The organism is Burkholderia sp. BCC0398 (assembly GCF_902833245.1).
Taxonomy (GTDB): Bacteria; Pseudomonadota; Gammaproteobacteria; order Burkholderiales; family Burkholderiaceae; genus Burkholderia; species Burkholderia sola.
In genome coordinates this window covers 1-175,477 of sequence record NZ_CADFEM010000008.1, presented here as the reverse complement: position 1 = coordinate 175,477, position 175,477 = coordinate 1, and the positions used below count along the sequence as shown (strand labels likewise).

At 68.2% G+C, this 175,477-nt stretch carries 129 protein-coding genes and 4 pseudogenes; 49 read left to right on the top strand and 84 right to left on the bottom strand.

The genetic code is table 11. The features are described from left to right. The coding region (locus HWX76_RS36705; RefSeq protein WP_244137985.1) for a PLP-dependent aminotransferase family protein at window positions 1-631 on the bottom strand (631 nt) is incomplete at its 3' end. A 520-nt stretch (window positions 632-1,151) separates the two neighbouring features. On the opposite strand from HWX76_RS36705, the pseudogene HWX76_RS19060 reads away from it, so the two are divergent. Beyond that, a pseudogene (locus HWX76_RS19060) lies at window positions 1,152-1,508 on the top strand (ABC transporter substrate-binding protein); the annotation flags it as partial. A gap of 30 nt (window positions 1,509-1,538) precedes the next feature. On the opposite strand, the gene HWX76_RS19055 reads toward HWX76_RS19060, so the two are convergent. From HWX76_RS19055 to HWX76_RS19015, 8 genes are all read right to left on the bottom strand, one after another. Beyond that, window positions 1,539-2,459, bottom strand: coding sequence for a hypothetical protein (locus tag HWX76_RS19055; RefSeq protein ID WP_176016246.1), 921 nt, complete (start codon window positions 2,457-2,459; stop codon window positions 1,539-1,541). Window positions 2,460-2,680: 221 nt separating this feature from the next. After that, window positions 2,681-4,417 (bottom strand): site-specific integrase, encoded by a 1,737-nt coding sequence (locus tag HWX76_RS19045; RefSeq protein ID WP_050014167.1) that lies wholly within the window; start codon window positions 4,415-4,417, stop codon window positions 2,681-2,683. Between the two features lie 129 nt (window positions 4,418-4,546). Then, a complete protein-coding gene (locus HWX76_RS19040; protein WP_244137984.1) occupies window positions 4,547-5,815 on the bottom strand; it encodes a nitrate/nitrite transporter in 1,269 nt (422 codons plus the stop codon). Between the two features lie 15 nt (window positions 5,816-5,830). Then, window positions 5,831-6,619 carry a peptidylprolyl isomerase gene (locus HWX76_RS19035; protein WP_176016177.1) on the bottom strand — a complete coding sequence of 263 codons (789 nt, stop codon included), beginning with the start codon at window positions 6,617-6,619 and terminating at the stop codon, window positions 5,831-5,833. Window positions 6,620-6,631: 12 nt separating this feature from the next. Continuing rightward, entirely contained in the window at window positions 6,632-7,315 is a 684-nt protein-coding gene (narI, locus tag HWX76_RS19030; RefSeq protein ID WP_176016176.1) for a respiratory nitrate reductase subunit gamma, read from the bottom strand. A gap of 24 nt (window positions 7,316-7,339) precedes the next feature. Then, window positions 7,340-8,041, bottom strand: coding sequence for a nitrate reductase molybdenum cofactor assembly chaperone (gene narJ / locus HWX76_RS19025; RefSeq protein WP_050014163.1), 702 nt, complete (start codon window positions 8,039-8,041; stop codon window positions 7,340-7,342). Further along, window positions 8,038-9,573, bottom strand: a complete 1,536-nt coding sequence (narH, locus tag HWX76_RS19020; RefSeq protein WP_089490303.1) for a nitrate reductase subunit beta — start codon at window positions 9,571-9,573, stop codon at window positions 8,038-8,040. The genes narJ and narH overlap by 4 nt, the downstream gene beginning before the upstream one ends. Next, on the bottom strand, window positions 9,570-13,334 hold the full coding sequence (locus HWX76_RS19015) for a nitrate reductase subunit alpha (RefSeq protein WP_089490302.1): 3,765 nt from the start codon (window positions 13,332-13,334) through the stop codon (window positions 9,570-9,572). Before HWX76_RS19015 ends, narH begins: the two co-directional genes overlap by 4 nt. Before the next feature lie 562 nt (window positions 13,335-13,896). Here HWX76_RS19015 and HWX76_RS19010 point away from each other — a divergent pair. Beyond that, window positions 13,897-14,952 carry a tetratricopeptide repeat protein gene (locus HWX76_RS19010; protein WP_235356233.1) on the top strand — a complete coding sequence of 352 codons (1,056 nt, stop codon included), beginning with the start codon at window positions 13,897-13,899 and terminating at the stop codon, window positions 14,950-14,952. Window positions 14,953-15,034: 82 nt separating this feature from the next. Here HWX76_RS19010 and HWX76_RS19005 read toward each other — a convergent pair whose 3' ends face one another. Together HWX76_RS19005 and HWX76_RS19000 are read right to left on the bottom strand one after the other, a co-directional pair. Beyond that, a complete protein-coding gene (locus HWX76_RS19005) occupies window positions 15,035-15,226 on the bottom strand; it encodes a DUF2964 family protein (RefSeq protein ID WP_027786097.1) in 192 nt (63 codons plus the stop codon). Between the two features lie 13 nt (window positions 15,227-15,239). Continuing rightward, a complete protein-coding gene (locus HWX76_RS19000; protein WP_050014160.1) occupies window positions 15,240-15,719 on the bottom strand; it encodes a universal stress protein in 480 nt (159 codons plus the stop codon). Between the two features lie 298 nt (window positions 15,720-16,017). Between HWX76_RS19000 and HWX76_RS18995 the strand changes: the two genes are divergently transcribed. Together HWX76_RS18995 and HWX76_RS18990 are read left to right on the top strand one after the other, a co-directional pair. Beyond that, window positions 16,018-16,779, top strand: a complete 762-nt coding sequence (locus tag HWX76_RS18995; RefSeq protein ID WP_050014159.1) for a fumarylacetoacetate hydrolase family protein — start codon at window positions 16,018-16,020, stop codon at window positions 16,777-16,779. Window positions 16,780-16,810: 31 nt separating this feature from the next. Next, complete coding sequence (locus HWX76_RS18990; protein WP_124631720.1) at window positions 16,811-18,223, top strand: 3-deoxy-D-arabino-heptulosonate 7-phosphate synthase; 1,413 nt, start codon at window positions 16,811-16,813, stop codon at window positions 18,221-18,223. 46 nt (window positions 18,224-18,269) lie between these two features. On the opposite strand, the gene HWX76_RS18985 is transcribed toward HWX76_RS18990, so the two are convergent. From HWX76_RS18985 to HWX76_RS18975, 3 genes are all read right to left on the bottom strand, one after another. Then, the gene (locus tag HWX76_RS18985) at window positions 18,270-19,322 is read right to left on the bottom strand and encodes an AraC family transcriptional regulator (RefSeq protein ID WP_176016175.1); all 1,053 of its coding nucleotides are present in this window, start codon (window positions 19,320-19,322) and stop codon (window positions 18,270-18,272) included. Between the two features lie 148 nt (window positions 19,323-19,470). Continuing rightward, window positions 19,471-19,797 carry a hypothetical protein gene (locus HWX76_RS18980; RefSeq protein ID WP_124557104.1) on the bottom strand — a complete coding sequence of 109 codons (327 nt, stop codon included), beginning with the start codon at window positions 19,795-19,797 and terminating at the stop codon, window positions 19,471-19,473. 32 nt (window positions 19,798-19,829) lie between these two features. Beyond that, the gene (locus tag HWX76_RS18975) at window positions 19,830-21,335 is read right to left on the bottom strand and encodes a hypothetical protein (protein ID WP_050014155.1); all 1,506 of its coding nucleotides are present in this window, start codon (window positions 21,333-21,335) and stop codon (window positions 19,830-19,832) included. A 451-nt stretch (window positions 21,336-21,786) separates the two neighbouring features. Between HWX76_RS18975 and HWX76_RS18970 the strand changes: the two genes are divergently transcribed. Next, entirely contained in the window at window positions 21,787-23,955 is a 2,169-nt protein-coding gene (locus HWX76_RS18970) for a hypothetical protein (protein ID WP_176016174.1), read from the top strand. A 7-nt stretch (window positions 23,956-23,962) separates the two neighbouring features. Further along, window positions 23,963-24,670 (top strand): DUF3142 domain-containing protein, encoded by a 708-nt coding sequence (locus HWX76_RS18965; protein WP_050014153.1) that lies wholly within the window; start codon window positions 23,963-23,965, stop codon window positions 24,668-24,670. Between the two features lie 95 nt (window positions 24,671-24,765). On the opposite strand, the gene HWX76_RS18960 is transcribed toward HWX76_RS18965, so the two are convergent. Both HWX76_RS18960 and HWX76_RS18955 read right to left on the bottom strand, forming a co-directional pair. Next, window positions 24,766-25,602, bottom strand: a complete 837-nt coding sequence (locus tag HWX76_RS18960) for an alpha/beta hydrolase (RefSeq protein ID WP_050014152.1) — start codon at window positions 25,600-25,602, stop codon at window positions 24,766-24,768. A 133-nt stretch (window positions 25,603-25,735) separates the two neighbouring features. Beyond that, window positions 25,736-26,569, bottom strand: coding sequence for an oxidoreductase (locus tag HWX76_RS18955; RefSeq protein ID WP_089490298.1), 834 nt, complete (start codon window positions 26,567-26,569; stop codon window positions 25,736-25,738). A gap of 94 nt (window positions 26,570-26,663) precedes the next feature. On the opposite strand from HWX76_RS18955, the gene HWX76_RS18950 reads away from it, so the two are divergent. Further along, the gene (locus HWX76_RS18950; protein ID WP_050014150.1) at window positions 26,664-27,635 is read left to right on the top strand and encodes an AraC family transcriptional regulator; all 972 of its coding nucleotides are present in this window, start codon (window positions 26,664-26,666) and stop codon (window positions 27,633-27,635) included. Between the two features lie 41 nt (window positions 27,636-27,676). Here HWX76_RS18950 and HWX76_RS18945 read toward each other — a convergent pair whose 3' ends face one another. Beyond that, window positions 27,677-28,327 carry a CoA pyrophosphatase gene (locus tag HWX76_RS18945; protein ID WP_239469020.1) on the bottom strand — a complete coding sequence of 217 codons (651 nt, stop codon included), beginning with the start codon at window positions 28,325-28,327 and terminating at the stop codon, window positions 27,677-27,679. Between the two features lie 240 nt (window positions 28,328-28,567). On the opposite strand from HWX76_RS18945, the gene HWX76_RS18940 reads away from it, so the two are divergent. Continuing rightward, a complete protein-coding gene (locus HWX76_RS18940; RefSeq protein WP_089490296.1) occupies window positions 28,568-29,428 on the top strand; it encodes a PhzF family phenazine biosynthesis protein in 861 nt (286 codons plus the stop codon). Between the two features lie 27 nt (window positions 29,429-29,455). Here the strand turns inward: HWX76_RS18940 and HWX76_RS18935 are convergent, their stop codons facing one another. Then, window positions 29,456-30,619, bottom strand: coding sequence for an aldose epimerase family protein (locus tag HWX76_RS18935; protein WP_089490295.1), 1,164 nt, complete (start codon window positions 30,617-30,619; stop codon window positions 29,456-29,458). 104 nt (window positions 30,620-30,723) lie between these two features. After that, the gene (locus HWX76_RS18930) at window positions 30,724-31,629 is read right to left on the bottom strand and encodes an AraC family transcriptional regulator (protein ID WP_050014147.1); all 906 of its coding nucleotides are present in this window, start codon (window positions 31,627-31,629) and stop codon (window positions 30,724-30,726) included. Between the two features lie 118 nt (window positions 31,630-31,747). Here HWX76_RS18930 and HWX76_RS18925 point away from each other — a divergent pair, with 118 nt between their 5' ends. Beyond that, window positions 31,748-32,656 (top strand): LysR family transcriptional regulator, encoded by a 909-nt coding sequence (locus HWX76_RS18925; protein WP_089471125.1) that lies wholly within the window; start codon window positions 31,748-31,750, stop codon window positions 32,654-32,656. A gap of 175 nt (window positions 32,657-32,831) precedes the next feature. On the opposite strand, the gene HWX76_RS18920 is transcribed toward HWX76_RS18925, so the two are convergent. From HWX76_RS18920 to HWX76_RS18900, 5 genes are all read right to left on the bottom strand, one after another. Next, window positions 32,832-34,319: a mechanosensitive ion channel family protein gene (locus HWX76_RS18920; RefSeq protein ID WP_050014145.1), complete on the bottom strand. Its 1,488-nt coding sequence runs from the start codon at window positions 34,317-34,319 to the stop codon at window positions 32,832-32,834. A 111-nt stretch (window positions 34,320-34,430) separates the two neighbouring features. Next, window positions 34,431-34,850 carry a DoxX family protein gene (locus HWX76_RS18915; protein WP_050014144.1) on the bottom strand — a complete coding sequence of 140 codons (420 nt, stop codon included), beginning with the start codon at window positions 34,848-34,850 and terminating at the stop codon, window positions 34,431-34,433. Between the two features lie 232 nt (window positions 34,851-35,082). Then, window positions 35,083-36,888: a winged helix-turn-helix domain-containing protein gene (locus tag HWX76_RS18910; protein WP_089490293.1), complete on the bottom strand. Its 1,806-nt coding sequence runs from the start codon at window positions 36,886-36,888 to the stop codon at window positions 35,083-35,085. A gap of 408 nt (window positions 36,889-37,296) precedes the next feature. Next, a complete protein-coding gene (locus tag HWX76_RS18905; protein WP_050014142.1) occupies window positions 37,297-38,118 on the bottom strand; it encodes an alpha/beta hydrolase in 822 nt (273 codons plus the stop codon). 58 nt (window positions 38,119-38,176) lie between these two features. Further along, window positions 38,177-38,608 (bottom strand): DUF3331 domain-containing protein, encoded by a 432-nt coding sequence (locus HWX76_RS18900; RefSeq protein WP_050014141.1) that lies wholly within the window; start codon window positions 38,606-38,608, stop codon window positions 38,177-38,179. Between the two features lie 526 nt (window positions 38,609-39,134). Between HWX76_RS18900 and HWX76_RS18895 the strand changes: the two genes are divergently transcribed. Continuing rightward, window positions 39,135-39,956 (top strand): alpha/beta hydrolase, encoded by an 822-nt coding sequence (locus HWX76_RS18895; protein ID WP_175978571.1) that lies wholly within the window; start codon window positions 39,135-39,137, stop codon window positions 39,954-39,956. A 100-nt stretch (window positions 39,957-40,056) separates the two neighbouring features. On the opposite strand, the gene HWX76_RS18890 is transcribed toward HWX76_RS18895, so the two are convergent. Next, window positions 40,057-41,637 (bottom strand): MFS transporter, encoded by a 1,581-nt coding sequence (locus tag HWX76_RS18890; RefSeq protein WP_050014139.1) that lies wholly within the window; start codon window positions 41,635-41,637, stop codon window positions 40,057-40,059. Window positions 41,638-41,720: 83 nt separating this feature from the next. Here HWX76_RS18890 and HWX76_RS18885 point away from each other — a divergent pair, with 83 nt between their 5' ends. Beyond that, a complete protein-coding gene (locus HWX76_RS18885; RefSeq protein WP_176016173.1) occupies window positions 41,721-42,749 on the top strand; it encodes an HlyD family secretion protein in 1,029 nt (342 codons plus the stop codon). Next, on the top strand, window positions 42,746-44,182 hold the full coding sequence (locus HWX76_RS18880; RefSeq protein ID WP_124595372.1) for an efflux transporter outer membrane subunit: 1,437 nt from the start codon (window positions 42,746-42,748) through the stop codon (window positions 44,180-44,182). Before HWX76_RS18885 ends, HWX76_RS18880 begins: the two co-directional genes overlap by 4 nt. Window positions 44,183-44,207: 25 nt before the next feature. Here the strand turns inward: HWX76_RS18880 and HWX76_RS18875 are convergent, their stop codons facing one another. Further along, window positions 44,208-45,479, bottom strand: a complete 1,272-nt coding sequence (locus HWX76_RS18875) for an NAD(P)/FAD-dependent oxidoreductase (RefSeq protein WP_124595373.1) — start codon at window positions 45,477-45,479, stop codon at window positions 44,208-44,210. A 221-nt stretch (window positions 45,480-45,700) separates the two neighbouring features. Between HWX76_RS18875 and HWX76_RS18870 the strand changes: the two genes are divergently transcribed. The 12 genes from HWX76_RS18870 (at window position 45,701) to HWX76_RS18815 (ending at window position 59,005) form a co-directional block, all read left to right on the top strand. Beyond that, window positions 45,701-45,973 carry a UBP-type zinc finger domain-containing protein gene (locus HWX76_RS18870; protein WP_089490291.1) on the top strand — a complete coding sequence of 91 codons (273 nt, stop codon included), beginning with the start codon at window positions 45,701-45,703 and terminating at the stop codon, window positions 45,971-45,973. A gap of 157 nt (window positions 45,974-46,130) precedes the next feature. Then, window positions 46,131-46,610: a VOC family protein gene (locus tag HWX76_RS18865; RefSeq protein ID WP_050014134.1), complete on the top strand. Its 480-nt coding sequence runs from the start codon at window positions 46,131-46,133 to the stop codon at window positions 46,608-46,610. A 1-nt stretch (window position 46,611) separates the two neighbouring features. Then, complete coding sequence (locus HWX76_RS18860) at window positions 46,612-47,835, top strand: FAD binding domain-containing protein (protein WP_176016172.1); 1,224 nt, start codon at window positions 46,612-46,614, stop codon at window positions 47,833-47,835. A gap of 73 nt (window positions 47,836-47,908) precedes the next feature. Then, a complete protein-coding gene (locus HWX76_RS18855) occupies window positions 47,909-48,268 on the top strand; it encodes a DUF485 domain-containing protein (protein WP_176016171.1) in 360 nt (119 codons plus the stop codon). Continuing rightward, window positions 48,265-49,950: a cation/acetate symporter ActP gene (actP, locus tag HWX76_RS18850; RefSeq protein WP_176016170.1), complete on the top strand. Its 1,686-nt coding sequence runs from the start codon at window positions 48,265-48,267 to the stop codon at window positions 49,948-49,950. Before HWX76_RS18855 ends, actP begins: the two co-directional genes overlap by 4 nt. Beyond that, complete coding sequence (locus HWX76_RS18845; RefSeq protein ID WP_176016169.1) at window positions 49,947-51,077, top strand: amidohydrolase family protein; 1,131 nt, start codon at window positions 49,947-49,949, stop codon at window positions 51,075-51,077. The genes actP and HWX76_RS18845 overlap by 4 nt, the downstream gene beginning before the upstream one ends. Window positions 51,078-51,349: 272 nt before the next feature. Continuing rightward, window positions 51,350-52,636, top strand: coding sequence for a cytochrome c (locus HWX76_RS18840; protein WP_176016168.1), 1,287 nt, complete (start codon window positions 51,350-51,352; stop codon window positions 52,634-52,636). Then, window positions 52,633-53,133: a (2Fe-2S)-binding protein gene (locus HWX76_RS18835; protein WP_050014128.1), complete on the top strand. Its 501-nt coding sequence runs from the start codon at window positions 52,633-52,635 to the stop codon at window positions 53,131-53,133. Before HWX76_RS18840 ends, HWX76_RS18835 begins: the two co-directional genes overlap by 4 nt. Beyond that, on the top strand, window positions 53,133-55,394 hold the full coding sequence (locus tag HWX76_RS18830) for a molybdopterin cofactor-binding domain-containing protein (protein ID WP_089490287.1): 2,262 nt from the start codon (window positions 53,133-53,135) through the stop codon (window positions 55,392-55,394). The genes HWX76_RS18835 and HWX76_RS18830 overlap by 1 nt, the downstream gene beginning before the upstream one ends. A 103-nt stretch (window positions 55,395-55,497) precedes the next feature. Continuing rightward, window positions 55,498-56,415: a LysR family transcriptional regulator gene (locus HWX76_RS18825; RefSeq protein WP_050014126.1), complete on the top strand. Its 918-nt coding sequence runs from the start codon at window positions 55,498-55,500 to the stop codon at window positions 56,413-56,415. Window positions 56,416-56,596: 181 nt separating this feature from the next. After that, window positions 56,597-57,814 (top strand): MFS transporter, encoded by a 1,218-nt coding sequence (locus HWX76_RS18820; RefSeq protein WP_050014125.1) that lies wholly within the window; start codon window positions 56,597-56,599, stop codon window positions 57,812-57,814. Window positions 57,815-57,892: 78 nt separating this feature from the next. Further along, window positions 57,893-59,005, top strand: a complete 1,113-nt coding sequence (locus HWX76_RS18815; protein WP_050014124.1) for an alkene reductase — start codon at window positions 57,893-57,895, stop codon at window positions 59,003-59,005. A gap of 94 nt (window positions 59,006-59,099) precedes the next feature. Here HWX76_RS18815 and HWX76_RS18810 read toward each other — a convergent pair whose 3' ends face one another. The 3 genes from HWX76_RS18810 to HWX76_RS18800 all read right to left on the bottom strand — a co-directional run bounded on the left by HWX76_RS18810 (window position 59,100) and on the right by HWX76_RS18800 (window position 64,844). Then, complete coding sequence (locus HWX76_RS18810) at window positions 59,100-59,774, bottom strand: hypothetical protein (protein WP_050014123.1); 675 nt, start codon at window positions 59,772-59,774, stop codon at window positions 59,100-59,102. Window positions 59,775-59,855: 81 nt separating this feature from the next. Beyond that, window positions 59,856-61,754, bottom strand: a complete 1,899-nt coding sequence (locus HWX76_RS18805; protein ID WP_124557082.1) for an amidohydrolase — start codon at window positions 61,752-61,754, stop codon at window positions 59,856-59,858. Window positions 61,755-61,898: 144 nt separating this feature from the next. Then, entirely contained in the window at window positions 61,899-64,844 is a 2,946-nt protein-coding gene (locus HWX76_RS18800; protein WP_176016167.1) for a winged helix-turn-helix domain-containing protein, read from the bottom strand. Window positions 64,845-65,245: 401 nt separating this feature from the next. Between HWX76_RS18800 and HWX76_RS18795 the strand changes: the two genes are divergently transcribed. After that, on the top strand, window positions 65,246-66,166 hold the full coding sequence (locus HWX76_RS18795; protein ID WP_050014121.1) for an AraC family transcriptional regulator: 921 nt from the start codon (window positions 65,246-65,248) through the stop codon (window positions 66,164-66,166). A gap of 30 nt (window positions 66,167-66,196) precedes the next feature. On the opposite strand, the pseudogene HWX76_RS18790 reads toward HWX76_RS18795, so the two are convergent. The 3 genes and pseudogenes from HWX76_RS18790 to HWX76_RS18780 all read right to left on the bottom strand — a co-directional run. After that, window positions 66,197-66,310, bottom strand: a pseudogene (locus HWX76_RS18790) (hypothetical protein); the annotation flags it as partial. A 235-nt stretch (window positions 66,311-66,545) separates the two neighbouring features. Further along, the gene (locus HWX76_RS18785; RefSeq protein WP_235356231.1) at window positions 66,546-67,535 is read right to left on the bottom strand and encodes an alpha/beta hydrolase fold domain-containing protein; all 990 of its coding nucleotides are present in this window, start codon (window positions 67,533-67,535) and stop codon (window positions 66,546-66,548) included. A 178-nt stretch (window positions 67,536-67,713) separates the two neighbouring features. Next, window positions 67,714-70,275 (bottom strand): winged helix-turn-helix domain-containing protein, encoded by a 2,562-nt coding sequence (locus HWX76_RS18780; RefSeq protein ID WP_050014119.1) that lies wholly within the window; start codon window positions 70,273-70,275, stop codon window positions 67,714-67,716. A 269-nt stretch (window positions 70,276-70,544) separates the two neighbouring features. Here HWX76_RS18780 and HWX76_RS18775 point away from each other — a divergent pair, with 269 nt between their 5' ends. Continuing rightward, the gene (locus HWX76_RS18775) at window positions 70,545-71,516 is read left to right on the top strand and encodes a LysR family transcriptional regulator (protein WP_050014118.1); all 972 of its coding nucleotides are present in this window, start codon (window positions 70,545-70,547) and stop codon (window positions 71,514-71,516) included. Between the two features lie 302 nt (window positions 71,517-71,818). Here the strand turns inward: HWX76_RS18775 and HWX76_RS18770 are convergent, their stop codons facing one another. After that, the gene (locus HWX76_RS18770) at window positions 71,819-72,865 is read right to left on the bottom strand and encodes an MBL fold metallo-hydrolase (protein WP_089490283.1); all 1,047 of its coding nucleotides are present in this window, start codon (window positions 72,863-72,865) and stop codon (window positions 71,819-71,821) included. Between the two features lie 594 nt (window positions 72,866-73,459). Here HWX76_RS18770 and HWX76_RS18765 point away from each other — a divergent pair. After that, entirely contained in the window at window positions 73,460-74,557 is a 1,098-nt protein-coding gene (locus HWX76_RS18765) for an IS5-like element ISButh6 family transposase (RefSeq protein WP_176016164.1), read from the top strand. A gap of 168 nt (window positions 74,558-74,725) precedes the next feature. Further along, window positions 74,726-75,631, top strand: a complete 906-nt coding sequence (locus tag HWX76_RS18760) for a LysR family transcriptional regulator (RefSeq protein ID WP_050018288.1) — start codon at window positions 74,726-74,728, stop codon at window positions 75,629-75,631. Between the two features lie 28 nt (window positions 75,632-75,659). Here the strand turns inward: HWX76_RS18760 and HWX76_RS18755 are convergent, their stop codons facing one another. The 5 genes from HWX76_RS18755 to HWX76_RS18735 form a co-directional block, all read right to left on the bottom strand. After that, complete coding sequence (locus tag HWX76_RS18755; RefSeq protein WP_176016163.1) at window positions 75,660-77,120, bottom strand: alginate export family protein; 1,461 nt, start codon at window positions 77,118-77,120, stop codon at window positions 75,660-75,662. 14 nt (window positions 77,121-77,134) lie between these two features. Further along, complete coding sequence (locus HWX76_RS18750; protein ID WP_060734298.1) at window positions 77,135-78,088, bottom strand: hypothetical protein; 954 nt, start codon at window positions 78,086-78,088, stop codon at window positions 77,135-77,137. A gap of 172 nt (window positions 78,089-78,260) precedes the next feature. Then, on the bottom strand, window positions 78,261-80,153 hold the full coding sequence (locus HWX76_RS18745; RefSeq protein ID WP_176016162.1) for an amidohydrolase: 1,893 nt from the start codon (window positions 80,151-80,153) through the stop codon (window positions 78,261-78,263). A gap of 19 nt (window positions 80,154-80,172) precedes the next feature. Continuing rightward, the gene (locus HWX76_RS18740) at window positions 80,173-80,340 is read right to left on the bottom strand and encodes a DUF1427 family protein (RefSeq protein ID WP_014725963.1); all 168 of its coding nucleotides are present in this window, start codon (window positions 80,338-80,340) and stop codon (window positions 80,173-80,175) included. Window positions 80,341-80,508: 168 nt separating this feature from the next. Further along, the gene (locus tag HWX76_RS18735; protein WP_034175518.1) at window positions 80,509-81,195 is read right to left on the bottom strand and encodes a hydrolase; all 687 of its coding nucleotides are present in this window, start codon (window positions 81,193-81,195) and stop codon (window positions 80,509-80,511) included. A gap of 298 nt (window positions 81,196-81,493) precedes the next feature. On the opposite strand from HWX76_RS18735, the gene HWX76_RS18730 reads away from it, so the two are divergent. Together HWX76_RS18730 and HWX76_RS18725 are read left to right on the top strand one after the other, a co-directional pair. Further along, window positions 81,494-81,772 carry a XapX domain-containing protein gene (locus HWX76_RS18730; protein WP_124557432.1) on the top strand — a complete coding sequence of 93 codons (279 nt, stop codon included), beginning with the start codon at window positions 81,494-81,496 and terminating at the stop codon, window positions 81,770-81,772. A 107-nt stretch (window positions 81,773-81,879) separates the two neighbouring features. Beyond that, window positions 81,880-82,788, top strand: a complete 909-nt coding sequence (locus HWX76_RS18725) for a LysR family transcriptional regulator (RefSeq protein WP_050017618.1) — start codon at window positions 81,880-81,882, stop codon at window positions 82,786-82,788. Window positions 82,789-82,947: 159 nt separating this feature from the next. Here HWX76_RS18725 and HWX76_RS18720 read toward each other — a convergent pair whose 3' ends face one another. Both HWX76_RS18720 and HWX76_RS18715 read right to left on the bottom strand, forming a co-directional pair. Further along, the gene (locus HWX76_RS18720) at window positions 82,948-83,685 is read right to left on the bottom strand and encodes a YoaK family protein (protein WP_050017619.1); all 738 of its coding nucleotides are present in this window, start codon (window positions 83,683-83,685) and stop codon (window positions 82,948-82,950) included. Next, window positions 83,667-83,903 carry a DUF1427 family protein gene (locus HWX76_RS18715; protein WP_089490279.1) on the bottom strand — a complete coding sequence of 79 codons (237 nt, stop codon included), beginning with the start codon at window positions 83,901-83,903 and terminating at the stop codon, window positions 83,667-83,669. The genes HWX76_RS18720 and HWX76_RS18715 overlap by 19 nt, the downstream gene beginning before the upstream one ends. 238 nt (window positions 83,904-84,141) lie before the next feature. Here HWX76_RS18715 and HWX76_RS18710 point away from each other — a divergent pair, with 238 nt between their 5' ends. From HWX76_RS18710 to HWX76_RS18700, 3 genes are all read left to right on the top strand, one after another. Continuing rightward, window positions 84,142-84,861 carry a TetR/AcrR family transcriptional regulator gene (locus tag HWX76_RS18710; RefSeq protein ID WP_050017621.1) on the top strand — a complete coding sequence of 240 codons (720 nt, stop codon included), beginning with the start codon at window positions 84,142-84,144 and terminating at the stop codon, window positions 84,859-84,861. A gap of 127 nt (window positions 84,862-84,988) precedes the next feature. Continuing rightward, on the top strand, window positions 84,989-85,864 hold the full coding sequence (locus tag HWX76_RS18705) for an alpha/beta hydrolase (RefSeq protein WP_176016161.1): 876 nt from the start codon (window positions 84,989-84,991) through the stop codon (window positions 85,862-85,864). 41 nt (window positions 85,865-85,905) lie between these two features. Next, window positions 85,906-87,048, top strand: a complete 1,143-nt coding sequence (locus tag HWX76_RS18700; RefSeq protein ID WP_176016160.1) for an FAD binding domain-containing protein — start codon at window positions 85,906-85,908, stop codon at window positions 87,046-87,048. Window positions 87,049-87,241: 193 nt separating this feature from the next. Here HWX76_RS18700 and HWX76_RS18695 read toward each other — a convergent pair whose 3' ends face one another. From HWX76_RS18695 to HWX76_RS18675, 5 genes are all read right to left on the bottom strand, one after another. Next, the gene (locus HWX76_RS18695) at window positions 87,242-87,520 is read right to left on the bottom strand and encodes a DUF4148 domain-containing protein (RefSeq protein WP_176016159.1); all 279 of its coding nucleotides are present in this window, start codon (window positions 87,518-87,520) and stop codon (window positions 87,242-87,244) included. 174 nt (window positions 87,521-87,694) lie between these two features. Continuing rightward, on the bottom strand, window positions 87,695-88,444 hold the full coding sequence (locus HWX76_RS18690; RefSeq protein WP_050017625.1) for an amino acid ABC transporter ATP-binding protein: 750 nt from the start codon (window positions 88,442-88,444) through the stop codon (window positions 87,695-87,697). Further along, a complete protein-coding gene (locus tag HWX76_RS18685; RefSeq protein ID WP_050017626.1) occupies window positions 88,431-89,081 on the bottom strand; it encodes an amino acid ABC transporter permease in 651 nt (216 codons plus the stop codon). Before HWX76_RS18685 ends, HWX76_RS18690 begins: the two co-directional genes overlap by 14 nt. Further along, window positions 89,078-89,764 (bottom strand): amino acid ABC transporter permease, encoded by a 687-nt coding sequence (locus HWX76_RS18680; protein WP_050017627.1) that lies wholly within the window; start codon window positions 89,762-89,764, stop codon window positions 89,078-89,080. Before HWX76_RS18680 ends, HWX76_RS18685 begins: the two co-directional genes overlap by 4 nt. Before the next feature lie 89 nt (window positions 89,765-89,853). Beyond that, on the bottom strand, window positions 89,854-90,660 hold the full coding sequence (locus HWX76_RS18675) for a transporter substrate-binding domain-containing protein (RefSeq protein ID WP_089490277.1): 807 nt from the start codon (window positions 90,658-90,660) through the stop codon (window positions 89,854-89,856). Window positions 90,661-91,148: 488 nt separating this feature from the next. Between HWX76_RS18675 and ansP the strand changes: the two genes are divergently transcribed. Next, the gene (gene ansP, locus HWX76_RS18670; RefSeq protein ID WP_050017630.1) at window positions 91,149-92,639 is read left to right on the top strand and encodes an L-asparagine permease; all 1,491 of its coding nucleotides are present in this window, start codon (window positions 91,149-91,151) and stop codon (window positions 92,637-92,639) included. Window positions 92,640-92,706: 67 nt separating this feature from the next. On the opposite strand, the gene HWX76_RS18665 is transcribed toward ansP, so the two are convergent. After that, complete coding sequence (locus tag HWX76_RS18665; RefSeq protein ID WP_050017642.1) at window positions 92,707-93,012, bottom strand: DUF4148 domain-containing protein; 306 nt, start codon at window positions 93,010-93,012, stop codon at window positions 92,707-92,709. Between the two features lie 348 nt (window positions 93,013-93,360). Here HWX76_RS18665 and HWX76_RS18660 point away from each other — a divergent pair, with 348 nt between their 5' ends. The 4 genes from HWX76_RS18660 (at window position 93,361) to asnB (ending at window position 101,802) form a co-directional block, all read left to right on the top strand. After that, window positions 93,361-96,600: an efflux RND transporter permease subunit gene (locus HWX76_RS18660; protein WP_176016158.1), complete on the top strand. Its 3,240-nt coding sequence runs from the start codon at window positions 93,361-93,363 to the stop codon at window positions 96,598-96,600. Window positions 96,601-96,653: 53 nt separating this feature from the next. After that, complete coding sequence (locus HWX76_RS18655) at window positions 96,654-98,006, top strand: efflux RND transporter periplasmic adaptor subunit (protein ID WP_176016157.1); 1,353 nt, start codon at window positions 96,654-96,656, stop codon at window positions 98,004-98,006. Window positions 98,007-98,037: 31 nt separating this feature from the next. Beyond that, the gene (locus HWX76_RS18650) at window positions 98,038-99,579 is read left to right on the top strand and encodes an efflux transporter outer membrane subunit (protein ID WP_176016156.1); all 1,542 of its coding nucleotides are present in this window, start codon (window positions 98,038-98,040) and stop codon (window positions 99,577-99,579) included. Window positions 99,580-99,981: 402 nt separating this feature from the next. After that, window positions 99,982-101,802: an asparagine synthase (glutamine-hydrolyzing) gene (asnB, locus tag HWX76_RS18645; RefSeq protein WP_176016155.1), complete on the top strand. Its 1,821-nt coding sequence runs from the start codon at window positions 99,982-99,984 to the stop codon at window positions 101,800-101,802. Between the two features lie 130 nt (window positions 101,803-101,932). Here the strand turns inward: asnB and HWX76_RS18640 are convergent, their stop codons facing one another. The 5 genes from HWX76_RS18640 to HWX76_RS18620 all read right to left on the bottom strand — a co-directional run bounded on the left by HWX76_RS18640 (window position 101,933) and on the right by HWX76_RS18620 (window position 107,693). Further along, on the bottom strand, window positions 101,933-103,393 hold the full coding sequence (locus HWX76_RS18640; protein ID WP_176016154.1) for a heavy metal sensor histidine kinase: 1,461 nt from the start codon (window positions 103,391-103,393) through the stop codon (window positions 101,933-101,935). Beyond that, window positions 103,390-104,067: a heavy metal response regulator transcription factor gene (locus HWX76_RS18635; protein ID WP_050014215.1), complete on the bottom strand. Its 678-nt coding sequence runs from the start codon at window positions 104,065-104,067 to the stop codon at window positions 103,390-103,392. Before HWX76_RS18635 ends, HWX76_RS18640 begins: the two co-directional genes overlap by 4 nt. A gap of 300 nt (window positions 104,068-104,367) precedes the next feature. After that, window positions 104,368-104,841 carry a hypothetical protein gene (locus tag HWX76_RS18630; RefSeq protein ID WP_124595506.1) on the bottom strand — a complete coding sequence of 158 codons (474 nt, stop codon included), beginning with the start codon at window positions 104,839-104,841 and terminating at the stop codon, window positions 104,368-104,370. Between the two features lie 92 nt (window positions 104,842-104,933). Then, window positions 104,934-106,220, bottom strand: coding sequence for an MFS transporter (locus HWX76_RS18625; RefSeq protein WP_124640014.1), 1,287 nt, complete (start codon window positions 106,218-106,220; stop codon window positions 104,934-104,936). 48 nt (window positions 106,221-106,268) lie between these two features. After that, window positions 106,269-107,693, bottom strand: coding sequence for a M20 family metallopeptidase (locus HWX76_RS18620; protein WP_089490270.1), 1,425 nt, complete (start codon window positions 107,691-107,693; stop codon window positions 106,269-106,271). Between the two features lie 133 nt (window positions 107,694-107,826). Here HWX76_RS18620 and HWX76_RS18615 point away from each other — a divergent pair, with 133 nt between their 5' ends. Next, window positions 107,827-108,723: a LysR family transcriptional regulator gene (locus tag HWX76_RS18615; RefSeq protein ID WP_089490463.1), complete on the top strand. Its 897-nt coding sequence runs from the start codon at window positions 107,827-107,829 to the stop codon at window positions 108,721-108,723. A gap of 186 nt (window positions 108,724-108,909) precedes the next feature. Here the strand turns inward: HWX76_RS18615 and HWX76_RS36535 are convergent. Both HWX76_RS36535 and HWX76_RS18605 read right to left on the bottom strand, forming a co-directional pair. Further along, window positions 108,910-109,299, bottom strand: a pseudogene (locus tag HWX76_RS36535) (pyruvate dehydrogenase (acetyl-transferring), homodimeric type); the annotation flags it as partial. A 72-nt stretch (window positions 109,300-109,371) separates the two neighbouring features. After that, on the bottom strand, window positions 109,372-110,388 hold the full coding sequence (locus tag HWX76_RS18605) for a 1-aminocyclopropane-1-carboxylate deaminase (RefSeq protein ID WP_050014211.1): 1,017 nt from the start codon (window positions 110,386-110,388) through the stop codon (window positions 109,372-109,374). A gap of 170 nt (window positions 110,389-110,558) precedes the next feature. Between HWX76_RS18605 and HWX76_RS18600 the strand changes: the two genes are divergently transcribed. Beyond that, window positions 110,559-111,071, top strand: a complete 513-nt coding sequence (locus tag HWX76_RS18600) for an Lrp/AsnC ligand binding domain-containing protein (protein WP_050014210.1) — start codon at window positions 110,559-110,561, stop codon at window positions 111,069-111,071. Window positions 111,072-111,257: 186 nt separating this feature from the next. On the opposite strand, the gene HWX76_RS18595 is transcribed toward HWX76_RS18600, so the two are convergent. From HWX76_RS18595 to HWX76_RS18580, 4 genes are read right to left on the bottom strand one after another with little or no spacing between them, the layout of a single operon-like run. Beyond that, window positions 111,258-112,352, bottom strand: coding sequence for a Rieske 2Fe-2S domain-containing protein (locus HWX76_RS18595; RefSeq protein WP_050014228.1), 1,095 nt, complete (start codon window positions 112,350-112,352; stop codon window positions 111,258-111,260). A gap of 24 nt (window positions 112,353-112,376) precedes the next feature. Further along, complete coding sequence (locus HWX76_RS18590) at window positions 112,377-114,077, bottom strand: tryptophan 7-halogenase (RefSeq protein WP_050014209.1); 1,701 nt, start codon at window positions 114,075-114,077, stop codon at window positions 112,377-112,379. Window positions 114,078-114,131: 54 nt separating this feature from the next. Next, entirely contained in the window at window positions 114,132-115,217 is a 1,086-nt protein-coding gene (locus HWX76_RS18585) for a monodechloroaminopyrrolnitrin synthase PrnB family protein (protein WP_176016153.1), read from the bottom strand. Next, window positions 115,217-116,833 carry a tryptophan halogenase family protein gene (locus HWX76_RS18580; RefSeq protein ID WP_176016152.1) on the bottom strand — a complete coding sequence of 539 codons (1,617 nt, stop codon included), beginning with the start codon at window positions 116,831-116,833 and terminating at the stop codon, window positions 115,217-115,219. Before HWX76_RS18580 ends, HWX76_RS18585 begins: the two co-directional genes overlap by 1 nt. Window positions 116,834-117,627: 794 nt before the next feature. Here HWX76_RS18580 and HWX76_RS18575 point away from each other — a divergent pair. Beyond that, a complete protein-coding gene (locus tag HWX76_RS18575; RefSeq protein ID WP_050014206.1) occupies window positions 117,628-118,230 on the top strand; it encodes a LysE family transporter in 603 nt (200 codons plus the stop codon). 175 nt (window positions 118,231-118,405) lie between these two features. Here the strand turns inward: HWX76_RS18575 and HWX76_RS18570 are convergent, their stop codons facing one another. Then, the gene (locus HWX76_RS18570; protein ID WP_124557409.1) at window positions 118,406-118,828 is read right to left on the bottom strand and encodes a type II toxin-antitoxin system VapC family toxin; all 423 of its coding nucleotides are present in this window, start codon (window positions 118,826-118,828) and stop codon (window positions 118,406-118,408) included. Next, window positions 118,819-119,073: a type II toxin-antitoxin system Phd/YefM family antitoxin gene (locus HWX76_RS18565; RefSeq protein WP_124557408.1), complete on the bottom strand. Its 255-nt coding sequence runs from the start codon at window positions 119,071-119,073 to the stop codon at window positions 118,819-118,821. Before HWX76_RS18565 ends, HWX76_RS18570 begins: the two co-directional genes overlap by 10 nt. A 459-nt stretch (window positions 119,074-119,532) precedes the next feature. Between HWX76_RS18565 and rbsK the strand changes: the two genes are divergently transcribed. The 3 genes from rbsK to HWX76_RS18550 are packed head-to-tail and all read left to right on the top strand — an operon-like array spanning window position 119,533 to window position 122,928. Next, window positions 119,533-120,459, top strand: a complete 927-nt coding sequence (gene rbsK / locus HWX76_RS18560) for a ribokinase (protein ID WP_124631904.1) — start codon at window positions 119,533-119,535, stop codon at window positions 120,457-120,459. Window positions 120,460-120,499: 40 nt separating this feature from the next. After that, entirely contained in the window at window positions 120,500-121,873 is a 1,374-nt protein-coding gene (fucP, locus tag HWX76_RS18555) for an L-fucose:H+ symporter permease (RefSeq protein ID WP_176016151.1), read from the top strand. 2 nt (window positions 121,874-121,875) lie between these two features. Further along, the gene (locus HWX76_RS18550) at window positions 121,876-122,928 is read left to right on the top strand and encodes an aldose 1-epimerase family protein (protein WP_176016150.1); all 1,053 of its coding nucleotides are present in this window, start codon (window positions 121,876-121,878) and stop codon (window positions 122,926-122,928) included. 31 nt (window positions 122,929-122,959) lie between these two features. On the opposite strand, the gene deoR is transcribed toward HWX76_RS18550, so the two are convergent. Then, the gene (gene deoR, locus HWX76_RS18545) at window positions 122,960-123,730 is read right to left on the bottom strand and encodes a DNA-binding transcriptional repressor DeoR (protein ID WP_124557405.1); all 771 of its coding nucleotides are present in this window, start codon (window positions 123,728-123,730) and stop codon (window positions 122,960-122,962) included. Between the two features lie 146 nt (window positions 123,731-123,876). Between deoR and deoC the strand changes: the two genes are divergently transcribed. After that, complete coding sequence (gene deoC, locus HWX76_RS18540) at window positions 123,877-124,557, top strand: deoxyribose-phosphate aldolase (protein ID WP_124631907.1); 681 nt, start codon at window positions 123,877-123,879, stop codon at window positions 124,555-124,557. A gap of 126 nt (window positions 124,558-124,683) precedes the next feature. Continuing rightward, entirely contained in the window at window positions 124,684-125,547 is an 864-nt protein-coding gene (locus HWX76_RS18535; RefSeq protein ID WP_124631908.1) for a DUF2071 domain-containing protein, read from the top strand. A gap of 115 nt (window positions 125,548-125,662) precedes the next feature. Here HWX76_RS18535 and HWX76_RS18530 read toward each other — a convergent pair whose 3' ends face one another. The 6 genes and pseudogenes from HWX76_RS18530 to HWX76_RS18505 form a co-directional block, all read right to left on the bottom strand. Further along, window positions 125,663-126,517 (bottom strand): 3-hydroxybutyryl-CoA dehydrogenase, encoded by an 855-nt coding sequence (locus HWX76_RS18530; protein ID WP_050017772.1) that lies wholly within the window; start codon window positions 126,515-126,517, stop codon window positions 125,663-125,665. A gap of 38 nt (window positions 126,518-126,555) precedes the next feature. Next, window positions 126,556-127,749, bottom strand: coding sequence for a beta-ketothiolase BktB (gene bktB, locus HWX76_RS18525; protein WP_124639979.1), 1,194 nt, complete (start codon window positions 127,747-127,749; stop codon window positions 126,556-126,558). A 48-nt stretch (window positions 127,750-127,797) separates the two neighbouring features. After that, window positions 127,798-129,471: an electron transfer flavoprotein-ubiquinone oxidoreductase gene (locus HWX76_RS18520; RefSeq protein ID WP_176016149.1), complete on the bottom strand. Its 1,674-nt coding sequence runs from the start codon at window positions 129,469-129,471 to the stop codon at window positions 127,798-127,800. A gap of 35 nt (window positions 129,472-129,506) precedes the next feature. Further along, window positions 129,507-131,297 carry an acyl-CoA dehydrogenase gene (locus tag HWX76_RS18515; RefSeq protein ID WP_124631912.1) on the bottom strand — a complete coding sequence of 597 codons (1,791 nt, stop codon included), beginning with the start codon at window positions 131,295-131,297 and terminating at the stop codon, window positions 129,507-129,509. A gap of 422 nt (window positions 131,298-131,719) precedes the next feature. Then, a pseudogene (locus HWX76_RS18510) lies at window positions 131,720-132,840 on the bottom strand (AraC family transcriptional regulator). Between the two features lie 46 nt (window positions 132,841-132,886). Beyond that, window positions 132,887-134,521: an AMP-binding protein gene (locus HWX76_RS18505; protein ID WP_050016029.1), complete on the bottom strand. Its 1,635-nt coding sequence runs from the start codon at window positions 134,519-134,521 to the stop codon at window positions 132,887-132,889. 312 nt (window positions 134,522-134,833) lie between these two features. Here HWX76_RS18505 and HWX76_RS18500 point away from each other — a divergent pair, with 312 nt between their 5' ends. Then, a complete protein-coding gene (locus tag HWX76_RS18500) occupies window positions 134,834-135,934 on the top strand; it encodes an AraC family transcriptional regulator (protein ID WP_124557484.1) in 1,101 nt (366 codons plus the stop codon). Between the two features lie 16 nt (window positions 135,935-135,950). Here HWX76_RS18500 and HWX76_RS18495 read toward each other — a convergent pair whose 3' ends face one another. From HWX76_RS18495 to HWX76_RS18435, 13 genes are all read right to left on the bottom strand, one after another. After that, on the bottom strand, window positions 135,951-137,483 hold the full coding sequence (locus HWX76_RS18495; RefSeq protein ID WP_124631913.1) for a HAMP domain-containing sensor histidine kinase: 1,533 nt from the start codon (window positions 137,481-137,483) through the stop codon (window positions 135,951-135,953). After that, window positions 137,483-138,202: a response regulator transcription factor gene (locus HWX76_RS18490; RefSeq protein ID WP_050016036.1), complete on the bottom strand. Its 720-nt coding sequence runs from the start codon at window positions 138,200-138,202 to the stop codon at window positions 137,483-137,485. The genes HWX76_RS18495 and HWX76_RS18490 overlap by 1 nt, the downstream gene beginning before the upstream one ends. Window positions 138,203-138,609: 407 nt before the next feature. Further along, the gene (locus HWX76_RS18485; protein WP_050016037.1) at window positions 138,610-139,416 is read right to left on the bottom strand and encodes an aspartyl/asparaginyl beta-hydroxylase domain-containing protein; all 807 of its coding nucleotides are present in this window, start codon (window positions 139,414-139,416) and stop codon (window positions 138,610-138,612) included. 106 nt (window positions 139,417-139,522) lie between these two features. After that, window positions 139,523-140,770: an MFS transporter gene (locus tag HWX76_RS18480; protein ID WP_050016040.1), complete on the bottom strand. Its 1,248-nt coding sequence runs from the start codon at window positions 140,768-140,770 to the stop codon at window positions 139,523-139,525. Continuing rightward, window positions 140,767-141,210, bottom strand: a complete 444-nt coding sequence (locus HWX76_RS18475; protein ID WP_050016042.1) for a GNAT family N-acetyltransferase — start codon at window positions 141,208-141,210, stop codon at window positions 140,767-140,769. The genes HWX76_RS18480 and HWX76_RS18475 overlap by 4 nt, the downstream gene beginning before the upstream one ends. Then, the gene (locus tag HWX76_RS18470; RefSeq protein WP_089490241.1) at window positions 141,191-142,663 is read right to left on the bottom strand and encodes a serine hydrolase; all 1,473 of its coding nucleotides are present in this window, start codon (window positions 142,661-142,663) and stop codon (window positions 141,191-141,193) included. Before HWX76_RS18470 ends, HWX76_RS18475 begins: the two co-directional genes overlap by 20 nt. Window positions 142,664-142,728: 65 nt before the next feature. Then, complete coding sequence (locus HWX76_RS18465; RefSeq protein ID WP_235356260.1) at window positions 142,729-144,324, bottom strand: MBL fold metallo-hydrolase; 1,596 nt, start codon at window positions 144,322-144,324, stop codon at window positions 142,729-142,731. A 1-nt stretch (window position 144,325) separates the two neighbouring features. Beyond that, entirely contained in the window at window positions 144,326-158,341 is a 14,016-nt protein-coding gene (locus tag HWX76_RS18460; protein ID WP_176016148.1) for a non-ribosomal peptide synthetase/type I polyketide synthase, read from the bottom strand. Next, complete coding sequence (locus tag HWX76_RS18455) at window positions 158,341-161,589, bottom strand: non-ribosomal peptide synthetase (protein ID WP_176016147.1); 3,249 nt, start codon at window positions 161,587-161,589, stop codon at window positions 158,341-158,343. The genes HWX76_RS18460 and HWX76_RS18455 overlap by 1 nt, the downstream gene beginning before the upstream one ends. A gap of 70 nt (window positions 161,590-161,659) precedes the next feature. Continuing rightward, window positions 161,660-163,069 carry a hypothetical protein gene (locus HWX76_RS18450; protein ID WP_089490460.1) on the bottom strand — a complete coding sequence of 470 codons (1,410 nt, stop codon included), beginning with the start codon at window positions 163,067-163,069 and terminating at the stop codon, window positions 161,660-161,662. 70 nt (window positions 163,070-163,139) lie between these two features. After that, the gene (locus HWX76_RS18445; protein WP_050016058.1) at window positions 163,140-164,030 is read right to left on the bottom strand and encodes a cupin-like domain-containing protein; all 891 of its coding nucleotides are present in this window, start codon (window positions 164,028-164,030) and stop codon (window positions 163,140-163,142) included. A gap of 25 nt (window positions 164,031-164,055) precedes the next feature. Further along, window positions 164,056-165,483 carry an MBL fold metallo-hydrolase gene (locus tag HWX76_RS18440; RefSeq protein WP_176016146.1) on the bottom strand — a complete coding sequence of 476 codons (1,428 nt, stop codon included), beginning with the start codon at window positions 165,481-165,483 and terminating at the stop codon, window positions 164,056-164,058. A 129-nt stretch (window positions 165,484-165,612) separates the two neighbouring features. Then, complete coding sequence (locus HWX76_RS18435) at window positions 165,613-165,822, bottom strand: MbtH family NRPS accessory protein (RefSeq protein ID WP_050016062.1); 210 nt, start codon at window positions 165,820-165,822, stop codon at window positions 165,613-165,615. Between the two features lie 329 nt (window positions 165,823-166,151). Between HWX76_RS18435 and HWX76_RS18430 the strand changes: the two genes are divergently transcribed. Further along, window positions 166,152-166,949, top strand: coding sequence for an alpha/beta fold hydrolase (locus tag HWX76_RS18430; protein ID WP_176016145.1), 798 nt, complete (start codon window positions 166,152-166,154; stop codon window positions 166,947-166,949). Window positions 166,950-167,023: 74 nt separating this feature from the next. Here HWX76_RS18430 and HWX76_RS18425 read toward each other — a convergent pair whose 3' ends face one another. From HWX76_RS18425 to HWX76_RS18410, 4 genes are all read right to left on the bottom strand, one after another. Then, window positions 167,024-169,105 carry a bifunctional diguanylate cyclase/phosphodiesterase gene (locus tag HWX76_RS18425; RefSeq protein ID WP_050016066.1) on the bottom strand — a complete coding sequence of 694 codons (2,082 nt, stop codon included), beginning with the start codon at window positions 169,103-169,105 and terminating at the stop codon, window positions 167,024-167,026. 235 nt (window positions 169,106-169,340) lie between these two features. Beyond that, window positions 169,341-170,414: a porin gene (locus tag HWX76_RS18420; protein ID WP_176016144.1), complete on the bottom strand. Its 1,074-nt coding sequence runs from the start codon at window positions 170,412-170,414 to the stop codon at window positions 169,341-169,343. Window positions 170,415-170,601: 187 nt separating this feature from the next. Continuing rightward, window positions 170,602-172,044 carry an MFS transporter gene (locus HWX76_RS18415; protein ID WP_175978302.1) on the bottom strand — a complete coding sequence of 481 codons (1,443 nt, stop codon included), beginning with the start codon at window positions 172,042-172,044 and terminating at the stop codon, window positions 170,602-170,604. A 234-nt stretch (window positions 172,045-172,278) separates the two neighbouring features. Then, window positions 172,279-173,202: a dihydrodipicolinate synthase family protein gene (locus HWX76_RS18410; protein WP_176016244.1), complete on the bottom strand. Its 924-nt coding sequence runs from the start codon at window positions 173,200-173,202 to the stop codon at window positions 172,279-172,281. A 180-nt stretch (window positions 173,203-173,382) separates the two neighbouring features. On the opposite strand from HWX76_RS18410, the gene HWX76_RS18405 reads away from it, so the two are divergent. Continuing rightward, the gene (locus tag HWX76_RS18405; protein WP_124639517.1) at window positions 173,383-174,327 is read left to right on the top strand and encodes a LysR family transcriptional regulator; all 945 of its coding nucleotides are present in this window, start codon (window positions 173,383-173,385) and stop codon (window positions 174,325-174,327) included. A 145-nt stretch (window positions 174,328-174,472) separates the two neighbouring features. Here the strand turns inward: HWX76_RS18405 and HWX76_RS18400 are convergent, their stop codons facing one another. After that, window positions 174,473-175,273 (bottom strand): hypothetical protein, encoded by an 801-nt coding sequence (locus tag HWX76_RS18400; protein WP_176016143.1) that lies wholly within the window; start codon window positions 175,271-175,273, stop codon window positions 174,473-174,475. Window positions 175,274-175,477: the final 204 nt, after the last annotated feature.

The window sequence follows — 175,477 nt, the reverse complement described above, 5'->3', positions numbered from 1 at the left end:
GCAGCATCGCGTAGAACGTCGGCGATTCCACCGCGATCGTGTCGCCCGGTTTCGCGACCGCCTGCAGGCACAGGTTGATCGCCTCCGTCGCGCCGACCGTCACGATGATCTCGTTCGGGTCCACCGACATCCCGTTCTCCAGGTAGCGGCGCGCGATCTGCCGGATCAGTCGCGGATGGCCGGGCGGCAGCCCGTCGGTCACGCCCCACAGCGACTTGTCGCGGCCGGCCGCATACGCGTAGCGGTTCAGTTTCTCGAACGGGAACAGGCTCGGGTCCGGATACGGCGAGCCGAGCGGCACCGCGTCGTCCGTGCCGATCGAGCGCAGCGTCGACAGCACGAGCCGGCTCACGTCGACCGACGACGAGATCGCGATCGGCTTCGACGGCCGCAGTTCGCGCACCGGCGCGTGCCCGTCGTCGCGCCGCAGGTTCACGAAATAGCCGGACTGCGGCCGGCTTTCGAGCAGCCCGCGGCTTTCCAGCAGCAGATACGCATGCAGCACCGTCGTGATGCTGATCCGGTGCTGCTGGCTCGCCTGCCGCACCGACGGAATCCGGTCGCCATGCCGGTACACGCCCTGGCGGATCAGGCGCTCGATATCGTCCGCGAGTTTTTCATAGAGTTTCATCGTGCGTCTCCCGCCGACGCGCGCGGCCGCGCCGCCCCGCCGTGTGCGTCCGATACGCGCGTGTTGCTCGTGTTTCGCCCGCCGACCGGGCCGTCGTGATTCCTGATCTTCCCCTCCGGTTTTGCCTTTTCCATCGCGCTGGCTCTCTCTTGAAGATGCGCCGCCAGGGTTCCGGATCAACTGGATCTGCGGCACTGTGCACTTGATGGTTTGATCTTAAGAGAAGAACAGTTTGCGGCGGGTACACACATCGAACGCGCGAACAAGAGTACAGTTCCGCCGGAATCGCGCATCACGGGAAAACTGTACGTCTTATGAAATGGCCGGACGGTCGGTTGGCCGGCACGAGGCGGCCGGATCGGCCTGGACGCCGCCGTACCGGCGAGGCAATTGGGGGGGCACTACTGCAGGGCTTTCGTTGGGAGAGCCACACGATGCGGTCCACGATCGAACACGTAGCCGCGCGTAGCCGCACGTGCCAGATTGATGCGCACGCCGGGCCCGAGTTCCGCGCGGTCGACACGCGGGCGAAGGCACGCAGGATCTGGAGCCAGGCCCCGCGCTCGACAAGCTGCCGTCGGCCGTCGCGTTCGCGCAGCGCGACAAGCACTACAAGGCGCGCTTCAACCAGGACGTCGAGCTGTATGCGCCGTTCGCGTACGACGCCGCGCTCGCGATGATCGCGGCGGTTCGCAAGGCCGACTCGCCCGATCGCGGCAAGATCGTCGCGAGCCTGCCCGGCGTGTCGGTCACCGGCGTGACCGGCAAGATCTCGTTCGACGAGCGCGGCGACCTGATCAAGCCGCCCTACACGCTGTTCCGCGTCGAACAGGGGCAGTGGCACAGCATTCGCACGGTCGGCGGCGCGTCGAACTGATCGACACCGAGCAGCAGGCGGCAGGCGGCGTCATCGCGCCGCCTGCTGCCGCTGCACCTCCTGCGCTTTCATCTGCAGATACGCGCCCCGCTCCACTTCGTGCAGTTGCTGCGGATACTGCTCGGTCGCGTCGAACCAGCGCGCGAGGCGCTGGTCGATCGGCTTGTCGAGCGTCGCGAGATACGTGTCGATCGCAAGGTAGTAGCGCATCGTGTTGCGCTCCAGCAGCCCGCGCACGCCGCCGACGTACTGGGGCTGCCCGGCCGGCGCGGCGCCGACGGTCGTGAACCCGACCTTGTCGCTGCCGACCGTCGCGAGGTAGGTTTTCATCGCCATCCGTCCGACCGTGCCGAAACCGTACGAATACGTGAGGTGCAGGAACGTGCGCGACGCGCCGACCGGCACGGCCTCGAGCGCGATCCGGTAATCCTTCGTGCCCATCGGGCCGCTGTCGGCGGTCAGGTCGACCTGGAAATAATCGGGCGTCGCGGCCGCCACGCGATAGCGGAACTGCACGCGATAGGTGTCCGACAGCTTTTGCTCGATCTTGCGGCCGAGGTTCACGTCGAGCACCGGGCCGTTGCCGCCGCTCGACGCATGACAGTACTTGGTGTTCAGGTGCAGGATCAGCACCGCGCACCAGTTCGCGGGGCCTTGCGCGGGATCGTTGAGCTGGCCGTTCACGGCCGCGAACGGATAATCGACGACCGCATAGATGTCGCCCTTCAGCGACGACGATGCTTCCGACGATTCGAGCACCACGGGCCGGTGAAACGCGTTGTCCTTCAGCTGGGGCCCGAGGCTGCGGTAGCGGTCGAGCAGCGCGGCCGCGCCGCTCGCGCCTTCCGCGCCGAACGACAGCGCGCTCCAGCCGACACACAGGCTCACGACGAGCACATGCCATACGCGGCGCGCCGGGCGCGTGCCGCGCGTCAATGCGGATGTCTCCATGTTGGTACTCCCTGGCGCACGATGGTCGCGTGCATGTGTCACAGAATACGCCCGCCCGCCGCGTGGCGCGGCGCCGTATTCGCCGAACATCTTGCGGGCCGATACCGTACCGGCCGCCGCGATCTGCTCGACGATGAAATCGACCGTGCGCTGGCTCGACGCCATACGAACCCCCGGGATCGGAACACCGTCTGACCGGCGCCGATGCCGCGCCGTTCCACTCATTTGTCGATGCCGAACGCGCTCGACATCTGCCGCGCCCGCTTCACGTCGTCGCCATGCAGATAGATCGACGTCGTCGAGATCGACGCATGCCGCAGGTTGTCGCGCACCGTCGTCAGCTCCGCGCCGCGCGCCAGCGCGTGCGTCGCATGCGTATGGCGCATCCAGTGCGGGCTCGCCTGGCGCAGCTTGTGCGCGAGCGCCGGGTGGTCGGCTTCGACCGCAACGGCCGTCTGCGCGAAGAAACGCTGCATCACCTTCCACAGCCGCACGCTCGTGATGGCGGCCGCGTCGTCTTCCGCGAGGCTCGGAATCAGCGGCGTATCGGGCCGCCAGCGCGCCGGCGTGACCGGCAACCGGCGCGCGACCAGATAGCGGTCGAGCGCCGTGCGCGCGAGCGGCGGCAGCGCGACGCGCGCGGCCTTGCTGCCCTTGCCGATCACCTTCAGCCACGCGTCGCCGTGCGCGTCCGTCTCGATGTCGCCGAGCGTCGCGCCGACCAGTTCGCTCGCGCGCAGCCCGGTCGCATAGCCGAAATCGAGAATGAAACGCAGCCGTTGCGCGGCGGCCGGCGTCCAGCCCGACTGCGGCGCACCGTCGCCCGCGCGCTGGCCGAACTCGAGCCCGTCGGCGATCGTGCGGACCAGCAGCCACTCGCCTTCGGTGAACGCGTGCGACGTATCGAGCGCGGTCGCGCCGCGCGTGTCGCGCACCTTCACGCCCGCGAACGGATTCGCGAGCAGGTAGCGCTGCTCGATCAGCCAGCGGAACAGCGCACCGAGCACCGACAGCGTGTACGCCGCCGAGCGCGCGGACAGCGCGCCCGAGAACGGCCGCCAGTCGGGCGCGCCGCGCGGCCGCACGGGCCCGACCCAGCGCTCGTGCGGCGTCGGCCGCCGGATGAACGCGCGATACGCGAGCGCGTCCTCGGTCGTCAGCGACGACAGCGCGCGGCCGCGCTCGACGATCGCCCACAGGATCAGCCGCTCGGCTTCCTTCCGGTACGCGCGCCGCGTCGCGGCCGATTCGTGCAGCGACAGCCACGCGTGCACGGCCGCGTAATCGTTGTCCGCATCGAGCGTGCTGGTCGCGCGCGGCGCGCGGAACGTGCCGGCCGAGCCGTCGACTTCGTGCGGCAGCTTCAGGTGTTCCCACGGCACGATGCTGCCGCGCGGCGTCGCGGCGATCAGCGCGCGCGCCCGTTCGGTCAGGTCCGGATGCGCGGCGAAGAACGCGTCGATGCGCCGCGCACTGGCCATGCCGAGGCCCGCGATCGCCCGCCACCACTGGCGCCGGCGCGGAATCCGCACCGTCAGGTCGGCGAGCGTCGCGATCCCGTGCGCACGCAGTGCCACGACCGCGCGCGCCGGCAGCCACAGGCCGACGTCGTCGCTGATCTGCGGTGCCGGCGCGCGTGCATGGCGCAGTTGGGCGATCGCGTCGGTGGCCGCTTTCGCCTCCCGCAAACGCTCACCGTCCGCATGGCCGAGCCGTTCCGCGAGATCGGGGCGGCCAACCTGCCGCGCGACGCGCACGAGGCGACGGCGGATCGCGCCGATCACGCCGCGCGCCGAGCGCCCCGCGCCGAGCCGGTCGGGCAGGTAGCGTTCGACGGCCTGACGCACGGTCATGCCCGCGTACCACGCGCGCAGCGCGGCCAGTTCGTCGGCGTCGGGAAAGCCTGCGGGCGCAGGCGCGGAATCGGCGGAATGCGATGAAGCGAGGCGCGGTTTCATGGGCGCCAGTTTGACAGAAGCGCGCGCGGCCGGATACGTCGCGCGCGCCCTTCCGAACGGGACGATGCGCTGGCGCGACCCGGGCCCCCTCGGGCATCGCACCGGCGCATCGGATCGATCGAAAGGCGGTCAGCCCGTGACGACGGGTGTGCGCCGCACTTCCGACAGGTAAATGAGGATCAGCGACACCCACACGATTCCGTACAGGAACATGAAGCACGTCGTGCGCACGCGCAGCAGGTCGAGCAGCATGCCGAACAGGATCGGCAGCAGGAAGCCGCCGAGCCCGCCCGCGAGCCCGACGATGCCAGTCACGACGCCCATGTTGTCCGCGAAATCGTCGGCGACGTACTTGAAGGTCGACGCCATCCCGAGCGCGAACACCGCGCCGAGCACGAAGGTCAGCGCGACGAAGCCGGCCACCGGCATCGCGACGTTCAGCGTCGCGGTGCCGTCGATCGTGTGAATCACGAAATCGGTCGCCGGGTACGACAGCAGGAACAGCGCGATCCACGCGACCCACAGCCCCCACCACGTGACCGCGTGCGCGCCGAAGCGGTCGGACAGCGCGCCGCCGAGCGCGCGCAGCACGGAGCCCGGCAGCGAGAAGCCGGCCGCGAACGCGGACGCCATCACCAGCGACATCCCGTATTCGCTCTTCAGGTACTGCGGAATCCACAGCGACAGCGCGGTGAAGCCGCCGAACGTGATCGAATAGTACTGGCAGAGCCGCCACACGCGCGGGTCGCGCAGCACCTTGAACGAATCGAGCATCGATCCGCCGCGCTTGCCCGCCCCTGGATCGGGCGCCGACGCGAGCCAGAAGATCAGCGCGGTGACGAGCAGCGCGACCGCATAGATGCGCGGCACGAAACGCCAGCCATACGCGTCGAGCAGCAGCGGCGTGACGAACAGGTTGACGGCCGCGCCGCACGTGCCCGCGCCGAACACGCCCATCGCGAGCCCGCGTCGCTGCGGCGGGAAAAACCGCGCGACATACGGCGTGCCGACCGCGAACGACGCGCCGACGCAGCCGAGGAACAGCCCGATCAGCAGGAACTGCCACAGCTGCGTCGCGTAGCTGACGACGTAGACGGGCACCGCGCACACGACGAGCAGCACCGTCATCACGATGCGACCGCCGAAGCGGTCGGTCCACGTGCCGAGCGGCAAGCGCATCAGCGCGCCGGTCAGCACCGGCGTCGACGTGAGCAGCCCGAACTCCGTGCTGTTCAGCCCGAGATCGGTGCGCAACTGCACGCCGAGCACGCCGAACATCATCCACACGACGAAACACACCATGAACGCGAGCGTGCTCGCGGCCAGCACCGACCACGCACGCAGCGGAACGGCCGGTGCGTTCATCACCCGCCCGGCATTACCTTGTTGAATTGCCATACGCCAAACCCCGTTTCATTGAACCAGCGGCCCGTTCGCACCGTCGAATTCGACGCCTTCGACGCGTGCGCCGCCCGCGAGAATCGCCACGTACTGCCGGATCGCCTGCCGCCGCACGCGCGCCGCGAGGTACGCGGCGATCTGGTCGGCGGCTTCGTCGAACGGCACCGCGTCGCCCGGCACGCGGCGCTCGATGCGCACGATGTGGAAGCCGAAGCGCGTGTTGACGAGTTTCGGCAGCACGCCGATGCCGTCCGTATCGAACAGCGCGGCCTCGAATTCCGGCACCGTGTCGCCGCGCAGCAGTTGCCCGAGGCTGCCGCCGACTTCCGCCGACGGGCAGTTCGACGACGCGCGCGCGACCGCTTCGAACGTATCGGGCGCGGCCACCACGTCGGCGAGCACCTGTTCCGCGCGCTGCCGCAGCGGCGCGAGCGGCACGCGGTCCGTCATCGCGAACAGCACGTGGCTCGCATGGACGATGTCGTTGCGGCGAAAGCGCGCCGGGTGCTGCGCGTAATAACGCTCGCAAGCCGCGCGATCGGGTTCGGGCACATGCGTGAGTTCGCGTTCGAGCAGCGCGTCGACGGCCGCGTCGTCGAGCGGCGCGCCTTCGTCGAGCAGCGCCAGCGACACCGCGCGCTGCCGCAGCAGCTCGCGCACCGCGAGCGTGCGCCGCGCCGCGTCGAGCGGATCGGCTGCATCGTGGTAGTGCTCGGCTTCCGTCGAGATCGACGCAGCGTCGATCTCGATGCCGTTGACGATCAGCGGCATCGTCGCGACTTCGGAAAGAACGTCGTTCATGCTTTTTCCTCCTCAGCGCTTGCGTACGAGCTGGTACGGACGGATCAGGTACGCGATCGACGCGATCCCGCTCCAGATGTGCACCATCCGCGTGAACGGCGACACGAGGAAGATCGTGAAGCCGAGCAGGATGTGCAGCCGGTACGTGAGCGGCACGCCGACGAGCAGGCTCGCGATGTCCGGGCGGAACGTGACGACGCCCTTCACGTAGTCGGTGAGTTGCTCGAACATCACGCCGTCCATGTGGCGCGTCGACAGTACGACCGTGCCGAGCCCGAGCGCGAGCTGCGCCCACAGCATCAGCACGATCACGATGTCGGACGTGCGGCTGTTCTTGCGGATGCGCGCATCGCCCAGGCGGCGCCAGATCAGGATCGTCTGCCCGACGATCGACGCGACGCCGGCCGCGCCGCCCGCCACCATCGCGACCAACTGGTGCCCGGACGCCGACAGGAACGGCGACACGAGCCAGTGCGGCGCCAGGAAGCCCGCGAAGTGCCCGAGCACGACGACCAGCACGCCCCAGTGAAACAGGTTGCTGCCGAGCCGCAGCATCCCGTGGCGCAGCAGCTGCGACGAATCGCTTTTCCACGTGTACTGCTCGCGGTCGAAGCGGATCAGACTGCCGACCAGCAGCACCGCGAGACAGATGTACGGGTAGATCCCGAACAGGAACTGATGCAGGTAAGCGTTCATGTGTTTCCCCAGTTGGGCCCGCGCTTACGCGCCGCGGGCCGGCCGCTTGTCGTGGAACCGCACCGTCTGCTCCGCGGTCGCCGGTGTTGCAGCGCCGACGAAGCGCACGGCTTCGTCCGCATACGACGCGTCGAGCGCGCGGTAGTCGTCGGCGCTCGGCCGCTCGGCGGCGACGTCGTCGTCCGCGGCGGCCGGTGCGTCGACCGGTGCGAGGCCCGCCATCGGCAACAGCGCGCCGACGACGAAGCTGTAATGACTGCCGCGCTGCGCGAGCTGGCCGGCCACCGCGCGCAGTATCTCGCCGGTTTCAGCGAGCAGGCTGCGCGCATCGGGCGCCGGCAGCCGCGACAGGTATTCGAGGAACACGGGCAGATAGTCGGGCAGTTCGCCCGGGTTCAGGAACAGCCCGTGCCGCTCGTACATCTGCAGCAGGTCGACCATCGCCTGTCCGCGGTCGCGCGATTCGCCGTGCACGTGCTCGAACAGGTGCAGCGACGTCGCGCGGCCGCGATCGAACAGCGCGACGTAGTTCTCCTGCAGCGTCAGCAGGTCGCGCTCGCGCATGTACGCAAAGAACCGGTCGAGCCCGGCGCGTACCGTCCTCGGCAAACGCGCCGCTTCGCGCAGGTGCGTTTCGACCGAATCGAGCACGTCGACGAGCGCGTCGTCCGGATAGTCGAGCAGCGCGGCGAACGCCGCATAGGTCGGATCGGGTGCGGTGCTCATCGGGAGACCTCGCGGATCGGAATGGTCCGTGTGCCCTTCTCCTTCTTCGCGCTGAACAGGCTCGCCGACGACCGGCCGTCCGAACAGCCGTTGCCGAACGAGAAGCCGCACGACGCGCGCAGGTCGTACGCGTTCTCCGCATACTCGCGATGTGTGGTCGGGATCACGAAGCGATCCTCGTAGTTCGCGATCGCGAGATAGCGGTACATCTCCTCGACCTGCGCGAGCGACAGCCCGACCTGGTCGAGCACGGCGCGCGCGTCGATGCCGTCGACGTGGCGCGCGCGCATGAACGCGCGCATCGCGAGCAGCCGTTCGAGCGCGAGCTTCACGGGCGCTTCGTCGCCGGCCGTCAGCAGGTTCGCCAGATAGCGCAGCGGAATGCGCAGCGATTCGACGTCCGGCAGGTAGCCGTTCATGCCGAGATCGCCACTGTTGGCGGCCGCGTTGATCGGCGACAGCGGCGGCACGTACCAGACCATCGGCAGCGTCCGGTATTCCGGATGAAGCGGGAACGCGATCTTCCAGTCGATTGCCATCTTGTAGGTCGGCGAACGCCGCGCGGCGTCGATCCACGCGGCCGGCACGCCGTCGCGCTCCGCCTGCGCGATCACGGCCGGGTCTTCCGGATCGAGGAACAGCGACAGTTGCGCTTCGTACAGATCCTTCTCGTTCTCCGCGCTGGCCGCCTCGCTGATCCGGTCCGCGTCGTACAGCAGCACGCCAAGATAGCGAATGCGGCCCACGCAGGTTTCCGAACACACGGTCGGCTGGCCGGCCTCGATACGCGGATAGCAGAAGATGCACTTCTCGGCCTTGCCGCTCTGCCAGTTGTAGTAGATCTTCTTGTACGGGCAGCCGGACACGCACATGCGCCAGCCGCGGCACTTGTCCTGGTCGATCAGCACGATGCCGTCTTCCTCGCGCTTGTAGATCGAGCCCGACGGGCACGCCGCGACGCACGCGGGGTTCAGGCAGTGCTCGCACAGGCGCGGCAGGTACATCATGAAGGTGTTCTCGAACTGCCCGTAGATGTCCTTCTGCACGTTCTCGAAGTTGGTGTCCTTCGCGCGCTTCTCGAATTCGCCGCCGAGAATTTCCTCCCAGTTCGGCCCCCACTCGATCTTCTCGAGTCGCTGGCCGCTGATCAGCGAGCGCGGCCGCGCGACCGGCATCGCACGCGTGTTGCCGGCTTCCTGAAGATGCGCGTAGTCGAACGTGAACGGCTCGTAGTAGTCGTCGATCTCGGGCAAATGCGGGTTCGCGAAGATCTGCGCGAGCAACCGCCACTTGCCGCCGAGTCGCGGCTCGATCCTGCCGTCCGCGCGCCGCTGCCACCCGCCACGCCAGCGGTCCTGGTTCTCCCAGTCCTTCGGATAGCCGATGCCCGGTTTCGTCTCGACGTTGTTGAACCACGCGTATTCCATCCCTTCGCGGCTCGTCCACACGTTCTTGCAGGTCACCGAGCACGTATGGCACCCGATGCACTTGTCGAGGTTCAGCACCATCGCGATCTGTGCGCGTATCTTCATGACGTTTCTCCGGTGCGGACGTTCGACGTATCGGTCGCGGCTTCTTCGCCGTCGAGCCAGTCGACCCTGTTCATCCTGCGCACGATCAGGAATTCGTCGCGATTCGAGCCGACCGTGCCGTAGTAGTTGAACCCGTACGCGAGCTGCGCGTAGCCGCCGATCATATGGGTCGGCTTCAGCGCGATGCGCGTGACCGAGTTGTGGATGCCGCCGCGCGTGCCGGTGATCTCGGAGCCCGGCGTATTCACGATCTTCTCCTGCGCGTGATACATCATCACCATCCCGGACGGAATCCGCTGGCTCACCACCGCCCGCGCGCACAATGCGCCGTTCGCGTTGTAGCACTCGATCCAGTCGTTATCGACCGCGCCGATCGCCTTCGCGTCGTCCTCCGACATCCACACGATCGGCCCGCCGCGCGACAGCGTCAGCATCAGCAGGTTGTCCGTGTACGTGCTGTGGATGCCCCACTTCTGATGCGGCGTCAGGAAGTTCAGCACACGTTCGGGGTTGCCGTTCGAGCGCGTGCCGACCATGTGTTCGTAGCTGCCCGTATCGACCGGCGGCTTGTACGCGCACAGCGATTCGCCGAATGCACGCATCCACGCGTGATCCTGATAGAGCTGCTGGCGGCCGCTCATCGTGCGCCACGGCACGAGTTCATGCACGTTCACGTAGCCGGCGTTGTACGACACGTGCTCGGATTCGATCCCGCTCCACGTCGGCGATGAAATGATCTTGCGCGGTTGCGCCTGGATGTCGCGGAAACGAATCTTCTCGTCCGCGCGCGCGGCGGCCAGGTGCGTGTGATCGATGCCGGTGATGCCGGACAGCGCGCACCATGCCTTCACCGCCACTTCGCCGTTGGTTTCAGGTGCGAGCGCGAGGATCACCTCGGCCGCATCGAGTGCGGTGTCGATCCGCGGGCGCCCTTGCGCGGCGCCGTGAGCGACCTTGTAGTTCAGTTCGCCGAGCAGCTTCACTTCGTCTTTCGCATCCCAGCCGATGCCCTTTCCGGCGTTGCCGAGCTTGTCCATCAGCGGGCCGAGCGACGTGAAGCGCGCATACGTGTTCGGATAGTCGCGTTCGACCGCGACCACCGCCGGCATCGTGCGGCCCGGCACCGGTTCGCATTCGTCGCGCTTCCAGTCCTGCACGTCGAACGGTTGCGCGAGTTCGCCCGGCGTATCGTGCGCGATCGGCGCGAGCACGACGTCGCGCTCGACGCCGAGATGCCCGTCGCACAGCTCGGAGAAGCGCTTCGCGATCCCCTTGAAGATCTCCCAGTCGCTCTTCGATTCCCACGCGGGATCGACCGCCGCCGACAACGGATGGATGAACGGGTGCATGTCGGACGTGTTCATGTCGTCCTTCTCGTACCACGTCGCGGTCGGCAGCACGACATCCGAGTACATGCAGGTCGTCGACATGCGGAAGTCGAGCGTCACGAGCAGATCGAGCTTGCCGCGCGGCGCTTCGTCGTGCCACGTCACCTCCTCGGGACGCCGGCCGCCGGTCGCGCCGAGGTCCTCGCCCTGCACGCCGTGAGTGGTGCCGAGCAGGTGCTTCAGGAAGTACTCGTGGCCTTTGCCCGACGAGCCGAGCAGGTTCGAGCGCCATACGAACAGGTTGCGCGGGAAGTTGTCCGGTGCGTCCGGGTCCTCGCACGCCATCCGCAGCGCGCCGGCCTGCAACTGCCGCGCGACGTCCGCACCCGCCTGCGACGGGTCGCCCAGGCTCGCGCCGACCTTCAGTGGATTCACCGACAGCTGCGGCGCGGACGGCAGCCAGCCCATCCGCTCCGCGCGCACGTTGTAGTCGATCGGCGCGCCGTGGAACCGCGACTTGTCCGCAAGCGGCGACAGCAGCGCGGCCGGATCCATCGGGTCGTAGCGCCACTGGTCGGTATGTGCGTAGAAGAACGACGTCGCATTCATCTGGCGCGGCGGGCGGTTCCAGTCGAGCGCAAATGCGAGCGCGGTCCACCCCGTCTGCGGCCGCAGCTTCTCCTGGCCCACGTAGTGCGACCAGCCGCCGCCGGGCTTGCCGATGCAGCCGCACATGATCAACATGTTGATGATCGCGCGGTACGACATGTCCATGTGGAACCAGTGGTTGATCCCCGCGCCGATGATCACCATCGACTTGCCCTGCGTCTTGTGCGCGTTCTCCGCGAACTGCCGCGCGACCGAGATCACGTCCGCGCGCTTCACGCCGGTGATCGCTTCCTGCCACGCCGGCGTGTACGGCAGATCGTCGTCGTAGCTCGCGGCCACGTCGCGCCCGCCGAGCCCCTGGTCGAGCCCGTAGTTCGCGACGAACAGGTCATAGACGGTCGCGACCAGCATGTCGCCGTTGCGCGTCGCGATGCGCCGCACGCCGATCCGGCGCGACAGCACGGACGCATGCTGCGTCGAGTTGAAGTGCGCGTGCGGCTGGTTGCCGAAATACGGGAACAGCACGTCGACCACGTCGTCGTGCGCGGCCGTGCACGACAACCGCGGCGACAGCACCGCGCCCTTCGACGTCTCGCCGCGCAGGTTCCACTTGCCCTTGTCGGCGTCCGCCTGTTGACCCCAGCGGAAGCCGATCGAGCCGACCGGCACGACGAACTCGCCGTTCGCGTCGTCGATCATCACGGTCTTCCACTGCGGATGCGCGGCTTCGTCGAGCGCGTCGTCGAAGTCGGATGCGCGCACGAGGCGCTCGGGCACGTAGCCGTCGCCGTGCGGCACGAGCCGCACGAGGCACGGCATGTCGGTGTAGCGCTTGCAGTAGTCGGCGAAATAATCGCTCTTCCCTGCAAGATGAAATTCCTTCAGGATCACGTGGCCCATCGCGAGCGCGAGCGCCGCGTCGGTGCCCTGCTTCGGGTGCAGCCACAGGTCGCCGAACTTCGCGCCTTCCGAGTAGTCGGGAAACACCGACACGACCTTGGTGCCGCGATAGCGCGCCTCGACGAGGAAGTGCGCGTCGGGCGTGCGCGTCTGCGGGACATTGGAGCCCCACATCATGATGAACGTGGAGTTGTACCAGTCGGCCGATTCCGGCACGTCGGTCTGCTCGCCCCAGGTCTGCGGCGACGCGGGCGGCAGGTCGCAATACCAGTCGTAGAAGCTCAGGCACACGCCGCCGATCAGCGACAGGTAGCGCGAGCCCGCTGCGTACGACACCATCGACATCGCCGGAATCGGCGAGAAGCCGACCACGCGATCGGGACCGTAGCGCGCCACCGTGTAGACGTTTGCGGCCGCAACGATCTCGTTGACCTCGTCCCAGCTCGCGCGCACGAAGCCGCCGAGCCCGCGCCGGCTCTGGTACGAGCGCCGTGCTTCATCGTCGTCGACGATCGAGCGCCATGCGTCGACGGGCGCGAGCGTGCGGCGGCGTTCGCGCCACAGCTTCACGAGCGCGCTGCGCACCATCGGATGCTTCAGGCGGTTCGCGCTGTACAGGTACCACGAGTACGACGCGCCGCGCGAACAGCCGCGCGGCTCGTGGTTCGGCATGTCGGGACGCGTGCGCGGATAGTCGGTCTGCTGGGTTTCCCAGGTGACGATCCCGCCTTTCACATAGACCTTCCACGAGCAGGAACCCGTGCAATTCACGCCGTGGGTCGAGCGCACGATCTTGTCGTGCTGCCAGCGCATCCGGTAACCGTCTTCCCACTTGCGGTCTTCGTCGGTGACGGCGCCGTGCCCGTCTGAAAAGCGTGGCCTCGTGGTGGAGAAATAACGCAATCTATCCAGGAAATGGCTCATGGGGATCTCGTTTTTCCGGTCTTTGGCAGACCCTGATTATTTAAGGAGGGGAAATACTGGTTGTAAAGGACGGTCGGATTGGAATCAGTCCGCCTTCTGCATCCTTTTCGTCCGGCTCGGATGAATTGTCTTTCGGATCGACGTATCACAACTTGATACAAATCACGACATCGTTCATCGAGCTGCAACGTCCAGAAATAGGGACTGATAGTGTCGCCTGCTATGCTTCGCACGGCAGTGCCGCGTCCTGCCGGTTCGTTTTCCGTTGAATCGGGACATCGGACTCAACCGCATCGAATGGCATTGAACGAACGACGGTGTCATGCGGAATCGCCGGCCGGCAGCGGGCCGTTCATGGAAGACCGCGCAATGCGTTCGACCGTTTTACCGGCCGTCGGGCAATGACGTCGCCACCAATAAGAACCGCATTTTCATGACCTCACGCCTTTTCACTGCCTGTGTCGCAGCAGCGATCGGGTGCGCCGCCCTGCCCGCCGCCCACGCCCGCACCTACGTCCCACCGACGGCGTCGTTCGGCAACGGGGCTTACGTTCATCGATTCGTGTTGCGCGACCCGGTCACGCAACGACCGCTGCCGAATGCGCGCTATCGGCTGTTCCTGCCGGACCAGGCCATCGCGGGACTGCCCGGCAAATCGGCCGAGCACGACAACGTGATCTTCGGCACGACGGACGCGGCCGGCCGCACGGCCAGGATCCGGCTGCCGAAGTTCCATCCGGAGCAGCAGTGGGTGTTCAACCCGATCATCGGCGAAGGCGAGATGGGTCAATCGTTCCGCCTGGTCGATTCGTCCAGCGACGCGCCGCTCGGCGGCGTGCCGTACGTGCTGGACGTCCAGGACGAATATCTCGCGTGCGGCTATTCGGATGCCCGTGGCAATACCTACTACGCGCAATCGCGTACGCGTCGGAACATCAATCTCTCCACCAGCGTGCTGATCGCCCCCGACGACACCGACTGGTGCGCGGGCCCGGGCGCGGCCATCGCGAACGGCACGAACGCGCCCGGCACGCCGGACCTGTACACGCAATATCTCGGCAGCCTGATCGCCAACGGCAACCGGGTCGGCGGCGAATTACGGCAGCAGATCGTCGCCAAGCTGCTGTCGCTGGCCATCTCGGAACGCGACACGGCGCGTATCGCCGCCGTGCTCGACCTCGGCGACATTTCCGACGATCACCTGAACGACGTCGGCTATCGGCTCGTCGACGCAGGCGTGGAAGTCGAGCGCGGGCTCGCGATGATCGACGCGTATCTCGCGAAGCAACCGGCGGATGCGTATGCGCTCGACAGCAAGGGTTGGGCGCTGTATCGCGTCGGCCGCCACGACGAAGCGCTCATGTGGTTCGACCGCTCGATAGCGACCTTCGCGGCGGACGGCGACGAAGCAAGCGCTGCACGCGAAGCGCATGCGACCGCGCTGGCGCACAAGGGCGAAGTGCTGTGGAAGCTGGGGCGCCAGGATGAGGCGCGCGACGCGTTCGCGCAGGCAGGGAAGATTCAGCCGGAGAGCACCGAGCTGGCGCAAACGTTGAAGCGGCTGATGATTGGGAACGGGCAGGACGACACGAACGCGCCGTCGATGACAAGCGACTAGGCGACATCGCGGCGGCGTAACGGCTGTCGCCAGTCGTCGCGGAACCGTCGACGAACGTGCGCCGCCGCCCCGCCCGTGCGGGTCACTCCTCGCCTTTCGGCCCCGGGTTCAGCATCACGACGAAGCCCGCGACGCCGACGATCAACGCGAGCGCGCCGCCGCGCAGCGCCGTCGCGGCATCGAACAGCAGGCCCGTCACGACGGCCATCATGCCGGCGAGCGACACGAACACGGCGATCGCCGCGACGACGATCCGGTACTGGCGGCGTATCATCGCGCGCGCCGCGTCATGCCGCGGCCGCGGCGGCCGCCGCGTCGGCGTCGTCGCCGCGAATCAGCAGCACCGGGCACTTCGAGCCGCGCACGAAACGCTCGGCGACGCTGCCGAGCAGCACGCGCCGGATGCCGCGCCGCCCGTGCGTACCGACCACCGCGAGATCGATCCCGTGCTCGTTCACGTAGCGTTGCAGGCGTTCCGCGACGTCCTCGCCGATGCTCTCGGTCTCGACGAGTTCGGCTTCGCCCTTCGCGCCGGCCAGCGCGATGATCTGTTCGGCTTCGCGCAGCACCTTGCGCCCGTCGTCGCGGATTTCCTCGACGAGCGCGTGCGGATCGAGACGGCCCGCATACGTAAACAGCACCGACTTGTCGACCACATACACCGCGTTGACGGGCGTGTCGCCCGCCAGCGCCACCTTCACGGCTTCGGCGAGCGCCTGTTTCGACGAAGCGCTGCCGTCGACGGCCACCATGATTTTCTCGTACATGCGAACCTCGCTGGGGTGAGTTGCCGCACGCGCTGTCGCGTGCGGCCATGCCACCATCATCGGCCGGCGGCGGGTCCGGATGTTGACGGCGGTCAAGCTCCGGCGCTACCGCCGCATGCGGCAAAGCGACGCGACGGGAAGCGGCCGGCTTGCGTTGTCGCTCAGCCCCCGAACCGGGCAGGCGATGCGGACGCCGCTGCCCTTTCGAGCGCCCATCGCGCCGAAGGCGCTATCATCGACTATGCGACTTTCGTCCGGCCCTTTTTTGCCGGCCCCACTTTCAACTCGCTCAACCGACATGACAACGACTACCGAACGCGTGGACGGCGCCGCCCAGCATCTCGTCGCCGCCCGCCATGCCGGCTCGCCCGGCCCGCTGTTGCCCGATGCACTGCGCCCCGACGACATCGACACCGCGCTCGCGATCCAGCAGCGCGTGGCCGATCTGCTCGGCGAACCCGTCGGCGGATGGAAATGCGCGCTGCCGCCGCCCGATCGCGTGATCCTCGCGCCGATCTTCGCGTCGACGATCCGCGAAGCCGATGCGCCGTACCGCGTCGTCGGCGGGCCGATCGTGCGGATCGAGCCGGAAATCGCGTTCGTGCTCGATCGCGACCTGCCCGCGCGCGCGCAGCCGTATGACGAAGGCGACGTGCGCGCGGCGATCCGGGAAGTGCGCATCGTGCTCGAGGTACTCGGCTGCCGCTATGCGGAACCGGCGCGCGCATCGAAGTTCGAGCTGCTGGCCGACGGGCAATTCAACCAGGGGCTGTGCGTCGGCCCGGTCGTGCCCGACGGGCTGAACGTGCCGCTCGCGACGCTCGCGCTATCGTTCGAAGGCGCGCTGAACCGCACGATCGACGGCCGCCATCCGGACGGCGATCCGCTGAAGCCGCTGGTATGGCTCGTCAATTTCCTCGCGTCGCGCGGCGACGCGGTGCGCGCCGGCCAGATCGTGACGACCGGCTCGTACGCGGGCGCGATCGACGTGCCGCTCGGCGATGCGCTGACGGTGCGCTTCGGCGAGCTCGGCAGCCTGTCGGTGACGCTGACCGCTTGACGGGTCAGGTCTCTTTCTCGCCCAGACCGCCATGTCGCTGACACCGCTTCCCGCCCTGCTCGACGCCATCCTGCGCGCCGTCGCGCGCCGTTACCGGCTGCCGCCGCTCGAGCGCGCGTCGTCGCTGACCGACGCGACGAATCCGGCCACCGCGCTGGCGATCGTGATCGAGGAAGCGCGCAGGATGCGGGCGGACGGCCACGCGCCCGGCGCCGACTTGCGGCAGCGCTTCATCGATGCGCTCGCGCGGATGATCCGCGACGCGATGGATCCGTCATCCGGCGATCCGTCGTTTCAGGCGTCGGTGCTGCGTCACGATGCGCCGAACGTGCGCGAATACGCGTCGTTGTCCGCGCACGCCGAGCAGGACCGGCGCGCGCTCCACTCGGCCGTCAATGCGATCGCGCACCCGGCCAAGCTCGAACGAAGCGCCCAGGCCTGGCAACGCGACGGCCTCGCGCGCCTGCATGCGGCGGCCACTTCGGCGTCGTGGGCCGAGCTGCACGCGGCACTCGCGCATCTGCTCGCACTGCCCGAGATGGCGACCGACGCGGCGTTCGAGCAGGACATCGTCAAACTGAAGGACAGCCCCGCGCTCGAACGCATGCTGCGGCTCGATGCGCTGGCCGCGGACGAGGACGTCCGTCGCTACCGCGCGCTGTGGGTCCGGCAGGGGCCGCTCGTCGGCAGCACGGTCGCCGTCGCGCAGGGCGTCGCGTCGCAGCAGCGCGGCGCGGCCGTCGAAGCGCTGGCGGCGCAGGCGCTCGACGCACTGGCGCGCAGGCTCGACGCGGTGGACGAGCAGCGCACCTACCGCGTCGTCACGTCGATGCGCGTGCCGTCGTCGATCCCGGGCCGGCACGACCGCGCGAAAACCGAATGGGATGCGATCCTGCTCGAACGCGCGCGCGGCAACGACCCGGCGCCCGCGTGGAACGTGCGCTTCCTCGTCGAGGCGAAGGCGTCCGCGGATGCCGCGACGACCGATCTGCCGCGGCTGCTGCGCGGCCTGACCCTGCTCGCGCAGGCGGCCCCCGACACGGTCTATGCGTTCGAGACGCACCAGGGCACGGTACGCGTGCATGGCGCATCGCTGCATGCGCTGACGACCGACGAAGCGGCGCTGCCCCGCGAAGTGCTGTATTGCTGCGACGCGTCGGCGGATGCGACGCCGCGGCTGCTGAGCGCCGCGAGCCGGATGCAGCTGCTGTCCGCGCAGGCGAGCCTCGAATACGCGAGCGTGTTCGCGCAAAGGCCGGATGCCGATCCGGACGGCCTCGGCGTCATCTGGCACGCGCTGCTGACCCTGCCGCAATGGCAGGCCGTGCTGCATCAGTACCCGTCGTTACGGCAGGTGCGTGAGCTAATGGTGGCCATCGACGACTTGCGCGTCGCGCTGGACGAGATGGACGACGGAGGCATCGCCAGCAGCGTGTGCGCGTGATGCGCGAATACAGCCGGCCGCCGCACGGCGCTCGCGCATGGACCGCTCAGTTGGTGAGCACCCCGAACGGCAGCGTCCACCCCGCCAGCCGGCCGCCGTCGCCCCAGCGCCCATCGGTCGCACCGCACGGCAGCAGGATCGGCGCGGCCGCGCACTCGAGTGTCTCCTTCGGCGTGTGGCCGAATTCCGCCTTGAACAGCCGGTGGAAATACTTCTCGTCGGGAAAGCCGTGCGCCCACGCGATTTCCGCGATGCGCTGATGCCGGCGCTGCGGATCGCCGAGCACGTGATACGCGTGACGCAAGCGCCGCCGCGTGATCTGCCGCATCACGCCGCCCTCTTCCTTGAACAACTGATAGAGCCGCGCCCGCGATACGCCGATGTCGCGGCAGATCCGTTCGGGCGTCAGGTCCGGCTCCAGCAAATGCACGTCGATGTAGCGACGCACGCGGTCGACCAGCGCATGTTCGATCGGGCCGCGCGCGTCGTTCAATGCCTGCGCGGTCGGCGACACCGCCGCGGCCAGCAGCAACAGCATCGATTGCACGATGCTCGGCACGTCCTGCATGCGAAGGTTCGGCAGGTTCTGGAACAGCGACAGCATCTGATCGGCGACCAGCCGGCCCACGCCGCTCGTCAGCGTCTGGCCGTGCATCTGCGCCGCATGGCTCGGCAGCAGGTAGCGGGGCACGACGAGGCTGATCACGTCGCCGGCCTCGACCTTGCAGTCGTTGATCTGCGCGACGTCGTAGACGAACAGGTCGCCGGCGCCCTTGATCAATTCGGGGCCGCCGGTATGGCTCGCGAGCCGACCGCCGAGCAGCAACGTGAAGCGGATCGAATCCTGCCCGTCGAGCCGGATCCGCCGGGGGGTGCGGCGAACCGTATAGGTCGGCGCGCGCGAGTGCCAGTGCCGGCCCGACAAGATCAGCGGGCCGAGCGCCGCGCCGCTGGCTTCCGCGTCGCACGGGCCGTGGCCGCCGTCGTCGTCGAGGCGATAGTCGCACAGCATGTCCTTGACCCAGACGTGGAACCGGTCCGGCTCGGGGTAGTCGATCGTGCGGAACTTGAAAACAGGGACAAATGCAGCTTGATCCATGACAGTTTTTTTATCGAACCGGCGGGCAGGAAAGAATCGGTTCGTCGATTATCGGACCAAATTGCGCGGGCGCAAGGCCCACGCGATGCATCGTGCCCCTAAGCGATCGACCGACGCCCGATGGCGGGCGCGGTCGTCATCGCGGCCATCAGCGTTGCGGATGGCATTCCCAGTTGTTGTACGTCGGCCGATCGATCGGCGTGAGCCCCGGAATCATGAACACCGTACAGCCGAAACGCCGCCCCTTGCCGGTCGTCGCGTCGTAACTCACCTTCTGGCCGCCGAGCCCGTCCTTCTTCCCGTACTGGACGTTGGCGATCGTGATCTCGTCCGACGACGCGAGCCCGAGCGTCTTCGCGGTCGACGTCTGCACGTCGACCATGTTCATCTGCGTCGAGCCGCACGCGGCGAGCACGAGGCCGGCGACCGTGACGCCCAGCGCGGTCCGTACGGTGCAATGCAAGGTTTGCTTCATGGTTTCTCCTTCGATTTCCCAATGCGAGGCGCTTACGTGCCCGGCGTATAAAAGCTGGCCTGGATCTGGCTGCCGATCGTCGCGACGTACGATTGCCAGAGCAGCGCCATCGCTCCCGTCGCGTTGACGGCCAGCGCGGGCCACGACGCGCTCTGCGGCGCCACCGTCGACGCGCTCCACGCGCCCTTCCGGTAGCTGGCCGCGACGACGGCCGACGCACCCGGCAAACCGGTGTCCTGCCACGCGGCCGTCACGTTGCCGCCCGCATCGACCACGAGCGGCGGGTACTGGAGTGCCGCGCCGTTCAGGTGTTCGGTCAGCCGCTGCAACGGCCCCCAGTTGCCGCTGGCATCGGACACGCTCACCTGCAGCGCCGCGCCGCCTTCCGCCCACATCGCGGCGGCCACGCCGTTCTCGTTGACGGCGAGCATCGGCGTCGCGATGAAACCGGTCGGCTCGACGATGGCGGGCGCGACGGGTTGCGACGGCTGCCACCCGGTGCCGGACACGTAGCGTTGCGACATCGTGGTGGTGGTGAGCTTCCCGCCCGTCACGTCGAGCTGCCCCCAGAGCAGCGTGATGTTGCCCTTCGCGTCCATGCCGGCCACCGGCGAGATGATCGTCGTGAACAGGCTCGTGTTCGATACGGCCTGATTGACGTCGGTCCAGCCGTTGGCCGGGTCGTACGTGGCCGTCCACAGCGCCGAGTGCGTATGGTTGGTCTGCCGCCACGCGAGCACGGCTCGGCCGGACGACAGCACCGAGATCATCGGCCCCACGTTGTCGGTGTCGCCGGTCACCGCGCCCGGCCCGGTCTGCACCGGCATCTGGATCAGCGCCGTCGGCGACCACTGTCCGGACTGCGTGTAGCGCGTCCATGCGATACGCGTATCGAGCAGGCTGATCGACTGCGTCCACGCGACGAGCGCGTTGCCCTGGCCGTCGATGCCGGCCGAATAGGTCGACCCCGTCACGTCCGGCGCGACTTCGAACGCCGCGCCCCAGCCGCCGGCCGGGCTGTACGGGCGTGCCCACAGCGCATACGTGTTCGGGCCCGGCATCCATTCGGTCCAGAACGCGACGGCCTGCCCGCTCGCGTTGCCGACCACGCGCGACGGGCTCGAGCTCGTCGTGTTCATCGAATGCGAGCCGTCGCCCGTGTCGAGCCGCGTCGCGGTTCCCCAGCCCGAGCCAGCGGCATAGCGCGCGCCCCACATCTCGTTGCCGTTCGCGCCGGTCGGGCCGTTGGTCATCCACGTGGCGAGCGCATTGCCGCTCGCGTCGAGCGTCACGCTCGGGGCGCCCTCCGGCCCCTTGCCGTCCACCGCGGCGGCCGTCGACCAGCCGGCCTGCGGCTGCGTGGCGCCGCCGCCGGTCGGGCCGCCTGTCGACCCGCCGCCGGGCGACGTCGAGCCGGACGGCGAACCGGGATTCGTCGGCGTCGACGACGACGCGCCGCCGTTCGTCGCGACATCGTCGCCGCCGCATGCGGTCAGTGCGAGCGCGGCCGCCATGACCATCCATGTAATGGGTTTCATCGGAATCCTCTTGTTTTCATTTTTCGGCGTACTCTCGTCTGCCGTTGGGCGGATACGACGCATCGTTTCGCCCGTACAATCGTTAAGCAATGCTATTGAACAGGCATGGAAACCGGCATCTTCCCGTGTCCATTTCATGAACGCTTCCGTCGTGCGGATCAACGCGAACGCCGCTTTCGGCAGCCCTCCCCCGTCGTGCAGCGCGGCCCCGTCAGGTCGTCCATCGTCGGACGTCCGCCACTGCCGGCTGCATCTTAATTCAAGCGATCCGGATTCAAGGTGGCGTTGCGTCCACACTGAGTGGATTTCCGTTTCGCGGGCGCCGGCCCCCGGCGCGGCTGGCAGGCCGGCACACTGCCGGACATGACGGCCCGTGAGGTACGATACGCGCCGGGGCAACGCGCCCCCTGAGAGAACCGGCCGTCGCGGCCCCCTACCCGACACAAGAAAAATGCCAAGAAACCCGACGCTGAACCGAAACCTGTTCGCCGCGCTGGCGGCCAGCCTGCTGTGGATGCCGGCCGCCCATGCGAGCGGAGACGACGGCTGCTACGTGCCGAACACGCTCCGGCAGACGTCCTACTCGTGCGGCAACGTACCGATGCTGACGCCCGCCAACGACACGCGCATCAACGCGATGCTGATGATGGTCGACAGCACCAAGGTCGCGCAGGCGTTTCCCGACCCGAAGACCATCCCCGCGAAAGAGCGGATCGACCGGATCATCGTGCCGTTCCCGATGGACTTCTCCGGATGGATCGACATCGGCCAGAAGGCGCCCGACAAGACCGGCGGCGGGGTGGATGCCGATGCGTCGTCGAACCGGTACGCGGACGGCGAAGGCAGCATCTGCCGCAGCATGAGCGCGGGCGCGGACGCGTTCAACGATGCACTGGGCGGCGCCGGCGGCCTGCCCGCCGACGAAGCCGCGCGCCTGCGCGCGGCGCGCGCCGACATCGCGCAGAAGACCTGTGCCGCGGGCGGCGCGAGTGCCGCGTGGACGAAGCCGCCGGTCAAGTCGCCGCTCGGCCAGCAGTTCGCCGCGTACCTCGACGGCACGAACGCGTTCTACCGCGCCGACTTCCTCACCGCGACCCGCGCGTTCGCGAACGCCTCGCACAGCGCGGACCCGTGGCTGAAGGAAACTGGCCTGTACATGGCCGGGCGCGCGCAGTTGAACGCCGCGCAAGCCAACGCATTCGACAACGACAGCCCGACGCCGACGCGCGCGCGCGTGACGAAGGTATCGCTCGACGCGGCGAACACGGTGTTCCAGACCTACCTGAAGATATATCCGAAGGGGCGCTATGCGGTGTCCGCGAGCGGGCTGTTGCGACGGGTCGCGTGGCTCGGCGGCAATGTCACGCAGCAGGCGGACCTGTACGGCCATGCGCTCGCGCGCTGGTCGCCGGCGACGTCGAACGTGCCGCTGATGCAACTGGCGAACGAACTCGACAGCAAGCTGCTGTTCGGCCCGGAATTCGACGCGCGCCAGATCCAGTCGCCGACCGTGCTCGCCACCGTCGACCTGCAGCGCATGCGCACGTCGGACAGCACCGATGCGAGCCGCAAGCCGATGACGCTGGACGAGCTCCAGGCGCAGAAGCCGCGCTTCGCGAACGCGCCCGCGCTGTACGACTACCTGCTCGCGACCTGGTACGTGCAGCTCGGGCACAAGCCGGACGCCGCCCTCGACCTGTTGCCGCAGACGCCCGCCGCGCCGCTCGACTACTTCGGGCTGAGCCAGCAGGCGCTGCGCGGGTTCGCGCTGGAGGACAGCGGCCAGAACGACAAGGCCCGCCAGCTGTGGCGCGACCTGATCCCGCTCGCGACGTTCCGCTTCCAGCGCGAAATGCTCGAACTCGCGCTCGCGATCAACCTGGAGCAGGCCGGGCTCGTCAACGACGCGTTCGCCGACGATTCGCCCGTGCAGAACGCCGCGATCCGCGGGGTGCTGCTGCAGCGCACGGCCAATGCCGACCTGCTGCGCGCGCAGGCGCAGAATCAGGCGACCACCGGCGCGCTGCGCAGCACCGCGCTGTACACGTTGCTGTACAAGGAGCTCACGCGTTCGCACTACGCGGACTTCCTCGCCGATACCGCGCTGGTGCCCGGCACGCCCACCGATCCGGTGAAGCCGTTCGTCGCGGCCGGCGCGAAAAACGAAGACGGCTACACGTGCCTGTCGGCGCGCGACATCGCCGCGACGCTGCAGCAGAATCCCGCCGATCCGAAAGGGCTGAACTGCCTCGCCGATTTCGTGCGGCTGCATCCGCCCATGTCCGGCCTCGAAAGCGATCCGGTGCCGCTGTGGATCCGCAACGCGTCGAATACGGCCGCCACGCGCGTGCCGCCGACGCTCGGCGCGACGCCGTCGCAGTTCGCGGGCAAGCCGTACGAGCGGATGTCGAGCTACGTGACGGTGATGGCCGATACGCAGGCGAACCCGAACGACCGCGCGTACGCGTTCTATCGCGCGATCAAGTGCTATGCACCGGGCGGCTCCAACGAATGCGGCGGCAAGGACGTGCCGAAGAGCACGCGCAAGCGCTGGTTCGACACGCTGAAGACCGCCTATCCGGGCAGCCCGTGGGCGCAGAAGCTCCGCTACTACTGGTAAGCGCCGCATGAAGCGCATCGCGTGCGTCGCGCTGCTGCTGGCCGCGCGCGTCGCGCTCGGCGGCACCGTCGACGCCGCGCGGTACGACGCGTTCTGGCTGTGGGCGGGCGTGAAGCCGCAGGCGGTCGTGCGCGGTGCGCGCATCGTCTACGTGCTGCAAGGACAGATCGAAGCGTCGCCGCAAGACGAGTCGCAGGTGCGCGTGATCGCGCAGGGCGTCGCGCTGCCGCCCGCGCCCGATGCGCGCGTGTGGCTCGTCTATCGGGCGCATACGCTGCGCTGGACGCCGCGCGTCACGCAGATCATGCTCGCGCAGCTCGCACGCTGGCGTGCGTCGGGTCGCACGATCGCCGGCATCCAGATCGACTTCGATGCCGGCACGCGTCATCTTCAGGATTACCTCGCGTTCCTGCGCACGTTGCGCGATACGTTGCCCGCCGATTGCCGGCTCAGCATCACGGGGCTGCTCGACTGGAGCAGCCGCATCGATACCGACCAGGTCAACCAGCTCAAGGGGATCGTCGACGAGGTGGTCGTGCAGACCTACCAGGGCCGCCGCACGATTCCCGACTATGCGGCGTACCTGCCGCGCGTCGCGCGGCTGCAACTGCCGTTTCGGATCGGCGTGATCCAGGGCGGCGAATGGGATGCGCCGCCGTATCTCGCGTCGAATCCGTGGTTTCGCGGTTATGTCGTATTCCTGCGCAACGGTTAGCGGGTGAAAACACGGCGCGGGCGATCGCAGCCGCGGCCGGATCGCCCGCCTTCAATCACGGCGCCGCCCGCCGCAGCGGGCCGGCGCCGCCATCCTTACGCCCGCACGAACGCGAGCAGATCGGCGTTGAGCACGTCGGCGTTGACCGTCAGCATCCCGTGCGAATAGCCCGGGTACGTCTTCAGCGTGCCGTTCTTCAGCAGCTTGATCGACTTCAGCGCGGCATCCGCGATCGGCACGATCTGGTCGTCCTCGCCATGCAGCACGAGCGTCGGAACGGAGATCGACTTCAGGTCGTCGGTCTGATCCGTTTCCGAAAACGCCTTGATGCCGTCGTAATGCGCCTTCGCGCTGCCTTCCATCCCCTGCCGCCACCAGTTGCGGATCACGCCCTGATGCACGGTTGCACCTTCGCGGTTGAACCCGTAGAACGGACCGCTCGGCACGTCGAGGAAGAACTGCGCGCGATTGTCGGCGAGCGCTTTGCGGAAGCCGTCGAACACCTCGAGCGGCAGGCCTTCGGGGTTCGATTCGGTTTTCAGCATCAGCGGCGGCACCGCGCTGACCAGTACGGCCTTCGCGACGCGGCCGGCCGGCTCGCCGTGCTTCGCGACGTAGCGCGCCACTTCGCCGCCGCCGGTCGAGTGACCGATATGCACCGCATTGCGCAGGTCGAGCGCCTCGACGACCGCGAATGCATCCGCCGCGTAATGATCCATGTCGTGACCGTCCGACACCTGCGCCGAGCGGCCATGGCCGCGCCGGTCGTGCGCGATCACGCGATAGCCGTTCTGGACGAAGAACAGCAGTTGCGCGTCCCAGTCGTCGCTGGACAGCGGCCAGCCGTGGTGGAACACGATGGGCTGCGCATCTTTCGGGCCCCAGTCCTTGTAGAAAATCTCGACGTTGTCCTTCGTGGTGACGTACGGCATCGCGGTGCTCCTGTGAGGTGGATGAACGTGGCGAACGGGCCGCCGTCATTATCGGCTTTATTGTGAAATCGCGACGCCATCGTGCAATGCGATGGCCGATCATTCACCGGCAGGAAACGAACGACGCAGCGCGTCAGCCGTCCGTCGACACCGTCACGGCTTCCCACGCGCGGATTTCGTCGTCCAGCGCCGCCAGCTTGTCGCGCACGAGCCGCAGCGCATCGCTGCCGAGCAGCAGATGCGCGGGCGGATGGTCCGCTGCCATCACGGCGAGCATCGCCCGCGCGGCCTTCGCGGGATCGCCCGGCTGCTTGCCGCTTTTTTCCTCGCGCGCGCGGCGGATCGGGTCGAACAGCGCATCGTAGTCGGCGATCGAGCGCGGCGTGCGCGCCATCGAGCGGCCGGCCCAGTCGGTGCGGAACGAACCCGGCGCGACGGCCGTCACCGCGATGCCGAACGGCTCGAGCTCCTTGCCGACGGTCTCGGAAATACCCTCCAGCGCGAACTTGCTGCCGCAGTAGTACGCGATGCCCGGCATCGTGATGTACCCGCCCATCGACGTGATGTTCAGGATGCGGCCGCGCCGGCGCTCGCGCATGAACGGCACGACGGCCTTCATCATCGCGACCGCGCCGAACACGTTCACGTCGAACTGCCGCCGCATCGCGTCGAGCGGCGACTCCTCCATGATCCCTTCGTGCCCGTAACCGGCGTTGTTCACCAGCACGTCGACGGGCCCGACGTTCGCCTCGATGTCCGCGACGACGCCGTCGATGCGCTCGAAATCGGTCACGTCGAGCACGCGCGCGACGGCCGCCTGCGCGGACAGCGCTTCGAACGCGCGCGCCGCCTGCTCGCTGCGTACCGTGCCGACCACCGTGTGACCGGCGGCCAGCGCTTCCTGGGCCAGCGCGCGGCCGAAACCGCTGCTGACGCCGGTAATGAGCATGAGGTTGCCGGATGCCATGCGAGCTTCTCCCGAATGTGGATTGAAGCGTGCATACTAGTCTGACGAACGACGCCGAATAAGCCCGATTCCGCTGATTTTCTTGCACAAAACTATGAGCACAGTGCCCGCCTCCGCCCGACCTCCATTGCTGTCGCCGCGTGACCGAAAGCGCCTGGTGACGCTGCTGCGCGCGCTGGCGCCCGACGAGGGCTACAACCTGACCGCGCTGCCGAGCGTGCGCGTCCTGCGCTCGAACCGCGCGCTGTCGCGCACGCCGGTGCTGTACGACCCGGGCATCGTGATCGTGTGCCAGGGATCGAAGCGCGGCTACTTCGGCGGCGAGCGCTATCTGTACGACGAACACCATTACCTGGCCGTGTCCGTGCCCGTCCCGTTCAGCATGGAGACCGACGCGACGCCCGAGCGCCCGCTGCTCGCGCTGTACCTGCACCTCGATTTCACGCTGGCCGCCGAACTCGCCGCGCAGATCGACCGGGCCGGCGTCGCGGAAACCGTGCAGGCGCCGAAGAGCATGATGTCGACGCCGATGGACGAAGCGATGCACGCATCGGTGCTGCGTTTCGTCGACGCGATGCAGCGGCCGCTCGACGCCGCGGTGCTCGGCCCGGCGCTGCTTCGCGAGTTGTATTTCCGCGTGCTGACCGGCGCGCAGGGCAACGCGATGCGCAGCGCGCTGGCGATGCGCGGGCAATTCGGCCGGATCGGCCGATCGTTGCGGATGATCCACGCCGATTACGCGCGGCCGCTCGACGTGTCGCAACTGGCCGACGCAGCCGGCATGAGCGTGCCGAGCTTTCACAGTCACTTCAAGGCGATCACGCAGGTGTCGCCGATGCAGTACCTGAAGTCGACGCGCCTGCATCAGGCGCGATTATTGATGGTGCGCCAGGACCTGACGGCGGAGGCGGCCGGCTACGCGGTCGGCTACACGAGCCCGTCGCAGTTCAGCCGGGAGTTCAAGCGCCTGTTCGGTTCGACGCCGGCGAAGGAAGCGCAGCGCATGCGCGCGAGCTTCGCGATCCCGGAAGCGTTCGACGATGCGGTGTTCGTGTCGTCGCATTGATGCCATTCACGTGCGCTGAACGCCGACCGCGACGCACGCGTTCATCGCGCGGCATCGAGCGCGAGGCCGGCCAGCGACTTCAGGATGAACGCGGTCACTCCCCAGATGTCCTGCGGCTGATCCGCCCAATACCAGCCGCCGGCACGTTCGCCGTCCGCGTATTGCCGCGGCAGATCCGGATTCAGCAGCGCGGCGAACGGGAACTCGAAAATTTCCTCGACTTCGGCCGGCGCGGCCGCCCACGCGGCGGCTTCCGGCACGATGCCGACCACCGGAAAGATCGCGTGATTCCGCTTTCGGGTCTTGTGAATCGGCAGGCTGCCGATCACGCGCACCGCAGCGGGATCGAGGCCGATTTCCTCGAATGACTCGCGCAATGCGGTCGCGCCGATGCTCGCGTCGGACTCGGTCGGGCGGCCGCCCGGGAAGCTCACGTGCGACGAATATTCGCTGAGCCCCGACGATCGTTTGGTGAGCAGGATCGTCGGCTCGCGCCGCGCGACGATCGGGACCAGCACGGCGGAGAATTTCCACTGGCGGTCGTTGTCCGTGAGGTAAAGCCGCGCCGTCGGCCACTCCGTATCGGCGGGAATCCGGAGCGCTTCCACGCCGCGCACGATCGTTTCCAGCGCGGTGTACGGTGAATCGGTAGGCGCGTCGCGGGGATGCAGGACGCCTTCGTCGGATGTCATGTCTTCCTCCTGCATGCGTGAAAGTCGGGGTCGCACGCGATTGCTCATCGCACCCCTTCGAACGTGATCGTCTGTTCCGGCGCAAAAACCGACTGCCGCTGCCGGCTCGCCGTCAGCGAATCGGTGCACATCGATCATGCATGAAAACCGGACGGCACGTGTGCCGCCACCTTCGTCGAATCATGCAGGCACAATGGCGTACGGCATGCCCTTCCCGGCTGCGATCCATACGAAATGCCCATGCCCCCCTACACCTTCCGCCTGCTGAACGTCTTCGCCGAATCGACGTTCGGCGGCAATCCGCTTTGCGTGTTCGACGATGCGCGCGGCATGGACGACGCGACCATGCAGGCGCTCGCCGTGCAGTTCAACCTGTCGGAGACGACCTTCGTGCTGCCGTCCGAGCGGGCGCATGCACGCGTGCGCATCTTCACGCCCGGCTACGAGATGGCGTTCGCGGGCCATCCGACGCTCGGCACCGCGCACGTCGTGCGCGAGCGGCTCAACGCAGGCGATGCGCTGACGCTGGAATTCAAGGCCGGCGTCGTCGACGTCACCGCGCGCGACGACGTGTGGACCTTCATCGCGCCGCACGCCGGCATGCCGAACACGGCGCCGTGCACGTTGTCCGATGCGCGGATCGCGGCGCTGCTCGGGCTCGCCGAGGACGACCTGCTCGCGCCGCCGCTGTGGGTCGACACCGGCGCCGACCAGTTGCTGGTCGCGCTCAAGGACCCGGCCGCCGTGCGACGCGCGCAGCCTGACAGCGCGCATCTCGACATCTGGCCGCGAAGCAGCCTCGGCCGGAAGACCGCCTATGTGTTCGCGTTCGACGCCGAACGGCCGGGGACAGTCGTGTCCCGCTACTTCTTCGTGAAGCAGGGCGGCGGCGTATCGGAAGATCCGGGCACCGGATCGGCCTGTGCGAACCTGGGCGGCTGGTTGCTTGCCGCCAGTCACGATCTGCCGGCCGCGTTTCGGGTCGAGCAAGGCGAAGCCGTCGGCCGGCCTTGCGTGCTGCGGTTGTCGGTCGATGCGGCGGGCAAAATCGGCGTCGGCGGGCGCGTGATCGAAATCGGGCGCGGCACGATCAACATGTGACCGACACGCGCGCGCCAGCGCCGACGGTCATCGCGCGCCCACCCGCCACACCGTCACTTCGTGCAGCGTGTCGCCCGGCTTGAGCACCGTCGACGGGAAGGCCGGACGATTCGGCGAATCGGGAAAATGCTCGGCTTCCAGCGCGAACGCATCGGTTTGCCGGTAGGCGGTCCCGCCCTTGCCCGCGACGCTGCCGTTCAACCCGTTGGCCGTATAGAACTGCAGCCCCGGCTGCGTCGTGTACAGCTCGAGGAAACGCCCGGACGCCGGGTCGTAGGCGCGCGCGGCAAACGCCGGCGCCGGCTGGCCGCCCTGGTCCAGCACCCAGTTCTGGTCGTAGCCATGCGCGATCGCCAACTGCGGATACGCATCGCGCAAATGCGCGCCGATCGGCGTCAACTGGCGCAGATCCATCGGCGTGCCCGCGACGCTCGTCAGTTGTCCGGTCGGAATCGACGTATCGTCGGTCGGCGTGAAACGCGAGGCGGCGATCTCGATCAGTTGCCGCTCGACGCTGCCGCCGGCGTGCCCCGCCAGATTGAAGTAGCTGTGGTTGGTCAGGTTGACGACCGTGTCCTTGTCGGTCGTCGCGCGGTAGTCGATGCGGATCTGGTCGTCGCGGGTCAGCGTGTAGGTCACGTCCGTCGTCAACGTGCCGGGGAAGCCGTTCTCGCCGTCGGGGCTCACGTAGCGCAGCGTGACGCTCGAACCGGCCGCGTCGCTGTGCGTGCCGGTGACCTTCCACACCTTCGCGTCGAAACTGTCGGGGCCGCCGTGCAGCGTGTTCGGCCCGTCGTTGACCGGCAGCGTCCACGTCTTGCCGTCGAGCGCGAAACGCCCGCCCGCGATGCGGTTCGCATACCGGCCGATCAGCGCGCCGAAATGGATGTTGCCGTTGTGCGCTTCGTAGTCGCGCAGCGAATCGAAGCCGAGCACGATGTCGGCAACGTGGCCGGTGCGGTCCGGCACGTCGAGCGCGGTCACGATGCCGCCGTACGTGATCACTTTCAGCGTCACGCCGTGCCGGTTCGCGAGCGTGTACTGGCTCACCGCCTGCCCGCTCGCGGTCGTCCCGTAATCGGCGCGGCTGATCGACACGTCGGCTGCCGCCAATGCGATGGCGGCATGCAAGCCGAACGTTGCGAACACACCTATCGCGAGCATCGATTGTCGCGGCCAGTGTCGTTTCATGAAAACCTCCGAAGTGATGCGGCCCGTGCTCGCATGCAAGTCGCATGCCTGCACGTCGCCGCGTGTGTCATGCCGCGCGCCCCGCCTCCGTCGTATCGCGACGCTCACGTATGGTCCGCGCGCCACCGGCGTGGCGTGACACCGGTCAATCGCGCAAAGGTTCGCGAGAAATGGCTCTGATCGGCGAAGCCGCACGCAACGGCGATCATGCTCAACGGCACGTTCGGGTTGCGCATCCATTCCTTCGCCCGTTCGACGCGCTGCACGACGAGCCAGCGATGCGGCGGCAGCCCGGTCGTTCGATGAAACGCCTTGACGAAATGGCTGCGGGACAGCCCGCACGCGCTCGCGACGTCGGCCAGCCCGATGTTGCCGTCGAGGTGCGCGAGCAACAGCTCCTGCGCACGGCGCGCCTGCGACGGCGTGAGCTTGCCGTCCGACCTTTCCCGCCGTTCGCCGACGCCGCCGTAACGGTGCGCGACGTGTGCCTGAAACGCCAGCCCCACGTGATCGATGAAGATCTGCGATGCTTCGCCCGGCCGGGCCAGCGCCGGCAGTAGCGACTGGCCGAGCGCGTGGATGATCGAGTCGTGGGTGCTCAGATGCGGCGGCAGGTAAAGCTGCGGCCGCTGCCGGCCGCCGAGGTCGTCGACCGTTTCCTCGAGCGTGTGGCGCGGCAGGTGGAAATGCAGGCAATCGAACGCGCCCTTGAGGTCGGCCACCCAGCGACGGTCGAGATCGTAGATCGACACGGTTCCCGCGTCATACGGGACGAACGGCGCGGGGCGGCCATCGAGCCACAGATCCTGTTCGCCGAACGGACGCAACTGCAATACGATGAGATCCGTATTCTCGAGTTCGTAGGGTGCGGTCAGCCCCATGTTCCGGCGCAAGCTCTGGAGTCGGACGATACCGATTTGCCCGTGCGGCAACGCTTGCGTGACGACGGTCTGCCTGACGTCGGCCGGGAGGAAATCGGACGGTGCGGTATCCGGCTGAGGGGCGCTCATGGGGCGATGCGGGTCGCGAATGACGATACCCGCCACTCTAGCAAATCGCGGCGACGCACGCTGCTCATGCCGCCCCGGCGCTGGTATGATGCGCCAGCCACCTCTACCGGAATCCGCGATGAAGCTGTCATTCGAAGCGCTCGAAGCCCTGGACGCGATCGACCGCACCGGAACCTTTGCCGAAGCCGCGGAACTGCTGCATCGCGTGCCGTCCGCGCTGACCTATCTGGTGCAGAAACTCGAAAGCGATCTCGGCGTGGCGCTGTTCGACCGCAGCGGACGCCGCGCGAAGCTCACGCATGCGGGACGCATCGTCGTCGAGGAGGGCCGGCGCCTGCTGCGCGCGGCCGAGCAACTCGAAATGAAGGCGCTGCGTGCGCAACAGGGCTGGGAAACGGAAGTGCGTGTCTGTATCGACGAAATTCTGCCGTTCGATGCGCTGTGGCCGTACGTGCACCGGTTCTACGCGCTCGGGATGGACACGCGGCTGCGTTTGTCGACCGAAGTGCTCGGCGGCGCGTGGGATGCGCTGATTTCGCGTCGGGCCGATCTCGTCGTCGGCGCGGCGGGCGAACCGCCGGAATTGCCGGGCATCGTCGCGCGGCCGATCGGCTCGCTGAAGCACGTGTTCGCGGTCGCGCCGACCCATCCGCTCGCATCGATGCCCGAACCGCTGGCGATGGCGTCGGTCGTCCGGTATCGCGGCGCGGTGATCAGCGATACGTCGCGCGAATTGCAGCCGCAGTCGGTCGCGATCGATGCGGGCCAGCCGACCCTCGCGGTCCCGACGCTGGCCGCGAAACTCGAAGCGCAATGCGAAGGGCTCGCGGTCGGCACGCTGCCGGAATGCATCGCGGCGCGCGCGATCGCCGACGGCAAGCTCGTCGCGCGGCAGGTGACGGGCATGCGCGACACCACGCACTGCTATCTCGCGTGGCGCGGCGACGAGGCCGGCCGCGCGCTGCACTGGTGGGTCGAGCAACTCGACCAGCCCGATCTCGTCGAACGTTTCACGACGCCGGACTGACGCGCGCGTTCACGGCCCGGCGGCACGGCGGGGTCGCGCGCGCGGCCGCCTCGTCGATGGCTGACGGCTCGGCAGCGCGCGCGTCATCCAGCGCCCCGGCACGGCGCCACGCGCCGTGAAAAAAAAGCGCATGCCGATCCCCCCCGCTGCCGGCCCCTCGCGGCCCACCCCGGCGTCAGCCGAGCGAATCGTGCAGCCGCTTCATTTCCTTTTCGAGCCAGCCGATCAGGCTGAACCCCGCGTGCGCCTTCTCGACCGGCGGAATCATCATCCGTTCCTCGGTCGCGATATGGTCGGTGAGCGACTCGCACATCAGCCTGCCGAGCGCCGGCTTCCGGCCGATCAGCGCCGACAGATCCTCGCTGCGAAGCTGATGCACGGTCATCGCGGTCACCGCGTGGACGGTCGCGTGAAGCCGCGTGCCGGCGAGCACGACCGACTGCCCGATCGCATCGCCCGGCGCCATCCGCCGGACTTCGACGTCGCCGGACGCGCCCGGCACGAACACCGCCGCGACACCCGATTCGACGATCGTCAGCACGCGCGACTCCGAATTCGACGCATAGATCACGTCGCCCTTGCCGAACGAACGCGAGACCAGCGCATCGGCCAGCACGGCCAGATCGTCGTCGTCGACGCGCGCGAACAGTTCGACCGCGCGCAACAGCAGCAGCCGACGCGATACCGGATCCGCTTGCGACGTCGACGACGATGCGGACACCGGCGCCGGCCCCACGAGCGGCCGCCACGCGACGCCCGCCGCGGCCAGGTGCCGATGCGCGAGATCGTAGAGCGCGTTGCGCACGGTCGTTTTCTTCTGCAGCGCGTCGACGTAGCAGACGAGTTCGTACTGGATCGCGTTCGCGCGGAACGCCTTCACGACGGCGATCGGCGCGGGGCGCGCGAGCACGTCGAGCGAACTCGCCGCGGCCCGCTCCAGTGCGCCGACGGCGACGGCCGGCCGCACCGCGGGATCGAGGTCGAGCACGAGCGTGACGCCGTGCAGGCCGGCCGGCTCGCTCAGGTTCACGATGGTGGCGCGCGCCGCCGAGCTGTTCGGCACGACGACCAGGTTGCCGAGGTTGTCGATCAGCTTCGTCGAACGCCAGTTGCTCTCGACGATCCGCCCTTCGAGCTCGCCGATCGACACCGTATCGTCGAGCCTGAACGGTTGCGTGGTGTTCAGCACGAGCCCGGAGAACACGTCGTTCAGCGTGTTCTGGAGCGCGAGACCGAGGATCACCGCGACCGCGCCGGAGGTCGCGACCAGACCGCTCAACGGCAGGCCGAGCACGTAGCCCAGCGCGGCCACCGCGGCCGCGCCGAACACGATGCCCGCGGCGATGTCGTGAAAGAGCCGCTGGCTGTGCCACGCACGCGGCAGCAGCAGATGATTGAGCAGCAGGCTGAACACGATCGCGCACTGGAGCCACCACGCGATGCACACGGCCTGGACCACGATCCGGTCGAGCCCGCCGAGCGACGCGGGAACGGCGAGCGGGCTGACGCCGGTCGCGAACAGCACCGCGCTCAGCGCGGCGAACGCCGCGCAGCGCCGGATCGCGCGAACCACGGGGCGATCGCGCGCGAACAGCCGCCACGCGGCGAGATCGGCGAGCACGATCGGCGCACCGTAGATCGCCGTATCGGAGAAATTCAACATGTCGGAGCGCCAGCGCGGCGCGCGAAAAGGGCGAAGCGGCAGCACGCAGCTCGCCGCGGGAACGGCATCGTCAGGCACATCGCGTGCTGCCCGCCGACGCGCGGGCTGCGGCTAGTCACGCCGACGCACGATGCCCGGCAACGGCAACACATAGCGGCCGGCGCCCGCGATCGCGATCGTGCCGAACAGGATCAGCAGCATCCACGCGAACTGCGCGTCGCGCAGCGGCCAGTCCGGATGGACGAACACCAGCGCGACGAGCGTGACGACCATCACCGGCAGCGCCGCCAGCCGCGGGTACAGACCGACGATCATGAAGATCGGGCACACGACCTCCGCGAAGATCGCGAACAGGATCGACAGCGTGCGGCCGAGATGGAACGGATCTTCGATGGCCGCGGCTTCGGCCGTGTAATGGACGATCTTCGGCAAGCCGTGCACCACGAGCAGCAGCACGCTGGCGGCGACACGCAGGAACAGCAGGCCGAGGTCGGTCGCGTGACGGGAAAGGTCGGAAGGATCAGGTTTCATGCGCCGGTTCGTCGATTGAGCGGGATGCGCGGCGACGTGCACCCCGGGGCGTTTCGCCGCGCCGGCGTTCAGTGATGTCGCGCGATGTCGGCGAGCGCGCGGGGTCGGCGCGCACGCGTGCCGACGGAGTGCGGGCGCCCTCCGTCCACGCAATCTACGCGTGCCGCCTGCCGCCGTCCTGTAACCGGGCTGAATCGTTCTGAAGCATCGGAGACGCGCGACGAACCCGGCGTCACGACTCGCGCGTCGGCCGCTCGGCCTCGGCCGCATCGAATCCGAGCGCATGCACCTCCGACCACGCATCGTGCACGACCTGTGTCGACCCTGCGGTATGCGCGAGCGCGGCCGCATACGCGGCCAGCAACCGCACGCGCGCATCGTCGGACACCGGGGTCGCGTCCGCGTCGCGCATCGCATCGAGCGCGACGCGCGCCCGCTCGCGGCATTCGTCGACGAGCGACAGATCAAACAGGCAAGGCACCGCGACGGCCGCGAGCGCGGTGCCGAGCGCCGCGTCGCCCTGTGCCGAAAACGCCCAGTCGAGCGCGGCCCGCAGATTGCCGAGCTCGCGCCGCACCGCATCGAGCCGGGTCGTGCTGCCGGCCTCGCTGCCCGGCTCGCCGCCACCGTGGGCCGCGCGCCGGAACAACGCGAGGAAGTAGGTCGCATGCGCGCGCGCGGCAGCCGCCCCTTCGCCGTGACTGTCGAGCTGCTGTTGCGCGTAGGCGCGCGTGGTCGTCAGCAGCCGGTAGCGCGGTGCGCCGTGTGCGGTCTCGAGGATCAGCAGCGACTTCGACACGAGGCCGGCGATCGTATCGAGCAGGTCGGCGCCGGCCAGCCCGTTAGCGCCGACGACCTCGCGCACGGCCTCGATCGAGAAGCCGTCGCGAAACACGCCGAGCCATCGCAGCAGCAGGCGCTCGGCGTCGCCGAGCAACCGGTAGCTCCAGTCGACCATCGCCTGCAGCGTCTGATGGCGCGGCAACGCGGTGCGAAAACCGCCGGTCAGCAGCCGAAAGTGATCGTCGAGATGGGCGGCCAGCACGTCGATGCCCAGCACGGCGGCGCGGGCCGCGGCCAGTTCGATCGCGAGCGGCAGGCCGTCGAGGCGGCGGCAGACCGACGCCATCAACGACAGGCTGCGCGCATCGAGCGGAAAACGCGGATCGGCCGCGCGCGCACGCGCCGCGAACAACTGCACCGCGCTCGCGCTCATCGCCTCGCGATCGCCGGCCCCTTCGTCGGGCACGTCGAGCGGCGGCACCGGGCACACGCGCTCGCCGTGGATGCGCAGCGATTCCCGGCTCGTCGCGAGCACGCACAGCCCGTCGTCCGCATCGGTGAGCGCGCTCGCGATCTGCGCGGCGGCGTCGAGCAGGTGCTCGCAATTGTCGAGCACGAGCAGCATCCGCCGACGCGCGACGCTGGCGAGCACCGCTTCGAGCGTCAGCGAGCCGATCGGCTGCGTGATGCCGAACGCGCCGGCGAGCGCGTCGGGCACGAAGCGGGGACACGCGACGGTGGCGAGCGAAACGAATACGGTGCCTTCCGGAAAACGTGCGGCGGCGCGCGCCGCCGCTTCGATCGCGACCCGCGTCTTGCCGATGCCGCCCGCGCCGACCAGCGTCACGACGCGCGCGCCCTGCAGCGCGGTCAGCACGTCGGCGACCGTCTGTTCGCGGCCGAACAACGCGCTCGGCGCGGCGGACGGCCGCCCCATCGCGGGACGCACGGGCGCGTCGCCGTCGTCCTGCCCGACGACCAGACGATAGCCGCGGCCGGGCACCGTCACGATCAGGTTCCGGTCGCCGGCCAGCGCCTTGCGCAGCGAAGCGATGTGCACCTGCAGGTTGTTTTCCTCGACGACGGTGTGCGGCCATACGCGCTGCATGATGTCGTCTTTCGATACCAGCGCACCGTCCGCCCGAATCAACAGCTCGAGAATTTCGAATGCGCGGCTGCCGATGCGCAGCAGCTTGCCGTTCGAACGAATTTCACGTCTGTCGAGAAAAACGTGAAGTGTTCCAATCCGGATCATGAGAATTTCTTGAGGGTGACATTCAACGGCGCCCCACTGAAATCGGGGGCCGGTTCGGCATCAATGCTACGGTATTTGCATGGTCGAATGATTCAAATTATCAGAATGAACGACACGAATTTTTTGAAATGACGAACAATGCCGTCGGGAAACGCTGCTTTTCGCCCCCGCACCGACATGCGGCAGGGTCACGCACGTTTCATGTGCAAATCGTGGATGCGCCGATAAATGCGATTTCGTTATATCAGACGAAATGATTTTCGCTCGGCGCAATGCGGCGCATTTTCGTTTTGATTGACCGGCCGGTTTATTTCAGACGCCTCTATTGTGGCCGCCGAATATCCGTCGGCTCGTTTGCCCGCGTTTGCGCGCGATTCGCCGCAGGCCGGGCCGGCCTGCGGCGCCGGCTCAGGCCTGCGCGAACGCCAGCAGTTCGTCGTTCAGCCTGGCCGCGTGCGTCAGGTAGAGCGCGTGCGGGCCGCCTTCGTAGACGCTCAGCGTCGCATGCGGGACGCGCTTCGCGGTGGCGGCGCCGGTCAGCGCGAGCGGCGCCGTCTGGTCGTCGTCGCCGTGAATCACGAGCGTCGGCACGTCGAACCGTTGCAGGTCGGCGCGGAAATCGGTTTCGGAAAACGCGCGGACGCAATCGAGCGTGCCCTTCAGCCCGCCCTGCAGCGCCATGACCGACGTCCACCCCAGCGCCGCCCGCGACACCGTCGAGCCGCCGCGGTTCGAGCCGGTAAAGAGCGGCCAGAAGCCGTCGAAAAACGCCGCGCGATCGGCCACGATGCCCGCGCGGATGCCGTCGAATACCGCGACGTCCACGCCTTCCGGATGATCGTCGCGGCGCGCGACGAGCGGCGTCACCGAGCCGATCAGCACCGCCTTCGCGATTCGGCGCGTGCCGTGCCGGCCGATGTAGCGCGCGACCTCCCCACCGCCCATCGAAAAGCCGACGAGCGTCACGTCATGCAGGTCGAGCGTGTCGAGCAGCGTCGCGAGATCGTCGGCCAGCGTGTCGTAGTCGTATCCGCTCCACGGTTGACCGGACCGCCCGAAGCCGCGCCGGTCGTACGCGATGCAGCGCAGGCCGTGCGACGCGAGATGATGCATCTGCACGTCCCACATGTCGGCGTTCAGCGGCCAGCCGTGAATGAACACGACCGGGCGGCCGCTGCCCCAGTCCTTGTAGTGAATCGACACGCCGTCGCGGGTGGTGAACGTGCTCATGAGGGTTCCTTGCGGGTAGGGAAGCCGCGGACGCGGCCGAAGCGTGCGGCGCGGCGCGTCATGCCCGGGACTGCCGGGCGACGAACTGCTCGAGCGCCGTCGCGAGAACCATCTCACGGCAGTTCGCGGGGCGTTTCTCGCCGCGCCACTGGGGTTTGTAGATCGCGTCGCCGATCCGGATCGGCTGCCCGGTGAGCGCGCAGCGTGCCAGCCTGCGCGCCTTCGCGCAGATCCAGCGTTGTTCGTCGTAGCGGCAGCGGGTCGGATCGCTCCACGACACCAGCATCGACGAATCGGTCTGCCGCTCGACGGCGACGATCGCGCTGCGGCGGCGCACGTCGCCGCTCGACGGCACCGGCGCATCGTCCCGATGCGGGCGACGCGCGCCGTCCGTGTCCCGCGTGCGCGGCATCGGCAGCATCCGGACGCCCGCGACGGGCATCGGTCCGAGCGACGTGATCATGTGCTCCCAGCGATTGAAGGCGTCCATGGCGGCATATCCAGGCAGGTGACGGGCGGCGCGGGCCCTGCCGGCCCGTTCGCGTGGCGCGCAACGTGTGGCGGTGACCCGATGTTGACGATAGCCGCCGCGCGCTGAAGAGTCCCGGTCCCGCGCTTAATTTTTCTGCAATGCGGCAAATTCGCGCGCGGCGCCGCGGCGTTCAAGAAAATTCAGCCGGATTTCAGTACGGCGCGCACCGCATCGGGATACGCTCCCGACGGCATTCGTTCGTCCGCGCGCGCCAGTCGCCGCGCGGCGGCGCACGCCGGACGGCTGCCGGGCGGGATGGCCGCGGCCGGCCGCCACCGATCCACCATCCCGTGCGGCCTCGCCGCCGCATACCCCAGGAGTCCAGATGCATCCCGAACCGACCGATGCCGTTGCGTCGGCCCGCCGCCGCGACATGCTGCTCGCCGGCGCGACGGCCGTTGCCGCAGCCGCGCTGCCCGCGATGGCCGCCGCCGCCGGCACGCCGTCCCACAGCCCCTCTTCAGCCCATGCAGGCGCGCAGACGATGAACACCATCACCACCAAGGACGGCACGCAGATCTACTTCAAGGACTGGGGCAGCGGCCGCCCGGTCGTGTTCTCGCACGGCTGGCCGCTGTGCGCGGACGCGTGGGATGCGCAGATGCTGTTCCTCGTGCAGCGCGGCTATCGCGTGATCGCGCACGACCGCCGCGGCCACGGTCGCTCCAGCCAGCCGTCGCGCGGCAACGACATGAACACGTACGCGGACGATCTCGCCGCGCTGCTCGATGCGCTCGACGTGCGCGAAGCCACGCTTGTCGGCCACTCCACCGGCGGCGGCGAAGTCGCGCGCTATATCGGCCGTCACGGCACGAAGCGCGTGGCGAAGGCCGTGCTGATCGGCGCGGTGCCGCCGCAGATGGTGAAATCGCCGACCAATCCGGGCGGCCTGCCGATGGACGTGTTCGACGGCATCCGCAAGAACGTCGCGGAGAACCGTTCGCAGTTCTACAAGGATCTCGCGGTGCCGTTCTTCGGCTTCAATCGCCCGAACGCGAAGGTGTCGCAGGGCACGATCGACGCGTTCTGGTCGCAGGGGATGATGGGCGGCATTCACGGCCAGTATCTGTGCGTGAAGGAGTTCTCCGAAGTCGACTACACCGAGGACCTGAAGAAGTTCGACGTGCCGACGCTCGTGCTGCACGGCGACGACGACCAGATCGTGCCGATCGACGATTCGGCGCGGCTGTCGTCGAAAATCGTCAAGCACGCGGTGCTGAAGGTGATCGAGGGCGGCGCGCACGGGATGTGCGTCGTGAACGCCGATCGCATCAACGCCGAGCTGCTCGCGTTCCTGCAGGCGTAAGCGCGCCGTCCGCCGCGGCGGCGCGCATGCCGCCGCGACGGACGCCGCACACGTGCCGTTCAGGACTTTTCAGGAAATTTCAGATCGCGCGGCGCCGCGCTCACGGCGCCCGCACCGGGCGCAGCAGGATGCCGAGCAGCGCGCCGGCGAGCGCGAACGCCATCGCCACGCGGAAGTTGTCGGCCAGCGCGAGCGTCGTGGCCTGCACGCGCACCGCGCGATCGACGAGCGCGTAGGTCGCCTGGTTGCCGGTCGCGAACGTGGCGCCATGCGCGACCAGCGACGCCGCGCCGGCCCGCAGCCGTTCGAGCGTTTCCGGATCCGACAGCGACACATGCAGACCGACGAGATTCGAATGGGTAGCCTCCCTGATCCGCTGAATCACCGCGATCGACGTCGTGCCGAGCTGCCCGCTCAGCAGGCGCGTCGTCTGCACGACCGCGCCGAACGTCAGCGCATGCTCGGCCGTCACGTGCCGGCCGAAGAACACGATGACCGACGTGAGCGCCATCGTCTGGCCGAGCGCCTGCAGCAATTGCGACGGAATGAAATCGGGCTCGGCCCACACCGGCGTGAGCCGCGAGCCGAGCGCGAACGCAATCGCCACCATCGCGAAGCCGGCGACGATCAGCCGGCGCGGGTCGACACGCTGCAGCAACAGCGCGACGCACGGCGCGAACAGCAGTTGCGGAATCGCGATCCAGCGCAGCGTATCGCCGATCTGCAGCGGGCGCAGCCCGTAGGTGCTGGCCAGGAACAGCGACGGGATGAAGCTCGTGTTGAGCACGGTGAAGCGCACGAGGCCGACGAGCACGATCAGCAGCGCGATATTGGGCCGCGCCAGGTAGCCGAGATCGATGCCCGCGCGCGGCGACGCGAGTTCGTGGATCAGGAACGCGGCGATCATCAGGATGCCGGCGGCCAGCAGCGCGACGATCAGCGGCGACTGCAGCCAGAACAGCCGCTCGCCCTGGTCGAGCGCGATGCACAGGCACGCGAACCCGCCCGCGCCGAGCAGCATCCCGCGCGCGTCGATGCCGGACGCGAAGCGCTTGATCGGCTCGTCGGGGAGCGACAGCATCAGGCACGCGATGAACGGCACGGTCAGCGCCGCGTTCTGCCAGAACAGCCAGCGCCAGCTCAGGTGTTCGCTGTACCAGCCTTCGAGCGTGGCCGACAGGTTCAGCGACATCTCCAGATTCATCGCATACGCGGCGATGCCGAACGGAATCAGCCGCGGCGGCAGCGTGCGCACGACGAAGCCGATCGTCAGCGGCACGAACACGCCGGACGCGAGCCCCGCGATCGCCTGGCACACGATGAACGCGCCGAATTGCGTGCAGAGCGGCAGCACGGTTTCCGCGCCGAGAAACACCACGGCGCCCGCGACCAGCACGCGGCGCGTGCCGAACATGAAGGCCGCCGCGATCGCGAGCGGCCCGACGAACATCTGCGATGCGGTAAACGCGGTGTTGATCCACGCGCCTTCGTCGAAGCCGACGCCCAGCGCGCCACGAACGTCGGCCAGCCCGAGCGACGTGATGCGCGACGTCAGCGTCGCGATGATCGCGCCGAGCAGCACGGCCGCGATCGCGGCGATCGACCGAAACGTCGGAATGTCGGAGGCCGGCCCTGCGGCCGGCGCCGGCATGGCACTGCCGGTGGCGAACGTCGTGTTCATCGTCGAGCGGCTCCCGCCTGTCAAGCTGGCGCAAGCATAACGCGGTGCGTCGAATCCTGCCCGTACAACGGAGTTTGCCGATCATGACCCCACCCTCACCCGCGCCGTCGCCCGCCGTGCCCGCGCGTTCCCGCAAGCCGGCCATCGTCGCGATCGCCGCGATCGCGCTGCTGCTCGTCGCGTTGCTCGCGTACGAGTTCGACGCACGCGATCGCGGCACCGATGATGCATACGTGACCGGCCACCTGCACGTGATCTCGCCGCGCGTGTCCGGCACGGTCGAGCGCGTGCTCGTCGACGACAACCAGTTCGTGCACGCGGGCGACGCGCTCGTGCAGATCGACCGGCGCGACTTCGACGTGCGCGTCGCCGCGCAGCGCGCACGCGTCGCGCAGGCGCATGCCGATGCGAGCCGCGCCCACGCGCTGATCGAGCAGGCGGACGCGGCGCTCGTGTCGGCGCACGCCGATGCCGAAAAAGCCGAACTCGATTACGCGCGGGCACGCGAACTGACCCGCGAGACGCCGCGCGGCTTGTCGAAGCAGGAGTTCGATGCGGCCGATGCCGCTCGCAAGTCCGCCCGCGCGCGCGTCGCGGCGGCCGATGCGCAACGGCGCAGCGCCCTCGCCGCCGCCCAGGCCGCCGACGCCGCGTCGAGCCAGAACGATGCCGAATTGCGCGACGCACTGCTGCAGCTCGGCTACACGGCGGTCGTCGCGCCGTCGGACGGCTACGTCGGCAAGAAGACCGTCGAGACCGGCGAGCATGTCGCGCCCGGCCAGGCGCTGCTCACGCTGGTCGAGCCGCATCCGTGGATCGTCGCCAATTTCCGCGAGACGCAGTTGCGGCACGTACGCGCCGGCGACGCCGTGCAACTGCGCTTCGATGCGCTGCCGGAACGCGCGTTCAGCGGCCGCATCGACAGCTTGTCGCCCGCGACCGGCGCGCAATTCGCGCTGCTGCCGCCCGACAACGCGACCGGCAACTTCACGAAGGTCACGCAGCGCGTCCCCGTGAAGATCCTGCTGGACGGCCCGGCCGCGACGGAGCCGCGCATCCGGCCCGGGCTGTCGGTCGTCGTCACGCTGCAACCCGGCGACGCAGCGCGATGAAGCGCGCCTTCGCCGTACTCGCCGCGAGCCTGCTGGCCGCCTGCTCGATCGCGCCGCAGCCGCTCGCGCCCGTCCCGGTCGGGCGCGACGGGTTCCGCCATGCCGATCCGTCGACCGATGCGCGCGCGCCGTCGCTCGCGGCGTGGCCTGCGTGGTTCGGCGACCCGCAACTCGGCCGCCTCGTCGACGCCGCGCTCGCGCACAACCTCGACATCCGCGCGGCGGCCGCGCGCGTCGACCAGGCGCAGGCGCTGCTCGGCGTGCGCGAGGCCGCGCTGGCGCCGGCCGTGCGCGTCGACCCGTCGTTCAGCCGCACGCGCGTATCCGGCACGGTCGACAACGCGCTGCCGAAGCGCACGATGCACAACTGGTCGGTTCCGGTCGCCGCGAGCTACGAAGTCGATCTATGGGGACGCTTGCGCGGCGACGCCGACGTCGGCGAACAGAACGTGCTGCAGGCGGCGGCCGACCGCGATGCGGTGCGTTTGCGGGTGGCGACCGAAGTGGCCGTCGACTACCTGACGCTGCGCTACGTCGACGACGATCTCGTGACGCTCACGCGCGCGATCGGGCTGCGGCGCACCGCGCTCGACGTGATCGCCGCGCGCGTGCGGGCCGGCGCGGCGAGCGATCTCGACGGACTGCGCGCGTCCGCCGATCTCGATACCGCGCATGCCGATCTCGCGGAGAGCCGCCGGCTGCGCGAGAACCTCGTCGACGCCATCGCGGTGCTGACCGGCGTGTCGCCGACCGCGTTCGACGTCGACGCGGGCGCCGTGCCCGTGCAGGTGCCGGATGTGCCGGCCGGGCTGCCGTCCGCGTTGCTCGCCCAACGCCCGGACGTATTCGCGGCGGCCCGGCGCGCCGACGCGGCGTCGCTCGAGCTGGGCATCGCGCGCACCGCGTGGCTGCCGACGCTGACGCTGACCGCCGACGGCGGTTTCGCCACCCGCGACCTGCGCTCGTTTCTCGACCGCAACAGCTCGCTGTGGAGTCTCGGCGCGAACGTCGCGCTGACGCTGTTCGACGGCGGCAAGCGCGACGCGGCGGTGGCCGCCGCGCGGGCCGGCACGAACATCGCAGACGCCAACTATCGCGCGACCGCGATCGCTGCGTTGCGCGACGTGCAGGACGCGCTCAACGACATCGCCGCGCAAAAGGAGCGGATCGTGCGCTACGACCATGCGGCACACGCGACGGACGCCGCGGCGCGGCTGTCGCTGAGCCGTTACGCGCACGGTTACGTCAGCTACCTGGAAGTGATCGACGCCGATCGCGATGCGCTGAATGCGCGGCGCCAGCTGATTCACAGCCGGCAGGCGCTGGCCGTCGCGACGGTGAGCCTCGTGCGCGCGTTGGGCGGCGGATGGACGCCGCCGGCGCGCGCCGGCCGGGACGGGTTACGCGACGCGACGCAGGCCGACGCGCGATGAATGGATCGAACGGCCGGCGAGCGCGTCACACGAGCGCGAGCCGATGCGCATCCTCGCCGAGAAACCGGTGCACGAAGGTCACGGCCATCGCGCCTTCGCCGACCGCCGACGCGACGCGCTTGACCGATCCCGATCGCACGTCGCCGGCCGCGAACGATCCCGGCACGCTGGTTTCCAGATGGTACGGCCGCCGCTCGAGCGGCCATACGCGCTCGAACGCGGGACAGTCGTACAGGTCGCCGCCGGTCACGAGATAACCGTCCGGATTGCGAATGATGTCGGTGTCCTTCGCCCAGTCGGTATTCGGCGCGCCGCCGATGCACACGAACAGGCGCGTGGCCGGCAGCCGTTCGCGCGTGCCGTCGGCCGAGCGAAGCTCGATCGCGTCGAGCCAGCCGTCGCCGTGCAGCGCGGCGACGCTCGACCGATAGCGGACCTCGATGTTCGGCGTCCGCTCGATCCGGTCGATCAGGTAGCGCGACAGCGTGTCGGCGAGCGACGCCCCGCGCACGAGCATCGTCACCTGGCGCGCATGCCGCGCGAAATTCATCGCGGCCTGGCCGGCCGAATTGCCGCCGCCGACGATGAACACCTGCTCGCCCGCGCACATCGGCGCTTCGCTCGACCCGGCGCCGTAGAACAACCCCGCATTGAGAAACGCCGGCTCCTCCGGCAGCCCGAGGCTGCGATATTCGATGCCGGTCGCGCAGATGTTCGCGCGCGCGATCAGGATCGATCCGTCGGCGAGCTCGACGCGGATCTTGCCGTCGACGAACGTCGCATGCACGCCTTCACGCATCGTCAGCAGTTCGACGCCGAACTTCACCGCCTGCTCGCGCGCGCGTTCGGCGAGCTCCGCGCCCGGGATGCCGTCCGGGAAGCCCATGTAGTTCTCGATCAGCGAACTCGTGCCGGCCTGCCCGCCGATCGCGCCGCGCTCGATCACGACCGCGCGCAGCCCTTCGGACGCCGCGTAGACCGCCGCCGACAGCCCGGCCGGCCCTGCGCCGTAGATCGACACGTCGTATTCGACGAAACGCGGGCGCGCGACCCAGCCGAGCCGCGCCGCGATTTCGGCCAGGGTCGGCTGGTACAGGCGCGAGCCGTCCGGAAAGATCACGACCGGCAGCCGGATGTCGTGCAGCGGCGCGATGCCGAGCACCTGCGCGCAGTCAGCGTCGGATGTCAGCTCGCACCAGTCGTACGCAATCATGCGCCGCTGCAGGAAATCGCGGATCGCATACGCGTCCCTGCTGCGCGGCAGGCCGACGATCCGCACGTGTTGCGGTTGATCCATGAGCGCCTCCCGAGGATGTCGATGTCGAATGCGGCCCGGCCGGTGCCCGCGCCGGACGCATTCGCGACTGTACGCCGTCGCCGCGCGCCGCGCGGGCCGCTTCATGACAATTAAGGTGCGGCCGCAACGCGACGCTGCACAATGCCGCGTACCCCTCCCGCTTGCGGCTTCGCGCCGGCCGTGCCGCAAGCGTCGCTCCCGCGCCGGCACCGGAGCGCAAGATGACCAACGCCTGTACGCATCTCGACGAAGCACGCGTGTTCGACACCGACAAGGACTACTGTGAGGAATGCGTCAAATCGGGCAGCCGCTGGGTGCATTTGCGGATGTGCCTGATCTGCGGGCACGTCGGCTGCTGCGACTCGTCGCCGAATCGCCACGCGAGCCGGCATTTCCGCGAAACCGGCCACCGGCTCGTCCGCTCGATCGAGCCCGGCGAGCGCTGGATCTGGTGCTACGCGGACGAAGTCGTCGCCGGCGAAGTTCCGTCGTAACGCGACACGCGGCGCCATCGGCGCCCGTTCATCCCCGATTCGCCCCCGATTCCGGGGCCAAGGGTTAACACGACTCGATCACGGCTTTGCGCTGCGCCGTTTTCGACCTACAATTTATCGAACGATAACTTATCCTTCGATAAACAAGAGGTTCGTCATGCCCGTATCTCGACTCGCGCATTACTCGATCCGCACGCCCGATCTCGAAGCATCGTGCCGCTTCTACGAACGCGTGCTCGGCTTCAGACGCGGCTACCGCCCGCCGTTCGACTTTCCGGGCGCGTGGCTCTACCTCGGTGACGACGAAGCCGATTACGGCACGGTCCACCTGATCGGCATCGATCCGGCCAACCCGAACGGGCTCGCCGCGTATCTCGGCGACAAGCCCGTGCCGGCCGCGGGCACCGGCACCGTCGACCACATCGCATTCGTCGCGACCGGCGTCGAGGCGATGTGGCGCACGCTGCGTGCCGAACACATCGCGTGGCGCGACCGCACCGTGCCGAGCCTCGGATTGCATCAGGTCTTCATCGAGGATCCGTCGGGCGTGACGATCGAACTGAACTACCCGGCCGCCGAAGTCGCCGGCCTCGACATGCGCGGCGCCGCAGCGCCCGCCGCTACCCGTGGAGACTGACATGAGCATCCATTCGACGCATCGCAAGGCCGCCATCGTCGGCGGCTCGCTGGGCGGGCTGTTCGCCGCGAACCTGTTGCTGCGCAACGGCTGGGACGTGGACGTGTTCGAACGCGTGCCCGACGCGCTGTCCGGCCGTGGCGCCGGCATCGTCACGCATCCGGAGCTGTTCGACGTGCTGCGCGCGGCCGGCGTGCGCATCGACGCATCGATCGGCGTGAACGTCGAATCGCGCGTCACGCTCGCGCGGGACGGCTCGCTCGCATCCGAGCGGCAACTGCCGCAGACGCTGACCGCATGGAGCAAGATGTACCACGTCCTGCGCGCCGCGCTGCCCGACCAGCACCATCACGCGGGGGCCGTCGTCGCCGACGTCGCGGACGGGCCCGAGCACGCCACGCTCACGCTGGCCGACGGGTCGGTGGTGCATGCCGACCTCGTCGTCGCGGCCGACGGCTTCCGTTCGGCGATCCGCGAACGATTCCTGCCGCACGCGCGCCTGCAGTACGCGGGCTACGTCGCGTGGCGCGGCCTCGTCGACGAGCGCGAACTGTCGGAGCGCACGCACGCGACGCTGTTCGACAAGTTCGCGTTCGGCCTGCCGCCGCGCGAGCAGATCCTCGGCTACCCGGTCGCCGGCCAGCACAACAGCACGCGGCCCGGCGAGCGCCGCTACAACTTCGTGTGGTATCGCGCGACCCGCGAGGACACCGACCTGCCGAACCTGCTCACCGACGCGACGGGCAAGCTGTGGGCGACCGGCATTCCGCCGACGCTGATCCGCCGCGACGTGCTCGCCGACATGGAAGACGCCGCGCATGCATTGCTCGCGCCGCAGTTCGCGGAAGTCGTGTCGCGCGCCGCACAGCCGCTGTTCCAGCCGATCTACGATCTCGAGGTGCCGCGCATGGCGTTCGGCCGCATCGCGCTGCTCGGCGATGCCGCATTCGTCGCGCGGCCGCACTGCGGGATGGGCGTCACGAAGGCCGCGGGCGATGCGCTTGCGCTGGTCGGCGCGCTGGCCGCGCATGCCGATCCGCTGGATGCACTGCACGCGTACAGCGAAACGCGCACCGCGTTCGGCGCCGCGATCGTGGAACACGCGCGCCATCTCGGCGCATACATGCAGGCGCAACTGAAGAACGACACCGAACGCGAGATGGCCGAACGCTACCGCACCGCGGAAGTCGTGATGCGCGAAACGGCCGTGCCGCCGCGGTTCTGACCACCGGCGGGCGCATGGACGACGTCTCGCGCCCGCCGCATCGCGCCCCATCCAATACCGACAAGGAGACACCGTGAACCGTTCGATTCCGGCCGCCGCCGGCCCCGCACCCGATCAGGACGCGCCCGCCGCGGCCACGCATCCGCTGCTGCGCGATGCCCGCTTCCGCCATCTCGTCACGCGAAGGCGGCGATTCGCGTGGTCGCTGACCGCCGTCATGCTCGCGCTTTACTTCGCGTTCATCCTGTCGCTGGCGTTCTCGCCGGCATGGCTCGGCCGGCCGATCGTGCCGGGCCGCCCGACCACGTGGGGCATCCCGGTCGGCTTCGGCATGTTCGTCGCGACGTTCGCGCTCGTCGCGCTGTACGTGCGGCGTGCGAATGCGGTGCACGACGCGCTCGTCGCGTCGGTCCGCGACGGAGGCGGCCAATGAAACACACCTTCGCCATCCTCCTCGCTGCAACCGCGAGCGCAGCCGCGGCGCCGGCGTTCGCGGCGGGCTCCGCGCCGCTCGCGCACCCGCACAATCCGGTCGCCATCGGCATGTTCGTGCTGTTCGTCGCGTCGACGCTCGTCATCACGCGCTGGGCCGCCCGCCAGAACCGCAGCGTCGCCGATCATTACGCGGCCGGCGGCCGCATCACCGCGCTGCAGAACGGCTGGGCGATCGCCGGCGACTACATGTCGGCCGCATCGCTGCTCGGCATCTCCGCGCTCGTGTTCACGAGCGGTTACGACGGGCTGATCTATTCGGTCGGCTTTCTCGCGAGCTGGCCGATCATCCTGTTCCTGATCGCGGAGCCGTTGCGCAACCTCGGCAAGTACACGCTCGCCGACGTCGTGTCGTACCGGCTGCAGCCACGGCCGATCCGCGCGTTCGCCGCGTCGAGCTCGATCGTCATCGTCCTGCTGTATCTCGTGTCGCAGATGGTCGGCGCCGGCAAGCTCGTCGAGCTGCTGTTCGGGCTCGACTACACGGCCGCGGTGGTGATCGTCGGCGTGCTGATGGTCGTCTACGTGTTCTTCGGCGGCATGCTCGCCACCACGTGGATCCAGATCGTCAAGGCCGTGCTGCTGCTCGCCGGCGCGGCATTCATGGCGTTCATGGTGCTGAGCCGCTTCGGCTTCAGCCTCGACGCACTGTTCGCGCAGGCGCTGCGCGTCCATCCGAAGCACGCAGCCATCATGCGGCCGGGCGGCCTCGTGTCCGACCCGGTGTCCGCGGTGTCGCTCGGGCTCGCGCTGATCTTCGGCACGGCCGGCCTGCCGCACATCCTGATGCGCTTCTTCACGGTCGGCGACGTCGGCGCGGCGCGCAAGAGCATCCTCCATGCAACCGGCATCGTCGGCGCCGGCTATGCATTGATCATCGTGATCGGCTTCGGCACGATCGCGCTCGTCGCGGCGGACCCGCGGTATCACGATGCGTCCGGCGCGGTGGCCGGCGGCGCGAACATGGTGGCGATCCATCTCGCGCATGCGATCGGCGGCAACTTTTTCCTCGGCTTCATCTGCGCGGTCGCGTTCTCGACGATTCTCGCCGTGGTCGCGGGGCTGACGCTCGCCGGCTCGTCGGCGATCTCGCACGACCTCTATGCGAACGTGCTGCGCCGCGGCCAGGCGACCGACCGCGAAGAAATGCGCGTCGCACGCGCGACGACGCTGGTGCTCGGCGTGCTCGCGATCGTGCTGGGCATCGCATTCGAGAAGCAGAACATCGCGTTCATCGTCAGCCTCACGTTCTCGATCGCCGCCAGCTCGAATTTCCCGGTGCTGCTGCTCTCGATCTACTGGCGCGGCCTGACGACGCGCGGCGCGGTGGTCGGCGGCACGATCGGGCTCGTCACGGCGGTCACGCTCACCGTGCTGAGCCCGACCGTCTGGGTACAGGTGCTCGGCCACGCGCACGCGCCCTACCCGTACGAATATCCGGCGCTGTTCTCGATGGCCGCCGCGTTCGTCGCGATCGTCGCGGTGTCGGCCACCGACGGCTCGGCCCGCGCGCGACGCGAACGCGCGCGGTTCGACGCGCAGCTCGTCGCATGCGAACTCGGCGTCCTGCCGCGCCACGGCACGCCACAACACGACAATCACGACCTGGAGACGATCCGATGACCTGCCCCTGCTGCCTGCCCACCGGCCGGCGCCGCATGCTCGGCACATTCGCCGCGCTTGCCGTCGCGGCCCTTGCCGGACGTCCGGCCGCGGCGGCGCAACCGGCGCCCACCTCGGCCGCTGCAGCCACGCTGCCGGCCCGGCGTCCACGCGCGATCGACATCCACGCGCACTATTACCCGGAAAGCTTCTGCGACCTCGTCGGCGGCGAAGGCAAGCGGTTCGGCGGCGCATTCGCGTGCGACGACACGACGTTCACGTTCCGCACGCCGGCCGGCGGCCTCGGGCCGCTGCCGATGAAATTCATCGACGTCGACGCACGGCTCGAGGACATGGACGCGTCGGGCGTCGACGTGCAGGCGCTGTCGCTGAGCGTGCCGATGGCGTACTGGGGCGACCGGCCGTTCAACGCGAAACTGGCGCGCACATGGAATACGGCCGCGTCGCGCGTGCACCAGCGGCATCCGGCGAGCTTCGTCGTCCTCGCGACGCTGCCGATGCTCGACGCGACCGATGCGATCGACGAGCTCGAGCGCGCGTCGGCGCTGCCTGGCGTGCGCGGCGTGTACATGGGCACGAACATCGACAACCGCGACCTCGACGATCCGCGGTTCGCGCCGGTGTTCGCGCGCATCGAGCAACTCGGGCTGCCGGTGTTCCTGCACCCGCAGCAAACCGTCGGCGGCGCGCGCCTCGGCGATTTCTACCTGAGCAACCTGCTCGGCAATCCGTTCGATACGGCAATCGCCGCTTCGCACCTGATACTCGGCGGCGTGCTCGATCGCCATCCGGCGCTGCACGTCACGCTGCCGCATGCGGGCGGCGCGCTGCCGATCCTCGCCGGCCGGCTCGACGCCGGGTGGACCGTCCGGCCGGAAACGCGCCGGCTCGCGCAACAGCCGAGCAGCTATCTGCGGCGCTTCAGCTACGACACGGTGTCCCACTCGGGGCCGGTGCTGAACTTTCTGATCGAGAACGTCGGCATCGACCGGCTGGTGCTCGGCAGCGACTATTGCTTCGACATGGGCTACGCGCAACCGGTGCGTTTTCTCGACCGGCTGGACCTGCCCGACGACCAGCGCGCGCTGGTGCTCGGCGGCAATGCGGGCCGGCTGCTGCGGATCTAGCGCGTGCGTGCCGGGTGCCGCCGAACCGGGCCGGAACCCGTTCAGAACGTTTCAGCCCGGTTTCAGGAAATGACGCGGGCGTCTGCGTAGACTGGCTGCAAGAGCGACCGCGCTGGCCAGCCCGCGCGCCTTTTCGATTGATGGAGTGACAACGTGGATCCAGTTGCCAATCACCGCCGCGCAGCCACGCGTTCGCGGCCCGGCCAGCCGACGCACGACGCCCCGGGCGCGCCGCGCACGACGTGCGGCGCACCGCTTCGCGCGGAGCGCACATGAAGCACAAACGACTCTGGTTCGGCGCGGCCGGCATCGCGATCGCGGGCATCGCGGTCGCGATCGGCATCATGGTGCGGCCGTCGATCGCGCCGATCGATCCGCCCGCCCCTGCTTCGTTCGATCCGCAACTGGTGCGCGCCGGCGCGCGGGTCGTCGCGCTCGGCGACTGCATCGTGTGCCACACCGCGAAGGACGGCAAGCCGTTCGCGGGCGGCTTGCCGCTCGCGACGCCGTTCGGCACGATCTACGCGACCAACATCACGCCGGACGCCGAAACGGGGATCGGCCGCTGGTCGCGCGACGCCTTCGCCCGTGCATTGCGCACCGGCATCGGACGCAACGGCCAGCCGCTCTACCCGGCGTTTCCGTACATTCATTTCACGCGGATGTCGGACGACGACATCGCCGCCGCATACGCGTACCTGATGACGCGTGAGCCGGTACATGCGACGGCGCCCGCCAACGACCTGATCTTTCCGCTGAACTTCCGGCCGCTGGTCGCGTTCTGGAACGTGCTGTTCCTGCGCGAAGGCGCGTATCAACCCGACCCCGCGCAGTCCGCGCAATGGAACCGCGGCAGGATGCTCGTCGACGGGCTCGGTCACTGCGCATCGTGCCATTCGCCGCTGAACGCGATCGGCGGCGAGCAGCGCGGCCGTGCATTCGACGGCGGCATCGTCGACGGCTGGGAAGCGCCGCCGCTCAATGCGCTCGGCCAGGCCGCGCGCCCGTGGACACAGGCGCAGCTCGTCACCTACCTGCGCACCGGCCGCGCGAGCGAGCACGGCGCGGCGGCCGGGCCGATGCTGCCGGTCACGCGCGACCTCGCGACGGTGCCGGTGGAGGACGTCGACGCGATCGCCGCGTACATCCTGTCGATCCAGAAGCCGGCGACCGCGCGTGCGGCCGCGGCAACGGCCGCGGGCGAACACACCGCGACGACGCCGGCCGCGCAGCGCGGCGCGACGCTGTTCCAGGCGTCGTGCGCGCAGTGCCACGGGCCGGCCGCGCCGATGCACTCGATCGGCGAGCGGCCGACGCTCGCGTTCAGCACGGCGGTCAACGCCGATACGCCGCGCAACGCGATCCAGATGATGTTCAACGGCATCGGCTGGCACGGCGAGGACACGCTCAACTACATGCCGTCGTTCATCGACCAGTACGACGACGCGCAGATCGCCGATCTCGCCGCGTACGTGCGCGAGACCTATACCGATCGTCCCGCGTGGGCGGGCGTCGACGCGATGGCCGCGAAGCTCAGAAAAGAGGACACCGCACGATGATTACCCTCACCGTCAACGGCGTGCGGCACACGCTGGACATCGATCCGTCCACGCCGCTGCTGTACGCGCTGCGCAACGACCTGCACCTGCACGGCGCGAAGTTCGGCTGCGGCCTCGGCCAATGCGGCGCCTGCACAGTGATCGTCGACGGCAAGCCGACCTTCTCGTGCCTGATGCCGGTGGCCGCGGTCGGTTCGCGCAGCGTGCGCACCATCGAGAGCCTCGGCACCGCCGAGCACCCGGGCCCGCTGCAGCGCGCGTTCATCGAGCACCAGGCCGCGCAGTGCGGCTACTGCATCGCCGGGATGATCATGCGCGCGCAGGCGCTGCTCGAACGCAATCCGAAGCCGACCGAACAGGAACTGCGTACGCACATGGAACCGAACCTGTGCCGCTGCGGCACGCACATGCGGATTCTCGCGGCGGTGCGCTCGGTCGCGGGTCTGCCGGCCCCCGAACCGGCTTCCGCTCCCGTCACGATCAGCAAGGGGCTCTGATGAATTCCCACGACGACATCGACGAAGGCCGCCGGCACTTCATCGTCTCCGGCGCGCTGTTCGTCGCGTTCAGTCTCGCGCCCGCGTCGCGCGCGGCCGCGCAGCTGGTGATCGCCGACGAAGGCGCGGCCGTGCACGTGGCGAAGGCCACGCAGGCGCTCGCCGGCAGCCTGAAGACCAATCCGCTGCTCGATGCATGGGTCAAGATCGCGCCCGACGGCAAGGTCACCGTGTACACCGGCAAGGTCGAGCTCGGCACCGGCGTGCGCACCGCGCTGCTGCAGGTGGCCGCCGAGGAACTCGACATGAAGCCGTCGCTGATCACGTTCCTGACCGCCGACACCGGCGCGTCGCCGGACGAAGGCTTGACCGCCGGCAGCCATACGATGGCCGACAGCGGCTCCGCGCTGCTGAACGCGACCGCGCAGGTGCGCGCGCTGCTGGTGGAAGGCGCGGCGAAACGCTTCGGCGTCGATCCGCGCGTGCTGACGACCGCCGACGCGGTGATCACGGCGCCCGACGGCCGCACGATGACCTACGGCGACGCGATCCGCACGGTCGACCTGCACCGCAACGCGACGCCGACGTCGCCGCTGAAGAGCCCGGCGACGTTCGCGGTGATCGGCACGTCGCTGCCGCGCGTCGACATCCCGAACAAGGTCACGGGCGGCGTCAGCTACGTGCAGGACATGCAGCTGCCCGGCATGCTGCACGCACGCGTCGTGATGCCGCCGGTGTACGACGCGAAGCTGCTGTCGTTCGACGAAGCCGCGATCCTGAAGCTGCCGGGCGTCGTGCGGATCGTGCGCAACGGCAGCATGCTCGCGGTGGTCGCGCAGGGCGAGTGGCAGGCGGTGGTCGCGCAGCGCGCGCTCGCCGCCGGCTGCCAGTGGTCGCCGGGCCGCAAGCTGCCCGAGCGCAGCACCGTGCACGCGGACCTGAAGCGGATCTCGACGCAGCGCATCGAGATCGCGAACACGCACGCGGCCACCGCGCCGGCCGCGAAGACGCTGAACGCGACGTTCCTGAAGAACTACCTGTTGCACGGGTCGATCGGGCCGTCGTGCTCGGTCGCGCATCTCGAGAACGGGATGATGACGGTGTGGACCCACTCGCAGGGCGTCTATCCGCTGCGCGACGCGCTCGCGGAGATGCTGTCGATGCCGAAGGCGAACATTCGCTGCATTCACACCGAAGGCTCCGGCTGCTACGGCCACAACGCGGCGGACGACGTGGCCGCGCATGCGGCGCTGATCGCCGCCGCGATGCCGGGCAAGCCGATTCGCGTGCAATGGATGCGCGAACAGGAACACACGTGGGATCACTTCACGCCCGCGATGGTGACCGAGGTCAGCGCATCGCTCGACGCGAGCGGCCGCATCGTCGACTGGAACTATGCGCTGTGGAGCAGCTCGCACAACGAGCGGATCGTCAACGCGGGCCGGCTGCTGCCCGCGCGCATGCTCGAGCCGCCGTTCGTGCCCGCGCCGTCGACGCCGATGCTTCAACCGGAGGGCGGCGGCGACCGCAACGCGATCCCGCTGTACGCGCTGCCGAACCAGCACATCGTCAACCACTTCTCGCCGACGATGCCGCTGCAGACGTCCGCGATGCGTTCGCTCGGCGCGCACACGAACGTCTGGGCGATCGAAAGCTTCATGGACGAGCTCGCGCACGCGGCCGGCGTCGATCCGGTCGAATTCCGGCTGCGCCACATGGAAGACCATCGCGCGCGGCAGGTGATCCAGCTCGCCGCGAAGCACTTCGGCTGGCCGCGGCCGCCGCGCGCGCGCAACCGCGGCGTCGGCTTCGCGTTCGGCAAGTACAAGAACCTGATGGCCTACGTCGCGATCGCGGTCGAGGTGTCGGTCGTGCCGGAAACCGGCCAGGTGACGCTCGAACACGCGGAAGCCGCCGTCGACGCGGGCCAGATCGTGTCGCCGGACGGCATCCGCAACCAGATCGAGGGCGGCATCGTGCAGGCCGCGAGCTGGACGCTGTACGAGGCGCTGAAGTACGACACGGAACGGATTCGCAGCTTCGACTGGAGCAGCTACCCGATCCTGCGCTTCTCGGCCGCGCCGCAGAACGTGAAGGTCCATCTGGTCAATCGCCCCGGCGCGCCGTTTCTCGGCGCGGCCGAAGCATCGATGGGGCCGACCGCCGGCGCGCTGGCCAACGCGATCTTCGACGCGACCGGCCAGCGCCTGCGCGAAATGCCGTTTGCCGGCGACGCGCTGAGAAAGCGCATCGACGCGTAGCGGTCGGTCGCATTCGCTGCGCGACACGCCCTATCCGATACACGACAAGACGGCGCCGGCACGCACCGGCGCCGCATGCCGACAGGCGGGAGAACTTCCGACGATGGATACCTTGCTTTCGATGCGCGTGTTCACGCGCATCGTCGAAACCGGCAGCTTCACGCGCGCGTCGGACACGACCGGCCTCACCACGCCGCGCGTGTCCGCGCTGCTGAGCGCACTCGAGCAGCATCTCGGCTGCCGGCTGCTGAACCGCACCACGCGCCGCATCTCGCTGACCGAGGACGGCCAGGCGTATTACGAACGCGCCGTCGCGGTGCTGCGCGAGATCGACGACATGGAGGCGTCGGTGTCGCAGGCCCGCAACGTGCCGCGCGGCCGGCTGAAAGTGAACCTGCCGCCCGCGATGGCGAAGCAGGTCGTCGTGCCCGCGCTGCCGGCGTTTCTCGACGCCCATCCGGACATCATGATCGAACTCGGCGTGACCGACCGGCAGATCGACCTCGTCGGCGAAGGGGTCGACTGCGTGGTGCGCATCGGCGCGCTCGACGATTCGGGGATGATCGCGCGGCGGATCGGCAGCCTGACCACCTGCACGTGCGGCTCGCCCGCGTATTTCGCGCGGTGCGGCGAGCCGGAGACCGTCGACGATCTCGCGCAGCACGTGGCGGTCAGTCACATCTCGGCCGACACCGGGCGACCGCGCCCGTGGGATTACGTCGTCGACGGCGAGCCGCGCATCGTGCAGATGTGCGGCACGGTGGCCGTCAACGACGCGGACAACTACATCGAGTGCGGCGTCGCCGGCATCGGCCTGATCAAGACATCGCTGTACCTCGTCGAGCCTTACCTGAAATCGGGCCGGCTTCGCGAGGTGCTGACCGATTTCAACGCGCCGGCCAGGCCGATTTCGGTGCTGTATCCGCCCAATCGCCATATCCCGGTCAAGCTGAAGGTGTTCGTCGACTGGCTCGCGGGCCTGTTCGAGCAGATTCCGACGCTGCAGGGCAAACGCGGCTGACCCCACCGGGCGCGGCACTTTTGCGTGCCGCGCAACGCTCGATTGCGCGGCGTCTCGCTTCCGGTTTTATCGATTGATCAATAGTATGGACGGCAATGCGGTGCACCGTATCGCGGCCGGGCGAGCTCGATGCCCGCGCGACGCTTCGGTGTCCGGCCTTTCCCTTTTCCAGGAGTCGATCATGTCAACGGATTCAACACCGCTCGCGCCGCCCGCGCACAGCGTCAAACTCACGCAGGGGCTGATCCTGCTGTTCGCGTTCAGCTGCGGCGCGATCGTCGCGAACCTGTACTACGCACAGCCGATCACCGAGCTCATCGCGCCGAGCCTGCACATGTCCGGCAACACGGCGAGCCTGATCGTGTCGCTGACGCAGATCGGCTACGCGCTCGGGCTGTTCTTCATCGTGCCGCTCGGCGACCTGCTCGAAAACCGCAAGCTGATGATCGTGACGGCCGTCGTGTCGATCGCGAGCCTCGCGGCGGCCGCGTTCGTGCGCACGCCCGGGCTCTTCCTCGCGATTTCGCTGCTGATCGGGTTCAGCTCGGTGGCCGTGCAGATCCTCGTGCCGCTCGCCGCGCACCTCGCGCCCGACCATTCGCGCGGCCGCGTCGTCGGCACGATCATGAGCGGGCTGCTGCTCGGCATCCTGCTCGCGCGACCGCTGTCGAGCGTCGTCGCCGACGCGTTCGGCTGGCGCTTCGTGTTCGCGGCCGCGGCCGTGCTGATGACGCTCGTCACGGCCGTGCTCGCGCTGACGATTCCGTCGCGCCAGCCCGATCATCGCGCAACCTATTTCGAACTGATCGGCTCGCTGCTGCACCTCGTTCGCACGATGCCGGTGCTGCGTCACCGCGCGTTCTACCAGGGCCTGATGTTCGCGTCGTTCAGCCTGTTCTGGACCGCCGTGCCCGTCGAGCTGACGCGTCACTACGGGTTGTCGCAATCGGCAATCGGCCTGTTCGCGCTGGTCGGCGCGATCGGCGCGACGTCGGCGCCGGTGGCCGGACGCCTCGCGGATGCCGGCCATACGGTGCGCGCGACGCTGATCGCGCTGGTTGCCGGCGCGCTCGCGTATGCGGTCGGTGTCGTGCACGGCGCCGGCCTGTACGGGCTCGTCGTCACCGGCATCGTGCTCGACTTCGCGGTGCAGATGAACATGGTGCTCGGCCAGCGCGAGATCTACGCGCTGCATGCGGCGAGCCGCAACCGGCTCAATGCGCTGTACATGACGAGCATCTTCGTCGGCGGCGCCATCGGCTCCGCGCTCGCGAGCCCGCTGTACGAACACGGCGGCTGGCCGCTCGTCGCCGCGGTGGCCGGCGCGTTCCCGATCGTCGCGCTCGGCCACTACCTGCTCGTCGGGCGGCCGCACGCGCAACGTCACGCCGCGGGTTGATCCATCGTCACCCATCGAATCGATCCGTTCGCGGGGCGCAAAGCCGCCCCGCTCCCCGTCGAACCACAGGAGTCCATCATGTCTTCCCTGCTCAGTGCCTACGATCTGCGCGGCCTCGCGCTGCCGAACCGCGTCGTGATGGGGCCGATGACTCGCTCGCGCGCGCCGTCCCGCGGCCTGCCCACCGAACTGATGGCCGAGTACTACGCGCAGCGCGCGTCGGCCGGCCTGATCGTGACCGAGGCCACCAACGTCAGCCCGGCGTCCGCCGCATTCGAGCTGACGCCCGGTCTCGTCGACGATGCGCAAGCCGCCGCGTGGAAAGCCGTCACCGACGCCGTCCATGCGAACGGCGGACGCATCTTCGCGCAGCTGTGGCACGGCGGCCGCGTCAGTTCGCTGACGCTGCTCGGCGGCGCCGCGCCGCTGTCGCCGTCCGGCGTGAACGACGACCTCGAACAGTTGCAGGTGTGGGCGCAGTTGCAGAACGGCTTCTACACGAAGATTCATGCGACGCCGTCGCGCGCGATGACGACCGATGAAGTCGTCGCGGCCGTCGACGAATTCCGGCAGGCCGCCGCGCACGCGATGGCCGCGGGCTTCGACGGCGTCGAGATCCATGCGGCCAACGGCTATCTGCCGCACCAGTTCCTGTCGTCGACGCTGAACCGCCGCGACGATCGCTACGGCGGTTCGGTCGCGAACCGCGCGCGCTTTCTCGAGGAAATCGTCGACGCGGTCGGCGGCGTGATGCCGCTGAACCGCGTCGGCGTGCGCATCTCGCCGTACGCGAAATACAACAACGTGCGCGACGCCGATCCGGACGCGACGCTCGCGTACGTCGGCCGGATGCTCGACGCGGCGGGCGTCGCGTACCTGCACGCGGCCGACACCAACGGCTGGAGCGGCGAGCCCGATCTGCCGCGCATCGTCGAGCACGCGCGCCGGTCGTTCCACGGCACGCTGATCGTCAACGGCGGCATTTCGCCGGACGCGGCGAACGCGCTGATCGACGCGGGCGACGCCGATCTCGTCGCGTTCGCGCGCGCGTATATCGCGAACCCGGATCTCGTCGAGCGCATCGCGGCCCGCGCACCGCTCGCGGAGCCGAAGGCCGCCGGCTGGTACGGCGGCGACCGCGCCGGCTACGTCGACTATGCGCGGTACGATGCGGCGCCGTCGCACGCGTGACCCGCACATGCGGCGCGCCACGTGCGGCATCCCGCGCGCGGCCGCGCGCCGCAGCCGGTCGAGCGTGCGGCTGCCGCACGCTCGACCGGGGCCGTCACATGTCGTTCCACCGCGCGCCCAGCACGCGGCCGCAGAAATTCGGCCGATGAAAATCCGGATCCGCGCGTTCGAGCACGTCGGCGCTCCACGTGCCGAAGGTCGACTGCGGCCGGTGCGCGACGCCGCGCGCGACCAGGTCGAGAAACGCTTCGGGGAAATCGCCAGCGCGCGGATACGCGGCAAGGAGCGCGTCGCGCTCGTGGGCCATGTACGCGTCGAAGTCGGTCGCCATCAGGTCCGTCGACACCGCGCACGCCAATGCGCGCGCGAGCGGCGACGCGCGGACGGCCACGCCCGGCGTCGTATGCAGCGCGATCGCGTGCCACACGTCGTCGCGCATGCGCCGCGACCGGCGATGCCGCAGCAGCAACGCGTGCGCGGCATCCGCGCCGTCGAGCTCGTAGCGTTCGGTCGAACGGCCGTACGCCGGACTCAGCCCCATGTTGGCGTACATCGCGGCGACATACAGTGCATCGGCATCGCACGCGTCGCCCGCCCGCCGCGCGGCGAGCGACGCGAACACGAACACGCGCGCCGCGTGATCGACGAGCGCGGCGGGCAACGACGCGCGGGCCGCGTCGGCTGCCTCGACCGCAACGGGCGTGCGCGGAATGCGAACGCCGGCCACTTCGTCGCCGGTGGCCGATGCGCGCGGGTGCGCAGCATTCATCCTGTCTCCTTCATGCCCCGCGCACGGGGCGGAAAATCGTTCAATGCGCGGCGGCGTGCGTCGCGCACCGGCACGCGCCGCTCAAAACGCGACGCAGCAGCGGCCGAAGGCTTCGCAGCGTTCGGCGGCCGCGCTTGCGGTCGGATAGCGCGACCGCGCGAAGCGGCGTCCGTGACCGCGCGCGCGGCACGCATCGATGCCGGGCGCCGCGCATGCGTCGCCCGCCGCCGACGCGTGCGGCGCGTCGCGGCCGCCGGCGCCCGCCGCATCGGCGACGCCGCCTGCGGCGACCGGCGACCATACGGGGCTGACGGGCGGCGGCGGCGGCGCCAGCGGCGAGAATTCCTGCTCCGCGTGCACGACCTTGCCGTCGACGACCGTCAGCACCGACGACAACGTCGGGATACGCCGCGCGTCGACCGTGAAGTAGTCGTCGCTCAGCACCGCGAAGTCGGCGTATCGGCCGGGCACCAGCGCGCCCTTGCGATGCTCGTCCGCGGAGAACCACGCGCTGCCGACCGTGTAGCGGCGCAGCGCCTCCATCCGGCCGAGCCGGTTGCGCGCCGGATACAGCGCGGTGCCGCCCACGCTGCGCCCCGACACCATCCAGTACAGTGCGACGAACGGGTTGTAGCTCGCCGCGCCCGTCGCGCCCGAACCGGCGCCGACCGGCAGCCCGGCCGCGAGCATCGCGCGGATCGGCGGCGCGCGCGTGGCCGCCGCCGCCCCATGGCGCGCGATGAACGCTTCGCCCTGGAACGCCATGCGCGGCTGCACGGTGATGCCGCCGCCGAGCGCCGCGACGCGCGCGATATTGGCATCCGAAATCGTCTCGCAGCGGTCGAAGCTCCAGCGCAGCCCGTCGAACGGCGTGTCGCGATCGATCGCTTCGAATACGTCGAGGAAGCGGCCGATCGATTCGTCGTAGGTCGCATGCAGCCGGAACGGCCAGCGGTGACGCACCAGCAGCCGGACGATGGCCGCCAGCTCCGCGTCGACCGACGCGGGCAGGTCGACGCGCGGTTCGAGAAAATTCCCGAGATCGACGGCCGAGCACAGCAGCCGCTCGCCCGCGCCGCTCGTGCGCAGGAATGCGTCGCCGCGGCCGGGTGCCGTCAGCGCGATCCATGTCGCGAAGTCGTCGAGCTCGCGGCCCGCGTGCCGCGCGCCCAGCGCATACGCGATGCGCGTCGTCAATTCGCCGCGCCGCGCGAGCGTCGCGACCGCCGCATAGTCGTCCGGATACGCGAGACCGTCGCCGCCGGCGTCGATCGCGCTCGTCACGCCGACGCGGTTCAGCGCGCGCATGAACTGCCGCGTCGAGTTGACGCGGTCGTCCGCATCGAGCATCGGCGCGCGGGCGAGCGCCGCGCCGAGCACCGCCGGGTCCGGGCGCGCGAGCAGCAGCCCGGTCGGCCGCCCATGGCGGTCGCGCCGCAACTCGCCGCCGGGCGGATCGGGCGTGTCGCGCCCGTAGCCGAGCGCGCGCAGCGCGGCCGCATTCAGCCACGCGCTGTCGGCCAGATGCTGGATGAACACCGGCGTGTCGGGTGCGATCGCGTTGAGCTCGGCCGCCGTCGGGCCGCGCTTTTCCACGAACTGCAGCGCGGTCCAGCCGCCCGCCACGCGCGCCCAGTGCGGCGCGGGCGTGCGGCGGACCTGCCGGCCGAGCAGCTCGAGCGCGTCGGCGAGCGACGGTACGCCGTCCCAGCGCACCTCGAGGTTGAAGTTCATGCCGCCGCGGATCGCCTGCAGGTGCGCGTCGATCAGGCCCGGAATCACGGTACGGCCGTTCAGATCGATTCGGGTCGTGTCGTCGTGCGCATGGCGCAGCACGTCGCGATCGTCGCCGGTCGCGACGATGGTCCCGTCCTTCACGGCGAGCGCGCGGACGAACGAGCGCTGTTCGTCCTGGGTCGCGATCTTGCCGTTGAACACGACGAGGTCCGCCGAACGCGCGGGTTCCGTCGCTCTAAGCACCGTCGGGTCTCCCGTGCGCGCCCGCGCGCGACGCCGCACGACACGCGCGGCTTCCCGCGGCGCGCAGACAAGCAGCCGCGGCGCGCGCGTCGGCGCGCATGCTGCAATCGCGCGGCCGCCCTGCCGTACTCGGTTCGCGCATCGTCATGCCGCCTGCTGCGCCGCGTCGGCGGCATCGCGTCGTGCATGCGTCAGGCACGGCGCGGGCGGCGCATCCGGACGGACGAAGTTCTGCACGCGCAGCAAGCGGCGCACGTCGTGGGCGCGCGAATGCGGATCGAAGTGCCGCGCGACTCCGGCGACGAGCGCCGACGCCTGCGCGGTGTGGCCGCGCTCGATCAGGTGATCGGCGAGATCGAGCGAACCGCGCAGCGCCCACATCGCGGCGCCCTGCGCGTTCGCGGTCTGGATCGCCATCTGCAGATGACGATGTCCGTCCGCCTCGTACGCGACGGCGAGATCCGCACCGACGGTGCGCGCCTGCTCGAGCATCGCGACGCCTCGCACGCGCAGCAGTTCGGGGACGAACAGGTGCTCGCCGTGCGCGCGGCAGCGCGCGAGCGTCGCATCGAGCCGGGTGCATGCTTCATCCGCGCGGCCGGTCCGCACGAGGCCTTCCGCGTACGCGACGGTCAACGGCGCGAGCACGCGCCGGAAGCCGCTCGCCTCGACGCGCCGCAGCGCCGGTTCGAGGCGCGCGAGCCCGGCGCCGGGATGGCCGGCCTGGACGTCGAACTGACCGGTCAGGCATTCGGCGTGACTGCGCCAGATGTCGAAACCGTGCGCGTCGGCGGTCGCGCGCAGTGTCGCGAGATAGTCGGAGCTGATGTCGTGATCGCCGTAGCGCAGCGCGATCGGCACGGCGGCCGCGCCGAGCACGATGCACAACGCGAGCGGCGACGGGCCGCGGCGCGCATGCTCGACCGCTTGCGCGGCGACGCGCATCGCGTGCTCCGGCTCGCCTTGCATCCACAGCAGACGGATCAGCATCGTGCGGCCCAGCGTCGCCATGTCGACGCCCAGCGCGGCCTGCGCGCACGGCGATTCGCCCACGTCGGCGAGCTCGGCCGTCGCCGCTTCCAGCCGCTCGCGCGCCTGCGCATGCTCGCCGAAGTAATGCAGCGACGTCGCGACCATCGTGTTCGCCAGCAACCGCTGCGACCGGTCGCCGCGCCGCTCGGCCGCGCGCTCGAAGCGCGTCGCGTAGCGCAGCGATTCGTGAATGTCCGACAGCGTCAGCATCGTGTTCCACAGCCCGACCAGCGCGCGCGCGTCGAACGCATCGTCGCCGATGTGCGCGGCGAGACCGAGCGTGCGGTCCCACATCGCGGCGGCGGCCAGCGCGTCGCCGTCCGTATGCAGCAGCGCCGACGCGCAGGCCGCCCGCAGCCGCATCTCGCGCGCGGCGTCGACCGGGTCTGCCGCGCCCGTGTCGAGTTCGTCGAGCACCTCTCTCGCGCGCGCCGTGCATGCGCGCATTCGCGACGGCTCCAGCAGCGCGCGCGCCAGCCGGTCGGGCTCGGGCACGGCTGCGGCCTCGGCGGCGTCCGCCGGTTCGTCTACCGCTTCGTCCATCGGTTCGTCCACGGCCAGCGCGCGCGCATCGGCAGGCGGCACGTCGGCGGGCGTCACGGGCGCGACGAGCCGCACGGGCGCGCGCTCGCGCTCGTACGCCGCATGGCGCGCGACGATGCGCTCGAACTCGCCTTCGTTGTGCAGCTTTTCGAGCGCGTACGCGCGCGTCGATTCGGTCAGCCGGTAGCGCGCATACGCACCATGAAACTCGACGGTCACCAGCGATTTCGCCACCAGTTCGCCGAGCACCGCGATCATGTCCGCGGCCGACGTGCCGGGCTCGGTGGCGACCGCGTACGCGGCATCGAACGAAAACGGCCCGATGAAGCACCCCATCCGGCGAAACAGCGCGCGCGCGGGCCGATCGAGCAGCACGTAGCTCCAGTCGAACGTCGCGCGCAGCGTCTGATGACGCGGCAGCGCCGAGCGCAGCCCGCCCGTCAGCAGGTTCAGCCGGTCGTCGAGACGCGACGCGACGACCGCGAGCCCGAGCGTCGCCACGCGCGCCGCGGCCAGTTCGATCGCGAGCGGCAGCCCGTCGAGGCGCCGGCAGATGTCGCCGATCAGCCGCACGCCGGCTTCGTCGACCCTGCAATCCGGCGCGGCCGCGCGCACGCGTTCGAGGAACAGCTCGACGGCCGAGCAGCGGACGATTTCGTCGGCGGACGCGTTGCCGTCCGGCACCACGAGCGGGCTCATGCGCAGCACCGCCTCGGCCGAGATGTGCAGCGGCTCGCGGCTCGTCACGAGCACGCGCAGCGAGCCGGCGCTCGACGTCAGCGTTTCGACGAGGCTCGCCACCAGATCGACGATGTGCTCCGCGTTGTCGAGCACGAGCAGGCAGCGCGACGTCGCGAACGCGTCGCCGATGCGGTCGATGGCGGGCACGCCGGGCGTGTCGAGGCCGAGCTCGGCGGCGAGCGCGATCAGCATGTCGTCGCGCGTCGACGCGCGCGCCAGTTCGACGAACAGCACGCGCTCGCGCGAGCGGCTGCGCACGCCGTGCGCGACGCGCACGGCCAGACTCGTCTTGCCGATGCCGCCCGCGCCGACGAGCGTGACGACCGGCGTGCGTTCGAGCATGTCGACGATCTGCGCGAGTTCGGCGTCGCGCCCGACGAGCGGCGCGAGCAGCGACGACGCGGGCGCATCGGGTACATCGGGCGTATCGGGCGAGGCGACGACGGCCGGCGCGTCGACCACGGGTACGAGGTCCGGGCCGGACGACGCGCTCGCCACCAGCAGGTAGCCGCGCCCGGGCACCGTCTTGATCAGATCGCGGCTCGCGCCGAGCGCCTTGCGCAGCGTCGCCACATGCACCTGAAGCCGGTTTTCCTCGACGATCAGGCCCGGCCAGACCGCGTCCATGATGTCGTCCTTCGACACGACCGAACCGCTCGCGCGGTGCAGGACTTCGAGAATGTCGAGCGCGCGCGCGCCGATGCGCAGCGACGCGCCGTGCTGACGAATGTCGCGTTGCTCGAAATCCACAGACAAAGTTCCGATCTGGATCATGGCCGCCTCCGGTTCCCTCGGGATGGCTGCCCGATGAACGCGGCAGTTCACCCGGCAGGAAGTCCGCGTCCGGCGCGCCGTTGCACCGGACGGAAAATGTCGAATTCCGGACCGAGTGTAGACGGATGGCCATCGAAAATCTTGAAGGAAAATGCGCTCTGCCCGCGCATTTCGGGCGGGCGCGACCGGCACGATCACTTGCGTGTAAAAGTGGGGCGCTATACTCTGCCGGGCCGCTCGCGCAGGCGTTGAGCCGGGTGGCGCACTCGCCGCGCCCACGCACTGAAAGCAATTTGTCAGGATGGCGAGCGGACGTTTATGCAAATTCATTTTGAACGTTCGCGTGCGCATCTAAACTGGACTCGTCATTTCATGTTCCGAGTCCCTCGCTGGGGAATTCCATGTCAGACTCCGTCATCGCCGCGCCGGTGGCATCGCCTCCGCGGCGGCCGAAAGACACGCTCGGCTGCGTGTCGAGCCTGCTGGCAAAGGATGTCGAGACGGCATCCGGCGGCCTGAGGCTGCACCGCAAATGCATGCGCGAGGCGCACGTCGAACGCATCGAGATGCCGCCGTGCGACCGCGGCTTCCTGGTCGGCGTGTCGCTGAGCGGCGGCCACCGCCGCACGCTCTATGGGCGCGCCGGCGCGAGCGAGCGCCGGTTCCAGCATCACTCGATCTACATTCGCGATTTCTCGCGCCATTTCCACGCGGATCTGTACGGCAACTTCGACTTCGTGCTGGTCGAGCTGCCGCATGCGTATCTCGAACACGTCGGCCCCGAGCACGGCGGCCAATCGATCGGCGGCCTCACGTGCCGCCCCGACGTACGCGACCCGGTGCTCGGCCATCTCGCGCACGCGGTGGCCGACAGCCTCGACGCGGGCGGCCCGCTGAACGCGCTGTTCATCGAGCAGATCGGGCTCGCGATGGGCACGCATCTGCTGCGCCGCTACGGCAGCGCGCGCACGCGCGAGCTCGAGCGCAAGGGCGTGCTGTCTGCCGCGAAGGTGGCGCGCGCCCAGGAGCTGTTGATGGAAAAGGCGGACCTCGGCGTATCGATCGAGGAAGTGGCGAACGAATGCGACCTGTCGCGCGGCTATTTCATCCGCGCGTTCTCGCGCACGACCGGCCGCACGCCGCACCAGTGGCTGCTCGAACAGCGCGTGACGCGCGCACGCGAACTGATCGAGACGTCCGACATGACGCTGGCCGACATCGCGGTCGCGTGCGGCTTCGCCGACCAGAGCCATCTCAACCGCGTGTTCGCGCGGATCGTCGGCCATCCGCCCGGCGCGTGGCGGCGCGCACGGTCGCGCTGAAGCATATAGGCCTGGCGCTGCTCCCATCGATCAGCCTTCCCGGTAGTTCGCGAATCTGGATGTATGTCCTATGCCGGGATTGAAGCAATTGCACGGATCCAGGTCCATGTAATGCCGCTTCAACGCGGGTTTGGCGACATAGACCGACATTTGCGTGTATGCAGGACCACGTTGCACGAGTGCACCGCCCGAGTTATTGCAGACGCCCACCGAATACCGAGGCGAGTCGGTCACGCCTGAATTAGAGGACGTTCCCCAACCGAGGGCAACTTAATCGTTATGATGGACACGCGCTGCTGCTCGATTTCCTGAGGAGAGGGGAAGGTTGAGCTGCGGCGTTCGTCAAGGCACTCGACTGACATATCGATCTGTCCCATATTCAGTGTCCGCGTAGCGTCGCGCGGATCGTGCCGCATGCCAATCGCAATGCCGCCTCGGTGGGCGGCGTGTCGGCGAGGCCATCGAGCACCGTGAAATCGTGAATCGTGCCGAGGCAGCGAACCGCGCTGACGCGCACCCCGGCAAGCATCAGCTTGCGGGCGTAGGCTTCGCCGTCGTCACGTGCGACATCGTTTTCGGCCGTGACGATCAGCGCGGGCGGCAGGTCTTCGAGATCCGTGTAACTCGCGTTTAGCGGCATTGCGATTGTTTCGCCGAGGTTGTCCGACGGAAAGCGCGTCCGTGCACGCATGCCCGTGGTCTGTGTGGTCAAGCTCGGACCGCCCGCATATCTCGCTGCCGACGCACCCGCCGTGCTTGCGGAAAGCGTCGGACACAGCATGATCTGAAGCGCGATACGGGGGCCGCGGCGCGCCTTGACGAGCAGCGCGAGGGTGGCGACGAGATGACCGCCCGTGCCTTCGCCCGCGACGATGAGGGCGCCTCCGTCGAGATTCAATGCCCGTGCGTGCTCCTGCAGATGAACGAGCGCGGCGAATGCCTGCTCGTTTTGGGTCTGAAAGCACGCAGCGGGCGCGGACGTGTAATCGACCAGTACGACGGCCGCCTCGGCGTCGGTGGCGATCCTGCGCGCCAGCCGGTTGTCGCTTTGGCCACCCGCGAAACTCGCGCCGTCCGGCAGGAAAAGCACGGCGGGCAGCGGAGTGGGCGCCGCCTGCGGCGGCCGCACGATCCGTATCGTGAAGCCCGGATCCGCAGCACCCGCTGTCAGCGCGATTTCTTCGGCGTGTATCGCGTCCGTCGCATCGCCGTTTGCCCATTCGCGCAAACGCTCTGCCGGAACCCCTGCCTCGGCGGCATGGTCGACGAACGATTGCGTTTCCGCATCGAGAACCGGATACGAGTCCGCGGATCTGATCAGGCCCGGTGCGGCGTCTTCGGGCAGACGGGCAGACGTGAAATCGTTCATGGCGCAGTTTCCGATGAGTGAGCTTGCTTGTCGATCCGGCGCCGTTGGCCGTCGACAGAACAAATTGTCATCGGATTCCCGCACGAGCCACAGTTAAGCGTTGCTAAGAGCCGTTAAGCCCATGTCCAGCAAGGCGTTCAGGCTACCGACGCGCGCTTCGAGCCGATTTGCCGTCGCTTCAGGTCCGCACACCGCGCGTTGCCGCGGCCTCCTGCAAATGCCCCTGCAACCACGACGGCGTGTCCGCCCGTCCCGCTTCGATCAATGCGTGTGCGCTCGCTGCGTCGCCGGCGCGTGCGAACACTTCGAGTTGCATCGGGGTGGCGCCCGCCGGCGTGACAGGTCTGCCTTCGTGAATGGCCTCGAAGCCCTCGCCCCATTTGTCCCAATACGCGAGACCGCGCCGGCGCGTGCGCTCGCGAAGCCGCGCGGTCCATTCGCGCGCAAGCGCCACTTCGCCTTCCCATGTCGCGACGGCGATCGAGCCGATCGCGAGCCCATAACAGACGGTCAGATCGTGATCGATCGCGAGCGCCTCCGTCGCGCAGTCGCGCGCGAGCGCCATCGCCGCGTCGGTCTCGCCCTGCAGCCACAGAATGCGCATCAGAATGGAAATCGCAGCGATATGCGCGTCGACCTGCGCGTGATTCGCGTGCGTCGCGCGCACCGGATCCTTGTCGCGCGCCATCACCGCTTCGATCAACGCGCGCGCGATATCGTGGTCCCCGAGGAAGTGATGTGACAGCGCACACATCCGGTCGGCGGTTTGCGTCGTCGAAAAATCACCCGTCCGTGCGGCGGCAGCGCGAAACGCACGCGCATGTTCGAGGCTTTCCGTGTACGCGCCCGCGAGCGTGCGATGCGCCCACACGCCCCACCGCATGCGCAATGCGAGCCGGTCGTCGCCGAGGCGCTGCGCGGCGGCCTGTGCGGCGTCGAATGCGTTCGCCATCGCCGCCGTCGGCCCACGCGTGTGCCACAGCGCGTGACCGTACGCGGCGAGCAGCTCGATATGCTGCGCCTTGCCCGCCAGATCCGAGTTTTCCGCCGCGGCGATCGCGCGCTCGGCCATCCGGAGGAACTCGTGAGGGAGCGAAAGATGAAACCACAGCGGCGCCGTCGCGATCAGCAGGTCGATCGCGAGCTGCGGCTCGCGATCCTGCGCGGCCGCCCAATCGAACGCGGCTCGCACGTCGTCGATTCGCTGGCTGTGAATCGCAAGCCACTGGCGCGGCGCCTTGCCTTCCCACGCCGCCACGGGGTCGGCAAAGATCGCGCAGCAGTACAGCGCATGGCGGCGGCGCGCGTCGTCGAGTTCGTCCGCCTCTTCAAGTCGCATATATGCGTAATGGCGCGTCGTGTCGAGCAGTCGATACGGATGGTCCGGATCGTCGATCGCGCAGGCGATCAGCGACTTGGCGATCAGGCCGGTGACGGCGTCGAAGGCGGCGAGTTCATCGACGTCGCCACCGGCCGCGACAGCCGCCGCGGCATCCATGCCGAACGCGGCCCGCATGACCGAGAGGCGGCGCAGCACCTGGCGCTCCTCCGGCCGGAGCAATTCATAGCTCCAGTCGAGCGTCGCGCGCAGCGTCTGCTGGCGCGGAAGCGCCGTGCGGCGGCCCTGCGTGAGCAGCGCGAAACGGTCGTCGAGCCGCGCTGCAATCGAATGCACGTCCATCAGGCCGACGCGCGCCGCCGCAAACTCGATCGCGAGCGGGATGCCGTCGAGCCGTCGGCAAATATCGATCACGGCGGCCAGATTCGCGTCGCTCAACGCGAACCGGTCATTGGCGGCGCGCGCACGGTCTTGAAACAGCGCGATCGCCGGGAACTGCACGGCATCGTGGAGGCTCACGCCTGCGACCGTTTCGGGCGACGGCAACGCGGCGAGGCGATGGACGGATTCGCCTTCCGCGCGCAGCGGCTCGCGGCTCGTGACCAGCAGATGCACGCCCGGCGCGCCTTGCAGCAGTTGCTCGGCGAGCACGGCAACGGCATCGATCAGATGCTCGCAGTTGTCCAGCACCAGCAGCACCGGCGACGCCCCGAGCGCCTGGATGAGATCGGGTACCGGATCGCCGCTGGAGACGGCCACGCCGAGCGCCGAGGCGATCGTACTGGCCGCGCTCGCGGCCGCGGAAACCGGCGCGAAATTGACGAACACGGCGCGCATGCCGGTGCGCTGGGCGAAGCGATGCGCGATGGCCACGGCTACCGTCGTCTTGCCCATGCCTCCCGGGCCGGCGATGGTGAGCAAGCGTCGCTCGGGCAAGTGGTCGGTCAGACCTGCGATGACGTCCTCGCGGCCTATCACGCGAGCGAGCGTGACCGGTAGACCGCGTGAACCGCTTTCGGACCCGTTGGAAGGCTGGGCGGCGTGCGTATGGGGCCGTGGTGCGGCAGGGTCCACTGCGTCGGCACGGGTAACGGGCGCCGCGAAACGATAGCCGCGTCCGGGTTCGTTGACGATGTAACGCGCGCCGTCCGGTCCGTCACCGAGCACCTTGCGCAACGCCGACAGATGCACGCGCAGCGCGCCTTCCTCGACGACGTTGTCGACCCAGACGCTGTCGCACAGATTGCGCGTCGAGACCAGCACGCCTGCCTGCTCGACGAGTACGACGAGAATGTCGAGCGCGCGGCTGCCGATTTTCAGCGGCGTCCCGTCCTTGAGCAGGATTCGTTGCGGGAATTGCAGCGTAAAGGGGCCGAACGCGAGGCTGTAAGGAGCGGTCATCGAGAGCGTCGTCGCGCGGGTTGAGGGTCGGCCGTGTCGACCAATACGGTGCGCTGGGCGCGCACACTGACGCAAAAACAGCCAATCATTACTCAAAAGCTCAGTACGCGCCCTTAAAAGATCTTAAAAAAACCGCTTTGTCGCAGCCGACGACGATTGGCACGGATCCGGGCGCCGACTTAGCAACGCTTAACAAGTCGTAACTGGCCCGATGCGCGTCTGCCCGCCAATATGGCTCCATGCAAGCCAATCAATGATCGGAGGTCGATATGGAGCGTCTGAAAGCACTGGAGGTATTCAAGGCAGTGGCGGACCACGGCAGTTTCACGCGGGCAGCGGACGCCACCAATCTTGGCGTACCGTCGGTGAGCCGCGCGGTGCAGGATCTCGAAACGATGCTCGGCGTGCAGCTCTTCAACCGGACCACGCGCCGCGTCGCGTTGACCACGGCGGGCCATGCGGTGCTCGAGCGCGTCACGGGCGTCCTGTCCTCCTATGAAGACCTCGCGCGTACCGGCAGCGACGAAGCCGGCGATTGCGCGGGTAACGTCCGCATCGAGGTGCCGGCAATCTTCGATACCGCCCGCCTCACTTCCGTCCTGGTCCGCTTCATGCGCGCCTGGCCGAAAGTACGGGTCGACGTGCGGCGCGTCGATCACCTGGCCGACACGCTCGGCGATCTTGCCGACCTCGCGATCGTCGTCGGTCGTTCGGCGCCGTCGTCGTGCATCGCGCGATCGCTCGCGGCCGTGCCGCTCGGGCTCTATGCGAGTCCTGCGTGGCTCGAACGGACCAACGATCTCGCTCACCCGCTCGATGTGCCTGCCGAAGCTTGCCTCGCGACGGGCGCACAGCATTCGGTGTGGACGGTCAGCCATGCAGCATCCGGGGACAGTGTGACGCTTGCCGCGCGCGCGGCGCTGCGCACGAATTGCCCTCATGCGCTTCTCGCGGCGGCCGTCGACGGCGAGGGGCTAGCCATCCTGCCCGACCCGCTCGCACGAGCGGCGCTCAATCGCGGCGAACTCGTGCGTGTGCTCGATGCGTGGCAGGTGGCGCCACTGGAAGCCTGTCTCGTTTACCGGTCCAGACGCAATCTCCCCGCGCGGGTACGCAAATTGACCGAGTATTTGCTCGACGCCTTCGGCGAGCAGCGCGAGGAGATCGGCGCAATGGCCGCTGTACCGAACATGGCCCGGATGGCAGCGACGCAGGCGACGCTCACGCCGTGCGCAGCTTGATGACGATTTTGCTGATACGAATGCAGGGGGAACGACGAAATGATGGTCGATTTTGCTGGATGTCTGCTGGATGTGTCGTCGCGGTATCTCGGACTCGCGATCCAGAACCGGACGGTCGTGGCTTGCGTCGACGCCGGACCGGGACACGCAACGCGCCTGAGCGATTCGCATCGTGGCGCGTCGTCCTCCAGAATGCCGCAGCATGCGCATGCCGCCACGGAGGTGGCCTCTCCGCTGTAGCCGGCCCGTCGGAGAAGCGGTGTGACGGCACTTCGTGTGCGATGACGAAGGACGCCGGGCCGTCACCGCACCGGCGTCGCGTCGTAGTTGACCGGCACCCAGTCGTATTGCGCACCCTCGCGGCGCAGGTGGCCAAGCCCCGGAAACGCGATATGCGCGGCGCCGACGAGATAGCGTCGATCGGCGACGCGCTTCAGCGTGTCCCGCCGCGTACGGCGGGCGGCGCCGGCATCGCTGTCGTACTGGACCGTCGCGTCGACGTCGCGCAACTGGATCGCCGCCACGTGCACGATGTCGCCCCATGCGAGCAGGCCCGCATTGCCGCTCTCGATCAGATAAGCCGTATGCCCCGGCGTATGGCCGGGCATCGGCACCGCGCGAATGCCGGGCGCGAGCGTCGCTTCGCCGCGAAACGTCTTGAAGCGGCCGGCCGCGACGTAAGGGGCGACCGCCGCGGCGGCCGCGTCGAAAAACGACGCGAGGAACGCCGGCGCCTGCGCCTTGTTGGCGGGATCGAGCCAGTACGCGGCCTCGACGGCGTTCACGCGCACGACGGCATTCGGAAACGTCATCGCGCCATTCGACGCGATCCCGCCGACATGGTCCTTGTGCAGGTGCGTGAGCAGCACTTCGTCGATCTGCGCGGGCGCGTAGCCGGCCGCGCGCAGGTCGTCGATCAGCTTGCCGCAGCAGTCGCCGTACAGCGTGCCGGCGCCCGCATCGACGAGGATCCGCTTCGATCCGGTATCGACCAGGAACGCGTTGATCGACCCCTGCACGGGCGGCTCCAGGAACGCGCGGTCGAGGTCGCGCCGGATCTCGTGCTTCGAGATGTCGCGAAACACCGTGTCGACCGGAAACGGATGAGTGCCGTCGGACAGCGCGATCACCGTGAAATCGCCGATCTTCTGCCGGTAGAAGCCGGGAGGCTGCTGGCCCGCGCCAGGGGCCAGCGCTGCGGATTGCGTTTCGGTTTGCGCATTGGCGTGGGCGTCGGGCTGCACGCCGGCCTGCGCGAACGCCCCAGGCGCCGACAGGCCCGCGCACCCGGCCACGATCAGCAAACGGGCTGCATGCGCAACGCACGCGTGCCGGAACAGGGTCTTCATGCGATCTCCGCGACGAACCGTGCGCGCGCCCGGTCACGAACGGACCGACCCGTGCAACACGCAATGTCGCGCAGCTTATCGGGCGTCGTGGCGAAAATCCTGAGCGTCGCCTGAATTGTCCTGAAGACGCGGCACGCGCGCGCGGCCGCCGCACCGGCCGGCGCTAGAATGCGAACCGCATGCAACGCGACGTTACGACCCGCACAAGGGCCTGTTCACGCTAATAACGGGCTTGCGAACGTGCCTTTCCGCCCGCAGTGCAAGGAGTAAGGAGCGCCGTTTGGCCGTGCCAAACAAGCGACGCACGACGCCGCAATGTGGGCGGAAAGGCGCGTTCCCCTGTTTGGAAAAATGCATTCGTGGGGCTGCCCCCGGAAGGGCCGATCGCCGCGTCATGCTCCTCGCGAATACGTCGAGTATCCGCTTCGTCGCAATCCTTGCGCTCGGCCCTTCCGGGGGCCAGCGCAAGCCCGTTATTAGCGTGAACAGGCCCTAGCAGGCTGTTGAAATTCGGAACGGTGTAAACGGGCGTTGCGAGCGGTGCGTTAGAGATATCGTGTTCATGACCTTGGGCAGATAAGAGCGATGCGCGGAATGGACGAGATGCAGGAACCGCTGTTCACGACGGTGAAGCTGGAAGATTTCGTGCCGGCCGATCACCCGTTGCGGCCGCTCCGGCTGCTGGTCAATCAGGCACTGAAGCGGCTCAACGGGTTGTTCGGCACGATCTACGCGGACAGCGGCCGCGCGTCGATTGCACCGGAGAAGCTGTTGCGTGCGTTGTTGCTGCAGGTGTTCTACTCGATACGCAGCGAGCGCATGCTGATGGAGCAGATGCGCTACAACCTGCTGTTCCGCTGGTTCGTCGGCTTGGCCATCGAAGACGCCGTGTGGGACCACTCGGTGTTCTCGAAGAACCGGGATCGACTGCTGGAGCACGACGTGGTCGAAGCGTTCTTTACCGAAGTCATGAGCCTGGCCGACAAGCAAGGGCTGCTGTCCAGAGAACACTTCTCGGTCGATGGCACGCTGATCCAGGCTTGGGCCAGCCACAAGAGCTTCCGGCCCAAGGACGGCTCGGACGATCCGCCAGCCGGCGGCGGCCGCAATGTCGACACCGACTGGAAGGGTAAGCGGCGCAGCAACGAGACTCACGAGTCGAGCACCGATCCGGATGCGCGCCTGTTCCGCAAGGGGCGGCAAAGCGGAGCCATCCTTTGTTATCAGGGGCACATCCTGATGGAGAACCGCTCGGGCTTGGTGGTCGGTGCAGTGGTCAGCCACGCCGATGGATTCGGCGAACGCGCGAGTGCGTTGCGCCTGCTCGATTGCGTGCCGGGTCGTCACGCCAAGACGCTCGGCGCCGACAAGGGTTACGACATGCGCGACTTTGTGCGGGATTGCCGAGCGCGCAAAGTGACGCCACACGTTGCGCGCAACGACACGCATCAAGGCGGCAGTGCGATCGACGGCCGCACCTCGCGGCACGCCGGTTATGGCATTAGCCAAGTGATTCGCAAACGCATCGAAGAGCACTTCGGCTGGGGCAAAACCGTCGGCAGGATTCGACAGACCGCGTATCGCGGCCTCAAACGGGTCGACCAGCACTTCAAGCTGACGATGCTGGCGAGCAATCTGACTCGAATGGCGCGAATGCTGACGGTGGTGCCGCCGCAAGGAGCGGTGCAATGAGCCGCCCAAGCGCGGCCGTCGCACGGCAACGCGCCGGCTGGACCGCTCGCGAACGGTCCAGCTTCGGCGATTCGTTGGCAACTCGGCAGCCAAGCGCATACGAAATCCTTTTAAACAGTGCCCCAGTCATCAAAGCGAGGCGCTTTTCAACAGCCTGCTAGCAACCCCATGGACAAATTCTCCGCGCTGCGCGCATTCGTCGAAGTAGCGGAAGCCGGCGGCTTCTCGAGCGCGGGGCGCCGGCTCGATCTCGCCGCTTCGTCCGTCGTGCGCGCAGTGGACGCGCTCGAGGCATCGCTCGGCACCGTGCTGCTGAACCGCACGACGCGGCAGGTCACGCTGTCCGACGCGGGCGCCGTCTACTATGCGCGAGCGAAACGCGTGCTCGGCGAACTCGCCGATGCCGACGCGCTGGTGGCCGACCGCGGCGACGCGCCGTCCGGGCCGCTGCGCGTGTCGGTCCCGGTCGCGTACGGGCTGCGACGCATCGCGCCGCACGTCGCCGCGTTCGTCGCGCGCCATCCGAAGCTCGACCTCGACCTGCAACTGACCGACGAACGCGTCGATCTCGTGTCCGCGCGGATCGACGTCGCGATCCGGCTCGGCGACGCGGCCCCGACCGCGGAAGTCGTCGCGCGGCCGCTCGGCACGTTCCGGCGCTACGTGGTCGCGAGCCGCGCGTACCTCGACGCGCACGGCACGCCCGCGACGCCGGGCGAACTGGTCGATCACGCGTGCCTGCGCTTTCATTTCGGCGTCGACCAGCAGACGTGGACGTTCGCCGGCGCGCAACGCACGACGCAGGTCGTCGTCACCGGCCGGCTGAAATCGAATCACAGCGAGGTGCTGCGCGAGGCCGCGCTCGACGGCGCCGGTATCGCGCTGCTGCCCGACTGGCTCGTCGACGCGGACATCGAAGCGGGCCGCCTGCAGCGGCTGTTCGATCAGTACGACGTGACGCCGGGCTCGGCGCGCGCGGTGATCACCGCGCTGTACCTGCCGAACCAGCGCGGCTCGAAGCGCGTGACCGCGTTCATCGATTTCGTCGAATCGCTCGCCCGCGCGCAGCGCTGACACGTGCGGCGCGGAGCGACACGACGCGTCACCAGCCGAACTTCGCTTCCATCCCGAGATAGTCGGCATTGCGCGCACCGAGCGCGCGAATCGACGAGCCAAGCTGGAAGTGCACGGCCTCGAGCGCGAGCGCGACGTTCGCGTTCACGAGCCAGTCGACGCGCGCCTGCGCGTACATCCCCGTCCACGCACTGCCCTTGCCGGCCGTGCCCGGCACCGCCGACATCCCCTGACCGTAGATCGCGTCGGCGGTCGTCTGCCGCCACTGGAAGCCGACGGCGGTGAGCACCGTCACCGAGCTGGCCGGCTTGAACGTCAGCGACGGCTTCACGTGGATCAGGTTGCTGTATCCGGTGTAGCCGGCGAGCGTGAAGTAATAGCCGTTCGGAAACATCGGGTTGAACGTGCCGACGCGCCGGTCGCCCGGATGCGCGTCGCCCGACGCGCCGTCGACCTGGATGCCGACGCGCGGCGTGCCGGCCGTCTTCGCGAACGTGTAGCCGCCCAGCGCGCCGAACGCCCACGCGCCGACCGTATCCTGCCCGACGTGGCCGGTCTGCAGCATCGCCTCGACGTCCCAGTCGAACCCGTCGGTCTTGCCCGCGTAGCGCATGTCGAACACGTCGCGCCGCTCGGTGCCGGATGCATCCGGATAGCGCGCGTTGTCGCGCGTATAGCGCGACCAGTACGCGGACAGATCGCCGGGCCCCGTCGCGGTGCGCTCGACGCGCACGCCGTCGAATCGCAGGTGCCGGTTCGACACGTCGTCGAACACGGCCGCATTGCGATACTGCACCGGGCGCGTCACATAGCCGATCAAGCGCCATTTGCCGATTTCGTAATCGGTCCACAGTCCGTCGTACGCCTGCCGCACGTTCGGGCCGTCGCGCACCGACACGAAACGCTGCAAGTCGAACGCCATCTCCTGCCGGCCGATCCGCGTCTTGAACGTGCCGGGCCCCAGTTGATCGACGTACGCGACGAACGCCTGCTCGATATCGAGCTGATCCTTGTCGACCGGGCCGACCGTGTCCTTGCCGAACGGCCGCGCATCGACGAACTGCACGAACGCCTGGAAGTGCCCGCGATAGCGCAGATCGGCATGCACGTTCGCGCGCTGGATCACGTAGTTGTCGTCGTGCGCGGCGCCGAGGCCGAACAGCGGCGCGTTGTTCAGTTCGAAGCGCTCGCGCAGGTTCGCGCCGAGCGACAGGTAGGTCGACGGATCGTCGCCGAGCCGTATGTATTTCAGCGCGTCGAACGGCTTGCGCGGCACGCACGGATTCGCGAGCACCGACCAGTCTTCCTGCCAGCGGTTGAACGACACCGTCGGGCGCTTCTCGGTGCACGCCGCGGCGGCGGCGGCCGGCGACGCGGCCGCGCCGGCCGCCGCCACATCGGCATCGGCGCCGACGGCCGATCCCGCGTGCAACGCGGCGCCGCCCGCCAGCACGACGCACGGCAGCGCGCCGCGCCACGATCGCTTCATCGGCCGGCGCACCGTCATTTCGACCGCGCGTGGATTTCGGCGACGTAGCCGCCCGGGAACTGCACGAGCGCCGCGTCGCGACCGTCCGACTTGAACGGCGGCACCAGCACGGTCACGCCCGCGGCTTCGGCCTGCTTCAGCGTCGCGGCGAGATCGGCGACTTCATAGCCCGTCATTTCCCGCCCGAACGGGTAAGGCAGGTGGCCGTCGGTCGCGAGCACGGTCATCTTGCCGAAGCCCGACTCGATGCGAATGCGGCGGTACGTATCGTTCGGCCGGCCGATCTCGATGCCCGGCGCATGGCGCACGTCGGACACGATCTTGCCGTGCGAGAACGCGGCGAAGTTGCGTGCGAGCTTGCTCGCGCTTTCCGGCGATACGTACACGCGGTTCTCCGGCACCGTCTGCAGCGGGTCGTAGTTCGGCGCCTGCGTGTGCCAGTACAGCTGCATGTTCACGCCGCCCGGCCACCGGACGATCGCGTCGCGGCCGATCGGGTCGGGGAACGTCGTCACGACGATGTCCGCGCCATGCGCACGCGCCGACTTCACCGCGACATCCATGTCGGTGACGAGATAGCCGGTGCGTTCCTCGCAGAACGGATACGGGATCGGCGTCTTGAAGCCGAATACCGAGATCGTGCCGACCGGCGTCAGCACGAGCTGCGACATCGTCTGGCTCGGCGTCGGCGTGACCTGGAACACGCCCTGCTTCGACTTCTTGCCGCCGAACGTCGCGACGAAGCTGTCGGTGAAGCGATCGAAGTCTTCCGGCGCGACGCACACGTGGGTCGTGTCGTACTGCGGGCCGACCGCGATCGCGGGGGAGCGCGCGGCGGCGGCCGGCGACGCGATGTCGTCGAGGTGGGTTTCGTCGGCGAATGCCGGCGCGCCGACCAGCAGCGCGGCGAGCACGGCCGACGACGCGGCGGTCATGCGCAGCAGGTTGCGCAGGTTGAATGAACTCATTGGTTTTCTCCGTGATGTTGACGCGCGCGGCGTGGTGCCGCGCGCGGATTCTGATTCAGCGGGATGCAGGCCGCTCATCCGGGCGGCCCGGACGACAGGCGAGAAACACGCGCACCGCGAGCGGCAGCGCGCGGACCCATGCCGGGGAGTTGAAAGCGGTATGCACGCGATATCAGATCGCCCAGCACGAACACCCGAACGCGCCCCAGAAGCCCTTCGCATCCGACGTCGGCAACGTGCTCGCCCATGCGCTCGCGTGCGCATGCTGGTGAAGGTTGCATTCGTTCGCGCAGCCGCACATCGCGGCGGCCGCTGCCGCGCGTTGCAGCGGCGCGCCGTTGCGTCGCGTCGCGCCCCAGCCGCCATAGCCGCCGAACTCGCGCACCGGCGACCAGTCCGGCATCGCCGGCGGAATCGGCGCGTCGTGCGACGCGAACGGCCCCGCGCCCCACACGATCTTCCCGTCGACCACCGTCAGCAATGCGGTCGTGGCGGCGATATCGTCCTCCGCGCACCCGAAGAAATCGCGATCGGGGACCACCAGGTCGGCAAGCTGACCCACCGCGATCCGGCCTTTCTTGCCTTCCTCGTTCGAGAACCACGTCACATACTCGGTCCACATCCGCAGCGCGGTTTCGCGATCGAGCAGGTTACGCTGCGGATACATGCGCATGCCGCCGACCGTCTTGCCCGTCACGAGCCACGAAAGCGATACCCACGGGTTGTACGACGCGACGCGCGTCGCGTCCGTGCCGGCCGACACCTTGAGCCCCTTCGCGAGCATCTTCGCGACCGGCGGCGTCGCCTCCGCGGCTTGCGCGCCGTAGCGCTCGACGAAGTATTCGCCCTGGTACGCCATCCGGTGCTGCACCGCGATCCCGCCGCCGAGCGCGGCGATCCGGTCCATCGATTGCTCGGTGATCGTTTCCGCGTGATCGAAGAACCAGTTCAGCCCTTCGAGCGGAATGTCCTCGTTGACCTTCTCGAACACGTCGAGCGCGCGGCTGATCGTTTCGTCATAGGTCGCGTGCATGCGCCACGGCCAGCGGTTTTCCGCGAGCACGCGCACGACGCCTTCGAGATCGTCCTCCATCTGCGCGGGCAGGTCCGGACGCGCGACGCGAAAATCCTCGAAGTCGGCCGCGGAAAACGCCAGCATCTCGCCGGCGCCGTTGTTGCGGAAGTAGTCGGTGCCGTCGTGATACTTGACGCTCTTCGTCCAGTTCACGAAGTCTTCCTTCTCCGCGTTCGGCTTCTGCGTGAACAGGTTGTACGCGATCCGGATCGTCATCTCGCCCGCGTCGTGCAGCTTGCGGATCACTTCGTAATCGTCGGGGTAATTCTGCGACCCGCCGCCCGCGTCGATCACGCCCGTCACGCCGAGCCGGTTCAGCTCGCGCATGAAATGGCGCGTCGAGTTGTACTGATACTCGAACGGCAGCTTCGGCCCCTTCGCGAGCGTCGCGTAGAGGATCGTCGCGTTCGGGTTCGCGAGCAGCAGGCCGGTCGGGTTGCCGGCGGCATCGCGCAGGATCGTGCCGCCCGGCGGCTCCGGCGTGTCCTTCGTGTAGCCGACGACACGCAGCGCGGCCGCGTTCAGCAACGCGCGATCGTACAGGTGCAGGATGAACACCGGCGTGTCCGGCGCGACCGCATTGAGTTCTTCGATCGTCGGCAGCCGCTTCTCCACGAACTGATGTTCGGTGAAGCCGCCGACCACGCGCACCCACTGCGGCGCGGGCGTGATCGCGACCTGCTGCTTGAGCATCTCCATCGCGAGCGCAAGCGACGGCACGCCGTCCCAACGCAGTTCCATGTTGTAGTTCAGTCCGCCGCGAATCACGTGGCAGTGGTTGTCGATCAGACCCGGCAGCACGCCGCGGCCGCCGAGATCGACCACCTTCGTCGCGCGGCCCGCGAGCGGCATCACGTCCGCTTCGCTGCCGACGGCGACGAAGCGCCCGGCGGCAATCGCGACGGCCGTCGCGACGGGGTTCGCGCGGTCGAGCGTCGTGAATCGTCCGTTGTGCAGGATCAGATCCGGTTGGGTCACGGTTGCGGTCATATGCATCACCTCTTGTTGATCAGAAGCCAAAGAGTTGTTTGACGGTGGGTAGGGCTTGCACGCCGATCAGCATGCCGAGCAACCCGACCAGCGCAATCAGCGGCGGTGCGGGAGAGCGAACCTTGATGGCGCTGTAAATCACACCGATCAGCAGGCCCGCACCAAGGGAAACCAGATAAGGTTCCATGCGATAAATCTCCCGGACAATTTCAAATGCAGGCGCAGTGTTTCGACCCGCATGCCGCGGGCGGCATTCGTGTTTCGGTCACGTCCGCCGCCCGCGGCAATGGAGCCCATGCGGCGCGTTCGCGTCGAACCGGCCGCACCGGCATCAGCCGTTACCGGCCGTCTTCACTTACTTCGCCGGAACCGGCGCAATCGACTCGTGCGGCGTCGCGGTGCGCTGCGGTGCCTTGTGGAGCATCGTGTACGCGTAGTCCACGCCCATCCCGTATGCGCCCGAATGCTCCTTCGCGATCGCCATCACCGCGTCGTACGTCTCGCGGCGCGCCCAGTCGCGCTGCCATTCGAGCAGCACCTGCTGCCACGTGACCGGCACCACGCCGGCCTGCACCATGCGCTGCATCGCGATATCGTGCGCAGCCTGCGTCGTGCCGCCCGATGCGTCGGCGACCATGTAGATCTCGTAGTCGCCTTCGAGCATCGCGCACAGCGCGAACGTCGTGTTGCAGACTTCGGTCCACAGGCCCGACACGACCACCTTCTTGCGGCCGTTCGCGGCGAGCGCGTCGCGCACCTTCTGGTCGTCCCACGAATTCATCGACGTGCGTTCGAGCGTCTTCTGGTTCGGGAACACGTCGAGCAGTTCGGGATACGTGTGGCCCGAGAAGCTCTCGCTTTCGACCGTCGTGATCGTGGTCGGGATGTTGAAGACCTTCGCGGCCTTCGCGAGGCCGACGACGTTGTTCTTCAGCGTCTGGCGATCGATCGACTGCACGCCGAACGCCATTTGCGGCTGCTGGTCGATGAAGATCAGCTGGCTGTTGTGCGGGGTAAGTACTTCAAGCTTGGGGTTGCTCATGATGGTGATGTCCTTTGACGCGGAGAAAGATGAGACTCGCCTGGCCGACGAATCCGCGAAGCGTCCAATGCGCGGTGCCGGCAACCGGCCTGCGTCATTCAATACGCGAATGTGCGACCGCACCAGTTAATTGTTCTGATTCTCGCCACACGCTGAATTCAGACTGAAAAGATCTGAATTTCATTGAATGCGCTGACGACGAACGCGCAGACCTGATAGGCTGGCCCAAGACTTTCGGATCGACGCCAGCCCGGTATTCATCCGTATTTTTAAACGGCCGTCATTCCATTCCAGACCCATGAAACCGTACATTGCTTCACTTCTCGCCGGCATCCTCGCCGGCGTCGTTTACGCGCTGATCGGCGTGCAATCGCCGGCGCCGCCCGCCGTCGCCCTGGTGGGCCTGCTCGGCATTCTGGCCGGCGAACAGATCCTTCCCGTGGTGCGACGGATGTTCGACGGGATCCGACTGGGAACCGCGTGGCGCGACGCGAAGTGCAACCAGCACATGTTCGGCGCGCTGCCCGGCGCACACGCCGACGCTGCCGTGAAGCGCAGCGAATCGACACCGACGTGACAGGCGGACGTCGAGCGAATGCGGCGGCGGCCCGTTGTGAACCGTATTGGAATCAGCGTCGCCCGACGGCGCGACATCGCCTGATGCCCTTGCCGTAGAAACTCGCCATGAAGCTGTCTTTCGAAGCACTCGAGGCACTGGACGCGATCGACCGCACCGGTACGTTTGCCGACGCGGCAGAGCTGGTGCACCGCGTGCCGTCCGCGCTGACATACGTCGTACAGAAGCTCGAGAGCGATCTCGGCGTCGCGTTGTTCGATCGCAGCGGGCGTCGTGCGAAGCTCACGCATGCGGGCCGCGTCGTCGTCGAGGAAGGTCGCCGTCTCCTTCATGCCGCCGAACAGCTCGAACGGAAGGCCCAGCGCGCGCAGCAAGGTTGGGAAACCGAGGTCCGCGTCTGCATCGCCGAGATACTGCCGTTCGACATGATGTGGCCATACGTTCACGCGTTCTACGATCTTGAAATGGACACGCGACTGCGCTTCTCCACCGAAGTGCTCGGCGGCACCTGGGATGCGCTGATTTCGCGGCGGGCCGATCTGATCGTCGGCGCGGCGGGCGAGCCTCCGGAACTGCCGGACATCGTCGCGCAGCCCATCGGCACGCTCCGGCACGTGTTCGCGGTCGCCCCTACCCATCCGCTCGCGGCGCTGCCCGAACCGCTGTCGATGGCGGCGATCGTCGAGTATCGCAGCGCGGTGATCTCCGATACGTCCCGCGAACTTCAGCCGCAGCCCGTCGCGCTTGACGCCGGCCAACCGTATCTCGCGGTGCCGACGCTCGCCGCGAAACTGGCCGCGCAATGCGAAGGACTCGCGGTGGGTACCCTCCCGGACTGCATCGCGGCGCCCGCGATCGCGCAAGGCAGGCTCGTCGCGCGGGAAGTCACCGGCATGCGCGACACGACCCATTGCTATATCGCATGGCGCGCCGACGAAGCCGGACGCGCGCTACGCTGGTGGGTCGAACAGCTCGGTCACCACGACCTCGTCGACCGGTTCACCGCGCGCGCGTGACGTTGCGCTTTCCGCGAACGGTCGAGCGGTCTCACGCTTGCCGACCTGCATCAATCAAGCGGTTCTCGAAGTCAGCGTTGAATGAAATGAAGAAACGCAGGGCGGCTTCGCCGCCGCCCCGGTGGCGCACGCAGCCGACGCCGCGTGCGGAATCGGCGTTCAGCGCGACGCGGACGGCTCGCCGGCGCGGCCGGATCGCCAGGTGAGGAAACCGAGCGCCGCAAGCGGCAGCGCCAGGGCCCAGAACCCGGCGTACAGGTACGCGGTCGCGCCGGCGCCCGCGCCGATCGCGAAACCGACAACCGGCGGCAGCGTGCGCCGCAGCCGCGCGCGTGCGGCTTCCCGTTCGGCCGGCGCGGCGATCGGCACAAGCCAGTCGAATGCATCGATGACCGCCTGCGTGACGTTGCCGGTCATCACGGTATTCGCGACGACGGTGCGCGCGGTCAGCCGGCCGTGCGCGTTCTGCACGCCCATTGCCGCCGCACCGAGCAGCCCGCAGACGATCGTCGCGGGCGCATCGGCGCTGCCGATCGGCGACGCCGCGACGCCCGCGAGCATGAAGCCGGCCAGCAGGATCGTCTGCAGTGCATACAGCGAGCACGCCCGCGGGCCATGCCCGCGCACGCGCATCCGGTGATCGAGCAGGCGGGCGGCCACGATGCCCGCAATGAAGGCCGGAAACGCGAGCCACTTGATCATCAGGCCCTGGCCGACACCGGCGAGGCCCGAGCCGATGAGGATGAAGTTGCCGGTGACGTGCGCGGTAAAGAGCCCGAACAGCGCGACGAAGCCGAGCGTGTCGACATAGCCGGCGATCGAGGCGAGGAACACATCCTCGCCGCGCAGGTGATCGGGGGCCGCCGCGCCCGCTGCCGTTACTTGCGCGGGCTGCATGTCGTGGCTTCCGTGGTTCTATCGAAGGTGTCCGTATCGCGGACCCGCGCGGCGAGCACGCGCCATTGCGCCTGCACGAGCGGAATCGCATGCTCGCGGAAGACGAGGCCGAGCAGGCCCGCTGGCGCGGTCAGCGGCCGCGCGGGCGACTGCACGCGCACGAGGGGGGGCAGGAAGCCGACTGCGATGCCGGCTCCCGGCGAGATCAGGTAAGCCATGGTCCGTTCCGGTTGCGCCGCGGGCCGGCCGAAGGGCTTCGGCCTCGTGCAGCGGTTCGGGAGCAAGCGTAGGGAATGCGGGCCTGAAAGTCATGGCGGCGACCTGAAATTTTCTGAAACCGCCGAACCGCGCGCGGCACGACGCCCGCCTTCGCGGCCTGCCGCGCGGCCCTCGCCGGGGCGCGCCTTGCTATTTTTCGATCGATAAGTGCAGAATGGCCCATTCAGGAGCCGACGCATGACCGAGACCAAGCGCAATGCAGCGCCCCGTGCGCGCAGGACGACCGCCGACGACACCGCCGGCACATCGGGCCGCCGCCTCACGCCGGAAGCACGCGAACGACAGATCGTCGAAAAGGCGGTCGAACACTTCGCGACCCACGGTTTTTCCGGCAGCACGCGCGAGCTCGCGCGGCAGATCGGCGTGACCCAGCCGCTGCTCTACCGGTATTTCCCGAGCAAGGAAGCGCTGATCGATCGCGTATACGACGAGGTCTACACGTGGGACCCCGAGTGGGAAAAGCTGATCGCCGACCGCTCGGTTCCGCTCCAGCAGCGGCTCGTCGCGTTCTACCGGTCGTACGCGCAGACGATCCTGCGGCGCGAATGGATCCGCACGTTCATCTTCGCGGGGCTCAGCCGCGAGGGCTTCAATACGCGCTATCTGTCGCGGCTGCGCGAACGCGTGTTCCTGCCGGTGCTGCGCGAGCTGCGGCACGCGTACGACATCGCGACACCGGCGTCGGAAGCGCAGCGCAACGCGGAAATCGAACTGGTGTGGAGCCTGCACGCGAGCATCTTCTATCTCGGCGTGCGCAAGTGGGTATACGGGTTGCCGGTGCCCGACGATCTCGACGCGGAAATCGAACGGCAGATCGACGCGTTCCTGAACGGCACGCCGGCCGCGCTGCAGCGTGTGGCGTCCGACGCATCCGGCAAGCGCCCCCGCCGCAAGTGATGCCGGCGTGGCATGGCGCTCAGGCCGGTTCAGAACGATTCAGCCGCGACGCACGTCACCTGCCCTATCCTCGGACAGCATCGGACGCGTGCCGTATCGCGCACCGCCCGCACAACCGGGATTTCCCATGACGACCGACACGCTTGCACTGACCCACCACACCGTTACGGCGAACGGCATCCGCCAGCACGTCATCGATGCCGGCGCGGGGCCCGTCGTCGTGCTGCTGCACGGCTTCCCCGAAACGAGCTTCGCGTGGCGCTTCCAGATTCCGGCGCTGGCACGGCACTATCGCGTGATCGTGCCCGACCTGCGCGGCTACGGCGAAACCGACAAGCCCGCGGCCGGCTACGACAAGCGCAACATGGCGCGCGACGTCGCCGCGCTGCTCGATGCGCTCGGCATCGGGCGCATCGCGCTCGTCGGGCACGACCGCGGCGCACGCGTCGCGACGCGTTTCGCGAAGGACTTCCCCGAACGTGTCGACCGGCTCGTCGTGATGGACAACGTGCCGACGCGCATCGTCGCGCAGAACATGACCGCGCAAACGGCCCGCGCGTACTGGTTTTTCCTGTTCCACCAGGTGCCCGACCTGCCGGAGGCGCTGATCGCCGGCAAGGAAGCCGAATGGCTCGGCTATTTTTTCGCCGACTGGTGCTACAACCCGCACGCGATCTCGGGCGATGCGTTCGACACGTACGTGCGCGCGTATCGGCGTCCGGGCGCCGTGCGCGGCGCGCTGGCGGACTATCGCGCGAACGCGGAAGACGTCCAGCAGGACCTCGTCGATGCGGATATCAGGATCGCGTGCCCGACCATGGCGATCTGGGGCGAGGATTTCTACGCGGTCGGCAAGATGTTCGACATGAAGACCGTGTGGGAAAGCATGGCAACCCACCTGCGTGCCGAGCCGATCGCGCAGTGCGGACATCTGCCGCACGAGGAGCAGCCCGAGCGCGTGAACGCGCTGCTGCTCGATTTCCTGCGCGGCTGGGGCGGCTGACGCGCCGTTCGCCGCACGCGGCATCATCGAGGGAACATCGGATGGAACACGGATCGGGCCGCAAGGCCGTCATCGCCGGCGGATCGGTCGGCGGGCTGTTCGCGGCGACCGCGCTGCGCGCGGCCGGCTGGGACGTCCGCGTCTTCGAGCAATCGCCGCACGCACTCGACAGCCGCGGCGGCGGCATCGTGCTGCAGCCGCCGATCGAGCGCGCATTCGCGTTCGGCGGCGTGGCGCTACCGCGCGACGCGGGCGTCGATTCGGTCGACCGGATCTACGTCGACGCGCAGGACCGGATCGTGCAGCGCTTCGCGATGCCGCAGACGCAGACGGGATGGAACGTGATCTACACGGCGCTGAGGCGTGCGCTGCCGGCCGAAATCATCCACGCGGGCGACGCATTCGAGCGGTTCGAGCAGGACGGCGAGCGGATCGTCGCGCATTTCGCGAGCGGCCGCGCCGAGACGGCCGACCTGCTGATCGGCGCGGACGGCGGCCGCTCGACGGTGCGCGCGCAGTTGCTGCCGGACGTGCAGCCGGCGTATGCGGGTTATGTCGCGTGGCGCGGGCTCGTCGACGAACGCGCGCTGCCCGAGCAGGTGCTGGTCATGCTGCGCGAACGCTTCACGTTCCAGCAAGGCGACCGGCACCTGTTCCTCACCTATCTGGTGCCCGGCGCCGACGGCGCGACCGAACCGGGCGGGCGGCGCGTGAACTGGGTGTGGTACCGGCGGCTCGCGTCCGACCGGCTGCCGTCGCTGTTCCTCGCGCGCGACGGCACGCAGCGCGACGGGTCGCTGCCGCCCGGCGCGATGCGCGACGACAACCGCGCGGAACTCGTCGACGCCGCCGACCGGATGCTCGCGCCGACACTCGCCGCGCTCGTCGATGCGACCGCCGCGCCGTTCGCGCAGGCGATCGTCGATCTCGCGGCCGCACGCATGGCGTTCGGCCGCGCGGTGCTGCTCGGCGACGCCGCGTGCATCGTGCGCCCGCACACCGCGGGGGGCGTCGCGAAAGCGGCGGACAACGCGATCGATCTCGCCGAAGCGTTGCGCGACGTCGCACGCGGCGTCGCGTTCGACGCCGCGCTGGCGGGCTGGGACGCCCGTCAGCGGGCGGCCAGCGCGCTGTTGTCCGCGCGCGGGATCGCGCTCGGCGCGCGGCTGATGGGCGCGGCGTGACGGCTCGCCGGCCGGAGGTCGAGTGCCGCGCGGTGCGGATCGAAGTCGGGGTTCAACGCGCGCAGCACGCCGGCGCGCCCGCCGTCGTCATCGGGCGGTTGCGGCTGCCCGCGCGCGAAAGCCGGGGCCGCGGCCGCCGCAAGCCACGCGGCGATCGCCAGCCCCGTCACGCGTATCGATATGGCGGCCCGCTTCATTGCGCGCTCGCGGTCGACACGGCGGCCGACGTCATGGCCATTGCCGTGTGGCTGTCGCCATGCGCGATCGCATACAGCTCGCGATTGCGCGCGATCGTCTGCGTGCTCGGCGGATAGTCCCAGTTCGACGTCGGCACCGTGCCGTCGCGCTCGGCCCGAACCAGGTCGGCGCGCACGTCGGCGCGCGTGACCGTATGGTCGGCGGTTTGCGCGAATGCGACGACCGGCGCGCTCAGCGCACAGGAAATCAGGACTGCACGAATCAGCTTGTTCATGACCTTCACCTCTCAAAGATAGCGTGTTCGCGTCCGCCGATCAGGCCGGACATCCGCTCCGCATCGATGCGATGAGGAGTGATGTCCATTCTGCGATTCGCGCGCTGTCCGGAAGGTGAGGCTTCGATTACGGTCTTGTCATCTGGTCGCGGCCCGGCCGCACGGCCGTGTCGGTCAACGCGCAGCGGTTTCCGGATTCCGCACGCTGCTCAGAAACCGCGTCAACTCCACCGTCTGCGGCCGCTCGAAGATTTCCTCGGCCGTCCCGCTCTCCCACACGCGTCCCTGGTGCATGAACACGATCCGGTCGCTCACCGCCCGCGCGAAGTTCATCTCGTGCGTGACCATGATCAGCGTCATGTCCTCGCGCGCGAGTTGCTCGACGACGCCCAGCACCTCGCCGACGAGCTCGGGATCGAGCGCGGACGTGATCTCGTCGCACAGCAGCACGCTCGGCTTCATCGCGAGCGCACGCGCGATCGCGACGCGCTGCTGCTGGCCGCCCGACAGCTGTTCCGGAAACGCGTCGAACTTGTCGCCGAGGCCGACGCGCTCGAGCATCAGCTCCGCGATCGCGCGCGCCTGCTGGCGGTGCGACTTCTTCACCACCGACTGCGCGAGCATCACGTTCTGTCCGGCGCTCAGATGCGGAAACAGGTTGTATTGCTGGAACACCATGCCGACCTTCAGCCGCAGCGCACGCAAGTCCGCATGCCGTGCATCGACGCGTTCGCCGTCGACCGAGATCGTGCCCGCGTCGATGCTCTCGAGCCCGTTGAGCGTGCGCAGCAGCGTGCTCTTGCCCGAGCCGCTGCGGCCGATGATCGACACGACCTGCCCGCGCTCGACGGACAGATCGATGCCCTTGAGCACATGATGGGTGCCGAAGTTCTTTTCGAGACCCCGGGTTTCAACGAGCGGCATGCCATCTCCTTTGCAACGTGCGCGCATAACGGGTAAGCGGATAGCAGAGCGCGAAATAGATCAGCGCGACGAGGCCATACACGACGAACGGCCGGAACGTCGCGTTCGAGATCGCGATGCCGACCTTCGTCAGCTCGGTGAAGCCGATGATCGACACGAGCGCCGTATCCTTCACCGCCTGCACGCCGAAGCCGACCGTCGGCGCGATCGCGATGCGCGCGGCCTGCGGCAGGATCACGTGACGCAACTGCTCGACATAACTCATCGCGAGGCTCGCCGACGCCTCCCACTGCCCTTTCGGCACCGCCTCGACGCAGCCGCGCCAGATCTCGGCCAGATACGCGCTGGTGAAGAACGTGAGCCCCGCGGTGGCCGCGACCCACGGCGAAACGTCGAGCCCGACGAGCGGCAAGCCGAAGAACACGATGAACAGTTGCATCAGCAACGGCGTGCCCTGGAACACTTCGATATAGAGTTTTGCGACACCGCGCAGCACCGTCGAATTCGACACGCGCATCACGAGCAGCCCGAGGCCGACGAGGCCGCCGGACACGAACGACACGATCGACAGCACGATCGTCCAGCGCGCGGCCAGCAGCAGGTTCGCGAGCATCTGCCCGAACGTGAAATCGGTCATCGCGCACCTCGCATGCGGCGGGAGAACAGGCGGCGGCCCATCGCGCCGAGCGTCGCGCGCATCAGCAGCGCCATCGCCAGATACGCGAGCGTGATCACGAAGTACGTCTCGAATGCGCGGAAGTTGCGCGACTGGATGTAGCTGGCCGCATAGGTCAGATCGGCCACCGAGATCTGCGACACGACCGCCGAGCCGAGCATCGTGATCACGATCTGGCTCGACAGCGCGGGAAACACCTTGGCGAGCGCCTGCGGCAGCACGACGTGGCGCAGCATCTGCGCGCGCGACATCGCGAGCGCGGACGCCGCCTCCAGATGCCCTTTCGGCACGGCGGCCACGCCCGCGCGCACGATCTCGACCGAGTACGCGCCGAGATTGAGCGTCATCGCGAGGATCGCGGCCGTGTATTCGTCGATGTGCACGCCGAGCGCCGGCAAGCCGAAGAAGATGAAGAACAGCTGGACGACGAACGGCGTATTGCGAATCGCCTCGACGTACGCGCCGATCAGCGGGCGAAGTTTCACGGCCGCGCGCGCGTCGGCGCTGTACGCGGCCGCGCCGAGCACGCCGACCGCCACGCCGAGCACGGTCGCGACCGCGGTCAGCGCGAGCGTGATCGCCGCGCCGCTCGCGAATACGCCGGCATACTCGGCAAGCTCGCCGAATTGAAGCTGGTAGCTCATGGGAACGGGATAGATTCGGGTTCGGACAACGACACGCGCCGCGCCGGGCATCCCGGCCGCGGCGACGTGTCACGCGACACGGCGATGCGTCACAGTCCGGCCGGCAACGGCTGGCCGAGCCACTTGCGCGACATTTCGCCCAGCGAGCCGTCCTGCTTCGCATGCGCGATCGCATCGTCGATCTTCGCGAGCAGGCGCGGTTCGTTCTTGTTGACGCCGACGAAGCACGGCGAATTCTTGATCACGAACTTGACCTCGGGGCGGCGCGGCGGATTCTTCGCGAGAATCGCCGCCGCGACGATGTTGCCGGCCGCGATCAGTTGGACCTGCCCCGACAGGAAAGCCTGGATCGTCGCGTTGTTGTCCTCGAAGCGCTTGATCGTCGCGTTCGGCGCGAGCTGCGACAGCGCGATCTCCTCGAGCGCGCCGCGCGTCGCGCCGACCGTCTTGCCGCCGAGGTCGGCGGGCGTGCTCACCTTCACGTCGGACGGCCCGAACACGCCCTGGAAATACGGTGCGTACGCGCTCGAGAAGTCGATGACCTTCTCGCGCTCCGGCGTCTTGCCGAGCGACGAGATCACCATGTCGACCTTGTTGGTCGTCAGGTACGGAATCCGGTTCGCACTGTTGACGGGCACCAGTTTCAGCTTGACGCCGAGCGCCTTGGCGAGGAGTCCGGCCATGTCGATGTCGTAGCCCTGCGGCTGCATGTCCGTGCCGACCGAACCGAACGGCGGATAGTCCTCGGGCACCGCGACGCGCAGCGTGCCGTTCTTCGCGATGGTGTCGAGCGCATCGGCGTGGGCCGGCGCGGCGGCGAACAGCGCGATCACGGGGGCGGCGAGCAGCGCAGCCAGCCAGGTGCGTCGGGGGAACGGTCGGGTCGTCGAGCTCACGGTGAATCTTCCTTGTCTGGTATGTCGTCGGGCAGCGCGCAACGATTGCGCGGCCGACACGATTGCGCGGCCGACACCACTCCAGCAAAAACCGGGCCACCGACGTGAAACGCTTGCCGCACCGGCATGAGGCGGAAATTTCGGCGAACCTCTCGGCGAACCGGATTCCTCATTTCGGTGCACGAACCGGTGCCGTCGGTAACGCTTGCCCCCGCAGCGCGCGCCGGCGCACCAAATTACCTATCCGGTTCACCCGGCGCCGGGGCCCTATGCACGGATTCGAACAGCCCCAGTCCAAATTTGCATTCCGTTTGTGACGGGAATTACGGCTGAATACGTTCGCGACGTACCGGGCCTTTCGTCACGTCCGACGAATCGCGATCAGGACCGGCGCGCTCGATTGCGCGCGCGGCTCCTCCGGTACCGGTGGTCCCGATCGTCCCGCGATCGGGGCGAGTCCCATCCCATCCGTGCGCGAGGATACCGTCATGGCATCGATTCCCGACCCGTCGACAACCGGCGAAACCGACAAACGCAGCTGGCTCGAATCGCACGAAGCCGGCTATCACAAGACCCTCGGCAATCGACAGGTGCAGATGATCGCAATCGGCGGGGCCATCGGCACCGGGCTGTTTCTCGGCGCCGGCGCGCGGCTGCAGGCCGCCGGCCCGGCGCTCGCGATCGTCTACCTGGTGTGCGGCGCGTTTTCGTTCCTGATCCTGCGCGCGCTCGGCGAGCTGGTGATGCATCGCCCCAGCAGCGGCAGCTTCGTGTCGTACGCACGCGAATTCCTCGGCGAGAAGGCATCGTTCGTCGCCGGCTGGATGTACTTCCTGAACTGGGCGATGACCGGCATCGTCGACATCACCGCCGTCGCGCTCTACATGCATTACTGGGCGCCGTTCGCGGCCGTGCCGCAGTGGATCTTCGCGCTCGTCGCGCTGTGCATCGTCGCGACGATGAACCTGATCGGCGTGAAATGGTTCGCCGAGATGGAGTTCTGGTTCGCGCTGATCAAGGTCGCCGCGATCGTGCTGTTTCTCGTGATCGGTGCGGCGATCCTCGGCACGGGCATGCCGGTGGCCGGCCATGGCACCGGCATGCATCTGATCACCGACAACGGCGGGTTCTTTCCGCACGGGCTGATGCCGGCGCTGGTGCTGGTGCAGGGCGTGGTGTTCGCGTTCGCGGGCGTCGAACTGGTCGGCACGGCCGCCGGCGAATGCAAGGACGCGCGCAAGGTGCTGCCGCGCGCGATCAACAACGTGATCTGGCGCATCGCGATTTTCTACGTCGCGTCGGTCGTCCTGCTGGTCTGCCTGCTGCCGTGGAGTGCGTACAAGGCGGGCCAGAGCCCGTTCGTCACGTTCTTCGGCGCGCTCGGCGTGCCGGGTATCGGCTCGGTGATGAACCTGGTGGTGCTCACAGCCGCGCTGTCGAGCCTGAACTCCGGCCTGTATTCGACCGGGCGCGTGTTGCGTTCGCTGTCGATGGGCGGCTCGGCCCCCGCGTTCCTCGCGCGGATGAGTTCGCAATCCGTCCCGTACGCGGGCATTCTGGTGACGGTCGCGATCTATGTGGTCGGCGTGCTGCTCAACTATCTGGTGCCGTCGAGCGTGTTCGAGATCGTGCTGAACATCGCGTCGCTCGGCATCATCAGCACATGGGGCTTCATCGTCGTGTGCCAGATGAAGTTCCGCGCCGCGGTCAGGCGCGGCGACGTGGAAGACGTCGCGTTCAGGATGCCGGGCGCGCCCGTGACGTCGTGGCTCACGCTGCTGTTCCTGCTCGGCGTGCTGGTGTTGATGGCATTCGACTACCCGAACGGGACGTGGACGATTGCGTCGATCCCGCTGGTCGCGCTGCTGCTCGTGGCCGGCTGGAAGTGGCTGAGCCGTCGCGCGCGCCGTGCGTTGCTCAAGCCGACGATTCCGTCGATCGCGCTCACGCAGAACGTGCTCGAGAACGGCGAGCACTGACTCGCGGCGGCACGCGCGCCGTCGAACGATCCGCCGTCGGGCCAGCGACGGCGGTCGACCGCCGCATTCAGTGATGCTCGTACAACGACTGCTCGTCGAGCGATGCGAACGACGGCGCAGCGGTCTTGGCCGCGACGCTCGGCCGTGCGGCGGCCGATTGCGCTCGCTGTGCCGCGACCTTCGCTTCCGCGGCCTGGATGTCGTCGGGATAGTACGGATCGCTGCCGACCGGACGATAACCGGCCTTTTCGACGCGGACGAGATCGGCGCGCACGTCGGCCCGTGTGACCGCATGGTCGGTGGTTTGCGCAAATGCGACGATCGGTGCGCTCAGCGCACAGGAAAGCAGGACTGCACGAATCAGGTTGTTCATGATGTTCACCTCTCAAAGATGGCGTGTTCGCGTCCGCAGATCAGGCCGGACCTCCGCTCCCCATCGATGCGATGAAGAGTTGGGTGCATTCTGCGATTCGCGCGCTTTCCTGAAGGTGAGGCTTCGATTACGGTTTTGTTATCTGGCCGCGTCCAGTCCGATCATCGCGCGGACGCTCCCTGTTAAAAGCAAGGGCGCGCCGCCGGCGACCAAACGCCCACGATGCCGCCGCCCGCACAGATAACGGTTTCGTAATCTTCGAGTCAGGGTCGGGTCAACGCCGCGCCGGCAGACTGCATGCTCGTCGCATCGAATGCGCATCCAAGCCCTGCTTCGAGGAGCACCATCATGTGGATCGTCCGGCTGGCGTTACGCAGGCCCTACACGTTCGTCGTACTCGCACTGCTGATCTTCATCGCGGGGCCGCTCGCGCTGCTGCGCACGCCGACGGACATTTTCCCGAGCATCGACATTCCGGTCGTCAGCATCGTCTGGTCGTACAACGGCTTCTCCGCCGAGGACATGGCCAAGCGGATCACGTCGAACTACGAACGCGCGCTCACGTCCGACGTCGACGACATCGAGCACATCGAGTCGCAGTCGCTGAACGGCGTGTCGGTCGTGAAGATCTTCTTCCATCCGGGCGCCGACATCAATCGCGCGATCGCGGAAGCCGCGAGCAACGCCGCGTCGATCCTGCGCATCCTGCCGCCCGGCACGCTGCCGCCGAACATCATCACGTACAACGCGTCGACCGTGCCGATCCTGCAGCTCGGCCTGTCGAGCGACACGCTCCCCGAGCAGCAGCTGTACGACCTCGGCAACAGCTTCATCCGCACGCAGCTCGCGACCGTCCAGGGCGCGGCCGTGCCGCTGCCGTTCGGCGGCAAGATTCGCCAGATCGTCGTCGATCTCGATACGCGCGCGCTGCAGGCGAAGGGGCTCGCGCCGATCGACGTCGTCAACGCGATCAACGCGCAGAACCTGATCCTGCCGGGCGGCACCGCGAAGATCGGCACGCACGAATACAACGTGCAGATGAACGGCAGCACGCAGACGGTCGCGGCGCTGAACGACCTGCCGGTGAAGACGATCGGCGGTAATGTCGTCTATGTGCGCGACGTCGCGCACGTTCGCGACGGCTACGCGCCGCAGACCAACATCGTACGGGCGGACGGCAAGCGCGCGGCGCTGCTGACGGTCGAGAAGACCGGCAGCACGTCGACGCTGACGATCATCGACCAGGTGAAGACGATGCTGCCGAAGATCGCGGCCGGGCTGCCGAAGGCGCTGCACATTTCGCCGCTCGACGATCAGTCCGTGTTCGTGAAGGCAGCGGTCCAGGGCGTCGTGCGCGAGGCGCTGATCGCCGCGTGCCTGACCGCGCTGATGATCCTGCTGTTCCTCGGCAGCTGGCGCGCGACGCTGATCATCGGGATCACGATCCCGCTCGCGGTGCTCACGTCGCTGCTCGCGCTGTCCGTGCTCGGCCAGACCATCAACATCATGACGCTCGGCGGGCTCGCGCTCGCGGTCGGGATCCTCGTCGACGACGCGACCGTCGCGATCGAGAACATCACGCATCATCTCGAGCTCGGCGCGCCGCTCGAGGAGGCCATTCTGACCGGCGCGGGCGAAATCGCGGTGCCGACCTTCGTGTCGACGCTGTCGATCTGCATCGTGTTCGTACCGATGTTCCTGCTGACCGGCGTCGCGCGCTATCTGTTCGTGCCGCTCGCCGAAGCCGTGATCTTCGCGATGATCGCGTCGTACTTCTTCTCGCGCACGCTGGTGCCGACGCTCGCGATGGCGCTGATGCGCGCCAAAGGCAGCGGCCGGCCGCCGCGCGGCGTATTCGCGCGCATCGCACGTTTCCAGGCCGCGTTCGAGCATCGCTTCGAGGCCGTGCGGCTGCGCTATCGCGCGCTGCTGTCGGCGGCGATCGCACATCGCCGCCGCTTCGCGGCCGCGTTCCTGCTCGCCTGCGTCGCATCGACCGGCCTCTATGCGTTCGCCGGGCAGGACTTCTTCCCGTCGGTCGACACCGGCGAGATCCGCCTGCACCTGCGCGCGCCGACCGGCACGCGGATCGAGGAAACCGCGCGGCTGACCGACCAGGTCGAAGCAAAGATCCGCGGCGTGATTCCGGCGAACCAACTCGCCGGCGTGCTCGACAACATCGGCGTGCCGGTGAGCGGGATCAACCTCACGTACGACTCGTCGGACCCGATCGGCACCGAGGACGCCGACGTGCTCGTCACGCTGAAGCCGAATCACGCGTCGACCGCCGCGTACGTCGCGAAGCTGCGCAACGTGCTCGCGCAATCGTTCCCCGGCGTGACGTTCGCGTTCCTGCCGGCCGACATCGTCAGCCAGATTCTGAATTTCGGGCTGCCCGCGCCGATCGACATCCAGATCGTCGGCAACAAGCTCGACCAGAACCGTGCGGTCGCGAACGCGCTGCTCGCGAAGCTGCGCGGTGTGCGCGGGCTCGTCGACGCGCGCATCCAGCAGCCCGGCGACGAACCGGCGATCAACGTGAACGTCGATCGCACGAAGGCGATCCAGGCCGGCCTCGAACAGCGCGACGTCGCGCAGAACCTGCTGATCGCACTGTCCGGCAGCTCGCAGACGACGCCGAACTTCTGGCTCGATCCGCGCAACGGCGTCAGCTACCCGGTGCTCGTGCAGACGCCGCAATACACGGTGAATTCGCTGCAGTCGCTCGCGAACGTGCCGCTGCCCGCCGGCACCGCCCGCTCGCCGCAGACGCCGGCCGGCGGCCCGGCCGCGGGCGTGCCCGCGCAGAACCTGCTCGGCTCGCTCGGCACGTTCTCGCGCGCGACGCAGCAGGCCGTGGTGTCGCACTACAACGTGCAACCCGTGCTCGACATCTTCGCGTCGGTGCAGGGGCGCGACCTCGGCGGCGTCACGGCCGACGTGACGAAGCTCGTCGACGCCGCGCGCGCGCAACTGCCGCCCGGTTCGTCGATCGTGCTGCGCGGCCAGGTGCAGGCGATGCACGAATCGTTCGCGGGCCTGCTCGGCGGCCTCGCGCTCGCGATCTCGCTGGTCTACCTGCTGATGGTCGTGAACTTCCAGTCGTGGCTCGATCCGCTCGTGATCGTCGGCGGGCTGCCCGCGTCGCTCGCCGGCATCGCGTGGATGCTGTTCGTCACGCGCACCACGCTGTCGGTGCCCGCGCTGACCGGCACGATCCTGTGCATCGGCATCGCGACCGCGAACAGCATCCTCGTCGTGAATTCGGCGCGCGAACTGCTCGCGGGCAGCGCATCGCCGTGGCAGGCCGCGCTCGACGCCGGCTTCAGCCGCTTCCGGCCCGTCGTGATGACCGCGCTCGCGATGCTGATCGGCATGTTGCCGATGGCGCTCGGCCTCGGCGACGGCGGCGAGCAGAACGCGCCGCTCGGCCGCGCGGTGATCGGCGGCCTCGCGTTCGGCACGGTGTCGACGCTGCTGTTCGTGCCGGTGCTGTTCGGCTTCGTCCACGCGTGGCTCGCGCGGCGTCGCGACGCCGCCGCCGCCCGGCGCGCGCAGCACGCACCCGATACGCCGGCGCTGCGTTGAGCGCAGGCGCCCCACCTTTCCTATCCATCGATTCGCCCGACCCCGGACCCATCATGAACGACTCGATCGAACCCGTCGCCCCGCCGCCCGCCGCCCGCGGCGGTGCCCCCGACACCCCGCCGGCCCGCGGCCGCCGCAAGCTGGCCGTACCGCTCGCGGCCGTCGCGCTCGCCGCCGCGCTGCTCGCGCTCGGCATCGTGCCGCGTATCGACGCACGCGCCGCGCAACGTGCGCAGGTGGCCGTGCAGCAGGCGCTGCCGGTGTCCATCGTCGTGCCCGGCGCGGCGCCGGCCGACCAGACGCTGACGTTGCCCGGCTCGGTCGCGCCCTATGCGGACGCATCGATCTATGCGCGCACGAGCGGCTATATCGCGCACTGGAGCGTCGATCTCGGCACGCACGTGAAGGCCGGCCAGACGCTCGCGCAGATCTCGGCGCCCGATCTCGATGCGCAGCTGCGCCAGGCGCGCGCCGACGAAGCGAGCGCGCAGGCGAACTACGACTATGCGAAATCGACCGCGCAGCGTTGGCAGGACATGCTGAAAACGCAGTCGGTGTCGCAGCAGGACACCGACACGAAGGTCGCGGACATGAACGCGAAGCGCGCGATGCTCGCGTCCGCGCAGGCGAACGTCGCGCACCTTGCCGAACTCGTGTCGTACGAGTCCGTCACCGCGCCGTTCGACGGCGTGATCACCGCACGCAACGTCGACGTCGGCACGCTGGTCACCGCGGGCGGCACGCCCGGCAGCCCCGGCCTGTCGGGCGAACTGTTCCATCTCGAACAGACGGACACGCTGCGCGTGTTCGTCGACGTGCCGCAGGACAGCGCGGCCGGCGTATCGACCGGCACGCCGGTCTACCTGACGACGCCGCAGTATCCGGGGCGGCGCGTTGCCGCGCGTGTCGCGCGCAGCGCGGGCGCGATCGATCCCGTCACGCGCACGCTGCGCGTCGAGATCGACGTCGACAACCGCGACGGCACGCTGATGCCCGGTGCGTATGCGCAGGCGCATCTCGTCTTGCCGAGCGCGGCGCCGGCGCTCGACCTGCCGGTCAGTGCGCTGCTGTTCCGCCCGAACGGCGTGACGGTCGCCACCGTCGGCGCGAACGGACGCACCGCGCTGAAGACCGTGCAGATCGGGCGCGATTTCGGCACGCGCGTGGAGATCGTCGCGGGGCTCGCGGCGACCGATCGCGTAATCGATAACCCGGGCGATGCGATCACGGCTGGGGAAGCCGTGAAGATCGTGGCGACCTCGCACGATGCGGCGCCGGTTGCTGCTTCGTCCGCGCAGGCCGCGCAACCGGCGTCCGCGACCGGTGCGCGCGACGTGCCGCCGCTGCGCGCGGCCGGCGTCGCACGCGCTGCTTCAACGCCCGCTCCGGCGCCCGCCCGCGGCTAACCCATCGACGACCACCCACGAGATGCCTGCCATGCGCCTTCTTCATCCGCTCCCGTTCGCTCGCCGCATCGTCGCGCTCGGCGCCGTCGCCACATTGACCGCCTGCTCGACGCTGCCGCCCTATTCGCCGCCCGCCGTCGCGGTGCCCGCGCACTACGCGGGCGCGCCGGCCGCACCGGCCGCGCAAGCCGGCTGGCACGTCGCGATGCCCGCGGACGCCGCCGCGCGCGGCGCGTGGTGGACCGTGTTCGGCGACGCCGACCTGAACACGCTCGAAGCCCGCGTCGACGTGTCGAACCAGACGGTGAAGAAAGCCGTCGCCGACCTGCAGCAGGCACGCGCGATGGTCGACTATCAGCACGCCGGGTTCCTGCCGACGATCACGGCGGGCGTCGCGCAAAGCCGCTCGCGCGTGTCGCAGAACCGGCTCGGTTCGTCGCTCGCCGGCAAGACGACGCCCGACTACCAGGCCGGCGTGGCCGCGAGCTGGGAACCGGACGTATTCGGCCGCGTGCGCGACGCGGTGACCAGCGCGCAGGCGAATGCCGCCGCGAGCGCGGCCGACCTGCAGGCCGTGAAGCTGTCGGTCACGGCCGAACTCGCGACCGACTATTTCGCGCTGCGCTCGCTCGACACGCAGAAACAGTTGCTCGATGACACGGTGCACGCGTACGCGGACGCGCTGACGCTGCTCAAGCAGCAACTCGCGGCCGGTGCGATCGACGCGTCGGCGGTTGCGCAAGCCGACACGCAGCTCGAATCGACGCGCACGCAGGACACCGACATCGACGCGTCGCGTGCGCAGTTGCAGCACGCGATCGCGACGCTCGTCGGCGAGAGCGCATCGACGTTCGCGCTGCCGCCGCGCGTGCAGGCGTTCCACGTGCCGGCCATTCCGGCCGGCGTGCCGTCGCAACTGCTCGAGCGGCGGCCCGACATCGCGGCGGCCGAGCGCCGTGTCGCGGCCGCGAACGCGCAGATCGGCGAGGCGCGCGCCGCGTTCTTTCCCGATCTGGTGCTGTCGGCGAGCGCCGGCCTCGAGAGTTCGTTCTTCGCGCCGTGGCTCGCCGCGCCGAGCCTGTTCTGGTCGCTCGGCCCGCAACTCGCCGGCACGCTGTTCGACGGCGGCCGCCGCAGCGCGTCGCTGCGCGGCGCGCATGCGCAATACGACGGCGCGGTCGCCGATTACCGGCAAACCGTGCTCGTCGCGTTCCAGCAGGTCGAGGATCAGTTGTCCGCGATCGGTGCGCTCGCATCCGAAGCCGGCAGCCAGCAACGCGCGACCGACGCGGCCGACCTGTCGCTGCGGCTGACGACGAATCGCTTCAATGCGGGCGCCGTCAGCTATCTGGACGTGGTGACCGCGCAGACGATCGCGCTGACGAACCGGCGCACGGCCGATCAGATCGACGCGCGGCGGATCGAGGCGGAAGTCGGGTTGCTGAAGGCATTGGGTGGTGGCTGGCAGACAGGGGCGAACGCAGGCTCTGGTGCGGAATCGAACACCGGCGTGAAGGAACAGGCCGGGGCCGCGCAACCCGAACCCGCCGTCACGCCGCCGGCGGCTGGTTGAACCTGCAAGGAACGCGTGCCGCGCGCTATGCCCGCAAAAATCCTTTCGCGGCGCACTTGCGATTGTCTAGGACAACCACTAGAGCCGCCCCACCGGGCTTCGGATGATGGTTATATTGTTGTGCACGCACCAATTTGTTGATCATCCGTTACGTGCACGCTATGCTTTTGTCACGAGTAGCTTTCCTCATTACGCCGCTCATGAACCCAATCCGACATTGCAAGCGCTTGAAGGCGCATTAGCAAAATCTTCGCGCATACGTCCCCCGTTTTTTGCATGAGCGCAACGCGTGCAGACACAAAAAGAACGTCGCTCTCAGCCTTTGCTGACGGCACTACCACAAGTTTTCCCATTAGCCGTATCTGTGGTGACCGTTAGCAGAAACTTCGAACGGCAACAGCGATGGACCACGCTGTTGCTCGCCCCCGTTCAACCGGGCGCGACCGTCTGATGTGCGGCTTGGCTGGGCTGATTCGCTACGACGGCCAGGCACCCGCACAGGTCGAGCGGGTGCTCGCCATGCGCGAGCGACAACGGCATCGTGGGCCAGACGGCCGGGGCTTATGGCATGACCAACACGCCGTGCTTGCTCACGACCGTTTGGCGCTACTCGACGCCGAGCATGGCGCGCAGCCGATGTGCAGTGCCGACCATCGTTACGTGCTGGTCTACAACGGTGAAATCTACAACTACGCTGAGCTTCGCCGCGAACTGAGCGCACACTGGTCCTTCCGTACGAACACCGACACCGAGGTGGTGCTAGCCGCGTATGCGGTTTGGGGCGAAGTGTGTCTTCGGCGCTTCAACGGCATGTTCGCGTTCCTGGTGTGGGACACCCATCGTCAACGCGCCTTTGCCGCGCGCGACCGGCTGGGCGTCAAGCCGTTCGTTTACCTGCAACAGGGGCCGGAATTCCTGTTTGCGTCGGAGGCCAAAGGACTGCTGCCCGCGATGCAAGCGCCGCGTGCGAATATCGACGCCGTGCTGGAATACCTGGTGGCGCCTTTCTTCAGCGGCGTGGCGCAACCCATGTTCGAAGGCATGGCGTACCTGCCGCCCGGGCATCTGCTGCGCGTGGATCGCGATGGCTTGCAGCTATCGCGCTGGGCGCCGGAGATTGCCGAAAACCCGGCCACCCGGGCCGACGATATCGCTCCCGCGCTGCGCGAGCGCCTCGCCGCAGCCGTCCAGCGCAGCTTGATCGCCGATACACCGGTCGGCCTGTTTTTCAGCGGTGGCCTCGACTCCACGCTGATCGGCGGCCTGGCGCGAGCGGCAGGTGCGACACCGCTCTGCTTCACCATTCGCTTTGAAGATCACCATCGCTACGACTACGCGCGTTCGCTGATCGTGGCTTCCGATGATCAACCTTTCGCCGAGCAGGCCGCCGATGAATTGGGTCTGCCACGCGAAGACGTCACACCGACGCGCTCGACACTCGCCCAGGATCTGCTGCAATTGGCCACGCAGAACGATGCACTGCCCGCGTGGGAACAGGAGCTGGCGCAACATTACCTGGCGCGAGCCGCCAGCACGGGCGTCAAGGCGGTATTGGTCGGCGATGCCGCCGATGAAACGCACTACGGCTATCACTTCTTGCTCGACCCGCACGCCACCCGTGACCCGACCCATATCCTGCAACGCTTGACCGCCGATCCCTATCTACGGCCCGGCCTGCTGGCGCAACCGTTGCAACACTACGGCGAGGTCTATCGCCAACTGGCGATCGCCGCCGGACACGATTGGCATACGCCCGCCTCACGTCTGCGCGCCACGCAATGGCTGGTGCGCCATCGTTGGTTGCAGCGGCTGTTGCATAACGGCGATATCCATGGGATGGCACATGGACTGGAAGCGCGCATCCCCTTCAGCGATACCGAAGTTCTGGACCTGGCTGCCACCATTCCGGCCGAACTGGCGCTACGTGATGGCGTGGAAAAGGCCATGTTGCGTGAAGCGTCGCGCGGTGCGTTGCCGGAAGCCGTGCGCCTGCGCAGGAAATCGGCCTTACCCAAGGATCAAGGCAACGGCGAGGCATTGCGCCAGCACACCCGCGAAATACTGGCTACGGACGCCGACCGCATCGCCGGCTTGCTCGACGTACCCCGGCTGCAGCGCCGCTGCGCCGATCCATCGCCGCTGAATGAGCAAGAACGCGCCATCATGTTTCGGGCGTGCTCGTTGGCTCACTGGTCGCGGGTTCACGGCGTGAGCATGCCATGAGGCGAGCCTCGTTTTGCGTGGTGCCCGAGAAGGAGCATCTCAATCTTTGTGTCGAACCCGACCAGCGCTTGCGAACCGGTAGGCTTCGAAGTGGCGTTCTACGCGCCCGCCGCCCGGCCCGAACCCGCCGTCACGCTGCCGGCGGCCGGTTGAACGTGAGCACGAACCGCGTGGCGCGCGCGTCGCTTTCGACCTGCGCGGTGCCGCCGTGGAGTTCCATCACCGAGCGCACGATCGCAAGGCCGAGCCCGGCCGTGCCGCCCGGCACACCGCCGCTGCGCGCGGGGTCGCCGCGCACGAACCGGTCGAAGATCCGCGGCAGCAGCGCGGGATCGATCGGCTCGCCCGGATTCGCGACGACGACGCGCACCGCGTCCGGCGTTTCGTCGACAGCGAGCGTGATGACGCCACCGGCCGGCGTGTAACGCAGCGCGTTCGCGAGCAGGTTGCCCACCGCGCGACGAAACAGCTCGACGTCGGCGGTCAGTTGCCCGTGCCCGTCGACGCGCAGCGTCGAGCCCGCTTCGTCGGCGAGCCCCTCGAAATACTCGGCGATGCGCTCGAGTTCCTCGCGCACGTCGAATGCGCGCTGCCGCGTGACGAAGCTCGGGTGCTCGGCGCGCGCGAGAAACAGCACGTTCTCGATCATCCGCGCGAGACGGTCGTATTCCTCGAGATTCGATTCGAGCAGCGTCTGGTACTCGTCGACCGAACGCGGTCGCGCGAGCGCGACTTCGGTCGCGCCGCGCATGTTGTTCAGCGGCGTGCGCAAGTCGTGCGCGAGATCGGCGCTGAATTGCGACAGATGCGCGAACGCCTGCTGCAGGCGGCCGAGCATCGCGTTCTGCGCATCGACGAGCGCGCGCAGTTCGGGCGGCGCGCGCGACGCATCGAGCCGCGTGTCGAGCTTGTCGACCGTGATCCGGCCGGTGTCGTCGACGATCTCGCGCAGCGGCGCGAGCGCCTGGCGAATCAGCCAGTACCCGAGCAGCAGCGCGAACAGCGCGCCGAGCGCGCCGGCAAGCTTGAGCCGGTCGCGGTAGCCTTCGAGCAGATCGGCCCGGTCGTGCATGTTGCGCGCGATCGCGATGCGGATCGGCGTGCGGTCGCCGAGTGCGGCCTCGATCAGGACGCCGCGCATCGGCGTGCCGCCGCCGGCGGTCCATGTGACGAGCCGGTCGGCCGTGATCCGGTCGTTCGACGGAACCGGCACTGCGTGCGGCGCGAACAGCTGCGCGTCCGCCAGCGGAACGGATGCGGCCGCAGGCGCGTCGTCGAGCGCCGCGAGCCGGACGTTGTGGCGCGCGAGCACGTCGCCCTGCGCATCGACGACGACCATCGACAGCGCCTCGTTGCCCAGCACCTGGCTCGTGAGCCGCTCCGCGTGCGCGCGAACCGCGTCGAGCGACTCGAGTTCGCCCGCGAGCCGGCGCGTGTGACGCGCGGCCAGCACGATGTCCAGATCGTCCTGCGTGTTGACCTGTCGCTCGAGGCCCGCATACACGTATGCGCCGACGAGCGCGAACGCGGCGAGCGTGGTTGCGGCGAACGCGAGCGCGAGCGTCGCCGCAAGCGAGCGCGGGCGCGTCATGCGTCGTCCTTCGGTTCGAGCACGTAGCCCACGCCGCGCACGGTATGGATCAGCTTGACCGGGAACGCATCGTCGATCTTCGCGCGCAGGCGCCGGATCGCGACCTCGACGACGTTGGTGTCACTGTCGAAATTCATGTCCCACACGTACGACGCGATCTGCGTGCGGCTCAGCACCTCGCCCTGCCGGCGCGCGAGCAGCTGCAGCAGCGAGAATTCGCGCGGCGTCAGGTCGATCCGCGTGGCGCCGCGCTTCACGCGGCGGCGCACCACGTCGATTTCCAGATCGCCGACCACCAGGTGTTCGGTCTCGCGCGGCGGCCCGCGACGCGCGAGCGTGCGGATGCGGGCGAGCAGTTCGACGAACGCGAACGGCTTCACGAGGTAGTCGTCGGCGCCGAGTTCGAGGCCGTGCACGCGGTCCTGCACGTCGTCGCGCGCGGTCAGGAACAGCACCGGCGTCGTGTGCGTTTCGCGCAGCCGCTTGAGCACGCCCCAGCCGTCGAGCACGGGCAGCATCACGTCGAGCACGATCACGTCGTAACGCTCTTCCTGCGCGAGCATCAGCCCTTCAGCGCCGTCCTTCGCGAGATCGACACTGAAGCCCGATTCCTCGAGCCCCTTCTTCAGGTACGCGCCCGTCTTCGGTTCGTCTTCGACTATCAGGATGCGCATCGCGGCTCCGTCGCATTCGTGGGGACATCCGGCGATGTTACCCGGAAACGGCGACACGGCTTCGCTCCGTGCAGGCGCGAACGGCGTAGATGACAAAACGGTAATCGGACGGTCAGCCTGGCGTGCGGTCGCGGCGCCAGACGGCGGATTCCCGCGCCGTCGGTCCTGATGCGCGACTTTTTCGACCAATTGCCGTGCGGTCGGCTATCGCAGGCGGTGCATCGCGCCCGCTCTCCGGCATTGAAATGACTCGATGAAATCCGGAAGGCCGCATGCCGAAGCAAGACCATTTTGATCGTATTAATAGATCAACATGTTCTCGGCGATCGCGTGCTTCAGTTCCTTCAGAACCAGCGTGAGAAGACGAGATACCTGCATTTCGACCTCGTCATCCTCGAAGGTTACGAGGGCCCGCACCCTGTTCCCTTCGATGCCGCCGAGCCAGTCGAGGTCTTGCGGGCGTGTCGACCACACCAGCAACGGCACGCCTCGCGGCAATCGACCCGATCGGCACTCCGCGCTCGTCTTCGCCGCATCGGGACCGTTACCCGGCATGAGCGACGCGCTCCATGCACGGTGTGCATCGACGGGATCGTCAATCTGGAGAAGCGCGACTTCCGGCATCGCCGTGAAGCTGGCTACGATCGCCGAAACCGCGGCAACGCCGAGGCTCGGATCAATGACGACACACACGCGGGCCCGCTCCGAAGGCGGCAACAGCCAATTCCACGTCGACGCGACCGACGATACCGTGTCCAGTTTCCTTGCACTCATCCCGATCTCTCCTCGCATGTCGTCGAAACAGTCTCGGACCGCACCGGGCGAAGCAATCGCTCGACTGTGCGGGATTCTCTCGATGCGCTGCCTTATCGGAGATTCAACATTGATCGGCATCCGCGCAACGCCATCAAGCTCAGCACGCCGAGCAACATCAGGTAAAGCGCCGGCGATGCCAAATTGCCTGTCTGATGGATCAACGATGCGACGATCAGCGGCGCGAAACCGCCAAAAAGCGTGACGCCGATGTTGTAGCTGATGGCCATGCCCGTCGCTCGGGTTTCTGTCGGAAATACTTCCGCCATCAGCGCCGGCAGCGCGCCGAAATAGACCGCCTTCAGGGTCCCGATCCAGGCCATCATCGCAATGAGCCTTCCCAGATCGGGATGCGCGCCAAGCAATTTGAAAACCGGATAAATGGTCAGAATGAATGCCATCCCGGCCCAGATCATCAGCCTGACGCGGCCGATCCTGTCCGACAGATAGCCGACGAACGGCGTCACGAACGTCAGGATGGCGCCGGTCAACGTCGTTGCGATGAAGCCGAAACTGGCGGGCAGATGAAGCTCACGTACCGCGTAGGTCGGAATGTAAAGAATGACGTAGCTGGCGCCGGTGGAAAGGACGAGCGTACCGATCGCCAACAACATCCTGGCTTTCTGGTTGACGAACACTTCCCTTACCGGGAACGATTCGCGCTTTTCACGCGTTGCGCCGTCGGCCTCATGCACGTGCTTTCGCAGGTACAGGCCGACGGGGCCGATCAACACGCCAAAGAGAAACGGTATGCGCCAGCCCCATGCGTCGATGGCGTCTGCATCGAGCGTCAAGGTCAGGAGAACGCCGAAACCGGCCGCGAGCATATAGCTCAATCCCTGACTCGCGAACTGGAAGCTGGCGAACAATCCCTTGCGTTCGGGACACTGTTCCACCAGAAATGCAGTGGTACTGCCGAACTCGCCGCCCGCGGAAAAGCCCTGAAGCAGTCGAGCGCAGATGACCAGAATCGGTGCGATCACGCCGATCGACGCGTAACTCGGCGTCAGTGCGATCGTCGTCGTGCCGATCATCATCGTCACGATCGACACCATCATCGATGCCTTGCGACCGCGGCGATCCGCATACGAACCCAGCACGAGCGCGCCGATCGGCCTGGCCAAATACGAGATCGCGAACGTCCCGAACGTCAGAAGAAGGGAGACCCCGCTACTCGACGCCGGAAAGAAAGCCTTTGAAATCGAGATCGCGAAGAATCCATAAATCAGTATGTCGAACCACTCCAAGGCATTGCCGACCGTCGCGGCGGACACCAGTCGCAACACGTTTGGAGCCTGTTCTCTTGTGGGCGCGGCATCCACCATTTCCATCGTACGCATCTCATTCTCCGGTAACCTACGATAACAAGTGCATTAAAAATTGGCGTCTTATGCCTGGGCGACAAGCACTCCTTCCTTGCGCCGATCCCGGACGGCGGATGCCGACTCCCCGAGATCCCAAAATATGCCGGCCATGATCTGAAGCGCCTCACGCGCGACACTTCCAAGCAGGTGTTCGTTCGGTGCATGCTGCGAGCAGGCGCCGTATGAGTGCGGAATCCAGACCGTCGGAAGGCCCAGCACCTCGGAAAAGACGTCGTTGGGCAGCGACCCGCCAAGATTGGGCAGCAAATCCGGCTGCTTGCCGGTCGTCCGCTCGATCGAATCGAGCGCCCATGCGACCCACGGATCTTCCGGCGGCAGGCGCGTGGCGCCCATCCGCTCGCCGATGGCCACCTCGACCCGATCGAACCCGCATGCGTCGAGGCGATGCCGCAAGACTTCTTCGATACGCTCGCAATCCGTACCGACGACGTATCTGAGTTGGCAATGCGCGTGCGCAACGGGCGGAATCGCGCCGATCGGGCTGGTCGGGTTACCGGTGGTAAAGGCCAGTACTTCCAGCGCGTTCCATGCATAGACGCGCTCCTGGGCGGTCAAGCCGGGTTCGCCCCAATCGGCATCGACGTGAGGATCGTTGGGTCCGCCGCCGACGGCAATATGCTTCAGCGCAGTCCGCACCGCATCCGGAATATGCGTCGGCAACAGCGCGTCAACGAGGATCCGCCCCCGCCCGTCGACGAGCGACGAGATCGCGTTGGCGAGGACGGTGCCGGCATTGCCGAGCGCCCCGCCCCAATTTCCGGAATGATGTGCGCCCGACCGGAGCCGGACGGAAAGCGTGAAGTTGACGAACCCGCGCGACCCGAGAAAAACGCAAGGGACGTTCGATCTGGCCCGGGGGCCGTCCGAAGCGATCAGAATGTCGGCGGCGAGAAGGTCCTGGTTCTGCTCGCAGACCGCGCGCAGCCCGGGCGATCCGGTCTCTTCCCCCATCTCGAGCAGCAGCGTCGCATTGAAACCCAGGCGTCGATGCCTGGCCGCGACGACTTGCTCCAGCGCGGCCAGGTTGATCGTGTGTTGCCCTTTGTTGTCCGCGGTGCCCCGCCCAAACCATCGGTCTCCTTCAACCGTGACGTTCCATGGCGACATCTGGTCCTTCCACTGTCCGTCATGGCCACGGACGACATCACCGTGCCCGTACATCAGGATCGTCGGAAGCGAGGGATCCTCGATACGCGTCGCAATCAAGAACGGCGCGCTCCCCGCAACCGGGTTCTCGACGATACGAGACTCGAAACCCATACGGTCGATCGACGGGACGATCTCGTCGGCGAGGTAGGCTCTGAGATCGTCGGCCCTTCCGGAATCCTGACTTTCCGTCATCATGTGGACGCGTCGCGCGAGATCTTTCAGGAAGCCCCCCGAATCGAAATATGTTGTGGCAGAGTCGATTGCTTGGCGGCGCGTCATGACGATCCTCGCGTGTATTGTGGAAGAGCGGTTTGTTCAAGCCTGATGGATCAAGCGTACGGAGCCAAAACGCGCACTACAATTGACTTTTTTGCGTGCCCTGCTTTCCAATAACGCAAACTTGGCGGCCGTCATGCACAACGCTGCACTCCGATACTTCCTTGCCGTTGCCAATACCGGTTCGCTGAGCGAGGCGTCCGAGAAGCTGCACGTTTCGATCTCGGCGATCAGCCGTCAGATGACGAAGCTCGAGGAGGAGGTCGGCTGCCCGCTGTTCGAGCGTCAGGCGCGCGGCATGGTCCCCAACAAGGCCGGGGAGCTGTTGGCTGCGCATGTCCGACGAACCCTGCTCGAAGGTCAGCAGGTGATCGACGAGATCAAGGCGCTGAACTCATTCGATCGGAGCACGATCCGCGTCTCGACGTCGGAGGCGTTTGCCCGGGATGTTCTCCCTCGCGCCATCACGCAATTTCTGGAAAAGTCGCCCGGTACCCGTTTCGAGGTGGCAGTGACAGCGCCGAAAGAGGTGACGGCACACGTCCGCAACGGCGAAGCCGATATCGGCCTGACGTTCGGTGTCGTACGAGAGCCGGAGATCAACGTCGAGTACACGCAGAGCGCACCCATTTGCGCGGTCATGCCCCGTTCTCACGCGCTGGCCGGGCGTGCGACGGTATCGATGGCGGAGTTGCGGAATTTCCCGATTGCGCTGCTTGACCGCGGCACGACGATCCGTCAGCTTTTCGATACGACGGCGAGCCTGGAGAATCTTCTCTTCGAGCCTGTCCTGACCTGCAACAACTCCAACATGCTGTATGCATTCACTCAAATGTCGGGGGTCGTGTCCCTGACGAGCCGCCTGACGGTGCAGGCGCGTCTGGCGACGGACGGTCTGGTAGCGATACCGATCGATCATCCGGGCATGTCGTTGCGTGCGATCCAGATCCAGACCTTGACCGGAAGAGTGTTGTCGACCGTATTGATCGACTTCGTTGGCGAATTGGTGAAGCAACTGCAAACGGCCGATTAGGTACACGGCGACGTCGCACTGTTGTCACGCCCAGTCCGAATCCCACGAACTGGGACAACAAAGAAACCACGACCCTGAGCAGGACCTCCTTTGCCGTCCGCCCAAGGACGCGCCTTTCTTTTGGTTACTTTTCTTTGGAAGACAAAGAAAAGTGACCGCCGCCCCGCGCAGGGGCGACGCTAGCAGACCGATAGCAAACAAATCCGCGGCGGAAGCATAGCTTGCAATGTGCCCGCCCAGTTCACCCAGCGCACGGTTGGCGCGAACCACCATCGCGAGCGCGTTCCACCGTATCAACGCCGCGATCCGCCGCTCGAGGTGCAGATCGCCCGGATAGGCCGGCTGCTCGTCGGGCGCCACGGTATTGACGTACGGCGTGACCAGCGGCGGCCGCCACGCGACGCGACGGGTGTGTGCATGCGCCAACAACGAGTCGAGAAGATGGCGTGCACGTGCGTTGCCTTGATCGCCGCCCCACGCATGCAACACGCCATCGAGCGCGTCGCACCATTCCCTGAGTTCCTCCGGGTCGGGATCCGTCATCGTGCTGGTCGGAAGTCGATTCTGCATGTCCATACTTGGCGCCCCGAATTGGCGATATGCACGCCGCGTTCCGACTTCACTTGCAGTCGGAACGCGGCCAAAGCCTCAACCGTTCTTGAACAGGAAGCTGTATGCGTTCAATGCGGGGACACCGCCGAGGTGCGCATACAAGACCCGGGACCCTTCCGGAAACTCGCCGCGGCGCACCCTATCGATCATTCCGTGCATCGACTTGCCTTCATAAACCGGGTCGGTCAGCATTCCCTCGGTCTTCGCGCACAGTCGAATCGCTTCGAGCGTCCCTTCCGACGGCAGGCCGTATTCAGGGCCGCCGTAGCGCGTATCGAGCACCACGTCCGCGTCCTCGATCGGCCGCTCGAGTTCCACGAGATCGGCGGTCTGGCGTGCGATGCGAAGAATCTGCTCGCGCGTCTGCTCGGGTTTGGCCGACGCATCGATACCGATCACGCGATCCGCGCGTCCATCCGCCGCGAACCCGACGACCATGCCGGCCTGCGTGCTTCCGGTCACCGAACACACGACGATGTAGTCGAACTTGAATCCGAGTTCAGCTTCCTGGGCGCGCACTTCCTCCGCGAAACCGACGAACCCGAGGCCGCCAAGCCGATGCTCGGAACAACCGGCGGGGATCGGATACGGCTTCCCGCCCGCGTTGCGGACACTCTCCAGCGCCTCTTCCCAACTCGGGCGAATGCCGATGTCGAAGCCGTCGCTGACCAGCCGAACGTCGGCGCCCATCATGCGGGACATCTGAATGTTGCCGACGCGGTCATACACAGCATCCGAGTAGTTGACCCAGTTTTCTTGAACCAGCACGCATTTCAGGCCAAGATGAGCCGCGACTGCCGCGACCTGACGCGTCTGGTTCGACTGGATGCCGCCAATCGATACCAGCGTGTCGGCGCCGCTCGCCAGCACGTCCGGCACGATGTACTCGAGCTTGCGGGTCTTGTTGCCGCCGAACGCCAGGCCGCTGTTGCAGTCTTCGCGTTTTGCATAGAGCTGCACTTTGCCGCCCAGCGCCTTGCCGAGGCGCGGCAACTCATGAATGGGGGTGGGTCCGAAGGTCAGCTTGTGGCGGGGAAAGCGATCGAGGTTCACGGAGGTTCTCCGAAAGATGGGCGGTGGGTTCGGACGCCTGTCGTCAGGGCGACCGGGCATGAAGAAATTCTAGTGAAATACCCTCGAAACGTGGTTGCAAACATATTTCCTCCTCCGTGCTTTGAAATACAATTTTCCCCATCCCGACGAACGCAAATTTTTTCGAATCGATGAAATCGACAACAAAATTTCTCGACAAATCGCACCCGGCGGACGCGAGCCACGTCGAACTTGACCGTACGGACAAAGCGATCCTGCGCGCCCTTCAGAAGGACGCATCGATCTCGAACGTCGCGCTGGCGGCGAAGGTGAATTTGAGTGCGCCGGCCTGTTTGCGCCGCGTCGAACGGCTCAAGAGCCTCGGTTTGATCCGAGGAATCGTCGCGTTGCTCAACGCGCCTGCCCTCGACGCGGGCATGGTCGTCATCATCGGGGTCGTGCTGGATCGATCGACGCCCGAATCCTTTGCCGCGTTTGAAAAAGCGGCACAGAACGTATCCGGCTGCATGGAATGCCATGTGGTGACCGGCGAGTTCGACTACTTCATGATGCTGCGCACCCGCGACAGCGAAAGCTTCAACCGGCTCCATGCCGAGCAACTGCTTTATCTGCCCGGCGTGCGTCAGATTCGGACTTTCATGGTGCTCAAGCAGGTTTTTTCTTCGACGCAGATCGCCATATAGCGGCTGAGACAGGCGGGCCCTTTCCTGTGCACGCTGGAACGCACCGGCGACAATCGCGCGGAAGCGGATCCGGCCGACTCGCGGCACGCGAAGGCGACACGCGGTCGCTCAGTGCGCCGCGGTTCGCGAGCGCCGGACGAAGCGGCGCGACCGACACCGGGCCGGCCAGCGCCGCCGACTCATGCGTTACCGCTCGCTCGAGCCGACGCGGTCGACCCACCCGCGGTAGAACGCGCGGTACTTGAGCACGAGCTTGTCGTACTTGCTGTAAGCGCCGCCGCCGTCCGGCTTCATCCCGTTCCAGATCTTGACGTCGTACCCCGCGGCCTGCCGGGTCTGGAGCCCGAACAGCACGTAGTCGGTCGCGCGGCGCAGGACGCCGCCCACCTTCCTGATCGAGATCAGCATGTGCATGACGTTCTTGCCGTCGCTCACCGGCGTCACGCACTGGAGCAGCTTGTACTTGACGTCTCCGTCCAGCGCGACGGTCATCACGCACCCGCCGGGGTAGCCGTCGAAGTGCAGGTTCATCTGCGACATGTTCAGGCCCAGCGCGCGCGACAGCATGCCGAGGGGCCCGAAGTACCGGTTTACGGTGAAGTCGATCCCGGCGCCGAACCACGCGCCCGCCCGCGCCAGCGACTCGACCTCCGGCCACGCGCGCCAATCGTCGAAGAGCTTGAGCTCGAAGGCCGAGACCGGGAGCGCGTGGACGGGCGTCGCGTGCTGCGCGTCGTAGAAGTTCTCGACGATCCGCAAGACCGCCGTCGTCGTCTCGAACGCGAAGTGCAGGTGCATGAAGTCGCCGTTGTCGACGTCGGCCGCGGCGATCTCGGGCAGCGGGTGCAGCGGCTGCGGGGAGCCGTACCAGATCCACACGTAACCGTACCGTTCCACGGTGACCCACGTCGGCTGGCGCGCCCCGCGCGGCACCGGCTCCAGCCGGTGCACCGCCGCGCTGTGGCCGGGAATATGCACGCACTGGCCGTGCTCGTCGTACCGCCAGTGGTGAAACGGGCACTGGATGCACCCATCCTTGATCTGCCCGTCGGCCAGGTTCGCGCCAAGATGCGCGCAGTGGCGGTCCATCACCACGGCCCGGCCCGTCGTGCCGCGCCACGCGACGCACGGGCGGCCGAACAGCGTCAACGCGGTCGGCTTGTCCTTGAGGTCGTCCGAGCGCATCGCGACGTACCAGCTCGCGGCCACGCGCGTGGTCGCGTCATACGCCGCCGACGGATGCTCGCTGGCGCGCACTTGATTCAATTGAACGTCGTCTATCATTTTCATTCCGGGGTCGGTCGACTACTTCAGCGCCAGGCCGATGCGGGTCGTGACGTACGCCCTGAGCAGCGCGAACATCGGGTTGTAGTCGAAGTACCGCTTCACCTCCGCCGGCGCGCTGGTCTGCGTCCAGTGCAGCAGCTTCATCGCCGGCAGCAGGCTGTACTTCGAGTTGTTGAGCTGCGGTTTGGCGCCGGTGATGCAGTATCCGAAGCCGAACATCGGCTTCGCGAATTCGCGTTCGTCGATGAGGGCGTGAATCCGCGCCGCGGCCTCCCCGGCCGGCTTCAGCCCCGCGCTCACGGCCTCGACCTCGGCTTTGGCGTCGTTGAACAACTGGTAGTACCCCTCCATGTCCGCGCACAGGTACCCGAGGTACGGGGGATCGTCGTCGAGATGATCGAGGGCGCGCTCGTCGCGCGACGCGCGGAACCTCGCGTGCGCCTGCACGAGCCGGAACTGCCCGAGGATCGTGCCGACCGCCCACAGCCGGTGGAACGCGTCCCACAGGCGGAAGTCCGAGAACGCCGTGTAGCAGCAGCTGACGAAGTCGTCGTTGTGGTCCAGCAGCTTCTGCTGCAGGCGCTCGATGTACTCGAAGCGTTCGGGGGAGAAGTCGTCGTCGCGCAGCGCCTTGATCAGGCGTGCCGCGAGCGCGTGGATAGTCACCGCGGTGTTCTCGAGCCCGCGGGAGAACAGCGGATCGATGAACCCGTTCGCGTGCAGCATCAGGCAGTAGCGGTCGCCGACGCACGCGCGCGACGAGAACTGCAGGCGGTCGGTCTTGACCCAGTCGCGCACCGGCACGGCATCCCGGAACTGCGCCGCGATGCTCGGGAACCGCGCGAGGAATTCGTCGAATTCCTGCTGCGCGGAGATGTCCGTTTTCGGGTAGACACGCGGATCGAGCTGCAGGCCGACGCTCACCAGGTTGTTGGTCGATCGCGGGTGGTTGTTGAACGGGATCACCCAGAGCCAGCCGCCCTCGAACATGTGGTGCAGGGTCCCCTCGTGCCAACGCCAGCGCTGCCCCTTGACCTTGAAGATGTCATCGAACGGCTTGACCCCGAGCATGTGCGTGTAGAGGCTGCGCGAGTGTGTCTTGAAACGGCACGGCTCTTCGCGCAGCCCGAACTTGGTCGCGAGCGGCGCGCGCGGCCCGCCGCAGTCGATCATGTAGCGGCCGGTGAAGCGTTCGCCCTGGGCGGTGGCCACCGCGACGCCGTCCTGGTCGGCGTGGTATTCGGTCACGCTCGTCTTCTGGCGAACCGTGCAGCCGTACTTGATGGCGGCTTGCAACAGGTACGCGTCGACGTCCTGCCGGTAATAGTGGCTCTCCGGCCCCCATGGCAGCTCGGGAATCACGCACTGCGTGAACTCCTTCGGGTCGTGCTCCTCGCCGGGCTTGTGGAACACGAAGCCGAAGTTGCGCTTGATGCCCGTGCTCGACGCGACGTAACGCTGCGTCGCATAGAACGACGTGATGTGGTCGAGCTCCGGAATGCCGTAGCGATCGGCGATGATGCGGTTCATCAGCGACGTCTCGGGGATCGACGATTCGCCGATCGTGAAGCGCGGATGCGACGATTCCTCGATGATCAACACGCGAAACCGTTGCTTGGCCAAGATGGCCCCCATCTGGGTGCCCGACATGCCCGAGCCGAGAATGATCACGTCGTAGTGGTTGCTGTCGCGCCCGTTCGCGGGGCTCTGCTGAGTCATGGGGCAAACTCTCCTGGTGAGATGGAACACATGGCCGCCGCCCGCGTCGCGCCGTCAGCGCGCGTCGAGCGCGGCGCGAACGCGTGACCGTGCCGCGCGCGTGAGCGTGAGCAGATCGCCGAGCATGCTCGGTGCGTACCCGCCGCTGCCGATCGTGGGGCCGCTTCGCCCGACTTCGTACGCACGCTCGGCCAATTTGCCGTGCGGCGCGCGAAAACGCAGCAGGACCTCGAATACGCGGTCGAGGGCCGCCAACCCGGCCTCGACCGGCTCGCCGCGCGCACGGGCCGCTTGCGCTTCGCCGAGCACGCGGTCGACGAGCGCCGGCCGCCCGGCGAACCGCGCGTAGACCGCCCTGAACGCGGGAAGCACGTAGGGCAGGTACGTCTCCTTGAATTCCCGATAACCCTGGTGGTCCGATTGCGCGCCCCACAGCACGTGCTCCAACACGAAGAGGGGCATTTCCACGGCACCGGGGCCGAGGTAGCTTTGGCCGTCGACTCGAATCGGTTCGTAGTACGGACGAAGCTCGTCGTAGAACACCTGCACCGAGATGAAGCGATACGCATAGACGATCGAGTCGACCATTTTCTGCAGATAGTCCGCCAGCGCGTCGCACCCTTGCGCGAACGCGGGCGAACGCAGCGGCACGTCGGTCAGCTCGACGGTCAACGCGATGGCCGCCTCGAGCGCGGCCATCGAGATGCGCACGCTCTCGAGCAGGTGCGCTTCGTCGCGCAGCCCCGTGTAGCTGCGCTGCGCGTCGGCCGCCGCGGGGTTCCAGACCGTCACGTGCAACAGCGTCTCGCGCGGCGGCAGGCCGGTCGCGCGCGCCAGGTCGAGCAACACCGGCTCGAGCCCGGGCACCGCATCCACGGGCTCGTGTCCGTGCCGCTTGAGCGATCCCAGAAAGAACCCGATGTCCCGCATCGCGGCGGCGGCTTCGACGAAGCCCCAGCCCGAGGGCATGCCGCGCGCCGGGAGGAACTCGCGCAACAGCCCGACGATGCCCGGCACATCCTGTCGACGGTTCAGGCCCGGCAGCCGCAGGACGAGCGCGCGCGCCTGCAGCGGGTCGCAGGCCGCCACGGCAGCGTGCGTGGCCGCGATCGCGCGTACCCGGTCCGGGGCGCGGTCCACTACAGGATCTCCGGCGTCGCGAGCGTCGGCCCGGGCTGGCTGCGGGACAGTCCCGCATCGCCCGCGCGCAGCGAGCGCAGGTAATCGTAGTTCGTCGGCAGGGTCGCTCGCAGACGCTCCGCCTCGCGCCGGATCCGCGCGAACATCGCGTCGGCCTTGTCGATCGACTCCGGCCGGTGCCGCAAGAGCGGCAGCGACTGGTCGGGCAGCAGTCCCAGGCCGGCAAAAATGCAGTAGTAGTTTCCGTTCAACCAGAAGTTCTTGAATTCGTAATCGAAGGTGTCGTAGTACGTGGAATCGTCGAACGACGTGGTGGTCAGCGGCAGCCCCGCCTTGTAGCGTTCGACCTTCTCCTTGATCGCGTCCGACAGCCGCAGGTCGTGCCGGTTCGCGCGCCAGAACGCGGTGTCGTCGCGCGACGTGGTGAAATAGTGCGCCTGCACGAAATCCCGGCAGTCATCGAACATGTAGACGATTTCGGCGTTGAATGCGTCGGCCAACCGCGGGTCGAACGACGTATCGGGGAAGTGCTTCACGAGCTGGTAAAGCGCCGCGTAGATGAAGTAGATGCCCGTCGATTCCAGCGGCTCCAGAAAGCACGACGACAGCCCGATCGCGACGCAGTTGTTGACCCACGCGCGCCGGTTGCGCCCGACCCGGAACTTGATCTGGTTGAGCGGCTGCTTGTCCGAGAGCCCCCAAAGGTCGAGGAAGTCGGCGGTGGCCTGATCGCGCGACGTGAACTTGCTCGAGAACACATAGCCGCTGCCGAACCGGCCGAGCATCGGGATCTTCCAGGTCCACCCCGAGTTCATCGCGATCGCCGACGTGTACGGCTCGATCCCGTCGCGCGCGTCGTCGGCGGGCACGGCGCTGGCGACCGCGCTGTCGCACAGCAGGTGGTCTGACATGTCGATGAAGGGCTCCTTCAGCGCCTGGTTGATCAGGAGCCCGCGCATGCCGGAGCAGTCGATGAACAGGTCCGCTTCCAGCGTGCGCCCTTCCTTGGTGGACAGGCTGGCGATGTAGCCGCGATCGTTCAGGTGAACCTGCTCGACCTCGTCGACCACGCGCTTCACCCCGCGTTCGGTGGCCCAGCGCTTCAGGAAGTCGGCCACCAGGTGCGCATCGAAGTGCCACGCGTGGGACATCTGGCGGGTGCCGTCGGCCAGGCACGGCGCCAGCTTCGCGTCGAGCGCGTCGGTCTGCGGATAGCACGCGTATTCCATCGGCTGCTGGAAGCCGTGTTCGCGCTTGCGCAGCCAGTAGTGGGTCAGCGGCACGCCGTCGCAGTTCGGCACGTTGCCGAACAAATGGTAGAAGTGATCGCCGCGCGAACCATCGGGCGACTTCCGCCAGTTCACGAACCTGATCGCGGATTTGAACGCGCCGTTCACCTGGGGCATCCACTCCCGCTCCGGTATCCCGAGGAAGTCGAAGAACACCTTCTGCAAACTCGGGATGGTCGCCTCGCCCACGCCGATCCGGGGGATCGCCGCGGATTCGACGAGCGTGATGTTCGCGTGGTGCTGGAGCGCCCGGACGAGGTACGACGCGGACATCCAGCCCGCCGTGCCGCCGCCCACGATGACGATATTCTTGATCGGATTACTCATGAACGCTTCCCATGGGATTTGAAACCTGAATGGATAGTGCCGCCTTGTCGAATTGAACCAGCCACTCGTCCGGTAACGCGTAATGACGCGCCCGGTCCATCACGACAAATGACACCGAAAAGGCGTAGTGAATCGCAGCGAAGTCAGGCGACAACGCGAAGCCTCCATCGCACGCGGAGGCGCACCGCGTAATGGATTCTGCTTCGACAAATTGAATTTACGATACGGTGATTGCCATTAGTGCATTTACAAATTAAGTTTACCTAATTGTTTCCGGGATCGTCGTACCGCGCGCTTGACTGTCCGACACACAATAGCAGCGTTCATGATGGCACATCTCGAAAAATTTCATATCAATCCCCGGCTTTTCAGAGAAATTCTAAATACCTGAAAATATCGACCAAATACCTCACAACGACCGATTCAATTTTTTCGAAACAACAAAATTAATTTTTTCATTTTGCGCGCATGACTCGAGAATCATTTCTTCAAAAAATATGCGAAATGAAAGACGTAATTCACATGAAAGAAACAAATAATTCACCACTTCAAATATAAAGCTTCCGACCTTTTCGCATTTCGACGATCGTGATCTCGACCCAAAAATAATCCGACTCGTCGGCAGAGAAATTCGTCATCATGTGCCCGGGCGGACACGAAGGCCATGCGATGAAAACGGGCAAGTTCACGGAAGCGCAGATCGAACGGTCTGTGCATGAAGGTCAACCGCTATTTCAGCGGCGCGCCGCTTCGGCCGGACGCGAACCGCGACACTGACGAATCGAGGAGGCCGCGTGCCCATCCAGGAAGCGTTGCTGAAAATGTCGATGTACGTCTCGCTGGTGCTGATCGTGCCGGGGCCGACCAATACGCTGCTGCTGTCGTCCGGGTTGAAGGTCGGCCTGCGCGGCACGTGGCCGCTGGTCGTCGCGGAGGCGCTCGGCTATGCGATCGCGATTGCCGTATGGGGATTCTTTCTGTCCACGTTCGCTGCCGGCCGGCCCTGGCTGTATGACGTGGTCAAGCTCGCGAGTTCCGTCTACATCTTTTTCCTCGCGCTCAGGATGTGGACGCATAGCCGCGTGCTGCAGGACGTATCGGTCGCGCCGGTGCGCTTTCGCGACGTGTTCGTCGCGACGATGATGAACCCGAAGGCGCTGCTGTTCTCGAGCACGCTGTTTCCGCTGGAGGCGTTCAGGTCCGCACACTATTTCGCGTGGGCGCTCGTCGTATTTCTGGTCGTGCTCGCGCCGATCGGGGTGGGCTGGTCGTCGCTCGGCGGGCTGCTCACGTCGCAACGCGCGTGGGCCGCCCGTACGTCGACGCTGCTGCGCGGCGCGTCGCTCGTGCTGTTGATGTTCTCCGGCACGCTCGTGTACTCGGTCGTGAACCGCTGATCGACGCGGCGCTTCGCGGCGAAAACGCATTTCGCTCCGCAAGCGAGTTATTCAAGCGCTTGCTTGCCGCGTATTTAGGTTGTCACTATCCACCGCGTTGCGAAGACCGGCGTCGACTCTTTCGCGATACCGTTGTAGCGCTGGCCGTCGCGGCCGTGCGTTGTTCGAGAGCCGTTCAATTCCCCCCGGCGGTGGTCGGCACTCGCACGTTCAGTCCCGGCAGGTCCGCGAAATCCGCCACGTTCAGCGTCATCAGTGCGTAGCCGTGCTCGATCGCCTGCGCCGCGATCCATAGATCGTTGTAGCGCGGGCGCGGCGAGCGGCCGGCCTGCTTGACCGCGGCGGCCAGCACGCCGAACGCGGCCGCGGTGTGGCGCGTGACCTCGAGCACGGGGCGCAGCTCGAGCTGACGCAGATGGGCTCCCCGCCGCGCCCGCTCGGCGGCATCGGCACAGGACTGCACGCCGAACGCCAGTTCGCCCAGCGAGATCGTCGAGATGAACACGGGCGCGTCGCCGGCGGTATCGATCACGGCGCGCGCGTCGACGGTGCCGCCGGCGAGACCGACCCAGACGCAGCTGTCGATGATCACGCCCACGGGTCACGCACTCCGTCGTCGAAGCCGGCGCGGCTGTCGCGCAACCAGCGGGCCGCATCGTCGGCGCCGAGGCTCTGCTGCAGGCCCTCGAGCGCCTGCACGGCGTTCATGACGGGGTCGGCGGGCACCAGGCGCGCGATCACGGTCTGATTGCGCTCGACCACGACGGTCTCGCGGCGCTGGGCGACTTGATCGAGGATCTGGCGGGTGTGACGCGCCAGCTCGGTGGCGGTAATGGTGGGCATGGTGGCCTCCTCGGAGCAACGAATACGTATTATACGTATTTTACGCATTCGAACACAGATCGGGGCTTCGCCCCTGACGATGAAGTCGGTGACGCGCCGCGCGTTACGCTCGCCCGGGCGCGGCACCACGCGGTAGCAGTGGGAATCTCGGTAACCGCGGAATCCTGCCGCCCCCTAATCCTCTCCGCACCGCGGAGAGAATTCAGCCACCTTCCCGGCGAGGCTCTCGCCTCTCCCCGCGCTCGATCTGAGCGCTCGCAATTGTGCATCAGCACCGCCTGACGTGAAGCCGTCTCTCCGGCACGCATGGGGGAATTCCCACTCTCCCGCCAGCCCTAAAGTGACCATCCCAACATCATAGGATTGCATTTTCACAATCTATGTTATTTTATTATCACCTATCGCGACCCGCCGCCGCCCACGCGCGCGGTCGCACCCCATACCAAGGAAGAGACCCAGATGGAGACAATCGCCGTCATCGGCAGCAACATGGTCGACCTCGTGACCTACGTCGCGCGCATGCCCGCCCGGGGCGAAACGCTCGAGGCGCCGAACTTCGAGCTCGGCTGCGGCGGCAAGGGCGCGAACCAGGCCGTCGCGGCCGCACGCCTCGGCGCGCGCGTCGTGATGGTCACCAAGGTCGGCGACGACGTGTTCGCCGACAACACGATTCGCAACTTCGAGCGCGAAGGGATCGACACCACGCACGTGCGCAAGGTCGCCGGCGTGCCGAGCGGCGTCGCGCCGATCTTCGTCGAGCCCGATTCGAGCAACAGCATCCTGATCGTCAAGGGCGCGAACCGCCACCTGCGGCCGGCCGACGTCGACGCGGCCGCGCCGATGCTCGCCGAATGCGCGCTGATCGTGCTGCAGCTCGAGATCGAACTCGACACCGTCTATCACGCGATCGAATTCGGCGCGCGGCACGGCATTCCCGTGTTGCTGAACCCCGCGCCTGCCGTCGCCGATCTCGATTTCGAACGCATCCGTTCCGTCGAATTCTTCGTGCCGAACGAAACCGAGCTCGCGATCGTGTCGGGCATGCCGGTCGATTCGCGCGAGAGCGCTACGCGCGCCGCCCAAGCGCTGGTCGCACGCGGGCTCCAGCACGTGCTCGTCACGCTCGGCAGCAACGGTTCGCTGCTGGTGTCGCGCGACGGCGTGCACCACGTGCCGGGCGTCCCCGTCGACCCACGCGACACGACGGGCGCCGGCGACGCCTATATCGGCTGCTTCGCACGCTGCTACGCGGCGGCGCACGACGCGGTCGACGCGATGCGCTACGCGTCCGCGTACGCCGCGCATTCGGTCACGGGCCGCGGCACGCAGAAGTCGTACGCCGACGCCGCGACGTTCGAACGCTTCCTCCGCGACGCCGGCATCTGACCGGCGCCTTCATCGACGAGACATTGGGAAGGAGACACCCATGAGCCGAACCCGGATCGAACACACACCCGACGGCTATTACCTGAATCGCACGCCGCTTTTCGCGTTCACGCTGCTGTGCTGCCTGTTCGCGCTGTGGGGCACCGCCGCGAACCTGAACGACGTGCTGATCGCGCAGTTCAAGAAATCGTTCTTCCTGTCCGATTTCGAATCGGCGTTCGTGCAGTCCGCGTTCTATCTCGGCTACTTCTTCCTCGCGATTCCGGCCGCGACCGTCGTGAAGAAGTTCAGCTACAAGACGACGATCCTCGTCGGCCTGCTGCTCTACACGACCGGCTGCCTGCTGTTCTTCCCGGCCGCGTCGATGGCGAAGTACGGGATGTTCCTCGTCGCGCTGTTCGTGATCGCCGCCGGCCTGTCGTTTCTCGAAACGGCGTCGAACTCGTATTCGACGCTGATGGGCCCGCGCGACACCAGCACGCGGCGGCTGAACATCTCGCAGACGTTCTACCCGTTCGGCGCGATGGCCGGCGTCTACATGGGCAGCTTCCTGATCTTCAAGGAAGGCGATGCGTCGCATGCGCAACTCGCGGCGATGTCGGCCGCCGACGCGCATACGCACCAGCTCGCGATGATCCAGGCCACGCTCGAGCCGTACAAATGGCTGATCGTCGTGCTCGTCGCCGTGTTCATCGTGTTCGCGCTCACGCCGTATCCGGCCTGCAAGGGCAACGGCGCGAGTACAGTCACGCACCGGATCGACGCGCGCGGCACGCTCGCGCGGCTGTTCGGCAACCGGCGCTTCGTCGCGGGCGTCGTCGCGCAATTTCTGTATGTGGGCGCGCAAGTCGGCGTGTGGAGCTTCACGATCCGGCTCGCGATGCAGATCGGCGGCCTCACCGAGCGCGGCGCATCGCGCTACCTGCTCGCGACGTTCTTCGCGTTCTTCGTCGGCAAGCTGGTCGCGACGCTCGTGATGAAACGCGTCGGTCCGGCCAAGGTGCTGATCGTGTACGGCATCCTGTGCATCGCGCTGCTCGCGTACACGATCAGCGTGCACAACATCACCGCCGTGTATGCGGCCGTGTGCGTGAGCATCTTCCTCGGCCCGTGCTGGCCGACGATCTACGGGCTGACGATCGACGGCCTCGGCAAGGACACCGAATACGGCGGCTCGATCCTCGTGATGAGCATCGTCGGCGGCGCGGTCGTGCCGCTGATCCAGGGGCTGATCTCCGATCACACCGGCGGCAACATGCAGCTCGCGTTCGTCGTGCCGCTGCTGTGCTTCGTCGTGATCGTGTACTACGGCTTCTACTGCCTGCGTCACCTGCCGGCAGCGACGCCCGACGCTGCGACCGACGGTCATGCGTCCGCGCGCTACGCCGCGACGCGCAACACGTCGGGAGCCTGACCATGCGCGGCGAGATCGAACTGCGGCGCGACGACTTCCGCGAAGCGCCGCGCACGCTGTACCGCAGCGACAGCCTCACCGTCACCGCGTTCGCGTATCCGTCCGGCGTCGAGGCGCTGAAGCTCGAGAACCGCCGCGGTCATCTGGTCGTGCTGCCGTATCTCGGTCAGATGATCTGGGCCGCCGAATTCGACGGCCGCGACCTGACGATGAAGCACATGTTCCGGCAGCCGAAGCGCGCGGCGTCGATCATCGATACCTACGGCTGCTTCATGTTCCATAGCGGGTTGCTGCGCAACGGCTGCCCGGGGCCGGACGACACGCACGCGCTGCACGGCGAGATGCCCTGCGCGCCGATGGACCGCGCGAGCCTCGTCGTCGGCATGGACGCGCGCGGCGCAACGGTCGAAGTGACCGGCGAATACGAATACGTGCAAGGCTTCGGCAGCCACTACGTCGCGCGGCCGTCGGTGCGGCTGGCCGAGCACGAGGCGCGGATGACGATCGCGATGGACGTGACGAACCTCGGCGGCGCGCCGATGGACCTGATGTACATGGCCCACCTGAACTACGCATACGTGCCGGGCGGCCGCTTCGTGCAGTCGCTGCCGCGCGGCGGCATGCGGCTGCGCGACAGCGTGCCCGCGCACGTGAAGCCCACCGCCGCATGGCGCGACTACACGGCCATGCTCGCGCACGAACCGGCCCGGCTCGCGACGCTCGATGCGCCCGCGCTGTACGACCCCGAGATCGTGTTCTTCATGAACGACGCGGCAACGGACGCCGACGGCGTCGCGCATTTCCGGCTCGCGCATCCGGACGGCGGCGCGTTCCACACCGCGTATCGCCCCGCGCAATTCCCGCATGCGACGCGCTGGATCCTGCACAACGCGGATCAGCAGGTGGCCGCGTTCGCGTTGCCGTCGACCTGCGAGCCGGAGGGTTACGAAGCGGAACGCCGCAAGGGCCACGTCGCGGCGCTGGCGCCCGGCGCATCGCGCCGCTTCGAGGTGCTTACCGGCTACCTCAGCGCGGCGGAAGCGCGCGATGCGTGACGTGCCGAAAAGCGCGATGCACGGCGCCGCATCAGGTCACGAGCGCGATCCCGTGCTCGCGGATCGCCGTCTCGTAGCGGCGGCTCAGTTGCCCGTCGGAGATCACGTAGTTGAAATCGGTCAATTCGGCGAAATAGGCTGCGCGCACTTCGTCGAACTTCGTGTGGTCGACCAGCAGGAAGCGGTTCTGCGCGCGCGCCATCACCTTCTTCTTCGCATCGACTTCGTGGAAGTTGAAGCACGTGACGCCGCAGCGCTCGCTCACGCCGGCCGCCGAGATGAACGCCTTCGACACGCGTACCGAATCGAGAATGCCCGTTTCGGCGACCGATTCGAACACCATGTTCTGCCGGTGATACGCGCCGCCGCACAGGATCACGTTGCAATGCGGCTTCTGCTGCAACTTCGCGAACACGTTCAGCGAATTGCAGACCGCGGTGAATTCGAGGTCGTCGGCAATGAAGTCGACGATGAACGGCGTGGTCGACCCGCAGTCGACGAAGATCGTGTCGCCGGTCGTCACGAACTGCGCGGCCAGCTTGCCGATGCGGCGCTTTTCCTCGGTCTGCCGGTTGTTCTCGGCACTGATCAGATATTCGCCGATGTCGCTGCGCTGCGCGGCGAAATGGCGCGTCACGTAGCCGCCGATCAGGCTGAGGCCGTGCGGGTTGTCCGCGAGATCGCGGCGGATCGTCATTTCGGACACGCCGAACAGCTCGGCGACTTCCCTCAGATGAATCGCGTTCTGCCCTTGCAGCACGTTCATCAATGTCTTGATCCGTTCGCCCTTCTTTGTTTCCATGCCTGTATCCTGCGTGACCGCCGCGTGAGTCGCTCGTCGTGCCGGGCCCGCGGGCCCGGCCGGAATGTCGTATTTGTAACAAACCGATGTGAAAACATCAACTTTCCGTGTGCCCTTTCCGCACACGATCCGTGGAGCCCTGACACATGCCGCTTTCCAACGCCCAACTCGCCCAAACCATCGATCACACGCTGCTCGCGCCCGACGCGAGCGACGCGCAGATCCGCGAACTCTGCCGCCAGGCGGCCGAGCATCGCTTTTACTCGGTCTGCGTGAATTCGGCGAACGTGCCGCTCGCCGCGCGCGAGCTGGTCGATACCGGCGTGCTCGTCTGCGCCGTGGTCGGCTTCCCGCTCGGCGCGGGGCTGTCCGCCGCGAAGGCGTTCGAAGCCACCGCCGCGATCGCGGCGGGCGCCGGCGAGATCGACATGGTGATCAACATCGGCGCGCTGAAAAGCGGCCGCACCGACGACGTGAAGGCCGACATCGACGCCGTACATCGCGCTTGCGGCCCGGTGCCGCTCAAGGTGATCCTCGAAACGGGGCTGCTGACCGACGACGAGAAGGTGCGCGTGTGCGAGATGTGCCGCGATCTCGGCGTCGCGTTCGTGAAGACGTCGACCGGATTCGGCCACGGCGGCGCGACGCTGGCCGATGTCGCGCTGATGCGGCGTACGGTCGGGCCGACGCTCGGCGTGAAGGCGTCGGGCGGCGTGCGCGACCGCGCAGCCGCGCTCGCGATGCTCGAAGCCGGCGCGACGCGGCTCGGGACGAGTTCGGGGGTGGCGATCGTCAGCGATCAGGGCGGCGGCGGGTCGGGGTATTGACGCACGAAGCCCGGCCGTCGCCATGCGTCGCGCGAGCAGCACCGCGCGGGGTCGCCGGCGGATGTGCGCCCGCTCGGCTCAAGACACTTGCCGCGCATCTTCCCCGTATGCGACAACCCCGGCACAATGCCGCCCATGCGCCACGACAACGCCTTCGTCCATCCGTCCTCCGGCATCGCCGGCCGACTCGCCAACCGGATCGTCGCGAGCGGCCCGCTGCTGCGCGCACGTCGCGCGCTGCTGTCGCGGCTACCGTTCCTGCAGCTCGCAAGCGACGTCGAGCACGTCGTGTATTGCACGTGGGTCGTCGATGTCGCGGCCGTCGCGCACCTCGTGCCGCGCGGCGTCACGCTCGCGAGCCGCGGCGGCCGCACGCCGTTCACGACGCTCACCTACCGGCACCGGCATTTCGGCCCGCGTCTCGCCGGCCCGCTGCGGCGCGCGTTTCCGTCGCCGCTGCAAAGCAACTGGCGGCTCTACGTCGATGCGCTGCCGGGCGGCGCGCCGGCCGAGCGCACCGTGCTGTTCGTGAAGAACGTGTTCGATCACCCGCTCTATGCGCTCGGCAGCCGGCTGTTCAGCGACGCGCTGCCGTCGCATCTCGCGCGGCCCTTTACGCACGAGGCACACGACGGACGCTATGACACGCGGCTGGCTGGCAGCGGCGGCAGCGCGCCCGACTTCCGCTGCACGGCCGAAGCGTCGCACGACCGGACGTTGCCCGACGCATTCGCGCCGTTCTTCGACGACTGGCGCGCGGCCGTCGCCGCGCTGTCGCTGCAGCACGCGGCCGTCGCCCATGTCGAGGACTGCGACCGCCTCGCATATGCGTCGATCGACTTGCCGATCGACGTCGATGCGGTGCGGCCGCTGAAGACGGTCGGGCCCGCGGGCGGCGACTTCCTCGCCCGCATCGGCGCGACCGGCGAACCGCTGTGCTTCGTCGTGCCCGACGTCGCATTCCGCGTACTGTCCGAGCGGCTGCTGTAGCGCGATGTTCAAGCACGCGTTGCCGCGCAACCTGACGGTACTCGACGCGTAATCCCGCCGCACAAAACACACGGCCGCCCGAAGGCGGCCGCGCGAAACACCGTGGACGACCGGCTTACTTGCTGTAGTCGTACACCCCACGCCCGGTCTTGCGCCCGAGCCTGCCTGCCGACACCATCTCGCGCAGCAGCGGGCACGCACGATACTTCGGGTCACCGAAGTCCTTCAGGAACACGTCCATCACCGCGAGGCACACGTCGAGGCCCACGAGGTCGGCCAGCGCGAGCGGCCCGATCGGGTGGTTCGCGCCGAGCTTCATCCCCGCGTCGATTTCCTCGGCCGACGCGATGCCTTCAGCCAGCACGAAGAACGCCTCGTTGATCATCGGCACCAGGATCCGGTTCACGACGAAGCCCGGCGAGTTGCGCACGCCGATCGGCGACTTGTCGAAACGCTCGGTCAGCGCGCGCACGGCCGACGCGGTCGCGTCGCTCGTCTGCAGCCCGCGGATGATCTCGACGAGCGGCATCAGCGGCACCGGGTTGAAGAAGTGCATGCCGAGAAAACGCGACGGATCGGCGAGCGGCGCCGCGAGCGCGGTGATCGAGATCGACGACGTGTTGGTCGCGATGATCGCGTCCGGGCGCGCGACGGCCTCGATCTGCTTCAGGATGCGGCCCTTCAGCTCGACGTTCTCGGTCGCGGCTTCGATCACGATGTCGACCGCGGCAAGCTTCGCGTAATCGGTCGACGTCGTGATGCGCGCGAGCGCCGCATCTCGGGCGTCGGCCGCGAGCTTGTCCTTCGACACGAGCCGCTCGAGGCTGCCCTTCAACGTCGCGAGGCCCTTGTCGAGCGCGGCGTCGCTGACGTCGATCATCACGACGTTCAGTCCTGCAACGGCGGCGGTTTGCGCAATGCCGTTACCCATGGTTCCGGCGCCCACGACGCCGACGGTTTCGATGGCCATGACGATTCCTGTGTATTCGGATGCTGAGCGGTCGATTATCAGATGTTCTCGAAGATTGCGGCAATCCCCTGGCCGCCGCCGATACACATCGTCACGAGCGCGTAACGCCCGCCGATGCGCTTCAGCTCGTACAGCGCCTTCACCGTGATCAGCGCGCCGGTCGCGCCGATCGGGTGACCGAGCGAGATGCCGGAGCCGTTCGGGTTGACCTTGGCCGGATCGAGGCCGAGCTCCTGCGTGACCGCGCACGCCTGCGCGGCGAACGCTTCGTTCGCTTCGATCACGTCGAGATCGGTGATCTTCAGGCCCGCGCGTTCGAGCGCCTTCTGCGTGGCCGGCACCGGGCCGATGCCCATGTACGCCGGATCGACGCCCGCATGCGCATACGCGACGAGGCGCGCGAGCGGCTTCACGCCCTGCGCGCGTGCGGTGTCCGCGCTCATCATCAGCACGGCGGCGGCCGCATCGTTGATGCCCGATGCGTTGCCGGCCGTCACGGTGCCGTTCTCCTTCGCGAACACCGGCTTCAGCTTCGAGAAGTCGTCCGGGCCCGCGTCGTGCCGCACGTGCTCGTCGGTGTCGAACGCGACTTCGCCCTTCTTCGTGCGGATCGAGATCGGCAGGATCTGGTCCTTGAAGCGGCCTTCGGCGATCGCGCGCGCCGCGCGACGATGCGATTCGAGCGCCAGCGCATCCTGCGCGTCACGCGAGATGTCGTATTTCTTCGCGACGTTCTCGGCCGTCACGCCCATGTGGATCGTCTGGAACGGGTCGTGCAGCGCGCCGAGCATCATGTCGACGAGCTTCGCGTCACCCATGCGCTGGCCGAAGCGCGCGGCCGGCACCGTGTACGGCGCGCGGCTCATGCTCTCCGAGCCGCCGCCGATCGCGATGTCGGCATCGCCGAGCATGATCGTCTGCGCGGCCGACACGATCGCCTGCAGGCCCGAGCCGCACAGGCGGTTCACGGTCAGCGCCGGCGTGTGCTGCGCGACGCCGCCGTTGATCGCCGCGACGCGTGCGAGATACATGTCCTTCGGCTCGGTGTTCACGACGTGGCCGAACACGACGTGCCCGACCGCATCGCCCGACACGTTCGCGCGCGACAGCACTTCGGCGACCACCTTCGCGCCGAGGTCGGTCGGCGAGAAATCCTTCAGGCTGCCGCCGAAATCACCGATCGCGGTACGGACACCGCTCACCACCACGACTTCCTTCGCTGCATTGCTCATCGTCTCACTCCGGTTCGTTCGCGCCCGCGGGCGCGGGGATGCGTTGCGTTACATGTTCGGGTAGTTCGGCCCGCCGCCGCCTTCGGGCGTGACCCACACGATGTTCTGCGTCGGATCCTTGATGTCGCACGTCTTGCAGTGCACGCAGTTCTGCGCGTTGATCACCAGGCGATCGCTGCCGTCGTCGTTCTGCACGAACTCGTACACGGCCGCCGGGCAGAAGCGCCCCTCCGGCCCCGCGTAGGTGCGCAGGTTCACGTTCACCGGCACGCTCGCATCCTTCAGCGTCAGGTGCGCCGGCTGGTTCTCCTCGTGGTTCGTGTTCGAGATGAACACCGACGACAGACGGTCGAACGTCAGCTTGCCGTCCGGCTTCGGATACTCGATCGGCTCGCATTGCGACGCCGGCTTCAGCATCTCGTGGTCCGCGTGCTGGTGATGCAGCGTCCACGGCACGTTGCCGCCCATCACCTTCTGCTCGAGCCCGACCATCAGCGTGCCCAGGTACAGGCCCTTCGCCATCCATTGCTTGAAGTTGCGCGCGCGGTACAGCTCCGTGTACAGCCACGATTGCTTGAACGCGTCCGGGTACGCATTGAGCTCGTCCGACTGACGGCCGGCCTGCACCGCGTCGAATGCGGCGTCGGCCGCCAGCATGCCCGTCTTGATCGCCGCGTGGCTGCCCTTGATCCGCGACGCGTTCAGGAAGCCCGCATCGTCGCCGATCAGCGCGCCGCCGGGGAACACCGTCTTCGGCAGCGACAGCAGGCCGCCGGCCGTGATCGCCCGCGCGCCGTACGACACGCGCTTGCCACCTTCCAGGAACGCGCGGATCGACGGGTGCGTCTTGTAGCGCTGGAATTCCTCGAACGGCGACAGGTACGGGTTCGTGTAGCCCAGGCCCACCACGAAGCCGACCACGACCTGGTTGTTGTCCATGTGATACAGGAACGAGCCGCCGTACGTATCGGACTTCAGCGGCCAGCCGGCCGTGTGGATCACGAGACCCGGTTTGTGCTTGGCCGGATCGATTTCCCACAGTTCCTTGATGCCGATCCCGTACGCCTGCGGATCGGCGTTCGCGTCGAGCTTGAACGTCGAGATCAGTTGACGGCCGAGGTGGCCGCGGCAGCCTTCGGCGAACAGCGTGTACTTCGCGTGCAGCTCCATGCCGAGCTGGAAGTTCTCGGTCGGCTCGCCGTCCTTGCCCACGCCCATGTTGCCGGTGGCGACGCCCTTCACCGAACCGTCGTCATTGTAGAGGATCTCCGCAGCCGGGAAGCCGGGGAAGATCTCGACGCCCAGCGCCTCGGCCTGCTGGCCGAGCCAGCGCGTCACGTTGCCCAGCGAAATCACGTAGTTGCCGTGATTCTTGAAGTTGTCCGGCAGCGCCCAGTTCGGCGTCGTGACGGCGCTCTTCTCGGACAGGAACAGGAAGCGGTCTTCGCTCACCTCGACGTCGAGTGGCGCACCGCGTTCCTTCCAGTCGGGAAACAGCTCGGTGATCGCGCGCGGGTCCATCACCGCGCCCGACAGGATGTGCGCGCCGATCTCGGAACCCTTCTCGAGCACGCACACGCCGATCTCGGTGCCTTTCTCGGCGGCCAGCTGCTTGAGCCGGATCGCGGCAGACAGCCCGGCGGGGCCGCCGCCGACGATCACGACGTCGTATTCCATCGATTCGCGCGGGCCGTATTGCGCGAGCAAGTCCTGTGTGGTCAAAATCCTGTCTCCTGCTGCGTCCCGACCGTCAGCGGTCAGAACTGGTCTTCCGTCAACGCGAGCACGCTCTCGTTGCCCTTCGCGCCGACGATCGACGCTTCGAGCGCACTCGCCTGCACGAGCACGTGCTCCGCATAGCATTGCGCGATCGCGATCTTCGCGTCGAAGAACGCGACGTCGCTCGCGCGGTTCGCGTGCGCAGCCAGCAGTGCGCGCGCCATCTGCCAGCCACACAGCACGACGCCCGCGAGCTTCAGGTACGGCACGCTGCCCGCGAACACCGCGTTCGGGTCCTGTTTCGCGTTCGCCAGCACGTAGTCGACCACCGCCGACAACGCGCGCGCCCCCTTCTCCAGTTGCGCCTTCATCGATGCGGCCGCCGCGCCGTCGAGCTTGCCGAGCGCCGCGACCGTGTCGCCGATCTCGGCGATCAGCGCCTTCGCGACCGCGCCGCCGTCGCGCAGCGTCTTGCGGCCGACGAGGTCGTTCGCCTGGATCGCGGTCGTGCCTTCGTAGATCGCGAGGATCCGCGCGTCGCGGTAGTACTGCGCGGCGCCGGTTTCCTCGATGAAGCCCATCCCGCCGTGCACCTGCACGCCGAGGCTCGCCACGTCGTTCACCATCTCGGTGCTCCAGCCCTTCACGACCGGCACCAGATATTCGTAGATCGCCTGATGACGCGCGCGCGTCGCCTCGTCCGAATGGCGGTGCGCCATGTCGCTGTGCGCGGCGGCCACGTAGGCGAGCGCGCGCGCGCCTTCGGTCAGCGCACGCATCGTGCCGAGCATCCGGCGCACGTCCGGGTGATGGATGATCGTCACCGACTGCTTCGCCGAGCCGTCCACCGGGCGGCTCTGCACGCGTTCCTTCGCGAATGCGGCGGCCTTCTGGTACGCGCGGTCGGCCACGCCGATCCCCTGCATCCCGACGCCGAAGCGCGCCGCGTTCATCATGATGAACATGTATTCGAGGCCGCGATTCTCTTCGCCGACCAGGTAACCGATCGCGCCGCCGTGATCGCCGTATTGCAGCACCGCGGTCGGGCTCGCCTTGATCCCGAGCTTGTGCTCGATCGACACGCAGTGCACGTCGTTGCGCGCGCCGAGCGAACCGTCTTCGTTGACCATGAACTTCGGCACGATGAACAGCGAGATGCCCTTCACGCCTTCCGGTGCGTTCGGCGTGCGCGCCAGCACCAGGTGGACGATGTTGTCCGCCATGTCGTGCTCGCCCCACGTGATGAAGATCTTCGTGCCGAACACCTTGTACGTGCCGTCGCCCTGCGGCTCCGCGCGCGAGCGCACCAGCGCGAGATCCGACCCGGCTTGCGGCTCGGTCAGGTTCATCGTGCCGGTCCATTCGCCGGAGATCAGCTTCGGCACGTAGCGCTGCTTCTGCTCGTCGGTGCCGGCCGTCAGCAGCGCCTCGATCGCGCCGTCGGTGAGCAGCGGACACAACGCGAACGACAGGTTCGATGCGTTCAGCATCTCGATGCACGGCGTCGCGATCAGCTTCGGCAGGCCCTGGCCGTCGTATTCGGCCGGATGCTGCAGCCCCTGCCAGCCGCCCTCGACGAACTGACGGAACGCTGCGCCGAAGCCCGGCGTCGCGGTCACGACGCCATCCTTCCAGCTGCTCGGGTTGCGGTCGCCTTCGACGTTCAGCGGCGCCAGCACCTCGCCGCAGAATTTCGCGGATTCGTCGAGCACGGCCTGCGCCGTGTCGACACCCGCATCCTCGAAGCCCGGCAACTGCGCGACGGCGTCGATGCCTGCGAGTTCCTTCAGCACGAACAGCATGTCCTTGACGGGGGCGTTATAGCTCATGGTCGATGTTCCATTCAGGCGGTGAATAGGGGCGCCACGGGGGCCGGTACGGCAAAACCGGCCAGTGCCGGGCGACGCGATGGGCCATCCTAACGCCGGGGATCCCGATTCCCATTGTCATATCCGGCCCACATGGTGACAAAACCGGCCACGTCGCACGCCGCACGCGGCCCTTGCGCGCGGCGGTGAAGCCCGCCGGGCGGGCGTCGGCGCCCGATCCGTCCGTCTCGACAATGGCGGCAACGCGCGCCAAAAAACGGCCCGTTGCACGCGCGGCTCCCCGGCTCGAAGCGGCAAAGGGAGCCGGTTATGGGAGTGTCCTCTGAAAAACCGGCCATGAATACCGCAAAGGAGCCGGTTATGGGATGCGATCCGTGAACCCGTGAAACCGCGAATCAGCGACACCCGGCCCCACTCCGGCGTCACGCGCGGCGCCGATACGTCCCCGGCGTACTGCCCGTCCAGTGCCGGAACGCGCGATGAAACGCGCTCGGATCGTCGAAGCCGATATCGGCGCCGATCGCCGCGATCGTGTCGGGCGTATCGGTCAGCCGCTGGATCGCGACATCGCGCCGCAGCTCGTCCTTCAGCACCTGGAACGTCGTCCCTTCGGCGGCCAGATGGCGGCTCAGCGTGCGCACCGAGCAATGCAGGTGCTCGGCCGCCTGATCGATCACGGGCAGATCCGGCAGCGCCGCCGACAGGTATTGCCGCACGCGATGGCACACGAGCTGTTCGCTGAACGATTCGAAGATCCAGTCGCCGGGCGCGCGCGCGAGGAACTTGCGCAGGTTGCGTTTGCTCTGCCGGATCGGCGCGTCGAGGTAATCGGCGCTGAAGCGCATCAGCGTGCGCGCGCAGTCGAACTGCACGGCCCCGGTGAAGAAGTACAGGTGATCGACCGCATGGCGCGGCCGCGGGCACGCGAACTCGATCTGCAGCAGCGGAATTTTCTGCCCGATCAGCCAGGAGCACACGCCGTGCACGAGCTTGAGCATCAGCTCCTGGCCGAGCGCGCCGATCGGTCCGATGGCGTCGTTCGGACGCAGCAGCACCTGCGCGACGAGCTCGTCGCGCTTCGATTCGACAAAGAAATCGTCGAGCAGGATATGGAAGAATTGCCCGAAACGATGCAGCGCCGTTTCGAGGTTGCGCGCATCGAGCAGGCTCAGGCACAGGTACTTCAGCGTGCCGCCGCGCAACGGGCGCGAGAAGATGCCGGGCATCTCGTCGTCGAGGTCGATCGCGAGCGTGCGGTACAGCGTCGAGAACTGCTCCTCCGTCACCCGCGCATGCGGCTCGCCGAGCAGCTCGATCGGAATGCCGGCGCCGCGCAGGTAGCGCTCGACCACGTCGCGCTGCACGCCCGCGCTCGCGAGAAAACCGTTGACGAGCGAGATCGGCACCGTCGCGCTCGGCGACGGCAGCGCACGCCCGGGCTGGGCGGAAAGTGAATCTGAGCCGGTCATCGCGTCCCCGTCGATCGAACCGACCGCATTGTACTTGAGCGGCCCGCGCGCCACCTTCGGGGCTTTCCACGCACACCGCGCCGCGCAGCCGCGGCCGCGCGGCGGGTCGCGGCGCCGTCATCAGTCGGTGCGGCTGAGTTCCCGGCGCAGGATCTTGCCGACCGTCGACTTCGGCAGCCGGTCGACGAAGCGCACGAGCTTCGGCACCTTGTACGCGGCCAGGCTCGCGCGGCAATGCGCGACGAGATGCGCTTCGGTCACGTCGGCGTCCGGCGCCAGCACCACGAACAGCTTGACGGCCTCGCCCGTACGCGGGTCCGGCACGCCGATGCACGCGCATTCGGCGACGCCCGGCAGCGCGGTCGCGACCGCCTCCACCTCGTTCGGATACACGTTGAAGCCGGACACGATGATCATGTCCTTCTTGCGGTCGACGATCCGCAGGAAGCCGGCCGCGTCGAACACGCCGACATCGCCGGTGCGGAAATAGCCGTCCGCGGTGAACGCGGCCGCATTCGCGTCCGGCTTCTGCCAGTAGCCGCTCATCACCTGCGGCCCCTTCACGCAGATCTCGCCCGCTTCGCCGATCGCCACCTCGCGATCCTGGTCGTCGAGCAGCTTCACGTCGGTTGACGGCAGCGGCAGGCCCGTGGTGCCCGTGAACCGGTCGATCGACTGCGGGTTGAACGACACGACCGGCGACGTTTCCGACAGCCCGTAGCCTTCGCGGATGAAATTACCCGTCACCGCCTTCCAGCGCGACGAGATCACGTCGATCACCGCCGCGCCGCCGCCGGCCGACAGCTTCAGCCGCGACCAGTCGACCTCCTTCAGCCGCGGATGGCCGGCAAGCCCCGCGTACAGCGTGTTCACGCCGACGAACACGGTCGGCCGCGCGGCCTTCAGCACGTCGACGAACCCGTCCATGTCGCGCGGGTTCGCGACGAGCCAGTTCTGCGCGCCGATCGCGAAGTAGGACAGGAAGTTCACCGTCAGCGCGAAGATGTGATAGAGCGGGATCGCCGTGACGATGACCTCTTCGCCCGGCTGGCGCGCATCCGGCACGATCGCCGCGAACTGCGCGACGTTCGCGACGAGGTTGCGATGCGACAGCGCCGCGCCCTTCGACAGGCCGGTCGTGCCGCCCGTGTATTGCAGCAGCAACAGGTCCGCGCCGCTTTGCGCAACCGGCTCGCACGCGAGCGATTCGCCGGCGGCGATGGCGTGCGCGAGCGCGGTCGAACCGGGCGGCAGCGCGTCGCACGCGCCGGCCGGCGCATCGACGACGCCGAGATCGTCGCGCCCCACGCTCAGCACGGTGCGCACGCGCGTGCCGCCGACCACGTCCGCGAACGTGCCCATCGACCCGCCGCAGACGATCGCCACCTCGACCCCCGCGTCGTTGAGCTGATGCTCGAGCTCGCGCGCGGTGTAGTGCGGATTCACGTTGACCTGGACCGCGCCGATCTTCGCGACGGCGACGAACACGACCGGAAACGCGAGCACGTTGGGCAGCATCACGGCCACGCGATCGCCCTTGCGCACGCCGACGACCTGCTGCAGATACGCGGCCAGCGCGCTCGACAGGCGCTCGACGTCGGCATAGGTGAGCGTGCGGCCGAACGCATGGAACGCCGGACGGTCGGCGAAGCGGCGCATCGCGTCGTCCAGCAGCGCGCTGACGGAGGGATGGCGGTCGGCGTCGATCTCGGCGGGGATCGGGCCATACGACCCGGTCCAGTGTCTGTTCGTCATGTCTCACTCCTCTGGGGACGGCACGCCAGCCTGCGTGCCGTTCGCACGGCGGCCTGCACGCCGGAAGGACGCGGGCCGCCGCCTGATCGGCGACTATCGCGCGCACGACGCGCTTTGCAAATGATCCGGGCGGCCGAAAACATGATCGAAACGGACAGGCGAGGCGCGTGCCTGCGCAACATCGCACGGCGAACGCGTGTCCGCCCGGGCAGCTCCGTCGGTGCCTCAGGGTGAACCCTGTGGCGAATGGGACCGTTCCCGAGCAGAATTGCGTGCCGTCAACGATATCGATTCGGACGCAGGATCCCCGTCATGCCGCGCAGTGCGCTCTCGAAACCTCCCCATGCCCAGCCTACCGGGCTGCCGGACGCCGCCGCCGCCCACGCGTTGCGCGAGCAGCGCTTCACGCCGGCCAAGCTGGCCGTGCTCGTCGACGTGGCCGCGCAAGCCGGCCTCGACCCGGCGACGGTGCTCGCCGGCACCGGCCTCGCGCCGGCCGACGTCGCGGACCCGTTCACGCTCACGTCGCCGCTGCAGTTCCTGACGGCCGCGCGCAATGCGGTCGGCCGGTACGACGGCACCGACCTCGGCGTACGCGTCGGCCGCCTGCTGCGCGCGTCGAGCTACGGCATGTACGGCTACGCGATGCTGTGCTCGGAATCGCTCGCGCGCGCGTTCGATTCGGCCGTCAAATATCACCGGCTCGCGAACGGCATGCTGCCGATCCGCTGGGTCGAACAGGGCGATACCGCATCGTGGCTGTTTCCGGACCGCCACGAAGTCGCGCTGCCCGATCTCGACGAGCCGCTGTACCGTTTCCTGATCGACATGCAGTTCGCGCTGCACGTGACGATCATCAAGGACGTGATGGGTGCGTGGTGCGTGCCCGCGCGCGCGCAGTTCGCGCAGCCGCGGCCGCCGCACGGGGCGCTGCTGACCGACGCGCTCGAATGCCCGATCGCGTTCGACCAGCCGCATCACGTGCTCAGCTATCCGGCGGCATGGCTCGCGCGCGCGCCGCAGCTCGCGAATCCGATCACGGCCGCGCAGGTGTCGTCGCACTGCGCGCAATTGCTCGACGCATTACGCAGCCAGTCGGGCATTACGCGACGCGTGTACGAGGAGCTCACCCGCACGCCGGGACAATTCCCGGACATCGACGCGATCGCCGAGAGCCTGTGCATGACGTCGCGCACGCTGCGCCGCAAGCTCGAAGCCGAAGGCACGTCGTACAGCGAACTGCTGACGAGCGTGCGCAAGGCGCTCGCGATCGACTATCTCGGCACGACCACGCTCAGCACCGAGGATATCGCGCTGACGCTGGGCTTCAGCGATGCAGTGGGATTCCGCCACGCGTTCAAGCGCTGGACCGGCACGACGCCGAGCGACGTGCGGCGCAAGCGCGGCAAGTAGCGCCTGCCGAGCGCGGTCAGCGCGTACCGTCGCCCGCCGCCGGCGACGCGACCGCCAGCGCGAACTCGAACACCGCACCGCGCCCTTCCCGGTCGACGAGCCGGATGCCGCTGCCGTTGAGCGCCAGCATCCGGTGCACGATCAGCAGGCCCAGCCCGCCGCTCGTCGCGGTGCCGCCGCTCATCGGCCGCTGCGGCCGCTGGAACAGCCCTTCGCGCCGTGCGGCCGGAATCCCTTCCCCGGTATCCGACACGGTCACGATCACGCGATCGCCGTGCGTCTCCAGCGCGATCTCGACCTCGCCGTGCGAAGGCGTGTGCCGCAGCGCGTTGTCGAGCAGGTTGGTCAGCACGCGCTCGATCATCCCGAGATCGGCCGATACGACCGGCACGCGCGGCGGAATCCGCGCATGCAGCGCGACGCCGCGCGATTGCGCGGCCAGCTCGAATTTCTGGAACACGTCCTGCACGAGATCGACGAGCGAGAACGGCTCGCGCTCGGCCTGCACGCCGCCCGATTCGAGCCGCGCGAGTTCGAACAGCGCCTGCGCGAGCCGCCCGACCTTCGCGCTCTGCGCGAGCGCGATCGACAGGTAGCGCCGCCGCTCGGGCTCGGGCAGCGTGTCGGCCTTCAGGGACAGCGTCTCCAGATAGCCGTGCAGCGACGTCAGCGGCGTGCGCAGGTCGTGCGAGATGTTCGTGATCAGTTCGCGCCGCTGCTGGTCCTGACGCGTCAGCGCGCGCCACTGGTCGCCGATCCGGTCGGCCATTTGCGCGAACGCGGATTCGAGCACCGCGATGTCGTCGCCGCGGCGGCCCGGCGGCAAGTGCAGCACCGGCGGCGGCGTGTCGGGCGTGTTGAGCGTGTCGGCCCCACCCGGCGCGCGGGGCGCACCGTTCGCGTCGAAGTCGCGCATCGCGGCCGTCAGCCGGCGCAGCGGGCGCGTGATGAAGCCGAATGCGACGAGCCCCGCGAGCAGGCCGAGCAGCGCGACGATCGCCATCGACCACAGCGTCGTGCGCAGCACGTTGCCGGCGTCGACGCGCGCGGCGAGCCGGTCATGCGCCTCGCCGAGCAGCACCACGTAGATGTAGCCGGACGGCGGCTGCCCCGCGCGCTGCAGCGGCGCGGCGCTGAACACCTTGCGCGCGTCCGGGCTGCGCGGATCGTCGCCGAGGATCGGCAGCGGCTCGCCCGCGATGAAGCGCTGCACGGGCGCGAGATCGACGCGGTCGCGCTTCACGTGGCCGGGCGGCGCGTCGTCGCCCTTGATGCGCCCCGCGTTGTCGAGCAGGTACACCTCGACGCTCGGGTTCACGCCCATCAACTGGCCGAACAGCGTGCGCACGGCGTCGGGGCGCAGCCCGTTCGCGTCCATCAGCGGCGCACTGTTGGCGATGTTGGCGGCCAGGTCGCGCGACAGCGCCTGCACGACTTCCTTCTCGCGCATGTCGTTCGCGCGGATCTGCAGCCACGCCGACGCGCCCGAGCACGCGAGCAGCAGGATCGAGAACACGAGCGACAGCCGCCGGGTGAGCGTGAGCTTCATCATGCGTCCCGCTGGCCCGGCGCGGCGAGCTTGTAGCCGCGCCCCCACACGGTGAGGATTCGCACCGGCTCGGCCGGATCGGCCTCGATCTTCGCGCGCAGGCGGTTGATGTGGGTGTTGACCGTGTGTTCGTAGCCTTCGTGCTGGTAGCCCCACACGGCGTTCAGCAGGTCCATCCGCGAGAACACCTTGCCCGGGTGCCGCGCGAAGAAATACAGCAGGTCGAATTCGCGCGGCGTGAGGTCGATGCGTGCGCCGTCGACGCTCGCCTCGCGCGCGATCGGGTCGATCGCGAGCCCCGCGACGTCGAGCGTGCCCGCGTCGATCCGCGAATCGCGCGCGAGCGCATCGACGCGCCGCAGCAGCGCCTTCACGCGCGCGACGAGTTCGAGCACCGAGAACGGCTTCGCGAGGTAGTCGTCGGCGCCGAGTTCGAGGCCGAGGATCCGGTGCACCTCGCTCGACCGCGCGCTCGTGATGATGATCGGCGTATAGCGCGTCATCGCCCGCGCGCGCCGGCAGATCTCGAGGCCGTCGACGCCCGGCAGCATCAGGTCGAGGATCAGCGCGTCCCAGTTGCCCTGTTCGAGCAGGCGCAGCCCTTCGGCGCCGTCCGCGCTGTGCACGACCTCGTAGCGCTCGTCGCGCAGGTGCAGGCTCAGCACGTCGGCGATGTCGGCGTCGTCCTCGACGATCAGGATGCGTTTCGGTTGGTCCATGGCGGTGGGCGGCGGCACGTAGGAGCGGGGCTCAATAACGGTGATCGGCGGGCGATCGGCCCGGATCGAAGCGCGGCGGGAGGCCGCGCTGCCGTCATTGTGCAAAATTTTGCGGCGGCGAGGGATCACATTTCGTTTAAGTTTGGATCGTGCGCGTGATGTGAGCCCCTATCCGCGAGGCTTCCCGCTCCGGCCCCTCAAACTCGATTCCACGCCCCCCCGCAATAGACACGAAAAAAAGTGCGCGAGATGCCCCGTGCCGCCCTTTCCCTCGGCGCGGCGCGCGGCCGGCATCCGTGCGGCCGCCGCTGCAAGAACGAGCGCGGCGCCGAATGCCAGCCTGACCGAGCCGCTATCGGTCGATGATCGAAAAGGCGACCTCCGTCAGCCGGCCGCCCTGCCCCGCGTTACGCCGCGGCCGCTTCGGCCCAGGGCGGCCGGAAATCCAGACCGAGATGCTGGCTGATCGCCGCATCGAGACGCTCGACCGCGTCCCGCTCGATCCGCGTGATGCCCGGATGCCAGATATCGACCAGCAGGCAAACCCGCGGCTCGTCGCTGTCGTTCCAGCTCTCATGTTCGAACGTATCGTCGAAAATGATCGCGCGCCGGTCCGGCCACTCGCGCGTCTCGTCGCCGACGCGCAGTCGCGAGCCATGCGGCACGATCAGCGGAAGCTGGCAGGTCAGCTTGAGATTGGTCGTGTCCGAATGCGGCGGAATCCGCGTGCCGCCCTGGATCACCGAAAAGATGAACGCGCCGCTCGGGCTGAGGAAATCCTGCACCTCGCGCATCAGCGCCGCGGTGCGCGGGCAACGGCGGCAATTCTCCTCGACCTCCGGCTCGCCCTTGCGCCTGAAATAGAACGACCCCCAGTCGTTGCGCCGGATCGACTCGAACCGTCCCGCCACCTGTTCTTCGTACGGCAGCAGCATCGACGTGGTGACCTGCGCGAGGAACTCCTCGCGCAGCACGTCGACCGACGCCTCGAGCGTCGACGTGAACGCCTCGAGCTCCGGATAATCGGACGCGTCGTACCACGGCTTCCCGTCGAGCCCCGGGAAATAGAACAGCAGCGGCCGCTGATGTTTCGGCAGCGCGGGCAACGGAACCCGCCCCGTATTGATGTCGACGAACGCGATCACGCGTTCGAGCGCCGCCCTCCCGTACTGCGACACGAGCGCATCCAGCGTGTCGTGAATCGCATTGCTCATCTCCTGTTTCAAAGTCGCTCTCCTTGGCTATCGTGGGGTGACAAACGAAAAAGATTGCCGCTACCGCATGACGCATCGCACCTGCATCGAACCGGCGCGCCCGGCCCTACACGCGCGCCGTCGCCTTTGCTTCTTCCACCGGGTCGGCGGCCCAGCCGCCGATCGTCGCGCCGTATCCGGACGCCGCCGCGACCAGCACGCCGACGCCGCACCACACCGCCTGCACGCCCCACTGGCTGACCAGGTAGCCGAGCAGGACCGACGCGATCATGCTGCCGAGCTGGAACACCAGCGAAAAGAACGAGACGGCGCGCGATCGCAGCGCATCGGGCGTGCGGTGATGCAGCACCGCGTTGACCACCGCGCCGGCGATGCCGAGGCACAGCGCGACCCCGCTCAGCACGATGCCGAACGCGACGACGTGATTCGCCCAGCGCGTCAGCACGAGGCTCACGGCGAGCCCGGCGAACGGCAGCGTCACGGCGAGCGCTGGCCGCGCGGCGCATTGCTTCATCACGCGATACGACACCCAGCCGCCCGCGCCCTTCACGACCAGCATCAGCGTGAGGAACAGGCCGAACGCCCAGGTCGCGCCATGCATCGGCACGAGCGTCTTCAACACGACCGGCCAGTAGCTCTCCAGCACCGACACGACGCCGCCGAGCAGCATGCAGAGCAGGATCAGCGGCCGCACCGCGCCGCCGTGCCACGTGAACCGGACCAGTTCCCGAAGATCGTCGAGAATCCTGCCGGCGGGCACCGCCTCGTGCGGCGCCTGCTCCGCCTCGGCGAAAAACCACGACGTGAGACCCAGCAGCACGACGAACAAGCCGCATGCGAGCGCGAGGCCGATCTTGTACGGGTTGTCGAACAGCCGGCTGCCGATCAGGTCCGGGAGCACGCCGCCGACCAGCGACATGCTCGCCAGCCCGAGCGCGGAAGCCAGCTCCGCACGGCCGAGAAAATACGGAATCCGCTTCGTTTCGCCGTGCTCGCGCAGCAGGCCGACATACCACGCGTCGACGGTCCCGGAACTCATCGCGCGCGCGATGCCGAAGCTCGCCGCCGCGAGGTACAGCATCGGCTTCTGGCTGAAGCACAGCATCAGCGCGCAGCCGACGCTGTTCATCAGCAGCGATACGCGATAGGTCCGGATGCGGCCCACGCGGTCGGCCATCGCGCCGAACGGCAGCTCCAGCGCGATGGTCGACAGGCTGAACAGCGCCGCGTAAAGCCCGATCTCGAACAGCGTGAAATGGTTGTGCAGCAGGAACAGCGTGACGACCGGCAGCACGAGGCCGAAGGTACCCCACAACGCCGCCTGCTGCAGGCAGTACCGCAGGTGGACGGTCATCGGCTGTCCTTGTCGCCGGACTCGAGCAGCAGGTACTCGCCGTCTTCCGCGCTGCCGGCGCCGATCTCGGCGAAGCCGCACGCCGCATAGAACGCCAGCGCCGGCGCGTTGGCGCGCAGGCACTTGAGCCGATAGCGGGTGGCCGGCCAGCCCGGCAGCGCGCGCAGCAGCGCGCGGCCGACGCCGCTGCGGTGGTGCGGCCGGGACACGTGCAGGTGGTGGATGAAATGGTCGGGTTCCCAGACCGACACGAAGCCGGCGAGTCGCCCGCTTGCGTCCTCGGCGACCCTCAGCCGCTCGCCTTCCGTCTGGGCGTCGAAGTCGGCCGGCTGGAACGCGCCGGCCGGCACCCAGACGAAGGTCTCGCGGCGCGAGTGCAGGAACAGCTCGCGCAGGGCCGGCGTATCGGCGGCCACTGCGTCACGTACGATGATCTTCATGATTCGCTTCCCTTGCAGCGGACGTGGTTGCCGGGTCGGCGCAGCCCGGCAGGCTCGCCATCACGTCGGCGACGAAGCGTTCGGTGTCCCAGCTGTGGTCCACCGTCGCGCCCAGCCGCGTGATGACCACGCGGCACGACGGCACGATCACCACCAGCTGGTGATTGAAGCCGTCCATCATCACCAGGTCCTCGGGCAGCGACGGAAACCGGCGCGCGCCGCCGGCGCCGGCATTCAGCCAAAGATGCGCACCGAGCCGGCCGTCGTGCCGGGTCGCCTCGGGCGTCGCCATGAAACGCACCCAGTCCTCATCGACGATGCGCGCGCCGCGCCACACGCCGTGCTGCAGGATCAACTGGCCGAGCTTCGACCAGTCCCGCGCCGATGCCAGCATGTAGCTGCTGCCGACCAGCGTGCCCGACGCGTCGGGCTCCATCATCGCGGTGCGGATGCCGAGCGGCTCGAACAGCCGCGCCCGTGCGAACGGCACGATGTCGAGCGGCCGCGGCGAGACCGCGCGCGCGATGATCTTCGCGACCAGCACGCTGCCGCCGCTCTGGTAGTCCACCTCGCGGCCGGGCGCGATCTTCAGCGGCCGGCTCGCGACGAAGCGCGCCATGTCGGTCGACTGGTACAGCATCTTCGTCGTGTCCGAGCCGGGCAGATAGCCTTCCCGGTAGTCCAGCCCGCTCGTCCATTGCAGCAAGTCGCGCAACCGGATCGCCTGGCGCGGGTCGCCGGACGACGCCCAGTCGTCCAGCAGGCGATCCTGCGCGAGCGTCAGTTTGCCGTCGCGGGCCAATACGCCCGCCAGCAATGCGGTGACGGTCTTCGTCATCGACCAGCCGAGCAACGGGGTATCGGCCGTGACGCCCGGCGCGTACCGCTCGCCGACGAGCTTGCCGTCCTGCCGCACGACCACCGCCAGCGTGTTGCGCAGCGATCCGGGCGCCGGCTCCGCCACCGCGCGATCCAGCACGGCGCCCAGCGCCGGCGGCGGATCGGACGGTATGGCATCGTCGAGGTTGTCGGCCTCGGCCGACGCGCCCGGCAGCGCGAGGCCATCGCCCTCCACGCGCAACGCGTCGATCGCGTCGGCCGGCGCGATCGTGCAGCCGAGGCCCGGCCGGTACAACGCGACCGTCGAGCGCAGCACGCCGAGCCCTGCGGCCTCGACGGTCTGTCGCGCACGGTCGATCCGGTACGTGACGAAGTCGAACAACGGATTGATCGGCTGCACCTCGCGCGCGAACACGGCGCGCGCATCGCCGTCGCTACCGTCGCTACCGTCGCCGCCGGCGAGCACGCGCGCGCACAGGTAATGCGACGCATAGCCGGTCGCGGCGGGCAGCGCCCAATACAGCAGGCCCACGGCAGCGGCCAGCAACAGCATGACCGTGACGGCGAGAATCTTGACGGCGGTAGCGACACGGGACGGAGGACGATCCGGCATGGGGAGTGTTTTCCTCGTTCGACGATTCGACGAGACGATGCGGGCCGCCCCGCGGCCGCCCGCGCTCAAAGGACGATTTCCTTCTTCAGGTACAGCCGCTCGGACTGGATGTCGCGTGCGTGGCAGCGGGCGATCAGCTTGTCCGATTCGACGATCGGCAGCGAGGTCGGCGCGTATTCGATGCTGGAGATGAACTTGAGCCACGGCTCCGCGCCCATCGCATAGACGAACACCTGGCGCGGCGCGAAGCACTCGACCAGCGGCCACGCGCGCTCGCAGTCGGAGCCGTTCAGGCGGCGGTTCTGGTCGAACTGGCGCCCGAGCGGCTCGTTCAGGAGCGCGCCGTACAGCCAGGACATCGGCGCGCCTTCGCATTCCATGCCGATGAACAGCGTGCCGATCCGGCCGATGCGCTGCGCGATGCGCTGGTACAGCTCCGGCTGGAGATTGTTCGAGTCAGCCGCGAACAGCATGCTCTTGCCGTCCACCTTCAGCGCGAACGCCATCTTCGCCGCGATATGCAGATCGCCGTGCTCGCCGAGGAACGGCAGCGCGACGATCTCGCCGCCCGGCACGGGCACGCTGTCCAGTTCGCCGACCTCGATCACCCGCTCGAACCCGCATGCTTCGAGCGCGAGCCGGATCGACGGATCTTGCAGGAACCCGCCGTGGCTGCGCGGCACGACCAGCGTGCCGATCCGGTGCCGTAGCTGCAGCAGGCTCTCGAGCACGATGTGATCCTGGTGGTTGTGGGTCAGCAGCACGTAATCGATGCGCTCGGGCAGATCCGCGAACGTGAACGGATCGTCGCCCTGGCCGAGCGGATAGCCGACGATCGGATCGGTCAGCAGCGAGAATTTCGCGGTTTCGACCAGCACCGTCGCATGGTTGAAGTAGCGCACCCGCACCGGCTGCCCCGCGCGCGCCGGCGCCGACGGCGGGCGCGGCGGCGGTGCGTCGGTGAACCAGGTTTCGAGCGCCGTGCGCCGCGCGGCGCCGCCCTCCGCGTGCGCGAGCAGGCGGTCGATCAGGTCCGGCGCGGCGCCCGTGTGGCGGGCCGCGAACAGCTCGTCGTACAGCGCGTCGCGGAACGGCAGGCGAATCTGCACCATGTGCTCGTCCGGAAAGCGCGGCGTGCTCAGCATGAAGCTCCGGTCGTCGCTGGTGGCGAGGAAGCCGTTCACGCTCTGCAGCGCGTCGAGATAGCCGGCGCTGTCGTACAACAGCCGCTCGAACAGCCGGTACGACGCGTGGCCGCGCAGGTCGTAGCCCAGCTCGACGAATCCCTTCAACGGCTCGGGCACCCGCGCATACAGCGGCGACAGCGTATCGCCGCCTCCTTCCCGCTCGAGCAGTTCGTCGAGCTCGCGCAGCGCGTCCGCCAGCGCCAGCAGCGGCGCGGCGCGCGTGCGGGTGTCGCGGATCAGCGCGTCGACCGCCGGCACGAGCTCCCGGCCGCCGTTGAGAAACGGGCCGCCGGCCATCTTCGCGGCGGAACGCCGATGCAGCTCCGGCGCGCGGATGAAGGATTCCATGATGCGCAGATGCACCTGCTTCATCACCAGCGCGCAGGTCGCCGGCTGCAGCAGGAAAGTCCACGCATACCATTGATTGATCAGCGGTTCGAAGACGACGTTGGGTTTCAGGTAGATCTGGGTCATGTCAGGAATGATCGTGTTCGACTACGGGAACGGCTGCGTCGGCGACATGCGCGAGCGCGGCCTCCATGTGTTCGCGCCACCGACGCAGCAACTGTTCGGCGGTGGCGCGCGTGTGGACGGCGTCGCTGTAGCGGCACTCGAACGCGAGTTCGCCGTCGCCCGCGACGCAGACGAGGTTCAGCAGATGGGAACGTTCGTCGGTTGCCGCGCGGTCCGTGCCCACCGCCTCGGTGGCGGCGGAGAACCACGCGGACGGACGCGCGGCGGCCGCCGACACGAAATCGATGCTGACCTGCGGCTGCACGCAGCGCCGCCACGCGTCGGGATCGACGCCGGCGGGCGGCGGCAGGTCCGCACCGCCCAGCGCCGCCAGCGGCAGCGCGGCCAGCGTCGCCTCCCACTCGCGCAGCGCGGCGACGCCCGGCACGCCGGCGCGATGCGGCAACAGCAGCGGCACGTCGCAGACGAAGCAGCCGACCGCGCGCTCGACCGCCGGCCCGTCGTCGAGCCAGTCGCGGCCGTGCCGGCCGAGATCGGCGACGACCGCGCCGCCCGCCCAGTCGGTGAGCGCGCGCGCCGCCGCCGCGATCGCGACGGTGGCGGCTTTCACGCGCAGGCGCTGCGGCACGACGGCCAGCAACCGTCGCGCCGCCTCGCCGGTCAGCCGGTCGCGCACGACCTGCTGGCTCGCCTCGGCGTTCGCGCCGGCTTCCGCGTGCCGATCCCGCGGCAGCGCGACGTTGGCCGCCATCGGCGCAAAGTACGCGGCGGTTTCGCCCGCCTGCCGCGCGGCCGCCATGCGTGCGTCGAGCGCGCGAAGATAGGCCGGGTACGCCAGCGTCGGCGCGGCCACTGCCGGCGTCCGGCCGTCCGCATGCGCCGCATACGCATTGGCGAGGTCGTCCAGCAGCACCGCCCAGCCATGGCTGTCCGCGACGAGACCGTGCACGACGAGCAGCAGCCGGTCGCCGGCCGCGCCGCATCGGTAGTGCGCGATCCGCACCAGCGGCCCGTGCGCGAGATCGAAGCCCTGCTGCAGCGTCGTGCTGTGCGCGACGATGAAGCGCGCCGCATCGTCCGCCACCAGGTCGTGGCTGCTGAAGCAGCGCTGCACGGCGTCCGTGTCCGCCGGCGCGACGCGGCCCGACAGCGCGCCGCGATCGAATACGCAGCGCAGCCCCGGATGCGCGTCGAGCAGCGAACGGAGCGCGGCCCGCAGCGCGTCGGCGTCGAGCGGTTGCGCCGCCCGAACGAGCAACGCGCGGTTCCAGTGGTGCGCGTGCGGGCGCTGCAGCACGCGCCTTTGATACGGCGTCAGCGGGAACGCGGACACATCGTGCGCGTCCGGTCGCGCCGCCAGCGGCCGCAGGCAATCGGCCAGGTCCCCGAGGGTCGGGCTCGCGAAGAAATCCTGCGGGTCGACCGTCCAGCCGGCCCGGTTCAGCTGCGCGACGGCGCGCAGCACCAGGATGGAGTCGCCGCCCAGCCCGAAGTAGTTGTCGTCGCGGCCGATCCGCTCCAGCCGCAGCACGTCGCGCAGCACCGTCAGCAGCGCGCGCAGCGGCGGCGTGTCGTCGCCGTCCGCGGCCGCGTCCGGCAGCACCGCCGTCGATACCCACTGGCGATCGATCTTGTCGCCGGACGTCTTCGGCAGCGACGGCACGATTGCCAGCGCATGCGGCACCAGATGCGCGGGCGCGACGCGGCGCAGCGCGCGCAGCCGCTCGCGCGCCGCCTCGCGTGACGTGTCCGTCGCGCCCGATGCGTCGGCGCCCACGACGATGAACGCCTCCAGGCGCGGCGCCGGCGCGTCGGGTCCGCCCGACAGCCGCACTGCGGCCTCGCGCACGCCGTCCTGTTCGAGCAGCAGCGCTTCCACTTCGGCCAGATCGACACGAACGCCGCGCACCTTGATCTGGCGATCGCTGCGGCCGAGGTAGATCAGCGCGCCCGCCCCGTCGCGACGCACGAGGTCGCCGGTGCGATACATGCGCGCGCCCGGCTGTCCGGCGAACGGATCGGGCAGGAACGCGGCGGCCGTCTGGCCGGGCCGGCCCGGGTAGCCGCTCGCGAGTGCGCCGCCGCCGAGATAGAGCTCGCCGCGGCACAGCGGCGGCACCGGTTGCAGGTGCGCGTCGAGCACATAGGCCGTGGTGCCGGGCAGCGGCGCGCCGATCGGCACGTCGCGTTCATCCGCGCGCGCGTCGGCCGGCACGTCGTGCACGACGGACGTGATCACGCTCTCCGTCAGCCCGTACGCGTTCATCAGCGCCACGCGGCCGCCCGTCACGGCGCGCCATGTCTGCACGGCCGCGAGCGGCACCGTCTCGCTGCCCGTCACGACCAGCCGCAGCCGCGCCGGCAGCGCGGCCTCGCCGAGCCCGATCGCACGCACCCATTCGCGCCAGAACGACGCGGGCAGGTTGAGCACGGTCGCACGCTGTGCGTCGAGCAGGCCGCTGAACGCGCCGAGCGTCGGCCACGCCGTGCGCTCGAGCAGCAGCAGACAGGCGCCGGCGGACAGCGTCGTGAAGATTTCCTCGATCGACACGTCGAACACGAGCGACGAGAACTGCACGACCCGGTCGTCGGCCGTCATGCGATACGCGGCGCACAGTGCCTGGATCTTCTGCGCGACCGCCCGATGGCTGACGTCGACGCCCTTCGGCACGCCGGTCGAACCGGACGTGAACAGCGTATAGGCGGCCCGTTGCGGATCGATACGTGCGGGCGGCGCGCCGGCGGACGCGTCGCCAAGCGCGGCGAACGCGATCGCCGCGCATCCGGGCCACGTCGGCGGCGGCGCCGTCGCGTCGTGCACGAGCAGCACCGGCGCCGCTTGCGACAGGATCGCGTGCTGCCGCGCGGCCGGCGCGGCGGGATCGAGCGGCAGGTACGTCGCCCCGATGCGCAGCACGCCGAGCAGCGCCACCAGTGCGTCGAGCCCCATCGGCAAGCACAGCGCGACGCGCTCGCCGGCGCGGACGCCGCGCGCGTGCAGCGCGCCCGCAACCTGCTCCACCCGGGCCCGCAGCGCCGCGTAACTGAGCGTCTCGTGCGCGGTGGCGACCGCCGGCGCGGCGTTGCCGTCCGTCAGCGTGCCCGACAGCAGCGACACGAGGTCGGACGCCGCCCACGACGACACGTCGGCCACCCCGGACGCCGCCTGCCAGGCCTGCCGCTGTGCGGCCGACAGCACGCCCGCGTCGCCGAGCGGCGCATCGTCCGGCAGCGTCAGCAGCAGGTCCAGCGCGGCCTGGAACTGTTCGATCACCTCGTCGGCCTCGCCACGCTCCAGCGCGCCGTCGCGCGTCAGCAGCACGCCGCCGTAGCCCGCTCCGTCGCGATGCAGGTTCATCGTCAGGTCGTATTCGGTTTCCGTTTCCGGCGTGTCCTCGAACGCGACGTCCAGCCCGCCGATCCGCACATGGCGGACCGGCGCCTCCTGCATCGAGAACACCACCTGGAACAGCGGCGTCAGCGACGTGTCGCGCGGGCCCGCGAAGCGCTCGACCAGCTTTTCGAACGGATAGTCCTGGTGCGCGTGCGCGGCCATCACGCAGTCGCGCACCCGTTCGATCCACGCCCGCGCGCGGCTGGCTGCCGGGAACGCCACGCGCAGCGCGAGCAGGTTGACGAAAAAGCCGACGAGCCCTTCGGTGCGGCTCGACGCGCGGTTGGCGACCGGCGAGCCGACCACCAGGTCGCGCTGTCCGGTGCGCCGCGACAGCATCAGCAGGAACGCGGACAGGAACACGACGTACGGCGTCGTCCGCAAGCGCCGCGCCAGCGCGTCGACCTGCCGCGCACGCTCGGCATCCACCGCGACGCGGCCGCTGCGCGCGAGACGCCCCGGCGTGCGTGCGCGGCGTCGATCGGCGCCGAGGTCGAGCACCGGCGCGCCGTCCAGGTGCGCCCAGAACGCCTCGTGCGCCGCGTAGTGCCCGGCGGCGAACCGCGTCGCCTGCTCCTCGCTGTAGTCCGCGTAATCCCACGCGGGCGGTTCGGTATCCGGCGTGCCGCCCTGGCTCGCCGCACCGTACAGCGACGCGAGATCCTGCGCGATCAGCCCGAACGACCAGCCGTCGACGACGATGTGATGGAACGACATCAGCAGGCACGCGCGGCGCGGCCCGAGTTCGAGCAGCCGTGCGCGAAACAGCGGCGGCCGCGCGAGATCGAACGGCTCCGCCCGCAGCGCGTCGCGATGCTGCGCGATGAACGCGCGCAGTGCGTCGTCCGTGCCGCCTGCGTACGCATGGATCGACAGCGCGACCGTCGCGTCGGCATGCACGTGCTGCTCGCCGTCGCCGTCCGGTCCTTCGTGGAACGACGTGCGCAGCGCCGGATGGCGCGCGACCAGCCCCGCGAGCGCCGCGTGCAGCGCGGCGCGGTCGAGCTCGCCGTGCAGGTGCAGGCATTGCGGCAGGTGGAAGACCGAACCGCCCATGCCGAGCCGTTCGAGCGTCCATAGCCGGCGCTGCTGGAACGACATCGGCGCGCGGCGCGGCCCGGCGCCCGGCAGGCCGTCCGGCGTCGTTGCCGCCTGCAGGGCAGGCGGCGTCGGTTCGGACTGCAAGCGAATCGCGCGGGCCAGCCCGTCGATCGTCGGCGCACCGAAGAACGCGTCGAGCGTCAGCTCCGCATTCAGCCGCTCGTGAATTCGCGTGAGCACGCGCCCGGCCAGCAGCGAATCGCCGCCCAGCTCGAAGAAATCGTCGGTCGGCGCGATCCGCTCGTGGCCGAGGCACTCGGTCCAGATACGCGTCAATGCATGCCGCACGTCGTCGGTCTCGGCCGAAGCAGCGGGCGCGGTGTCGACCGCGGCCGGCGCGGCCACCGCTGCAATCGACGGCGACAACGCGTCCGGCTGCACGCGCTCGATGTGCCGTGCCGGCAGCCAGTGACGCGTCCGCTCGAACGGATAGCCCGGCAACGGCAGGCGCTTGCGGCGCTCGCCCGCGTAGGCGTCGCGCCGTGTCAGCCGCGCGCCCTTCGCCCATAGCCGCCCGTAGCCGGCGAGCAGCGTGGCCATCGTGCGCGGCGTGCGCTCCGTGAAGCTCGCCAGCACCGCGTCGGCCGGCGCGCAGCGATGCGCGCGCACCAGCGCCGCCAGCACGTCGCGCGGGCCGATCTCGACCCACAGCGCATCACCCAGTGCCGCCAGTGCTCGCACGCCTGCCGAGAAGCGCACCGTGCCGAGTACGTGCGTGGCCCAGTACGCCGGATCGGTGGCGCGCGGCGCGTCCAGCAGCGCGCCGTCGAGGTTGGAGATCAACGGGATGCGCGGCGCATGCAGCGTCATCGTCGCGGCATGCGCGTGCACGCGCGCCGCCGCGTCCGTCATCATCGGCGAGTGGAACGCGTGCGACGACGCGAGCCGCGCATGCGCGACACCCGCGTCGCGCAGGTGCGCCGCGAACGCGTCGACCGCATCCACCGGGCCGGACACCACGCATTGCAACGGCCCATTGACCGCCGCGATGGCGAGCGTCGGCGGCAATTGCGCGGCCAGCTCGTCCTCCGCGATCGATATCGACAGCATCGCGCCGGCCGGCTGCGCCTGCATCGCCGCCGCGCGCGCCGCCACGAAGCCGACCGCATCGTCGAGCGAGAACACGCCCGCGCAGCACGCGGCGACCAATTCGCCGAGGCTGTGGCCGATCAGGTAATCCGGCGTCACGCCCAGCGCTGCCCACGCCTGATACAGCGCGTACTCGTACGCGAACAGCAGCGGCTGCACCAGCGCGGTGTCGGTGGTGTTCGCGTCGCCCAGCAGGTAAGGTTCGAGCGCGAGCCCGGCCGTGCTCGCGAACCGCCCGCACACCTGGTCGAGCGCCGCGCGGAACACCGGATTCTCGCGATGCAGGTCGCGCGCCATCCCCGCGGCCTGCGCGCCCTGCCCGGTGAACAGGAAGATCACCGGACGCGCGGCTGGCGCGTCGTCGGCGACCGGCGACACGCCAGCCGCCAGCGCGTCGAGCGCCGTATCGCGCGACTCGGCGACCACGAACGCGCGGCACGCATGGTCCTGCCGGGCGGCCTGCAGCGTGTACGCGACGTCGGCCAGCGCCCATTCGGGGTGGCGGCGCAGCGCGGCGGCGAGGCCGTCCGCCGCGCGCCGCAGCCCGTCAGGCGTGGCGGCCGACAGCCGCAGGCAATGCACGGCGGCGGCCGTCGGCGCGTCCGCCTCCGGCGGCGCGGCTTCCAGGATCACATGCGCATTGGTCCCGCCGATGCCGAACGAACTGACGGCCGCGCGGCGCGGCGCGCCGCCGTCCGGCCAGTCGGTCGCTTGCGCGGTGATGCGGAAGGCCGCGTCGTCGAGTTCGAGCAGCGGATTGGGCGTGTCGAAGTGCAGCGTGCCCGGCACCTTGCCGCGCTCGAGCGCGAGCGCCGCCTTGATCACGCCCGCGAGCCCCGCCGCGCTGTCCAGGTGCCCGACGCTCGTCTTGACCGCGCCGAGCAGGCGCGGCGCACGTGCCGGATGCTGGCCGTAGGTCGCCTTCAGCGCGGCCATTTCGATCGGGTCGCCGAGCAGCGTGCCGGTGCCGTGCGTCTCGACATAGCCGACCGACGCGGCGTCCACGCCCGCGTCCGCCAGCGCGGCGCGAATCACCCGTGCCTGGCCGGCAGGGCTCGGCGCGGTGTAGCCGGCCTTGTCGTGACCGTCGTTGTTGATCGCGGAGCCCTTGACGATCGCATACACGTGATCGCCGTCGCGGCGCGCGAGATCGAGCCGCTTGAGCACGACCGCACCCGCGCCGCTGCCCTCCACGGTGCCGCTCGCGGCCGCGTCGAACGCGCGGCAATAGCCGTCCGCGGAAAAGATCCCGCCGGTACGGTGCAGATAGCCCGGCACGCCGTCGACGCCGATCGACGCCGCGCCCGCGAGCGCGAGTTCGCAGTCGCCCTGCGCGACTGCGCGCGCGGCCATGTGCAGCGCGACCAGCGACGTCGAGCACGCGGTGTTCAGCGTGACCGCGGGGCCGGTGAGATTCAGCCGGTAGGCGATCTGCGTCGCGGCCTGGTTCAGCACGTTGATCTGGTACAGCCCGAGCGCGTCGACCGCGTCACGGTTGCCGAGCACGTGGTTCGCGAGGTACTGGCTCGCGCCGACGCCGACGTAGACGCCCACGTCGCGCGCGGGCCCGGGCCCGGCGTAACCGGCGTCCTCGAGCGCGCGATAGCTTTCCTCCATCAGCTTGCGCTGCTGCGGATCCATGATCTCGGCTTCGCGCGGCGTATAGCCGAAGAACGCGGCGTCGAAACAGTCCGGATCGCGAATCAACCCGCGCGCGGCGACGAAGCGCGGATTGCCGAGCAGCTCGTCCGGCACGCCGAGCGCGCGCAGCCGCGCGTCGTCGAGCCGGGTGATGCCGTCCTCGCCCGCGAGCAACATGCGCCAGAACTGCTCGACGTCGTCCGCGCCCGAGACGGTCGCGCTCATCCCGATGATCGCGACGTCGCGGCTGTCGACCTGCGACGCGCGTGCGGCCTCGGCCGTGCCGCCGGCATCGGCCGCCGGCTCGCCGGACGCGGACAGCCAGCCGGCCAGCGTGCGAATCGTCGTATAGCGGAACAGGTGATCGATGTCGACGTCGCGGCCGAATTCGCTGCGCAGCCGCGCCTGGCACTGGATCAGCGCGAGCGAGTGGCCGCCGGCGTCGAAGAAGTTGGTGTCCGGATCGATCTCGGCGAGGCCGAGCACGTCGCGCCAGATCGCGGCGACCGCCGCTTGAGCATCGCCGGGCGCGCGGCGCGCGGCGTTGGCGGGGACGGCGCGATCGGCGACGCTCGCCGCATCGAGCGGCCAGTCGGCCAGCCTGAGGCGATCGATCTTGCCGCTGCCGGTCATCGGCATCGCGTCGAGCACGACGATCCGGTCGGGCACCATGTACGGCGGCAGCGCCTGTTGCGCATGCGCCTTCAGCGCGCCGTCCGGCAGCGTGCCCGCCGCCTGCACGAACGCACAGAGCACGGCGCCCGCGCTACCCGAACGCGCCAGCACCGCGACCTTGGCGACGCCCGGATGGCGGCCCAGCACCGATTCGACTTCGCCCGTCTCGATGCGGAAGCCGCGCACCTTGACCTGCTGGTCGTCGCGGCCCACGAATTCGATGTCGCCGTGCCGATCGAAGCGGGCCAGGTCGCCGGTACGATACAGCACGCGATCCGCGTCGCCCGTCGCATACGGGTTCGGCACGAAACGCTCCGCGCTCAGTTCGGGCCGGTTCAGGTAGCCCGACGCCAGCGCGCGCCCGGAGAGGTACAGTTCGCCCGTCACGCCGATCGGCAGCCGTGCGAGCTCGGGCGACAGGATATGCGTGCCGACGTCGCCCACCGCGCGACCGATCAGCACCGGGCCGCTCGCGCAACGCCACACGGTTGCGTAGATGCTGGCCTCGGTCGGGCCGTATGCGTTGAAGAGCGGCGCGTGCGGCAGCACGCGCGCCGCCAGCTCGACGGTCGCGGGCAGCAGCGGCTCGCCGGCGGCGAACACCGCGCGCAGCGGGCTCGCCGCGCCGGCGTCGAGCGATTGCAGGAACAGGTGCAGCATCGACGGCACGAAGTTGACCACCGTCACGCGATGCTGCTCGATCGCGCGCTGCAGGTAGCGCGGATCGTACTGGCCGTCCGGCCGCGCGATCACGATCGCGGCGCCCTTCATCAACGGCCACAGCATTTCGGTGAGCGACACGTCGAACGATTGCGCGGTCTTCCACAGCACGCGGTCGCCCGCGGCGAGCGGATAGGTGTCGGCAAGCGCATCGAACAACGCGAGGATGCCTTCCTGGCGGCACAGCACGCCCTTCGGCGTGCCGGTCGAGCCGGACGTATAGAGGATGTAGGCGGGCTCGCCGGGGCTGACGCGCGGCGCGGCGGCCAAGGTGGCGTGGCTCGCTTGCGCCAGCGCCGCCAGCTCGACGAAACGCACGCCGCAGGCACGCAGGCAGGCGGGCGCGGCGGCATCGCCGACGATCGCCGCCGGGCGCGCGTCGTCCACCATGAAGCGATGGCGCGCTTCCGGCAACGCGGGATCGAGCGGCAGATACACGGCGCCGATCCGGAACAGCGCGAGCACCGTCTGCAGCGTCGCCGCCGAGCGGCCCGCGCAGACCGCCACGACGTCGCCCTGCCGCACGCCCAGCGCGGCGAGCGCCGCCGCGCGCCGGTCGCACTGCTCGAGCAGCGCCGCATAGGTCGTCTCGCCCGCGTCGTCGATCAGCGCGACGGCGTCCGGCGCGGCGGCCGCGCACGCGGCGAGACGCTCGCCGACGCTCGCGCCGACCGGCAGCCGCGGCTTCGGCGTCGCCCACTCGTCGAGCCGCGCGAGCGTGGCCGGCGGCAGCCACGTCGCCGCGGGCGCACCGGCGAGCCGCCGCAGCGCCTCGTGCTCGGCGTGCACGATGTCTTGCGCGTCGGCACGCCGCAGGCTGTCGGCCCGATAGCCGACGATGCAGCGCAGCCGCTGGTCGCTCGCGGAAACGGAAAAATCGACCTGCACCGGAAAACTGTTGACCGCGTGGCCGTCGCGGCCCGCCAGCATCCGCACGTCCGCGTCGTCCAGCTCGCGCAGCACGTGGAAGCTCGTGAAATTGAACAGCACCTCGCCGAGTTCGATTCCGCCGCTGTCCTGCCGGATCTGCTGCGACGGATAAAAACGATGCCGGAAAATGCCCGACTCGATCTCGAATACCTGCCGCACCTGCGCGACCGGCGATGCGGCGCCGTCGAGCGCCGCGCGCACCGGCACCGAATTCAGGAACAGCCCGACCGCACGCTCCGCATCCTCGGTCTCGGGCCGCACGTGCGTCACCATCGACGTCAGCACGTCGCGCCGCCCGCTCAGCGCCTGCAGCGCGCGCAGATGGGCGGCGAGCAGCACGCTCTTGAGCGGCACGTTCGCGTCGCGCGCGAGCGCACGCAGCGCCGCCTCCAGTTCGGCGGGGATCTCGACCTCCAGATAATCCACGCGCTCGTCTGCCGCGTCGGCCGTCAGAGGCGCGCGGCGCAGCGACAGCGCCTGTGCGCCGTCGAGCTGGCCGCGCCAGAAATCGCGCTGGGCCGGATCGGCGAGCGCGGCTTGTTCGCGCTCGATGAAATCGCGGTAACCGGCCTGCACCGGCTCGTCGTTCTGCCCGTCTTGCGCGCCCGCCAGGCCCGCCGTGTAGAGCCGGATGAATTCGGCGGTCAGCGCGGCCTCGCTCCAGCCGTCGAGTATCGCGTGATGGAAGCTCCATACCAGCTTGAAGCGCTGCGCCGCCAGCCTGAACACGAAGCAACGGAATAGCGGCGCGGCGGCGACGTCGAACGCGGCGAACCGCTCGCCGTCCATGAACGCGGCGATCCGGGCGGCCTGCGCCGCCGCATCGAGCGCAGTCAGGTCGGTGACCGCCAGCGGAATGCGCGCCGCGTCGAACACGAGCTGCAGCGGCACGCTGAACCCTTCCATCCGCAGCGCGGTGCGCAGCGCCGGATGACGCGCCGACAGCCGGTCGAGCGCATGCGCGACGCAGGCTTCGTCGCATGCATACGCGACCTCGTAGCCGATCACGTCGTGGTACAGGCTCGAGCGCTCGTGCCGCAGGCTGTGATAGAGCATCCCCAGTTGCAGGCGGCTGAGCGGATACGCGTCGACGACGCCGGCCGGCAGCCGCGCGCGGTCCGCGTCGTTCGTCAGCGGCGCCCGCCGTGCGGCGGCCTCGGCCGGCGCGCCCGCGCCAACATCCGCATCCGCACCCGCGCCGGCCCCGCGCTGCCGCTCGATGTGCTCGCCCAGCGTACGCACGCTCTGGTGGACGAACAGGTCCTGGATCTCGAATTCGAGCCCGTGGCGCTGCGCCTGCGCCTTCAGCCGGATCGCCAGCAGCGAATCGCCGCCGAGATCGAAGAAACCGTCGTCGAGGCCGAACCCGCTGCGGCCCAGCACGTCTTCCCACAACGCGCGCAGGATGCGTTGCGTGTCGGTCAGCGTCTCGGGCGCCGTTTCCGCGGCCGCCTGCGCCGGCGCGAGCCGCGCGAGCGCGGCCCGGTCCACCTTGCCGTTCGCCGTCAGCGGAATTCGCGGCACCGCGTGGAAACGCGCCGGCACCAGATGATCCGGCAGCGATGCCCGCAACTGCGCGCGCAGGCCGGCTTCGTCCGGTACGTCCGCGCCCGTGCCCGGACTGGCGGTCCAGTACGCGACGAGCTGCTTGTCGCCCTGCGGCGTCGCGTCGACCGTCACGACGGCGGCCTGCACGCCACGGCATGCCGCCAGCGCCGCCTCGATTTCCGCGGGCTCGATCCGGTAGCCGCGCAGCTTCACCTGGCGGTCGCGCCGGCCGAGGTAATGCAACGCGCCGTCATGCGCCCAGTAGCCGACGTCGCCGCTGCGGTACATGCGGGCGCCCGGCTCGCCGCCGTAAGGATCGGGCACGAACGCGGCCGCGGTCAGGTCCGGCCGGTTCGCGTAGCCGTGCGCGACGCCGAGCCCTGCGATGTAGATGTCGCCCGCCGCGCCGGGAGGCAGCGGATTCAGCGCGTCGTCGAGCACGTACACCGACGTGCCCTGGATCGGCATGCCGATCGGCACCGTGCGCCCCGCCGCCGGCGCGTCGCGCACCGGGTACGCTGTCGCGAACGTCGTGGTCTCGGTCGGCCCGTAGCCGTTGACGACCTGCCCGCGTTCGAGCAGCGCGCGGGCGCGCTCCACATGCGGCAGCGACAGCACGTCGCCGCCGCAGACGAGGTAGCGCAGCCGCCGCAGCGCGTCCGACGCGTGATCGACCATCGCCGCGAACAGACCGCTCGTCAGCCACAGAATCGTCACGCGCGCGTCGACCAGCAACGGCCCGAGCTGGTCCAGCGACGCGTCGCGTCCGGCCGGCACCACGAGCGATGCACCGTTCAGCAGCGCGGTCCAGATTTCGAAGGTCGACGCGTCGAACGCGGTCGGCGCGAACTGCAGGAACACGTCGTCCGGCGTCACGTCGAGATAGGTCGGCCGGTACGCGAGCCGCAGGATCGCCCGTTGCGGCACGATCACGCCCTTCGGACGATCGGTGGTGCCCGACGTGTACATCAGGTACGCCGGCATCTGCGCCGGCAGCCCGCTCGCGACGAACGCGCCGTCGCGCGCGGCGATCTCGTCGTCGTGGTCCTCGAGGACGATCAGGTTCAGATAGCCGTCACGCAGTGCATCGGTGTGCGCCACCACGTCCTCGCGCGTGACGATCACGCTCGCCTGGCTGTCGTCGAGCAGGAATCGCAGCCGGTCCGCAGGATAGCGGCTGTCGAGCGGCACATACGCGCAGCCCGCGTTGAGCACCGCCAGCATCGCGACGATCAGCTCCGCGCCAGGCTCGAGACACAGGCCGACGGTCGAGCCCGGCGACACGCCGAGATCGCGCAGATGATCCGCCAGCCGGTTCGCGCGGGTGTTCAGCGCGTGGTAGTCGAGCGTCGCGTCGCCGTGGCGGATCGCAGGGCGACCCGGATGCTGCCGCGCAAGCGCGTCGATCACCGCGCCGATCGAGTCGGGCAGCGGCTGCCCGAGCGGCCGGCTCTGCCAGCCGCGCAGCGCGTCGAGCGTCGCCGCGTCGCCGCGCGCGAGCGTGCCGAACGGCGCGTCCGGCTGCGCGGTCAGCGCGTCGAGGTACTGCACATAGGTGCGCGACAGCCGCTCGATATCGGCGGCCTCGAACAGGTCGGTGCGAAACACCGTGCAGCAGCGCACGCCGTCGGACGTCAGCTCGGCGAACAGCGTCAGGTCGAACTGGGCGTAGCGGTACAGGTCGTCGCGCACCGTCATCGCCGGCATCCCGGCCGCCGTCGCCGGCTCGGCGGCGCCGGGCACCGCGCCTTTCGTGTCCTGCAGCACGAAGTTGACCTGGAACAGCGGGCTGCGCGCGGAATCGCGCGCGACGCCGACCTGCTCGACCACCTGGTCGAACGACACCGCCTGATGCCGCAGCGCGTCGGCGACGGTGTCGCGCTCGCGCTCGACCAGCGCGGCGAACGTCGCGCAACCTTGCCGCGCGGTGCGCAACGCGAGCAGGTTCGCGAAGAAGCCGACGATGCGCTCGCTGCCCGGATGCACGCGGTTCGATGCGGTCGTGCCGATGCAGAAGTCGTCCTGGCCGGCGTAGTCTCCGAGCAGGCAGCGCCACGCGGCCAGCATCACCGTGAACAGCGTGCCGCCCTGCCGCCGCGCCAGCGACTCGGCCCGCGCGCGCACGGCGGCGGGAATCGCGAAGAACACCAGCTCGCCGTCGTGCGCGCGCCGTGCCGGGCGCGGTAGCGCGAACGGCAATTGGAGCGTCGTCGCGCCCGTCAGCCGGCCCTGCCAGTAGGCGAGGCTCGGCGCGCTGTCCGCGGCACCGCGCGCCTGCTGCCACAGCGCATAGTCCGCATACTGCGGCGCGTCGCTGGCGGGCGGCTCAGGCGCGCGACCCGCCAGCCGCGCCGCATAGGCCGACCACCAGTCGGCCAGCATCAGCTCCAGCGACCATCCGTCGACGATCAGATGATGGGCGGTCAGTACGAGAATCTGCCGGGCGTCGCCGAGACGATGCAGCGACACGCGCAGCAGCGGCCCGTGCGCGAGGTCGAACGGCTGCGCGATTTCGGTCGTGATCGCGCGCGCGATCTCCGCGTCGGTCACATCCGCCGCGTGCCGATGCACCGGCAGCGACGCGGCCAGCTCGGCATGCACGCGCTGGTACAGGCGGCCTTCGCGCTCGTCGAACGTCGTGCGCAGCGCCTCGTGCCGCGCCACCACGTCGCGCAGCGCCGCCTGCAATGCCGCTTCGTCGAGCGTGCCCGCGATCTCCAGCACGTGCGGCACGTGGAAATGGCCGGCGCCGCCGCTGATCGCCATCTGCACCCACATCCGCAACTGCTCCGCCGACGCGGGCAGGTCCGCCGGCCGTGCCTGGCGGGTGATCGCGTCGCGGCTGCCCGCGCCACGCTGCCTGCCGAATGCTTCGAGCAATTGGCGACGCTTGTTTTCGGTGGAATCGTTATGCGACATCAAACCAGCTCTCCCGACGATGAAAACACTGTAAGTAGTTCGTCCATGTCGTCCGGCGCGAGACGATCGAGCAGCGCGTCGAGGCGGTCCTCCTGCTGGGCCTTCTGGCCGAGCGCCACCAGCACTTGCGCGCTGAACCGGTCGAGTTGCGGCGCGCCGAACAGCAGCGGCGGCGACAGCAGCAACCCGTAGCGGCCATTGAGACGCCCGATCAACTGGATCGCTTGCACGGAACTGCCGCCGAGCATGAAAAAATGGTCGTCCGGTCCGATATCGGCGACGTCCAGCACGGCCGACCACTCCGCGGCGACCTCGGCCTGGAACGGCGTCTTCGTGCGCACGTCGGCGCCGTGCGCGCGCGTCTCGAGCGCCGCGTCGGCGAGCTGGGCCAGGCGCTTGCGGTCGATCTTGCCGGCCGGCAGCAGCGCGATGCGCTCCACCACGTCGATGCGCGCCGGACGCATCGCGTCGGGCAGCCGTGCGGCCAGCTCCGCGTGCAACGCGTCGACCGGCCAGTTGTCCCATCCCGCGGCCGGCTCGACGAATGCGTGCAGCAGCCGCACGCGCCCCTGCACCCGCACCGGCACCACCGCGCACTGCGCGATGCCCGGCAGCGCCAGCAGGCACGCCTCGATCTCGCGCAACTCGATCCGGTTGCCGTTGAGCTTGACCTGCTCGTCGCGCCGGCCGAGGTAATGCAGCTCGCCATCCTCGCCGAACATCGCGATGTCGCCGGTGCGGTACATGCGGGCCCCCGGACGGCCCGCGTACGGATCGGGCACGAAGCTCGCCGCGGTGAGATCCGGGCGGCCGACGTACCCTTGCGCGAGGCCCGCGCCGCCGATGTACAACTCGCCCGCGCTGCCGGGCGCGCACGGCTCGAGGCCCGCGTCCAGCACGTACAGCGACACGTTGTCGATCGGCCGGCCGATCGGCACGCCCGCGCACGCATGAGCGTCGCCCGGCGTGCAATGCCACACGGTCACGTCGATCGCGGCCTCGGTCGGCCCGTACAGGTTGACGAGCCGTACCCCCGGCAGCAGCCGGTGGAAGCGCTCGGCCTGCTCGGCGAGCAATGCCTCGCCGCTGCAGACGACCAGTGCGAGATCCGGGAAGACCTGCCCGCACGCCGTATCCAGGAACGCGTTCAGCATCGACGGCACGAAGTGCGCGACAGCGATGCGCGCATCGCGCAGCAGCACCGCGAGCCCGGCCGGGTCCTTGTGCAGCCCGGGCGGCGCGATCACCAGCGCATGCCCGCTCTGCAACGTCCACAGGAATTCCCAGACCGACACGTCGAAAAAGTACGGCGTCTTCTGCAGCACGCGCACCGGCGCGGTATCGGGCAGCAGCGAACCGTGCCAGTCGAGCCGGTTGACCAGCGCACGATGGGTGTTGGCGACGCCCTTCGGCGCGCCGGTGGAGCCGGACGTGTAGATCACGTACGCGATCCCGTCCGGGTGAATGCGTTGCGGCGGCAGCGGTTCGGCGGCGAGCCAGATCGCGCGCTCGTCGAGCGCATGCCGTGCGACCGGCCCGGCCGGCAGGTTCGCCAGCAGGTGCCGCTGCGTGAGCAGCAGCGCGAGGCCCGCATCGTCGACGATGCGCCTCAACCGGTCCGGCGGTGCAGCGGGATCGAGCGGTACGTAGGCCGCGCCCGCGCGCATCACCGCGAGGATCGCCAGCACCATCTCCGTCGAGCGTTCGCAGCACAGCCCGACGAGCGCCCCCGGCGTCACGCCGCGCGCCGCGAGAAAGCCCGCGAGCCGGGCCGACATCACATCGAGTTCGCGATAGGTCAGTTGCTCCGCGCCGAACCGGACGGCCGGCGCATCCGGCGTCGCGACGCACTGCGCGGCGAAGCGGGCCGGCCAGTCCGTCGCGTCGATCGGGCGCGCGGGCCCGTGCCAGTATTGCGCAAGCCGTGCGCGCTGCTCGGGCGTCAGCAGGTCGACCGCGAGCGCCGGCTGCGCATCGTCGTCCAGGTACGCGCGCAGCAGTCGGCCGAAACGTGCGGCGAATTCGCCGACCCGCGCCGGCGGCAGGCAGCCGGTGTCGTATTCGAGATTCACGTGCAGGCCGTCGTGCGTCAGCTGATACGCGAAGTTCAGGTCGAACGGCCGCTCGGCGGCGACCACCGGCAGCAATTCCGCGTGCACGCCGTGGAAGGCGAGCGGCGCATCCTGCACGAAGAACGCTTCCGTCACGCCGACGTTGAAGACGGGCGTGTCGGCCAGCGAACGCGAGCGCCGCAGCGCCGTCACGAGGTCGGTCAGCGACAGCTGCTGATGGCGCTTGCTTTCCGCGCGCCGGGCGGTGGTACGCGCGACGATGTCGCGGAACGTGTCGCCAGGCCGTAGAGAAAAGCGCATCGGCAGGTTGTTGACGAAGCATCCGCTGGCGTCGTGAAACCCCGGCGAGCGCATGTTGACGGGATAGGTCACGACCAGCTCGCGCACGTCCTGCCAGCGGGCCAGCGCGATCGCGAACAGGCTCGACAGCACGAGAAACGGCGTCGAGCGGCTCGCGCGGGCCCGTGCGCGCAGTCGGCGGATCGTGTCCGCGTCGAAACGCATCGGGTGGATGCGCGCGTCGCGCGGCCCCGCCGATGCCGCCGTGTCGAACTCGACCCCGAGCGGCGCATGCGCGAGCGCGCCGAGCCAATAGGCCTGATCTTCGTCGTAGCGCGGCGACGCGCGGTACGCGGCTTCGAACGCGAGTTGCTCGCCGAGATCCCGCAACGTACACGCGGGCGCCGGGCCCGCGCCGAGTGCGTGGTTGTACAGCGCCGTCAGCCGCTGGTTGATGTACACCGCCGAAAACGCATCGGAGATGATGTGCGGAAAGCTGAGCACGAGCCGGTGCGCATCGGCATCCTCGCGCAGCAGCGCGAAGCGGAACAGCGGCGCGTCGTCGAGCGCGAACACGTGCGCCGCCCGCGCGGCGATCCATGCGTCGGCCCCGGCGGCGTCCAGCGACGGCGCCGCCCGCGCGTCGCGGTAGTCGAGCGCGACCGCCACCCGGTCGTGCACGTCCCTCACCACGCGAGTGCCGTCCATCCGGAACGTGCTGCGGCATCCTTCGTCATGCTCATGGACGAACGCGTCCAGTGCGCGCCGCAGCGCATCGCGATCCAGCGGCCCCGACAGGCGGTAGACGAGCGCGGTCGTGTAGGCCGACGAGTGCGGATTGAGCTGCCACTCGAGCCAGAAGCGGTACTGATAGGCTGAAAGCGAAGTGGTACGCATGGTAGCCCCTGTCTGGATACATGAAGGACGTGAAGGACGGCGCGGCGAGTCGATCCCGGCGCACCGCGCGTCAACGGGCCGCGTGGTGCGCGACGTCCGTTTCCGCGAAGTGTTCGGCGATGCAGTGGCGCAGCCGCGGGCCGAACACGGCAGCGATGTCGTCGGCCGAGTACGGCGCAATGACGTCGTCGATGCCGAGCGCACGGTCCACTTCCTGCTGGAGTCGCGTGAAGATTCGCTGCGCGGCGCGCTCGTCGTGCAGGTACGTATTGAGCGCGGCCGCCGTCGCGTGCGCCGCCGCCGCGTCGAGCCCGTGCGCGGCGAACGCGTCGACCGACCATTCGTCCGCGTCGCGCGGCGCGTCGCGCATCGCGTCGACTTCGGCCAGCAGGGCGGACCCGTCGGCGCCGAGCGTCGCCACGCACATGCGGTCCGCCGCGGCGACGAGCTGATTCAGCCCGGCCGTCATCTGGCGCAGCACCGTGCCCGCCGGCCATTGGCGCGCCCGCGCGATCTCGGCTTCGTCCCCCTGCAGCAGCATCGCGAGATCCTCGCGCGCGATCTCGTGCGCGAGCGGGCTCGTGTGTTCGGTGGACCAATCCTCGAAACGCGCCAGCGCGTCGCGGAACGCTTGCGTGCGCGCCTGACCGGGCACCGCGTCGAGCGCGACGATCAGCGCGCGCAACTGCTGCGCCGCACGCACCGCGAACAGGTATTTCTCGGCTTCGAGCTTCAGGAACGCCGTCGCGTAGCGGTAGAAGCCGGGCTCGGCCGCGCTCGCGTCGGCGCCCGCCAGCGACGCCGGCTCGATCATCGCGCGATAGGCCTGCTCGACCATCGTCTGCGGCCCCGCGCACACCGAGTTGCGGCCGACGAGCAGGCCCGCCGCCTCGGCGATCACGTAATACGCGTCGCTGGCGAGGCACGGCGCGGCCGGATCGCCGCCCGATGCCATCCGCTTGATCAGCGAGATATGCACGATCCGGTGCATGCCGAGCGAGATCCGGTAGATGATCGACGGCACGACGGGAATGCTGTCCGGGTCGGCCGGCTGCTCGCGCCGACGGATCAGGTAGGCGGGCAGCAATTGGCACAGCTTGCTGATGAACCACAGGTCGAGCATCGACACCTCGCCGTCGTGGCCGCGCAGCCGGCAATACCCGTCGCGCAGCGTCGAGATGGTCGGCAGCACCAGGTGCCAGTGGTTTCCGAACTGCCGCAGCGACGAGATGTTCATCGGCAGCGCGTGATGAAACCGGCTGCCCTCGTACTCGCAGCGCGCGGCCTCGATCTCGATGCCGTCGCGCGATTCGGCCGGCGCGATCTCCTCGCCGAGCGGGCGAAAGAAGCTGTCGCGATAGGCGACCATCGAGCCCAGCATCGAGCGCCAGTAGAACTCCGGTTTGTCGAGCGCGCGCGGCCCGTGATAGCCGGTCGCGTACAGCGCATCGATGACGGTGAAATCAAACTCGTTCTGCATCATGGCTTCCTGAAGAGACACGGCCGCCGGCACGGCGGGCCGATAGAACGAACGGCGCGGCGACGGCGCGTCAGCGCGGCATCGACATCGGCTTGCCGGCCGTGTCGGCCGCGCGGCGCCACCGGCGCGCGAGCGCCTGCCACAGGCTCGCGAGCTCGACCCGGCAGAAGGTCCGCACGGCGCGAGGCGACCACCACCAGTAGTTCACGTTGATCGAATCGCTCAGCGATTCCACGTAGTGCCACCAGCCGGGCGGCAGGTACAGCACGTCGCCCGCCTCGAGCACGAAGTCGTGGCGCGGCGCCGACTGCACGCGCGGAAACAGCACCGGGTCCGGGTCGCTCATGTCCACCGGGCTGAAGATCACCGGCAGATCGCGGCGCTGCCGGTAATACACGTTGGCGGACTGCTCGGGCGCGAACAGCACCCAGCGCTTGCGGCCGTACACCTGCACGTTCAGGTTCTCGTGCCGGTCGAAATGCATCGGCGACGAAATCCCTTCCGGGCCGAGCCAGAAGCCCGGCCGCAACACCAGCCTGCGCCTCAGCCACTGAGGCATCCAGCCGGGAAAGCCGTGCTGCTCGTGCAGCGGCACGATGTCGTCCTTCAGCTCCGGCGCCGTCGAATAGATCGCCGCGTAGGTGATGTACGCGGTGCGGGCACTGCCCTGCGCCTGCATCGCGCGGATCGTCGCGCCCAGGCGCGCGGTTTCGTAGCGGCGCGCGCCCAGGTAGAGGTCCGGCCGGGTCGGCGTCGGCGACAGCTGCGACGTCTCCACCGTGATCTCGTGTTCGCCGTAGCGCTCGACGAAGAAATCCGGCGTCCAGCGCGTGCGCGCGGGCCACGCGTCGATGAATCCTTCCAGCACGGCCGGATGCTTCAGTCCGGCCAGAACGTCACGCATGCTCCGGCTGCCGTCGTAGCGAATCCGCGGCATCGGCACAATCTTGCTGCCAGTCATCGTGGGGCTCCTGTCGACAGGAAAATCAGGACACCTGCCAATCGCCGTTGTGCCGAAGCACGTCGCCGGGCAGCCAGCGGATCACGCGGGTGGTGGCGCCGAGCGTGTCGAGGCGCGCGTCGATCTGGTCGAGCGTGTCGGCTTCCGCCGGCTCGCCGTTGATCCAGCCGATGTCGTCGATCTCGGCGGCGATGCCGCAGAACCCGTTCGCATACGGCGCGAACGCATGGGCGCCGGCGCGCGCGCAAAGCTCGCCGATGCCGGACGGGCCGAGCGTGATGGACGGGCCGTCGCCCGCTTCCGCGACGCGCGGCAGGCGCTGCAGGTCGGTCATCGGCAGCACCATCCAGAACGTGAACAGGCCCTGCCAGAACGGCGCCTTGCGCATCTCGCGGCAGCAGCTCAGGACCAGGTCGGGCCGGCCGCGCCGGGCGACGGACCGATCGATCACGTCCATCACCGAGCCCTTCGCGTCATCGCCGCTGTCGACGAGCAGAATCACCGAGAACTGCGGCGTCGTGACCCGGTAGCAATTGCCCCAGTTGCGCACGTCGTGCGGCGGCACGGCCGCGCCGATGGTCGGCTGCTCGCCGTAGAACGGCAGGATGTCGATCTCGATGTCGCCGATCCGCACCGTCTCGCCCCAGCCGGGCGCGAGCACCGTCTGCCCGACGTCGCGCAGCGACTGCTGCATGTCGTCCTGCGCCAGCAGCGATGCGACCGGGATGTGCGGCACGATGACCGGCACCGATCCGTCGCCGCCGTGCCGCAGGATGGTCGGGATGTGCCAATGGTCGAGATGCCCGTGCGTCACGAGCATGCCGTCGATCTGCCGGGCCAGGTTGGACGGCGCGCGATCGAGATCGGGCAGGCCGACGTTGCCGCCGATCGCGAGGCTGATCGGGTCGGTCAGCAGACGGGTGGTTTCGGATGCGATCAGCAGCGACGCGTGTTCGAGCCGCTGGATGCCGGGGCCGTCGAACGCCGGCCATGCCAGCCCCGCGTCGCCTTTCGGCCGTTCACAGCCGAGCAGGCGAGGGTCCGCGTACAGCTCGGACAGCGGCTGCCAGCGGTTGCGCTGCAGCGCGTCGCGCAGCGCATTCGCGAGCTGCGGCACGTCGCCGGCGGCGGTGTCGAGCACGATCGGCTCGCCGCCCTGCGGCGCCAGCGCGAGCGTCCAGCGGTCGCGGCGCTGATGCAGATCGTAGAGCAGCGCACGGCTCGCGATACAGCCGCCGGCCGCCACCGAATCCGGATCGAACAGTTCGGCCAGAAACGGATAGCGCGCAATCGCATCGCGCAACAGCGCGGCACAGGCGGCCGGTTCGAATTTCGCTTCCATGAATTGCTGCATGAGCGCGTCCTGCCGCTCGATCAGCAAGCCCAGATCATGCGCGCGCGAAGCCAGAATGCCTGTATTGAGGAAGACCCCCAGGCGATCATCGACTGACATGGTGTGTTTTACCCTCGGATTCTCTCGGCGAAACGCAAACGTGCTCCCGCGCGCGCCGTTACCGGGCCGCGAAATGCCGCATCGTTCCTTTATCTTTTATTGCGCGCTCGTGGCGCGAAGCGTCGATAATTATCTCGACAGTGCGGCCCGCACGCTCAATGGGCGCATGTCGGTCCAGTTGGCGCCGATCCATTCGAGGCAGGCATCCCGGTTTCCCGACGGGCCCACCGCCCGCCAGCCTTCCGGCACATGCTTGTCGTCCGGCCAGATCGCATATTGTTCCTCGTGATTGACGACCACTTTGAAAACGGCATCGTTTTGCGGCGTTTCGGCTTCCATGTCTCTCTCGTTTCAATAATCGATCACGCGTGTCACACGCACCACATAATTCGATATTTCGATAAGAACAGCGCGCCCGGCAGCACCGGGCGACGACTCAAGCACGCTAAAAATCGAAGCGAACCGACTTTACCATAACCCATCTTAAATCAATTACATTTCTATTGCATGAAAACAGGATAAATAATATTCTTCGACAACCAATAATCCACCCAATTGTTTCATAAATATGCGAACAGATAGACGGAATATGCCTTTGCGAATAAATCGATAATCGGCCAAATTGTTTTGTATTTTGTTTGATTCGTTTTTAGGCGGAGTTCAGAAGCATGGTCTTGCTAGCCAGTACGCTCACCATTCCGCTCGCGCGCCCGACGGCGCGGCATCGGCTGCTGGTGTTCCATCACGCGTGCGGCGCGGCGGCCAATTACTATCGGTGGGGGGCGTCGTTCCCGGAAGACGTCGAGGTGTGGCTCATCGAGCTGCCCGGCCGCGGCCGGAGTCTGGGCGCTCGCGCGATCGATACGTTGCCCGAACTGATCGACTTCCTGCGCGCGCTGCGCCCGCTGTTGCCGCGCACCTATTCGGTGTTCGGCCACAGCATGGGAGCCTTGATCGCATACTGTTTCGCGTGCGACATGGCGCAACACGGGCATCCGCCCGCCTGGCTCGGCGCCTCCGGCGCCGATGCGCCGTTCTACCCGCATCGCCACGCGCACCGCGATGGCATGCCGGTCCATTTGCGCACCGACGCCGAGATCGTCGACTATGTCGTGTCGCTCGGCGGGACGCCCCGCGAAGTGGTGGAACACGACGCGCTACGAGCCATGCTGCTGAAGCTGGCCAAGGCGGATTTCCGCGTCGTCGAGCGGTTCTTCCCGCTGGCGTCCGCGACCGCGCTACCCTGCCCCGTCACGGTGTTCTCCGGCCGCGACGACACGTTGCTGAGCCCGGCCGGGCAACGTGACTGGTTGCGTGCGTCGCACCACACGGTCAATTTCCGCGAGTTCGATGGCGGGCACTTCTTTCTTTTGGACCATCCGGCCGCGGTTCGGCACGCAATCGGCCAGGCGTTGGCGCAGGCGGGGCAGCGCGACACCGATGATTGCGCGATACCCCAGCCATAGGGCGGGCGACCCGCTTGCCGTCATCGACCGTTGCGGAGATGCGCCGGGCGATCGCGACGCGCCCCGACTCGCGATCACATGCTCTTGATCGCCGTGCCTTGCGCGGTCACTTCGACGAAGTGATCCGCCGGCATCGGACGCCCGAGCAAGAAGCCCTGCAGCGAATTGCAGCCGAGCCGGGTCAGGAACTGCTGCTGCGCGGTCGTTTCCACGCCCTCCGCGACGATCTTCAGGTCGAGTGCCCGACCGAGCGCGACGATCGCGGAAATGATCGCGGCATCTTCGGTATCGTGTTCGAGATCCCGGATGAATCCCCGGTCGATCTTGAGCTCGCTGGCCGGCAAGCGCTTGAGATACAGCAAGCTCGAATAACCGGTGCCGAAGTCGTCGATCGAAATTCGCACCCCCATGTCGTGAAGCTGCTGCAGGATTCTCAGGCTGGCGTCGGCATCGCGCATCGCGGTCGATTCGGTGATCTCCAGCGTCAGGCAGTGCGGCTCCAGCGCGTGCCGCTGCAATGCGGCCTCCACGACCCGGATCAGGCTCGCGTGACCGAACTGCAACGGTGACAGGTTCACGGCCATCGTCCAGTCGGTTCGGCCCGCATCGCGCCACGCGCGCATCTGCCGGCACGCCTCGTCCAGTACCCATTCGCCGATCGGCACGATCAATCCGGTCTTTTCCGCAATCGAGATGAACTGATCGGGCGACATGAGGCCGCGCGTCGGGTGCTTCCATCGCAACAGCGCCTCGACGCCCATGATCGGTCCATCGGGCACTTCGAACTTCGGCTGGTAATGCAGGACCAGTTCATGCCGCTCCAGCGCCAGACGGAGTTCCTGCACGATTTTCAAGTGCTCGCGGACATTCGCGTTCATCGATGCCTCGAAGAAGCAGTACGCATCTCGGCCGAGCGCCTTGGCGTGATACATCGCCGCATCGGCATTGGTCATCAGCTCGCGGAAATCGCTGCCGTTGCCGGGATAGAGCGCGATACCGATGCTGGCCGACACGCGCAATTCGTGTTCGGACACGTGGAACGGCGCCCGAATCACCGCCAATACCTTGTCCGCCACGTCGGCCGCGTCGGCGGGCTCGTTCACGGCCACGACGAGCACGAACTCGTCGCCGCCCAGACGGGCAATCGTGTCCTGCGAGCGCAGGTTCGCGCCGATGCGCCGAGCCACGTCGACCAGCAACAGATCGCCGACATGATGACCATAGGCGTCGTTGACGGCCTTGAATCCGTCGAGGTCCATGAACATCAGCGCGAAACACCCGTGCTCGCGGTCGGTGCTCTGGATCGCCTGGTCGATCCGGTCTTCGAGCAGCACGCGGTTGGGGAGCTTGGTGAGGGTGTCGTGCAGCGCCAGATACGTCAGCTCCTGGTTCGCTTCGGCCAGCGAGGTCGCCAGTACCGCCGTGCGGGATTCCAGACGCAGGTCGAGGACCGAAACGATCAGCGCGATGGCGAGTATCGCCAACGTGGCCACGACGATGACGAGCGCCAGCCCGCCGGGATCCATGCTGGAGCCGGCGGCCCCGCAGATGCTGCCCAGCGGGAACCGGGCGGCCGCCATTCCCGTATAGTGCATGCCGGCGATGGCGGCGCCCATCAGGACCGCCGCCCCCAGATTGAGCAGGCGCACGCGAGACGAACCGGTTCGCCGAATGAATACGATCCACAGCACGGCGCCCGATGCGACGACGGCAATCGCGACCGACAGGCAGACGAGCAACGGGTCGTACCGGATGCCCGGCGACATGTGCATCGACGCCATGCCCGTGTAATGCATGCCCGCTACGCCAGTCCCCATCAACATCGCGCCGCCGCCGAGCCGGTGCCATCTGAGCGTGCCCCGACAGACGAGCCACAGCGCAACCGTGGAGCAGCCGATGGCGATCAGCAACGAAAGCACCGTCATGGCCGGATCGTATCCCAGTGGAATCGGCAACGCGAAGGCCAGCATGCCGACGAAATGCATCGACCAGATGCCCGCCCCCATCACGCTGGCAGCGCCTACCAGCCACCCATGTGCGGCGCGCCCGCCGGCCGTCTTGATACGCCCGGCCATGTCCAGCACGGTGTAGGACGCCAGGATGGCGATCAGGAGCGAAAGAAGAACGAGCAACGCGTTATAACTTGTCGGCAGCATTGTTATTTACAGATCGCTTTCGATTTGGCGTAACGAGACCCCCGGCCAGCCGGGGGCTTCGCGGATTCGCGGGAAAGTTGGGCACAATCGGAAAGCGGTGTCCGAAGGAATGGACCGGTGGTGTGACGCGTCAGGCGATTCCGACGACGACCGCTTGCAGCGGCGGATCATAAACGCGCCCTCCCGTTCAGGGAAGGATTTAGCGCTGCGGGGCGCTGGAGGAGGCGGGACGGAATCAGAACGTGTGGCGAATGCCGGCCGCGAACGTGTTGCCGGTGGGGCGAGCGCTCAGCTTGTCGTAGGAGTAAATCGCGTAGATGTCCGTGCGTTTCGACAGCAGGTGGTTGTAGCCGACAGACGCGGTGTTCCGCAGGCTGCGGGCCGCTTCGGTCGGGCCGGACCGCTTCGTGCGCGCCCACTCTGCAAGCAGGAAGTCGGCCGGCGACAACGGGATCGACACACCCGCCTCGCAAGTGTGGCTGCCGGTCGGCGTACGCGCGTCGCTTGTCATCGCCCACGCGCCGTAGAGCGTGACGATCTTGAAGTCGTATGCCGCGCCCGCCAGATAGGCGTACTGCGCGCCGACCGGCCCTGCCGCGGTATAGCGCACGCGCTGGCCCGACAACACGGCCGTGAGACCGTGCCCTCGATAGTTCAAGTGAACGCCGAGGTTACCGACGCCAGGCGAGCCCGCCACGCCGCCAAGACCATAGATGACGGTGGCGCCGAACCCGTTGAAGTCCGGCGTCGTGTACTTGACGGTGTTGTTCCACACCGTATCGCCGATGATCGTCCCGCCATAGTTGGTCACGAACGTCTGCAGGACGAGTGGAGAGAAGACGGTCGAGGATCCGAACGGATTGACGACGGATTCGGCCGTATAGGCCGGGTTTCTTTGTCGCCCGAAGGTCAACTGGCCGAAGTCGCCTTGAAAGCCCACGTACGCATTGCGCGACCAGAACGGGTCCGCCGCACTGCGTCCCAGCGCGCCGTTGGCGGGTTGAAAGAAGCTTTCGAGGACGAAAATGGCGCCGACGCCGCCGCCAAGATCTTCCTTGCCGCGGATTCCCCAGAACGACGTGGTCAGCCCGCCGCTTCCCATCAGTACCGTGGACCGCGGCGTATCGCTGCGTTTGATGCTCCCGACGTAGGTGCCGATGAGGCCATAAAGCTGAACCTGGGAGCCGCTATCTGCGTGTGCGCCGCCGGAGGTCCATACCAGACCGGCGCTGAATATCGCCGTCGCGCCGAGCGTACCGACAACGCGCCGGGCGGCCACGCGCACCACGACCTGTCGTGTCTTTTTCATTTCGGTTGTCTCCATTCATATTTTTTGAGCGGCCTTTTCCGCGGCAATCCTGTCAGCAGTACTGATGGACTACTCTTTGACGGCGGCGCTTGTTGCGAGCATGTCGCTGAAGCCACGGGCGTGACGAGCGACGAAACGCCTTCCCTCGAGGCTTCTCAGGGAAAGGCGCCGTCAGGCATGCAAGTGACTACGGGGAAATCTCTTCGAGCGAACGATTGGTCGTCTCGACCATTCGCGCGGCGACGACGAAGCCCACCGCACTGACCACGGCAAACATGACGAATACCGCGGCGATGCCTCTTCCGGTCAATACGACGCCGACGATCGCCGGCGCGGCGGCAGACGCCGCGCGCAGCCACGAAGTCGCGAGACCGGTGCCGATCGCGCGCATCCGGGTGGGATAGATTTCAGGGGTGTACAGGTACAGAAGGACCGTGGTCGTGGCCATCACCGCATAGGCCGACGATCCGAGCAACATCACGGACCACGCGCTGCCCGCGCCATGAATGCCCAGTGCGGCGAGCAGGGCCGCGCTGATGATGAAGCAGGCCATTGCCCACCGGCGGCGTCCGACCCGATCGATCAGCAGCGCGCAGGCAAGCACGCCGCACGTACTCAGGACGTTCGAGATCGACGCCATCTGAAGCGACGCTTGCAGCGGCAGATGGTAGACCGTCTTGTAGAGGCTCGGCAGCCAGTTGTTGATGCCATTGGCCACGAAATAAGCGCTCGCCCACAGCAGCCACACGACGACGGTGCGGCCCCGGTAGAACGGCGAGAACAGTTCCTTCCACGTTCCCTTCCGCTTCGACTGTCGTCCGGTCATAAGGCCCGACACGCGCGCGTCCACCTCGGCCCTTTGAGTCTGCGTGTCGAGGTTGCGCTTCGTCGTGCTGGCTTCCAGCCGCTCGATGATGCGCTCGGCCTTATCGAACCGCCCGCGTGAAACGAGCCAGCGCGGCGATTCCGGCAGGCGTGCGATCAGGATCGCGACGACCATGCCGGGAATCCCGCCGATCAGGAACATATATTCCCAACCGAAGCGCGGGACGACGAACGCACCGAGCTGCGCGGCCGCGAGCAGGCCCAACGGGAAAATCAGTTCGTACAGGATGAAGAAGCGTCCGCGGCCGTGCGCTTGAGACAGCTCGTTGATGTACGTGGCGGCCACGGGCACTTCTCCGCCCACACCGATGCCTTGCAGGAAACGCATCAGAAACAGCATGTGAAAGCTGCCGGTGAACGCGCATACGACGCTCATGGCCGACATGACGCCCACCGCAATGGTGGCGCTCGGCACGCGCCCCAGGCGCTCGGCCAGCCAGCCGAACACCAACGCGCCGACGACCTGCCCAAGATAGCCGGCAGCGATCAGCACGCCGATCTGGCCGGGAGAAAGATGCCAGAGGCCCACCAGTACGGGCAGCACGAAAGCAAGCGACAGTGCGTCGAACGCATCGAACAGGGTCGCGCTGCCCATGACGATCCGTGCCCGGGTGTGCCACTTGCAAAACGGCACGTTCTCGATGCGGAACAGCAGGTTCGCCGCCCGCAGTTGCTCGCTCATGGGACGCGTTTCGCTCGCGGATCGACCAAGGTCGACGCCGCAGGCGGTCGAAGGGGTGTTCATGCTGTCTCCTGAAAAGCTGCATTTTATGAACCTTCGGCTTGCTTCTTGTTGTGCGGCACCGGTCACGTTTCTTGGTGGTTTTCCGCGACATCGGCGCCCTTTTTATCATTTGCCGAGCCTGTCGGCGGCAGCGTGCGCGACGCGGTTTCGCGCGCCGCCCCGACTGCTCGACGCCGACGGCAAGCGGACGGCGCTGCGCCGTCGTCATCCGGCTATGGACGGGCCACGCCCGAGTCAGTCGACGAGGCCGGCCGAACGAAGCGCGTCCGCGATTTCGACGTCCGCGCCTGGCGCGAGCGGCAGCAGCGGCGAGCGCACGGTGGCGTGCTGGAGGATGCCGCGGGCCACCAGACCGTGCTTGAGCGCGACGGTGCCTTCCATGTGCGACCCGCGGTGATACACGTTACGCGTCACCGGCAGCAGGCGATCGTGAATCGCGCGGGCGGCCGCGTAGTCTTTCGCCTTGCCCGCCTTGATCAGTTCGACGAGCGGCTCGGGAGCCAGGCTGCCGTAGCCGACGAGCGCCCCGTCGACGTCGAACATCGTGTGGAGCAGATACTCGTCGTGGCAGGTGAGGATTTGCAGTTCCGGACGCTCGCGTCGGATGATCGGAATCTCGACGTCCCAGCGACGCATGTTGCGCACGCCGTTTTTCATCGCGAAGACGCCCGGTTGCGCGGCGATCTCCAGCTGCGTGTCGAGGTTGTAGGTCGCCTTGGTGGCGTCCGGGTACTGGAACAGGATGAGCGGCAGCCCGCTGCCTTCGTGGATGGCGCGGTAGCGATCCTGCGGCGCACCTTTCTGATAGCCGAAGCGCAGCCAGCCGTGCGACGGATAGACCAGACCGGCCGACGCGCCGGCCGCGACCGCGCGCTTCGCCTCTTCCACCGCCACTTCCGTGCCTTCGAGCGTGATACCGGCGATCACCGGAATCTTGCCGTCGACGGACTTCACGAAGCTTTCGATGACTTGAGCCTGTTCTTTCTGCGAGAGGAACGTGCCTTCGCCGGCATGTCCGAGCACCGTCAGGCCTTTGACGCCTTCGATGCCGCCAAGCCACGCGCCCAGCCGTTGAATTGCCGCATGGTCCACCGCGCCCTCGTGGGTGAAAGGTGTAACGGGTGCCGGGACCAAACCGCGCAGATCGATCGCTTTCATGACGTCTCCAAATGTGAGCTTTTCCGCTCCTCTTTCCGGGAGGAGAGCCCGCCGTCCGTTTCGCATCGAACCGGAACGACGGTGCATGCGTTGCAGTGTAGGGAAGCACGACCCATGCGAGAACGGCGCAATTGCGCATTTCAGCTATACTGATTTGACATATCTACGGGAGGCTTCGCGGTGGACTATGCGGCCTGGAAGCTGTTCATCGACGCGGCGGAACTCGGGAGCCTGAGCAAGACGGCCATTGCTTACGGGACCAGCCAGCCTCACATCAGCCGGCAGATCGTCGAGCTCGAGCAGTACTGCGGCGGCCGTCTGTTTCAACGGACTGGGCGCGGCGTGGTGTTGACCGAGTTGGGCGCGCGTATCGCGCCGCGTGTGAGGGCGTGGCTTGCCAGCACGGAGCAGTTGTCCAACGACATCCGCAGCACGGCGGGCGAGCCGATCGGCGTGGTCAGGCTCGGGATCCTGCCCTCCACCGCCCATCCCCTTGTCAGCACCCTTTACCATCGGCTTCGCGAGCGTTACCCGCTGGTGCAGTTACAGGTGCGCGAGGGTCAAGGAGCGTTGCTGGAAACCTGGCTGGAGAACGGCAGCGTCGATCTCGCCATCCTGTTTCGAAATAGTCCGACGCCGAGAAACGGCGACGAATATCTGGTCGAGGCCGCGACGTACCTGGTGGGGGCGGAAGGCGATCCGTTGACCAGTCAGCCCACGATCGCTTTTTCGAGGCTCGATGGCATTCCGCTGGTCTCTTTCTGCCGCCCCAATAGCTGGCGCGAGCGGCTCGAACAAATCGCGGGCGAACATCGGGTGTCGCTGAATTTCGCGGCGGAAGCCGATTCTCTCAGCCTGCAGGGGCACATCGTCGCCGATGGCGGCATTCATGCGTTGCTGGGCCCTTACGCGATCGCCAATCTCGAACGGGAATGCCGGTTGCAAGCGTCGATGGTGGTCGATCCGTCCGTGCCGCGCTTCATTGCACTTGCCATGTCGCCGCACGGCGAACTGACGCTGGCTTGCCGCACGGTCATGCAGCTCACGAAGGAAATCGCCCGGTCGCGCACGCTCTCGTCGGATCTTCGGTTGGGTGTGTCCGCCGCGTTCCTGCGGTCAATTTGAGCGGCTCGGCACAGTTCGTTCGCAGTCCGGATCGAGTGAGGATGTCGATCTCGGCGATGCGCTGCGTGTGGTCGGGCGCCGGCTTGCGCGGCGAACGGCGCGGTGCGCGATTTCTCCATCCGCGCCGCCCATCTCGCGCCGACCTTTAGTACGACTTGCCGCCCACCGTCGCCGCTTCCAGTTCGCGCGTGATGATCTGCGTGCCGCCGACGTTGGCGACCGACTTGACCAGACCGACGCCCGGCGCGAGCCAGTCGTCCGCGGTCGTGTTGCTCGTCAACGCCGAGTTGGTGAAGGTCTCCGTGGCGTGATAGTGGCAAGCATTCGCGAAGACCTTGCCGTTGCGGAGGCTGACCGTTTCGCGCGCGACGTACGTCCGCTGGATCGAGACGGACGTTTGCGCGCCGCCCGACGGAACGACGGGCGTATCCACGTAATTCACCGTCTCGCTTCCCGCGAGCCCGATCGTCTCGACATAGGGCGGCGAGTTCACGTCCCGCAACACGAGCGTGCTGCCGCTGTAAACCTCGCCGCCGTAGTTCGTGCGTACGCCGTTGCCGACGAGGTAGTAGTGATTGGTCTGAATCGGCGAACCGGGCGTCGTTTCGGCCTGCTGCACGAGCGCCACGCCATTGAACGTCGCCGGCGCGTAAGTCCGCGTGTACACGCCGTTGTCGACCGACGGGCTCTGCGACGTCGCTTGCGTATACATGTGCAACTGCACGGTATCGCCTTGCTGGTAAATCGGATCACAGTCGACGTTCGACGCGGTCGGCGAGCCCGGATTGCCGCCGGATGTGCCCGTGGTCGGCGTTCCGCCGCTGCCGCCGCTGCCGCCGTTGTTGCTCGTGCCCGATCCGCCTGACGAAGCCGGCGAGGAATTGTCGTCGCCGCCGCAAGCGGTCAGCGCGAGGCAGGTCAATGCGATCAGTGCAACGGCTTTCATCGGGATCACCTTCCAAACGTACAGGACGAACGAAGCCCGTACGCGCGAATCACGCCGCGCGCACCGACCATCAAGAATCAAGAATCAGAAATCAGGAGTCGGCCGGCGGCCCCCGCCGGCCCGGCGACGTCAATTGACCTGCAGTTGCCCACCGCGGCCCAGCCCGCCCTTGACGTCCTGCGCCTTGTAGCTGCGCAGCGCGAC

Excerpts from the sequence above, each read along its gene's own strand:
- HWX76_RS18440 (WP_176016146.1), bottom strand. The coding sequence starts at position 165,483 with ATGTCAGTCGATGATCGCCTGGGGGTCTTCCTCAATACAGGCATTCTG.
- HWX76_RS18680 (WP_050017627.1), bottom strand. The coding sequence starts at position 89,764 with ATGAGCTACCAGCTTCAATTCGGCGAGCTTGCCGAGTATGCCGGCGTA.
- HWX76_RS18515 (WP_124631912.1), bottom strand. The coding sequence starts at position 131,297 with ATGAGCTATAACGCCCCCGTCAAGGACATGCTGTTCGTGCTGAAGGAA.
- HWX76_RS19000 (WP_050014160.1), bottom strand. The coding sequence starts at position 15,719 with ATGTACGAGAAAATCATGGTGGCCGTCGACGGCAGCGCTTCGTCGAAA.
- HWX76_RS18905 (WP_050014142.1), bottom strand. The coding sequence starts at position 38,118 with ATGAGCACGTTCACCACCCGCGACGGCGTGTCGATTCACTACAAGGAC.
- HWX76_RS18615 (WP_089490463.1), top strand. The coding sequence starts at position 107,827 with ATGCACAACGCTGCACTCCGATACTTCCTTGCCGTTGCCAATACCGGT.
- HWX76_RS18995 (WP_050014159.1), top strand. The coding sequence starts at position 16,018 with ATGACAACGACTACCGAACGCGTGGACGGCGCCGCCCAGCATCTCGTC.
- HWX76_RS18760 (WP_050018288.1), top strand. The coding sequence starts at position 74,726 with ATGGACAAATTCTCCGCGCTGCGCGCATTCGTCGAAGTAGCGGAAGCC.
- HWX76_RS18960 (WP_050014152.1), bottom strand. The coding sequence starts at position 25,602 with ATGCCGTACGTCACCACGAAGGACAACGTCGAGATTTTCTACAAGGAC.
- HWX76_RS18830 (WP_089490287.1), top strand. The coding sequence starts at position 53,133 with ATGAATTCCCACGACGACATCGACGAAGGCCGCCGGCACTTCATCGTC.
- HWX76_RS18550 (WP_176016150.1), top strand. The coding sequence starts at position 121,876 with ATGCGCGGCGAGATCGAACTGCGGCGCGACGACTTCCGCGAAGCGCCG.
- actP (WP_176016170.1), top strand. The coding sequence starts at position 48,265 with ATGAAACACACCTTCGCCATCCTCCTCGCTGCAACCGCGAGCGCAGCC.
- HWX76_RS18420 (WP_176016144.1), bottom strand. The coding sequence starts at position 170,414 with ATGAAAAAGACACGACAGGTCGTGGTGCGCGTGGCCGCCCGGCGCGTT.
- HWX76_RS18725 (WP_050017618.1), top strand. The coding sequence starts at position 81,880 with ATGAAGCTGTCTTTCGAAGCACTCGAGGCACTGGACGCGATCGACCGC.
- HWX76_RS19015 (WP_089490302.1), bottom strand. The coding sequence starts at position 13,334 with ATGAGCCATTTCCTGGATAGATTGCGTTATTTCTCCACCACGAGGCCA.
- asnB (WP_176016155.1), top strand. The coding sequence starts at position 99,982 with ATGGACCACGCTGTTGCTCGCCCCCGTTCAACCGGGCGCGACCGTCTG.
- HWX76_RS18715 (WP_089490279.1), bottom strand. The coding sequence starts at position 83,903 with ATGGCTTACCTGATCTCGCCGGGAGCCGGCATCGCAGTCGGCTTCCTG.
- HWX76_RS18710 (WP_050017621.1), top strand. The coding sequence starts at position 84,142 with ATGACCGAGACCAAGCGCAATGCAGCGCCCCGTGCGCGCAGGACGACC.
- HWX76_RS18750 (WP_060734298.1), bottom strand. The coding sequence starts at position 78,088 with ATGAGTTCATTCAACCTGCGCAACCTGCTGCGCATGACCGCCGCGTCG.
- HWX76_RS19055 (WP_176016246.1), bottom strand. The coding sequence starts at position 2,459 with ATGGAGACATCCGCATTGACGCGCGGCACGCGCCCGGCGCGCCGCGTA.
- HWX76_RS18410 (WP_176016244.1), bottom strand. The coding sequence starts at position 173,202 with ATGAAAGCGATCGATCTGCGCGGTTTGGTCCCGGCACCCGTTACACCT.
- HWX76_RS18880 (WP_124595372.1), top strand. The coding sequence starts at position 42,746 with ATGAAGCGCGCCTTCGCCGTACTCGCCGCGAGCCTGCTGGCCGCCTGC.
- HWX76_RS18655 (WP_176016157.1), top strand. The coding sequence starts at position 96,654 with ATGAACGACTCGATCGAACCCGTCGCCCCGCCGCCCGCCGCCCGCGGC.
- HWX76_RS18785 (WP_235356231.1), bottom strand. The coding sequence starts at position 67,535 with ATGAACGATTTCACGTCTGCCCGTCTGCCCGAAGACGCCGCACCGGGC.
- HWX76_RS18630 (WP_124595506.1), bottom strand. The coding sequence starts at position 104,841 with ATGAGTGCAAGGAAACTGGACACGGTATCGTCGGTCGCGTCGACGTGG.
- HWX76_RS18565 (WP_124557408.1), bottom strand. The coding sequence starts at position 119,073 with ATGCCCACCATTACCGCCACCGAGCTGGCGCGTCACACCCGCCAGATC.
- HWX76_RS18840 (WP_176016168.1), top strand. The coding sequence starts at position 51,350 with ATGAAGCACAAACGACTCTGGTTCGGCGCGGCCGGCATCGCGATCGCG.
- narJ (WP_050014163.1), bottom strand. The coding sequence starts at position 8,041 with ATGAGCACCGCACCCGATCCGACCTATGCGGCGTTCGCCGCGCTGCTC.
- HWX76_RS18970 (WP_176016174.1), top strand. The coding sequence starts at position 21,787 with ATGCCAAGAAACCCGACGCTGAACCGAAACCTGTTCGCCGCGCTGGCG.
- HWX76_RS18430 (WP_176016145.1), top strand. The coding sequence starts at position 166,152 with ATGGTCTTGCTAGCCAGTACGCTCACCATTCCGCTCGCGCGCCCGACG.
- rbsK (WP_124631904.1), top strand. The coding sequence starts at position 119,533 with ATGGAGACAATCGCCGTCATCGGCAGCAACATGGTCGACCTCGTGACC.
- HWX76_RS18625 (WP_124640014.1), bottom strand. The coding sequence starts at position 106,220 with ATGCGTACGATGGAAATGGTGGATGCCGCGCCCACAAGAGAACAGGCT.
- HWX76_RS19035 (WP_176016177.1), bottom strand. The coding sequence starts at position 6,619 with ATGAACGACGTTCTTTCCGAAGTCGCGACGATGCCGCTGATCGTCAAC.
- HWX76_RS18945 (WP_239469020.1), bottom strand. The coding sequence starts at position 28,327 with ATGACATCCGACGAAGGCGTCCTGCATCCCCGCGACGCGCCTACCGAT.
- bktB (WP_124639979.1), bottom strand. The coding sequence starts at position 127,749 with ATGAGCAATGCAGCGAAGGAAGTCGTGGTGGTGAGCGGTGTCCGTACC.
- narH (WP_089490303.1), bottom strand. The coding sequence starts at position 9,573 with ATGAAGATACGCGCACAGATCGCGATGGTGCTGAACCTCGACAAGTGC.
- HWX76_RS18930 (WP_050014147.1), bottom strand. The coding sequence starts at position 31,629 with ATGAGCGCCCCTCAGCCGGATACCGCACCGTCCGATTTCCTCCCGGCC.
- HWX76_RS18470 (WP_089490241.1), bottom strand. The coding sequence starts at position 142,663 with ATGCCGGATCGTCCTCCGTCCCGTGTCGCTACCGCCGTCAAGATTCTC.
- HWX76_RS18900 (WP_050014141.1), bottom strand. The coding sequence starts at position 38,608 with ATGGACGCCTTCAATCGCTGGGAGCACATGATCACGTCGCTCGGACCG.
- HWX76_RS18910 (WP_089490293.1), bottom strand. The coding sequence starts at position 36,888 with ATGATCCGGATTGGAACACTTCACGTTTTTCTCGACAGACGTGAAATT.
- HWX76_RS18780 (WP_050014119.1), bottom strand. The coding sequence starts at position 70,275 with ATGACCGCTCCTTACAGCCTCGCGTTCGGCCCCTTTACGCTGCAATTC.
- HWX76_RS18950 (WP_050014150.1), top strand. The coding sequence starts at position 26,664 with ATGAGCACAGTGCCCGCCTCCGCCCGACCTCCATTGCTGTCGCCGCGT.
- HWX76_RS18660 (WP_176016158.1), top strand. The coding sequence starts at position 93,361 with ATGTGGATCGTCCGGCTGGCGTTACGCAGGCCCTACACGTTCGTCGTA.
- HWX76_RS18770 (WP_089490283.1), bottom strand. The coding sequence starts at position 72,865 with ATGAAGACCCTGTTCCGGCACGCGTGCGTTGCGCATGCAGCCCGTTTG.
- HWX76_RS18700 (WP_176016160.1), top strand. The coding sequence starts at position 85,906 with ATGGAACACGGATCGGGCCGCAAGGCCGTCATCGCCGGCGGATCGGTC.
- HWX76_RS18400 (WP_176016143.1), bottom strand. The coding sequence starts at position 175,273 with ATGAAAGCCGTTGCACTGATCGCATTGACCTGCCTCGCGCTGACCGCT.
- narI (WP_176016176.1), bottom strand. The coding sequence starts at position 7,315 with ATGAACGCTTACCTGCATCAGTTCCTGTTCGGGATCTACCCGTACATC.
- HWX76_RS18745 (WP_176016162.1), bottom strand. The coding sequence starts at position 80,153 with ATGACCGCAACCGTGACCCAACCGGATCTGATCCTGCACAACGGACGA.
- HWX76_RS18720 (WP_050017619.1), bottom strand. The coding sequence starts at position 83,685 with ATGCAGCCCGCGCAAGTAACGGCAGCGGGCGCGGCGGCCCCCGATCAC.
- HWX76_RS18635 (WP_050014215.1), bottom strand. The coding sequence starts at position 104,067 with ATGCGCATCCTGATAGTCGAAGACGAACCGAAGACGGGCGCGTACCTG.
- HWX76_RS18875 (WP_124595373.1), bottom strand. The coding sequence starts at position 45,479 with ATGGATCAACCGCAACACGTGCGGATCGTCGGCCTGCCGCGCAGCAGG.
- HWX76_RS18415 (WP_175978302.1), bottom strand. The coding sequence starts at position 172,044 with ATGAACACCCCTTCGACCGCCTGCGGCGTCGACCTTGGTCGATCCGCG.
- HWX76_RS18640 (WP_176016154.1), bottom strand. The coding sequence starts at position 103,393 with ATGACGCGCCCGCGCTCGCTTGCGGCGACGCTCGCGCTCGCGTTCGCC.
- HWX76_RS18695 (WP_176016159.1), bottom strand. The coding sequence starts at position 87,520 with ATGAACAAGCTGATTCGTGCAGTCCTGATTTCCTGTGCGCTGAGCGCG.
- HWX76_RS18650 (WP_176016156.1), top strand. The coding sequence starts at position 98,038 with ATGCGCCTTCTTCATCCGCTCCCGTTCGCTCGCCGCATCGTCGCGCTC.
- HWX76_RS18460 (WP_176016148.1), bottom strand. The coding sequence starts at position 158,341 with ATGTCGCATAACGATTCCACCGAAAACAAGCGTCGCCAATTGCTCGAA.
- HWX76_RS18685 (WP_050017626.1), bottom strand. The coding sequence starts at position 89,081 with ATGACCGATTTCACGTTCGGGCAGATGCTCGCGAACCTGCTGCTGGCC.
- HWX76_RS18465 (WP_235356260.1), bottom strand. The coding sequence starts at position 144,324 with ATGACCCAGATCTACCTGAAACCCAACGTCGTCTTCGAACCGCTGATC.
- HWX76_RS18730 (WP_124557432.1), top strand. The coding sequence starts at position 81,494 with ATGAAACCGTACATTGCTTCACTTCTCGCCGGCATCCTCGCCGGCGTC.
- HWX76_RS18810 (WP_050014123.1), bottom strand. The coding sequence starts at position 59,774 with ATGAATGCTGCGCACCCGCGCGCATCGGCCACCGGCGACGAAGTGGCC.
- HWX76_RS18425 (WP_050016066.1), bottom strand. The coding sequence starts at position 169,105 with ATGCTGCCGACAAGTTATAACGCGTTGCTCGTTCTTCTTTCGCTCCTG.
- HWX76_RS18955 (WP_089490298.1), bottom strand. The coding sequence starts at position 26,569 with ATGGCATCCGGCAACCTCATGCTCATTACCGGCGTCAGCAGCGGTTTC.
- HWX76_RS18505 (WP_050016029.1), bottom strand. The coding sequence starts at position 134,521 with ATGACGAACAGACACTGGACCGGGTCGTATGGCCCGATCCCCGCCGAG.
- deoR (WP_124557405.1), bottom strand. The coding sequence starts at position 123,730 with ATGGAAACAAAGAAGGGCGAACGGATCAAGACATTGATGAACGTGCTG.
- HWX76_RS18990 (WP_124631720.1), top strand. The coding sequence starts at position 16,811 with ATGTCGCTGACACCGCTTCCCGCCCTGCTCGACGCCATCCTGCGCGCC.
- HWX76_RS18800 (WP_176016167.1), bottom strand. The coding sequence starts at position 64,844 with ATGATCCAGATCGGAACTTTGTCTGTGGATTTCGAGCAACGCGACATT.
- HWX76_RS18455 (WP_176016147.1), bottom strand. The coding sequence starts at position 161,589 with ATGCGTACCACTTCGCTTTCAGCCTATCAGTACCGCTTCTGGCTCGAG.
- HWX76_RS18935 (WP_089490295.1), bottom strand. The coding sequence starts at position 30,619 with ATGAAACGACACTGGCCGCGACAATCGATGCTCGCGATAGGTGTGTTC.
- HWX76_RS18475 (WP_050016042.1), bottom strand. The coding sequence starts at position 141,210 with ATGAAGATCATCGTACGTGACGCAGTGGCCGCCGATACGCCGGCCCTG.
- HWX76_RS18495 (WP_124631913.1), bottom strand. The coding sequence starts at position 137,483 with ATGAAGCTCACGCTCACCCGGCGGCTGTCGCTCGTGTTCTCGATCCTG.
- HWX76_RS18825 (WP_050014126.1), top strand. The coding sequence starts at position 55,498 with ATGGATACCTTGCTTTCGATGCGCGTGTTCACGCGCATCGTCGAAACC.
- HWX76_RS18530 (WP_050017772.1), bottom strand. The coding sequence starts at position 126,517 with ATGGCCATCGAAACCGTCGGCGTCGTGGGCGCCGGAACCATGGGTAAC.
- HWX76_RS19045 (WP_050014167.1), bottom strand. The coding sequence starts at position 4,417 with ATGAAACCGCGCCTCGCTTCATCGCATTCCGCCGATTCCGCGCCTGCG.
- HWX76_RS18500 (WP_124557484.1), top strand. The coding sequence starts at position 134,834 with ATGCCGCGCAGTGCGCTCTCGAAACCTCCCCATGCCCAGCCTACCGGG.
- HWX76_RS18815 (WP_050014124.1), top strand. The coding sequence starts at position 57,893 with ATGTCTTCCCTGCTCAGTGCCTACGATCTGCGCGGCCTCGCGCTGCCG.
- fucP (WP_176016151.1), top strand. The coding sequence starts at position 120,500 with ATGAGCCGAACCCGGATCGAACACACACCCGACGGCTATTACCTGAAT.
- HWX76_RS18590 (WP_050014209.1), bottom strand. The coding sequence starts at position 114,077 with ATGACTCAGCAGAGCCCCGCGAACGGGCGCGACAGCAACCACTACGAC.
- HWX76_RS18835 (WP_050014128.1), top strand. The coding sequence starts at position 52,633 with ATGATTACCCTCACCGTCAACGGCGTGCGGCACACGCTGGACATCGAT.
- HWX76_RS18820 (WP_050014125.1), top strand. The coding sequence starts at position 56,597 with ATGTCAACGGATTCAACACCGCTCGCGCCGCCCGCGCACAGCGTCAAA.
- HWX76_RS18735 (WP_034175518.1), bottom strand. The coding sequence starts at position 81,195 with ATGAGCAACCCCAAGCTTGAAGTACTTACCCCGCACAACAGCCAGCTG.
- HWX76_RS18885 (WP_176016173.1), top strand. The coding sequence starts at position 41,721 with ATGACCCCACCCTCACCCGCGCCGTCGCCCGCCGTGCCCGCGCGTTCC.
- HWX76_RS18845 (WP_176016169.1), top strand. The coding sequence starts at position 49,947 with ATGACCTGCCCCTGCTGCCTGCCCACCGGCCGGCGCCGCATGCTCGGC.
- HWX76_RS18765 (WP_176016164.1), top strand. The coding sequence starts at position 73,460 with ATGGACGAGATGCAGGAACCGCTGTTCACGACGGTGAAGCTGGAAGAT.
- HWX76_RS18775 (WP_050014118.1), top strand. The coding sequence starts at position 70,545 with ATGGAGCGTCTGAAAGCACTGGAGGTATTCAAGGCAGTGGCGGACCAC.
- HWX76_RS18975 (WP_050014155.1), bottom strand. The coding sequence starts at position 21,335 with ATGAAACCCATTACATGGATGGTCATGGCGGCCGCGCTCGCACTGACC.
- HWX76_RS18480 (WP_050016040.1), bottom strand. The coding sequence starts at position 140,770 with ATGACCGTCCACCTGCGGTACTGCCTGCAGCAGGCGGCGTTGTGGGGT.
- HWX76_RS18485 (WP_050016037.1), bottom strand. The coding sequence starts at position 139,416 with ATGAGCAATGCGATTCACGACACGCTGGATGCGCTCGTGTCGCAGTAC.
- deoC (WP_124631907.1), top strand. The coding sequence starts at position 123,877 with ATGCCGCTTTCCAACGCCCAACTCGCCCAAACCATCGATCACACGCTG.
- HWX76_RS18580 (WP_176016152.1), bottom strand. The coding sequence starts at position 116,833 with ATGAGTAATCCGATCAAGAATATCGTCATCGTGGGCGGCGGCACGGCG.
- HWX76_RS18895 (WP_175978571.1), top strand. The coding sequence starts at position 39,135 with ATGAACACCATCACCACCAAGGACGGCACGCAGATCTACTTCAAGGAC.
- HWX76_RS18755 (WP_176016163.1), bottom strand. The coding sequence starts at position 77,120 with ATGAAGCGATCGTGGCGCGGCGCGCTGCCGTGCGTCGTGCTGGCGGGC.
- HWX76_RS19040 (WP_244137984.1), bottom strand. The coding sequence starts at position 5,815 with ATGGCAATTCAACAAGGTAATGCCGGGCGGGTGATGAACGCACCGGCC.
- HWX76_RS18870 (WP_089490291.1), top strand. The coding sequence starts at position 45,701 with ATGACCAACGCCTGTACGCATCTCGACGAAGCACGCGTGTTCGACACC.
- HWX76_RS18690 (WP_050017625.1), bottom strand. The coding sequence starts at position 88,444 with ATGCCGCTCGTTGAAACCCGGGGTCTCGAAAAGAACTTCGGCACCCAT.
- HWX76_RS18445 (WP_050016058.1), bottom strand. The coding sequence starts at position 164,030 with ATGACTGGCAGCAAGATTGTGCCGATGCCGCGGATTCGCTACGACGGC.
- HWX76_RS18860 (WP_176016172.1), top strand. The coding sequence starts at position 46,612 with ATGAGCATCCATTCGACGCATCGCAAGGCCGCCATCGTCGGCGGCTCG.
- HWX76_RS18920 (WP_050014145.1), bottom strand. The coding sequence starts at position 34,319 with ATGTTGAATTTCTCCGATACGGCGATCTACGGTGCGCCGATCGTGCTC.
- ansP (WP_050017630.1), top strand. The coding sequence starts at position 91,149 with ATGGCATCGATTCCCGACCCGTCGACAACCGGCGAAACCGACAAACGC.
- HWX76_RS19005 (WP_027786097.1), bottom strand. The coding sequence starts at position 15,226 with ATGATACGCCGCCAGTACCGGATCGTCGTCGCGGCGATCGCCGTGTTC.
- HWX76_RS18795 (WP_050014121.1), top strand. The coding sequence starts at position 65,246 with ATGTCAGACTCCGTCATCGCCGCGCCGGTGGCATCGCCTCCGCGGCGG.
- HWX76_RS18620 (WP_089490270.1), bottom strand. The coding sequence starts at position 107,693 with ATGACGCGCCGCCAAGCAATCGACTCTGCCACAACATATTTCGATTCG.
- HWX76_RS18940 (WP_089490296.1), top strand. The coding sequence starts at position 28,568 with ATGCCCCCCTACACCTTCCGCCTGCTGAACGTCTTCGCCGAATCGACG.
- HWX76_RS18890 (WP_050014139.1), bottom strand. The coding sequence starts at position 41,637 with ATGAACACGACGTTCGCCACCGGCAGTGCCATGCCGGCGCCGGCCGCA.
- HWX76_RS18665 (WP_050017642.1), bottom strand. The coding sequence starts at position 93,012 with ATGAACAACCTGATTCGTGCAGTCCTGCTTTCCTGTGCGCTGAGCGCA.
- HWX76_RS18450 (WP_089490460.1), bottom strand. The coding sequence starts at position 163,069 with ATGCAGAACGAGTTTGATTTCACCGTCATCGATGCGCTGTACGCGACC.
- HWX76_RS18985 (WP_176016175.1), bottom strand. The coding sequence starts at position 19,322 with ATGGATCAAGCTGCATTTGTCCCTGTTTTCAAGTTCCGCACGATCGAC.
- HWX76_RS18980 (WP_124557104.1), bottom strand. The coding sequence starts at position 19,797 with ATGAAGCAAACCTTGCATTGCACCGTACGGACCGCGCTGGGCGTCACG.
- HWX76_RS18865 (WP_050014134.1), top strand. The coding sequence starts at position 46,131 with ATGCCCGTATCTCGACTCGCGCATTACTCGATCCGCACGCCCGATCTC.
- HWX76_RS18705 (WP_176016161.1), top strand. The coding sequence starts at position 84,989 with ATGACGACCGACACGCTTGCACTGACCCACCACACCGTTACGGCGAAC.
- HWX76_RS18925 (WP_089471125.1), top strand. The coding sequence starts at position 31,748 with ATGAAGCTGTCATTCGAAGCGCTCGAAGCCCTGGACGCGATCGACCGC.
- HWX76_RS18915 (WP_050014144.1), bottom strand. The coding sequence starts at position 34,850 with ATGAAACCTGATCCTTCCGACCTTTCCCGTCACGCGACCGACCTCGGC.
- HWX76_RS18740 (WP_014725963.1), bottom strand. The coding sequence starts at position 80,340 with ATGGAACCTTATCTGGTTTCCCTTGGTGCGGGCCTGCTGATCGGTGTG.
- HWX76_RS18490 (WP_050016036.1), bottom strand. The coding sequence starts at position 138,202 with ATGGACCAACCGAAACGCATCCTGATCGTCGAGGACGACGCCGACATC.
- HWX76_RS18965 (WP_050014153.1), top strand. The coding sequence starts at position 23,963 with ATGAAGCGCATCGCGTGCGTCGCGCTGCTGCTGGCCGCGCGCGTCGCG.
- HWX76_RS18435 (WP_050016062.1), bottom strand. The coding sequence starts at position 165,822 with ATGGAAGCCGAAACGCCGCAAAACGATGCCGTTTTCAAAGTGGTCGTC.
- HWX76_RS18535 (WP_124631908.1), top strand. The coding sequence starts at position 124,684 with ATGCCGCCCATGCGCCACGACAACGCCTTCGTCCATCCGTCCTCCGGC.
- HWX76_RS18600 (WP_050014210.1), top strand. The coding sequence starts at position 110,559 with ATGAAATCGACAACAAAATTTCTCGACAAATCGCACCCGGCGGACGCG.